We start from the raw sequence: 223,561 nt of genomic DNA, 5'->3' as shown, positions 1-223,561 counted from the left end.
CCCAGAAAAATCGATGCGCTGAACGTGGCGCTTTTCAAACCCGGAGCCTGACCCATGAGTGCCGTTCTGAAAGATATCCAGCAACCCCAGGCCATCGCGGGTGGCGTGCGCCTGGAGGCGCGCGGCCTGCACAAGCGCTATGGCGCGCGCGAAGTGTTGCGCAACACCAGGCTCACCATCGAGCCGGGCCAGTTCATCGCCATCGTCGGGCGCAGCGGTTGCGGCAAGAGCACGCTGCTGCGGCTCATCGCGGGCCTCGAAGAGGCATCGTCCGGTGGGCTCTATACCGACGGCAAGGCCGTGCACGGCCTGCACGACGACACGCGGATCATGTTCCAGGAAGCGCGCCTCCTGCCCTGGCGCCGCGTGCTCGACAACGTGACACTCGGCCTGCCGGGCGATGCCAAGGCGCGCGGCAAGGAAGTGCTGGCGCAGGTCGGCCTGGCCGACCGCGAGAACGAATGGCCGGCGCGCCTGTCGGGCGGTCAGCGCCAGCGCGTGGCGCTTGCACGGGCACTGGTGCATCACCCGCGCCTGTTGCTGCTCGACGAGCCGCTCGGTGCGCTCGATGCACTCACGCGCATCGAGATGCATCGCCTCATCGAGAACCTGTGGCAGCGCCATCGCTTCACCGCGCTGCTGGTGACACACGACGTGCAGGAAGCCGTGGCGCTGGCCGACCGCGTGATCCTGATCGAAGACGGCCGCATCGCGCTCGACGAAAACATTGCACTGGCCCGTCCGCGCTCGCAAGGTGACCCGGCCTTCGCGGCCATCGAGAAACGCATCCTCGACCGCGTGCTGCAGAAGCCCGACGAGCCCGAGGCGGGCAGCGCCGGCACGGGCTGGCTCGGCACGCCGGCACATGCGCTGCGCTGGGCCATCTGATTTTTTTCTCCTTCTTTCTCTTTCTTTTTCTCCAACCCTGAAAGGCAGTTGTATGTCGCAGAACTGGAAATTCGAAACCTTGTCGGTGCATGCCGGCTACTCGCCCGAGCCGACCACGCGCGCCGTCGCGCCGCCGATCTACCAGACGGTGGCCTACGCCTTCGACAGCGCGCAGCACGGCGCCGATCTGTTCGACCTGAAGGTGCCGGGCAACATCTACACCCGCATCAACAACCCGACGCAGGACGTGCTGGAGCAGCGCGTGGCTGCGCTCGAAGGCGGCATTGCGGCGTTGGCACTGGCCTCGGGCCAGGCGGCGGTGACCTACGCGATCCAGACCATCGCCGAGGCCGGCGACAACATCATCAGCAGCACCGCGCTGTATGGCGGCACCTACAACCTGTTCGCGCACACGCTGCCGCAGTTCGGCATTACCACGCGCTTTGCGGACCATCGCGATCCGAGCAGCTTCGAGAAGCTGTTCGACGAGAAGACCAAGGCCGTGTTCGTCGAGTCGCTGGGCAACCCGGCCGGCAACGTGACCGACATCGCGGCCATTGCCGAGATCGCGCACCGCCACGGCGTGCCGCTGATCGTCGACAACACCGTGCCTTCGCCTTACCTGAGCCGGCCCATCGAGCACGGTGCCGACATCGTCGTGCACTCGCTCACCAAGTACCTGGGCGGCCACGGCACCAGCATTGGCGGCGCCATCGTCGATTCAGGCAAGTTCCCGTGGGCCGAGCACAAGCAGCGCTTCAAGCGCCTGAACGAGCCCGACGTGAGCTACCACGGCGTGGTCTACACCGAAGCGCTGGGCCCGGCCGCCTACATCGGCCGCGCACGCGTGGTGCCGCTGCGCAATACCGGCGCGGCCATCTCGCCGTTCAACGCCTTCCTGATCCTGCAGGGCATCGAGACGCTGGCGCTGCGCATGGACCGCATCAGCAGCAATGCGCTCGCGGTGGCGCAGCACCTGAAGACGCACAAGGCCGTGAACTGGGTCAACTACGCGGCGCTCGAAGACCACCCCGACCACGCGTTGGCCAAAAAGTACTTCGGTGGCAAGTCCAGCGGCGTGCTGACCTTCGGCATCGGCAGCGGCCGCGAGGGTGGGGCGAAGTTCCTCGATGCGCTCAAGCTGTTCACGCGACTGGTGAACATCGGCGACGTGCGTTCGCTGGCCACGCACCCGGCCTCGACCACGCACCGCCAGCTCTCGCCCGAAGAGCTGGCCAAGGCCGGCGTGACCGAGGACACGGTTCGCCTGTCGGTCGGCATCGAACACATCGACGACCTGATCGCCGATCTCGACGTGGCGCTGGCCGCCGCGTCCTGAACGCCTTGCAGAAAGAACCATGAGCACACTCAACACCATTCCAGACGCGGCGCTCGACCAGCTGTTCCGCAAGGCGCGCACCGTGCACGCCTTCAAGCCGGTGCCGGTGACCGACGAACTGATCCACAAGCTCTACGACCTCGTGAAGTGGGGCCCGACCGCCTTCAACGCCCAGCCGGCGCGTTTCGTGTTCGTGCGCAGCGAAGAGGCCAAGGCAAAGCTCAAGCCGGCGGTGTCGGCGGGCAACACGGCGCAGACGCTGCAGGCCGGCGTGACGGTGATCGTGGCGCACGACACGCGTTTCTACGAACACCTGCCCGCGCAGTTCCCGGCCTACGACGCCAAGCCCATCTTCGAGAAGAGCGCCGAGGCCGCGCAGGCCACGGCCTTTCGCAACAGCAGCCTGCAGGGCGCCTACCTGATCCTGGCGGCGCGCTCGCTCGGACTCGACGCGGGGCCGCAATCGGGCTTCAACGCGGAGCTGGTCGACAAGGCCTTCTTTCCCGATGGCCGCTACCGCGCCAACTTTCTCGTCAACCTCGGCGTGGCCGACCACGCCAGCACCTTCGAGCGGGGGCCTCGGCTCGCGTTCGGCGAAGTGGCGCAGATCGTCTGAGCTGCCGCTGCTTCATCACTTCCACCCAGACCCATCCTTCCACCTGAAAGAGAAACCATCATGTCCATTCAAGCCATCAACGTGCGCAACCAGTTCAAGGGCAAGGTCCGCGAGATCATCCGCGGCGACGTCGTCTCCGAAGTCGATGTCGAAACCGCCTGGGGCATCGTGACCTCGGTCATCACCACGCGCTCGGTCGACGAGCTGCAGCTCAAGGTCGGCTCCGACGTGGTTGCCCTCGTGAAGTCGACGGAGGTTTCGATCGCGAAGCTCTGACGGACCCTCGGGCAATTGCGAACAACCCGGCGCCGCGTTTGGTGCCGGGTTTTTTTCGTCAGGCCGCGAGCGGTATCAGTCGCCAGAGGCCGTAGGGGTTGTGAAAGAGCGAGTCTTCCTCGTAGGTCTGGCTGCTCTCTTCTTCGATGCGGTAGACCGGTGCGGCTGCCGCCACCGAGAAGGTCTGGCCGTGCCGGATGGTGGGCTGCTCGGTGAACAGATAGTGCGTGAAGGCGCGCAGCAGTTCGGTGGCGGCCGTCGGGTCGTCGGAGCCGGTGGTCACGGCATCTTTCAGACCGAGGTTGTGCATGCCGCAGGAGCACACATCCTCGCCGGTGAGGTAGACCACCAGCGCCCGGTGGGCAAAGAACAGATAGAGGTGCGCGCAGTGGTCGAGCCACGCGGAAGGTGTGTGCGCCAGGCCCGTGCTCTCCACCTTCACGCCAAGGCCGCCCGCGCGCACGAGGGCAGCGCCGGCCCGCATGAGCGATTCGGCGTTCTGCTGGCTTCCACCGGAACCGACGAGGTAGACCACCGACCGGTGCGTGGCAATGGCCGCCATCTCGGCCGTGTCGCGCCAGTGGGGGCCGGCCGCGTGGAAGGCCCTGGCCATGCGTTCGTCCCGATCCTCGAAGACCAGTTCGCAACTGAAGCGCGTCTCGGTATGCATGAGGATGCGGCCCGCGAAGAGGTAGCCGTCGCCGTCCTCGATGAGCCGGCGGATCAGCTCTGTGGTGCTCTCCCAGGGGCCGGGAATGCACAGGACCATCTCGGGATCTTGGATCGGCTCGCTCACATCTTGTCCTTGCCGTTGTCGGGGCGGCCATTGTGCGCGAGGCACCAAGCGGCTTATAGATCGCCTGGTTGTTAGGAATCGACTTTTCAGTTGTTGGAGCTTCGGCCTCGCACTCCTAAAGTGGTGGTCATCGCCACCAAGGCGACATCCAACGCACAACAGGAGCCGCACAGCATGTCAGTGGAAGTCGAAGAACTCGTCCTGCCCGAAGCACTGGAACAGGCGCGCGCCCGGGCGGCCGAAGCCAACTGGCCCTACGCGGGCGGTGTGACGCCGCCGGTGGCGTGGGCGCTGGTACAGAAAGGGCAGGCCGTACTGGTCGATGTGCGCTCGGGCGAAGAGCGCAAGTTTGTCGGCCATGTGCCCGAAAGCCTGCACGTGGCCTGGGCCACGGGAACGGCCCTCACGCGCAACCCGCGCTTCGTGCGCGAGCTCGAAGCCAAGCTTGCCAAAGATGGTGGCAAGGAGGCCGTGGCGCTGCTGCTGTGCCGAAGTGGCAAACGCTCGGCGCTGGCTGCCGAGGCCGCTGCCAAGGCGGGCTTTACCCACGTCTTCAATGTGCTCGAAGGCTTCGAGGGCGAGATCGACGAACAGCAACACCGCGGCGGTGCCGACGGCTGGCGCTTCCACAAGCTGCCCTGGGTGCAGGACTGACCCATTACGACAAACCGGATTTTCCAGGGAGAAAAAACACATGGCCCATTTCGAGGTGAGCGACATCGTGCGCGCGCTGCATGGCGTGCGCGACGAGTGGCGCGATTCGCAGCGCCGTTCGCGCGAACCCGGTGCACGCGAGTTTCCGTCGCGCGATGCATTGGCGCAGATCGTGGAGTCGCTGAAAGGCGCGCTGTTTCCGATGCGGCTCGGGCCGCCCGACCTGCGCCACGAGAGCGAGGACTTCTATGTCGGCCACACGCTTGATGCGGCGTTGCAGGCACTGCTGGTGCAGGCGCGGCTCGAGTTGAACTTCAACGCGCGCCACCAGCCGCGTTCCGCGAGCGAGATCGACGAGACCGCGACCGAGGCGGTGCGCCAGTTCGCGAATGCATTGCCGGGCTTGCGCCGCCTGCTCGACAGCGACGTGCTCGCGGCCTACCAGGGCGACCCGGCCGCACGCAGCGTGGACGAAGTGCTGCTGTGCTATCCCGGGGTGCTCGCGATGATCCATCACCGCCTGGCGCATCGGCTGTACGCGCTCGACCTGCCGTTGCTGGCGCGCATCGTCGCCGAACTGGCGCACGCGCAGACCGGCATCGACATCCACCCGGGCGCGCAGATCGACGCGGGTTTCTTCATCGACCACGGCACGGGCGTAGTGATCGGCGAGACGGCCGTCATCGGCAAGCGCGTGCGGCTCTACCAGGCCGTCACGCTCGGTGCCAAGCGCTTTCCGACCGATACCGAAGGTAACCTGCAGAAGGGATTGCCGCGGCATCCGGTGGTGGAAGACGACGTGGTGATCTACGCCGGCGCGACCATCCTCGGGCGCGTCACGCTGGGCAAGGGCGCGGTCATTGGCGGCAATGTGTGGATCACCGACGACGTGCCCGCGGGCGCGAGCGTCACGCAGGCCAGCCTGCAGAACGCACCGAAAGCGAGTGCGCCATGAAAGCCTTTGTTGAAGACTTCGGCGTCACTGTGCGCCAGTTGCGCGAGGGCAAGGGTTGGTCGCAGGAAGAACTGGCGGAGCGTTCCGATCTGAACCGCTCCTACGTGGGCGAGATCGAGCGCGGGAGGGTGATCCCCTCGATCGTCACCGCGCAAAAGCTCGCCACTGCGTTGGGCATCAACATGGTCGGCTTGCTCATGCGTTGCGAGCAACTGGAGCAATCGCGCCTTGCGCGAAGGATCAACTTGGCGGCTATAGCCTGTTGAGGGGAAACCCGTGGTCGCCAGACACTCAGTACGTCGATCCGGAGATTTCGAAACACGAAAGCGCGTCTTCGCACCGATGGCGGCGTTGCAAATCCTCGCGATACCTCGGGTATCGCTCCGGTTTGCGCCTTGCCCTCGGCGCGAATCCATCGCTTTCGTCATGTTTCGAAATCTCCGGATCGACGTACCTGCCACTTTTTCCCAACAGGAGCCTTGATTCATGAGCGCAACAGTCGGTGGTACCACCGCCCTTGGCGACAACGCCGCACGCCAGCTAGCCAATGCCACCAAGACAGTTCCCCAGCTCGAGACGATCAGCCCGCGCTGGCTGACGCACCTGCTGCAATGGGTGCCGGTGGAAGCGGGTATCTACCGCGTCAACAAGGTCAAGAACCCCGAGTCGATCAAGGTCACCTGCACCTCGCGCGAAGAAGAAAACCAGCTGCCGCGCACCTTCGTCGACTACGAAGAAAACCCGCGCGAGCACTACCTCAATGCCGTGAGCACCGTGCTCGACGTGCACACCCGCATCTCCGACCTGTACAGCAGCCCGCACGACCAGATCAAGGAGCAGCTGCGCCTGACGATCGAGACGATCAAGGAGAACCAGGAGAGCGAGCTCATCAACAACCCCGACTACGGCCTGCTGGCCCAGGTGAGCGAAGAGCAGCGCATCTTTCCGCTGACCGGCGCGCCCACGCCCGACGACCTCGATGAGCTGCTGACCAAGGTCTGGAAAGAGCCAGCGTTCTTCCTCACGCACCCGCTGGCCATTGCCGCCTTCGGCCGTGAAGCCACCCGCCGTGGCACGCCGCCGCCAACCGTGAGCCTGTTCGGCTCGCAATTCATCACCTGGCGCGGCATTCCGCTGATTCCCTCGAACAAGGTGCCAGTGGCCGACGGCAAGAGCAAGATCCTGCTGCTGCGCGTGGGCGACAAGCGCCAGGGCGTGGTCGGCCTCTTTCAGCCAGGCCTGTCGGGCGAGCAGAGCCCGGGCCTGTCGGTGCGCTTCATGGGCATCAACAACCACGCGATCGCGTCGTACCTGATCTCGCTGTACTGCTCGCTCGCGGTGCTGACTACCGACGCACTGGCGGTGCTCGACGACGTCGAGATCGGCAAGTACCACGACTATCCCGACACCTACAAGTAAGCCGCGGTGAGTACCCCTTTGACTCCGGGCGGCCTGCCGTCGCAGGCGGGCGAGGCGCCGTTCGATCCGGCCATCCTCTCGCGCATGGCCAGCGCCATGTTCTCCGCGCTGCCAGGCACGCCGCCATCTTCGTTGCCCGGTATGGCGAGCGGGCTGGTGCCGGGCGCGCAGTTTCCCGCCAACATCGCACCGCCGGGCTCGCCGTTGGTGAGTCCGGCAGGCTTCGGGCCGAGCGTGCCGGGCACGCCGATTCCGCAAGGGCAGATCCCGGGCGCGAATGTGCTGCCCGCATCGCCGACGCAGTTGCCGTCGCTCGCGAACCGTGCGCCGGCCTTGCTGCCGCATGCGGTGGCGGGCAATGGCGTGCCGGACAACGTGCTGTCCGTGGCGCCGGCGTTCGAGCCGCGCCTGGGTGGCACGGTGCTGGGTGTGCCGCAGCAGGTCAATGCACCTGCTGCGCCGCAGGCGGCCGCGTCGCCGTTCTACTTCTTGAATAACAGCTACGGTCATCCGTTGGCGGGTGACGGCCATGGCGCCGCGATTCATGACCCGTTCGCCGGCCTTGCCGCACCTGTGGCTCAGCCGGCATTGCCGCCGAGCCCGCCTTCGGCGCCAGTTGGTCGCGATGCGCAGTTCTACTTTGTCGATGCGGTGCGCTTGCCCAATGGCTTCGTTACGCCGGCCAAGCCCGATCCGCGTGGCCCCGAGGCGGTGCCGCTGGCCGGGAGCAGCCTGCATCCGCCATTCGACGTACATGCTGTGCGGCGCGACTTTCCGATCCTGCAGGAACGCGTCAACGGCAAGCAGCTCGTGTGGTTCGACAACGCGGCCACCACGCACAAGCCGCAATCGGTGATCGACCGCATCGCGTACTTCTACGCGCACGAGAACTCGAACATCCATCGCGCGGCGCATGAACTGGCCGCACGCGCAACCGACGCCTATGAAGGCGCACGGGAGCGGGTGCGCAAGTTCATCAACGCGCCCGAGGTGGAAGAGGTGATCTTCGTGCGCGGGACCACCGAGGCCATCAACCTCGTAGCCAAGAGCTGGGGTGGCCAGCATGTGGGCGAGGGCGACGAGATCATCGTCTCCAACCTGGAGCACCACGCCAACATCGTGCCTTGGCAGCAGCTCGCCGCCGCCAAGGGCGCGAAGCTGCGCGTGATTCCGGTCGACGATTCGGGGCAGGTGCTGCTCGACGAATACCGCAAGCTGCTCAACGACCGCACGAAGATCGTGGCCGTCACGCAGGTCTCGAATGCGCTGGGCACCGTGGTGCCGGTCAAGGAGATTGTCGAGCTGGCCCATCGCGCGGGCGCGAAGGCGCTGGTCGATGGTGCGCAGTCGGTCTCGCACATGCGTGTGGACGTGCAGGACATCGGCGCGGACTTTTTCGTGTTCTCGGGCCACAAGGTGTTCGGCCCGACCGGCATCGGCGTGGTCTGGGGCAAGCGCGAAGTGCTCGAAGACATGCCCCCGTGGCAGGGCGGCGGCAACATGATTGCCGACGTGACCTTCGAGAAGACAGTGTTCCAGCCGATCCCGAACAAGTTCGAGGCCGGCACCGGCAACATCGCCGACGCGGTGGGGCTGGGTGCCGCCATCGACTACGTCAACAAGGTCGGCATCGAGAACATCGCGCGCTACGAGCATGACCTGCTGGTGTACGGTATGGCACAGCTCGGTGCGATCCCGGGTGTGCGGCTCATCGGCACGGCGGTCGACAAGGCCAGCGTGATGTCTTTCGTGCTCGACGGCTACAGCACCGAAGAGGTGGGGCAGGCGTTGAACGAAGAGGGCATCGCGGTGCGCACGGGCCACCACTGCGCGCAGCCGATCCTGCGGCGCTTCGGTGTCGAGACCACGGTGCGGCCGTCGCTGGCGTTCTACAACACCTTCGACGAGGTCGATCGGCTGGTGGCTGTGGTGCGCAGGCTGGCTGGCCAGCGCCGCGCGGGTTAGGGGCGGCTCGTCCGCCCTGGCGGCTGTCAAAAGCTATCAAGGGCCCGTCGCCGATCCGCGTCAGGCCGCGCCAACTCAAGGCACGCCGGCAGAACGAATGGGAATGAGCAGGTCCGTGCGCAGCTCGGCCTGCGACACCTGCCGCGGCGAGTTCAGGTAGTGCTCCAGCATGGGCCGGTCGTCCGGCTCGTAGCCGCTGCCCGGCAGCCAGCGGGCATACAGCGCGTTGATGGCTGCGTTGATGCGGGCATAGGGGCCGGCCAGGCAATGCAGCGCGTAGCGGCCGCCCGGCAAGTCCAGCGTTTCGAGCTTCACGTGAGCGGGCCAAGGCTCGGGCGATGCCGCCGCGGCGTAGTACCGGTAATCGTCAGGATTGGGCCCCTCGCCGCAGGAAACGCCCAGCCAGGTCGACATGACCCGGTCGCCGGCGTAGGCGCGCAGCCGGCGATGCGTGTGCGGAATGGTCGACAGCGGCCCCTGATGGCGCAAGGCCTGCACCTGCTGCGCGGGGCGCTCGACGATCCGCACCAGGGCCTGGGTGGCACCGGCATCGGGCGCCATGTGCTGCATCTGCTGCTGGAACTCGCGCGGCGACTGTCCGGTGAAGTGGCCGAAGGCCCGCGAGAAGGCCTGCGGGCTGTCGTAGCCGACCTCCATGGCCACCTGCGTGACGCTCTGGTGGCCTTCTTCGAGCAACTGCGTCGCGCGCGCCAGCCGCACGCGACGCACCGTGGCGGCCACCGTTTCGCCAGCGATGCTGCTGTAGACGCGGTGGAAGTGAAACGGCGAGAAATGCGCCAGCCGCGCCAGGTCTTCGAGGCGGTGCTCCGCCATCGGGTCCGCCACGATGGCCGCGACCACACGGGCCACGCGGGACCGGTAGTTCTCTTCGGCGCGCGGGGTTCTCATGGGGGCGAGTGTGCCGCTTTCAGGCGTGGCGTACTTAGCCGTTCTTGCGCAATGGCGCCAGGGCCGCACCTGCCTAACGGTGGCGAGGCTGCCGGCCGGCACAAAAGGCCGAGGTGCTCGGGCGTTAGGAGTTGGCCGCCTGCAGAAGATGCCGCTTGAGGAATTCAACCACCTTGGCGTTGAAAGTGGCATGAAAGGCCGCCCGGTCGAAGCCCGGTTCGTCGTTGCAGATCTCCAGTTTGGCCGCGAGCTGCGTGGCCGAGCAGGGCGGCAGAAAGCCGAAGTGCGCAGCCTTGTCCGCCACGTGCCATTCGGGTGGTGAGGGCAGGTTGCGGCGAACCGCGGCCACGCTTTCGGGCGTGACGCCGTCACCGCCATAGGCGGAGGCCCAGAGCTGGATCGGGAGGGTGACGTTCTTCAGGCCCTGGGCGTCGAAGATGGGGCTGAACGGATCGGCGATCACCGCCGCCTTGATGCGTGCGTCATGCGTCAGCGGCGTGGCCAGGAGCTCCCTGAAGCGCTCCTGCATCAGCGTGCACAGCGGACTCGTTGGGGCCGATGCGCAGTTGGACGAAGGCAGGGGAGGGAGCCGTTCGAAATCGGGCACGGCGCCGCCGAGCACGAGACCGGTGTAGCCGCCCCTGGAAAACCCGAAGAAGCCGATCTTGTCGGCCGCCAGCGCGCTGCGCGACGGCCACTGCTGCAGCATGTAGTCGATCAGCCGCTTGATGTCGGTGGTGCGCGTCGCAAGCGCGGAAATCCTGTCGTTCGGGCCGCCGCGGATCTGGTAGTTGTCGCTCGAATGGCTGATGGCCGCGACCACGAAGCCCGCATCGGCCAGGGCTTGCGCCGTGTCCTGGTGGCCGCGGAAGGAGCCGCCATAGCCGTGCGACACCACGACCAACGGCAATTGCGCACCGGCAACCGGGCAGTCCTTGGTGTCGGGCGTGACGCAGGGCGTCCACACGGCGCCGTGCAGCGCCGGGCCTTGTGCATCGGCGGGCACTTCGATGGTGGTGAAGCCGGCGGCCTGGGCGAAGGGCGCCGCGAGGCAGCAGAGCGTGAGCAAGAGCAGGCGAAGAAGGGGCATGGCGGGTCCTGGCAAGAGAGGATGCAAAGGCCGGGTCGCGTGGCGGGCGTGGCGCGTCCGCCGGCCGCGACGGCACGGGTTGTCATGGCGGCCAGTGTGCCGATCCGGGCCGCCGCGCACTTAGCCGACTTTGCGCAAATGCACCGGCCCGGCCGGTGTGCCGCGGCAGCGCCGGCGCGCTTTTTCGCCGCGTTATGCTGTGCGGCACCGTCAATCACGAGCCTCACACGAATGCCCCCGATCGAAGATTCCCCCGTTCCTGCCAGTGCCGATGCATCCTGCGATGTGCTCGTGATCGGTGGCGGCCCCGCCGGCTCCACGGTCGCGGCGCTGCTGGCGCAACAGGGCCGCAGCGTGGTCTTGCTCGAAAAGGCGCACCACCCGCGCTTTCACATCGGCGAATCGCTGCTGCCCGCGAACGTCGAGCTGTTCGAAAAGCTCGGCGTGCGCGACCAGGTCGAGAAGATCGGCATGCCCAAGTTCGGCATCGAGTTCGTCTCGCCGGAGCATGAGCACCGCAGCTATGTGGAATTTGCCGAGGGTTGGGACAAGTCGCTCGACTCCGCCTGGCAGGTGCGCCGCTCCGAACTCGACGAGCTGCTCTTCCGCAATGCCGCCACCCGCGGCGCGCAGACCCTGGAAGGCTGCAAGGTGCGCGACGTGGCCTTCGACGCCGACGGCGCCACAGTGCAGGCCGAGATGGACGATGGCGCCAAGCGCAACTGGCGCACCCGCTTCGTGGTCGATGCCACCGGGCGCGACACGCTGCTCGCCAACAAATTCCGCTGCAAGGAAAAGAACCCGGACCACAACAGCACCGCGCTGTTCGGCCATTTCACGAATGCCGAGCGGCTCGAAGGCAAGAAGGAAGGCAACATCAGCATCTGCTGGTTCCCGCACGGCTGGTTCTGGTTCATTCCGCTGGCCGATGGCACCACGAGCGTGGGCGCGGTCTGCTGGCCGTACTACCTGAAGACGCGCGACAAGCCGCTGAAAGAGTTCTTCTACGACACCATCGCGCTGTGCCCGGTGCTGGTGGACCGCCTGAAGAACGCCACGCTGGTCGACGACGCGGTGCACGCCACCGGCAACTTCTCGTACTCGAGCACGCACGCCACCGGCGATCGCTACCTGTTGCTGGGCGACGCCTTTACCTTCATCGACCCGATGTTCTCGTCGGGCGTGTACCTGGCGATGCACAGCGCCTTCGACGGTGCCGAGCTCGTAGCCACCGCGCTCGACCGGCCGGCGGAAATGCCCGCCACGCGCCAGGCCTTCGAGGCCATGATGCGCAAGGGCCCGAGCGAGTACTCGTGGTTCATCTACCGCGTGACGAACCCGACCATCCGCGACATGTTCATGCACCCGGGCAATCCGTTCCGGGTGAAAGAGGCGCTGATGTCGCTGCTGGCCGGCGACATCTACAAGGGCACGCCGATGTGGGGCGCGCTGCGCATGTTCAAGGTGCTGTACTACGGCATCTCGATCGCCAACTTCCGCCGCACCTGGGCCGGCTGGAAGCGGCACCGCTTCAACACCCGCGACATGGGGATGCTGAAGGGCGAGACGATCCTCAAGTCGGACTGAGGTTCCACGCGGTGCGCGAGGCGCGCAGCGTGGCCACGGCGTGCGCAACGCCCAGCCCGGGGCTGCTGAGCACCTCGATGCCGAGATCGCCGAGCAGGGCGGTCACGGGCGCCATCGAGGCCTGCGCCAGCACGATCACATCCGAGGCGCTGGCCACGGCGCGGATCGATTCGGCCAGCGTCTGCACATAGCGTGCGATGTCGCCGGCCTGGAAATGCACCCAGGCATCTTCGACCAGCAGCGTGTTCGCACGAATCCCGACGCCGGCCTGCGTGGCCGCCGAAAGAACCAGCGAGCGGGTCGGGTCCAGCGTGCTTTCGACCGCACCGACGATCAGCACGCGGGGCCCGCTGCGCACCGCGCGATCGGCCATGGGGCGGTCGATGCGCAGGGCGGTGAAGGCGCCGCCGGTGGCCGTTTTTTCGGCGATGCCGCCGATGGTCGAGCAGGTGCACACAACCACCAAGGCGCCGTCCGCCGCGGCTTCTCGCATGGCCTCGTGCACGCGCGTGACCAGGCCCGCGTTGTCGACGCCCAGCGTGCGGGCATCGCCCAGCAGGTCTTCCATCACCAGGTGCTGGACGTTCAGCTCGGGCGCAAGCTCGCGCGCGAGGCTCCCGAAGGTCTGCACATGCACCTGCGCCGTATGGAGGAACGCGAGCGTGTCACCCATGGTTTCTTTCGTGTCTTCCGTTTCAGCCGGCTTCGCGGGCACGCCTGGCTTCGTAGGCCTTCAGATGGACGTAGGCGGTGCGCAGCACCGAGGGCGCGGCCGGGTCGCCGGCCGGCGCACGGCGCAGCAGGTCGCCAACAATGTGGTCGGCCTCGACCTGCGCACCGCGCACGATGTCCTTGTACATCGATGCCGTCATCTGCGAGCCCGCCGTCGTGACCACCGCGCGGCCGCGTTCGAGCGCCGAGGGGCGGGGCGCGAAGCCGTTGTGCGCGGCGATGGCGCAGCATTCGTTGAAGATCGAGAGCGCCACGTCCTGGCCGCCGGCGGCCACGATGTCGCCGATGGACGCGCGCATCAGGCTCGTGAGGCCCGCCGCCGAGGCGATGAAGACCCACTTCTCCCACATGTCCTGCATGATGGTTTCGCTCGCGGTGGCATCGAACTTCGCACCCGCGAACTGTGCCGCGATGGCGTCGACGCGGGCCGATCGGCCGCCGGTGCGCTCGCCGTAGGTCAGGCCATGCATGTCGTTCAGGTGCAGCACGCGGCCTTCGTCGTCCAGCGTGGCGGAGATCATGCACAGGCCGCCGAGCACGCGTTCTTCACCGAAGCGCTCGACCAGCCGGTCGATGTGCTTCATGCCGTTGAGCAGCGGGAGGATGAGGGTGTTCGGGCCGACCGCGGGTGCGAACGCATCCATGGTCGCGTCGAGGTCGTAGGCCTTGCTGCCGACCACGACGACGTCGAAAGGCGTCTTGATGTCTTCGGCCAGCACATGGGGCGGGGCCGGTAGCTGCAGGTTGCCGAAAGGGCTCTGCACCACCAGCCCGGTCTTTGCGAGCTGCGCCACGCGGCGCGGGCGAAGCAGGAAGGTGACATCGCGCCCCGCCTCGATCAGTCGACCGCCGAAATAGCCACCGAGTGCACCCGCACCCACCACCAGAAATCTCATCGCGCGTCGCTCCTGAAACGGAAACAAATAAAGATCGGGAGCGATGATGCCCGGGATCGCGCGCGCTTGCTCTAGGTTGTTTCCTTCCCCAGAAGTCGCTGTCGGGCAAAAGGCCTCAGGTCCAGGCCGTGCGAGCTGGCGCGGCCCAGCACGTGCTCGGCGACGGCTTCGCCCAGGCCGGCCGAGTGCTTGAAACCATGGCCCGAGCAAGCCGAGGCGATGAGCACGTTCGGCAGCCCATCGAGTGCGTCGATCACGAAGCTGCGGTCGGGCGTCACGGTGTACATGCAGGCACGCGCCTTGATCGCGCGGCCGTCGATCTGCGGAAAGCGACCGGCCACGCGGTGGCGGTACATCGCGGCGGTTTCCTCGGGGCTCACGGTGCGGTCGAGCGCGTCGGGTGTGGTGGCGTCGACGTACTGCTCGGTCGCGACCTTGAGTGCGGGCTGCGACGGATCGGAGGCCGGAAAGCCGTACATGTAGTCTTCCTGCGCGTCGCCGAACATCCAGATGAAGATGGGAAAGCGGCCTGGTGCGAAGTCTCCAGCGGCACTGCCCGCGTCGAACCAGTGCATGACCTGGCGGTGAACCGAAAAGTTTGCCTGCCAGTCGGCGCGGGCCTGCCGGCCGAGAAACTCGGGCAGCCATGCACCGGCCGCGACCACGACGCGATCGGCCGTGAAGTTGGCCGTGTCGGTGCGAACCCGCACCGTGTCGCCATTGCCCACCGGTTCGACCGACTGCACGCGCTCGCCGGTGCGGGTCTGCGCGCCCGAGGCACGGGCCACCGCGAGCTGGGCGCCGATGGCGTCTTCGGGCCGCACGAAGCCGGCGTCGCGCTCGTGGTAGCCGATCTCGTCGCCCTGCAGATTGAATTGCGGAAAGCGCGCGCGGATGCCGGCCGCATCGAGCACGTCGTGCGCAATGCCGAAGCGCTCGGCGCAGGCGATGGTGCGGCGCACGAAGTCCGATTTGCCATGGTGCTCGGCCACGCGGTCGCGCGGCGCGAGGATCAGGCCGCTCGTGGTGGTCATCAGCGGCTTGCCGGTGCGGGCTTCGAGCTCGCGCCAGATCGCGTGCGAGCGCTGCACGAAGGGCACGTAGGCATCGCCTTCGCCGACAGCCAGCCGCGTGATGCGCGAATCGCCATGCGAGGAGCCCTGGTCGTGCGGGGGCGAGAACTGGTCGATGCCCAACACGCGCGCGCCGCGCTGCGAGAGCTGGTAGAGGGTGGCTGCGCCGAGGGCGCCAAGGCCGACGACGATGACGTCGTAGTGGGAAGACGTGGTCACGTGAGCAGGCGTTTCAGACGAGGTTCAGGTCCAGGAAGGCGTCCTTCACCTCGATGGGTTTGGGAATGAGCTTGAGTTGCGCGAACACGTCGGCCAGGCCTTGCTGTTCTTTCGCAATGGCGGGCGTGAGCGCGACCACGCCATATTGGCGCCGTTCGGTCGCCAGCGCCAGTACCTTCGGATCGACCTTGAGCTGCGGCGCCAGCGTGGCCACCACGTCGGCCGGATGCGCCTGTGCCCATTCGTTGGCCTTGCGCAGTTCGGTGAACACGGTGCGCAGGATGTCCTGGTTGGCCCGCGCATAGCCGGGTTGTGCGAAGTGATAGGTGCGGTTGCCGCTCAGGCCGGTGCCGTCGAACAGCACGCGCGAGTTGGTCGCGATCTGCGCACCGGCCAAAAACGGGTCCCACAGGCCGATGGCCGCGACGCTGCCCGACTGGTAGGCCGCCACCGTGTCGGAGGCCGTGACGATGTAGACGGGCTCGATGTCTTCGTAGCGCAGGCCCGCGGCTTCCAGCGCGCGGATCAGCACGTACTGCGTGTTGTAGCCACGGCCGGTGACGACGCGCTTGCCTTTCAGGTCGCGCACGCTGCGGATCGGCGAATCGCGCGGCACCAGGAAGCCGACGCCGCCGGGGTACGGGCTTTCCGCCGCGAGGTAGACAAGGCCCTTGCCGCTGGCCTGCTGGAACACGCCGATGCCGTCGGAGGCATGGCCGAAGTCGATGGCACCGGCGGCCAGCGCTTCCGACAACTGGCTGCCGCCGAGAAACTCGGCCCATTCCACTTTCACGCCGGCGGCTTCGAGCGCCTTCTCAAGCTGGCCGGTGCCCTTGAGGATGTTGAGCGTGTTGAACTTCTGGTAGCCGATGCGCAGCGTCTTGGCGCGCGATTGGGCAAAAAGCGGAGTGAGGGCTGTGGTGGTCGCGGCACCGATGCCGGCGCGAAGCAGAAGGCGCCGCGACAGGGCGAACGTGAAGGGGTGGTTGGGGTTCATGACGCTGCCGCGCAGGCGCGCGGTCTGGAGAAAGAAGAGAGAGGCCGGCGAATTTAGAAGCACGCCCTTCTTCGCGCCACGAAGCTTTTCTCATTAGTTCATGCGCAAGTCGGCGATGCATAAGCAAGCGGAAATTGCTTCGTTGGTGCGAGCGGGCGGGCTGCCTAGAGTCGCGGCTTTTCATTTCCGAGAAGAGCAGGCATGACCCGCAGCACATTCATCGTTTCAAGCCTGGCGCTGGCCGCCGGCTTTCTTTCCTTTGGCGGCACCGCATGGGCCGACAAGCTCGACGACATCAAGAAGGCCGGCGTGCTGCGCGTGGCCGCGTTCGATGGCAATCCGCCCTTCGGCTACATCGATGCGGCCAGCAAGAAGCAGGTGGGCCACGACATCGACCTGGCCACCGAATTCGCCAAGAGCCTGGGCGTGAAGATCGAGCTGGTGCCGACCAACCCCGCCAATCGCATTCCGCTGCTGACCTCGGGCAAGGTGGACGTGGTGTTCGCGAGCTTCACCATCACCGACGAGCGGGCCAAGGCGGTCGACTTCACCACGCCTTACTTCCTGGTCGGCCAGCAGTTCCTTGCAAAGAAGGGCGTGCTGAAGGATGCCGCGCAGATCAAGGACATCCGCATCGGCACCGAGAAGGGCACGACGATGGAAGCCAACCTGCGCAAGAACTACCCCGACGCCAAGGTCGTGCTGTACGACGACTCGCCCTTCGCGCTGGCTGCGCTGCGCAACGGCAACGTGCAGGCCATCACCAACGACGGCGTGAAGCTCACGGCCCAGTGGAATGCGATTCCCGACAAGGAGAAGTATGAGATCCCGGCGATCACCGTGTCGAAGGAATACCTTGGCGCCGCGGTGCCCAAGGGCGAGACGCGGCTGCTCGAGGCGCTGAACACCTGGCTGATCGAAAGCGAGAAGAACGGCCGCGCGCTGGCCATCTACGACACCTGGTTCGGCCCGAACAGCAAGGCGCCGCTGCCGCGCCTGCTAAAGATCGGCGACCAGCGCGTCGCTGCCGCCAACTGAGGTCGATGCGGCCTTGATCGATCTGTTGCGCGAGCAGTTGCTTGCGCCTCGCTACCTGGGCTGGCTGCTCGACGGCTGGCTGACCACGCTGTGGGCTTCGCTGCTGGTGTCGGCGGGCGCCACGGCGCTCGGCGTCGTCATTGCAGCGGGCCGCTCGTCGAGCCGGCCCGTCCTGCTGCGCGCGACGGGCGCGTATGTCTCGCTGTTTCGCAACACGCCGCTGCTGGTGCAGCTTTTCTTCTGGTACTTCGGCGCGCCGAGCGTGCTGCCCGAGGCCGTGCGCGAATGGCTCTATGCGGGGCATGTGCTGTCGTTCGAGTTGCTCTCGGCCCTTGTCGGGCTGACGCTGTACGCGGCCGCCTATGTGGGTGAAGACATCCGCTCCGGCATTCGCGGCGTGCCCGTAGGCCAGACGCTGGCGGCGTCCGCCCTCGGCTTCACCCGTGCGCAGGTGCTGGCGAATGTGGTGTTGCCGCAGGCGCTGCGCATCGCCTTGCCGCCGCTCTTGGGGCAGTACATGAACATCGTCAAGAACACCTCGCTCGCGATGGCGGTGGGGCTGGTCGAGCTGTCGTATGCGTCGCGGCAGGTGGAGGCCGAGACCTTCAAGACCTTCCAGGCCTTCGGCTTCGCGACGCTGCTGTACATCGTGACCATCGGCGCCATCGAGGTGCTGGCCGCGTGGGCGGCACGGCGGCAGGCGCTCGCGCCGGGGAGGGCGGCATGACCGTGATTGAGACCTTGTGGGACAGCCTGCCGTACCTGCTGTGGGGCGCGTTCCCCAACGGGCAGCTCGGTGGCGCGGCGCTCACGGTGCTGCTCAGTGCCGGGTCGGGCATCGCCTCGGCGGTGCTGGGGCTGGCGTGGGGCATCGGGCTGGCGATGGCGCAGGGTTGGCTGAAGAGCGTGCTCACGCTGGTGCTCGGGTTCTTCCGCGCGATCCCGGTGCTGATGCTGATCTTCTGGACCTACTTTCTCTTGCCGTTCGCGCTCGGCATCAGCGTGCCGGGCATGCTGTCGGTGATGTGCGCGCTGTCGCTGGTGGGCGGCGCCTACCTGGCGCATGCGGTGCACGCGGGCATTCGCGGCATCGGGGCCGGGCAGTGGGCGGCGGGGCTGTCGCTCGGCCTCACGCGATGGGGCACGCTGCGATTCATCGTGCTGCCACAGGCTCTGCGGATGATGCTGCCGTCGTTCATCAACCAGTGGGTGACGCTGGTGAAGGACAGTTCGCTGGCCTACATCGTGGGCGTGGGCGAGCTGTCGTTCGTGGCCTCGCAGGTGAACGCGCGCACGATGGTCTTTCCGGCGGAGATATTCATGCTGGTGGGCGCCATCTACTGGCTGCTGTGCACCGGGCTCGACCGGCTGGCGAACAGGCTCGCGCGGCGCGCGCAAGAAGGTGTGCGAGAGCGCAAGAACTTTTCTGGAAAAGGTCTTGAGCGGTTCGCATAATCGCGTTCGTCATTTCGACCCCCCTCACTTCAAGGAGTTACATCCATGGCCCAGACCCGGATCGCAGTCATCGTCGGCAGCCTTCGCAAGGAATCCCACAACCAGAAGCTGGCCCTGGCGCTCGCGCACCTGGCCCCGTCGGATTTCACTTTCGAGCACTTGCGCATCGACGACCTGCCGCTCTACAACCAGGACGACGACGGCAACCAGTCGCCGCAGGTCAAGCGGCTCAAGAGCGAAATTGCCGCGGCACAGGGCCTGCTGTTCGTCACGCCCGAGTACAACCGTTCGATTCCCGGCGTGCTGAAGAACGCGATCGACCATGCCTCGCGTCCTTATGGCCAGAACGCCTGGGGCGGCAAGCCGGCCGGGGTGGTGGGCATTTCGGTCGGTGCCATCGGCACCGCGCTGGCGCAGCAGCATCTGCGCAACATCCTGGCCTACCTCGACGTGCCCACGCTCGGCGCGCCCGAAGTGTTTCTGCAGACCAAGGACGACCTGTTCGACGACAAGGGCCACATCGGCAACGAAGGCTCGAAGAAATTCCTGCAGGGGTGGATGGACAAGTACGTGGCCTGGATCAAGAGCCACTCGGCCTCGTAAGGTGCTTGCGCATCTCGCGATGCGCCAGACGTGAAAAAGCCGCCCGGCAAGGGCGGCTTTTTTCATGGGCGCGAAGCAGGGCGGATCAGGCCGCTTGCGCCACGTCCTTCTGGTTTGCGGCTTCGGCTGTGGCCACCAGGATGTCGGCCCGTGCGGAGGCCAGCGCGGTGGCCTTGGCGCCGTCGCCCATCGCCACGCCTTCGGCACGCACGAAGCGCACGTCGGTGATGCCGAAGAAACCGAAGATCACCTTCAGGTAGCTCTCCTGGTGCTCCATGGCCTGACCGCCTTCGGTGGTCGAGTAGATGCCGCCGCGGGTGGAGGCCACGATCACGGTCTTGCCGCCGGCCAGGCCCACGGGGCCCTTGTCGGTGTACTTGAAGGTGCGGCCGATTTGCGCGAGGCGGTCGATCCAGGCCTTCAGTTGCGTCGGGATCGAGAAGTTGTAGAACGGCGTGCCGATCACGACGACGTCGGCGCCCAGGAACTGGCTCACCAGCTTTTCGGACAGGGCGTTTTCGCGCTGCTGGGCGTCGGTCGGCTGGGCTTGCACGCCCGTCTTGATGCCCAGGGCGTCCGCGCTGAAATGCGAGGGGGTGTCCACGGCCAGGTCGAGGTATTCGACGGTGGTGTCGGGGTGGGCGGCCTTCCAGGCGGCCACGGTTTCAGCGGAGAGCAGGCGCGAGGTCGAGTTCGTGCTGAGGATGCTGGAGTCGATGTGGAGCAGCTTCATGATGGATCAATCACTTTCGTGTGGCTGTCGGCGCTCAAGGTGGCCGGCGATGTGAGAATTCTATTTTTGGATCGAGTGACTGATAAGTAGCCAAAAATCGCCTAGCTCGTTCTATTTGCAGGACAATCGAGCCCATGCAAGACCTCAACGACATGGTTTTCTTTGCCGAAGTCGCCGAACGCGGCGGCTTTGCGGCGGCCAGCCGGGCCCTTGGCATTCCCAAGTCGCGCCTGTCGCGCCGCGTGGCGGAGCTGGAAGAGCGGCTCGGCGTGCAGCTGATGCAGCGCAGTACCCGGCGCCTGTCGCTCACGCCGGCGGGCGAGATCTACCTGCGGCACGCGTCCGCCATGCGCGATGCGGCCCAGGCGGCAGCCGAAGCCGTGGCCCAGGTGCAGACCGAGCCGAGCGGGCTGGTGCGCCTGACCTGCCCCGTCACCATCGCGCACAGCGGGCTGGCGCAGCTGATGCCGATCTTCATGGACCGGTATCCGGCGGTGCGCATCGACATGCGGGTGATCAACCGGCCGGTCGACCTGATCGAGGAGGGCGTCGACATCGCGCTGCGGGTGCGGCCCGCCATCGAAGACAGCACGGTGCTGGTGGCCAAGACCTTCGGCTACAGCCGCGGCGTGCTGGCCGCGAGCCCGGAGCTGCTGGAGCAATACGGCCCGGTGAACACGCCGGCCGACCTGGCGAAGCTGCCGACGGCGGCGATGTCGGTGAACGGCGAAGGGCGCTCGGAGTGGCGCCTCGACGGCCCGAACGGCGAGACCCACGTGCACATCCACACGCCGCGCTATGTGGCCGATGACCTGGCGACGCTGCAGTTCGGCGCGCTGGGCGGCGTGGGCGCCACGATGCTGCCCGACTACATGTGCCGGGCCGACATGGTGGCCGGACGCCTCGTCAGGCTGCTGCCCGGATGGGGGCCGCCGCCGGTGGTGGCGCACATGGTGTTTCCGGCGCGGCGGGCGCTGGTGCCGGCGGTTCGGCGGCTGATCGACTTTCTGACGGAGCGTTTGCAGAGCGCCGACATGCAGATGTTCTGAGGCTGAATGGGCGCTTACGGGCGCCACAACAACGGATGTTGCTATTCAAAAGATAGCGACCTGGCTTGACCGCCAGCATTCGTTATGCGGAAAACGTCATATCCAAACAAGCAGATATTCGTTTGGCATTGAAGCCGCCGTTCGCACAATCCAGGGCTCCCATCCATTCAGGAGCGACCATGGCAACTCTGCGACTCGGCGACACCGCCCCCAATTTCACCCAGGATTCCAGCGAAGGCCCCATCGACTTCTACCAATGGGCCGGTGACTCCTGGATCGTGTTCTTCTCGCACCCGGCCGACTTCACGCCCGTGTGCACCACCGAACTCGGCAAGACCGCGGCGCTGTCGGGCGAGTTCGCCAAGCGCGGCGTCAAGCCCATCGCGCTGAGCGTCGATCCGGCCACCAAGCACAAGGAGTGGATCAGCGACATCAACGAGACGCAGAACACCACGGTCAACTTCCCGATCATTGCGGACGCCGACCGCAAGGTGGCCGACCTGTACGACCTGATCCACCCGAACGCCTCGACCACGGCCACGGTGCGCAGCGTCTACATCATCGACCCCAAGAAGGTGATCCGCACCACCATCACCTACCCCGCGTCGACCGGCCGCAACTTCGACGAGATCATCCGCGTGATCGACTCGCTGCAGCTCACCGACAGCCACAAGGTGGCCACCCCCGTGAACTGGAAAGACGGCGACGACGTCGTCATCGTGCCCAGCATCCAGGACCCGGCCGAGCTGGCGGAGCGCTTCCCCAAGGGCTTCAAGGCCGTCAAGCCTTACCTGCGCATCACGCCGCAGCCCAACAAGTAAATAGCAAGGCGGCACCCGCAATGCAGACCAGCGTCGTCATCGTGCCCGGTTGGCGCGACTCCGGGCCCGGCCACTGGCAGAGCCTGTGGGAGGAGCGCATTCCGGGCGCCGCGCGCGTGGCGCAGGACGACTGGGCCTCGCCCAAGCGCGACGCCTGGGTGTCGACGCTGGCGAAGCTGGTGCTCGACTGCGAAGGCCCGGTGGTGATCGCCGCCCACAGCCTGGGTTGCATCGCCACGGCGCACCTGCCGGCCGCCGCGGCCGCACGAATCCGTGGTGCGCTGCTGGTGGCCCCGGCCGACCCGGAGCGCCGCGCGGTGCTGTCCGACTTCGCGCCCGTGCCGTATGCGGCGCTGCCGTACCGCAGCATCGTCGTGGCCAGCAGCAACGATCCTTACTGCCCGATCCGGTTGGCGGGGGCCTATTCCCGCGCCTGGGGCAGCGAGTTCGTCCGCATGCAGAATGCGGGCCACATCAACATCGATTCGGGGCACGGAGACTGGCCGCTCGGCCTGGCCCTGCTGCAATCGTTGACCGACGAACCCGCCGCCTGGCCGGCGGGTCGTGAATTTTCAGAAAACCTGGCAACCACATGACTTCCAGAATCAAGACCTTCGTCGCCGTGCTCGCGCTGGCGTCCTCCGCTCTCGCCGGCAGCAGCGCCTTTGCCCAAGGTACGTCGCTGCTGAACGCCTCGTACGACGTGGCCCGCGAGTTCTACAAGGACTACAACGCGGCCTTCGTGGCGCACTACAAGAAGGCCACCGGCAAGGACGTCAAGATCGACCAGTCGCATGGCGGCTCCAGCGCCCAGGCACGCGCCGTGGCCGACGGCCTCGACGCCGACGTGGTGACCATGAACACCTCGACCGACATCGACTTCCTGGCCAACACCGGCGTGGTCGCGAAGGACTGGACCAAGAAATTCCCCGACAACGCATCGCCGACCACGTCGACCATGCTGTTCCTGGTGCGCAACGGCAACCCCAAGGGCATCAAGGACTGGGACGACCTCGTCAAGCCGGGCGTGCAAGTCGTGATCGTCAACCCCAAGACCGGCGGCAACGGGCGCTACGCCTACCTTGCGGCCTGGGGCTACATCAAGAAGAAGGGCGGCACCGATGCGCAGGCCGCCGAGTTCGTCGGCAAGCTGTTCAAGAACGTGCCGGTGCTGGCACGCGGCGGCCGCGACGCCACCACCGCCTTCCTGCAACGCAACATCGGCGATGCGCTGATCACCTTCGAATCGGAAGTGGTCTCGATCGACCGCGAGTTCGGTACCGGCAAGGTCGACTCGGTCTATCCGTCGATCAGCATCGTGGCCGAGAACCCCGTGGCCGTGGTCGAGCGCACCGTCAACAAGAAGGGCACCGGCGAACTGGCCAAGGCCTACCTCGACTGGCTGTACTCCGAAGAAGCGCAGGAAATCGCCGCCAAGCATGCGCTGCGTCCGCGTTCGCAGGCCGTGCTCAAGAAGTACGCATCGACCTTCAAGCCGCTGCAGCTCTTCACAGTGCAGGAACTGTTCGGCAGCCTCGGCGAAGCACAAAAGGTGCACTTCAATGACGGCGGCCAGTTCGACAAGCTCTACACGCCCGGCGCGAAGTAAATGAGCGGCGCTGTTTCATCGGCGCTCCCGTCCGCGGGAGCGCCTTTTTCGCGTGCCAACCGGGCAGGGGGCGCCAAGCGCGTGCTGCCCGGTTTCCACATCACGCTCGGCTTCTCGATCCTCTATCTCAGCCTGATCGTGCTGATCCCGCTGTCGGCGCTGGTCTTCAGGACGTTCACGCTGACCTGGGACCAGTTCTGGGTGGCCGTGACCGCGCCCCGCGTGATGGCCTCGTACCGGCTGACCTTCGGTGCCTCGCTGATCGCGGCCGTGGTGAACGCGGTGTTCGGCCTGCTCGTGGCGTGGGTGCTGGTGCGCTACAAGTTCCCGGGCAAGCGCATCGTCGATGCGCTGGTCGACCTGCCGTTTGCGCTGCCGACGGCCGTGGCCGGCATTTCTCTGACCGCGTTGCTCGCGGGCAATGGCTGGATCGGGCAACTGCTGGAGCCGCACGGCATCAAGCTGGCCTTTACTCCGGCGGGCATCGTCATCGCGCTGATCTTCATCGGGCTGCCGTTCGTGGTGCGCACGGTGCAGCCGGTGCTGGAAGATGCCGAGAAAGAGCTCGAAGAAGCCGCCACCTCGCTCGGCGCGACGCGGCTGCAGACCTTCACCAAGGTGATCTTCCCGTCGATCGCCCCGGCGCTGCTCACCGGCTTTGCCATGGCCTTCGCGCGTGCCATCGGCGAGTACGGCTCGGTGATCTTCATTGCCGGCAACATGCCGATGATTTCGGAGATCACGCCGCTCATCATCATCGGCAAGCTGGAGCAGTACGACTATGCGGGCGCCACGGCGGTTGCATTGGTGATGCTGGTCATTTCCTTCGTGCTGCTGCTGGTCATCAACGGCCTGCAGGCATGGCAGCGCCGCAGGGCAGGGGCCTGACATGAGCGCACCTTCCAAAGTCATTCGCCGCGCACAGGCCGGCACCACTGAAGCCGCATGGGTGCGCTGGCTGCTGATCGGCATTGCGCTCGCGTTCATGTTCCTCTTCCTCGTGCTGCCGCTGGCGGCCGTGGCGACCGAGGCGTTGCGCAAGGGCGTTGGCGCCTACCTCGATGCGCTGAAGGAGCCCGATGCCTGGAGCGCCATCCGCCTCACGCTGATCACGGCTGCCATCGCGGTGCCGCTGAATCTCGTGTTCGGTGTCGCGGCGGCCTGGGCCGTTGCCAAGTTCGAGTTTCGCGGCAAGGCCCTGCTCACCACGCTGATCGACCTGCCGTTCGCGGTGTCGCCGGTGGTCGCGGGCCTGATCTACGTGCTGGTGTTCGGTGCGCAGGGCTGGCTCGGCCCGTGGTTGTCGGAGCACGACATCAAGATCATCTTCGCCGTGCCCGGCATCGTGCTGGCCACCGTGTTCGTGACCTTCCCGTTCATCGCGCGCGAGCTCATTCCGCTGATGCAGGCGCAGGGCACCGACGAAGAGCAGGCCGCCATCGTGCTGGGTGCGACCGGCTGGCAGACCTTCTGGCGCGTGACGCTGCCCAACATCAAGTGGGGCCTGCTGTACGGCGTGATCCTGTGCAACGCGCGCGCCATGGGCGAGTTCGGCGCGGTGTCGGTGGTGTCGGGCCACATCCGCGGCCAGACCAACACCATGCCGCTGCACGTGGAAGTGCTCTACAACGAATACCAGTCGGTGGCCGCGTTTGCCGTGGCCTCGCTGCTGGCGATCCTGGCGCTGGTCACGCTGGTGATCAAGTCGGTCATCGAGTGGCGCCACGAGCGCGAGATGAAGGCCATTGCCGAGTTGCCCCCCGAGCGCCCGCCTGAAACGACGGCAGCCTGAGAGAGAGAAGAAACCATGAGCATCGAAATCCGCAACATCAGCAAGCAGTTCGGCGACTTCCGCGCGCTGCGCGACGTGAACCTCGACGTGGAGTCGGGCGAGCTCGTCGCGCTGCTCGGCCCCTCGGGCTGCGGCAAGACCACGCTGCTGCGCATCATCGCGGGGCTGGAAACGGCCGACACCGGCAGCATTCTGTTCTCGGGCGAAGACACCACCGACGTGCACGTGCGCGAGCGGCAGGTCGGCTTCGTGTTCCAGCACTACGCGCTGTTCCGCCACATGACCGTGTTCGAGAACGTCGCGTTCGGCCTGCGCGTGAAGCCGCGCAAGGAGCGCCCGAGCGACGCGCAGATCAAGACCAAGGTGACCGACCTGCTCAAGCTGGTGCAGCTCGACTGGCTGGCCGACCGCTATCCGTCGCAACTGTCTGGCGGCCAGCGCCAGCGCATTGCGCTGGCCCGCGCGCTGGCGGTGGAACCCAAGGTGCTGCTGCTCGACGAGCCCTTCGGCGCGCTCGACGCCAAGGTGCGCAAGGAGCTGCGCCGCTGGTTGCGCCGGCTGCACGACGAGCTGCACGTCACCTCGATCTTCGTCACGCACGATCAGGAAGAGGCGCTCGAAGTGGCCGACCGCGTGGTGGTCATCAACAAGGGCCAGATCGAGCAGGTCGGCTCGCCGCAGGACGTGTGGGACAAGCCCGCGAGTCCTTTCGTGTACGGCTTTCTCGGCGACGTGAACCTGTTCCATGGCCGCGCGGACAACGGCGCGGTGCAGCTCGACGGCATGCGCCTGGATTCGCCCGAGCACAGCGGCGCGCGCGATGCCAAGGCGCTGGCCTACGTGCGGCCACATGACCTGGATGTGACACGCTACGTGACCGGCGCCACCGGTATCGTCGCCACGCTGTCGCGCGCGATTGTTGTCGGACCCATCGCAAGGCTGGAACTTGAGCCCACCGAATCGAATCCAGATAATCCGGGCTCCGGAACCATCATCGAAGCGCAACTCCCTGCGCAACAGTTCCGCGACCTGGGCTTGAAGGAAGGCGACACCGTCGTCGCCAATCCCCGCAAGGCCAGGGTGTTCGTCGAAGAAGAATGGGTATCTCCTTGATCGATTGGTACTTTGGCGCGCCGCGCCGCGCGTACGGGCTGATCTGCCTGGCCTGTGTCCTGATGCTGGCCTTTGGGCTCTACCTGCAGCACGTGGTCGGGCTCGAACCCTGCCCGATGTGCATCGTGCAGCGCTATGCGCTGGTGCTGGTGGCGCTCTTCACGGGGCTGGCCGGTGCGTTCCGCAACAGGGGTTTGCAGATCACCAGCGGCCTTTTGGCCCTGGTCTCGGCCATCGGCGGCGCCTACACGGCGGCGGCGCAGAGCTGGCTGCAGTGGTATCCGCCCGAAGTCGTGTCCTGCGGGCGCGACCTCTACGGAATGATCGAGACTTTTCCGCTCAAGCGCGCACTGCCAATGATCTTCCGCGGCGGCGGCGACTGCTCCAAGGTCGACTGGTCGCTGTTCGGGCTCACGCTGGCCAACTGGTCGTTCGTTGCGTTCACCGTTCTTTCGCTGTTGCTGATCACCTTGCTCGTGCGCTCGCGCCGCGCGCGTTGAGCCACTGATTGAACGCACGGCAGCCGGCATGGCTGCCATGGGGGCCACGTGGTGCCATCCAATCGCCTCGCAGGCCTGAAAGGGCCGGCGGGGCTTTTTGCTTTTTTCCTTCCTCAAGCCGGGCAAAAGTCCCTGCAAGGCGCAGCCCCCTTTAGCAGGCCTTAAGTAACGGGCGATAGGATCGATCCGCTTCTGCAGCGTGTTCCACTCCCATCTCATTGCATGCCCAACATCCCCCCGCGGCGATCGCGCAAGCTCCTTGTCGGTATCGTCGCGATCGCTGTCCTGGCCCTCGTTGGCTTTTTCTGGCTGAGTCCCGCAAAGAAGAACGAGTACCTGACCGCCACGGTGCAGCGCGCCGACCTCGAGAACGCGGTGCTCGCCACCGGTGTGCTGCAGGCCCTCAAGCAGGTGGAAGTGGGTGCGCAGGTCAGCGGCCAGCTCAAGTCGCTCAAGGTCGTGCTCGGCCAGACCGTGAAGAAGGGCGACTGGCTGGCCGAGATCGATCCGGTCATCTCGCAGAACACGCTCGCGCAGGAGCAGGCCAAGCTCGAAAACCTGCAGGCGCAGAAGCTGGCGAAAGAGGTGCGCGTCAAGCAGGCCGAACTCAGCTGGGCCCGCCAGCGCGAAATGCTCGCGCAGGACGCGGCGGCGCGGCAGGACATGGAAAGCGCCGACACCGAGCTTCGCGCGCTGCGTGCCGATGCGGTGTCGCTCGACGCGCAGATCCGCCAGCAGAAACTGGCGCTGGCCTCGGCGCAGACCAACCTGTCGTACACGCGCATCGTGGCGCCCATCGATGGCGATGTGGTGTCCATCAGCACGCTCGAAGGCCAGACGGTGGTGGCCTCGTTCCAGGTGCCCACGCTGATGAAGCTGGCCGACCTGTCGACCATGACCGTCAAGGCCCAGGTGTCCGAGGCCGACGTGGTGCGCGTGCGTCCGGGGCAGCCGGTGTACTTCACCATCCTCGGCGACCCCGACAAGCGCTACTACGGCACCTTGCGCGCCGTGCAGCCATCGCCCGAGAAGATCAACAACGCCGTGTTCTTCAACGCCCTGTTCGACGTGCCCAACCCCGACCGCACGCTGCGCGTGGACATGACGGCGCAGGTCGCCATCATGCTGGGCGAGGCCAAGCAGGCGCTGACCATTCCGCTGACCGCGCTCGGCGCGCGCGACAAGGAAGGGCGGCGCGAGGTCCGCGTCCTCATGCCCGACCAGTCGGTGCAGACGCGGCACGTGCGCGTCGGCATCACCAACAACTTCCAGGCACAGGCGCTGGAGGGCCTGAAAGAAGGTGACAACGTCATCACCGGCGACGCTTCGGCGCTGGAGAAGGCGGACGACGGCAACGGCCGGGGCAAGCACTGATGGCACAGGCACCGCTGTCGCCGCCGCCGCAGCAGCAACCGCAACCCCTGTTGGCGCTGCGCGGCATCGGCCGCAGCTTTCCTTCGGGCGAGCAAGAGGTGCAGGTGCTGAAGGACGTCAACCTCGACATCGGCAGCGGCGAAATGCTGGCCATCGTCGGCGCCTCGGGCTCGGGCAAGTCGACGCTGATGAACATCCTCGGCTGCCTCGACCGGCCCAGCACCGGCACCTACACGGTGTCGGGCCAGGACGTGGGCACGCTCGACAGCGACGCGCTGGCCGAGCTGCGGCGCGAGCACTTCGGCTTCATCTTCCAGCGCTATCACCTGATGCAGCACCTGACGGCCACGGGCAACGTCGAGGTGCCTGCCGTCTATGCCGGTACCGAGGGCAGTGCGCGCGAGTCGCGTGCCCGCCAACTGCTCGCGCGCCTGGGCCTGGGCGACCGCACCGAGCACCGGCCGAGCCAGCTCTCGGGTGGCCAGCAGCAGCGCGTGAGCATCGCGCGCGCACTCATGAATGGCGGGCAGGTGATCCTTGCCGACGAGCCCACCGGCGCGCTCGACAGCCGCAGCGGGCAGGAGGTGATCGCGATCCTGCGCGAGCTGCACGCGCTGGGCCACACCATCATCATCGTGACGCACGACATGCAGGTGGCCAGCTGCACCGAACGCATCATCGAGATCGCCGATGGCGTGATCGTGGGCGACCGGCCCAACGTGCCGACCGTCGCCGCGGCGGAGCAGGAGACGCAGACCGGGCCTGCCGACACCAACATCGAAGCCGGCGCCATGGGCCGGCCGCGCCTGGGCATCGCGCGCTTCAGCACGGGCTGGGCGCGTTTTGCCGAAGCCTTCCGCATGGCATGGCGCTCGATGATGGCGCACCGCATGCGCACCGCGCTGACCATGCTGGGCATCATCATCGGCATCACCTCGGTGGTGTCGATCGTGGCCATCGGCGAGGGCGCCAAGCGCTTCGTGCTGTCGGACATCAAGGCCATCGGCACCAACACGCTCGACATCTATCCGGGCCACGATTTCGGCGACGACAAGGCGGCCGGCATCCGGACGCTGCTGCCGTCCGACCTGCAGGCGCTGTCGGCGCAGTCGTATGTGCACAGCGTGACGCCCGTCACCATGCGCAGCCTGCGGCTGCGCTATCGCAACGCGGACATCAACGGCAACGTGAACGGCGTCAGCGACAGCTACTTCCAGGTGCGCGACATCCAGATCGGCAGTGGCTCGAGCTTCAACGCCGAAGACGTCCGGCGCCAGTCGCAGGTGGTGGTGATCGACCAGAACACGCGGCGCAAGCTGTTCACCGACGGCAGCGATCCGGTCGGCAAGGTGATCCTTGTCGGCAACCTGCCGTGCACGGTGATCGGCGTGGCGGCAGAAAAGAAGAACATGTTCGGCGAGAACAAGTCGCTCAGCATCTGGCTGCCCTACAGCACGGGCGCGAGCCGGCTGTTCGGGCAGCAGCACTTCGACGCGATCACGGTGCGCATCCGCGACGACCAGCCGACCCGCGCCGCCGAAGACAGCATCGTGCGGCTGCTCACCATGCGCCATGGCAGCAAGGATTTCTTTACCTACAACATGGACAGCATCGTGAAGACGGTCGAGCGCACGAGCCAGTCGCTCACGCTGCTGCTGTCGCTGATCGCGGTGATCTCGCTCGTGGTGGGCGGCATCGGCGTGATGAACATCATGCTGGTGTCGGTGACCGAGCGCACCCGCGAGATCGGCATCCGCATGGCCGTGGGCGCGCGCCAGAGCGACGTGCTGCAGCAGTTCCTGACCGAGGCGGTGCTGGTGTGCCTCGTGGGCGGGCTGATCGGCGTGACGCTGTCGTATGGCATCAGCTTTGTGTTTTCGCTTTTCGTCAAGCAATGGCAAATGATCTTTTCGATGGGCGCCGTGGTGTCGGCGTTCTTGTGCGCGTCGCTGATCGGCGTGCTGTTCGGCTACCTGCCGGCGCGCAACGCCGCGCGGCTGGACCCGATCGAGGCGCTGGCTCGTGAGTAGCGCGCGTTGTTGCTTGCGACTTGGGGCAGTCGCCATCGCGGCGGCGCTTGCCGGGTGCACCGCGTTCCAGCCGGAGCAGCGCGCGCAGCGGCCGATCGAAATGCCGCAGGCATGGCAGCAGCAGAAAGCGCCGCAGCCGGCCGCGATGAATGCCGCGGCGATGCCTGCGACCCGCTGGTGGACAGCCTTCAACGACCGCCAGCTCGACGCCGTGATCGACAGCGCGCTGAGCACCAACAACAACCTTGCCGCAGCGGGCATTCGCGTGCAGCGCGCGCAGTTGCAGGCTGGTCTTGCGAACACGAACCTCACGCCGGGCGTGGCGGGGCAGACCGGCACGAGCCGTGGCTACGACCTGAAGCGTGGCGGCGTGGCGGGCACCACATCCAGCACGCAGATCACGCTGAGCTACGAGATCGACCTGTGGGGACGGCTCGCCGCATTGCGCAGTGCCGCCGATTGGGAGCTGAAAGCGACCGAGTCCGACCGCCAAGCCACGGCACTTGCGCTCGTGGGCACCACGGCCGGACTGTATTGGCAGACCGGCTACCTGAACCAGCGCATCGCCTTGAGCGAAGCGGGCATCGAGGACGGTCGGCGCATTCTGGCGCTGGTGCGCGTGAAGTACGCCGCCGGAGCCGTGTCGGGGCTGGACGTGGCGCAGGCGGGCCAGAACCTGGCGAGCCAGGAAGCCGCGCACACGCAACTGCTGCAGCAGCGTGTCGAGGCACGCAACGCGCTGGCGATCCTGTTCGACCGGCCGCCCGAGGCGATGGCGGTGGAGCCCTTGCAGTTGCCGGTTGCCGAACTGCCGGGGATCGATGCAGGTTTGCCCGCGAGCCTGCTGGGCCGTCGCCCCGACCTGCGCGCGGCCGAGCTGCGCCTGCGCGGTGCACTGGCCAACGTCGATGCAACGCGCACCGGCTTCTATCCGACGCTGAGCCTCACCGGTTCACTGGGCACGTCGAGCACCGCGTTGGGCGATCTGCTGAAGAACCCGGTCGGCACGCTCGGTGCAGGGTTGGCGCTGCCGTTTCTGCAATGGAACACGGCGCGGATGACCGTGGCCGTTTCGCAGGCGCAATACGAAGAGGCCGTGCTGGGCTTTCGCCAGTCGCTGTACACGGCGCTGTCCGAAGTGGAGAACGCGCTGTCGTCACGCACGCAACTGCGCGACGAGAGCGGAAAACTGGTGCTGGCTTTGCAGCAGGCGCAGCGCGCGGAGACGCTGTCCGAGGTGCGCTACAAGGCGGGTGCGACGGCGCTGCAGCCGGTGCTGGACGCCAAGGACAGGCGCCGTGCGGCCGAGGTGTCGCTGGCCCAGAACCGGTTGAACCAGCTCAATGCGACGATGACGCTCTACAAGGCCTTGGGTGGGGGCGCTGTCGCCGAGTAGCGGCTTTCGGGTCTTGTCCGGGGTGCTGCGATCGGCAGGCACCCCTTCAGAACTACAGAACTACAGCGGCAAGGTATCGAACGCCGCGTAGACCGTCGCCAGCCACGACTTCACACGCTGCCGTTCGAGCAGCCCCAGCGCATGCGCCCCTTCGCGGTCGTTCACGGCCTTCCAGAAGCTGGTGTTCTGTGCATCGATCTTCCGCATGCTGGCTTCGTGCAAACGCGGAAGCGCAATCACGCGCGCGCCGTTGGCGGTGGCCTTGGAGAGCGACTGCGAGCCCAGCAGCATGCCGAAGTCGCTGCCGCGGCCATAGTTCTGCACCACGATGTAGTTGGGCCGGTTGCCGAAGGTGTCGATCAGCGTGCCGAGCAAGTCGGTCGAGTCCTTGCCATCGTCCAGCACGTGCCAGAAATTGACGGTCACGCCGATCTCGGCGAAGACGTCGAAGAGGTCGGATTCCTTGATCCAGCGCGACAGCGGTGCGAGCGTCTGCGCTGCGAGGTCGACGATCACGCTCTGCTGCGGGTTGGCCTCGAAGCCATTCACGACGGTGTCGAGTCCTTCGAAGCTGTCGACCACCACGGGCGAGGCGAAGCCTTCGTAGAAGCGGGTGAACGAACTGTGCGAGCGGTCGGTGTCGAAGCCGGTGAACGGACGGCTGTGGTCGATGAAGTACTGCGCCAGCACGCGCGCCGTGACCGACTTGCCGACACCGCCTTTTTCGCCGCCGATGAAATTGATGGAGCTCATGAGTTGCTGCTGCCTCGAATGGGTTGAGGGGTGAAGGGCGGATTCATTCTAGGGGCCTGCTTTTTCTGTGAGCCACGCTGGGCAATGGTCTGCAGCAAGGCGCGTGCCTAAGGAAACATCTTTTTTCCGGTCGATCCTGCCGGCCTACTTGGGCACCAGTGTGAAGAGCGGCATGACCACGCCCATGATCCAGTTCTGGCCAAAGTCGAGCGCCGCGCGGCGGTACTTCTCGTCGGCCTGGGCGGCCAGCAGGTCGAGCCGCGCGATCACCTTCGACAGTTCGCGGTCGGCCACGAGGTTGCGGCCGCGGTCGCTGATCTCGGTGGCCAGCAGCAGCGGCTGGCCGTCGGGGCCGGTCTTGGAAGAGATCAGCCAGAGCGAGATCTCGAAGTTGCGGGCCACCCGGTAGCTGTTCTCGGCGTCGATGCCGTCGATCATGGTCTGGTCCCAGGTGTTGCCGTTGGCCTGCTTGAGCATCGTGGTCCAGCCGTACACCAGCGCCGCGACGCGGTCGCCCTGGTAGGCCTGCGGACCGGTCTCGAAGGCCAGCCGGACGGCGTCGATGCCGGTGGCGCCATGCAGCTCGGGCAGGGTGCCGTCTTTCAGCACCGCGTCCCAGGTGCGCTGGGTGGCTTCGTCCATGCTGGGCGCCGATTTGCGCCATTCGCGCGGGTTGCGCCGGTAAAGGGTGTTCTGCACGCGCCGGACCGATTGCAGGTTGTCGCGCAACGAAAGGCTGGCAATGCGGTTGGCACCGGACTGCAGCCACTCGTGGCTGGCATAAGGCTCGGCGCGATCGGTGGAGCGGACCGACGAACAGCCGGCCAGGCCGAGCAGGGCAATGACGCCTGCCTGCAGGCAAATGCGTCGCGCCGCAAGGGGGGGTGAAACCAAGGAATCGCTCATGCCCTGACGTTATCATCCACAACTGGGGCGGCGGCCTGCTGCAAGCCTGCAGGCCCGTGCAATTTTCCTTACAAATCAATACCTTGGCGCTATGCCAAGGCAGGCCGACAAGTCGTGCGTCTTAATTCCATCAAGCTTTCGGGCTTCAAGTCGTTCGCCGAACCCACCAACTTCCTGCTGCCGGGCCAACTGGTCGGCGTGGTCGGACCCAATGGTTGCGGCAAGTCGAACATCATGGATGCGGTGCGTTGGGTGCTGGGCGAGTCGCGTGCCTCGGAGCTGCGCGGCGAGTCGATGCAGGACGTGATCTTCAACGGCACGACCACCCGCAAGCAGGCCAGCCGTTCGAGCGTGGAACTGGTGTTCGACAACGCCGACCACCGCGCCGGCGGCCAATGGAACCAGTTCGGCGAAATCGCGGTGCGGCGCGTGCTCACGCGCGACGGCACCAGCAGCTACTACATCAACAACCAGCCGGTGCGCCGGCGCGACGTGCAGGACGTGTTCCTGGGCACCGGCCTCGGCCCGCGCGCCTACGCGATCATCGGCCAGGGCACGATCAGCCGGATCATCGAATCCAAGCCCGAAGAACTGCGCCTGTTCCTCGAAGAGGCGGCTGGTGTCTCCAAGTACAAGGAGCGCCGTCGCGAGACCGAAAACCGCCTGGGCGACACGCGCGAAAACCTCGTGCGGGTCGAAGACATTCTTCGCGAGCTCAACGCCAACCTCGAAAAGCTCGAGAAGCAGGCCGAGGTGGCCGCGCGCTACAACACGCTGCAGGGCGAAGCCACCAAGAAGCAGCATCAGCTGTGGTTTCTGAAGCGCAGCGAAAGCGACAGCGACCAAGCCAAGATCAAGGCCGATTCCGAAAAGGCCATCAACGACCTCGAATCGCGCACCGCCGATCTGCGCCGCATCGAATCCGAGCTCGAGACCGTGCGCCAGGCCCACTACGCGGCCGGTGACCAGGTCAACCAGGCGCAGGGCAAGCTCTACGAAGCCAGTGCCGAGGTGGGCCGGCTCGAAGGCGAGATTCGCTTCGTGGTCGAAGGCCGCCAGCGCGTCGAACAGCGCCTGGTGCAGTTGCGCGAACAGATGGGCCAATGGGGCACGCGCCGCACCGACGCCGAAACCGAGATCGAAACGCTGGCCGGGCAGGGCGTGGACGCCGAAGAGCAGGCGATCCTGCTGGCCGCGCAGCTCGAAGAACACGACGCGCGCATGCCCGAGCTCGAAGAAGCCGTGCAGCGCGCGCAAGACGAGGCCAATGCCCAGCGCACGACCGTGTCGCAGGTGCAGCAGCAGATCCAGGTGCTGGCCGCCGACCAGCGCAACATCGAAGACCAGAGCCGCCAGCTCACGCAGCGCAGCGAACGCCTGCGCGCCGACCAGAGCGCGCTGGCTGCGCCCGACGAAGCGCGCCTGCTCGAAATGCAGGAGCAACTGGCTGCCGCACAGGAAGTCGCCAGTGAAGCCGACGCGCGCCTGCAGGAGCTGCAGGAAGCCGTGCCGCAACTCGACGACGATCGCCGTGCGAAGCAGCAGGCCGTCAACACCGAGGGCGCCCGCCACGCGGAGTTCTCGGCGCGCCTCGAAGCGCTGCGTGCGTTGCAGGAAAAGGTCAAGACCGACGGCAAGCTGGCCCCCTGGCTGGCCAAGCATGGCCTCGACGGGTTGCAGGGCGTGTGGAGCCGCATCCACATCGAGCAGGGCTGGGAAAGCGCACTCGAAGCCGCATTGCGCGAGCGCCTGGGTGCGCTCGAAGTCAGCCGGCTCGAGATGGTGCGCGCCTTCGGCAACGACGCGCCGCCCGCCAAGCTGGCCTTCTACAGCCCGCCGGCCGCCGGTGTGCCGCAAGACGCAGGCACGCTGCCGCGCCTGTCGAGCCTCCTGCGCCTGAACGACGCGGGCCAGCAGGCGCTGCTGACCGACTGGCTCCACGGCTGCTACACGGCTTCGAGCTTCGAGGACGCACTGGCGCAGCGCGCCACGCTGCAGCCCGGCGAAGTCATCTATGTGCAGAGCGGCCATGCCGTGTCTTCGCACAGCGTCAACTTCTACGCACCCGATTCCGAGCAGGCCGGCCTGCTGGCGCGCCAGCAGGAAATGGAAAACCTGGAGCGGCAGCTGCGCGCCCAGACGCTCATCAACGAAGAAGCGCGCACCGCGCTGATCCGTGCCGAAGCCGCCTATGGCGATGCCGCCTCGCGCCTTGTGACCGCACGGCGCGAAGCCGCCGACACGCAGTCGCGCGCGCACGAGCAGCAGGTCGAGACGCTGCGCATGACGCAGCTGGCCGAGCAGACCCGCGCGCGCAGCGAGCAACTGGCCTCCGACCTTGGCGAAGTCGACGCACAGCTCGAAGAACTGCAAGAAAAGCGCATCGCCGCCGAAGGCCGCTTCGAAGAGCTCGACATGCAGCTGGCCGACAGCCAGGAGCGCCACGCCCAGCTGGACGAGCGCGTCATCGATGCCGGCCGTGCGTTGAATGCCAGCCGCGAGCAGCACCGCAGCCTGGAGCGCCAGGCGCAGGAAGCGACTTTTTCGCAGCGCACGCTCGAAGCGCGCCGCGCCGAACTCAACCGCGCCATCGAAACCGCCTCGCAACAGGTCGTGGCGCTCACCGACGAAGACGAGCGCGCCCGCGCCGAACTGAGCCGCCTGTCCGATGCCGCCGCACAGGCTGGCCTGCAGGACGCGCTGTCGCTCAAGCTCGAACGCGAAGCCTCGCTGGGCGCCTCGCGCAGCCAGTACGACGACCTCACGCTCAAGCTGCGCGCGAGCGACGAGCGCCGCCTGCAACTCGAACGCGAACTCGATCCGCTGCGCCAGCGCATCACCGAGTTCCAGCTCAAGGAACAGGCCGCGCGCCTGGGCGTCGAGCAGTACCAGCAACTGCTGGACGATGCAGGCGCCGATCTCGAAGCCGTGGCGCTCTCGATCGAGACCGACAAGGTGCGCCTGACCGGCCTGCAAAGCGAAATCGACCGCCTCAACCGCGAAGTTGTTGCGCTGGGTGCGGTGAACCTTGCCGCGCTCGATGAGCTCGCCATTGCGAGCGAGCGCAAGACCTTCCTCGACGCGCAATCGGCCGACCTGAACGAAGCCATCGGCACGCTCGAAGACGCCATTCGCAAGATCGACGCCGAAACGCGCGACCTGCTGGGCGGCACCTTCAAGATCGTCAACGACCACTTCAGCCGCATGTTCCCCGAGCTGTTCGGCGGCGGCAATGCGCGGCTCGTGATGACGGGCGACGAAATCCTCGATGCCGGCGTGCAGGTGCTGGCGCAGCCACCCGGCAAGAAGAACCAGACCATCCACCTGCTGTCGGGCGGTGAGAAGGCGCTCACGGCCATTGCGCTGGTGTTTGCGATCTTCCAGCTCAACCCGGCGCCTTTCTGTCTGTTGGACGAAGTGGACGCGCCGCTGGACGACGCGAACACCGAGCGCTATGCCAAACTCGTGACCGCCATGAGCCGCGAAACCCAGTTCCTCTTCATCAGCCACAACAAGATCGCCATGGAAATGGCCGAGCAGCTGATCGGCGTGACGATGCAGGAGCAGGGCGTGTCGCGGATCGTCGCGGTCGACATGGAGTCGGCGGCCTCGATGGTCGAGGCTGCTTGAAGCGGGCGGCCTCATGAGCAACCTCACTCTTGCCCTGGCCATCCTCGGTGGCCTCGTTCTCGCAGCCGTCGTGGGCTACGAGGCCATGATGTCGCGCCGCAATGCGCCGCGCCAGCCCGATGCGGTCGATACCGCGCTGGCCGATGTCGAGCGCTCCCTGTCGTCTTCGGGCGATGGCGTGGAGCCGATGCTGCATGTCGACCCGCACCAGGTGTCGGGCAGCGCCGACCGGCATGAACCCCTGTTCGACCCCGACCTGCCGGCACCCAGCGGCGTGCCCGTGCCGACCGGCGAACGCCGCGGCGGGCTCGACCCGCTGATCGACGTGATCGCGCCGATCTCGCTGGACGGCCTGGCCTCGGGCGATGCCGCCATCGCCGCCATGCCGCCGACGCGGCGCGCGGGCAGCAAGCCAGTGGCCATCGAGGGCCTGAACGAGCGCAACGGCCAATGGGAGCCGCCCGCACCCGGCCAGCGCTACAGCGCGTTCCAGGTGGGCGTGCAGCTGGCCAACCGCACCGGCGCACTCAACGAGATCGAGTATTCCGAGTTCGTCGTGAAAGCGCAGGCCTTTGCCGACGCGGTCAATGGCGCGCCCGAATTTCCCGAGATGCTTGACGAAGTGGCGCGCGCCCGCGAGCTCGACCAGTTCGCCAGCGCGCACGATGCGCAACTCGGCTTCGTGCTGCGCGCGCTGCATGCGGCATGGAGCCCGGGCTACGTGCAGCAGAACGCCGCGCGGCTCGGTTTCGTGGCCGGCATCATCCCGGGGCGCATGGTGCTGCCAACGGGTGAGGTCGGCCTGCCGCCGATCCTCGGACTGGCGTTCGACACCCAGGCCGCGCTGGCCGACGACCCGGCGCAATCGGCGATTCGCGAACTCAGCCTGAGCCTGGACGTGCCGCAGGTCGACCGCGACGAAGAGCCTTTCCGCCGCATGCGCGAAGCCGCTGCCACGCTCGCACGCGAAATGGACGGCGTGGTGACCGACAGCGACGGCCAGTTGCTGCGCGACGAGACGATGGACGTGATCGGCACCGACCTCGAGCAGCTCTACGACACGCTCGATGCGCGCGACCTGGCAGCGGGTTCGCCGCTGGCGCGCCGCCTCTTCAGCTAATCCGATTCTTTCGGGAGACAACCCCATGACGACGCGCGACGAAGCGGCTCGCGAAGCCGCCGCACTGAGCGAACAGCTTCACCGCAACGCTCACCTCTACTACGTGCTCGACGCGCCCGAACTGCCCGACGCCGAGTACGACAAGCTGTTCCAGCGCCTGCAGGCCCTGGAAGCCGAATACCCCGAGCTGCGCACGCCCGACTCGCCGACGCAGCGCGTGGGCGGCAAGGTGCTCGACGGTTTCACCAAGGTGCGCCACAAGGTGCCGATGCTGTCGATCCGCACCGAGACCGACATCACGCCCGGCGGCGCCAGCGCCTTCGATGCGCGCGTGCGCAAGGAACTGGGCCTGGCCGAAGACGGCCCGCAGGTCGAGTACGTCTGCGAGCTGAAGTTCGACGGCCTGGCCATGAACCTGCGCTACGAGAATGGCGTGCTGGTGCAGGCCGCGACGCGCGGCGACGGCGAAGTGGGTGAAGAGGTCACGCAGAACATCCGCACGGTGCGCGAGATTCCGTTGAAGCTCAACGGCAAGGCGCCGCCGGTGGTCGAGGTGCGTGGCGAGGTCTACATGAAGCGCGCCGATTTCGACGGGCTCAACGAGCGCCAGCGCCAGAAGATCGCGGCCGGCCAGAAGAACGAGAAGGTGTTCGTCAATCCGCGCAATGCGGCGGCCGGTGCGGTGCGCCAGCTCGATCCGGCGATTGCCGCAGCACGGCCGCTCAGCTTCTTTGCCTACGGGCTCGGCGAAGTGACGCCAGCCAGCGAAGGTGGACCCGATTGCCCGACGCAGTTCGACTGGCTGCAGCAGTTTCATGCGTGGGGATTCCCCGTTGCAACGCAGACCGCGCGTGCGAAGGGTGCTATTGAACTCATAGCGTTCCACGAGAACATCGGCCGCCAGCGCGATGCCTTGCCCTATGACATCGACGGCGTGGTCTACAAGGTCGACAGCGTGGAACTGCAGCGGCAACTGGGCTTTGTCTCGCGCGAGCCGCGCTGGGCCGTGGCGCACAAGTACCCGGCGCAGGAGCAACTGACCGAGGTACTCGGCATCGAGATCCAGGTCGGCCGCACCGGCAAGCTCACGCCGGTGGCCAAGCTGGCGCCGGTGTTCGTCGGCGGCGTGACCGTGACCAACGCCACGCTCCACAACGAGGACGAGGCCCGCCGCAAGGACGTGCGCGTGGGCGACACCGTCATCGTGCGCCGCGCGGGCGACGTGATTCCCGAAGTGGTTGGCGTGGTGCCCGAGAGCCTCGCCAAGCCTGACGAGCAGCGCGGCCCGGTGTTCACCATGCCGCACCAGTGCCCGGTGTGCGGCTCGGAGGCCGTGCGCGAAGAGGGGGAAGTCGACTACCGCTGCACCGGCGGCCTGTTCTGCGCGGCACAGCGCAAAGAGGCCATCCTGCACTTCGCGGCGCGGCGCGCGGTCGATGTCGATGGCCTGGGCGACAAGCTGGTCGAACAGCTGGTCGACGCCAACCTCATCCGCACCTTGCCCGACCTCTACAGGCTCGGATTCACCACGCTGGCGGGGCTGGACCGCATGGCCGAGAAATCGGCCAAGAACCTTGTCGATGCGCTCGAAGCCTCGAAGAAGACCACGCTGCCGCGCTTCCTGTTCGGCCTGGGCATCCGCCACGTGGGCGAGAGCACCGCGAAAGACCTGGCCAAGCACTTCGGCAAGCTCGACGCGATCATGGACGCGAGCGAAGAGCAATTGCTCGAAGTCAACGACGTGGGGCCGGTGGTGGCGCAGAGCCTGCGCACCTTCTTCGACCAGCCGCACAACCGCGAAGTGGTCGAGCAGCTGCGCGCCTGCGGCCTGACATGGGAAGAGGGCGAGCCCGCGGCGCGTGCGCCCAAGCCTTTGGCGGGACTGACCTTCGTCATCACCGGTACCCTTCCTACGCTGGGCCGCGACGAAGCGAAGGATAAATTGGAGGCAGCCGGCGCCAAGGTCGCCGGTTCCGTCAGCAAGAAGACCCACTACCTCGTGGCCGGCGAAGAGGCCGGCAGCAAGCTCGACAAGGCCCGCGAGATCGGGGTCGAAGTGATCGACGAGGCGCGTATGCTGGAGATTCTGGCGAACGGTGTCCCGGAAAAATGAAGACGTAGCGGCGGGCTCTCTTTACCGGCCGTTACGCGACTTCATCCTGCCGCAGTCAACAGGGTCTACAACCTGGCGTTGAAAGCAAACTGAAGGCCAATAAGGAGAGACCCTCATGCAAAAAATTCGTGTTCTTGGTGCCACCATCGCCCTCGGCGGCCTCGTGCTGCTGACCGGTTGCGCCGTTCCAGGCGATCCCTATTACGGCGGGGGCTACGCTGGCGGAGGTTATTCCTCGGGCGGTTACTACACCGATCCCGCGCCAGTGGTCGTCCAACCGGCACCGGTCTATATCAACGGCGGGGGCTACTACGAGCGCCGCCCCTCGTACTACGACCGTCCCTACTACGACCGTCGCCCCTACTACAACAGGCCCGGATACCCGTATCCAGGGGGCGTGCGACCGGGCAACTACCCGCGTCCTCCTGTCGTCGGGATTCCAGCCCAACCCGTCCGTCCGGGCGGGCTTCCGGCGACCGGCCGGCCGGCGTTGCCCAACCTGCCGGGCACGCCGATCCACAGTACGACGAACCCAGTCCGCGATCAGTGACCTTCGCGTCCTGATGGTGCTGTGAGGTCGCGCAGCGTCGCGATAATCGCGCCATGGCCATCCGCGAAATCCTCAAGATGGGCGACCCCCGGCTGCTGCGCATCGCGCAGCCGGTCGCCGCCTTCGACACCGACGAGCTGCACCTGCTGGTGCGCGACATGTTCGAGACGATGCATGCCGTCAACGGCGCGGGCCTTGCGGCTCCGCAAATCGGCGTCGATCAGCAACTCGTGATCTTCGGCACCGACATCGTCAACCCCCGCTATCCCGATGCACCACCGGTGCCCCGCACGGTGCTGCTCAACCCCGTCATCACCCCGCTGAGCGATGAAGAGGAAGAGGGTTGGGAGGGATGTCTTTCGGTGCCGGGCCTGCGCGGCGTGGTGCCGCGCTTTGCCAATGTCCGCTATACCGGCTTCGACCTCTACGGCGACCCGATCGACCGGGTCGCGAGCGGTTTTCATGCGCGTGTGGTGCAGCATGAAGTCGACCACCTGCTGGGCAAGCTCTACCCGATGCGGGTGCGCGATTTCTCGCGTTTCGGCTACACCGAGGTCCTGTTCCCAGGCCTCGATGCAGCCGATGACGACTGACTGAGCTCGCTCAGTTGTACTTGCTGCTCAGGGCGAAGCGGCCGCCACCCATGAACGCGAGGGCCAGTGCCGCGAACAGGAACATGCCCTGCAGTTCCAGTGCCCAGCCGCCTTGCTTGCCGAGCGCCGTCAGGTCCTTCATGTGGACCAGCGCAAAGGCCACCAGCATGTTGATCGCGACGATCCATGCAGCGGGCCGCGTGTAGAGCCCGATGATCAGCAGCACGGGCGCCACCACCTCGCCGATGTAGACCAGGTAGGCCAGCGCGCCCGGCAGGCCATGCTGGGCCAGCATGCCGGAAATGAAGCCGACGCCACCCTGCAGCTTGGCGATGCCGTGCAGCAGGATCAGGACGCCAAGCGAAACGCGCAGGATGAACTTGCCGGTGTCGTCGGATTTGACCATTGTGTTGATTCCATTTGAGAGTGATTCGAGGGCCGTATGGTAGTGAACCGCCGGCGCTTTCGGGCGCTGGATGAGGGGCGAATCGCCGGCATATGCATCCAACCCGGTGTTCTTTGGCAGAGTGCGGTGTCGCCCCGTACACTGCCTTTTGCTTACTGTTGAGGAGAACACCAATGATGAAGAACCGATTTGCCGGATTCCGTCCGGCCCTGCTCGCCGCCGCGTCCGTTGTCGCCTTGGCCTCTGCCGCTCCCGCCTTCGCCGGCAAGACGCTCGATGCGGTCAAGCAGCGCGGCACCGTCAAGTGCGGCGTGACCAACGGCGTGGCCGGGTTCTCGGCACCGGACACCCAGGGCAACTGGTCGGGCCTCGATGTCGACACCTGCCGCGCCATCGCGGCCGCCGTGCTCGGCGACGGCAAGAAGGTCGACTTCGTGCCGCTCAATTCGCAGCAGCGCTTCTCGGCCCTGCAGGCCGGCGAAATCGACATCCTCGCGCGCAACACCACCTGGACGCTGACGCGCGACGCGTCGCTCGGCTTCAACTTCACCACCATCACCTATTACGACGGCCAGGGCTTCCTGGTGCCGAAGAAGCTCAAGGTGACCAGTGCCAAGCAACTGAAGAACGCCACCATCTGCACGCAGTCGGGCACCACCAACGAGAAGAACGTGTCGGACTACTTCCGCGCGCAGAACATCCCGGTCAAGACCGTCGTGTTCGAGAGCTTCGAGGCTTCGTTCAAGGCCTTCTTCTCGGGCCGCTGCCAGGCCTTCACCACCGATGCTTCGGCGCTGGCGGGCCTGCGCAACAAGGAAGCGCCGAACCCCGACGACTACATCATCCTGCCCGAGCTGATCTCCAAGGAGCCGCTCGCGCCGCTGGTGCGCCGTGGCGACGACGAATGGTTCGCCATTGCCAAGTGGGTGCCCAACGCGCTCATCGAGGCGGAAGAATTCGGCATCACGCAGGCCAATGCCGACCAGCTCAAGGCCAACAGCAAGGACCCGGCGCAGCAACGGCTGGTCGGCACCGGTGAAGACCTCGGCAAGCTGCTGGGCCTCGACAAGGACTGGTCGTTCCGCGCGATCAAGGCCGTGGGCAACTACGGCGAGATGTTCGAGCGCAATGTCGGGCCGAAGTCGGTGCTCAAGCTGCCGCGCGGCTCGAACAACCTCTGGAGCAAAGGCGGCCTGATCTACGCACCACCGGTTCGATGAACGGCAGGGCCTCGCGCCGCGGCGCCTGGCTGGCCTGGGTGGTCCAGGCGCTGCTGGTGCTGGCCGTCGTGGCTGGCGCGGCCTGGGTGGTGCACCACGCGCTCGAAGTGCTGCGCGCGCGGGGTGTCCGCTCCGGCTTCGACTTTCTCACCGAGCCTGCGGGTTTCTCGATCAGCGAAGGCTGGCTCGACTTCGATGCGAGCCAGCCCTTTTGGCGTGCATTTCTTGCGGGCCTGATCAACACGGTGCGCGCGGCGGTGCCGGCGGCCATCTTCGCGGTCGTGCTCGGCACGCTGATCGGCATTGGCCGGCTGGCGCCGCACGTGCTGCTGCGCGGCATCTGCACCGCGTATGTCGAGTTGCTGCGCAACGTGCCGCTGCTGGTGCAGTTGCTGATGCTGGCCTTCGCGATGGCCAACCTGCTGCCCGATCCGACCGAGCCCGTGCACCTGATGCCGGGCGTGTGGCTCAGCAAGGGCGGTCTCAGCGTGCCCTGGCCCGTGGCGGGCGAGGGCGGCTGGTGGCCCACGCATTTCGAGTGGCCCGAGCGCGGCGATTTCGGCGTGAGCGGTGGCGCCGCGCTGAGCCCCGAGTACGTGACCATCGTGGCGGGGCTGTCTTTCTACTCGGCGGCCTTCGTGGCCGAGATCGTGCGCGCCGGCATCCTGTCGGTCTCTCAGGGGCAGGTGCTCGCGGGGCAGGCGCTGGGGCTGTCGTCGGTGCAGCAGTTGCGCATCGTGATCCTGCCGCAGGCGCTGCGGGTGATCGTGCCCTCGCTCACCAACCAGTTGCTGAGCCTCGTCAAGAATTCGTCGCTGGCGGTGGCCGTGGGCTACCCGGAGCTGGTGTCGGTGGCGAACACCACCATCGGCTCGAATGGCCGGGCCTTCGAGTGCATCGCGATCATCATGGCGGTCTACCTGCTGCTGTCGCTGCTGATTTCCTTCGGCATGAACCGCTACAACGCGCGCGTCGCGCTGCGAGGCTGGCGATGAGGAACGTCGCACAGGGCCCGATTGCATGGCGCAGCGAGCTCTGGGGCTCACCGCTGCGCGCGCTGGCGACTGTTCTGTTAATTGCGCTGCTCGTGTGGGGCGGCTTCCATGTCATCGAGTGGGGTGTGGTGCACGCTGTGTTCCGCCCCGATGCCGAAGCCTGCCGCGCGGTGCAGCACGGCGCCTGCTGGGGCGTGGTGGCCGAGAAGTGGCGGCCGATGCTGTTCGGCCGCTTTCCCTATGAAGAGCAATGGCGCCCGGCCATCGCGGTGGTCGTGTTGTCGGCCATCACCGTGCTCAGTGCGTGGCCGCGCAGTTGGCGCTGGTGGCTGGTGCCGTTGTGGGTTGTCGCGCTGCTGTTGTTCGTGCTGCTGATGCGTGGCGGCGTCGCCGGGCTGAGCCATGTGCCGACGAGCCGCTGGGGTGGCCTGCCGCTCACCATCGGGCTGGCTGTGGTCGGGCTGGCGCTGGCTTTTCCGCTCGCATTGCTGCTGGCATTGGGGCGCCGCTCGGGTTGGCCTGTGGTGCGCACGCTGAGCGCGAGTTACATCGAACTGGTGCGCGGCGTGCCGCTGATCTCGGTGCTGTTCATGGCTTCGTTCCTGTTGCCGTTGCTGTGGCCGGCGGGCTGGCAGCCCGACGTGCTGGTGCGGGTGCTCGCGGGCCTCACGCTGTTCGTGGCGGCGTATCTGGCCGAGATCATCCGTGGCGGCCTGCAGGCGGTGCCGCGCGAACAGACCGAGGTCGCCATGGCGCTCGGCTTCGGCCGCTGGCCGGTGCAGCGCGACATCGTGCTGCCGCAGGCGCTGCGGCTCGTGGTGCCGGCGCTGACCAACAGCGTGGTCGGCACGCTGAAAGACACCTCGCTGGTCACGGTGGTCGGCCTGTTCGAGTTGACCGGTGCGCTGGGCCTGGCACTCGGCGGCGACCCGACCTGGCGGCCGTTCTACCTCGAGGGCTACCTGTTCATCGCGGCGATGTACTGGGTGCTGTGCTTCGGGCTCTCGCGCTACAGCGTGTGGCTCGAAAAGCGCCTGTCGGCTGCGCCCTGAGCCGGTTGGTTAACAAGCCTGTTGTACACTCCGGCCCTCATGTCGAGCCACAACTTCACCCCCGCATCCGCCGCAGCCTCCATGGCTCGCATGATGCCGCCTGCCTCCGCGCAGGCGATGGTTGTTGCTCGAATGATTACCACCATTACCACCGCGGCCACCTGAGCACGCGCAGGTGGCCGTTCCGGCAGCCACCTGGTGTATCGCTCTCTCCCCGAACGAATCAACCCAGCTCTGGCAGCTGGGTTTTGTTTTTTCGTCTGGAGATGTCCATGTACCGCGATCCCGTTGAATCCCTCGAGCCCTTGCACAGCCGCCCTGCGGCCATTCGTCCCCTGCGCGTGGGGATGATCGGTATCGGCACCGTGGGCTCGGGCACCTTTCGCGTGCTGGCCCGCAACCGGGCCGACATCGCGGCCCGCGCCGGCCGGGCGATCGAGCTGGTGATCGTTGCGGCCCGCAACCTCGAACGGGCGGCAACGGTCGTCGAGGGCAGCGTGCCGCTCACTGCCGACCCGCTGCATGTGGCCACGCACCCCGACGTCGATGTGGTGGTGGAAGTGGCGGGCGGCACCGGCCCCGCGCGCGACTGGGTGCTGGCCGCCATCGCGCACGGCAAGCACGTGGTCACGGCCAACAAGGCCTTGCTGGCGGTGCACGGCACTGAAATCTTTGCCGCCGCGCGAGAGAAGGGCGTGGTCGTCGCCTACGAAGGCGCCGTGGCCGTGAGCATCCCGATCATCAAGGCGCTGCGTGAGGGCCTTGCGGCCAATCGCATCGAATGGGTGACGGGCATCATCAACGGCACCACCAACTTCATCCTGAGCAAGATGCGCGACGAGGGGTTGGACTTCGCGAGCGCACTCGCGCAGGCCCAGTCGCTCGGCTACGCGGAAGCCGACCCCACCTTCGACATCGAGGGCATCGATGCCGCCCACAAACTGACGCTGCTTGCCGCCAATGCTTTCGGCATGCCGCTGCGCTTTGTCGATGCGCAGGTGGAGGGCATCACCGCCTTGCAAGGGCTGGACGTGGCCTGCGCCGAGCAACTGGGCTACCGCATCAAGCTGCTCGGCGTGGCGCGCCGCAAGGCGGACGGCGTGGAGCTTCGCGTGCAGCCCGCGCTGGTGCCGGCCGATCACCTGATGGCGCATGTGAACGGATCGATGAATGCGGTCATGGTCAAGAGCGACGCCGCCGGCCTGACGATGTACTACGGCGCGGGTGCCGGCTCGGAGCAGACCGCATCGGCCGTGATCGCCGACCTGGTCGATGTGGCGCGACTCGATGGTGTCCATGCCGCGAACCATGTGCCGCATCTGGGCGTGCATGCCCACGCGACGAATGCCTTGCCGGTGTTGCCGCGCGCGGCCGTGCACACGGCGCACTACCTGCGGGTGCCGGTGCATTCGGTCGGCCAGATCCAGGCGGTGACGGCCTGCCTCGCCGAGCAGCGCGTGCCGGTTCGGCAGGTGGCGCTGGCGGCCGAGCGGCCCGGTGTCGGTCCGCAGGTGCTGGTACTGACGGGGCCTGCTTCGCAAGGCGCGCTGGACCTGGCGGTGCATGCGCTGCAGGCGAGGGCGGAAGTAGCCGGCCCGGTGGTGACGCTGCGTGTGGAAGCGCTGGAGGCCTGAACACCCCCCCCAGCGCGTCAGGCCGTCCGCGCGCGCAGCTCCGGTGCGCTGGCATCGGGCAGCGGCTCATCATGCAGCCCCAGTGCGACCGCCTCGCGCCGCGGCGCTGCGGTAGCCAGACTGACGACAACCACCACCGCTGCGTTGATCGCCATCGCGATCAGCCCGGCCTCCCACTGCGGCACGGCTGTCGCCCAGAACTTCGCCGCGAAAGGCGCCAGCAGGGCGACGAAGCCCGCCACCAGCCCGGCCAGCACGCCGATCGCGCTCGTGCGTTTCCACAAGAAGCCGAGGAACACGCCGGGCGCGAGCATGCCGATGGCCGAATAGGCATCGAGCAGGATCTTCACCAGCGAGCCCTTCTGGCTGACCGACAGCCACACCGCGATGGCCGCGAACACCACCAGCGAGCCGCGCGACAGCGCCAGCGACCCACGCTCGCCCAGCCCGGGCCGGAACGGCCGCACCACGTTGCGCGTGAAGATCGAGCCGGCCGTCAGCAACAGCAGCGAGCCCGGTGCCAGCGCCAGCAGGAAGCCCGTGCCCGCGAGAAGGCCGACCATCCACGCCGGATAGCGGTCCGACACGAACTGCAGCAGCGCCGCGTTCAGGTTGCCGCCCGGCGGCTGCGTGTGGGCCAGCAGCGCCGCGAAGCCCAGCAGGATGATGAAGAAATAAGCCAGCGAGTACAGCGGCTGCCAGATCGCATTGCGGCGAATCGCCGTGGCGCTGTGCGCCGTGTACGACATCTGGAACAGATGCGGAAAGACCCAGTTGCCCAGCGCGATGTTGATGGCCGATGTCATGAGCCAGATCGCGGTGGTGGGCGAGGTGGCATCCAGGCCCGGAAACTTGCCGATACCGGGGTGCTGCGCCTCGGCCATCGAGAACAGGTCGAGCAGCGAGGCCGCGCCGACCTTGCTGGCCACGGTCACGCTCAGCAGCACCACGACGATGACCATCAGCACGTCTTTCACGCCGGCCGCGAAGGCGGCCGAACGCACGCCCGCCGTGAAGACGAAGGCCACCATCAGCAGGCCCGCGCCCACCGTCGCGGCCTCGCCCGAGATGCTGCTGCCCAGCGTGAGCTGCACGATCAGCCCGAGGCTCACCAACTGGATCTGCACGTACACGACCAGCGAGGCGATGCCCACGACGCCCGTGAGCACGCCGAGCCAGGGCGCGTCGTAGCGCGCGGCGAAGAAGTCCGACTGCGTGAGCAGCCGCCCGAGCCGGCCCGCGCGCCAGATCTTCGGCATGAGCCAGTAGCCCACCGCATAGCTCATCGACACCGAACAGAACGCGAGGTAGGCGGGCGCGCCCAGCGCCCATGCGTAGCCCGAGATGCCGAGCACCGCGAAGGTCGTGTAGACCTCGCCCGCATTCATGAACCAGAACACCAGCGTGCCCAGGCTGCGGCCACCGACGGCCCAGTCGGCAAAGCTCTTGCCGTGGCGGGTGCGGCGGCCGTAGGCAATGGCGCCCGCAACAGTGGCCAGCAAGATGGCCAGGACGATCGCGAGCTTCATGGTGCGCCGTCCTTGCCTGCATCGTCGGCCCGCTGGCTTTTCGCGAGGAACTCGGCCTCTTCGGCTTCGACGCCGGCGCGCGCATCGAGCCTGAAGACCAGCGCGATCACCACGCTCGTGAGCACGATGCCGGCCATCTGCCAGAACATCGGAAAGGGCAGTCCGAATGGCGTGGCGGCGATGTCGTTCACCGCCGGCGCCAGGCAGGCCTGCCAGACGAAGGGAAACACCAGCAGCCATCGGTGGCCAAGGCGGGGTGGCTTGCTTCTGCTGCGTTCGGCGGGGACGTCGGCCATCTAGGTTCCTGTAAAGTGGTACTGCACAAAACTGGACGGAGTGTGCAACCGGATTGCCGGAAAGCGCAAGATGGTATTCCGCTATTTTTGTTCTTAGTCGCCTTGTGGTTTGACAATATTCCAGTGCACCGGCTTCGAGTGAACGCACCGTTGACGTGCAGCCACACAGCACATACCATCGCCATCCAATGAAGCCACACTGCACAAAACCAGGATGCCCACATGATCGGTGAACGACTGAAAGAGCTGCGCACCGTGCGCGGCCTGTCGCTGCGCGATCTGGCCGCCCAGGCCGGTGTGTCGGCCACGCTGCTGAGCCAGATCGAGCGCTCGGTCACCGACCCGAGCCTGGACACCATGCGCCGGCTGGCTGGCGTTTTTGGCGAATCGGTGTCCTCGCTGTTCTCCGCGCCAGCGCCACCTTCGGTGTGGATCAGCCGCCCGGGCGAACGCTCGCTGCTCACCGCGCCCAAGGGGCAGGTCGGCTACGAACGCCTCACGGCCGGCAACGGGCAGCTCGAAGTGCTGCGCGCCGTGCTGCAGCCGGGGCAGGTGTCGGCCGACGAACCGCGCGGCCATGCCTCGACGGAATGCGTGTACGTCGTCGGCGGCGCACTGGTGGCGCAGATCGCGGGCGTCGATTACCCGGTGCTGGCTGGCGAGAGCATCTCGTTCGACTCGCGCCTGCCGCACCGCTACATGAACCAGTCGCAGGCGCCCACCGAAATCATCCTGTCGGTGACGCCACCCAACCCCTGAACCCGCAAGGCCCCCGATGACCACCGACACCCGTTTCACGCTCCATGACCTGCGCGTCGAGGTCGTTGCCCCCGAAGGCGCCAGGCTTTACTGCGGCGCGAAGGTCGGCGACTTCTTCGAGCTGCGCGGCGAGATGCTGCATCTGCCTGAAGGACAGGGCTTTTCGATCTATTCGCTCGGCGCCTTGCTGCCGCTGCTGGCCGCCAAGCAGCGGCCCACCGATGCGAACGACTGGATGAGCACCGACGCCGAAGTGGCGTGCCCCGACCCGCATTGCCCGTCGCGCTTTCGCATCACCCGCATCGGGCTGCGCACCTTTCGCCACGCCGACACCACGGCGGTGGTCCATCCCTCGAACGAGCCTTCATGACTTCTTCTCTCACCTCTTCTTCGCAGCACCGCATCGAACTCGCATCCGGCTACTCGATCTCCCGTTTGCTCAAGGGCGGCTGGCAACTGGCCGGCGGCCATGGCGATGTCGACCGCGCAAGCGCCATCGCCGACATGGCGGCCTACTACAACGCTGGCATCACCACCTTCGATTGCGCCGACATCTACACGGGCGTCGAAGAAATGATCGGCGAGTTCCGCGCCGACCACCTGCAGCGCCATGGCCGGGACAGCCTTTCGCAACTGCGGGTGCACACCAAGTTCGTGCCCGACCTCGCAATCCTGCCAACCATCGACAAGCGCCAGGTCGAGCAGATCATCGACCGCTCGCTCAAGCGACTGCGCATGGAGCGGCTCGACCTCGTGCAGTTCCACTGGTGGGACTACAGCGTGCCGCGCTATCTCGAAGTCGCGCACTGGCTCACCGAGCTGCAGCGCGCCGGCAAGATCGACCGCGTGGGCGGCACCAATTTCGACACGCCGCACGCGCGGGAGCTGGCGGAGGCGGGCGTGCCCTTGTTCAGCATGCAGGTGCAGTACTCGCTGCTCGACCAGCGGCCCTTGCCGCTTATGACGCCGTACTGCGCGCAGTCGGGCATGAAGCTGCTGTGCTACGGCAGCGTGGCCGGTGGTTTCCTGTCGGAGCGCTGGCTGGGCAAGAGCGATCCGGGCCACACCTTCGAGAACCGCTCGCTGGTCAAGTACAAGCTCGTCATCGACGACTTCGGCGGCTGGGACCTGTTCCAGCAACTGCTGGTGCAGCTGCAACGGGTTGCGCAGCGGCATGGCGTGTCGATCCCGACGGTGGCCATGCGCTGGGTGCTGCAGCAGCCGGCCGTCGCGGCCGTCATCGTGGGGGTGCGGCGCGGTGACCATCTTGCGGACCACCTGAAGGTGCTCGACCTGCAGCTCGACGCGGCCGACCTTGGCGCGCTGGATGCGGTGCTGTCGCAACGCAATGCGCCCAGCGGCGACGTGTACGCCGTCGAGCGCGACCTCGAAGGGCGCCATGGCCGGATCATGAAATACGACCTGAACGACACGCCGCACTGAAGGCGGCGCAACGCGGGGCTCAGGTCAGGCGGCGCGGTACCAGTTCGGCATAGCCGGTCGCGGCATCCGTTTCGCGCGAGAACTGCCAGTCGGGCAACTGCGCGATGAGGATCTCGGCCGTGGTGCGCACCACGCACCCCGGCGCCGCATGGCCGCCGAAGACGCGCCCCTCGGCATCGGACACGCTGATGTGCAGGTGCGAGCCGTCCGGCGACAGCGAGCCCGCGAGCGTGAGGATTTCCAATGCGCCTTCGATCCGTGCCGGCGCTTCGGCTCCCGCGAAACGGATGCTGGCGCCGGCCAGGCTGCCGATGCCCGACACCACGAACGCGGCCTTGCCGCCGCCTTGCTTCAGCACGAGATCGAGTGCGGCCCGCAGGTCGTCGCCCGGGTTCAGTCGCAGCACTGTCGTTTGCATGCCGTGCGCGTTCGCTCAGGCGCCAGAGAGCGCGCCATCCACCACGTGCTGCGCTTCTTCAAGGATGCGCGCCAGATGCTCCTTGCCCAGGAAGCTCTCGCCGTAGATCTTGTAGATGTTCTCCGTGCCCGAAGGCCGCGCAGCGAACCAGCCGTTCTCGGTCATGACCTTCACGCCACCGATGGCCGCACCGTTGCCCGGCGCATGGCTCAGCACGTTGACGATCTTCTCGCCCGCCAGGTCGGTCGAACGGATCTGCTCCGGCGACAGGCTCGACAGCCGCTTCTTCTGCTCGACCGTGGCCGCCGCATCCACGCGGTCGGACACGGGCTTGCCCAGCGCCTGCGTCAGTTCGGCATAGCGCTCGCCGGGGTCGCGCCCGGTGCGCGCGGCGATCTCGGCGGAGAGCAGGGCGGGCACGAGGCCGTCCTTGTCGGCGGTCCAGGTCGAGCCGTCCAGCCGCAGGAAGGTCGCGCCCGCGCTCTCTTCGCCGCCAAAGCCCAGCGAGCCATCGACCAGCCCGTCGACGAACCACTTGAACCCGACAGGCACTTCGTACAGCTTGCGGCCCAGCCGCGCGGTGACGCGGTCGATCATCTGGCTGCTCACCACCGTCTTGCCGACAGCTGCCTGCGCCGGCCACTGCGGGCGATGCGTGTAGAGGTAATCGACCATCACCGCGAGGTAGCTGTTGGGCTGCATCAGCCCGGCACTGCGCGCGACGATGCCGTGGCGGTCGTGGTCGGTGTCGCAGGCAAAGGCGATGCCGAAGCGGTCTTTCAGCGCGATCAGCTTGTGCATCGCGTCGGGCGAAGACGGGTCCATGCGGATGCGGCCGTCCCAGTCGAGCGACATGAAGCGGAAGGTCGGGTCGACCTCCTGGTTGAGCACGGCCAGGCGCTCGAGCTTGTAGCGCTCGGCAATGGCCGGCCAGTAGTGCACGCCCGCGCCGCCCAGCGGATCGACACCCAGGTCGATCGCCACGCCGCGAATCGCGTCCATGTCGAGCACCTGCGCCAGGTCTTCGACGTAGGTGTTCAGGTAGTCGTGCCGGTGCGTGGTGGCGGCGCGCAGCGCCTGCGCGAGCGGCATGCGCTTCACGCCGTCGAGCTTGGTCGCCAGCATCCTGTTGGCGGCGGCTTCCACGGCGGAGGTGATGTCGGTGCCGGCCGGGCCGCCGTTGGGCGGGTTGTACTTGAAGCCGCCGCTTTCGGGCGGGTTGTGCGAGGGCGTGATGACGATGCCGTCGGCCAACCCGCTCGTGCGCCCGCGGTTGTAGACCAGGATCGCGTGCGACACGGCCGGTGTCGGCGTGTATTCGTCGTCCTTCGACAGCATCAGCTCGACGCCGTTGGCCGCCAGCACCTCGACCGCGCTGTTGAAGGCGGGCGTCGAGAGCGCGTGCGTGTCGATGCCCAGGAACAGCGGGCCGTCGATGCCTTTCTGCTTGCGGTAGTCGCAGATGGCCTGGCTGATCGCCAGCACATGCCATTCGTTGAAGGCGTTGTCGAACGACGAGCCGCGATGGCCCGAAGTGCCGAAGGCCACGCGCTGGGCCGGCACGGTGGGGTCGGGCTGCCCCGTGTAGTAGGCCGAGATCAGCCGGGGCACATTGACCAGCAGGTCGAGCGGTGCGGGCTGGCCCGCGAGAGGGTTGGTGGCTTGGCTCATGTCGAAGAAAAGTCGATGTTGACCAGATCGCCGATGCGTTCGATGGTGATGTCGGCGGGCGCGTAGGCGGCAATGGCCTGTGTGTCGAGCGCGTAGTGGCCCTGCCGCACGAAAACCGTGGTGAGGCGCGGGCCCCAGATGGCTTTCATGGCCGAGAGGATGCGCAGCTTGTCGTCGACCATCACGTAGTGCGCGGCGGGGTGGCATTGCGCGATGGTGTCGAGCATCTGCTCCTTGTGCACGTAGATCAGCACGCGGCCCTCGGTGGCGTCCCACAGGCCCGAGCGCTGCACCTTGCGCGGCTGGAACACCACGTCGCCGTCGGACAGGATCACCGTGGGCCCGTGGCGGCGCAAATGCTGCAGCGCCGCCAGCGCGCCCGGGTACAGCCGGTCGGCAAAGGGGTAGTCGATGAGAAAGCCCGACATCAGCAGCAGGCGCGAGTCGCTCATGCCGCGCCGGCTTTCCTCGGCGCGGTAGCGCTGCAGGGCGCCCAGGTAGTCGACGTAGCCCAGTTCGCTGCGCAGCGCCTCCAGCGCCACCCAGTAGCGGCCGGCGCTTTCGGCGCCGAAGCTTTCTTCGAGGTGGGCGCGCAGGTCGTCCACGACGCGGTCGTTGTCGAGCAGGGTGTTGTCGACGTCGATCAGGAAAACGGTGTCTGCAGGCTGTGTCATGGAAGATGGGGCCGTGGGCCGGTGCTGCGCGTCGTGGGCAGCATACCCTTCGATCGTGGCGCGAGGCCATCGGGAGGCGAAACCTTGGATAAGCTCCCACCAGTTTCAAGGAGCAAAAAATGCGCGTGACGAATGGTCGAGGACGAATCTGCTTTCTGGCCCTGGCCTTTGTGCTGGCCGGCTGCCAGGCGCCGCCCAAGGACCGGCCGCTGACCTCCGAGGTGCCCGAGCCGCCCAGTTTTGCGTCGCCGCCCGAAACCTGCCAGGCCGCCGCCGTGCGCTTCGGGCTGGGGCTGCGCGTGACCGCGCCATTGCTGGAAGAAATGCGCCAGCGCGCCGGCGCCCGGCTGGGCCGCACCGTGCTGGCGACCGACCCCACGGACCCGGTGCAGGACACGACGCGGCTCAATGTCCAGGTCGAGCCCACGGGCCGCATCGTGGGGGCGTACTGCGGCTGATCGCCACCGTTCGTACTGCTTTCCGCGTTCAAGTGTTGTGCGTAAACCGCGCTGGTAACAAATCTGCGTTGCAAACCGTGGAAAGCCCCGAATTGGGAGAACAATAGTCCGCGCCTTTTCGGAGCCTCTCTTTCTTGTCGTCCAAGCAACCCGTCGTCTCACTCCCGTCGCATCACGACGGCTCGGCACGCCTCCCGCCGGATGAGGTGCTGCGCCCCTTGATGGCCGACTGGGCCCGCTCAGGCAAGCGCCTGGCCGCCGTGTGCTACCTCGACATCGACCGTTTCCGCGATCTCAACGATCGCCTGGGCATGGTGGCCGGCAATGCCGCGCTGGAAGAGGTGGCCCGGCGCATCCAGGCCCAGCTGCCGCGCGAAAGCGTGATGGCCCGCGTCGGCGGCGACGAATTTGCCGCCGTGTTCGCCGGCCTGGGCACCTCGCAATGCGCGCAGGTGCTCGAAAGCATCCAGGCCGCGCTGGCCGTGCCCTGGACCTGGCGCGACCAGACCATCAGCCTCGACGCCAGCATCGGCGCCATGCTGCTCGACAGCAACGGTCCGCCACCCGAAACCGCCTTGCGCCAGGCGCAGCACGCGGCCTTCTTTGCCAAGCGCGCTTCGGACGGCAAGGTCCATTACTTCGACGCCCCGCAGGCCCGCGCCGACGAGCAGGTGGTGCGCGAGCGCCAGCGCATTCAAGAAGGGCTGGTGCGCGACGAGTTCTTCCTCGTCTACCAGCCCAAGGTCGACATGCAGCGCGGCGTGGTGGTCGGCGTCGAGGCGCTGATCCGCTGGCAGCACCCCGAGCGCGGCCTGCTGCCGCCCGTGCAGTTCGTGCCGCTGATCGAAGACGACGTGCTGGTCGAGCAGATCGGCGACTGGGCCATCGGCACGGCGCTCTGGCAGGCGCACCAGTGGCGCCTGGCCGGCCTTCAGATTTCGGTCAGCGTGAACGTGGCGCCGCGCCACATGATGCGGTGGGACTTCGTCGACCGGCTGTCGCGCCACCTGTCGCAGTTTCCGAACCTCGGTGCCGGCATGCTGGAGCTGGAGATCCTCGAAACCACCGCCATCAGCCAGTTTGCGAACGTGGCGCTCTTCGTCGAGGCCTGCAAGGCGCTCGGCGTGGGCGTGACCATCGACGACTTCGGCACCGGCTATTCGTCGCTGACCTACCTGCGGCAACTGCCGGTGTCGGCGGTGAAGATCGACCAGTCCTTCGTGCGCGGCATGCTCGACAACGCCCAAGACCGCGCGATCGTGCAGGGCATCCTTGCGCTGCTGCAGGCGCTCGGGCTCACGGCCGTGGCCGAGGGCGTGGAAACGCTGGGGCAGGGCGAAGCACTGCTCGCCATGGGCTGCACGTTGGCGCAGGGCTACGGCATCGCGATGCCGATGGCCGCCAAGGACGTGCTGGCGTGGGTGGCCGAGTTCGAGCGGGCGCCGCTGTGGGGCACGGGCTCGACGGCGGGCGTGGCGCTGCCACCATCGCCGGCCGCCTGACCCTGATGCCCTGAAAGCCGGCGATTGCCGGCTGCGGCGCGGGGTATCGCGCCCCCGCCTTCAGGCCCGCTCACACATTGCTGGTTGCGCGGATCTCATCGAAGGTCGTCTTGCCGGCAAGCACCTTCTCGATGCCGTCCTGCCGCAGCGTACGCATGCCTTCGCCCAGCGCGGCTTCCTGAATTTCTTCCGCGCGCGCGCCGCCCTGCACGAGCCGGCGCAGGCCCTTCGACATCACCATCAGTTCATGGATGCCGACGCGGCCCTTGAAGCCGGTGTCGTTGCAGTGCTTGCATCCCATGCTCCTGTAGACCTGCAACTGCCCGTCGCGGCCGTAGCGGCGCAGCCAGTCGCCGCGCACGGTTTCGCGTTCCTTCGGGGTGTCGTGCGAGCCGAAGGGGTGCATGTAGTTGGCCAGCAGTTCCTCGGCCTGTTCCGGGCTGGCGGGGCTGCTGCTGACGCAGTGGCTGCACAGGCGGCGCACCAGCCGCTGGGCCAGCACCGCCAGCAGCGAGTCCGCGAAGTTGAAGGGGTCCATGCCCATGTCCAGCAGCCGGGTCACGGTTTCGGGGGCGCTGTTGGTGTGCAGGGTCGACAGCACGAGGTGGCCGGTCAGCGAGGCTTCGATGGCCGTTTTCGCGGTTTCCTCGTCGCGGATTTCGCCGACCATGATCACGTCGGGGTCGGCGCGCACGAAGGCGCGCAGCGCCTTGGCAAAGGTCCAGTCGATGCGCGGGTTGACCTGCACCTGCCGCAAGCCGGTCTGCGTGATTTCGATGGGGTCTTCCGCGGTCCAGATCTTTCGCTCGGGCGTGTTGATGTGCATCAGCGCCGAGTGCAGGGTGGTGGTTTTGCCCGAGCCCGTGGGGCCGACGCACAGCACCATTCCATAGGGGCGTTCCACGGCCTGCGCCAGCTGCGTGAGGTTGCGCTCCGACAGGCCCAGCTCGCTCATGGGAATGGGCTTGGCCGAGGCCAGGATGCGCATCACCACGTCTTCGAGGCCACCGCTGGTGGGAATGGTCGCCACCCGCAGCTCGATGCGATGCTGCGGCGAGAACTTGGCGAAGTTGATCTTTCCGTCCTGCGGCTTGCGCTTTTCGCTGATGTCCAGGTCGCACATGATCTTCACGCGCGCGACGATCTCGTTGCGGTAGCTGGGCGGCAGCTCCAGGTAGGTGTAGAGCCGGCCATCGCGGCGGAACCGGATGCGGGTCTTTTCCTGCCCCGGATAGCTCTCGATGTGGATGTCCGACGCGCCCTCGCGATGCGCCTCGAGGATCATGCTGTTGATCATCCGCACCAGCGAGTTGTCCGATTGCTCGACCGGTGCTGCCTCGGTGCTGGCGAGCGACAGCTCTTCCTTCTCGAGCGTCTGCAGCAGCTCGCCGGTGCCGGCCATGTCGAACTCGATGGGCTGCGCCGGATCGATGCCGAACGAAAAGCCGGTCGCCAGCTCGCCGGCTTTCTCGTACGTGCGCTGCAGCATGCTGTCCAGGTCGAGGCATTTGCCCAGCACCGGAACGACCTTCATCTGCGCGATGAACTCCACCTCGTCGATGACCGAATGCCGGTCGGACAGGTCTTCGAGCGCAAGGATGAGGCGCCCCTCGTGCACCATCAGCGGCATGACCTGCAGGCGCCGGGCAACGGCGTGGTTGATCTTGCGCAGGGCTTCCGTCGTCGCCGGAAACATGTGCAGGTTTACCAGGGGGTAGCCCATCTTTCGCACCAGCGCGGTCTGGAGCTGGCCCCGGCTCACGACGCCCATGCGCACCAGCGTTTCGCCCAGCGGCACGTGGGGCTCTTTCTTCTGCTGGGCCAGCCCGGCGTGCAGCTGGTCTTCGGTGATCATGCCCAGCGCTGCCAGTGCCTCGCCGATCCGCGCGATCGGCATGCGGCTCTGCGCGTCGAGCTCCTTCAGCAATTGCTCGGGCATGACGACTTCGGTCGATGACATGAGATCGATCTCCTGTTGGGGCTGGCTCGGGCTCTGCGCGGCAAAGCCCCGGTGCGGCGGATTGAAAACGTAAACAGATTGTGTCTTGCTTGACACGCATCGTAACGTGTCCCCCGCGTGGGGAAATGCCCTGTGGCTCGCCAGCGTCGGAAGCGGGTTGCTAGCGGCCCACGCGCACCACGCCACGGCCGGCGGCCTTCGCGGCGTAGCACGCGGCATCGGCGGCTTCGACCCAGGCATCGACGGAGTCGATTTCGGGCGTGAGGCTGGCCACGCCGATGCTGGCGCCGACCTGCAGGCTGCCCGACAGCCAGGGCAGCGCGATGGCCGAAATCGAGGCCACGATGTCTTCCGCCACGCCCACCGCCGCCTCGTGGCTGCACTGTTCGAGCAACAACGCGAACTCGTCGCCGCCGATGCGCGCGGCCAGGTCGCCGGAGCGCACGCGCGACATGATGGCCGCGGCCGCCGCGCGCAGCATCGCGTCGCCCGAGAGATGGCCGGCGGTGTCGTTGACCGCCTTGAAGTGGTCCAGGTCGATGAACACCAGCGCCGCGGGCAGCGAGCCGGGCCGGGCGCCGATCAGCCGTTGCGCCTGCTGGTCGAAGCGCTGGCGGTTGGCCAGCCCCGTCAGGCCGTCATGGGCGGCCGACCATTCGAGCGCGCGACGGGCGTTGCGTTGCTCTTCGATGTTGACCAGCGTCCAGATCGAGCCAAGATCGGTCTGTGCCGCATCGACCGGCCGGCTGCGCAGCCGGGCCCAGAAGCGGGAGGCGTCGCCGCGCCGCATGCGCCGTTCGCCCACGTACGAGTTGCCGCTGGCAAAGGCCTCTTTCTCGAGGGAGGCAAGGTCGGGCTGGTCGTTTTCGGGTGGTACGACGATCAGGTCGACCGGCTGGCCCAGCAGGTCGTCGGCCGTATAGGCGAGCATCCGGCACAGCTCGTCGCTCACCAGCTCGAAGCGGCGGTCGCGAACGAAGGCGATGCCGATGGGCGCCGCGCGCATCACCGAGCGCAGCTTGCTGATCATTTCGCTGTTGAGCTGTTCCAGCCCGGCGCGCTGGATGCCGACCTGGCGCAGCACCTTGCCCAGATTGCCGATCTCGCCGTCGGCGTTGGGCCAGCCGTCTTCGGCCTTCATGCCGCTGTCGAACATGTGCTGCGCGCGGCGCTCCAGCAGCGTCAGCGGTTGCAGCAGCCACCACAGGATCAGGAAGAGCCCGGCCGACAGCACGGCGACAAGGCTGCCGGCCCACACCATCGCCTGCTCGCGCGCGGCCTTGACGGGCGCCAGCACCTCGGCTTCGGAGCGCTCGCGCCACACGATCCAGTCGGGCCCGGGCACGCCGGCGGCGCTGACGATCTCGTGCGCCTGCGGCAGCAGAACCCCCTGGGGCTCGATCGGCGCGCCGCTGGCCTGCCAGGCCTTGAAGGCCTGCGCCAGCCGTGGCTCGTCGGAGATCGAATGCAGGAGCTTCTTGCGGTCGGGGTGGGCTAGCACGAGGCCCTGCGTGTCGGTGACGACGATGAGCGAGCTGGCGTCGCTTTCCTGCGCGTCGACCAGTCCGTCGAGCAGGTCGCGGCTGGACAGCCGCAGCGTGCCGCCGAGCACGCCATAGATGCCGTTGGCATTGCGCACCGGCTGCGTGAAGGCCACGATGGGCTCGCCGCTGATCGACCCGCGCAGCGCGGTGGACACCGTGGGCCGGCCCTCGGCCAGCGTGAGGCCGAAATACTGGCGGTCGCGGATGTTCAGCGTGGGCCATGACAGGCCCTTTTCGTCGGCCACGATGCGCACCTGCCCATCGGGCGTTGCCACGTAGACGGTGGCGAAGAAGTTCCGCATCACCGGCTTGTTCTGCATGAACGCCTTCAGCGCGGCCGGGTCGTGCAGCGTGGGTTCGTCGAGCATCGCCGTCACGGATTCGAGCACCCGCTGCAACTGGATCACGTTGTGGCCCAGCAGCGCGGCGGTGCGCACCGATTCGCTCAGCTCGCGCTGGCGCTGCGATTCAAGAAGGTCGTGCTCTGTCCGGCCCACCAGCACGGTGGTGATCAGCCCGATGCCGAGCACCAGCCCCAGGATCCCGCCCATCGTGATTCGTGCCTTGAGCGAACCCAGGGCGCTTTCGAGGCGAGCCAGCCAGTCGGTTTTCATTCAGACGGACGACGTTTCCCTGGCGGCCGCGCGGCGGCTGCGCTTGACCTCGTACATGGCGTCGTCCGCCTTTCGCAGGGCTTCCTCGGCGGAGGCGGCACGCGGGTCGACGGCCACCACGCCGACGCTGGCCCCTTCGTAGCGCACCGTCGCCCGGTGCAGCTTCAGCTCGCTGACCGTGCTGGCGGCCACGCGCGCTTCGAGCGCCCGTGCCGCGCCGGTGGGCGCTTCGCCCAGCGCCGGCCCGGGGCCGATCACCACGAACTCGTCGCCGCCGAAGCGCGCGAGCATGTCGTTCGCGCGCAGCGAGGTCGAAAGCCGCGCGGCCATCGCGGCCAGGAATTCGTCGCCGGCATCGTGGCCGTGCGCGTCGTTGATTTGCTTGAAACCGTCGAGGTCGATGAAGCCGACCAGCACCCAATGACCGTCTTGCGCACCCTGCGCGAGCATGCGGCGCAGCGCCTCGATGAGCGAGCGGCGGTTGGCCAGGCCGGTGAGGGCGTCGGTCGATGCATAGGCGGCCAGCTCGGTGTTGGCCTTCTTGAGCTTGACGAACAGCAGCTCGCGCTCGACCTGCTGGCCGATCAGCCGCGCGAAAAGCTGGAGCACCGATTCCGCGCGCGACGACAGCGGAAGGCGCACCGCGCTGGCCGCGCACAGCGTGCCGAAGAGGCCGCCGCTGTCGGTTTTCACGGGCGTGCTCACATAGGTCTGGATGCCGAGCTGCCGCGCCGCGTCGGAGTCGCCCCAGCAATTCGCGACGTCGTCGGTGTAGGTGCGGCCTTCTTCGAGCGCGCGCCGGCACAGCGTGTCGGACCAGGGCACCGACAGCCCTTCGGGAATGGTCAGCTGCCTGGCGTTGCGCGCAAAAAGAATGTGCTGCAGGCCCTTGTCGAGGTCGATGGTCGTGAGGTAGGTCGATTCGAGGCCGGTCACCACTTCGAGCATCTCGAGCATCGGACGCGTGAGGTCTTCCAGCGTCTTTGCCGAAGAGACCGAGTCGGAAAGCTGTTCGATCAAAGTGTCCATGTCGGCATTCTGAAGGCGATGGTCCGAAACGTCGGCCTGGCGTGGCGATGGGCTGCATGACCCGCGGCGCCACTCGGGAATCGGTTGCTCAGGAGGCCAGGGCTTCCATCAGGTCGGTTTCGATGGCCAGCTGCGTCTTCTGGCCCTGCAGTTCGGGGCCGCTGATGAGGAAGCTGTCTTCCACGCGCTCGCCCAGCGTCGTGACCTTGGCGAGCTGCAGGTTCAGGTGATGGCGCGCAAGCACGCGGGCTACCGAGTACAGCAGGCCCGCGCGGTCGCTGGCCGAGATGCTGAGCACCCAGCGCTGCGCCTTGTCGTCGGGCACGAGGCTGATGCGCGGCTTGATCGGAAAGCTGCGCACCCGGCGCGACACTCGGCCCATGCTGGGCGCGGGCAGGGCGCCGGCCTCGGTGAGCGTCTGCGCCAGGCCCGACTCGACCATGCTGATGAGGTCGCGGTAGTGGTCGGGCAGGAAGGTGGTCACGACCTGGAAGGTGTCGAGCGCGTAGCCGTTGCTCGTGGTGTGCACCTTGGCATCGAGGATGCTGAAGGACGACTGGTCGAAGTAGCCGCAGATGCGCGCGAACAGATCGGGCTGGTCGGGCGTGTAGACGACCACCTGCAGCCCTTCGCCCACCGGCGACAGGTGCGCGCGCACGATGGGCGGCGCCTTCGGGTCGATGGGCACGTTCTTGGGCGGCACGAAGCGCGAGAGCTGCTTGGCGTGCCAGGCGATCTCGGTGGCGTCGTGGCGCATGAAGTAGCCGACGTCGAGCGTGTCCCACAAGGCCTTGTGCGCCTCGAAGCGCTGGGCGTGCAGGGCGAGCAGCACCAGCGCCTCGCGCTTGCGCGACTCGACCTCGGCGTCCGGGTCGGGCATGCGCCCGCCGAGTGCACGCAGGGTGAAGCGGTACAGGTCTTCGAGCAGCTTGCCCTTCCAGGCATTCCACACGCGCGGCGAGGTGCCGCGGATGTCGGCAACCGTCAGCAGGTACAGCGCGGTGAGATAGCGCTCGTTGCCCACGCGCTTGGCGAAGGCGCCAATCACCTCGGGGTCGCTCAGGTCCTGCTTCTGCGCGACTTGGCTCATCACCAGGTGCTCGGCGACGAGGAACTCGATGAGCTTCGCGTCTTCGCGCGCAATGCCGTGCTGCTTGCAGAAGCGCTGCACGTCGCGTGCGCCGAGCGTCGAATGGTCGCCGCCGCGGCCCTTGGCGATGTCGTGGAACAGCGCCGCGACATAAAGGATCCACGGCTTGTCCCAGCCGGCCGCGAGCTGCGAGCAGAACGGGTATTCGTGCGCGTGCTCGGCAATGAAGAAGCGGCGCACGTTGCGCAGCACCATCAGGATGTGCTGGTCGACCGTGTACACGTGGAACAGGTCGTGCTGCATCTGCCCCACGATGCTGCGGAACACGCGCAGGTAGCGCCCCAGCACCGAGGTCTGGTTCATCAGCCGGAAGGCATGCGTGATGCCGTAGGGCTGCATCAGGATCCGCATGAAGGTTTCGTGGTTGACCGGGTCGTTGCGGAACTTGCTGTCCATCACGTGGCGCGCGTTGTACAGCGCGCGCAGCGTGCGCGCCGACAGGCCCTTCACGCCGATGGTCTTCTGGTAGAGCAGGAAAGTTTCGAGCACCGCATGCGGCTCGCGCTCGTACAGGTCGTCGCTGGCGATCTCGATCAGGCCGGCGCGCTCGTAGAAGCGCTTGTTGATCGGCGTGGGCTGCTCGCCCTGCGGCTGCAGCCGTTCGGCGATGTTGAGCAGCAGGATCTGGTTGAGCTGCGACACGGCCTTGGCGGCCCAGTAATAGCGCCGCATCAGCGCCTCGCTCGACTTGCGCTGCGATTCGCTTTCGTAGCCGAAGCTCGCGGCCACGGCGGTCTGCAGGTCGAACACCAGGCGGTCTTCGCGCCGGTTGGCGATCACGTGCAGCCGGGCGCGAATGAGCGAGAGCAGGGCCTCGTTGCGCTTGATCTGCTGGGCCTCGAACGAGGTGGCCAGGCCGTTCTTGGCAAGGTCGTCCCAGCGGCTGCCGAAACCGGCGGCCTTGGTCATCCACAAGATGGTCTGCAGGTCGCGCAGGCCGCCGGGCGATTCCTTGCAGTTGGGTTCGAGCGCGTAGGGCGTGTTGTCGAACTTCTGGTGGCGGTGCCGCATCTCTTGCGACTTGGCGACGAAGAAGGCCTGCGGATCGATGGCGCGCGTGAAGCGGCGGCGAAAGGCGGTAAAGAGCTTCTTGTTGCCGGCGATCAGCCGGGCTTCGAGCAGCGAGGTCTGGACGGTGACGTCTTTCTCGGCTTCGGCCAGGCACTCTTCGACCGTGCGCACGCTGGAGCCGATTTCCAGGCCCGCGTCCCAGCAGTGGCCGATGAAGGCCTCGATGCGGGCCGGGTCGATCTCGCTCTCGTGGCCTTCGGGCGGCAGCAGCAGGAGCACGTCGACATCGGAATATGGAAACAGCTCGCCGCGGCCGAAGCCGCCCACGGCCGCCAGCGTCAGCGAGTCGCCGAAATCGGCTTCTTCCCAGAGCGTGCAGAGCGTCTGGTCGGCCAGCGCCGAGAGCTGGCGCAGCACCGTGTGCACGCTGCGGGTGGGGGCGCGCGCAAAGCGCAGGGTGTCGAAGAGGGCGAGCTTCTTCGCGCGATAGGCTTCGCGCAGCGTCGCCACGTCGATCTTGGCTGCTTCGATCACGGCCGGAAGGCGCGCTCGGGGCGCGTCAGGTCTTGGTCGAGGTGACGAAGGAGGGCAGCGGCGGGCTGCCTTCCGACAGGGTCAGCACCTCGTAGCCGGTTTCGGTGACCAGCACCGTGTGCTCCCACTGGGCCGACAGCGAGTGGTCGCGGGTGACGATGGTCCAGCCGTCGTACTGGCCGCCCTTGAAGTCTTCCTTCACGTCGCGCTTGCCGGCGTTGATCATCGGCTCGATGGTGAAGATCATGCCGGGCTTGAGTTCTTCCATGGTGCCGGGGCGGCCGTAGTGCAGCACCTGCGGCTCTTCATGAAAGCGCTGGCCCACGCCGTGGCCGCAGAACTCGCGCACCACCGAGAAGCCCTGGCCTTCGGCGAACTTCTGGATCGCGTGGCCCACGTCGCCCAGGTGGCCGCCGGGGCGCACCTGCAGGATGCCGTGCCACATGGCTTCGAAGGTGATGGAGCACAGGCGCTTGGCCGCGATGGAGGCGTCGCCGATCACGAACATGCGGCTGTTGTCGCCGAACCAGCCGTCCTTGATGACGGTGACGTCGATGTTCATGATGTCGCCCTTCTTCAAGGGCTTGTCATTGGGGATGCCGTGGCACACCACGTGGTTGACCGAAGTGCACAGCGATTTCGGAAAGGGCACGCTGCTTGCGCCCAGGTAACCCACCGTGGCCGAGGTGGTGCCCTGCTTGACCATGTATTCCGCCGCCAGCCGGTCGATCTCGTTCGTCGTGATGCCGGGCTTGATGAAGGGCGTGAGGTAGTCCAGCACTTCGGACCCGAGGCGGCAGGCGACGCGCATGGCGACGATGCCTGCAGCGTCTTTGTAAGTAATGCTCATCCTGGAATTATCCCATCGCAGAATGAACCTGCCCCCAGCGCGGGGCACTTCGTGTTCCCGCTGCCCCCCGAGGGGGGCGGCCAACTTGGGGCGGCCCGGCGTTGGCCTAAAATCCCGGGTTAACGCGGATGACCCCAGTCAGCGGCCATCCGCCCAGATTTCTTGATTCCCAACGCGGCCACCAGGCCCCCATCGACCGTGACGCAGCCCGCACCTCAAGCCCTTCCCGTCGTAACCCTGTTCGAGGGCGGCAGCGCGCTCAGCGACTTCCGCGCGCGGCAACTGCTGCCGAAATTGCAGGCCATCGAGCCGCGCATCGAGGGCATTTCGGCCCGTTTCGTGCACCTCGTGGTGACCGACGCCTCGCTGGGCGATGCCGACCGGGACCGCTTCGCCGCGCTCCTGACCTACGGCGAGCCCTTCGAGGCGCCGGCCAAGGCGGGCACTTCGGTGGTCGTTACGCCCCGGCTGGGCACGGTGTCGCCCTGGGCCTCCAAGGCCACCGACATTGCCCACAACTGCGGCCTGGCGCTGCGCCGGGTCGAGCGCGTCACGCAGTACCACCTGAAGCTCAAGGCCCCGCTGATCGGCAAGGCGCCGGTTCTCGAAGGCGACGCACTGGCCGCCGTGGCAGGCCCGCTGCACGACCGCATGACCGAATCGGTGCTGGCCACCGTCGAGCAGGCGGCCAGCCTGTTCAGCGAACTGCCGGCCCAGCCGATGGCGCAGGTCGACGTGCAGACCGGCGGCCGCGCGGCGCTGGAAGCGGCCAACACCGGCTTCGGCCTGGCGCTGGCCGAGGACGAAATCGACTACCTGGTCGAAGCCTTCACCCGCCTGGGCCGCAACCCGAGCGACGTCGAGCTGATGATGTTCGCGCAGGCCAACAGCGAGCACTGCCGCCACAAGATCTTCAACGCCAACTTCACCATCGACGGCACGGCGCAGCCGCAAAGCCTGTTCTCGATGATCCGCCACACCGAGAAGCAGAACCCGCAGCACACGGTGATCGCCTATGCGGACAACGCCTCGGTGATGGAGGGCAACAACATCGAGCGCTTCGTGGCACGTGCGAGCGCATCGGGCGAGCAGGGCTATCAAAAAGAGAGCGCCCTGAGCCACGTGCTCATGAAGGTCGAGACGCACAACCACCCGACGGCCATTTCGCCTTTCCCGGGTGCCTCGACCGGCGCGGGCGGCGAGATTCGCGACGAAGGCGCCACCGGCCGGGGCTCCAGGCCCAAGGCCGGCCTGACCGGCTTCACCGTGTCCAAGCTGTGGCCTGAAGACGGTCACTACGGCAAGCCCGAGCACATCGCCAGCCCGCTGCAGATCATGACCGAGGGCCCGCTGGGCGGCGCCGCGTTCAACAACGAATTCGGCCGGCCCAACCTGCTGGGTTACTTCCGCGAGTACGAGCAGACCATCGCGAGCGACCTCGACACCGTGCAGCGCGGCTATCACAAGCCCATCATGATCGCGGGCGGCCTCGGCAGCATCGACGCCGCGCAGACCAAGAAGATCCAGTTCCCGGCCGGCTCGCTGCTGATCCAGCTCGGCGGCCCCGGCATGCGCATCGGCATGGGCGGCAGCGCCGCCAGCTCGATGGCCACCGGCGCCAACGCGGCCGAGCTCGACTTCGACTCAGTGCAGCGCGGCAACCCCGAAATCGAACGCCGTGCGCAGGAGGTCATCAACCACTGCTGGCAGCAGGGTGCGGCCAACCCGATCCTGGCGATCCACGACGTGGGCGCGGGCGGCCTGAGCAACGCCTTCCCCGAGCTGACCAACGACGCCGGCCGTGGCGCGCGCTTCGACCTGCGCGCCGTGCCGCTCGAAGAGTCGGGCATGGCGCCCAAGGAAATCTGGTGCAACGAAAGCCAGGAGCGCTACGTGCTGGCCATCGCGCCGGAATCGCTCGAACAGTTCAAGGCTTTCTGCGAGCGCGAGCGCTGCCCGTTCTCGGTGGTCGGCGTGGCGACCGAAGCGCGCCAGCTGCTGGTGGCCGACGAAGGCGCCGCGGTCCAGCCGGTCGACATGCCGATGGACGTGCTGCTCGGCAAGCCGCCCAAGATGCACCGCGATGTGAAGAGCGTCGCCCGCAGCTTCAAGCCGCTCGACCTCACGGGCGTCGACCTGCAGAAGGCCGCCATCGACGTGCTTGCGCACCCGACCGTGGCGTCCAAGCGCTTCCTGATCACTATCGGCGACCGCACCGTGGGCGGCCTGAGCCACCGCGACCAGATGGTCGGCCCGTGGCAGGTGCCTGTGGCCGACTGCGCCGTGACGCTGGCCGACTACAAGGGCTTCGCCGGTGAAGCCATGAGCATGGGCGAGCGCACGCCGCTGGCCGCGCTCGACGCGCCGGCCTCGGGCCGCATGGCCGTGGCCGAGGCCATCACCAACCTGCTGGCCGCGCCGATCGAACTCTCGCGCGTCAAGCTCTCGGCCAACTGGATGGCGGCTTGCGGCGAACCCGGCGAAGACGCCGCGCTGTACGAAACCGTCAAGGCCGTGGGCCTGGAACTGTGCCCGGCGCTGGGCGTGTCGATTCCGGTCGGCAAGGATTCGCTGTCGATGCGCACGCAGTGGAAGGACGAAGGGCAGGCCAAGAAGGTCACCTCGCCCGTGAGCCTGATCGTCACCGCCTTTGCCACCCTGGCCGATGTGCGCGGCACGCTCACGCCGCAGCTCGACGCCACCGAAGCCGACACCACGCTCGTGCTGATCGACCTGGGCCGTGGCCAGCACCGCATGGCCGGCAGCATCCTGTCGCAGACGCTCAACCAGAGCGGCGACGCCGTGCCCGACCTCGACGATCCGGCGCAACTGGTCGCGCTGGTGAACGCCGTGAACGCGCTGCGCGCCGACGGCAAGATCCTCGCGATGCACGACCGCAGCGACGGCGGCCTGTTCGCCACCGCCTGCGAAATGGCCTTTGCCGGCCATGTCGGCGTGGCGCTCAACGTCGACATGCTGGTCACCGAGGGTGACGGCATTTCCGACAGCCGCATGGAAACCGGCGACGCCAAGAACTGGGCGCAGCAGGTCAGCGGCCGGCGCGAAGAGCTCACGCTCAAGGCGCTGTTCAACGAAGAACTCGGCATGGTGCTGCAGGTGCGCACGGCCGAGCGCAACGACGTGATGCAGGTGCTGCGTACCCATGGCCTGAGCGCCCACAGCCATTTCGTCGGCAAGACGCGGCCGGCCAGCTCGACCATGGACGCCGGCAAGGGCAAGCTCGAAATCTGGCGCGATGCCAAGTCGGTCTTCAGCGCGACCTTGCAAGACCTGCAGCAGGTGTGGGATTCGGTCAGCTGGAAGATCGCCCGCGAGCGCGACAACCCGGCCTGCGCCGATGCCGAGCACGCCGCGGCCGGCGAGCCTTCGGACCCGGGCATGCACGTGTTCCTGCCGAACGCGCAGCCGGCGGCCCCGGCCATCCTCCAATCCCGGCCGAAGGTCGCGATCCTGCGCGAGCAGGGCGTCAACTCGCATGTCGAGATGGCCTATGCCTTCACCGAGGCGGGCTTCGAGGCCTACGACGTCCACATGACCGACCTGCAGACGGGCAGGGCAGACCTGGCCAACTTCAAGGGCGTGGTCGCCTGCGGCGGCTTCAGCTACGGCGACACGCTGGGCGCCGGCATCGGCTGGGCCCGCAGCATCACCTTCAACCCGAAGCTGGCCGAGCAGTTCAAGGCCTTCTTCGGCCGTACCGACACCTTCGGTCTGGGCGTGTGCAACGGCTGCCAGATGTTTGCCGAACTGGCCGACATCATTCCGGGCGCCGAAGCCTGGCCGCGCTTCACCACCAACCAGAGCGAGCGCTTCGAGGCTCGCCTGTCGATGGTCGAAGTGCTCGAATCGCCCAGCATCTTCTTCGCGGGCATGGCCGGCAGCCGCCTGCCGATCGCGGTTGCGCACGGCGAGGGCTACGCCAACTTCAAGCACCGCGGCGATGCGGCCAAGGCCATCGCGGCCATGCGCTTCGTCGACAACCACGGCAAGCCGACCGAGCAGTACCCGTTCAACCCGAACGGCAGCGCAGGCGGCCTGACCTCGGTCACCACGCCTGACGGCCGCTTCACCGCCGTGATGCCGCACCCGGAGCGCGTGTTCCGCAACATCCAGATGAGCTGGACGCCGGGCGACCGCAGCGAACTGAGCCCCTGGATGCAGATCTGGCGCAATGCGCGCCGCTGGGTGGGCTGAAGCCGATGCTCGACCTCGACCATCCGCAAAGCCGGCACGTGCTGGAAGCGGCGCGGATCGAGGACCTGATTCGCAAGCAACTGCTCGCGTGGCAGGGCGACCCGGCTGCCGAGCCGGTGGCCCGTGCGCAGGTGTTGCAGGTCCTGCTGCCGCAACTCGATGCGCTCAACGCCGCGCATTTCGGCGCCTCGAAGAAGATCGTGCGCACGCTCGACGCGCTGCGCCGTGCGATGCAGGGCGACAGCGCGGATGCCGCCTGGCGGGCCTTTCTTGTGCTCGACGGGCCGGGCGACAACTTCGGCACCTGGGCGATCTGATCTCGCCGGTTTCGAGGCAATAAAAAAGCGGCCCGTAGGCCGCTTTTTTGTGGGGGCAGAAGCCGGAGGCTTGCTTACTCCACCTTCGCCTTCGCGCGCAGTTCTTCCTGGTACTTCTGCAGGCGTTGTTGCTGCAGCTGCTGGATGATCTGCGGCTTCACTTCTTCCAGCTTCGGCAGTTGGGCCTGGCGGATGTCGTCGACACGGATGATGTGCCAGCCGAACTGCGTCTTGATGGGCGCGGGGGTGGTCTCGCCCTTCTTGAGCTTGATCATGGCTTCGGAGAACTCGGGCACGAAGCTCGCGGGGTTGGCCCAGTCGAGGTCGCCGCCGTTGGCGCCCGATCCCGGGTCCTTGCTCTGCTTCTTGGCGATGTCTTCGAACTTGGCACCCTTCTTCAGGTCGGCCATGATCTTCTTGGCCTGGTCTTCGGTTTCGACCAGGATGTGGCGGGCCTTGTATTCCTTGCCGCCATTGGCCGCGACGAACTTGTCGTACTCGGCCTTCACGTCGGCGTCCGAGATCGGGTTGGTCTTGCGGTAGTTGTCGAACAGGGCGCGGATCAGGATGGCCTGGCGTGCGAGTTCGAGCTGGTTCTTGTAGTCGTCGCTGGCGTCCAGGCCCTGCTTTTGCGCTTCCTGCATGAACACTTCGCGCGCCACGATTTCCTCGCGCAGCTGGCCTTGCATTTCAGGCGTCACCGGGCGGCCGGCAGCGGCGAGCTGTTGTGCCAGCACGTCCATGCGGGCCTTGGGCACCGGCTTGCCGTTGACGATGGCTGCGTTCTGCGCCAGAGCCGCCATGGGGATGGCACCGAGCAGCGCTGCGGCCGCAACGGCCTGCAAGATTTGTTTTTTCATGGAATGAATATCAAGCTGGGAAGGAAATGCGCGTGTAGGAAAAGGCGCGTGAAAGAAAGCAGGAATGGGGGAGAAATTGGGGAAGAAGGGGTTGGGTGGCCGGCTTGCCGCGACGAATGCGATTGGTGGCCGGCATATGACCCATGGACGACTCAGAGCACCTCGATGGCGATGGCGTGCAGACCCTGTGCGATAAAAACTTGGAGGGCATCATACACAAGCCGATGCCGCGCCACGCGGGGCTTTCCGGCGAAAAGCGGGGAGGCGATGCGCACCCGGAAATGGGTGCCGCGGCCCTCCGCGTTGGCGCCCGCATGGCCGGCGTGGGCGCCGCTCTCGTCGATCACTTCGAGCGCCGTGGGCGCCAGTGCTTCGCGCAGCGCGGCCTCGAGGTCGGCCGCGGTGGGCAGGAGTGCAGCGGTGCTCATGCGGTGGGCTTGTCGTCGCCCTTCAGGTGCGGCGCAATGTACAGGCCCTGCGCCACCAGGAAGACGATGGGGAACACGTAGCCCCAGAGCTTGAAGTTGACCCAGGCCTCGGTGGTGAAGTAGGCCGCCACGTAGCCGTTGATGAGCGCCATGAAGAGGCAATAGCCGATCCACGCCACGTTCAGGCGGCCCCAGATGCGCTCGGGCAGCTCGAGCTGCTGGCCCAGCAGCATCTTCAGGAAGTTCTTCTTCAGCGCCCAGAGCGCCACCGCCAGCGCGATCGCCATGGCGCCGTAGAGCACCGTCGGCTTCCACTTGATGAAGCGGTCGTCGTGCAGCGCCAGCGTGAGCGTGCCGAACAGCAGGATCAGCACCAGCGTGGCCTTCTGCATCGCCTGCAGCTTGCGTTCCATGGCGTAGATGACCGCCATCTGCACCACGGTGGCGGCCATCAGCACGCCGGTGGCGGTGTAGATGTCGCCCAGCTTGTAGGCGCCGAAGAACAGCAGGATCGGGAAGAAGTCGAGGAGCAGTTTCATTTTTTCTGGAAGTCGAGCGACGCCGAGTTCATGCAGTAGCGCAGGCCGGTTTCGGTCGGGCCGTCGGGGAACACGTGGCCCAGGTGGGCGCCGCAATTCGCGCAGACGTTCTCGGTGCGCACCAAGCCGTGCGAGCGGTCGACGATGTTGCGGATGGCGCCGGGAACGGCTTCTTCGGAGAAGCTGGGCCAGCCGCAGCCCGCGTCGAACTTGGTGCTCGACTCGAACAGCTTGGCGCCGCAGCACACGCAGTGGTAGGTGCCGTCGTCCCAGTGCGCTTCGTACTTGCCGGTGAAGGGGCGCTCGGTGGCGGCGTGACGCGTGACCTCGAAGGCTGCAGGCTCGGCGCCTTTTTCAGGGAGGAGGGCTTTCCATTCGGCGTCGGTCTTTTCAACGGGGTTGGTCATGATGAGCAGCTGATTTCAATCGTGGACGCCCAGTCGGGCGGGAAGCCGGCATACGCGTCGGCGCCGGGGTGTTCTTCAAATGGGGTCTCGAGCAGCGCCAGCAAGACTGCCACACCCGAGTTGTCTTTTTGCTGACTTGCTTCGATGGCTTGCTGGCCGAGGTGGTTCCGCAGCACGAACTTGGGGTTGGATTTGAGCATCAAATCGGCCGCTTGCGAGCGTTGGCCCTTCACATGCCGCTCTGAAAACAATAGCAGCCAGGCGTCGAAGCCCTCGCGGTCGAGGAACAGGTCGCGCACCGGTTCGACCTGGCCGTCGGCCATGAAGTGCGAGAGCCGGCGCCAGAAGATCGTGTAGTCGACCTTGCCCGCGGCCAGCAGCTTGAGCACGCCTTCGATCAGCGCGCGGTCGCCTTCGGCCGAATCGGTCAGGCCGAGCTTGGCGCGCATGCGGGCCTCGAACTCGGTGGGGAACACGGTCTTGTACGACTCCAGCGCGGCCACCGCGACTTCCTGGTCGCCGATCAGCGGCAGCAGCGCCTGCGCCAGGCAGAACAGGTTCCAGTACGCCACGTTGGGCTGCTGGTTGAAGGCGTAGCGCCCGCCGGTGTCGCTGTGGTTGCAGATGTGGCGCGGATCGAAACCGTCGAGAAACTGGAACGGCCCGTAGTCGATGGTGAGCCCGAGGATGCTCATGTTGTCGGTGTTCATCACCCCGTGGCAAAAGCCCACGGCCTGCCATTGCGCGAGCAGGGCGGCGGTGCGCTCGCTCACCGCTTCGAGAAAGGCCGCGTAGGCATTGCCGTCGAAGCGCTCGGTGGTGCGGCAGGCCGGGTAGTAGCGGTCGATGACGTAGTCGGCCAGCGCGCGCAGTTCGTCTTCGCGCTGGTTGGCTGCAAAGTGCTCGAAGTGGCCAAAGCGGATGAAGCTGGGCGCCACGCGGGTGACCACGGCGGCGCTTTCCAGCTCTTCGCGGCGCACGCGGGCGTCGGAGCCGGTCACGCAGAGCGCGCGGGTGGTCGGGATGCCCAGGCCGTGCATGGCCTCGCTGCAGAGAAATTCGCGGATGCTCGATCGCAGCACCGCACGGCCGTCGCCGCCGCGCGAATAGGGCGTGCGGCCCGCGCCCTTCAGTTGCACTTCGAGGCCGGCTTCGGTCTCGCCGATCATGATCGCGCGGCCATCGCCCAACTGGCCCGCCCACACGCCGAACTGGTGGCCGCTATAGACCGTGGCGAAGGGTTGCGTGCCGGCGATCTGCATGCTGCCCGTGAGTGCCGACAGCGTGCTGTCGGAAGGCCAATCGGCCGGCAGGCCGAGTTCGCGCGCGACGGCCTCGCTGCGGCACACCCAGTACGGGTCGGGCAGCGGTGTCGGTTGCAGTGCGGTGAAAAACGCGGGGCCGAGGGTCGAAAAGCCGGGTTTCCAGCGCAATCCCAGGTCCGCGACGTCGGTGTCTTCAGCAAGCAGGCTCATCGCCGGATTGTCCGGCAGAGCGCGAAACCCCTTGCCGGCGGGGCCTTCAGTTCAGCAGCGCGCCGGCTGGCAGCATCCTGCCCACCGGGCCACTGCCTTGCCAGATCCGCGCCCGGTACTGCGCGGGCGGCAGTCCAAACCAGCGCTTGCAGGCGCGAAAGAAATTGCTGGTGTCCACAAAGCCCAGCAGGTCGGCCACGTCGGTCAGCGTGTGGCGCTGCTCGGCCAGGTACTGCTGCGCCAGTTCGCGGCGGGTGCGGTCGAGCAGTGACTGGAACGACACCGACTCTTCCTGCAGCCGGCGCTGCAAGGTGCGCTCGGCAATGCCGAGGCCGGCCGCCACGTCCTGCCGTCGCGGCTCGCCTTGCTGCAGCCGGCGCGCGATCTCGGCGCACACGAGGCTGCTGGTGGTGGTCTGGCCGAGCTGGGTCAGCTGGTCTTCGAGCAGGTGCTGGTGCATCTCGGCCAGCGCTGGATGGTGCGTCGGCAGGTGCATCGTCATGTCGACGGTTGACAGCAGCAGGCGGTTGGCGCTGCAGTTGAAGCGGATGTCGCAGCCGAAAGCTTCGCGGTGCGGGCGGTCGTCGGCCGGGGCAGGGTAGACGAACTCCACCATCAGCGGCTGCAGGTCGCGCCGTGCGGCCCAGCGGGCGAAGGTGAACAGCGTCAGCAGCGCGTATTCGACGCGCTGGCGCGGAATCGGCAGGCTGCCGCCGCTGTGCTCCAGCGACATCCAGCTGCCGCGCGGGTCGTCGTTCATCGAGAAGGTGGTGGCGTCCGAGATCACGGCCATGTAGCGCGTGAGGCTGCCCAGGCTGGTCTTCAGGTCGGGCGCGCAGGCCATCGCATGGCCGACGGTGCCCAGCTTGCTGTAGGTCGAGGCCAGTTCGCGGTTCAGGCCCAGCGTGGGCTTGCCGACGCGCGACACCGCCAGCTGCCAGAGCATCGTGATCTCGTCGACCGGAAAGCGCGCGTTCTGCTGGTGCAACGACTCCGGATCGAACCCCGCGTCGCGCAGCAGCGCGGGCACGTCGAGCCCTTCGGCCTCGAACATTCCGAGCACCCCTTCCAGCCAGTCGGCGGAGCTGGTGCGCAGTTCGGGCTGCGGCACACAGGCCCCCCGGCGCTGCGGACGGCGCAAGTGGCGGGGGATTTGTGCTCCTGAAGTCATTGCTTTGGCTCGTTTGTGATAGCGGGAAATGCGGGGCCGGTTTCTAGAATTTTTGTGGGTTCGGCGGGCCGGAGTATGGGTGCCGGGCGCCGATGCACGCATTCCGATTAACCCGGTGTGGAGACAAAAAAATGAACAGCACAGAGACAACGGAAAACCAGGGTACGGCAAGGGCAGGAACGACAAAGGCCGGCGCGATCGCGCTGGCCGTGACCGCATGCGTGGCCCTGTCGGCCTGCGGCGGCGGATCGTCGGGGTCAGGCTTCATTCCCCTGCCGCCACCGGCAGCCGTCGTACCACCACCCGCGCCGCCCGCACCGCCCGCCGACGGCCCCATGGTTCGCCAGACCTCGGCCGGCAAGATCGAAGGCGTGGACGACAGCGCCAACTCGGGCAGCTACTTCTGGAAGGGCGTTCCCTTCGCGCAAGCGCCTGTGGGCGATCTGCGCTGGCGCGCGCCGGTCGAGCCCACGGCCTGGAGCGACACGCGCAAGGCCGACAAGTTCGGCAATGCCTGCCTGCAGATGGGCCGCATCTACGGCCCCGGCAGCCACAACACTTATGACGCGAGCATCGGCACCACCCTGAACACCCCGGTCGGCAGCGAAGACTGCCTGACGCTCAACATCTGGCGTCCGGCCAACACCGACAAGAACCTGCCGGTGCTGCTGTTCCTGTATGGCGGCAGCAATATCTCGGGCTACACCGCCGACCCGGTGTACGACGGTGCCAGGCTCGCGAAGGCCACGAACGCCGTCATCGTCACGGCCAACTACCGCGTCGGCATCCTGGGCTACCTGGCCATACCGCAACTGCGCACCGGCAGCACCGCGGGCGACGACTCGGGCAACTTCACCATGCTCGACAACATGGCGGCGCTGCGCTACATCCAGAAGAACATCGAGGTGTTCGGCGGAGACCCCGGCAACGTCACGCTGTCGGGCCAGTCGGCCGGCGGCACCAACGTGCTGGCGCTGCTGGCGTCGCCGATGGCCAAGGGCCTGTTCCACAAGGCGTTGCCGATCAGCGCGGGGCTGTCGCTGCAGAGCAATCTGACTGCCGGGTTGCCCACGCTGAGCCCCGAATCGACCGCGCTCACGCAGGGCCAGAACATCTTGAAGACGCTGGTGGTGGTCGACGGCAAGGCATCGAACGCCACCGCCGCGAGCTACATCGCCGCGCAGCCGCCGGCGCAGATCGCCGCCTACCTGCGCGGGCAGGATGCGAACAAGCTGCTGGCCAACGTGCTGGCCGCGGGCCTGAACAGCGCCGGGCCGATTCCCGATGGCAAGGTGTTGCCGGTCGATCCCATCCATGAGATCGGCGTCGGCAACTACAACAAGGTGCCCTTGCTGCTGGGCTTCACGCGGGACGAGGGCAAGCTTTTCGCGCCGCTGCTTGCCAGCCTGGCGCCGGGTGCCAAGCCGGGCCACCTCATCAGCGACGCCGCGCGGTTCTCGATGATGATGAACTTCAAGCCCGACGAGCCCACGCCGCTGACGGTGGCCGACATCATCGATCCGTCGTACCTGCCGATCACGGCACCCGGCACCGGCTTCAATGCGAAGACCGCGCTCATCACGCAACTGCTGGGCGACGCCAGCCGCGTGAACCTGCTCGACACGCTGAAGCTGCAGCAGCCGAACAGCGTCTGGCACTACCGCTTCGACTGGGCGCAGGAACCCGCGCCGTGGAACGACGTGTACGGCGCCGCGCACGGCTTTGACCTAGGCTTCATGTTCGGCAACTTCGGGCCGTCGCTCTTTTCCAGCGTGACCAACAGCACCGCCAACAAGCCGGGCCGCGTGGCGTTGTCGAACGCCATGATGGCCAGCATCGGCGCCTTCATGCGCAAGGGCGACCCGAACACGCCCGAACTCGGCGCCACCTGGGCGCCCTGGCCAGCCACGCTGCGCTACGACGCCACGCTCACCGAAACCCGGATCACGACGACGCCCTGAGTCGCCGGATCGCTTGAGTCGCCCCGAATCGCGCCTGGGCCGCGCATGACTTCAAAACAACAACGGAGACAACCAATGACGACTTTCAGACACCCCAACCGCTGGCGGCTTGCCGCTTCGCTCGTGGCCGTTGCGGCCGGCCTTGCCGCATGCGGCGGCGGCTCGCACAGCGGGTTCTCGTTCTTTCCGTCGGCCGGCTCGCCGCCGCCGGCCACCACGCCCGAAGCCCAGCCCGAGAAGGGCCCGGTGCGCAAGTGGGGCTACATCACGCTGCCCGATGGCAACAAGATGCGCTACTCGCTGCTGCTGCCCAGTGCCACCGGCAGCTTTCCGCTGCTGGTGGAGTACGACGGCTACAGCTCGGGCTCGGCCCCGAACGTCGGCCAGCCCTGGTTGGCCGAAGGCTATGCGGTCATGGGCCTGAACGTGCCTGGCACCGGCTGCTCGACCGGTGAAGACCAGGTGTTCGACGCCAGCACCGGCGCGGCCGGCGCCTTCGCGCTCGAATGGGCCGGCAAGCAGCCATGGTCGAACGGCAAGATCGGCATGATCGGCTACTCGTATTCGGGCTACAACCAGCTGTGGGTGGCGGCGCACCGGCCCAAGGGCCTGCTGGCCATCACGCCCAGCAAGAACGTGACCGACCCGTACCGCGACGTGGGCTACCCCGGCGGCATCAAGAACATCGGCTTTCCGGCGCAGTGGTGGGGCGGGTTCCCGGCCACCTGGAACAAGGCCGCCGATATCGCGGCCAAGCTCGACGGCGACACCGAGTGCGCCAAGACCGTGGCCGACAACATCGCGAAGATCAAGCGGCCCGATCTGGACCTGACGAAGTGGCTGGAGAACCCCTACGCCGACGGCCTGTACGTCAAGCGCAGTGCGTTCTACGAGACCGGCAAGATCGACATTCCCGCGCTGGGCACCCAGTCGTGGCAGGACGAGCAGATCGGCCCGCGCTCGGGCTACTACGAGGACACGATGGCGCCCGAGAAGATGTGGCTCATCAGCGCCAACGGCGACCACCACACCAACGTCACCTCCGACTACATCGACAGCACGCTCAAGCGCTTCCTGGCCCATTTCGTGAAGGGCGAAGACAACGGCTTCGAAAAAGAGCCGCATGTGCGCCTGCTGCAGGAGATGCAGAAGATCGACCAGAAGGCCATCACCGGTGCGCCGAAGCTCAAGCCCACGGGCGTGGCCGAGTTCGACCGCCTGCCGGTCAAGGTCACGCCGATGCGCCTGTGGATGCAGCCGGGCGGCGTGCTTGCCGATGCCAAGCCGACGCAGGCTTCCGATTCTTCGACCTACCGCTACCCGATGAAGAGTCCGGTGGTGAACAACCCCGCCGCCGAAGGCTGGCAGGCCGTGGCCGACAGCGAAAAGGACGGCCAGCTCACCTTCACCACGGCCGCTCTGCCGGAAGACCTGAGCTTCTACGGCGAAGGCTCGGCCGACCTGTGGATCAACGCCACCGCCGCCGACACCGACCTGCAGCTCACTGTGTCCGAGGTGCGGCCCGACGGGCAGGAGATGTTCGTGCAGCGCGGCTGGCTGCGTGCCTCCAAGCGTGCGCTGGACGGTGCCCGTTCGTCGGTGCTGCGGCCCTTCGGCGACTTCACCAAGGCCACCGAAGCGCCGTTGGATGCAGCCCAGCCCAACCCGGTGCGCGTCGAGATCCAGAAGTTCGCCCACGTGTTCCGCGCCGGCTCCAGCATCCGCGTGACCGTCGATACCCCTTCGCAGACTGGGTTCTGGATCTTCGGCAACAACACCACGGCCTCGACCAACAAGGTGTGGCACGACGCCACGCACCCTTCGAGCATCGTGCTGGGCCACATCCCGTATGCCCATGCGAAGGAGCTGCCGAGCTGCGACAAGACGATCCGCCAGCCGTGCCGCAAGGTCGTGGGCGCGGTGCCCGCGGGTGTCGGGCCGCGGGCGCCCACTTGAGCCGCTTCGTTCAATCATGCAGTGCGGGTTTGTGTCATTGTGCAAGTGGCCGAAGCTTGCGTGAATCTCTTGTTCGCAAGCTTTCAGAAGTCATTTCACAAAGGAGTCCGTAGATGCTGGGTTTGATGCAAGACCAACCGCTTTTGATCTCGTCGCTGATCGAGTTCGTCGAGCGCCACAACGGCGACGGCGAGATCGTCTCGCGCCGGGTCGAAGGCGATATTCACCGCACGACGTGGGGCGGTATCGCATCGCGTGCCCGGCAGGTGGCCAACGCGCTGGACGGCGAGCAATTGCTGTTCAGCGACCGCGTGGCCACGCTGGCCTGGAACGGCTATCGCCACCTGGAGCTGTATTACGGCGTGAGCGGCAGCGGCCGCGTGCTGCACACCATCAACCCGCGCCTGCACCCCGACCAGATCGCCTGGATCGCCAACCACGCCGAAGACCAGATCCTGTGCTTCGACCTGAGCTTCCTGCCGCTGGTGCAGGCGGTGCATGCGCGCTGCCCGACGATCCGCAAGTGGGTGGCACTGTGCGACGCCGACAGGCTGCCGGCCGACAGCGGCGTGCCCAACCTCGTGAGCTACGAAAGCTGGCTCGGCCAGCAGTCTTCGGACTACGACTGGCCGACCTTCGACGAGAACTCGGCGTCGAGCATGTGCTACACGAGCGGCACCACGGGCAACCCGAAGGCCGCGCTCTACAGCCACCGCTCGACGATGCTGCACGCCTACGCCGCGGCGCTGCCCGACGTCATGCGCATCTCGGCGCAAGACTCGGTGCTGCCGGTGGTGCCGATGTTCCACGTCAACGCCTGGGGCATTCCGTACTCGGCCGCGTTGGTGGGCTGCAAGCTGGTGTTTCCGGGCCCGTCGCTCGACGGCAAGTCGGTGTACGAGCTGATCGAGTCCGAGGGCGTCACCTTCGCGGCCGGCGTGCCCACCGTGTGGCAGATGATGCTGGGCCACATGCAGACCAATGGCCTGAAGTTCAGCAAGCTGAACCGCACCGTGATCGGTGGCTCGGCCTGTCCGCCGGCCATGATCACGGCGTTCCAGGAGAACTACAACGTCGAGGTGCTGCACGCCTGGGGCATGACCGAGATGAGCCCGCTGGGCACGCTCTGCACGCTCAAGAACAAGCACCTGTCGCTGCCGGCCGATGCGCAGCTGCAGATCCGCATGAAGCAGGGCCGGGCGATCTTCGGCGTCGACATGAAGATCGTCGATGGCGACGGCAACGAGCTGCCCTGGGACGGCAAGGTCTACGGCGACCTGCTGGTCAAGGGCCCGTGGGTCGTGAAGGAATACTTCAAGGGCGAGGGCGGCAACCCGCTCATCGCCGACGCGCAGGGCCGCGGCTGGTTCCCGACCGGCGACGTTGCCACCATCGACGCCGACGGCTACCTGCAGATCACCGACCGCAGCAAGGACGTGATCAAGTCCGGAGGCGAGTGGATCAGCTCCATCGACATCGAGAACATCGCGGTCGCGCACCCGGCGGTGGCCATGGCCGCCTGCATCGGCGTGTTCCACCCGAAGTGGGACGAGCGCCCGATCATCGCGGTCGTGAAGAAGCCCGGCGCCGAGGTCACGCGCGAGGAGCTGCTGAAGTTCTACGAAGGCAAGACCGCCAAGTGGCAGATCCCCGACGACGTGGTGTTCGTCGATGCCATTCCACTGGGCGCCACCGGCAAGATCCTGAAGACCCGTCTTCGCGAACTGCTCAAGGACTACAAGCTGCCGACGCTCTGAAGACACAAGCCAAGCCCACACGCACTGTCGCGCACGTGATAGCAAGGCCGCCTCGGCGGCCCTTCTTCCGGGCATTCCCTGTGCGGCGAAAAAAAGGGCGCTTGTACGCTGGCATCCCGCCTTTCACTCAGGAGACTCTTCATGCAATTTGCTATCAAGTCAGTAGCTGCCTGTGCAATGTTGGTGAGCGTGACGGCCGCATTCGCCCAAAAGGGCGAGACGGTCAAGATCGCCTGGCTCGACCCGCTGTCGGGCCTGATGGCCGCGGTGGGCACCAACCAGCTGAAGACCACGCAATACCTTGCTGAAGAGTTCAACAAGAAGAACCTGTCGGGCGTGAAGTTCGAGATCCTCGCGCTCGACAACAAGCTCAGCCCGCAGGAAACCACCGCTGCGCTGCGCTCCGCGCAAGACCAGGGTGCGCGCTACATCATGCAGGGCAACGGCTCCGGCCCCGCGCTCGCGATCATCGACGCTGTCGAGAAGAACAACGCGCGCAATCCGGGCAAGGAGCTGCTGTACATGAACTACGCGGCGGTCGACCCCGACCTGACCAACAGCAAGTGCAGCTACTGGCACTTCCGGGTCGACGCCGACACCTCCATGAAGATGGAGGCGCTGACCACCTGGATGAAGGACCAGCCTGACATCAAGAAGGTCTACATCCTCGGCCAGAACTACGCGCACGGCGTGCAGGTGTCGAAGTTCGCCAAGGAGGACCTGAAGGTCAAGCGCCCCGACATCCAGATCGTGGGCGACGACCTGCACCCGCTGGCGCAGGTGCGCGACTTCTCGCCCTACATCGCCAAGATCAAGGCCTCGGGCGCAGACACCGTCATCACCGGCAACTGGGGCTCCGACCTGTCGCTGCTCATCAAGGCGGCCAACGACTCGGGCCTGAACGTCAAGTTCCTGACGTACTACGCGCCGGGCGCCGGCACGCCCACGGCCATGGGCGCCACCTCCGACGGCAAGGTCTACACCGTGGCCTATGCCCACTACAACATGGGCGGCGACATCCAGAAGATCATGGCGGGCTACAAGAAGAAGATGAACGACGACCTGACGCAGGCCTCGATCTATCACGTGTTCGCGCTGCTCGACGCCGCCTTCGCGCAGACCAAGTCGACCGATCCGGTCAAGGTCGCCGCCGCGCTCGAGGGCATGAAGATCAAGAGCTTCAACGGCGAGGTCGAGGTGCGCAAGGCCGACCACCAATTGCAGCAGGGCCTGTACATCTCGCGCTGGGAAAAAGCCAGCGCCAAGTACCCCTACGACGCTGAAAACACCGGTTACACGAACGTCCCCGTGAAGTATTACGAGTCGTATGTGGCGAGCACGCCCACGACCTGCCAGATGAAGCGCCCCTAGGCGTCTTTGTGAACGCATTTCCTACCCGTTGGTAGAAGTCATCTACCCACGGGTAGCAATTTGGAGAAATGCGGTGTCGCCTGCGCGATAGAAACGGGCCTTCGAGGCGCCTCCCTTACGGGCATTCCCTGAGGGGAGGGGCTGCGAACGCTTGTACTCTCGTGAGGCCTTTTGAATCGGTTTGACCAGGAGATATAGATTGAAGCTCGCTCTGAAGATCGTTACCGCAGCCGTTCTCGCGGCAAGTGCCACCGGCGCGCTTGCCCAGAAGGGTGAAACCGTCAAGATCGCGTGGATCGACCCGCTGTCGGGCCTGATGGCTGCGGTGGGAACGAACCAACTCAAGACCTTCCAGTTCTTTGCCGAAGAATTCAACAAGAAGAACGCGGCCGGCGTGAAGTTCGAGATCATCGCGATCGACAACAAGCTCAGCCCGCAGGAAACCACCAGCGCACTGCGCTCGGCCATGGACCAGGGCGCACGCTACATCGTTCAGGGCAACGGCTCCGGCCCCGCGCTCGCGATCATCGATGCGCTCGAAAAGAACAACGCGCGCAATCCGGGCAAGGAAGCGCTGTACCTGAACTACGCGGCGGTCGACCCCGAGCTGACCAACGCCAAGTGCAGCTACTGGCAATACCGCTTCGACGCCGACACGTCGATGAAGATGGAAGCGCTGACCACCTACATGAAGGACCAGCCGGACATCAAGAAGGTCTACATCATTGGCCAGAACTACGCCCACGGCCAGCAGGTCTCCAAGTACGCCAAGGAAGACCTGAAGCACAAGCGCCCCGACGTCCAGATCGTCGGCGACGACCTGCACCCGCTCGCACAGGTGCGCGACTTCTCGCCCTACATCGCCAAGATCAAGGCTTCGGGCGCCGACACCGTCATCACCGGCAACTGGGGCTCCGACCTTGCGCTGCTCATCAAGGCGGCCAACGACTCGGGCCTGAACGTCAAGTTCTATACCTACTACGCCGTGACCAGCGGCACGCCGACCGCCATGGGCGCCGCGTCCGACGGCAAGGTGTTCCAGGTCGGCTATGCCCACTACAACATGGGCGGCGAGATGCAGAAGTACGCCGAGGACTTCAAGAAGAAGTTCAACGACGACATCTACACGACCGATGCCTACACCGTGTTCCAGGCCCTGACCGAAGCCTTCGTCAAGACCAAGTCGACCGACGTGGTCAAGGTGACGGCGGCGCTCGAAGGCATGAAGTTCAAGAGCTTCAACGGCGACGTCGAACTGCGCAAGACCGACCACCAGCTGCAGCAGGGCCTGTACATCGCCCGTTGGGAGAAGGCCAGCGCGAAGTACCCGTACAGCCCGGAGAACACCGGCTACACGCTGGCACCGGTGAAGTACTACGACGCCTACGTGGCCAGCACGCCCACCACGTGCCAGATGAAGCGGCCCTGAGTCAGGCAGCACGCTAACGCGGTCGAGGCCCGACTTCAACACTCGGGCCTTTTTCTTTTTCAACCGACACGAAAGACCGATGAACGTCGAATTCTTCGTCATCTCGCTGCTCAACGGCGTCAGCTACGGCTTGCTGTTGTTCATGCTGAGTTCTGGCCTCACGCTGATCTTCAGCATGATGGGCGTGCTCAACTTCGCGCACGCCAGCTTCTACATGCTGGGCGCCTATTTCGCCTACACGCTGTCGGGCATCCTGGGCTTCTGGCCCGCGCTGTTCATTGCGCCGCTGCTGGTGTTCGTGCTGGGGGCGGCCTTCGAGCGCTATTGCCTGCGCCGCGTCCACAAGTTCGGCCATGTGCCCGAGCTGCTGGTGACCTTCGGTCTTTCGTACCTGATCCTTGAAATCGTGCAGCTGGTCTGGGGCCGCTCCACGGTGCCGTACGGCCTGCCGACGGCACTGCAGGGCCCGCTCTTCTCGCTGTACGGCACGCAGTTCCCCAAGTCGCGCTCGTTCATCATGCTGGTGGCGGTGCTGATGCTGATCTCGGTGTGGCTGCTGCTCACGCGCACGCGCATCGGGCTGGTGATCCAGGCGGCGCTCAAGCACCCCGACATGGTCGAGGCGCTGGGCCACAACGTGCCGCGCGTGTTCATGCTGGTGTTCGGCGGCGGTGCCGCGCTGGCCGGCCTGGCGGGCGTGGTCGGCGGCAACACCTACGTCACCGAGCCGGCCATGGCGGGTTCGGTCGGCTCCATCATCTTCGTGGTGGTGGTGGTCGGCGGCATGGGCTCGCTGGCCGGTGCCTTCCTGTCGTCGCTGATCATCGGCGTGGTGCAGACCTTTGCCGTGGCCATGGACCAGTCGCTCGCGACCGGCCTGCAGGCCCTGGGCGTGGCCGTGACCGACCAGACCTTCGGCTACGAGCTGCTCAAGCTCACGATCTCGCAGGTGGCGCCCATTCTTCCGTACCTGTTCCTGGTGCTGATCCTCATCTTCAGGCCCAAGGGTCTTCTCGGAACCCGGGAGGACTGACGCCATGACCGCTGCAACCACAACGACACCGACGTCGGCACCCAATCCGACGCCCACGCGGTACTACCGCTTCAAGCCGCTGAACATCGGCCGCATCCTGATCTGGTCGCTGTTCGCCGTGCTGCTGATCGTCGCGCCGATGATCTTCACCAGCAGCCTGGCGCTGACCATGCTGTCGCAGATCGGCTACCTCATCATCATCTGCCTGAGCTACAACATCCTGCTGGGGCAGGGCGGCATGCTCAGCTTCGGGCATGCGGTGTACGTGGGGCTGGGCTCGTTCATCGCCATTCATGCGATGAACCTGGCCGGCGCCGGCAAGCTGCCGATTCCGCTGGTGCTCATTCCGCTCGTGGGCGGCCTGGGCGGCATGTTCTTCGCCATGGTGTTCGGCTACGTGTCGACCAAGAAGTCGGGCACCACCTTCGCGATGATCACGCTCGGCCTTGGCGAGCTGGTGGCCGCGATGGCACTGATGTTCCCCAGCTTCTTCGGCGGCGAAGGCGGCATCACCACCAACCGCGTGTATGGCGCGTCGTTCTTCGGCATCAACTTCGGGCCGCAGAACCAGGTGTATTACCTGATCGCCGTGTACTGCTTCATCTGCACCGGGCTGATGTTCGCCTTTACCGGCACGCCGCTCGGACGCATGCTGAACGCGGTGCGCGACAACCCCGAGCGCGTCGAGTTCATCGGCTACAACACGCAGCGCGTGCGCTACTTCGCCTTCATCATCGCGGGCTTCTTCGCGGGCATCGGCGGCGGGCTGGCGGCGATCAACTTCGAGATCGTGAACGCGGCCGACAGCCTGAACGGGCTGCGCTCGGGCAGCTACCTGCTGTTCACCTTCCTGGGGGGCGCCACCTTCTTCTTCGGGCCGATCATCGGGGCGGCACTGCTGGTGTTCGCGCTGGTGCTGCTGTCCGAACTCAGCAAGGCCTGGCTGCTGTACGTGGGCCTGGTGTTCCTGCTGATGGTGATGTTCGCGCCGGGCGGCGTGGCCAGCCTGATCATGATGAACGTGCGCGTGGCGCTGTTCGGCAAGATCAAGCGCTTCTACCTGCTCTACGTGGGCCTGTTCATCGGGGCGGCCATCATGCTGGCGGGCGCCGCGGCCATCGTCGAGATGATCTATCACATGCAGCTGAACGCGGCGCTCGGCTCGACCGTGCCGTTCGCGGGCCTCACGCTGGACACCGCGTCGGCCACGAGCTGGGTCGTTGCCGCCGCGTTGCTTGTGGTGGGCCTGGGCATCTTCGAGGTCGTACGCCGTCGCTTTGCGCGGGTGTGGGGTCAGGCACAAGAAGAAATTGAAGCCGAGATCAAGCGGCGGGAGACGGCATGAGCTATTCACTCGAACTCAAGGGCCTGAAAAAGAGCTTCGGCAAGACCGACATCATCCGTGGCGTCGATTTGGCGGTGACGGCGGGCGAGCGCGTGGCCATCATCGGGCCGAACGGCGCGGGCAAGTCCACGCTGTTCAACCTGATCAGCGGGCGCCTTGCGCCCACCAGCGGCGAGGTGCTGCTGAACGGCCAGCGCATCGACGGCATGAAGCCGTATGAGATCAACCGGCTGGGCCTGTCGCGCAGCTTCCAGATCACCAACATCTTTCCGAAGCTCACCGTCTTCGAGAACCTGCGCTGCGGCGTGCTGTGGAGCCTGGGCTACAAGTACACCTTCCTGCGTTTTCTTTCGAACCTGGACGACGCCAATGCGCGCACCGAAGAGCTGGTTCGCCAGATCGGGCTGGAGCGCAAGCGCGACGTGCACGCGGTCAACCTCACGTACGCCGAACAGCGCGCGCTCGAGATCGGCGTGACCATCGCGGGCGGCGCCAGCGTCATCTTGCTGGACGAGCCCACGGCCGGCATGAGCAAGACCGAGACCTCGCATTTCATCTCGCTCATCAAGCACGTCACGGTCGGCAAGACGCTGCTGACGGTCGAGCACGACATGGGCGTGGTCTTCGGCCTGGCCGACAAGATCGCGGTGGTGGTGTATGGCGAAGTGATTGCCTTCGACACGCCCGCGGCCGTGCGTGCCAATGCGCGCGTGCAGGAGGCCTACCTGGGCTCCTCGGTTGCTGACGCGCAGGGAGCGGGACACTGACATGCTGAAGCTTCAAGACATCCACGCCTACTACGGCAAGAGCCATGTGCTGCATGGCGTTTCCTTCGACGTGAACCCCGGCGAGATCGTCGCGCTGCTGGGCCGCAACGGCTCGGGCCGCTCGACCACTGCCAAGGCCATCATGGGCCTGGTGCATGCCGAGGGCGGACTGCACTGGAAGGGCCAGGACATCCTGCGCCGCAAGGCCTACGAGATCGCGCACTTCGGCATCGGCTACGTGCCCGAGAACCGCGACATCTTCCCCAAGCTCACGGTGCACCAGAACCTGCTGCTGGGGCAGAAGGGTTCGGGCAAGGGCAGCCGCTGGTCGTTCGACGACATGTACGGCATGTTCCCGCGCCTGAAGGAGCGCCAGCACACCGAGGCCGGCGTGCTTTCGGGCGGCGAGCAGCAGATGCTCACGCTGTGCCGCACGCTGATGGGCGATCCCGATCTCATCATCATCGACGAGCCGACCGAGGGCCTCGCGCCCAAGATCGTCGAGCTGGTGGGGCAGTACCTGCGCACGCTGAAGGACAAGGGCATCTCGGTGCTGCTGATCGAGCAGAAGCTCACCATCGCGATGCAGATCTCCGACCGCGCGCTCGTCATGGGCCACGGCAGCATCGTGTTCGACGGCACGCCCGACAGCCTGCGCGCCGACGCCACCACCCGCAAGGAGTGGCTGGAGGTTTAGGGCAAACCCCCTTGCAGAAGGCAACACCCGCGGCCCCGGCAACGCCGGTTCCGCGGTGTTTCCCAAAGGGCCCGCTCTCTTCATGGAAGGCCTTGTCTCGACAGCGACTGCGTGCCATTGTTGCGTCGCCACAAACGCCTAGAATCCCCCGAAAAAGAACACTCGTGCTTTTTCTTCTTTTTCTTCACACACCAAGGAACGCAGCATGACGGCTGAATACAAAGTGCTCGGCGATGTCGCCGTGATCACACTGACCAACCCTCCGGTCAACGGTCTCGGTTTCTCGACCCGCATCGGCATCACCGATGGGCTGGCCAAGGCCAATGCCGACGACGCCGTCAAGGCCATCGTCCTCACGGGCGCCGGCAAGGCGTTCTCGGGCGGCGCGGACATCAAGGAATTCGGCACGCCCAAGGCGCTGCAAGAGCCCAACCTGCTGAGCGTGATCCTGGCGCTCGAAGCTTCGCCCAAGCCCATCGTCGCCGCCATCCACTCGGTGTGCATGGGCGGCGGCCTCGAACTGGCCCTGGGCTGCCACTACCGCGTGGCCGCACCCGGCACCGCCGTGGCACTGCCCGAAGTCAAGCTGGGCCTGCTGCCCGGCGCCGGCGGCACGCAACGCCTGCCACGCGTGCTCGGCGTGGAAACCGCGCTGAACATGATCGTGAGCGGCGAAGCCGTGCGCTCCGAAGTGCTGGCCAGCCTGCCCGGCCAGAAGCTGTTCGACAAGCTGGCCGCATCGGCCGAATCGGTGTTCGAAGAAGCCGTGGCCTTCGCCAAGAGCGTGGCCGGCAAGACCGGCGAGGCGCTGCCGCTGGTGCGCAACCTGCCGTGCAAGCACCCGCAAGGCGACGCGTACTTCCAGTTCACCAAGAACATGGTCGGCGCCATGTCCAAGAACTACCCGGCACCGCTGAAGTGCATCGAGGCCGTGCAAGCCGCCACGAAGATGAAGTTCGAAGACGGCATGGCCGAAGAACGGCGCCTCTTCACTGCGCTGATGTTCACGCCCGAGTCGCTGTCGCTGCGCCACCTGTTCATGGCCGAGCGCGCCGCGAGCAAGATCCCCGACGTGCCCGAAGACACGCCCAAGCGCGAGATCAAGGCCGTGGGCGTGATCGGCGCCGGCACCATGGGCGGCGGCATCTCGATGAACTTCCTGAACGCGGGCATCCCCGTCAAGATCCTCGAGATGAAGCAGGAAGCGCTCGACCGCGGCGTGGCCACCATCAAGAAGAACTACGAAGCCCAGGTCAAGAAGGGCAAGCTCAAGCAGGACAAGTACGAGCAGCGCATGGCGCTGCTGAGCACCACGCTGAGCTACGACGACCTGAAAGACGCCGACCTCATCATCGAAGCCGTGTTCGAAGAAATCGGCGTCAAGGAAAAGGTCTTCAAGGAACTCGACCGCGTCGCCAAGAAGGGCGCGATCCTGGCCTCGAACACCTCGACGCTCGACGTCGACAAGATCGCCGCGTTCACCGAGCGTCCGCAGGACGTGGTCGGCATGCACTTCTTCAGCCCGGCCAACGTGATGAAGCTGCTCGAAGTGGTGCGCGGCAAGGCCACCGCCAAGGACGTGCTCGCCACGGTCATGGCCATCGGCAAGAAGATCAAGAAGACCTCGGTGGTCTCGGGCGTGTGCGACGGCTTCATCGGCAACCGCATGATCGAGCAGTACTCGCGCCAGGCCGGCTTCCTGCTGGACGAAGGTGCGCTGCCGCAGCAGGTCGACAAGGCCATCGAGAAGTTCGGCTTTGCCATGGGCCCGTTCCGCATGGGCGACCTGGCCGGCAACGACATCGGTTGGGCCATTCGCAAGCGCCGCGCCACCGAGCGCGCCGACATGAAGTACAGCCGCACGGCCGACAAGCTCTGCGAACTGGGCCGCTTCGGCCAGAAGACCGGGGCAGGGTGGTACGACTACCAGGCCGGCAAGCGCGATGCGATTCCGTCGGAGCTCGTCAACAAGATGATCGAAGACCACCGCAAAGAGCTGGGCATCACGCCGCGCAAGATTTCCGATGAAGAAATCGTGCAACGCCTGGTGTATGCCCTCGTCAACGAAGGCGCGCACATCCTCGAGGACGGCATTGCCTCGAAGTCGGGCGACATCGACATGGTGTACCTCACCGGCTATGGCTTCCCGATCTGGCGCGGCGGCCCGATGCACTACGCATCGCAAGTCGGCCTGTACAACGTGGCCGAGTCGATGAAGCGCTTTGCCAAGAACCCGCGCGACGACGCCGAGTTCTGGCAACCCGCACCGCTGATCCAGAAGCTGGTCGCCGAAGGCAAGCAGTTCGCCTGATACCGACGCAAAGACAGGACACCGACCGCCAATGTTGAAACGCATTTTTCTCGGGCTGCTGCTGGCAATCGTCTTGCTGGTGGCCGCCGTGGCGGTCAAGACCTGGACCACGCCATCGCAGCAACTGGCGGTGGCGCCCGCACCCAAGCTGGACTTCGACCTGCAGGCAGCCGCCAAGCGGCTGTCCACCGCGATCACGTTCCGCACGGTGTCGGGCATGGACGATCCGGCCGCCAACGCGGCCGAGTTCGACAAGCTGCACGCCTACCTCGAACAGCAGTTCCCCAAGGTCCACGCCACCCTGAAGCGGGAAGTGGTGGGCAACAAGGCGCTGCTCTACACATGGACCGGCACCGATCCGAACGCCAAGCCGATCGCGCTGATGGCGCACCAGGACATGGTGCCCATCGCTCCCGGCACCGAGAAGGCGTGGACGGTCGACCCCTTCAGTGGCGAGATCAAGGACGGCTTCATCTGGGGCCGCGGCACGCTCGACAACAAGAGCAATCTCTTCGCGCAGATGGAAGCCATCGAGCTTCTCATCGGCAGCGGCTTCAAGCCCAGGCAGACCGTCTACCTCGTGATGGGCGACGACGAAGAAGTGAGCGGCCTGCGCGGTGCGCTGCCGATTGCCGAACTGCTCAAGTCGCGCAACGTGCGCCTGGACTGGGTGCTCGACGAAGGCCTGCTGGTGCTCGACGGCGTGCTGCCCGGCCTCTCGAAGCCCGCGGCGCTCATCGGCCTGGCTGAAAAGGGCTACGGCACTTTCTTCCTGTCGCTCGACACCGCGCCCGGCCACTCGTCGATGCCGCCGCAGCACAGCGCCATCGGCAGCATGAGCGCGGCGCTGGCACGGCTCGAAGCCAACCCCATGCCCGGTGGCATCAGTGGCGTGGCCGGCCAGATGTTCGGCGCACTGGCGCCCGAGATGAGCGGCATCAACCGCGTGATGCTGTCGAACCTGTGGCTCACCGAGCCACTGGTGCGCGGCCAGCTCGAAAAGAGCCCGAGCAGCAACGCCATGCTGCGCACGACCACCGCGCTGACCATCGTGCGCGCCGGCAATAAAGACAACGTGCTGCCCGGTCGCGCCGAGGCCGCCGTCAACTTCCGCATCCTGCCGGGCGACACCATCGCAAGCGTCGAGGCACACCTGCGCAAGGCGCTGGCCAACGACGACATCAAGATCAAGCAGTACCCCGGCAACGCAGAGCCGTCGCCCGTGTCGTCGACCGACAGCACCGGCTACCGCGCGATCCAGCAGGCGGTGCGCCAGACTTTCCCCGATGCCATCGTGGCCCCCGGCCTCATGACCGCCGCCACCGACTCGCGCCATTTCAGCCTCGTGAGCGATGCCGTCTTCCGCTTCTCGCCGTTCCGCGCGAAGGGCGAAGACCTTGCGCGCTTCCATGGCAACAACGAACGCCTGGCCGTCTCCAACTACGGCGAGATGATCGGCTTCTATCACCAGCTCCTGAGCAACACCAACGCTGCTCCGGCGCCATGACGACAACCTTCTTTCCCTTCCATCTTCAAAGGACCTCACCATGACCAGCGCCGTCATTGTTTCCACCGCCCGCACGCCGCTCGCGAAGAGCTGGAAGGGTGCCTTCAACATGACGCACGGCGCCACGCTCGGCGGCCATGCCGTTCAGCACGCCATCTCGCGCGCCGGCATCGAAGCCGCCGAAGTCGATGACGTCATCATGGGTTGCGCCACGCCCGAAGGTGCCACCGGCTCCAACATCGCGCGCCAGATCGCGCTGCGCGCCGGCTGCCCCGTCACCACCTCGGGCATGACCATCAACCGCTTCTGCTCGTCGGGCCTGCAGACCATCGCCACCGCCGCCCAACGCATCATCGCGGGCGAAGGCGAGGTGTACGTGGCCGGCGGCGTCGAGAGCATCTCGTGCGTGCAGAACGAAGCCAACAAGCACATGCTGGCCGACCCCTGGCTCGTGAAGCACAAGCCCGAGATCTACTGGAACATGCTGCAGACGGCCGAGCAGGTCGCCAAGCGCTACAACATCGGCCGCGACGCCATGGACGAATACGGCGCAGCCAGCCAGCAGAAGGCCACCGCCGCGCTGGAAGCCGGCCGCTTCAAGGACGAGATCGCCCCTATCACCGTGCTGGCCGGCGTGGCCGACCCGGTGCTGGGCCTGCGCACCAAGGAAGTCACCATCGAGAACGATGAAGGCATCCGCGCCGGCACCACCAAGGAAGGCATCAGCGGCATTCGCTCGGCACTGCCCGGCGGCCTGATCTCGGCCGGCAATGCCAGCCAGTTCTCGGACGGCGGCGGCGCCTGCGTGCTGGTCGAAGAGAAGTACGCCGAGAAGAAGGGCCTGAAGCCGCTCGGCCGTTTCCTCGGTTTTGCCGTGGCCGGTTGCGAGCCTGACGAAATGGGCATCGGCCCGGTCTTCGCGATTCCCAAGGTGCTCAAGCGCCTGGGCCTCACGGTCAACGACATCGACCTGTGGGAGCTGAACGAAGCCTTCGCCGTGCAGGTGATCTACTGCCGCGACAAGCTCGGCATTCCGGCCGACCGCCTGAACGTGGACGGCGGCGCCATCGCCGTGGGCCACCCCTACGGTGTGAGCGGCCAGCGCCTGACGGGCCACGCGCTCATCGAAGGCAAGCGCCGTGGCGCCAAGAAGGTGCTGGTCACGATGTGCATCGGCGGCGGCATGGGCGCCGCGGGCGTCTTCGAGGTCTTGTAATCATGGCCGGCTTGGGCCACGACCAGGAGGTCTCGCCCGAAGCCGCCCTGGCCGTTCTCGCATACGGGCGCGGCGTTCTGGCCGCGCAGCCGTTCAGCGTGCTGATCGGCGCAGAGCTTCATGCGCTGTCGCCGGGCCATGCCGAGATCCAGTTGCCGCTTTCCGCGCAGCTGAAGCAGCAGAACGGTTTCGCCCATGGCGGAATCGTCAGCTACATGGCCGACAACGCACTGACCTTCGCCGGCGGCAGCGCATTGCGCGTGCCGGTGGTGACTTCCGAATTCAAGATCAACTACGTGCGGCCCGCCCTCGGCGAGCGGCTGGTCGCGCGCGCCCGGACGGTCCATTCGGGCAGCTCGCAGGCCGTCTGCACCTGCGAGGTGTTCGTGGTGAAGGACGGCATTGAAAAGCTCTGCGCGCTTGCGCAGGGCACCATCGCGAAGCTGCCGGAGCGATAGATTGGCCGCCAGGCGGCGGCAGACAGAACCCTCTCGAAGAAATCGACATCATCATGAGCCTGCGTTCCACCCTCGACTTTCTGCTCTACGACTGGCTCGATGCCGAGTCGCTCAACCAGCGCGAACGCTTTGCCGACCACTCGCGCGAGACTTTCGATGCGGTGCTCGACACCTGCGAGCGCATTGCGCGCGAGAAGTACGCGCCGTTCAATCGCACGGTCGACACCCAGGAGCCGCATTTCGACGGCGAGAAGGTCGTCTTGCCGAAGGCCACGCACGACGCGCACAAGGCCTTCGTCGAGTCGGGAATGATGAGCGCCGCGCAAGACTACGACATCGGTGGCATGCAGCTGCCGTACACGCTCTCGGCCGCCGCCAACAGCTTCTTCGCGATGGCCTCGGTGAGCATCGGCTCGAACATGCTCACGAGCGGCAACGCCAACCTGCTGATGGTGCATGGCACCGAGATGCAGAAAGAGGTGTTCGCCAAGAACGAGTTTTCGGGCCGCTGGGCCGGCACCATGTGCCTGTCGGAGCCGCAGGCCGGCTCGTCGCTGAGCGACGTGGCCACGCGCGCCGTGCCCGACGGCGCCGATTTCCAGAACGATCCGCTGGGCCCGCGCTATCGGCTCACGGGCAACAAGATGTGGATCTCGTCGGGCGACCACGAGCTGACCGAGAACATCGTGCACATCGTGCTGGCCAAGATCCCGGATGAAAACGGCAAGCTGGTGCCCGGCACGCGCGGCATCTCGCTCTTCATCGTGCCCAAGCGCATGGTGGACACGAAGGGCCAGCTCACCGGTGAGCGCAACGACGTGGCGCTCGCGGGCCTGAACCACAAGCTGGGCTGGCGCGGCACCACCAACACGCTGCTGAACTTCGGCGAGGGCAAGTACCCGGTCGATGGCAAGGCGGGGGCGGTGGGCTATCTGGTCGGCGCGCCCGGCAAGGGCCTGCACTGCATGTTCCACATGATGAACGAGGCGCGCATCGGCGTCGGCACCGCCGCCACCATGCTCGGCATGGCGGGCTACCACGCCTCGCTCGAATACGCCAAGAGCCGCCCGCAAGGCCGGCTGGTGAAGAAGCCGGAAGCCGCAGGCACAGCCGTCGTCAAGGACTCGGCCGCGCCGCAGGTCCGCATCATCGAGCACGCCGATGTGCGCCGCATGCTGCTCGCGCAGAAGGCGTATTGCGAAGGCGCATTGGCGCTGGAGCTGTACTGCGCCCGGCTGGTCGACGAACAGAAGACCGGCGACGCGCAGGCTGCCGACGACGCGCGCTTGCTGCTCGAAGTGCTCACGCCCATTGCCAAGAGCTGGCCGAGCGAGTGGTGCCTGGAAGCCAACTCGCTGGCCATCCAGGTGCACGGCGGCTACGGCTACACGCGCGACTTTCCGGTGGAGCAGTACTGGCGCGACAACCGCCTGAACATGATCCACGAGGGCACGCACGGCATCCAGGCGGCCGACCTGCTGGGCCGCAAGGTGCTGATGGAAAAGGGCCGGGGCCTGCAGTTGCTGGCCGGCCGCATCACCGACACCATCGCCCGCGCGGCCAAGGTGCCGGCGCTTGCGGCCAACGCCAAGGCGCTGGGCGCCGCGCTGCAGCGCATCGGCAGCGCCACCGAGGCCGCATGGTCCACCGGCGACCCGGCCGACGCCCTGGCCAACGCCGTGCCGTACATGCAGGCTTTCGGCCACACGGTGCTGGCCTGGATCTGGCTCGACGTGGCGCAGCGCGCCCTGGAGATCGACAGCGAAAAGGCGAGGGCGGTAACAGCTGGCAAGATCGGTGCCACGGACTATTTCTTCCACTACGAGCTGCCGAAAATCGGCGCATGGCTCAACGTGGTCGAAAGCCGCGACCCGACCTGTACAGCTTTGCCCGAGGACGCCTTCTGATGGCCACTACCAATCCGCCGAACCCCAGCAACAACAACAACACCCCCGTCAAGCCACCCAAGCCGCATGCCCGGCTGGAGAAGTGGATCTGGATCCTGATCTACGGCGGGCTGTTTCTCGTGATCCTGGGGATTTCCACCGGTCGCACCGATGCCGCACTGGGCTGGTCGATGGCGGTGCCCGGCGGGTTGGTGACGCTGGTGGGCTTCGTGCTCATCTACGTGCGCTCGCGGCTCAACGACAAGTAACCCACCCATCCAGCAAGCAACGCAAAGGACCGCCATGCTCAAGCACATCGTGATGTGGAAGTTCAAGGAGCACGCAGAGGGCGCCGACAAGGCGACCAACCTGCTGAAGGCCAAGGCGCTGCTCGACGCCTGCGCCAAGCTGTCGCCCGGCACGCGCCTGTTCGAGGTGGTGATCGCCCAGCCAGGGCTTGAAGCGACCTACGACCTGATCCTCAATTCGGAGTTCACCGACGCCGCCGCGCTCGCGGCCTATGCGGACCATCCGCAGCACGTGGCGCTGAAGCCCTTCATTGGCGCGGTGCGTGAAGCCCGCCAATGCATGGACTACGTGATCTGAGCCAGACAGACGACCTTCCACACCGGAGACATTCCATGACCCCCCGTACCGTTCAAAAACTCTTCGACCTCACGGGCAAGACCGCCCTCATCACCGGCGGCTCGCGCGGCCTGGGCCTGCAGATGGCCCATGCACTCGGCGAAGCCGGCGCGAAGATCATGCTGAGTTCGCGCAAGGCCGACGACCTGGAGCAGGCCGCCGCCGAGCTGCAAGCCGCCGGCATCGACGCGCGCTGGATCGCCGCCGACTGCTCGAGGGAAGAAGACACCCGCCGCCTGGCCGACGAAACGCTGGAGCGCATGGGCGCGGTCGACATCCTCATCAACAACGCCGGCGCCAGTTGGGGCGCACCCGCCGAGAACCACCCGGTCGAGGCCTGGGACAAGGTGATGAACCTCAACGTGCGAGGCTATTTCATCCTGTCGCAGCAGATCGCCAAGGGCTACATGATCCCGAAGAAGACGGGCCGCATCATCAACATCGCCTCGATCGCGGGCCTGAACGGCAACGGCCCGGGCATGCAGACGCTGGCCTACAACACCTCGAAGACGGCGGTGATCGGCTTCACGAAGACGCTGGCGGCTGAATGGGGCAAGTACGGCATCAACGTGAATGCGATCTGCCCGGGCTTCTTCATGACGAAGATGGCGGCGGGGCTGATCAAGTCGCTGGGCGAGGACAACATGGCCGCAGCCGCGCCGTTGGGCCGCCTGGGCGACGAGGAAGACCTGAAGGGCATCACGCTGCTGTACGCGAGCGATGCCGGCAAGCACATCACGGGGCAGTGGGTTGCCGTCGATGGCGGTGTCAGCGTGGTGCTCGGCGCCTAGATTTTTTCGATAGGCCGGGCATGCTGTTCAGGACGGCGCTCACGCCGACGGCGTACTCCCCTCCGCGAATGTCCCCCGGCCTTCGGGCTACCGCCCCTCCTCCTTTGTTTCGCTGCGGGGAGCACACCATCGGCGTGAGCGTTGCACGCAGCGGTCGTTGATCGGCGATATACCCGCAGCGTGCCCTGTGCGAATGGCATCGGGTGCTCCCCGCAGCGAAATAAAGGAGGAGGGGCGCAGCCCCGGGGGACATTCGCGGAGGGGAGTACCCGGTGTCATTCGCACTCGCCCTGAATGAACCCGAGCAGCGCCCGGAAAAAGCCAGCCGAACAAAACACAAACACCCAGCAACCCAACAAGTCAGAGTAAGAACCAAGATGTCTTCCCCCGATTCCAGCGACATCAACATCCGCTCGTACACGAGCCAGATTCCGTTCGCCCGCCACCTGGGCTTCGAGCTCACGAAGTTCGAGAACGGCGAGTCCGAGATCGTCTACACCGCCAAGCCCGAACACCTGAACACCTTCGACGTGACTCACGGCGGCGCCTGCATGACGCTGCTCGACATCACCATGGCCGCGGCCGCGCGCAGCGTCGCGCCCGAAACCGGCGTCGTCACCATCGAGATGAAGACCAGCTTCATGCAGCCTTCGGTCGGCCCGCTGCATGCGCGCGGCACGCTGATCCACCGCACCGCCACGCTGGCTTTTACCGAAGCCAAGATCTACGACGAACACGAGCGCGTGTGTGCCCATGCCACCGGCACCTTCAAGTACGTGAAGCGCCGGCTGCCTACCGGCCCCACCAGCGTCAACGAGATGCGTCCGCCTTCCACCGATTGACCAGATTTCTCCGGAGATATCCATGCCCACGAACCAACAGATCCATCTCGACAACCGCCCCGAGGGCGAAGCCGTTGCCAGCAACTTCAAGCTGGTGACCGCCGAAACGCCCGCACTGAAGGACAACCAGGTCCTGGTGCGCCACCACTACATGAGCCTTGATCCGTACATGCGCGGCCGCATGAACGACGCCAAGAGCTACGCGCAACCGCAGCCGCTCGGCGCCGTGATGCAGGGCGGCACCGTGGGCGAAGTGGTCGAGAGCAAGCACCCCAAGTACGCGGTCGGCGACAAGGTCGTCGGCTTCGGCGGCTGGCAGGAATACAGCGTGGTCGACGCCTCGCAGCCCGGCGCGCTGAAGAAGGTCGACACCACGCACGTGGCGCTGTCGCACTACCTCGGCGCGGTCGGCATGCCGGGCGTCACGGCCTGGTACGGCCTCGTGAAGATCATTGCGCCCAAGGCCGGTGAAACCGTGGTCATCACGGCCGCCAGCGGCGCGGTCGGCAGTGCCTTCGGTGCGCTGGCCAAGGCGCGCGGTTGCCGCGTGGTCGGCATTGCCGGCGGCGCGGACAAGTGCAAGTACGTGACCGACGAACTCGGCTTCGACGCCTGCATCGACTACCGCCTGCACCCCGACGTGAAGAGCATGAGCGCCGCGCTCAAGGAAGCCTGCCCGAAGGGCATCGACGGCTATTTCGAAAACGTCGGCGGCTACATCTTCGACGCCGTGCTGCTGCGCGCCAACGCCTTCGCACGCGTGGCGCTGTGCGGAATGATCGCGGGCTACGACGGCCAGCCGCTGCCGCTCGCCAACCCGGCGCTGATCCTCATCAACCGCATGAAGATCGAAGGCTTCATCGTCAGCGAGCACATGGAAGTGTGGCCCGAGGCGCTGACCGAGCTGGGCACGCTGGTGGCCACAGGCAAGCTCAAGCCGCGCGAGTCGGTGGCGCAGGGCATCGCGTCCGCCCCTGAAGCCTTCCTGGGTTTGCTCAAGGGCAAGAATTTCGGCAAGCAGTTGGTCAAGCTGATCTGAATGAAATGAGATGAACTGAACGCACGGCAAGGAGGCCGGATATGGAAATGACGCACGAGGTGTTCAACCAGCCCGCACCGCTGGTGGACTACAACCTCTTCGACACCAACCGGCCCCTGCGCGATGCGTTGAAGTTCAACGCGCCCGCGTTGCAGCTTGCGCAGCTGCAGGAGCTGGGCGCGACCCTTGGTTCGGCCGGCATGCAGATGCATGCGCGGCTTGCCAACATCCACACGCCCGAACTGCACACGCACGACCGCTTTGGGCGGCGCATCGACGAGGTGGAGTTTCATCCGAGTTATCACGCGCTGATGACGGCCGCCGTGGGCGCGGGCCTACACGGCACGCCGTGGACCGGTACTTCCGCCTCGCCGCATGTGCTGCGCGCGGCCGGCTTCATGCTCTTCACCGAGCTGGAGCCATCGATTCTTTGCCCGATCTCGATGAGCTATGCCGTCACGCCTGCGCTGCGCGACAATGCGGCCGTGTACGCCGACTGGGGCCCCAAGCTCGGCAGCCTCTGGTACGACCCCGCGCTCAAGTCTTTCAAGGACAAGCCCGGCGTGACCATGGGCATGGGCATGACCGAGAAGCAGGGCGGCTCCGACGTGCGGGCCAACACCACGCGCGCCGTGCGGGACGGCAGCGACGCCTGGGGCGAGCGCTATGCCATCACCGGCCACAAGTGGTTCTTCTCGGCACCGATGTGCGATGCATTCCTCGTGCTGGCGCAGACCCCCGCCGGGCTCAGTTGCTTCTTTCTTCCGCGCGTGCTGCCCGATGGCGCGCGCAACGCCATCCGCATCCAGCGCCTGAAGGACAAGCTCGGCAACAAGGCCAACGCGAGTTCCGAGGTCGAGTTCGACGGTGCCACCGCGTGGCTGGTGGGTGAGGAGGGCCGCGGCATTCCGCAGATCCTCGAGATGGGCACGATGACCCGGCTCGACTGCGCACTCGGCACCAGCGGCCTGATGCGCCAGGCCCTGAGCATCGCGCTCAACCACACCAGCCAACGCAGCGCCTTCGGCAAGCCGCTGATCGAACAGCCGCTCATGAAGAATGTGCTGGCCGACCTCGCGCTCGAAAGCGAAGCCTCGACCGCGCTCGCGATCCGCCTGGCCCGCGCCTTCGATCAACCCGGCGACGAACACGAACGCCTGATGGCGCGCCTGCTCACGCCGGTCGCCAAGTTCTGGATCTGCAAACGCGGCAGCCACTTCGCACAGGAGGCCATGGAATGCCTCGGCGGCAATGGCTACGTGGAGGAGGGCGGCGAAGGCATCATGGCGCGCATCTACCGCGAGATGCCGCTCAACTCGATCTGGGAAGGCGCCGGCAACATCATGGCGCTCGACCTGCTGCGTGGTTTGCGCAAGGGCGATGCGGTCGCCGGCCTTGCGAAAGAGTTGGCTCCGGCGCGCGGCCAGCATGCCGCGCTCGACCGCCTGGCCGACGCACTGCCCGCGCGCATCGAGGCGATGGCCTCCGAGGTCGAGGCGCGCCGTCTGGCACAGGACGTGGCGCTCGCGGTGCAGGCTGCATTGCTCGTTCAGACCGCACCGGCCGCAGTCTTCAGCGCCTTTTGCGACTCGCGCCTTGGCGGCGACTGGGGCCAGACCTTCGGCACGCTCGGCGCGGGCACCGATTTCGATTCGATCATCCAGCGCGCGCAACCTCGTTGAGCCGCGCTGAACATTCACCCGCAGAAGCAAGCAAACCCCTCACGGAAAACACCACATGGCCGACCTGATCCTTCACCACTACACCACCTCGCCGTTCTCCGAGAAGGTGCGGCTCATCCTCGGCGCCAAGAAGCTGCCGTGGAAGTCGGTTTTGATTCCACCGATCATGCCCAAGCCCGATGTGGAGGTGCTCACGGGCGGCTACCGCAAGACGCCGTTCCTGCAGATTGGCGCCGACATGTATTGCGACAGCGCGCTCATCGCCGACGTGCTGGAGCACCTGCAGCCCGAGCCCACGCTCTACCCCGAGCCGGAAAAGGGCATGTCGCGCATCCTGGCGCAGTGGGCCGACACCACGCTGTTCTGGGCCGCGATGGCCTGGAACATGCAGCCCAAAGGCGTGGCCGAAGTGTTCGCCAAGGCGCCGCCCGAAGCCGCCAAGGCCTTCGGCGAAGACCGCGGCAAGATGAGCGCCGGCAACATGACGCGCCTGCGTCCGGCCGACGCCACCAGCGCCTACAAGTCGTACCTGCGCCGCCTGTCGGACATGCTGGACGACAAGCCTTTCCTGCTGGGCGGATTCCCCTGCATCGCCGACTTCTCGGCCTACCACCCACTCTGGTACACGCGCCGCATCGAGTCGGTCCGCACCATCCTCGACCTGACGCCGGCGGTGATCGACTGGATGGACCGCATGGCCGCCATCGGCCATGGCGCACCCGAGAAGTTCAGCGCCGCCGAAGCCATCGCCGTCGCCAAGGCCGCGACGCCGCACACGCTGCTGACCGACAGCACCTTCCAGGACGACCACGGCATTCCGCTGGGCAGCGCCGTCACGGTGCGTGCCGAGAGCTTCGGCCTCGAAGAGACGCCGGGCACGCTGGTCGCCGCCACGCGCACGCACTACACGCTGGCGCGCAGCGGCGATCGCACGGGCACGGTGCATGTGCACTTTCCGCGCATCGGCTACGTGTTGAAGAAAGCTGAGGCCTGACCGAAAACGGGACGCATGGCGGGCACCTTCGTGACTGCGCCCGCGCGCGTTCCGTATTTCAATAGCGGCTCCAACGTCAGAGACATTCAACAGAAGGACACCGGCAAATGATTCAGGACTTCAAGGGCAAGACCGCCGTACTCACCGGCGCTGGTTCGGGTTTCGGGCTCGAGTGCGCACGCATCGGCGCTGCCCGTGGCATGAACCTCGTGCTGGTCGACGTGCAGCAGGACGCACTCGACAAGGCCAAGGCCGAGATGGAAGCCGCCGGCGTGCAGGTGATGGCCCGCAAGGTCGATGTGTCCGATGCCGCGCAGATGGAAGCGCTGGCCGCCGCCGTCAAGGAACGCTTCGGCGCGCCGCACTTCGTGTTCAACAACGCCGGCGTGGGCGCGGGTGGCCTCGTGTGGGAAAACACCGTCGCCGACTGGGAGTGGGTGCTGGGCGTTGACCTGTGGGGCGTGATCCACGGCGTGCGCCTGTTCACGCCGATGATGCTCGAAGCGGCCGCCAAGGACCCCGGCTATCGCGGCCACATCACCAACACCGCCAGCATGGCCGGCCTGCTCACGCCGCCCAACATGGGCATCTACAACGCGGCCAAGGCTGCGGTCGTGAGCCTCACCGAGACCATGTACCAGGACCTGAACCTCGTGACCGACCAGATCGGTGCGAGCCTGCTGTGCCCGTACTTCGTGCCCACCGGCATCACGAGCAGCGAGCGCAACCGCCCGAATGCGCCGAAGGATTCGGAACTCACGAAGAGCCAGCTCATCGGCCAGGCCATGAGCAACAAGGCGGTGAGCAGCGGCAAGATCACCGCCGCCGAAGTGGCGGCCAAGGTGTTCGAGGCGATCACGGCCAACCAGTTCTACGTGTTCAGCCACCCCAAGGCGCTGGGCAACGTGCGCAGCCGCATGGAGAACATCGTGTCGGGCACCAACCCGGCCGACCCATTCCTGGAGCGGCCCGAGATCGGGCAGAAGCTGCGCGAGCAGCTTCGTTCGGCCTGAAGCCGAGCCACGCCGCGCCTGGCACGGCGCGGCTTCAGTTGGTCAGTTGTAGCTGACCGTCACCATCGCGCCGGCCATGCGGCCGGCCGGTGGCAGGCCTTGCGGCTTGATCGACAGCGTGCCGCCGTCGAGGCCCACGTGCTGTTCGCCCGCCGGATCGAAGGTGTTTCGATGGCCCTTGGCGTCGGTGAATGCGGTGGCCAAGGGCAGGCCACCGAGTGCATCGACACGAACCCTGGCGCTGGGGCGGTCCACCCATTGCCGCAGGAACACCACCTCGGTGGTGCTTGCCGCAACCACGCGATGCGTGACTGCGGGCGCCTTGGCGACGACCCGCATTTCATACGGAGCGGCAACGATCTCTCCCGTGAAGTGAATCGTGCCGTCTGCAGCGTTGGCGCCCAACGATGCCGCACCCATAAACAAGAATCCCAATGTCGCGAACACGCGCGAACGAAGGTCATGCCTGGTCATTTCGAGCCCTTCTTTTCTCTCTCTTCTTGTGGCTCCCTTTTGTGTGCATTTGTAATGCACAGCCCATGACATCACAACGAAAGAGAGAGCACAAGGCGCATTTGCATACGCGTGGCGACATGCCCCGGCTGTGTTGTCAATTGCCCTCGCACTGTTGTCGCGAATTGCATTTCAGGCGTGCGCAGCCGACTGCAATTCATGCACGAGTGCATCGACACGCGCGAGTGCCGAAGCGATCGATTGATCGAGCAGGTCGCCGTGGTCTTCGGCATGTTCGATGGACACGCGGTGAAGCTCGTCGAGCCCGAGCAGCGCGAGCGGGGTCGCGACACCCGGCGTGAGCAGGTCCATGTGCGCCTGGAAGCCTCCGGGGCCGTAGCCGTTGCTGCCGCATGAAGTGAGCAGCACGGTGCGCCGCACGCGCTCGGCCAGCAGCGGCACATAGGGGTTCTCGCGGCTGCGATCGAAGTCGAAGGTGGCGCCGATGCGCACGACGTTGTCGATCCACGACTTCAGCGGCGCCGGCATGCTGAAGTTGTACATGGGGGTGCCGATCACCAGCACGTCGGCCCGGCGGATCTCCGCGATCAGTGCGTCGCTTTCGGCGAGCACGCCATGCATCCACGGCGCGCGCAGCGCCTCGGGCGTGTAGCCCGCCTCGATCCATTCGCCGGTGACTGTGCCGGGCGGCTTCGCGCCGATGTCGCGGTAGATCACCTCGTCTTGCGGACGGGTGGCCTTCCAGGCCGAGACAAAACGGTGGCTCAGGCGGCGCGAGTGCGAGCCGTGTTCGGTGGAGCCCGAAAGGCCGGGGCGGGCGCTGGCGTCGATGTGGAGCAGGGTGGTCATGGCGTGGTCCTCGGGTGGGTTGATGGGGTGAATGAAATTCATCTGACTGCTTGACACGGTTTGAAATTTATCCAAGCATCACAGCCGCCACAAACGACGTTTTCTTTGCTTTGCAGAAAAATTAATTCATCCATGGCCACCCTTCATTCATTGCCTCCGCTAGCGGGGCTGCGCGCCTTCGAAGCCGCCGCGCGGCACTGCAGCGCCAAGCTCGCGGCGAACGAGCTGTCGGTCACGCCCACGGCCATCAGCCATCAGGTGCGGCAGCTCGAAGAGTCGCTGGGGGTGCAGCTGTTCGTTCGCCAGCCGAGGCAACTGGTGCTCACGTCGCAGGGCCGGGAGCTGCAGGCGGTGTTGAGCGAATCGTTCAGTGCCATGGCCAACGCCGTCGCGCGGCTGCGCGCGCCGCCCGCGCGGCAGGCCATCACCTTGTCGACCACGCCGGCAGTTGCGGCGCGCTGGCTGCTGCCGCGCGTGAGCACCTTGCGCGCGCTGCATCCGCGGCTCGACCTGCGCATTCACGCATCGCACGAGGCGGTGGCGCTCGACGGCATCACGGCCGACATCGCCATCCGCTACGGCAAGGGCCAATGGCCGGGCCTCGTGGCCGAGAAGCTGTTCGACAACACCTTCGCGCCGGCCTGCAGCCCCGCGCTCAAGCTGCGTCGCCGCAGCGACCTGACGAAGCACACGCTGCTGCATTTCGCGCTGCCCGGCAGCAAGAGCCCGCCGGGTACGTGGGCCGAGTGGCAGCAGCAGGCGCAGGTGCCGGGCCTCGATGTGTCGGCCGGGCCGGTGTTCTCCGACGAAACGCACACCGTGTCGGCCGCGCTGCAAGGGCAGGGCGTGGCGTTGATGGGCCTGGCGCTGATCGCGGACGAGTTGCGCGCGGGCAATCTGGTGCAGCCTTTCGGGCCCGTGCTGCCCGGCCTGCCGTTCTACCTGGTGTGCCCGGAGGCGCGGCGCTCCGAGCCGGCCGTTGCGGCGGTGTTCGAGTGGGTGAGGGGGTTGTCGCCCCTGGGCGCGGCGGTTTGAAACTCGCGCGGCAGCATCACTGCCGCGGATGCGCCTTGCGCCCCTTCGCTTCGGCGGACTGCAGTTCCTTCGCCGTCAAAACGTAGGTCGTGTTGTTCACGAGGCGCTGCACTGCCAGGTCGATGAAGGCCCTGACGCGCGTGGGCTGCGCGACGCGGCTTCCGTAGTAAACGAAGGTGCTGGAGTGGTCGTCCACGTGAGGGGTCAGCAGCGGCACCAGCCGTCCGGCGCGGATGTGGGGCGCGGCGATCACGCCCGTCAGCAACCCGAGGACGTGTCCGGCCAGCACCGCTTCGGTTTCCAGCGCTTCGTCGTTGATGCACAGCGCTGGCACCACGTGATGCTCGAGTCGGGCATCTTCGACCTTCACGTACCACGGCAGCACCCTGCCGGTGCCCGGATGGCGAAAGGCGCTGCAGCGGTGGGCGGCGAGTGCGTTGAGGTTGTCGGGCGCACCGTGGCGGGCAAGGTACGCCGGTGCGCCGCAGATGATGAGCTGCGATGAAAACAGCTTGCGCGCGATCACGCCCTCGGCCGGCGATTGCCCCACGCGAAAGCCCACGTCCACGCGGTCTTCCACCCAGTTGCCGATGCGGTCGTCCAGGTGCACGTCGGGTTGCACGCCCGGGTACAGGCGGCAGAACTCGTCGAGCAGCGGCCACAGCACCGGAGCGAAGGTCGAGCGCGGACCGACGATGCGCAGCGGCCCGGCGACTTCGTCCTTGGCCTGCCGCGCCATGCTCAGGGCGCGCTGCAGGCCGACCAGCGACGGCTGCGCGGCTTCGAGAAACTGCCGGCCTTCGTCGGTGAGCGACATGCTGCGCGTCGTGCGGTGAAAGAGCCGCACGCCCAGGTGCTGCTCGAGCTGGGCCAGCGCCTGGCTCGCCGCCTGCGGCGTGATGCCCTGTGCGGCGGCCGCCTGGCGCAGGCTGCCGAGTTCGGCGGTCTTGGCAAAGGTCGCGATGGAGCGCAGTTCGTTGATGGGCATGGGCACCTCTTTCGCCGGCGATTATCAACAGCAACTTGCCAGTCCTTCAAGGTTGCGGGGTCTATTCGCGCCGGGGGCGCAGACCTACAGTCCGTTCTTGCCGGCCGTCCGGGCTGGCCAGCCACCTGCGCGTGGCGCTGTGCCCATGCAGCGCATGCGATCGACCAAGGAGCAGACGCGACATGACAACCCCCGATGAGTTCACGATTTCCCGGCGCTGCCTGCTGAAGGCGGGCGCGGCCACCGCATCGGTGCCGGCGCTGGTGACCGCCGCGCCGGCCATCGCTGCGCCGCCTCGCACTGCCGGCGACGCAGCGCTTTCGCCCGTGACGCTGAACGTCAATGGCAAGGTGCACCGCCTGTTGCTCGACACCCGCACGACCTTGCTCGACGCATTGCGCGAGCACCTGCACCTGACCGGCACCAAGAAGGGTTGCGACCACGGCCAGTGCGGCGCCTGCACGGTGATGCTCGACGGCCGGCGCATCAACTCGTGCCTGACGCTCGCGGTGATGCACGAGGGCGCGAAGGTGACGACCATCGAAGGCCTGGGCACGCCGGGCAAGCTGCACCCAATGCAGGCGGCCTTCGTCAAGCACGACGGCTACCAGTGCGGCTACTGCACGCCGGGCCAGATCTGCTCGGCCGTGGGCATGCTGAGCGAGATCGCGCAGGGCATTCCGAGCCACGTCACCGAAGACCTGGGCGCGAAGCCGCCGTTGTCGAGCGTCGAGTTTCGCGAGCGCATGAGCGGCAACATCTGTCGCTGCGGTGCCTACAGCAACATCGTCGAGGCGATCACCGAAGTGGCAGGGGTGAACGCATGAAGGCCTTCACCTACGAGCGCGCGGCATCGCCCGCGCAGGCCGTCGCGGCGGCCGCACGCGTGCCGGGCGCGCGCTTCATCGCGGGCGGCACGAACCTGCTGGACTTGATGAAGCTGGAGATCGAAACGCCCGCCCACCTGATCGACGTCAACGGCCTGGGCTTCGACAAGATCGAGGGCACGCCCGACAACGGCCTGCGCATCGGCGCGCTGGTGCGCAACACCGACCTTGCCGCGAACGAGCGCGTGCGGCGCGACTACGCCGTGCTGTCGCGCGCCTTGCTGGCGGGTGCCTCGGCGCAGTTGCGAAACAAGGCGACCACCGCGGGCAACCTGCTGCAGCGAACCCGCTGCCCGTACTTCTACGACACCTACCAGGCGTGCAACAAGCGCCAGCCGGGCAGCGGCTGCGCGGCCATCGGCGGTGTCAGCCGGCAGCATGCGGTGATCGGCGCGAGCGACGCCTGCATCGCGACGCACCCCAGCGACATGGCCGTCGCCATGCGCGCGCTCGACGCGAGCATCGAGACGATGCGCCCCGACGGCGCGCGGCGGACCATTCCCATCGCCGACTTCCACAAGCTGCCTGGCACCACGCCGAACGTCGAAACCGCGCTGCAGCCGGGCGAGCTGATCACGGCGGTCCAGTTGCCGAGCCCGGTGGGGGGCCGGCACGTCTATCGCAAGGTGCGCGACCGCGCGTCGTATGCCTTTGCACTGGTCTCGGTGGCCGCGATCGTGCAGCGCGACGGCTCGGGCCGCGTCGCATTGGGTGGCGTTGCGCACAAGCCGTGGCGCGTCGAGGCCGCCGAACGCGAGCTGCCGCGTGGCGCCAGGGCCACCACCGATGCGCTGCTCGCCGACGCCCGGCCGACCGCGCAGAACGCCTTCAAGGTGACGCTGGTCGAGCGCGCGCTCGATGCGGTGCTGACGGACGCGAGGAGCTGAGCGATGAAATTCGACACACCCGCGACCACCAACCCGATCGACCAGCTCAAGGTGATCGGCCAGCCGCTCGATCGCATCGACGGCAAGCTCAAGACCACGGGCACGGCGCCCTATGCCTACGAGCGTCACGATGTGGCGCCCGACGCGGCCTACGGCTATGTCGTCGGCTCGGCGATCGCCAAGGGCCGCATCGCGTCCATCGATGCGAGCCGCGCGAAGGCCGCGCCCGGCGTGATCGCCATCGTCACCGCCGAGAACGCCGGCAAGCTCGACAAAGGCCGCCTCAATACCGCGAGGCTGCTCGGCGGCCCGATGATCGAGCACTACCACCAGGCCATCGCGCTTGTCGTCGCGGAAAGCTTCGAGCAGGCGAGGGCGGCCGCGCAGTTGCTGCGCGTCGAGTACGTCCGGGCAGACGGCGCCTTCGATCTGGCCGATGCGAAAGACTCGACCGAGCGGCGCACCACCGACCGCAACAGCACCGTCGGCGATTTCGCAGGTGCGTTCGGCAAGGCCGAAGTGCGGCTCGACCAGACCTACACCACGCCCGACCACTCGCACGCGATGATGGAGCCGCACGCTTCGACTGCCGTGTGGCATGGCGACAAGCTCACGGTCTGGACATCGAACCAGATGATCGACTGGACCCGCTCCGACCTCGCGACGACGCTCGGCATTGCAAAAGACAACGTCCGTCTCGTGTCGCCGTTCGTCGGCGGGGGCTTCGGCGCGAAGCTGTTCCTGCGTGCCGACACCGTGCTGGCCGCCCTCGGCGCGCGTATCGCGCAGCGACCGGTGAAGGTGACGCTGCAGCGGCCGCTGGTGGCCAACAACACCGTGCACCGGCCGGCAACCATCCAGCGCGTGCGCATCGGCACCACGCGGCAGGGGCGCATCACGGCCATCGCGCACGAGAGCTGGTCGGGCAACCTCGTCGGCGGCAAGCCCGAGAACGCGGTGCAGCAGACGCAGTTGCTCTACGCTGGAGAAAACCGCCTGACCGGCACGCGGCTGGCGCTGCTCGACCTGCCCGAAGGCAATGCGATGCGCGCGCCGGGCGAGGCGCCGGGGTTGATGGCACTGGAAATTGCCATCGACGAAATGGCCGAAAAGCTCGGCATGGACCCGGTCGAATTCCGCGTGCTGAACGACACCCAGGTCGACCCTGCGAATCCGAACCGCCGCTTTTCGGAGCGCCGGCTCATCGAGTGCCTGCGCACCGGCGCACAGCGTTTCGGCTGGGCGCAGCGAAGCGCCCAACCCGCGCAGCGGCGCGAGGGCCGCTGGTGGATCGGCACGGGCCTGGCCGCGGCCTTTCGCAACAACCAGGTCATGAAGTCGGGTGCGCGCGTGCGGCTCGATGGGCGCGGCGTGGTGACGGTGGAAACCGACATGACCGACATCGGCACCGGCAGCTACACCGTCATCGCGCAGACTGCTGCGGAAATGATGGGCGTGCCGATCGACCGCGTGGTGGTGCGGCTTGGCGATTCGTCCTTTCCCGTGTCTTCAGGGTCGGGCGGGCAGTGGGGCGGCAACAGCGCGACGGCCGGCGTGTATGCCGCCTGCGTCAAGCTGCGCGACACCGTGTCGCAGCGCGCCGGGCTCGACGCGGCCACCGCGACCTTCTCTGATGGCATGGTGCGTGCCGGCGGGCGCAGCCTGTCGCTCGCATCGGTGGCCGGCGAGGGTGGCATCGTGGTCGAAGACACCATCGAATACGGCGACCTCACGACCAGGTACCAGCAATCGACCTTCGGCGCGCACTTCGTCGAAGTCGCGGTGGACGCCTTCACCGCCGAGGTGCGCGTGCGCCGGATGCTCGCCGTGTGCGCGGCGGGCCGCATCCTCAACCCCAAGTCGGCGCGCAGCCAGGTGATTGGCGCCATGACGATGGGCGTGGGCGCGGCCTTGATGGAAGAGCTGGCGGTCGATACGCGGCTGGGCTTTTTCGTCAACCACGACCTGGCCGGCTACGAAGTGCCGGTGCACGCGGACATCCCGCACCAGGACGTGATCTTCCTGGACGAAACGGACGTCATGTCGTCGCCCATGAAGGCCAAGGGCATCGGCGAGCTGGGCCTGTGCGGCGTCGGCGCGGCCGTGGCGAACGCGGTCTACAACGCGACCGGCATGCGGGTGCGCAACTACCCGGTCACGCTCGACAAGCTCATCGGCCACATGCCTTCGCTGGCTGCATGACATCGCCGTCCGCGCTTTTTCTTTTTCTTCTTCACACAACCACCCGATGAAATCCATCGCACTGACCGCCGTTTCCCTTTCCATGGCCGCGTCCGCGCTGGCGCAGCCCGACAACGACGGCCTGCAGATCGCGCGCAACGGTTCGCAGGCGTCGGCCAAGGGGCCGACCGACTATTTCACCGGCACCGTGCGGGTCGATCCGCTCTTTCTGCAGCCGAAGGCGCCCGCGCGCACGACCGGTGCCTATGTGACCTTCGAGCCCGGCGCGCGCACCGCATGGCACACGCACCCGATCGGACAAACGCTGATCGTCACCGCGGGCTTCGGCCTGGTCCAGCGCTGGGGCGACCCGGTGCAGGAGATCCGTCCGGGCGACGTGGTCTGGATTCCGGCGGGCCAGAAGCACTGGCATGGCGCATCGCCCACCACGGCCATGACGCACATCGCGATCACCGAACAGGAGAACGGCAAGGCGGTCGACTGGATGGAAAAAGTCAGCGACGCGCAGTACGGAAAACAGCCCTGAGCAAGCGGAGGAGCGCAAGCCAGGAACCCCTCGGCGTCCGGGGGCAACAGGGCGGGGCGTTGCGGGTGGGCCCTTAGAATCGCCGCTCCCTTGGGGAGTAGCCGGCTTCCGGACTTCGGAAGCGCTCACGTCAACATACTCGATTCGCACCTTGCGAACCGTGGCGTGAGCAACCGACAGGTTGGCGAGACCAGTGGTGCATGAACACGGCATTGGCCGGCGGGTTCGTGTGCCGCGGCGTCTTGAACCGGCCTTTCTTGCTACTTCCAACCATGAACATCGCTTCCACGATTCTTCTTGCATTCGCCATGTCGACGGATGCCTTCGCCGCTGCCGTCGGCAAAGGCGCGGCGCTTCGCAAACCTTCCTGGCGCGAGGCCTTGCGCACGGGCCTCATCTTCGGCGTCATCGAGGCCTTGACGCCTGTCATCGGCTGGGCGGCCGGCCTGGCCGCCGCCAGCTACGTCGCCCAGTGGGACCACTGGATCGCGGTCACGCTGCTCAGCGTGTTGGGCCTGCGAATGATCTGGGCAGGCTTCGGCGCGCCCGATGCGGTGGAAGACAAGCCCAGCCGCAATTCCTTCTGGACGCTGGCCATCACCGGCTTTGCCACCAGCATCGATGCCATGGCTGTGGGCGTGGGCCTGGCCTTCATCAACGTGAACATCGCCTGGACCGCGCTGGCCATCGGCCTGGCCACCATGGCCATGGTGACCATCGGCGTGATGATCGGGCGCGTGGTGGGCGCGGTAGTCGGCAAGCGCGCGGAGATCGTCGGTGGGGTGGTGCTGATCGGGATCGGCTTTCTCATCCTCTACGAGCACCTTGGCGCGGCGGCCTGAGCCGCTGCAAAAAGGTGGCAAGCCGGTCTCGTATTTGTTGTAATCCAAAGGTTATAGGTCCGGGCCTGAAAAATGCTCGGACCCTCTCGCGCACTTCCATACTGCCACCCGCGGAACAACAAGACAGACAAGGATCTCCATGGAGACGTACCCGACCCTGCGCCAGGCCACAGGCGTTGCCCGCATTCTCAGCAAGCGCTCGGCCTGCACCATCGTGGTCTACCGGCAGGGGGACGAAAAATTCGTGGCGGCGCATTCCGCCGATGCCGTGGACGGCACCATCGAAGCCGTGTACCGCGACGGGTATGTCGTGCCGACGCTCTTGAGCAAGACGACGCGCTGACGCACCGGGCGCTCCGGTCCAACGGACTTGCGGCCAAGCCTCCTTCGGGAGGCTTTTTCGCGTGCGCTTTTTTCGAGGGGCCGGTGCGGCCTGCCAGTGCACATCAGACGTTGCGTGCCTCGGGTGCCGCAGCCTGCGTGGCAATCCAATCCCACACGGCGCGAATCGCGGGCTCGTTCTCGCGTCCGTTCGCGGTGGCCAGGAAGTAGCTGCCCGTCTCAAGCGCGGGCCCGAAGGGTTGCACCAGCGCGCCGCTTCGCACTTCCTCGGCCGCGAGCGTGAGGCTCAGCAATGCCACGCCGTGTCCGCCGAGCGCGGCGAGCATCGCATGCGTCTCGTCTGAAAAAGACAGACCCGAGGCCTTCATCGCCCGTCCTCTTGGCGGTGCGATGCCGGCCTCGCGAAACCAGCGCGGCCAGACGGCCGGCGCCGTTGCCTGCGGCTGCCAGTCGCAATGGATCAACTGGTGCTTCGGCAGATCGGCTGTGCGCCGCAGGCCCAGCATCGGGCTGCACAGCGGCGCGTAGCGTTCGGACATCAGCTCGCGCGACACGAGGCCGGGCCAGTTGCCGCCGCCCATGCGCACCGCGATGTCGGCATCGCCGCGCGCAAGGTCGACCGACGTGTCGCTCGCATGCAGCCGCAGCTCGATGCCGGGGCAGGCTTCGCGAAAGGCCGCCATGCGCGGCAGCACCCATCGCGCGGCGAACGCGGTGTTGGTGGTCAGCGTGACGGCCTGCGATGCCGCAGGGCGGCGCAATTTGTCGACACCGGCTTCGAGCACGTCGAAGCCCGTGCGCAGGTCGTCGAACAGCCGCTGGCCCACGGGCGTCAGTGCGAGCTGCCGCGTGAGGCGGCGAAACAGCGGCTGGCCCAGCGTGTCTTCGAGCGCACGCACCTGGTGGCTGATGGCCGATGGCGTGACCGACAGCTCGAGTGCCGCGCGCTGAAAGCTCAGGTGCGCCGCCGCGGCCTCGAAGGCGCGCAGCGCCAGCAGTGGCGGCAATCGGCGGGGTTGCCGGGCAGATGAGTCAATCTCGTTCATGAGAGGAGAAATGATCGTTTGTGAATGCCTCGAAGCGTCTCTAGATTCAAGGCCTGCGCAGTCATTCTGACAGCGCGGCACAGAACAGATCAACTCACTCATCAAGACGCTCATGACTTTGAACCTTCTTCACATCGACGCCAGCGCCCGTCCGGGCCGTTCCGACACCGACGCACACGGCTCGCACACGCGCCGGCTTTCCGCGCGCTTCGTCGAGCGCTGGCACAAGGCGCGGCCGGACGACCGCATCGACTACCTCGACGTCGGGCAACAACCGCCCGCGCACGTCAACGGCCGCTGGATTCACGCGGCCTTCACGCCGCCGGCCGCGCGCGAGCCGTGGATGGCCGACGTGCTCGCCGAGAGCGACCGGCTGGTCGACCAGCTCATCGCCGCCGACGTGGTCGTGGTCGGCCTGCCGATGTACAACTTCAGCGCGCCCGCGCAGTTCAAGGCCTGGATCGACAACATCGTGCGCGTGGGCCGCACCTTCGGCTTCGACCGTTCGCGCGGCGCCGTGCCTTACTGGCCGTTGCTGGCGGAGGCGGGCAAGCGCGCGGTGCTGCTGGGCGCGCGCGGCGACCACGGCTACGACCCGGGCGGGCGCATCGCGCACCTCAACCACACCGAGAACAGCGTGCGCTCGGCGCTCGGCTACATCGGCATCACCGACGTCTTCGAGGCGGCGGTGGAGTCGGACGAATTCGGCGGCGAGCAACTGGCGCAGTCGATGCGCAAGGCCGAAGCCGCCGTCGATCGCCTCGTCGACGAGCTTGCCGGCACGGCGGCATGCAAGGCCGGTGCAGACACCGATCGCAAGCTCGTATATTCAGACGGACCTTGACGACGAAATCGGAGAAGATGGCGGCCCGGCCGCTTCAACGACATCGATGAATCCATCGGCTCCCTCGAAATTCCGCATCGGCTTGCACACGCGCCTGAGCCTGGGCGTCGCGGCGGTCGTGCTGACGGCCACCTTCGCCATTGCCACCGTCGCGCTGCATCTGGTCAAGAGCCGCATGCGCGCGTCGATCGCGGACGAGCAGGTGGCGCGCGTATCGGCCATCGCGGACGCCATCGACCAGAAGTTCAGCAGCCGCCGGATATTGCTGCAGACCTTTGGCGACAGCGTGGAAACGCAGGGCTTCGAAAACGCCGCACCGCTGCAGGAATTCCTGGAAAAGCACCCCGCGCTGAAGCAGGCCTTCGACAACGTGGCCTTCATCGACACCGACGGCAATCTGGTGGCCAACCAGAACGGCGCGCAGCAGATCGGCAGCGTCAACCTCAAAGACCGCGCGTACTTCCAGCAGACGGTGGCCTCGAAGGCTGGCGTCATCTCGCAGCCGTACCGCAACCGCCTGAACGGGTTGGCGCAAGTCGCCATCACCGAGCCGGTGCTCGACAGCGCGGGGCAGGTGCGGTTCGTGATCTCCGGTGCCATCAATCTGAAAGACCGCAGCATCCTGGGCAAGCTGGCCGATGTCCGGTTCGGCAAGACCGGCTACCTGTTCATCACGACCACCGACGGCATCGTGGTCGATCACCCGCATGCCTCGCGCATCCTGAACCACATCCGGGCGGAAGGTGGCGGTGCGCCGGAAGTCATCCGCGCGATGGCCGGTTTCGAGGGCGCGAGCGAGGGCATCGACGAGGGCGGCGTGCCCGGCCTCTATGCCTTCGACCGCACCGAGCAGACGAACTGGATCGTCGGGGCCATGTACCCGCGCGCCGAGGCCTTCGCGCGGCTGGATGCCATCGAGCGCGGTGCCTGGCTTGGGGCTTTGCTGCTCGCGCTATCGGCGGGCGCGCTGGCGCTGGGCGTGGTGCGGCGTCAGCTGCGGCCGCTGGACGATCTGCACCGTCACATGCAGTTCGCCCAGGACGCGCCTTCGGAAGTGGTGGCGCCGCGCACCTACGCGCAGGACGAGATCGGCGACCTCTCGCGAACCTTCGACGAACTGATGGCGCAGCGGCGCGCCAGCGAAGTCAGCCTGGCGCACAGCGAGGCACAGGTGCGGACCATCGCCGACAACATCCCCGCGATGGTGTCGCACGTGGACGCGTCGCTGCACTACACCTTCGTCAATGCGCACGTGAGGACGCTGCACAAGAACGCGCAGCTGGTCGGGCGGTCGATGCCCGAGGTTCGCGGCGCGAAAGACTTCGCCACCGTCGAGCCGCATTTCCGGCGCGCGCTGGCCGGCGAGACCGTCATCCTCGAGAAGACCGGCGACCCGTCGCTGGGCATCGGCAACCGCACCTTCAAGGCCCACTACATCCCCGACATCGACGCCGACGGCGTGGTGCAGGGCGTGTTCTCGATGACCTTCGACATCACCGAAGAAGTCAACATCCGCAAGGCCCTGACCGAGCAGGAGAAGCGGGTGCGCGACGTGACCGACAGCATCCCGGCGCTGGTCGGCTACTTCGACCGCGACCAGAACTGCCTGTACGGCAACAGCCGGGCGCGGCAGATGGCGGGCGTGGGCGACGGCTCGCTGCAGGGCCTGACGTTGCGCTCGGCGCTGGGCGACGCGATGTACGCGCAGCACGAGCCCTACCTTCCGATGATGTTCAGCGGCCAGAAGGTGCGCTTTCCGGTGCACGCGCCGATGCATGGCAAGGAAGGCTACTTCCAGGTCAACCTGATTCCCGACAAGAACCTGCAGGGCGAGGTGCTGGGGTTCTATCTCATGACCTTCAACATCACGGCGCTGAAAGAGGCCGAGCTGCACCAGGCCGAGAGCGAGCTGCGCCTGCGCACCATCACCAACAGCATGCCGGCGCTGATCACCTACATCGACCGCGAGGAAAAGATCACCTTCGCCAACGCCACCAGCCGCGAGTGGCTGGGGCTCGATCCGTCGCAGGTGCTGGGGCGCCACGTGCAGGACGTGGCGGGCGCCGACGTGTATATCTCGCGCAAGGCCATGATCGCGCGGGCCCTGGCGGGCGAGCGGGTGGAGTTCGAGGCGCGCACCCAGCGCAAGGGGTTCGAGCGCATCACGCAGGTGATCTACGTGCCCGACACCCGCGCCGATGGCGTGACGCATGGCATCTTTTCGCTCGCGCTGGACATCACCGCGCTGAAGGTGGTGGAGCACAAGCTCATCGAGTTGGCGCGGCTCGACACGCTCACCGGCCTGCCGAACCGGCTGGCCTTCAACGAATACCTGCCCGACGCGGTGCTGCGCGGGCGGCGCACGGGCCACGCGCTGGCGTTGATGTTCCTGGACATCGACCACTTCAAGCGCATCAACGACACGCGGGGCCATGCGGTGGGCGATGCCGTGCTGGTCGAATACGCGCGGCGGCTCCTGGGTTGCGTGCGCGGCACCGACATGGTGGCCCGGCTCGCGGGCGACGAGTTCGTGCTGGTGCTCGAGAACCCGAGCACGCCGGAGGCCGTGGCCGGCGTTGCCGAAAAGATCGTGGCGCGGATCAACGCACCGGCGTTCGAGGTCGATGGGCAGCGCATCGAGGTCACGACCAGCGTCGGCATTGCGTTTCTCCGGGCTGCCGATTCGTCCGTCACCGCTGCAGAGCTGCTGGCGCGGGCCGATGCGGCGCTCTACAACGCCAAGGCGCAGGGGCGCAACCGGTTCGAGTTCTTCATGCGGGTGGTGCAGGCCGATCCGGCCACCGAGAGGCATTGAGGCCGGCTGCGGCCGGCGCGGTTCAGTTCAGGGCACCGGCGGAAGCTCCGCGCGGCTGTCTCCAGGGATCAATGCGAGCACATGGTTCTCGTGGCGCCCCTCGCCAAGAATGAAATGGGTGCGGCCTTTCTCGACCAGGCCGTGCTTTTCGTAGAAGTCGCAAGCCCGCCGATTCCTGACGTTGACCGAGAGCCACAGCGCTTCGATGCCCGTGCGCTCCCGGACTGCGGCACGCACCTCGCGAAGCAGCGCCGAGCCGACGCCGCATCCGGTAAAGGGCTCCTGGACATAGAGCGTGCAAAGCTCCGTATCGGTTGAAGCCACTAGCGGCTGGGCGACACCGAAGCGCACCAGCGCATAGCCGACGAGGTGCCTGTCGATTTCCGCAACGAGCAGGCAGGCGCCGGCGTCTTCGATCGATGCGGCGAATTTCGCCGGCGTGAACTCGCCGAGCACATGGCTTGCGAGCAGGTCATTCATGCCGTCCGTGGCGTAGGTGTCGAGCCAGACCTGGATCGCCAGCGCCGCGAGCGTGCGCGCATCTGCCGCAACGGCCGGGCGCACGGCGATGTGCGCACGTGCCGCGTTCTCCGGCGCCTTGCGGTCTTGCCGCAGGCAGCCTTCGAGCTGTTCGATCAGGCGCCTGACGTCGCCTTCGCCCAGGTCGAGCGGATCACCGTGCGCGCCCACGGCAATGAGGCAGATGGCGGAGCCGTCGTGCCAGGCTTCCAGGCGGTCTTTCTTTTCTGGCACGGGCATTGTGGTCGGGGTGGTCATGGCGAAGTTCTATCACGCGATGGCGCCGGTGCCCGACTTGCACGGGCACCGGCGCACCAACGAATGAACAGGCTCGCGCCGGCGGCGGGCGCTTCAGGCCTGCGCCGAGGCGCAATCGCCCAGCGAGGCACGCGCCTCGTGCTTGTCGAGCGAGCGGCTCCACAGCGCGATGCCCAGGCCCACGAGTGTCAGCAATGCCGCCACCCAGCCCAGCGCATGCAGCCCCGGGCCGTGGTCGATCACCACGCCGCCGACCCAGGCGCCGAGCGCATTGCCCAGGTTGAAGGCCGCGATGTTGAGGCTCGACGCGAGGTTCTGGCCGGCGCCCGAGGCCTTTTCAAGTACCCGCAGCTGCATCGGTGCCACGGTGGCGAACGAAGCCACACCGAGCAGGCCGACGAAGACCACCGCCGTGAACGGCGTGCCGATGGTGAACTGCATCGCGCCGAGCACCACGGCCAATGCCACCAGCGTGCCGAGCACGGCAGGCATCACCGAACGGTCGGCCAGCTTGCCGCCGAGGATGTTGCCGATGGCCAGGCCACCACCGAACACCAACAGGATCGGCGACACGGCCGACTCCGACAGGCCGGTGATCTGCGTCAGCAAGGGTTGGATGTAGGTGTAGACCACGAACACGCCGGCAAACCCGAGCACCGTCATCGCGAGGCCCAGCAGCACCTGCGGGCGGGCCAGCACGGCCAGCTCTTCGCGCAGCGGTGCAGGCTTGACTTCCCCCTTCATGCGGGGCACGAAGGCCGCGAGCACCACGAAGGCCAGCACGCCGATCAGCGTCACCGCCCAGAAGGTCGAGCGCCAGCCCAGTTGCAGGCCCAGCCAGGCGCCGGCCGGCACGCCGAGCAGCGTGGCGGCGGTCAGGCCGGTGAACATGATCGCGATGGCCGAGGCGCGGCGCTCCGGCGCCACGAGGCCGGTGGCCACCACCGAGCCGACGCCGAAGAAGGTGCCGTGCGCCAGCGAGGTGATCACGCGCGCGGCCATCAGCATTTCGTAGTTGGGCGCCAGCGCACAGGCGAGGTTGCCGAGCGTGAAGATCGCCATCAGCGCGAGCAGCACGGTCTTGCGCGGCAGCTTGCGCGTGGCGATGGTGAGCACGGGAGCACCGACCGCGACCCCGAGCGCATAGCCCGAGATCAGCAGGCCGGCGGCCGTGATGGTGACGTGAAGATCCGTCGAGACCTGCATCAGCAGGCCCATGATGACGAACTCGGTGGTGCCTATTCCGAAGGCACCGGCGGTGAGGGCAAGAAGAGCGATGGGCATGATGCCATGTACTGTGCGGACATTCGTCTTCGATGACTAGAATGCCGCCAAGACAAGCACTTGTGAGTTGAACTCACAGAAAGAGCGTATGCCCCGCATCGACGTCAACCGCTCCGGCGAAATGGAAGCCTTCGTGCAGGTGGTCGAATCGGGCGGCTTCTCGGCGGCGGCGCGCCTGCTGGGCATGACGCCTTCGGCCGTGAGCAAGCTGGTCGCGCGGCTCGAACTGCGGCTGGGCATCCAGCTCGTGCACCGCTCCACGCGCAAGCTGCAGCTCACGCCCGAAGGCACGCAGTTCTACGAGCGCAGCACCCGCGTGCTGGCCGACATGGACGAGGCCGAGCGCTGCGCGGCCGCCGGTGCCGCGCCACGCGGGCGCGTGAGCATCAACGCCAGCGTGTCTTTCGGGCAGCACAAGCTGGTGCCGCTGGTGCCGCGCCTGCTCGAGATGCATCCGGAGATCACGCTCGACATTGCGCTCACGGACCGCATCGTCGACCTGATGGACGAGCGCGCCGACATCGCGATCCGCTGGGGCCAGTTGCCGTCGTCCGACCTGGTGGCACGGCGGCTCGGTGAAACCAGCCAGGCCATCGTGGCCGCACCGGCCTATCTGGCGAAGTACGGCACGCCGCGCACGCCGCAAGAGCTGGAAGCGCACAACCGCCTGGGCTGGACCTACCGGCGCAACGCGCCCGACTGGCCGCTGCGCATCGACGGCCGGATGATCGCGCTGCCGGTGGTCGGCCCGGTGCGCGCAGCCGACGGCGAAACGCTGCGGCACCTGGCCATTGCGGGCGCGGGCGTGGCGCGGCTGTCGCTGTACCACGTGCAGCACGACATCGACGCGGGGCGGCTGGTGCCCCTGCTCGAGGAGTTCAACCCCGGCGAGATCGAGCCGATCCACGCGGTGTACATCGGCAAGGCCGGCACGCTGCCGGCGCGGGTGCGCGCGGTGCTCGACTTCCTGGTGGCCTGTTCGGGCGTGGGTGGAGGGCGCTACACGCTCAAGCGCACCGCGCCGATGCCGGGGAATTCCGCCGTCACCTGATCGCCGCGGCGGCAGGGCAGCACGCCGACCCACGAGCCCGTGGTGACGACGGTACCGGCCGGCACGGTCTGGCCGTGGCGCGTGAGGTGGCGCAGCCAGATCGGCAGCAGCCACGCCGGGTCGGACAGCGGGTGCGTGCCGACACGCACCACGGTGTCTGCATGGCCGACCTTGGTCTCGCAGCGTTGCGAGGCCCAGTCGACGGCGGCGTAGGGGCGCCATTCGCCAAGCACCAGGGCGCCGTGCACTTGCGAGTCGGCCAGGCGGAGCAGGGCGGGCGTGGTGGGCAGGTCTTGCCAGCGCGCATCGACGATCTCGACCGAGACGGCCATGGCGTCGATGAGCGATGCGGCATCGGGGTGGTCGAGCTTGGCGGCCTGCGCGGGCGTGACATCGCTGCCGAGCCGCAGCGCGATCTCGGCTTCGATGCCGGGTGTGTGGAACACGAGGTCGCTGAAGTCGGCGGGGCTTTGCCGCACGCCGGCGGGTGGCAGCGGCGCATGCGTGAGCGTTGCGCTGCGCGAGCCGCCACCGGATTTCCAGGTGCGGGGCAGGGCGGTTGCGCCGAACCAGCCGAGTGCGGCGGCGACGGCGTCCTGCACTTCGTAGGCCTGGGTGTCGTTGCCGAGCGTGTCGGTCCAGGGCGTGGCGTCGAGGGTGCGGTTGCCGCGGCGCGCGGCGACCAGGGCGTCTGTGAGGGCTGTCTGTGAAGGGGTCATCTGTCGGATCTTCTCAGTTTGCGAGGATGGTTGTTCGAGGCTTTTCGGGGCATGTGCGAATGACACCGGGCACGCTGCCGGTGTATCGCCGATCAACGACCGCTCTGGGCGCTCGCGTCGATACGGCGCTCCTTTTCGCGAAATAAAGGAGGAGGCCGCAGGCCGGGGGACATTCGTGAAAAGGAGTGCCGTGTCGGCGTGAGCGCGCCCCGAACAGCAGCATTCAGGTCTCGACGTGCACCTTCCCATCCTTCACCACCTTCGCCCACTTGGCAATCTCGGTGTTGATGAACTGCTTGAACTTGTCCTGCGAACCGCCGCCGTCTTCGGCTCCATAGGTGTCGAGCCGCTCCTGCACATCGGGCATCGCCAGCACCGTGTTCACGTCGCGATTGACCTTCTGTGCAATCGCCGGCGGCAGCTTGCCGGGGCCGGCCAGCCCGTACCACGTGGTGGCCTCGAAACCCTGGAAGCCCTGTTCCTGCATCGTCGGCACGTTCGGGTGGCCTTTCGCGCGCTTGGTGCGCGTCTGCGCGACGGCCAGCACGCGGCCGTTCTTCACATGCGGCGTGGCGGCCGTCATGGTCTCGAAGCTGTACTGGATCTGCCCGCCCATCAGGTCGGCCAGCAACGGGCCGCTGCCCTTGTAGGGCACGTGCAAAGCGTCGATGCCGCCCTGCAGCTTGAACATTTCCAGCGCCAGATGCTGCGCGGAGCCGGCGCCGGCCGAGCCGAAGCTCACGGTGCCGGGCGCGTCCTTGCAGGCGGCCACGATGTCCTTCACTGTCAGCGCCTTCTGCGAAGGCCCCGCGATCAGCAGGTTCGGCGTGACGCCCACCAGCACGATCGGCACGAAGTCGCGCTCCACGTTGTAGCGCAGCTTGGGCTGCAGGCTGGGCGCGAGCGCATGGCTGTTGATGTGGGCCATCAGCAAGGTGCTGCCGTCGCTGGGCTGCTGCGACACGTAGTCGGCCGCGAGCACGCCCGCCACGCCGGCCTTGTTCTCGACGATGACCTGCTGGCCCCACATGAGCGTGAGCTTCTGCGCGACCACGCGCGCCAGCGCATCGGTGCCGCCGCCCGGTGGAAAGCCCACCACGATGCGCACCGGCCCGGAGGGCCACTCCTGCGCGAAAAGGCGCGGCACGCCCAGGGTGGCGGCGGCCGCGCCCGCGGCTTGAATGAGGGAACGTCTTTGCATCATCTTTGTCTCCGTGGTGTTGGGGTCCGATGCGTGCCGGGCCTGAAGGCCCGGCAGGTGGGCCGCCGCGTCGTTCGAGCGACGCGATGCGGCCGGTGTGCGTGCTTGCGCGTGCGCGCGTGTTTGCTTGTATGCGCCGGCGGTGCCTAGGCAGCCTTCTGCAAGGCCGCCACAGGCGCGGCATGGCTCGCGAAATGGTCCATGGCTGCGTGCACGCCGCTGCCGGCCAGCTTGATGCCCGCGAGCTTCATGCCCATCTCGACACCCGCGACCATCGCCACCAGCGTCAGGTCGTTGCTGTCGCCCAGGTGGCCCATGCGGAACATGCGGCCCTTGAGCTTGCCCAGGCCCGTGCCCAGCGACAGGTCGAAGCGCTGGTGAATCAGGCGGCGCAGCGCGTCGGCGTCGACGCCCACGGGCGTGATCACGCCGGTGAGCACGGGCGAGTACACGGCCGGGTCGGCGCACTGGATCGGCAGGCCCCATGCGTTGACGGCGGCGCGCACGCCGGCGCCCCAGCGCTGGTGCCGCGCGAACACGTTGTCCAGCCCTTCGCCGAGGATCATGTCGAGCGATTCCGACAGGCCATAGAGCAGGTTGGTGTTGGGCGTGTAGGGCCAGTAGCCGTCCTTGTTCATCTCGACGATCTCGTCCCAGGCCCAGAAGGCGCGCGGCAGCTTCGCGGTCTTCGAGACTTCGAGCGCGCGTGGCGAGAGCGCGTTGAAGCTGATGCCGGGCGGCAGCATCAGGCCCTTCTGCGAGCCGCTGATGGTCACGTCCACGCCCCATTCGTCGTGGCGGAAATCGGCGCTCGCCAGGCCCGAGATGCTGTCGACCATCAGCAGGGCGGGGTGGCCTGTTGCATCGATGGCCTTGCGCACCGAGGCGATGTCGGAGGTGACGCCGGTGGAGGTCTCGTTGTGCACCACGCACACGGCCTTGATCTTCTTTTCGGTGTCCTTGCGCAGGCGCGCCTCGATGAGTTCGGCCTGCACGCCACGGCGCCAGCTCGGCGCGTTGGGCAGGTGCTCGTCGGTGCCACCCGCGGCGAGGAATTCGGTCGACAGGCCCAGGCGCGTGGCCATCTTCTGCCACAGCGAGGCGAAGTGGCCGGTCTCGTACATCAGCACGTGGTCGCCGGGGCTCAGCGTGTTGGCGAGCGCGGCCTCCCATGCGCCCGTGCCCGAAGCAGGGTAGATCGCGACGGGATGCTTCGTCTTGAAGATCTCCTTGATGCCGCCGAGCACCTTCAGGCCGAGCGTGCCGAACTCGGGCCCGCGGTGGTCGATGGTGGGCAGGCTCATGGCCCGCAGGATGCGATCAGGCACCGGGCTGGGGCCGGGAATCTGGAGGAAATGGCGGCCGGTGGGATGGATGTCGAGTTGCAGCATGGACGTTCCTTTCGCATTCAGTTTTGCATTCAAAATGCATTTTTGTTTGATGGTTTACCCTTAAGTCAAAGGCTTGTGGTGCCATTTTTTTGCATTCAAAATGCATTCAAGGGACACAAACCATGACAGCAGACATCATCGAAATCTCGCGCCTCGCACTGCACGACCAGGTGGCTTCGCGCCTGCGCACCTTGCTGGTCGAAGGGCACATCGCACCCGGCGCCAAGCTCAACGAACGCGAGCTGTGCCTGCAGATGCACGTGTCGCGCACGCCGCTTCGCGAGGCCATCAAGCTGCTGGCGGCCGAAGGGCTGGTCGACCTGCTGCCCAACCGCGGCGCGGTGGCGGTCAAGCTCACCGAGGCCGACGTGCTCAACACCTTCGAGGTGCTGGCCATGCTCGAAGGCATGTCGGGCGAGCTGGCAGCCAAGCGCATCACCGACGAAGAACTGGCCGAGGTGCGCGCGCTGCACTACGAAATGATGGCCTGCTTCTCGCGGCGCGACCTGTCGGGCTACTACCGCATCAACGCGCGCATCCACACCGCCATCAACGAGGCCGCGGGCAACCCGGTGTTGTCGAACACCTACCGCTCGATCAATGCGCGCGTGCAGTCACTGCGTTTTCGCACCAACCAGAACGAGACCAAGTGGAAGCACGCGGTCGAAGAGCACGAACAGATGATCGAGGCGCTGGCCGCGCGCGATGCGGCGGCCATGCGCAAGGTGCTCACGGCGCACGTGCTGCGCAAGCGCGACACCGTGCTGGAGCTGCTGCGCGCCGGCGAGATCTACCCCCAGGCCCAGAACAAAGCGAGCTGACCTCACACACACCATGCGCATCGACCCCGCCAGCCACATGCAGCCAGCCGGAACCGTTCTTCCGCCCAACGACACCTGCGAACTGCTCGCGCGCCGGCTGCGTGCCGACACACAGGGCGAGGTGCTGTTCGACGACGGCTCGCGCGGGCGCTACGCCACCGATGCGTCGATCTACCAGATCACGCCCGTGGGCGCCTTCGTGCCGACGAACGAGCGCGACATTGCCACCGCCATCGACATCGCACGCGACCTGAAGGTGCCGGTGCTGGCACGCGGCGGCGGCACCAGCCAGTGCGGCCAGACCACGGGCGCGGCGCTGGTCATCGACAACAGCAAACACTTCCGGCGCGTGCTCGACGTGAACGTCGAAGAAGGCACCGCCACGGTCGAACCCGGTCTGGTGCTCGACCACCTGAACGCGCAGCTCAAGCCGCACGGGCTCTGGTATCCGGTCGATGTGTCGACCAGCGCGCAGGCCACGCTGGGCGGCATGGCGGGCAACAACTCCTGCGGCTCGCGCTCCATCGCCTACGGCAACATGGTGCACAACGTGCTGGGTGCGAGCGCGTGGCTGTCGAGTGGCGAGATGGTCGAGTTCGGTCCGCAGGCGATGCTGGGCACGCGCGCGGCCGGCATCGCGCAGTTCGTGCACGGGCTGGCCCAGCAGCATCGCGAGCAGATCGCCGCGCACTGGCCCAAGGTGATGCGCCGCGTGGCGGGCTACAACCTCGACATCTTCGACAACCAGAGCGAGCGGCCCTACACCGCCGATGGCAGCGTCAACCTCGCGCACCTTCTCATCGGCGCCGAAGGCACGCTGGCTTATACGAAGAGCCTGAAGCTCAAGCTCGCACCGCTGCCGCGCGCCAAGGTGCTGGGCATCGTGAACTTCCCGACCTTTCATGCGGCCATGGACGCGGCGCAGCACATCGTCAAGCTCGGGCCCACGGCGGTCGAGCTGGTCGACCGCACCATGATCGAGCTGAGCCTGGCAAACCCCGCGTTCAAGCCCACGGTCGAGACGGCGCTGATCGGCCGGCCGGCGGCCATCCTGCTGGTGGAGTTCTCGGGCGCCGACAAGGCTGCATTGCTGCCGCAGCTCCAGCAGCTTGTCGAGCTGATGGGTGACCTGGGCCTGCCTGGCAGCGTGGTCGAAATGCCCGACGACGCGCGCCAGAAGAACCTGTGGGAAGTGCGCAAGGCCGGCCTCAACATCATGATGAGCCTCAAGGGCGACGGCAAGCCGGTGAGCTTCATCGAAGACTGCGCCGTGCCGCTCGAGCACCTGGCCGAATACACCGACGCGCTGACCGAAGTGTTCGCCAAGTACGGCAGCCGGGGCACGTGGTACGCGCACGCCTCGGTCGGCACGCTGCATGTGCGGCCCATTCTCGACATGCGCGTGGACGGTGCTGCAAAGATGCGCGCCATTGCCGAAGAGGCCAGCGCGTTGGTGCGCAAGTACAAGGGCGCCTTCAGCGGCGAGCATGGCGATGGCCTGTGCCGCGGCGAGTGGATCGAATGGCAGTTCGGTCCGGCCATCAACGAGGCCTTTCGCGCCATCAAGCAGAAGCTCGACCCGGCCAACCTGTTCAACCCCGGCAAGATCATCGACCCGCCGCGCATGGACGACGGCGCGCTCTTTCGCTTTGCGCCGCTCACCGCGCCGAAGCCGTATCGGCGCATCGAGCTGAAGCCGGTGCTCGACTGGTCGGCCTGGAACGTCAATGCCGACCCCGTGACCGAAGAGACCACCGCGCCCGGCACCGGCGGCGACAGCACCGGCGGCCTCGCCAAGGCCGTGGAGATGTGCAACAACAACGGCCACTGCCGCAAGTTCGATGCCGGCACCATGTGCCCCAGCTACCGCGCGACGCGCGACGAACAGCACCTGACGCGCGGCCGTGCCAACACCTTGCGCCTTGCGCTGTCGGGGCAGCTCGGCCCCGACGCCTTCACCAGCGAGGCCATGCACGAGACCATGGACCTGTGCGTCGGCTGCAAGGGCTGCAAGCGCGACTGCCCGACCGGCGTCGACATGGCGAAGATGAAGGTCGAGTTTCTCGACCACTACAAGAAGCGCCATGGCCACACGCTGAAAGACAAGCTGGTCGCCTACATGCCCGACTACGCACACAAGGCCAGCCGCATGCCGTGGCTGCTGAACCTGCGCAACAACGTCCCCGGTGCTGCATGGCTCGGCGAAAAGCTGCTGGGCTTCTCGGCCAAGCGTTCGCTGCCCGAATGGCGCAGCGACACCTTCTGGCGTGCGAAGGGCGATGCGCCCGGGCTGTTCGCGGACAAGGCCACGGCGCTGTCGGTCGCGGCACGCGGCGGCAAGGCGGCCGTGCTGTTCGTCGACACCTTCAATGGCACCTTCGAGAGCGAGAATGCCTTCGCGGCAGCCCGCGTTCTCGAAGCCGCGGGGTACGTGTTGCACACGGTCGAGAAGCAGGGCGGCCACCACTGTTGCGGCCGCACCTTCCTGGCCAGCGGCATGGTCGCAGAGGCCAAGCTGCGCGCCGAGGCATTGATCGATGCGCTGCTGCCGCTGGCGCAGGCGGGCATTCCCATCGTCGGGCTCGAACCTTCGTGCCTGCTCACGCTGCGCGATGAAACACTGGCCATGGGCTTCGGCGACAAGGCCCATACCGTGGCCGGGCAGGCGCTGCTGTTCGAGGAATTCATCGCACGCGAGATCAAGGCCGGCCGCTTCGAACTGGCACTGAAGCCATCCACCGGCCCGATCCTGCTGCACGGCCATTGCCATCAGAAAGCGTTCGGCGCGGTCAGCCCGGTGATGGACGTGCTGAAGCTGATTCCCGGCGCGCAGCCCGAGCTGATCGAAAGCTCATGCTGCGGCATGGCCGGCAGCTTCGGCTACGAGGCGAGCCACTTCGACGTGTCGATGCAGATGGCCGAGGCCAGCCTGCTGCCCGCCATCCGCGCGAAGCCCGATGCGACCGTGGTGGCCGATGGCACCAGCTGCCGCCACCAGATCGGCGACGGCACGCAGCGCGAAGCCGTGCACGTGGCGGTGCTGCTGGCGCGGCATCTGCTGAACAGCAGCGACCGGGCGGCCGGCGCGGCTTGAGGGGCGGAGCCCTCGCCAGCACGATCGGGCAGGGTGCCGCAAAATAGGCGGCCCCCATCGCTCCGATGTCGACCTCGCTCACTTCCACAGCCCTTCCGGCGCAGCCCACGCTTCGACTCGCATTCGCGCTCTCGATGGGCGCGGCCGTGTCGCTTGGCATCACACGCTTCGCCTACGGGCTGCTGCTGCCGCCGATGCGCGCCGACCTGGGCTGGAGCTATGCGCTGGCCGGTGGCATGAACACGGCGAATGCGGTGGGCTACCTGATCGGTGCGCTCATCACGCCGATGCTGATGCGCCGCTTCGGCGTGGCGCGGCTGCTGCTGGTCGGTGCGGTGCTGGCGAGTGTCTTCATGGCCGGCAGCGGCTTCGTGACCGCCGCACCGGCCTTGCTGCTGCAGCGCCTGCTGGCCGGCATCGCCAGCGCCTGGGTCTTCGTGGCGGGCGGCTTGCTGGCCGCGCGGCTCGGCGAGGCTGGGTCTTCGCGGGGCGGCCTGCTGCTCGGCATCTACTACGGCGGCACCGGCTTCGGCATCACGTTGTCCGCGTTGCTCGTGCCGCAGGTGCTGCGCGCGGCGGCCGACGTGCCGCATGGCTGGGCCTGGGCGTGGTGGGCGTTGGCGATCGCGAGCGCGGCCGCCACCTGCCTGCTGGCCTGGGCGGCCCGCGCCATGCCGGACAAGCCGGCGGCGCACACCGCGCAGCCGGCCGCATCGACCACCAATGCACCGCCGGTCGCACTGCACCGCTTCGGCTGGGCGCTCGCCGGCTATGCGCTCTTCGGCATGGGCTACATCGGCTACATGACCTTCGTGATCGCGCTGCTGCGCGAGCAGGGCGCCAGCGCCGGTTTCGTCACGCTGTTCTATGCCTTGCTGGGTGTCGCCTGTGTGGCTTCTTCGCGCCTGTGGGCCGGACTGCTCGACCGCTACCACGGCGGCCAGCCGCAGGCCCTGCTGAACGGGTTGCTCGGCGTGGCCACGCTGCTGCCGGTGCTCAGCCCTTCGGCGCCGATGGCACTGGTGTCGGGCGTGCTGTTCGGCGGAGTGTTCCTGTCGGTGGTGGCATCGACCACCGCGCTGGTGCGCCACAACCTGCCGCCTGCGCGCTGGGTGCAGGGCATCAGCATGTTCACCATCGTCTTTGCGGCTGGACAGATCGTCGGGCCGACCGTCACGGGCTGGATTTCCGACGGCCCCGGCGGGTTGGCGCGGGGCCTCGTGGCTTCGTCGATCACGCTGTGGGCGGCGGCCGTGCTGGCGTCGCGCCAGCATTCGTTGCGGGAGGTGTGATGAGCGGCTTTGCCTTGTTCGAGACGTCCATCGGCATGTGCGCCCTGGCATGGGGTCCGCAGGGGCTGGTCGGCGTGCAACTGCCCGCCGACAACGGCGAGCCGGCCACGCGGGCGCGCATGAAGCGGCGCTTTCCGGATTTGCAGGAAGGGCCACCCGACGCGACGGCACAGCGCGCCATCGTGGCGATCCAGGGCCTGCTGCAGGGCGAGCGCGACGACCTGGGCCACATCGAACTCGACATGCGCGGCGTGTCGGAATTTCACCAGCGGATCTACGCGATCGCGCGACGCATTCCGCCCGGGCAGACGCGCACCTATGGCGAGATCGCCGAAGAGCTGGGCGACAAGAGCCTGTCGCGAGCCGTGGGGCAGGCCATGGGCCACAACCCGTTCGCACCCGTGGTGCCTTGTCATCGCGTGCTGGCAGCGGGCAACAAGCCCGGTGGTTTCTCGGCGGGCGGCGGCGCGCTGACCAAGCTGAAGATGCTCGCCATCGAGGATGCGCGGCCGAACGGAATGGCGTCGCTGTTCTAGGGCGTCCCGTATCGACGCAAGCGCCCAGAGCCGTCGTTGATCGGCGATACACCCGCAGCGTGCCCAGTGCGAATGGCACCGTGTGGTCCCCGCAGCGAAATAAAGGAGGAGGCCGCAGGCCGGGGGACATTCGCAGAGGGGACCACCCGGTGTCACCCGCACGCGCCCCGAAAAGAAGCTCCGAACAAAAGCCCGGAGCGCACGAACGAGAGAGGCCCCGTCAGCGATCCAACCCCGCAAGGCAAACGTACTTCACCTCGAGAAAGTCATCGAGCCCGTACTTCGACCCTTCGCGCCCCAGCCCCGATTGCTTGACACCACCGAACGGTGCCTCAGCAGTCGAAACCAGTCCCGTGTTCACGCCCACGATCCCCGACTCCAGCGCCTCGGCCACGCGCATGATCCGCCCGATGTCTCGGCTGTAGAAATACGCGGCCAACCCGAACTCGGTGTCGTTCGCCGCCGCGATGGCCTCGGCCTCGGTGTCGAACGCAAAGATCGGCGCCAACGGCCCGAAGGTTTCTTCGCGCGCAAACAGCATGTCTGCCGTCGCACCACCGATCACCGTCGGCTCATAGAACAGCCCACCCAGCGCATGCCGCTTGCCACCAGCCAGCACCTTGCCGCCCTTCGCCACCGCATCGGCCACATGCTCCTCGATCTTCTCGACCGCCTTGCCGTCGATCAGCGGCCCTTGCGTGACGCCGGCCTCAGTGCCGTCGCCGACCTTCAGCGCATTGACCTTCGCCACCAGCTTCTGCGTGAAGGCTTCGAGCACGCCGCGCTGCACATAGATGCGGTTCGCGCACACGCAGGTCTGGCCCGTGTTGCGGTACTTGGAGACCATCGCGCCCTCGACGGCCGCGTCCACGTCGGCGTCGTCGAACACGATGAAGGGCGCGTTGCCGCCCAGCTCCAGCGACAGCTTCTTGATGGTGTCGGCCGACTGCTTCATCAGCGTGCGGCCGACCTCGGTCGAACCGGTGAAGGTCAGTTTGCGCACGATGGGGCTGCGCGTCATCTCGCCGCCGATCTTGCTGGCCGAGCCGGTGAGCACCGACAGCAGGCCCTTCGGCACGCCGGCGCGGTCGGCCAGCTCGGCGAAGGCCAATGCCGAGAACGGTGTTTGCGTGGCGGGCTTGACCACCATCGCGCACCCGGCGGCGAGCGCGGGGCCGGCCTTGCGCGTGAGCATCGCAGTCGGGAAGTTCCACGGCGTGATCGCAGCCGTCACGCCCACGGGTTGCTTGAGCGCGAGGATGCGGCGGTCGGCCTGCGGCGCGGGAATGGTGTCGCCATACACGCGGCGCGCCTCTTCGGCGAACCACTCGATGAACGAGGCCGCATAAGCGATCTCGCCGCGGCTTTCGGCCATCGGCTTGCCCTGCTCGGTGGTCATGATGAGCGCGAGGTTGTCGACATTCGCAAGCATCAGGTCGTTGAGCCTGCGCAGGATGGTCGAACGCTCCTTGGCCGGCACCCTGGCCCAGGCTTTCTGCGCCTTCTCGGCGGCGGCGATGGCGCGCACGGTTTCTTCGGTGCCGCACATCGGCACGGTGCCGATCTGCTGGCCGTTGGCGGGGTTGGTAACGGCCACGGTGGTGCCGTCGTCGGCGTTCACCCAGGCGCCGGCAATGAAGGCCTGCTGGCGCAGCAGGGTCGGGTCTTTGAGCTGGATGGGCATGAGGTGATAAATGGATGGATCGGGTGAGGGTGGTCAGGCTTGCAGGGCCGCCGCGAGGATGCCGAGGCCTTCTTCGAGCACGGCATCTTCGATGGTCAGCGGGAACAGGAAGCGGACCACATTGGCATGCACGCCGCAAGTCAGGAGCAGCAAGCCCGCGTCGCGTGCGCGGGCTTGCACCTGCTTCGTGAACTCGGGGTCGGGCGCGCCGTGCGCATCGGCGAACTCCACGGCCACCATGGCGCCAAGGCCGCGCACGTCCGAGATCTGCGGCACCCTGGCGCGCAGGCCTTCGAGGCGCGCCTTGAGCCGGTCGCCCAGCACCTGCGCGCGCTCGCAGAGCTTTTCTTCCTCGATCACGTCGAGCACGGCATGGGCCGATGCAATTGCCAGCGCGTTGGCGGCGTAGGTGCCGCCGAGCCCACCGGGCGCCGGCGCGTCCATGATGCTGGCGCTGCCGCACACCGCCGACAGCGGCGTGCCGCCGGCCAGGCTCTTGGCCATGGTCATGAGGTCGGGCACCACGTCGTAGTGCTCCATCGCGAACCACTTGCCGGTGCGGCCGAAGCCGGTCTGGATCTCGTCGGCAATCAGCAGGATGCCGTAGCTGTCGCAGATCCGGCGCAGCGCGCGCATGAACTCGGGCGGTGCCGCATAAAAACCGCCTTCACCCTGCACCGGCTCCAGGATCATGGCCGCCACCTGCTCGGGCTCGATGTCGGCCTTGAACAGCCGGTCGATGGCGCGCAGCGAGTCTTCGACCGACACGCCGTGCAACGCAATCGGCGCAGGCACATGGAAGATGCTGCCGGGAAAGGGGCCGAAGCCGGTCTTGTACGGCACCACCTTGCCCGTGAGCGCCATGCCCATGAAGGTGCGGCCATGAAAGCCGCCACCCAGCGCGATCACGCCGGGGCGACGCGTGGCCGCGCGAGCGATCTTGATGGCGTTCTCGACGGCCTCGGCGCCGGTGGTGAAAAAAGCCGTCTTCTTGGCATGCGTGCCGGGCGTCAGCTTGTTCAGGCGCTCGGCCAGCGAGACCACGCTTTCGTACGGCACCACCTGGTAGGCCGTGTGGGTGAAGCGGTCGAGCTGCGCGCGGATCGCCTCGACCACGCGCGGGTGGCGGTGCCCGGTGTTGAGCACCGCGATGCCCGAGCCGAAGTCGATGTAGCGCCGGCCTTCCACGTCCCACAGCTCGGCGTTGAGCGCGCGCTCCGCGTAGATCGGAAAACCGATGCCGATGCCGCGCGGCGTGGCCGCGATGCGGCGTGCGTCGATGGCGGCGTTGTTGAGGGGAGTCATGCGAGTTTTCCTTCCTTGTGGCTTGTTGTCGATATTCGGTGGCCGGCTTCAATGGGCCAGTGGCCTAGTCAGTGACTGCCCGGCGCCACCATGCGGTGGCGGACCTGGTCGGCGACCACCGCCACGATCAGCAGCGCGCCCAGCACCACCATCTGCAGGTAGGAGCCCACACTGGCCAGGTTCATGCCGTTCTGCACCAGCCCGATGAAGATGGCGCCCATCACCACGTTCGGCACCCGGCCGATGCCGCCGCGCAGGCTCACGCCGGCGATCACGCAGGCGGCAATCGATTCGAGCGCCACGGTGCCGCCGAGGTTGGCCTCGCCGGTCTCCACGCGCGCCGTCAGCAGCAGGCCGCTCACGGCGGCCAGGCCGGCGCACAGCAGGTAGGCCATCAGCAGCACGCGGCGCGTGTCGATGCCCGAGAGCGCGGCCGCCTTGGCATTGCCGCCCACGGCCAGCAGGTGCGTGCCGGTCGGCATGCGCGCCATGAGCACGCCCATGCCCGCGACGCACACGGCCGTCACCAGAATCGGTATGGGCACCCCGAGCAGCGTGCCAAAGCCGAACAGCTCGCTGAACTCGCCAGGGATGCCCGACACCGGCACGCCGCCCGTGAGGTAGAGCGCAAAGCCGAAGCCGATGGACTGCACGCCCAGCGTCACGATGAAGGGCGAGACGCCGATGAACGCCACGCCGATGCCGTTGATGAGACCCACCGACAGTCCTGCGAGCAGGCCGCAGGCGCAGCCTGTGATCACCACCACCCATGTCGCGTCGGGCAGCGCCGCGCCGAAGCTTTGCATGGCCAGCGCCGAGACCACCGAGGTGATCGCCATGACGGTGCCGACCGAGAGGTCGAAGCCACCCGTCACCAGCGCCAGCATCTGGCCCATCGACACCAGGATCAGGTAGACCGACTGGCGCAGCAGGTTCACCAGGTTCTGCACTGTGAGGAACTGGTCCGACAGCGTGCTGAACACAATGAAGGCGACGACCAGCATGAAGGGCAGTACGCCGAGGCGCAGGAACAGGCTGCGCAGCAGGCCGAGCAGGCGGCCCGCAAGGCCGGGGGTGGGCGCGGCGGTGGCGGTGGTGGCAGTGGTCGTGGCCACAGTGGGAGACGGAGTCATGGCTTTCTTTCGCTGGAACCGAAAAACAGGTTGAGCACGCGGGTTTCGCTGATCGCATCGCCTTGCAGCTCGCCGGCGATCTCGCCGCGGCACATCACATAGACGCGGTGGCTCAGGTGCAGCACCTCGGGCAGGTCGGACGAGATGACGACCACGGCCGCGCCGCCTTCGCAGAGCTTCTGGATCACCTGGTAGAGCGCGCTGCGCGTGCCGATGTCCACGCCCACCGTGGGCTCGTCGAACACATAGAGCGCGGCGTCGCGCGTCATGCCCTTGCCGAACAGCACCTTCTGCTGGTTGCCGCCCGACAGCAGCGCCACCGGCCGTTCGAGGTTGCGGGGCGCCAGCTCCACGCGCTCGGCCGCCGTGGCGGACAGCCGGCGCCCGAGCCGCTTGCGCAGCCAGCCGCCGTGTCCGCGCAATGGCCCATGCACCAGTGGCAGCGTGATGTTGGCGCGCGAGCTGAAGTCCAGCACCAGCCCTTCGCCCTTGCGATCCGGCGGCAGGTAAAACAGGCCTTCGTCGAGCAGTTGCCGCACCTTCGCACCGGTGCGCGGCAGGCCCTTGAACAGCACGCGGCCCTCGCTTACCGCATCGAGCCCGTAGATCGCGCGGAACAGCTCCGACTTGCCGCAACCCACCAGCCCCGCCAGCCCGACCACTTCGCCGCGCCGCACCGTGAGGCTCGCGCCGCGCACGCCGTTGGGCGAGCTCAGGCCTTCGACCTGCAACACCACCTCGCCAGGGGCATGGGCGATGCGCGGATAGATCTGCTCGATCGCGCGACCGCTCATCAGCTCGATCAGGCGGTCGGCGCTGGTTGCATTGGCTTCCACCGTGGTGACCTTGCGGCCGTCGCGCAGCACCGTGATGCGGTCGGCGATCAGCGCGATCTCCTGCATGCGGTGCGAGATGTAGACGATGCCCACGCCGCGCGCCTTCAGCCGCGCCACCAGTTCGAACAGGCGCTGCGTCTCGGTGTCGGTCAGCGAGGCAGTGGGCTCGTCGAGGATCAGCACCGACACCTCGCCGCGCAGGCCCTTGGCAATTTCCACCATCTGCTGCTGGGCCCGCGTGAGGCCCGAGACGGGCGCATCGACATCGATCCCGAAGCCCAGGTCGGCCAGCATCGCGCGGGCCCGCTCGCGCACCGCGGCGCGGTCGAGCAGGCCGCCTTTGCAGGGCTCTTCGCCCAGGCTCAGGTTCTGCGCCACCGACAGCGTGGGAATCAGCGAGAACTCCTGGAACACCGCGCTGATGCCGTGTCGTCGGGCCTCGTGCACGTTCGAGAAGCGGACGCGCTCGCCATGCATGCGGATCTCGCCGGCCGAGGGCGTGTTGGCGCCGGCCAGCAGCGAGATCAGCGTGGACTTGCCGGCCCCGTTCTCACCGAACAGCACATGCACTTCGCCGGCGCGCAGCTCGAAATCCATCGCGTCGAGCGCCAGCACGCCGGGGTAGCGCTTGCCGAGGCCGACGGTTTGCAACAACGGGGCAGACATCGACGGCGGGCTTACTTGACCTCGAACACCGGCTTGAAGCCCGGCGGCGGCAGGATGTCGTCGAGCTTCACGCTCTTGATGTTGCTGCTGTCGACCACGAAGATCTTCGGGCCGACATGCTTCACCACCTCCTTGTTCTCGAGCAGGCGCACCGCCTGGTCGACCGCGATGCGGCCCTGGATCACCATCGAGTCGGCCGGGGAGGCGACGATGCGGCCCTTCTGGATGCCCTCGTAGACGCCCGGCGTCATGTAGAAGGACAGCACCTGCACCTTCTTGTCGAGATTGCGCGAACGCAGGATGCCGGTGGCGGCTTCGGCCGTGACGGCGGTGCCGGCCACGTAGGCCAGGTCGGGGTTGCCCTGCAGCACGTCTTCGACCAGCTTGGCCTGCGCCTCCTTGCCGGTGTCGCCGTATTTCGGGTCGAGCACCACCACCGCGCTGCCCTTGATCGCTTCCATGAAGCCCTTGTGCGCGGCCTCGACCCAGCCCGCGCCGGCCGGGCCGGGGAACCAGCCCACCTTGACGGGCGGCGAGCCGGCCGGGTGCTTCTTCGCGAGGTACTCGCCGGTCGAATGGCCCATCGTGTAGAACGACACCAGCGACTTGGCCGACAGGTCGGGCGAGTTGATGCCATTGACGAGGTCGATCACCGGCACCTTCTTGGCGGCCGTGGCCTTGATGACGTTGTTCAGTCCGTCGCCCGAGATCGCGCCGATGATCACCGCGTTGGCGCCGCGCGCCACGCAGTCCTCGATCTGCGAGACCTGCTTGGCCAGGTTGGTGTAGCCGCCCGCATCGGCCAACTGCAGCTTCACGCCCTGGCGGCGGGCTTCCTCGATCACGCCGTAGTCGACGCCGAGCCAGTACGCATCTTTCATGTGCGGGAACGACACGCAGATGTCCCACTTCTTTGATGCCTTGGCCAGCGGCGTGTAGTCGATGGGCTTCTTCGTGCCTTCGGCCGAGAAGGCGGGCTCAGTCGCTTCGGCCTTGTAGGGGAACCAGTCGGCGGCCGAGGCCGCGCCGTGCCACAGCAGGCCCGTGGCGGCGAGCGAAGCGGCGATCAATGAAACGCGCAGGGGCGAGCTGTTCATGAAGAACTCCTTGGGTGACAGCGGTGAAAAAAGAGGGGAAGGGGTGGCCGCGGCTCAGGCCGCGAGCGCCGCGCGCAGGCGGTCTATCCGTCGTCGCCGTTCGGCGCGGGCTTCGAGCGCCTGGGCCATGTCGACCTCGACGAAGCGGGCCTTGTGGTTGGGCTGCATCTGGGCGATGAGGTCCATGTCCGCGCTGATCACGGTGCCCACCATCGCGTAGCCGCCGCCCGAGACCGCATCGCGGTGCAGGATGATCGGCTCGCGTCCGCCCGGCACCTGGATGGATCCATACGGGTAGCCCGCATCGACGATGTTCGACGGGTCGTAGCCCGCGCCGAAGGGCGGCTTGCGATCGAGAAACTTCAGCGGCGTGCCGCTCTTGTAGCGGTAGCCGATGCGGTCGGCTTCGGAGCCCACCGTCCAGGTGTCGGCGAAGAAACTCTGCACCGACACCTCTTGCAGGCGGTGGAAGTAGATGCCCGGCAAAACGCGCAGCGCCACTTCTTTCGCCAGCACAGGCAGCAGCGCGGCATCGACCCTGCGGCCCGGCCTGGCCTTGGCCGATGGCGTGCCGACCGGCAGGCTGTCGCCGGCCAGCAGCTTGCGGCCGTTTAAGCCGCCGAAGGCGCCCAGCCCGTAGGTCGAGCGGCTGCCCAGCACCACCGGCACGTCGATGCCGCCGGCCACCGCGATGCACATGCGGGCGCCGAGCTTCATGAAATCGAAGCTCAGCTTGTCGCCGGCCTGCACCGCGAAGGATTCGTTGCGCGGCATCTCGTTGCCGTTGAGCTTGACCTTGGCGTCGGCACCGGTCACGGCCACCAGCGCGGGTGCGTCGAACTGCAGCTCGGGCCCGAGCAGCGTGCTTTCGATGACGGCCGCGCCTTCGTCGTTGCCCACCAGCAGGTTCGCGAGCACCAGGCTTTGCTGGTCGAGCGCGCCCGACAGCGGAATGCCCAGGTTGTAGTAACCGGGGCGGCCCGCGTCCTGCACGCTGGTCGCCAGGCCGGGCTTGATGACTTCAATCGCCATGGAGCACCTTCAGCAGCTGTTGGTTGTAGCCATCGGGGTTGGCCAGGAATTCCTTGAGCGAGAACGACACCGGCGCGATGCGCAGCGTGTAGCTCCCGTCTTCGACCTGCGCGATCTGGCGGTCGTACTCGGCGCGGTCGATGGGCTTCCACTTCACGATGTCGCCGGGCTGGAAGAACACCATCAGGTCCTTCAGGTACGACAGCCGCTGCGCCGGGTCGAAGATCGGCGCGGGTGTGACGCCGAACATCTGGTAGCCGCCCGCGCCGCGCACCGAGTAGATGCAGCTGAAGCAACCGCCGTGGCCCAGCGTGAGCTTGGGCGTGTCGGTACGAGGGCTCAGGTACTTGGGCACCTGGATCTGGCGCTCGCGCTCGACCATCTGGAACAGGAAGGGCAGGCCGGCCACGAAGCCCACCATCGACACGAACCACGGCGCGGAGGAATGCGCCTCGATGAAGGCATCGACCGAGGCATGGCCATTGATGCGCGCCGCGTATTCGATGTCGGTGCTGGTCGGGTCCTGGTGCCGCTCGCGAAAGCGCATCAGCGTTTCGTGCGTCCACGGGTCGTTGTAGAGCACCGGGATTTCGATGATGCGGGTCTGCAGCTGCAGGTCGGCTTCACCCAGGCCCGCCTCGATTTCCTTCAGCGTGGCGAGCAATGCATCGGGCGCGATCGCATCGGGGTCGAAGCGCACGAGGTAGGCGGCATTGGCCGGGCAGATCTCCGTGACGCCGGGCAGCGCGCGGCGGCGCAGCTCGTTGCAGATGGCCATGCCCTTGAAGAAGGCCGGCAGCGACATCTCTTCGCTGATCTCGACGAACAGGTGCTCGTCGCCGCCGAAGCTGTAGCGGGCCTGGGCGGGAAGGGTGGTCGTGGCGGTCATGCGGGCACCTTTACTGGAGAGGCAGCGGCATCGGCGAGTGGATTCGCCGCGAGCCATGTTTCGAGAAAGCCGGTATGGAAGGCGGCCTTTGCCACGTCCGCGTCATTGCACAGCGCGCGATGCAACGGGATCGTGGTGTGGATGCCCTCGACCTTGAGTTCGCCCAGCGCGCGGCGCATGCGGGCCAGCGCGCCTGCGCGGTCTGAGTCGTGCACGATGAGCTTGCCCAGCAGCGAGTCGTAGTAGGCCGGCACCGTGTAGCCGGGGAACAGCATGGTGTCGAAGCGCACGCCCGGCCCACCCGGCACCACGAGCTGCGACACCAGCCCCGGGCTCGGCATGAAGTTCTTCGCGGCGTTCTCGGCGTTGATGCGCACCTCGATGGCGGCGCCGGTCAGGCGGATGTCTTCTTGCTCGAGGTGCAGCGGCTGGCCGAGTGCGATGCGCAGCATTTCCTTGACCAGATCGACGCCGGTGATCATTTCGGTGATGGGGTGCTCGACCTGGATGCGGGTGTTCATCTCGATGAAGAAGAACTCGCGCGTGTCGTCGTCGTACAGGTATTCGAGCGTGCCGGCGCCGCGATAGGCCACGGCATTGGCCAGCCGCAGCGCCGATTCGCACAGCGCGGCGCGGGTGGCCTCGCTGATGGCGGCCGAAGGCGCTTCTTCCCAGACCTTCTGGCGGCGGCGCTGCAGAGAGCATTCGCGCTCGAAGCAATGCACCACGCGCTGCCCGTCGCCGAGGATCTGCACTTCGATGTGGCGCGCCTGCCGGATGAAGCGTTCGAGGTACACCTCGCCGTTGCCGAAAGCCGCCTGCGCTTCGGCTGTGGCCGTGGCGAACTGCTGGCGCAGTTCGGCTTCGTCTTGTGCCACGCGAATGCCGCGCCCGCCGCCGCCGGCCGAGGCCTTGATCATGATCGGGTAGCCGATGTCTTTCGCCACCTCGACGGCCGTGTCCGGGTCGGTGACCACGCCGGCGCTACCGGGCACCGTGGGCACGCCGGCCTTCATGGCGGCGGCGCGCGCGGCAGCTTTGTCGCCCATGGTGCGGATGGCGTGCGGCGTGGGGCCGACGAACACGAGGCCTGCGGCTTCGACGCGTTCGGCGAAGTCGGCGTTCTCCGAAAGAAAACCGTAGCCCGGATGCACCGCGCCGGCACCGCTGTCTGCGGCCGCCTGCAGGATGGCATCGACGCTCAGGTAGCTCTTGGTGGCATGCGCCGGGCCGATGCGCACGGCTTCGTCGGCCATCTGCACGGCGAGACTCTGCGCGTCTGCGTCGCTGTAGACGGCGACCGTCTTCAGCCCCAGTTCTTTCGCGGCGCGGATGATCCGCACCGCGATCTCGCCGCGGTTGGCGATCAGCAGCTTGTCGAATGCGGCGTTCTTCATGGGCCTTGCCTTCATGCCCTCACGCCGTCTCGATGACGGCCAGCACCTGGCCCGGATCGACCGGCTCGCCGTTCTCGACCGCGAAGCGCTGCAGGCGGCCGGCCGCATCGGCGGTGACCTCGCTGAACTGCTTCATCACCTCGACCAGGCCCAGCACGTCGCCCACGGCCACCGTGTCGCCTTCGGTCTTGAAGGGCGGCGCGTCGGGCGCCGAGCGGCGGTAGAAGGTGCCCGGCAGCGGGCTCAGGACTTCGTGGGTAGCGGACATTGGATGCACTCCTGGAACAAGAACGAAAAAACGCAATCAGCCCTGCGCCGGCGCGGCGAGGCCGGCAACGCGAATGTCGTGGTCGGCGAGGGCGCGCCGCGTGGCCTGCACCAGCGCGAGCGCACCGGGCGTGTCGCTGTGGATGCAGACCGAATCGAAGCCGACAGCAATATCCTTGCCTTCGACGGTGCGCACCAGTCCCTCAGTACAGGCGCGAAGCACCTTGGCAGCCACGGCAGCGGGCTCCAGCGCACCGACGCGGCGTGTGAAGACGATGGAGCCGCTCAGGTCGTAGTCGCGATCCGCATAGAACTCGCGCACCACCGGCTGGCCGAGTTCGCGGGCCACCTGGTACGTGACGGAGGCTTCCATGCAGAACAGGCGCAGCGTCGGTTCGATCTGCTGCAGCGCCGTCACCAGTGCACGCGACAGTGCCTCGTCGTGCGCCGCATGCATGTAGAGCGCGCCGTGCGGCTTGATGTGCTGCAGCGTCATGCCTTCCAGCCGTGCGAACTCGCGCAGCGCACCGAGCTGGTAGACCATGTCGTTCACCAGCTCGTCGGCCGGCGCGGTGATGTGGCGGCGGCCAAAGCCCACCAGATCGCGAAAGCCCGGATGCGCGCCGATGCCTACGCCGTGCTCGCGGGCCAGCAGCACCATCTTGCGCATGATGTTCGGGTCGCCCGCATGGAAGCCGGTGGCGATGTTGGCCGAGCTGATCAGCGGCATGAGCTGCTCGTCGACACCATCGCCGATGGTCCAGGGGCCGAAGCCTTCGCCCATGTCGGAGTTCAGATCGATCAGCGTCTTCTTCACGTCTCGCAGCCTTTGTTCTGTGGGCATCGCCGGACAGCGGCAATGCAGGACAGGGCGAAGATTAGTGAGCAGTCAAAAGACTGAAAAGCATTGTTTTCGAGCGGCTCGATATCTGAAAAACAGATGCTGCAATGCCGCGGATTGGGCGCTACTCTGGAGGGACGCGATTTCGCGATATCGGGTTTTCACCTAATGCGAGGTGCCCGTCGCGCATCCTGCAATACCCGACCGAAGACTCCGAGGAGGCCCGCGCCATGTCCCTGACCCTTCGCCAGCTCAAGTACTTTTCTGCCGTGGCCGAGGTGGGGCGCATCTCGCACGCGGCGCTGCAGCTCAACATCTCGCAGTCGGCCGTGACCACCGCCATCCGCGAGCTGGAAGAAATGATGGGGCAGCAGCTCTTCGAGCGGCATCCGCACGGCGTCGAATTGACGAAGGCAGGGCGGCGTTTTTTGAGCCACGCGTACGCGGTGCTGTCGGCGGCGGACGAAGCGCTCCGCATGCCGCACGAGGGCGCGAACGTCGAAGGCTCGCTGACCATCGCCGCGAGCTACACGGTGCTGGGCTACTTCCTGCCGCACCATCTGCAGCGCTTCGAGCAGCTGCATCCGCAAGTCACGGTGAAGGTGCACGAGGTGGCGCGCGAGGCCATCGAAGAAGGCCTGATCACGCAGAGCTACGACATGGGCGTGGTGCTCACGTCGAACGTGGTGCTGCGCGAGCTGTCGCTCGAAACTTTCTTCGGCTCGCAGCGCAGGCTGTGGGTGCCGGCCAAGCATCCGCTGCTGGAGAAAGCCGAGGTCACGCTGGCCGACGTGGCGGCCGAGCCCTACATCATGCTCACGGTGGACGAGGCCGCGGCCACGGCGCTGAAGTACTGGAGCAAGACACCGCACCAGCCGCATATCAGGCTGCGCACCAGCTCGGTGGAGGCGGTACGCAGCACGGTGGCCAACGGGCTGGGCGTGACGGTGCTGTCGGACATGGTCTACCGGCCGTGGTCGCTGGAAGGAAAGCGCATCGAGACCATCAACCTGCGCGACGCGGTGCCGACCATGAACATCGGCCTGGGGTGGAAGCAGGGTGTGGAGTTCTCGCCGGCGATGACGGCGTTTCGCGATTACTTCCGGCAGCTGTTCCTGGAGCCAGCTTCGGCGCGGCAGGTGCGGAACCGGGCCGCCTGAGCCAGCCTCAACCCACCGCCACGGGCAAGTGGCGCAGCCCCGCGACGCGCGAGGCAAAGATGATCGCGGCCTGCAGCACGAACCCTGCGAGTGCCAGCAGCAGGCAGGCCGGCTCTCCCCAAGCCGCGCCGACCGCGCCACCCAATGCAGCGCCAATGGGGCGTGAGCCCGCGTTGATCGTGAGGAACACGGCCGACACGCGGCCGAGCATGGCCGCGTCCGTCACGCTCTGGCGCAGCGTGGTGGTCGTGATGACCCAGACCATCGGCCCCGCGCCGAATAAAAAGAACGACAACGCAGCCAGCGATGCCGTCGGCACGACGAGCGTCGCGGCCATCGTGGCTGCGGCAACGACGGCCACGGCGGGGCCGACCTGGATCGCCCGGCCGAAAGGCATGCGCGCCACCACGCGCGACGTGAGCAAGGCCCCGGCCACCATGCCCGCGCCATACATCGCGAGCGTGAAGCCGACCGCCTGCGCGCCCAGGCCCAGCACGCGCACGGCATAGGGCACATACCCCGCCTGCAACACGAACCACGAGATGTTGAAGACTGCGCCCGTCATCAGCATGGGGCGCAACAACGCGTGCTGCCAGACGAAGCGCGCACCGTCGCGTACGTCGAGCAGCGGATGGCGCCGCGATGCCGTATTGCGTGGCGCTTCAGCCAGCTTCAGCAGCAGGCCCACGGCCGAGACCGAGAGCAGCGCGGCCAGCACGAACGCGGCCGGCGCACCGGCCCATGCAACCAGCGCGCCCGCCAACGCGGGGCCGGCGGTGAAGGCCGCGCTGCGCGCCAGCTCCAGCCGTCCATTGGCCGTGGCCAGCGCCTCGCGCGGCACGAGCGCCGGCACCAGCGCGGGCGCCGCGACGCTGAAACCCACCGTGCCCACTGCGCCCAGAAAACCGAGCACCGCCAGCCAGCCGATGCTCAAGCCCGATGCGAGCACCATCGCCAGAAGCACCAGCAGCGACACCGCCCGCAGAGCCTCGGACCAGACCATCAACCGCCGCCGCGATATACGGTCCGCGAGCAGGCCCATCGGCATCGACACCAGCAGAAAGGGCAGCGTCTGGATGGCGGCCAGGAAGCCGATCTCTCCAGGTCCGGCGCCGAGTGCGAGCACCGCCACCAGCGGTACGGCTGCAAGGCTAAGTTGTTCAGCGGACTGCGCGGCGAGGTTGGACCACGCGAGGTTCAGGAAGGGGCGGGGGAGGGCGGAGGACATGCGGGACGGTTTTGAAGAAGAGGAAGGTCTTGGGGAGAGACTTCATCTTGCGAGCCGGGGTCGTCGCGCGCTGGCCGTTTACGGACCTGACAGCAGTTCGCCGATCGGGCGTGATTTGGAGGCGGCGTTGGCCGCTGTCTGGCCGGCTGTCTGCCGGCCGGATGCGGAAGTTCCGTGAACGCTTGGCTTGGCTTGCTCAGGGCGTGGTGGAAGTTGCCGTGGTGGCTTGGGTCATGACGGTGGCCCAGGCACCGTCGATGCGCTTCCAGACTTCGACGACCCATAACCCGCCGCTGAAAAAACGGGTGACCACAAGGTCGCGTTGCTGCTCGTGCTGCTCGCGTTCGCGCGGGACATAGGGCCGCTGCTTCTGCGTGGCAAGGTTGCCGATCCGCTCGGCCCGAGACATGAATTGGCCGTTCTGCTGAACAGTCGTGAAGTCGCTCGCGGTGTACTTGGCCCACTGCGCCGAGTCGACGGCATAGAAGGCTTCGTCTCGTGCGCGCATGGCGGCTTGAAGGTCTGGGGGGAGCGTGTTTGTGTCGGTCATGGGAGCACTGTAGTGGTCATGGTCGAGGTCGGAAGTAGCTGCAGCTCAAGAGCGGACGCACCGCTGGACTTCTAGGTCGGCTCTATCGCGTGAGTTGCTGCTTAGGGACAATGGTTTCCCCTCGGCATGTCGAGCACTCTTTGAGCGCCGCAATCCAGCGCCCATTCACTTCTCGCTCCACGCAAAGGGTGCCTTGGCCGCTACAGTTTGGGCAGACTTGAAAGCCAAACCGCGGCGTCCGCTTGCCGTTGCGAACAGCGGCGAAAAAAAGCCGGCGACGAACGGCGTCTTTCGCTTCATGCAGGCTCAACGAATGCTCCTAGCGCGAACAATGCACTGGCTCGGTTGTGATCCGAGTGGCGTCTATGACTCTCGATGCCAATGAATGAATACGGCGTTGGCACGCGAACTCAGCAGCAACACATGTCCAAAACAACGCTCGCATCCATTGACGACGCGAAAGCACTCGTCTATCGGCGTCAAAAAATTGATCATCGCGACACTTCCTGCTCCAGCAAGATCACGCCGAATGGTTTCTAGAATTCCGTGCAGGCGGCTCGGTTCCGTCACTTCTATTTGAGCCCGCTGGGGTTCAATAGACTGGTCAGCGCTAAGGCACGATGCCCAGAAGGTGTCGAGTTCATGCCTGGATGAGACCGCGTTCTGCAAGACACGGACATAGCCGGACGCAGTTTCCACCTCCACCCTTGAAAGAACGCGGTCGCTTCCTGCGGAAGGAGGTTCAACTGCCTGGAGCAGGATCTGATCGATGCGATGAGTTGCGCTCATGAGTCGAAGTGGCGTGTGGGCTATTCGGCGATATTCGAGTTGCTTGCGTTGATCCTATGTCCGGCTTTGACTGACAGTAGCCGGACGCTGTGGTCTTCAATAGGCACCGCCCCTGGGTATACAGCCATCCACGTCATGCAGCTTGCCTTCAGTGACCACGTTTTGCATCTTGCAGACCTCGTTGAAGCTCCAGACCTCAAAGGCATCACCCGGGATCGCGTGTTGCTCCAGATAAGCCTCAAACTCCTCGAGGTCCTCGAAGCAAATGACACGTGGCGAACTTGCCCCTCGATAGAACCAGTGCTGAACAATGACAGGGCCTCTGGCCAAGGCATTCTTGATTCTCGCAAGGCTTGTCTCTGAAAGAATCTTGGCTCCTTCCACAGTCCAGTCGTCAGGCGCGTAGCGATCAAGAATTCGTTTCATAAGGTATTGCGAGAAGTGATTTTCTGAACTCAACCAGTCCGCGAGGAGACCGCCTTGAGCGACTGCATTTGGCCGACTACGGGCGCTCCATAAGTTCAGATACTGGCCAGTGCGACGGCGATGCCAAGCAGCGCCTCACTCCTCACCACCCGGTCCCCTCCAAAATCCTGAACAACGTCAAGCTGAAGAAGTCCTTCCCTCAATGAGGGCGAATCCGCCTCGTCAAAAACGAAGTCCACATGCTGCGCAGCGTTGTCGAAAGCAAATCGTCCATCCCCCATGAATTGGGAATAGACGGGATGACTAGCGTGCTCGCAAGTGCTTAACAGGTGATACCGAATGCCTACGACCCGTCCGTCAGTCGAGCGCCAGTAATCGTAGAACACCCCTCCGAGGTCGAGTGAGGATTCGATCTCCAACGTAGAGACCACCGCGCCCTTGGGTAACACGACAAAGTACCTCAAATTCACCATGCTCGTGCGTTCAGAAATTTCTTGAATTCGGACCAAGTGTTGGCTTTTTTGGGCGCATTTTTCTCCCGCGAGTGTCCGATATTGGCTGAATTCTGCCCGAGTGGCTTCACAAGTGGGCCGGTGTTAGCCCTCCGGATGAAACAGCCCCGGCAGCAGTCGATGCACGTATTCATGCATATACGAGTTGCCGCCGCAGAACTCCAAGGTTTTGTCGCCGGTAAGAAACGTCAGCAGCGGTGATACGTTTTCGCCATTCGCTGCGAAACCTGCCGTGTCGTCGATGAGGCTTGCCACCGCGAAGCCGATGCTGCCCGTGAGGTGCTCAATCAAATCTTCCGGCGCGTCGATCTTCTCCAACTCTGACTTGATTGTTCGCAGAAGCTCGACAGTTAGAGCTTGCTGAAGGCGGTCGAAGGCGCCGGTGGAGACCAGATTCATGTCGTTCCCGTGGTTTTCCGAGTCACTGCCGGGTGTCCGCTTGTGGCTGATTCCCCTCGTCATGGACTGGCCTGTATGCGAGGTTTTTGACCATCGACTTGGATAAGTATGGATTCGTCGGCCTCGACGATTTCGAATCGATTGCCCTCGCGTTCGTAGATTTCACCCGACAAGAACAGGATGACGGACGAGTCGACTCTTAGGAGAATTTCAATGACGTTGTTCGCCGCGTCTCGACGAAGTTCCTGCACTTGCATCAATCCCGTCGGCAGCTCGACGAGTTCCCGTAGCCTGAAGATTTCCGCACTTGGGGCAGCCAGCCGCAATGATTCGTGTGGCTCTGAAAGTAGGAAAAGTCCATGAATGCCGGTCCCATCGTCGAACTGCGAACGCAACGAGAAGCTGCGTCCGTCGTCGAGGCGCAAGAGGACTTCAATCATTTGAAGATACGGCTCGGCTGGATGGCTCCATTGGACATCACCTGGTCGGAAGGACTCCAGTCCTGCGTCGTCCGGCACCCATTCGCCGCTCTCGGAGAGGGCCATCTCACAGCCCATCCAGTTGACAACGACCAGCCCGTCAAGGTCGGAAGGGGAATGCAGCACTGTGTTTTTCATGGTTCAACTGGCTAGGCCCCAGCAACGTCAGCTCCTGGCTGACTGTCGCCGGTTGCGACCGACAGAGCTTCGGGCTTAGAAGAGTCATGCATCGCTGCCGAAGCGGTCACGAGGAGACGGCTTCATCCACCTGCGCCTGGATGACAGCCAACGTCTCGGACGGATTCGCTGAACGAGAGATGGAACGCCCGATGACGACGTGGCTCGCGCCCCAGCGTATTGCATCGAAGGGCGTAGCCACTCGCGCCTGGTCATTCTTCGCATCGGTTCGCAGCTGCGTGCCTGGGGTAACGATGAGCATCTCTGCTGGCAGGAGGCTGCGGAGCAGCCACGCCTCTTGGGCTGAAGCGACCACTCCGTGGCAGCCGGCTGCAGCGGCCAACTTGGCGAGTCGAATGACTTGCTCCGGGACGGTGGCGTCCAAGCCCAGTTCCGTGAGGTCCTCGTCTCGCAAGCTTGTGATGACCGTCAGCGCCAGGACTTTCAAATTGGGGTATGGCCGAGCGGCTTCCACTGCAGCCCGCAGCACAGCGGAGCCCCCAGACGCATGGACGGTGACCATCGATACCCCTAGAGCACCGGCCGCCGACACCGCGCCGGAAACTGAGGTGGGTATTTCGTGGAGCTTCAAGTCGAGAAAGACTTCCTTGCCGTCCACAATCAGCTTTCGGACCACGGTAGGGCCTGCCGCAGTCAGCAGTTGAAGGCCGACCTTGTAAGACCCTGCCAACGGTCCGAGCCGCTCCACCAGCTCCAGTGCTTCACTGGCCGAGTCGAAGTCGAGCGACACGATGATGTTGTTCCTCGGTGACATCGCGGGGTACAAAGTGAAGGGTTCGTTTGGATGACCGGCCCTGGCCGACTACAGCTCGTTGTCCCGGGGCGCTTCGATCAGGCCAAGCCTGGCAAGCGCCAACAAAAATTGTTCATATTCTTGATCTTGCATGCCTTCGACGGCGACGGCCACAGCGTGATACCACGGGTTGGGGTGTTCGCACTCAAGAGAGAAGCTGCAACTTAACTGCGGAGCACTGCAGGCGGTGCGTGCAGCAGCCAGAATCTCGTCACAGGCCGAATCAACTTCATCACGGCCGAATGCTTGCGCGATCAAACGCAAGGGGACACTTTGCGTCCGCTGCGGTGCGTTCGTGCGGGAAGAACGGATATTGGTCATGAATGCGGATTTGAACCTTTAGCCTGCGATTGCCAAATCGTCCATTTATGGACATTCCTCGCGTCGCTTCCATAGGCGAATTCTGGGACCCGCTCCAGAAATTATTTCGGCCCGACCGGCTGCTTTTGGGCGAACTGAGCACTGTTGATGAACGTCGGGTCATGGCCGAATTCGGGCGTCCGGCGCATAACGATGAATCGCTGAACTGCTAAGAGTGCCCGGGACTGAAGTCACCTCTTGTGGCAGATGTTGGCGCGTCTAGTTCGTCTTGCAGTGATTCAAGTACAGAGGCGATGGTGTCTGGCGCCGGTTGCCCATAGCTCTGTTGAAGCGCATTGGCGATGTGGCGGATTGTGTCTGCCAGCAATATGCCCCACGCGGGCGCCTCACTACGACCGTTCTCCTGCCACATGCCAATTTTGAGGGAGCAATGTAGTCCGTTCTCGGCTATCCATGCGCTGAGCATCTGAATCGATTTCTCGTCGCGCTGTGCCGCTGGAGGAACGACCAAAGGTTTCATGTGGTTTAAATGCGTTTGGAAGGGTCGGATTGCGGTTTGGTTCTAAGGCGGGGCCGAAGGTCTGCCTACGGCCGATTGCGGCAATGGGGCTGTGATTCATGTCATGTTAGTCACAGGGGCTCATAACCGGAAAATGTTGGTTCTACTACGGATAGAACGTCAACGCAGTAACTCCCGCTCAAGAACGCAAAATGCTTGATATTGAGGTCGTCATAGACACCGACCGATTGCCTGTGAAACTCCGCGATCAGCGCTGAATTCTCAACAGTCCAAAACGCGTGAGGGAACTTCATCTGCTCAGCGCTTTCGACCTTTGAAAGACGTTTGCCTTCGTCAGAGTTGGCGTAGAAAAGTGGTGAGTCAAATCGAACGATGATGATTTCCCCGGGGGATGGGGGGCGCAGCCAAATTCGGAACCCTTCGAGGTCATCATGGATGGCTTCCACATAGACTTGGACGCCTTCAAGTTCAACGAGGGGATTCCAGCGGATGTATCGACCTTGGAACATTTTTCGAATGCATCTATGTCAGAGAAAAACGCTGAGGCCGAATGTCTGCGGATGGCCGACTGCAGGCATACGCTCTTGCCATGCTTGACGAGCGCTACTTCTTCGCAAGAAACGAAGCAACCAAAGCGTTCGCGTGCCCATGACCAATCTTGTGTTGGGTCTTGAGCTGATTCACAAGCTCCATGTGCTTCAGCGGCCTCGCCTTCTCAAGAATCGCCATCCAATGCGCGATCGGCTGGGAGTAGGTCTTCTCGATGGAAGGAAAGTATGAGGCGGGTCCTTTTACCTTGGTTGTCTCGGCCATGAAGGGCTCCTTCTTACGTTGAGAGAGTGCGGTTCGTGTTGGTGACGTTCTGATTCTGGCCGACTGTATCCGGTCGCGCGAAAGAACCTCGAGCCGATTTCTGCTTCTCGATCCTCGTGAAAGCGGTCGCTGGCTGATGGCCTGAAAGGGTCAAGTGCGCGCAGGTCGCCAGGTTCCATGGAAGCCGAACGGTACGCGGTGCGGCAGGCGCGCGACTGCAACCGGTCCCGCTGCCAGGTCCATTGCATCGAACACCAGCAGGTCGCTGCGCCTTTCCTGTTCACGCCAGGCCACGGCAAGTAGCCATCCGTCACCCTCGGCTGCGTCGGCGGCGCGTGGCACGAACACCGGTTCGGACACGACATCTCCATACGGCAACGTGTGCATGCTGCGTTCGCCGGTGTCGAAATCGAAACGGGCGAGGCTGTCGTAGAGCACGCTTTCCGAGTCATCCCTTGCGCGCGCCGTCGCATGGCAGGTGTAGAAGCCGTAGCGGTTGCGCCGGCCCGTGTAGCGCTCGTCGATGCGTGGAAACTCCGCCACCAGGTCGTCGAGGTACTCGCGCCGGAATCCTGTGCCTGTGCTGCTCAAGTCGAAAGTCCAGCGGCACAGGCGCGCAGCCATGGCGTCGGGGTCACCGGCAAGTCCTTCGGCATCGGGCAGCCCGGGCGCTGTTTCCGACTGCATCACATAGGCCACGACAGTGGTGCCGTCGTCCCAGGCATTCATCACATGGAACACATGGCAGGGGTCGGCGTCGAACCAGCGCAGTGTGTCTGCTGCGCCGCCGCGCTGCATCACGCCAACGTGGGTCCGCAGGGCCGCGTCCCAGGCCAGCAGTGGCTTGCCGCGCATCGCGCGTTCCACACTGAGCGTCAGCGGCGTGATGGGAAAGAGCACATGCCCGCGCGTCACCATGAAGTCGTGCGCCATGCTGGCGTGCGGCGCCTTGAATGACTCGAGCCGCGTGACTTCGCAGTGCTTGTCCATCACGCCGTAGAGCATGGTCGGCGAACAAGGGCCGTCGGGCGAGTAAGCGAAGAAATGCAGTTCGCCGCTCTCGGAGTCCACCTTCGGGTGCGCGGTGCAGCGCGAGGTGATGCGGTCGCCAAAGCTCTGATGCCCTTTGGAAGCCAGCGTGCAGGCGTCGAGCTCAAAGGGTTGATGCGACTCTTCGAGGGCGAACAACCGGTCGCCATGCCACAGCATGCTGGTGTTGGCCGTGCCACCGTTTCGGCCCTGCGCCAGCGGGTCGCTGGTGGCGGGGTTGCCGAAGGTGCCGAAGAGCGCGCGTCCGGCTTCATGTTCGAGCTGCCATTTCGGCGTGCGCGCCCAACGGTTGCTGTACGACACGCAGCCCTTGTCGATGTGGAAAGCATGCACCATGCCGTCGCCGGAGAACCAGTGGTAGTTGTTGTCGCGCGGTGCGTACTGCGGGTTTGGGCCGACACGGTACAGGCTGCCCGACAACCCGGGCGGCATCGTGCCTTCGATGTGGAGCTGCGCAATGTCGTGCTCCTCGGCGAGCGGTGCGTAGTTGCCGGTGAAGAAGTGAGGGTTGGTCTGTGTTTCTGCGTTCACGTAAAGCCTTTGGAATTCATTCAGGAGGTCGATGTGCCGTTCAGGTGCGCGATGGCTTGCCCGACGTAGGCGGCCAATGTCTCGTCGATGCCTGAGCCAACCCGCAGCGCCGAATCGTGATGAAACGCGTGCTGCAGCTTCGCGTGCAGCGCGGCATCGCCGCCGGCCTTGGCGAGCGATAGCTCATGCCAACGCTGCGCCAGCGCACGCATGGCTTCGTCATCGATGGGCGTGCCCGCCAACATCTGTTGCCGCACCTCGGCGATGAGCGGCGGCCAAGCATCGGTCTGCGCAACGTAGTGCTGACGCAACTTGGCCATGTCGCGGGCGCTGCAGTAGGGCGCGTAGAGCTGGAGGCGCGCGAAGGCCATCGCGTGCGAGATGTAGCGGATGCCTGCGCGGTCCACACCGGTCAGCGCGTGGAGCGACGGTTCGTTCCAGTGCATGGCGTAGAGCTTCATCAGCAGACCTTCGTCGCCGCCGGCTTCTTCGAGCAACAGTTCAATCCAGCGTTGCGCCAGGGCTTGCGCTTGCGGGCTCTCGGGCGATACGCCCGCGGCGACCAGGCGGTGCAGCCACACCGACAACTCGGCGCGCTCGGGCGCCATGGCGTCAGTGAAGCCGTCGCGCTGCGTCTTGAGCGTGCGCTGTTCGTCGTCGTTGAAGTACTTCGAACCCGCGACCATGCTTTCGAGTGCGAGGAGCCAGTCGTCGATGCCGGGTTCTTCGCTGGCCTGCAACTGGCCCTGCACCGCGAGCAGATGGGTGCGCAGCGCCGAGGCTTGCAGGATTTCGCGGTCGAGTTGCGCCACCTGCTGCGCCACGACTTTCGCAATGCCGCCGGCCGCGTTGTCGAGCAGGCCTTGTATGTCAGCGAGCGAGAGGTCGAGTCGTCGCAATGCCTGAATGCGGTAAAGCCGCGCCACGTCTTTCCGCCCATACAGACGGTAGCCGCCACTGGACCTTTCGGACGGCACCAGCAGGGCGATGTCGTCATAGTGCCGCAATGCGCGCACTGTCAGCCCGGTGCGCCGGGCCAGTTCACCAATCCTCAGAAACATGCCTTCCCTCTCAAGTTGAAGGCATCCTAGACCGTGCCGTTACGAGAGGGTCAAGGCCTTTTGGTGGCTCGTGGTTGCTCTGTCATCAGCTTTGATGCGTCCGAGGCGAATCAGGCAAGAAGCTGGACCGCCATACTGCACTTCCAGTACTGGCCGCAACGTGCCACGCTCCTCACAGTCTCCATGCCATGTGAGAAATCACACCGCCTAGTGCCAACCATGGCCAGAGCGAGAGGGGCCAGTTGCCACTGACAACATGCCCTTCGTAGGGGGGGCGCCATCCACCTCGACCTTGATTGGAAAGGAACGGAGGCTGGCATGTCCCCAGGATAAGGTGACTTGGTGATGGATACCCTCATGCTCGAATTCGGCCGAATGCGAGCCGGTTAGCTTGAACACGCCACCGGTCCTGAGCAAGCACTTCCCGTCAAGAAACACATCGATGGACGCGGCTTGCCACAGCTTTCGTGGAAGGAGCGTCGAAGTCACGGCGAATTTGGAGCCATTCCATTCGAGTTCTAGATTTGGCATCGCTTTGAATTTTCTTGCTAGCGGCGTTCACATGCGACCGTCCGCTTCTGGCCGACCAGCGTTATCTGCTGTCATGTCCCATGGTCGAACGGTCCGTGCGAGAGGCCGCAACGCGGGCAGGCCTTAACGCGCAGCAGCCAAGCGAGCCACTGGGATACAGGTTGTCGTCGCATACCCTCCCAAACCAGAGCGAGACCGCAAGCTGGACACCGAATCGAGATACACGCCAGAACCAAGAGCAGGCAGGCTCCCGCAAGCGCCAATAGCCTGATGGTCGTCGCGTCGGCGCCGAGCCAGTCGGCCACGCACGCCGGTGCGAACTGACAAGCACCCACCAATACGGCTGCGAATGCACAGAGCCAGAGCTTCCATTGCTGCGAGGCAATGAGAGCGTTGTTCTCAATTAAAGGCATCAGGAAGGTCTGGTTGTGGCCGGTTGTTGTCCGGGTCAGCGGAGCCGCGCTTCAGAGCGTCGTTGCAGAATTGCACCAAAGATGAACGCTGGCACAGGCAGGAGGACAGACGCCACTCTGGACCAAAGCGGGATGGGCAGGGAATACGGCACAAGATTACTGAGCAGCACAAATGCCGCAACTAGAGCCCCAGCAACGACGGCGTTTCGAATGTGTGAGCTTTCGCTTAGCTTTGCCGCCCACAAGCCGCCAGGCAAGAGGCATAGAAATCCGACAACGTGGGCGAATAGAAGATACGAAGTGGACTCATACGCGCGTGCATAGGATTCGTTCCCGGGCACACCATGGGCAACAAGCACCCACAAAAAAACTAGCCCAAAGATGAAGAGAACGACGTAGCTCAAGGCGTTGCCGACCGCTGCACCAATCAGCACTGCTGCGACTGGGGGAATGGCCTTAATTTTCTCTCCATTGGAGGTTGCTTCGTTTGTCATATGTCCACTGCTCAACGGGCCGCTGGTTGAAAGTCTGCTGTTGGTCGCATTTTGCCCATCACTGGTGTCACGCGGTTTGAACAGCCTCCAGCTCATCGGCAAGGAAGTCTCCCAACCAGACCGTCGTTCCGTTAGCGTCGCTGCTCTCAACGATGTACCAGTCAGCAACGCCGGGCGCGGTTAGGACATCGAGCAAGGTTCCGATGTCTCCAACGGCGGGAGTCCGTTGATTCAGTCGCCAGCCGTCGTAGTCATCAGCTTGTCCAACCAATCTCCGACCACGCACGACGGCGTAAGGCTCAAGAATTCTTTCCATAACCTGCATTTCTGGAGGCGACCCGAATGGCTGGTTCTGGTGGACCTTGTCGCCGGAGTGCGTGTCAGCATAGACACTTGCTCGCTTCATCGTAGAGCACTGCACTTGGGATTTCTTCTTTGAGCCAGTCAGTAATCCAGATAATGTGATTCGTGAAGTCGCCCCCTTCATCTTGCGCAAAAACGATGCGTATGCGGTCGACAGGGAGGCGATCAGGGAAGACAACACCGGTCTCTTGCGAAACGAACTTTGCATCGGCCGCAACTTCCGCGCCGCTCTCGCAGGTCACTGAAAAACTCCATGTTGGCCAGCGATAGAGCAAGCGGGCCGTGTTCTTGAACGGCAAGGTGTTCGACGAAACGTCGGGTTGCGCGCTATGTTGACCCTGAAAGATTCTGGTGAGCTTTGGCTCTAAGGCCTCCAGCGGCTGGACGTCCGCGGCTGAAGCGATGAAAGCGTGAAGGGTAAACATCAGGGAAGTCCGAACGGCAAATGGCAGGGGTGTTTGGTCGCGGTGGCATTCATCAAGCCGGCATCTCGCGAATTCTGAGGCTCGGCCGACCGATCAGTCATAGCCGACTTCAGTCGCACGGCTGAAATCGCTCGCACTCGGGCACGACGCGAATCGATGTCAGCGTGTTCTCACCATCCAGATGCTTCGAGGTGAACCTTACCCAGGAGCCTTCCGGAATATCTGCCGTCAATGACCGGTCGAGCAGCCTGAAGGTCTGTGTGGTGAAGGGAACCTTGGACCTGGGCAACAGCTTCAATCGTACGTAGAGCCTGCCGCCAGGTTCTTCAAACGAGGACGCGAGTCGCGCTCGCGTGGATACCGCGGCTGGGTCAGTGGTTTGCGCTGTGGCTGCGCTCGCCATGATTGCGCACATCGTGACCGCGATGGTTCTGCGGAACGCACTCGACATCGTTGCCTCCTCGGGTGTTGGTCAGCCCTGATCGGCATTCTGCAATGCTCCTCGAGGTCCGGCCTTGGCCGATGGCGCCCGCGCGAGTCAGGCGCATCACGCGTGCTCCGAGAACATGTCCTCGAACCATTCAGCGACGTACTGCGCCTCGGGCGCCGCATCGGGCGCAAGACCGTAGTAATAGCGGTCGAGCGTCATGCGCGAGGTAGGCAGTGGCGATTGCAGGCGGCCCGACGCGAGGTCGTGTGCCACCAGCGAAGTCGGTGCCAGCGCAATGCCCAGGCCATCGACCGCAGCCTGCAGCACGAAGTGCAAGTGATCGAATTGCAGCCGCCCCGCGGGCCGCGTGCGCGGTGCACCGACCTGCTTCTTCCAGGCGTCCCAGTCTTCCTTGCGCGTCTTCGCGGACAGCAGCACATGCGATGCGAGCGCGCGCAAATCGGACAGCGGATGCGCCTTGAAAAGCGACGGCGCGCCGACCACCAGCACTTCGTCTTCAAGAAAGGGCCGGACCTTGATGGACGGTGGCCAGCCATCGAGGCCACGGCGCACCGCGATGTCGAAGCTGTCGAGCGCCTGCTCGGGCATGACGGTGCTGGTGATGACCTGCGGCTCGATGTCGGGGTAGCGCTCGACGAACGAAGGCAGGCGCGGAATGAGCCAGCGCACCGCGAAGGACGGCCGCACGTTGATGCGCACCGCGCGTGCCGGGCCCTGCGCCTGCAATGCCCGCGCGGCCGATGCGATCTGCGCGAGCGCGGGGCCCACGTCGGCAAAGAACTGCTGGCCCTCGGCGGTCAGCACAACCTGCCGGATGCGGCGCTCGAACAGCGCCACGCCCAGGAAGGCTTCGAGGCTCTTGATCTGCCGGCTCACCGCGCTGTGCGTGACATGAAGCTCCAGCGCCGCGCGCGTGAAGCTCAGGTGGCGGGCCGCAGCGGCAAAGGCGCGCACGGCATTGAGGGGAGGCTCTCGAAGCGGCATGCGTGCGATTTTCTCACGCATGCGGGGCGTTAATGTCGTTTGTCGGCGGGCGTTGCGGCGGCGCACCATCGGGGCTCGATGTCCCTCTCTTCACTTGCCCCGAACCCCACCTCCACCGACCTGAATTCGCGCCATGCGGCGATGGCGCTCGGCCTGTCGCTGCCGGCCGATGTCGTGCTTTATCTGCTGCTGCCGATGTATGCCAGCCAGTTCGGCGTGACGCTGGTCGAAGCCGGCATGCTGCTGGCGGCCAACCGGCTGGTGCGCATCGCCGGCTACGGCTGGGTCGCGCGCTTCTACGCCCGCAATGGCGACCGGCTGACCTGCACGATCGCCGTGCTCGCGGCCGCGGTCTGCGGTATCGGCTACGCCACGCTGTCAGGCTTCTGGGCGTTGTTGCCGCTGCGGCTGACGTGGGGTCTGTGCTTCGCGGCGCTCAATCTGTCGACGCAGGCACTGGCCACGGCCGACCCGGTCGGCGCGGCGCGGCGCAACGGGCGCTCGCGGGCGTTCATCGCGATGGGGCCGGTGCTGGCGCTGCCGTTGGGCGCGTTGCTGGCGCATGCGTACGGGCCGCGCGTGATCTTCGGCATCCTCGCGGTGTTCTCGCTGCTGGCGTGGTTCGTCACGCGGCGGTTGCCGTCGGCGCCGCATGCGGCCGGCAAGCGCACGCGGCGCTTCAGGTGGCCCAACAGTCTCGATGGCTGGTCGTTCATGGAAGGGCTGGCGCTCGACGGTCTTTTCATCGTCGGCCTGTCGTACCTGGGCAAGGACCTGATGCCGGGCGGCGCGGTGATCGTGGCGGGCGTGCTGATGGCGCTGCGCTACCTGGCGGAAATTTTGTTGAGCCCGGTCGGCGGCCACATGGCCGAGCGCTTCGGCGCCGAGCGGCTGCTGGTGAGCCTGTCGCTCGTGACGGCCATTGCGCTCGTGGGCTTCGGCCTCGGCTGGCTCTGGAGTTGCGCGGCCCTGATCGTGGTGCTGCGCGCGTTGCAGCTGCCTTTGCTGCCGCCCATCGTGGCAAGGCGCACACCGGGGCCGGAGCGCGTGCAGGCGCTGGCCGCGCGCTCGGTGTGGCGCGACATCGGCGCCGGCACCGGGCCCTTGCTGGCGGGGCTGCTGCTGCCGATCGCTTCGCCGCCGTGGATCTACAGCATTGCCGCGCTGCTGCTCGCGCTGATGGCGCTGGCCTGCGGCTGGAATTCGTCGCCCATGGCCGAGACGGCGCGGACGGCGGGTTGAAGAACAATCCTCCTTTCCGCCTACGCGCATTCACACATCCTCGCATTCACTTACCCAGGAACAATCGCCGATGACCTCGTCCCACACCATCGACACCGTGGCCCAGCTCGAAGCCCTGTTCGGCGTGCCCGGTGAGGCCTCGCTCAAGAAAGAGGTGCCGTACCTGCACCCGGCCTACCAGGCGCTGATTGCCGCGTCGCCCTTTGCGGTGCTCGCGACCCTTGGCCCGGGCGGGCTCGACGCCTCGCCGCGCGGCGATCCACCGGGCTTCGTGGCCGTGCAGGACGAGAAGACCCTGCTGATGCCCGAGCGCCGTGGCAACAACCGCATCGACAGCCTGCGCAACATCGTGGCCGATCCGCGCGTGGCACTGCTGTTTCTGATTCCAGGAGTGGGCGAAACGCTGCGCGTGAACGGCACCGCACGCATCACCGTCGAGCCGGCCTTGCTGGCGCGCTTCGCGATGGAGGGCAAGCCGCCCCAATGCGTGATCGAAGTCCGGGTCGAGACGGTGTTCTTCCAGTGCGCCCGCGCGATCCAGCGGTCGAGGCTGTGGGCGCCGCTGCCGGCGGATGCAAAGCGCGAGGTGCCCACGCCCGGCGCGATTCTTTCGGCGTTGACCGAATCGGCATTCGATGGCGCAACCTACGACCGCGAATTGCCGGCAAGGCAGCGCGCGACGCTGTACTGACCGGATGCTGACCCGCTGCTTCGAGCAGGCGTAAAAAAGCCCGCATGCGCGGGCTTTTTCATGAGGGGATCAACGCACCCAGTGGCACACGCGGTGGTGATGGCGAGCGTCCCACTTGCACACCTTGTGCTTTTGCGGGTGATGGGGTGCTGCCGAGGCGATGCCAGGGGCCAGCAAGGCCAGGCCGGCAAACGCGAGGATGCCGGAAAAAATGATTTGCTTGGTTTTCATGGTGGTCTTTCTAAGCAATGACATCAAGGATGGATGCGTCTTTCAGGCGCATCCACCCAACGAGCCGGGAATGCTTTCGGATGACATCCGGAAGGCCGTCATTTGGTAAAGAGCTGGAGCGATCGGGACTGTTCCGGGCTCAGGCCCGGCCCGGCTCCACGGCCTGCTCGGTGCGTGCGTCGTGCCCGATGATGAGCACCAGCGCAAAGGCCACCACCGACAGCAGCGCCAGGAAGATCACCGCGTACAGGTCGTTGCCCATGCGGTCCTTCAGCGCGCCGAAGATGGTCGGGCCGATGTAGCCGCCGAGATTGCCGATGGAGTTGATCCACGCAATGCCCGCCGCTGCGGCCGTGCCGCTCAGCAGGGCGGTCGGCAGGGTCCAGAAAGTGGGCAGCGCGCTGAAGATGCCGAAGGCGGCGAGCGTCACGGCGGCCATCTTGGGAACCGGCGCGCTGATCTGCGCGGCCAGCACGAGGCCGATGAAGATGCAGGCCAGCGGAATCAGCAGGAACCACTTGCGTTCCTTGCGCGCGTCGGAGGCACGCGTCCAGAACAGCATAGCGATGGCGCCGACGAGGTACGGAAAGGCGTTGATGAAGCCGATCTCCACATTGCTCAGCCCGCCGAAGCCCTTGATGATCTGCGGCAGGAAGAAGCTCAGGCCATACAGCGGCACGGTGATGCCCATGTAGACGAAGCCCAGCCCGATCACGCGCGGGTTCATCAGCGACTGCTTCCACGAAATCTTGTGGATCGACTCGCGGTTGCGGCGCTCGGCGTCCAGCGTCTGCTGCAGCCAGTTGCGCTCTTCATCGCTGAGCCACTTGGCATCCTTCGGGCCGTCGGGCAGGTACATCAGCACGACGAAGGTCAGGATCAGCGAGGGCAGCGCCTCCAGGATGAACAGCCACTGCCAGCCGTGCATGCCGCCGATGCCGTCCATGTTCAGGATGTAGCCCGAGATCGGCGAGCCGATGACGGTCGAAATCGGAATCGCGAACATGAACCAGCCCACGATGCGCGCGCGGTACGCCGCCGGAAACCACAGCGTGATGTAGAAGATCACGCCCGGAAAGAAGCCGGCCTCGGCAATGCCGAGCAGAAAGCGCACGACATTGAAGCTGGTCGAGCCGCCCACCCACGCCTGCGCGGCCGACAAGACGCCCCAGCTGAACATGATGCGGGCGATCCAGCGGCGCGCGCCGAAGCGTTCCAGCGCCATGTTGCTCGGCACCTCGAACAGAAAGTAGGCCAGAAAGAAGATGCCCGCCGCGCTGCCGAACACGGCGGCGCTGAAGCCCAGGTCCTTCGACATGGAGGCCCCGGCAAAGCCGAGATTCACGCGGTCGAGGTAGGCGATGAAGTAGCTGACCATCAGGAGCGGCAACAGCCGCCAGCTGATCTTCGAGATGGTTCTCTGTTCGATGGGATTCATGGTGTCTCCGGTGTTGTGTGGATTGGTTCTTGTGGAGCTGTATCGGATGCGGGGGAGGGCGGCCGTTGCCGCCGCGCGGTGCTACTGAAGTGCTGGTTGTTCCTGCTCCTGCTGCTGCTGGTGTTGTTGCTGTGCTCTCATGATCTGGTGCCGTTGCCAGTAGTGGCCGACCGCGGCCTTGAAGTGTTCTTTCTGCTTGCCCAGGCCGCCCAGCTTGACCTTGGTGGTGCGTGCCCCGCCGAGCTTGCGCTTGTCGGGGTGGGTGACGATCAGTGTGTCGCCGAAGCTGCTGTCCTTGTAGGTCAGGCCCTTGACCTCGTCCCACGGAATCGGCGATGCACCGTCGGCGCTCGGGTGGAGGCCGCTATAGCTGATGTCGATGCGGTTGCCGTTCTTCAGCGCGAAGCCGATCGGTGGAAAGTGGCGCAGCACCACGGCACGCTCTTCTTCGGTGGCGGGTTCATAGCGGTAGGCGAGGCTGAGTTCGTGGTTCTCGACGAAGCGCTGCTCGTACTCGCTCCACATGCGCTGCTCGATGGCGGCGGCGGTTTCGATGAAGTCGGCCCACGAGGCCTGCGGCGCGGTCGCGACGATGGCGCCATAGGCGCTCTCGGGCACATGGTGGCCGACGTTGCGCATGCGCTCGAGCAACGGCGGATGGGTGTCGTAGGGGTGCGGCACGTCGGCGGTCTTCATGGCTTCGATGAAGGCGTCGGAGCCCGCATACGGCGGCAGCCCGGCCGCCACGAAGCCGGCGATGCCCAGCGCGCCGTCGTGCTGGCGGTTCTGCTCGAACAGTTTCTGCTCGACATCGTTGCGGTAGCTGGCGTAGGCCGAAATCTTGATGAGCGATTGCACGATGGCGCTCGGTGCCGTGAGGCCCGCAGCCACGCGGTCGGCCTTGTACTCGCGCTCGCGGCTGTCGCGGGCCAGGGCAAACGCAAAGATCATGCGGTACAGGCGCAAGAGGTAATGCGCCACGATGGTCAGGCCGGCGCCGCGCATCTTCCAGGTGTACTGGTCGAACTGCAGCAGCTTGGGGCCGAGCGCCGCGCTGCTGCGCGTGTCGCCGCCACCCAGGTGGGCCAGCTCGTGCGCCAGCACCGCATCGGCCTCGGTCTGGTCGAGCACGCGCAGCAGCGGAATGCTGACGAACAGCGTGCGGCCGTTCAGCGTCCGCCCGCGCACTTCGCAGGGCGCCTCGGTCACGAAGAAGTTGGTGTCGATGCCGGCCACGATCTGGTCGGGCGGCGCGGTCTGCACGCGGCCGGCCAGTTGGCGGATGCGTTCCCACAGGCGCGGCGCATCGGCCTCGGCGATCAGCTCACCCTCGATCTCGTTACCCGAGGGCAGCGTCTTGAACAGCGTGTAGACCGCATAGAACACGGCCGCCGCGGCCGCGATGCCCGCGATGGCGATCAGCTTGATGTAGTAGCTGTGCCAGAAATAGGCGGTGAGCCAGAACGACAGCCACACCACCATCGCGCCCTGCAGCACGACCTCGACCGCGCTCGACACCGTCATCAGCCGCCAGCCGGCAACAAAGCTCGCATAGCGCAGGCCGCGGTTGGCAAAAGCCAGCGCGCCCAACACCAGCGCCGCCGCAAGCAGCGCCGCGCCGAGCACGATCGTCCAGATAGCGGCACGGTCGGCCCAATGGAACTGCCACTGCATCGAGTAGGGGCTGCAGACCTTGTCGTGGAAGTCCTTGTCCTCGGCGGCGGTGGCATCGCAGGCTTTTGAAAGCGGATGGCTCCGGTAGAAGGCCGTGGTCTCGGCCTTGTCGCTGGCGGACAGGCGGGTGTCGGCGGCGATGCGTCTTTCGACCGACTGCAGGAAGGTCGTGTCCTGCGAGCGCAACGCGTATTCGGTAAACAGCAGCGTCGCGGCCGGAATGGCGAAGAGCGACACGAGCGTCAGGAAGAACACGCGCAACAGGTCGGCGCGAATCGTTTGAGCGGGGGCCATGGGTTCACTTCTCCTGGAAGGCAACTGCTGTGCTTTGTTGTTCGAGCGGTCCGGGAAGGCGATAGGGTAGCGGGCGTTGGCGCGATTGCGAAGGGATTGCGAAGCGCATCGTGCATGGCGCGAAGCAAGGTGGGCGTCAAGCGGGGTTGCACACCGACCTATGGGCAAATAAGGTTATCGCCTTTCTGTCGTTCCACGCCCCCAAGCGCAGGTATAGCCTCCGTGCTCACTTATGACTGTCGCCTCCGTCACTCCCCCGGTTTCTTCTTCGCCTTCGCCTGTCGCATGGATCGCGGGTGTCGGGGCCAGTGCAGGGCTCGGCGCCGCACTGGCGCGGCGCTTCGCGGCCGAAGGTTTTGTCGTCGCGTTGACCGGCCGCACCCAGGCGCAACTGCAGGCGGTCGCCGCCGAGATCGAAGCGGCCGGCGGCCGTGCCCATGCCTTCGCGGGCGACGTGGCGAGCGAGGCCGAGATCCACGGCATCGCGCAGCGGGTACACGCGCTGGGCTCGCTCACGGTGGCGATCTTCAATGCCGCGAGCGCGGTGCGGGCGCCGACGCTCGACATCTCGGTCGACCAGTTCACGCAGGCCTGGCGCACCAGCGCTCTGGGCGGTTTCATCTTCGGCCGCGAAGCATTGCGCGGCCTGCTGGCCAACACCTTCGAGGCCGATGGCGCGAAAGGGCGGGGCAGCCTGCTCTTCACCGGTGCCACGGCCGCACTGCGCGGCAAGCCGCCATTCGCGGCCTTCGCCGCAGCCAAGGCCAGCCTGCGCTCGCTGAGCCAGAGCCTGGCGCGCGAGTTCGGCCCGCAGGGCATTCATGTGGCGCACGTGGTGATCGATGGCGGTATCGACGGCGAGCGCCTGCGCAACAACGCGCCACAACGCGTGGCACAAGCCGGCGACGACGGGCTGCTGCAGCTCGAAGCCATCGCCGAAAGCTACTGGCAGCTGCACGTGCAGCACCGCAGCGCGTGGACGCAGGAACTCGACCTGCGCCCGTTCAAGGAACCGTTTTGAGGAGACACGCCGCATGAGCGTCGGATCGAATGGCCAGATGCTGGCCGCAACGCTGCCTTCGGTGGAGGCAGAGGTCAATTACCTCAAGGCCGGCGAGGGCCGGCCCGTCAGCTACACCTTCGAGCCACCGCCCGGCGTGCCGTGGGTCACGGGCACGCTGGAGCCGCACCGCGTGAGCATTCGCGACGGCCGGCCGCTGGTGGCGCTGAACGAGCTGTCGCTCGACCGCAGCGGCTTCACGCAGATTTCGCACCGCAGCGTGGTGGCCGATTTTTCGCATGACGCGACCATCCGCGACATCTACTACCGCGAGTCCGAAGCCTTGCTGCGCGACATCACGGGCGCCGAAAAAATCGTGGTGTTCGACCACACCCTGCGCGACAGCGCGCAAGGTTCGCGCCGCACGGCCGAACTGCGCGAGCCGGTGCGGCGCGTGCACAACGACCAGACCTTCGTTTCCGCGCCACGCCGCGTGCGCGACCACCTGCCGCCTGAAGAGGCCGAGGCGCGCCTGAAGCAGCGCTTTGCCATCATCAACCTGTGGCGGCCGCTGGCCACAGTCGAGCGGCTGCCGCTCGCGTTGTGCGATGCGCGTTCCATCGCCTTCGAGGACATGGTGCCGAGCGACCTGGTCTACCCCGACAAGGTCGGCGAAACCTATTCGTTCACCTACAACCCGAACCACAGCTGGTATTGGTTTCCAAGGCTGCGCCCTGATGAAGCGCTGTTGCTGAAGATCTACGACTCGCGCGAGGACGGCACCGCACGCTTCACCGCGCACACCGCCTTCGAAGACCCGAACGGCGCGCCCGAGGCGCCGCCGCGCCGTAGCATCGAATTGCGCGCGCTGGTGTTCTGGCCCGCCGGCAAATGAGCGCCAGCAAGCAGTTGCGGCTGGGCGCGTTCATGCGGCCGGTCAGCATCCACACCGGCGCGTGGCGCTATCCGGGTGCCTGGCGCGACGCCAACTTCAACTTCGAGCGCCTGAAGCAGCTGGCGCAGACACTGGAGCGTGGCCGCTTCGACGCCTTCTTCATGGCCGACCACCTGGCCGTGCTCAACATGCCGATCGAGGCCCTGCAGCGCAGCCACACGGTCACGTCGTTCGAGCCTTTCACGTTGCTGTCGGCGCTGGCGCAGCACACGAAGCACCTTGGCCTGGTGGCGACGGCCTCGACCACCTTCGACGAGCCGTTCCACGTGGCGCGCCGCTTCGCATCGCTCGACCACCTGAGCGAAGGCCGCGCGGGCTGGAACATCGTGACCACCTCCAACCCCGACGCCGCGCTGAACTTCGGCCGCGACGACCACATGGAACACGACGAGCGCTATGTGCGCGCCCGCGAGTTCTACGACGTGGTCACCGGCCTGTGGGACAGCTGGGCCGACGATGCCTTCGAGCGCGATGCCGAAAGCGGCCGCTTCTTCGACCCGGCCAAGGTGCATGTGCTGAACCACAAGGGCAAGCACCTGTCGGTGCGCGGCCCGCTGCACATCGCGCGGCCGGTGCAGGGCTGGCCGCTGATCGTGCAGGCCGGCGCCTCGGAAGCAGGGCGGCAGCTCGCGGCCGAAACAGCCGAGGCCGTGTTCGCCGCGCCGGGCACGCTGGCCGCGGCGCGCAGCCTGTATGCCGACATCAAAGGCCGCATGCGCGCGATCGGCCGCGAGCCGGACCACCTGAAGATATTGCCGGCCGCCTTCGTCGTGGTCGGCGACACGCTGGAAGAAGCGCGCGGCATTCGCGCAAGGCTCGACAGCCTCGTGCACTACGACAGCGCCATCGCCTCGCTGTCCATCGCGCTCGGGCACGATGCCTCGAAGTTCGACCCCGACGGGCCCTTGCCCGAGGTGCCCGAAACCAACGCCAGCCAGAGCGGCCGTGCCCGCGTGGTCGAGCTGGCCCGCAGCGAGAACCTTACGGTGCGCCAACTGGCCCAGCGGCTCGGCGGCTATGGCGGGCTGGCCTTCGTCGGCACGCCGCAGACCATTGCCGACGAGATGCAGGAATGGCTGGACAGCGAAGGCTGCGACGGCTTCAACGTGATGTTCCCATGGCTGCCCGGCGGGCTCGACGCTTTCGTCGACAAGGTGGTGCCCGAGCTGCAACGGCGCGGCATCTTCCGGCGTGAATACGAAGGTCGTACCCTGCGCGAAAACCTCGGCCTGCCGCGTCCGGCCAACCGTTTCTTTGCCCAGAATTAGCACCGGCGCCTGACTGCCGGGTGCCCGACCCCACGCCTGCACCGATTGCCGCCCTTGGCGACAATCGGTCCAATGCGTTCTTCTCCTTTCTTCAAGATGGCCCTGCTGCTGGGCCTGCTTTCGGCCATCGGGCCATTCGCCATCGACATGTACCTGCCGGCGCTCCCCGCCATCGGGCAGAGCCTGCAAGCCGACATCGGCGCGGTGCAGATGAGCCTCACGGCCTTCTTTCTTTCGCTGGGCGCGGGCCAGTTGCTGTACGGGCCGATCTCCGACATGGTCGGCCGCAAGCCGCCGCTGTATGCGGGCCTCGTGCTGTTCGCGCTGGCCAGCGTGGGCTGCGCGCTGGCAACCGATATCCAGACATTGATCGTGCTGCGCTTCGTCCAGGGCCTGGGCGCGGCGGCCGGCATGGCGATTCCGCGCGCGGTGGTGCGCGACCTGCACACCGGCACCGACGCGGCGCGGCTGATGTCGCTGCTGATGCTGGTGTTCAGCGTGTCGCCGATCCTGGCGCCGCTCGCGGGCAGCCTCGTGATCGCATTCGCCGGCTGGCGCGGCGTGTTCTGGGCCGTGACCATCGCGGCGGTGGCGGGCCTGGCGATGATGGTCAAGCTGCTCGACGAAACGCGCCCCGCCTCGGAGCGTGTCGAAAGCAGCCTGGGCAGCGCGCTCGCCGCCTACTGGCTGCTGCTGCGCGACTGGCATTACCTCGGGCTGGTGTTCATCGGCAGTTTTGCGATGGCGGGCTTCTTCACCTACCTGGCCAATTCGTCGTTCGTGATGATCGACCACTACGGCCTGTCGCCCGCCATGTACAGCGTGGCCTTCGGCGTGAACGCGGCGGCCTTCATCGCGGCCTCGCAATTCACCGGGACGCTGGGCGAGCGCTTCGGGCTGGTCAACCTCGTCAAGTTCGGCGTGGTGTGCTGCGGCGTGGCCATGGTCGCGATGTTCATCTACTTCGCGACGGGCGGCGACAACATCTGGGTGCTGATCGTCCTGTACTTCATCGCGTCCGGCTTCATGGGCCTGGTGATTCCCACCACAGGCGTGCTCGCGCTCGAAATGCACGGTGCCATTGCCGGCACGGCCTCGGCGCTGCTGGGCACGCTGCAGATGCTGACCGGCGCGCTGGCCATGGCGGTGGTCGGCCTCTTCACCGACGGCCGTCCGCTGCCGATGGTGGCCGGCATGGCTGCCGGCGCGCTCATCGCGCTGGTGCTGACCTGGCTCACGCTGGGCGGCACGCGCGCCGAAGCAGCGCAGGAGGCGCAACGAGCCTGATGAACACCGCATCCGCAGGCGCCGCACGACCGGTGGCCGAAGACTCTTCTCACCGCCAGCCCATCGACGGGCTGGCATCGCCCGAGCGGGGCTGGGCGATGCTGGTCATCATCCTCGGGTTGATCGTGGCGGTGCTCGACGGCACCATCGTCAACCTCGCGCTGCCGGGCATCGCGCGCGAACTGCAGGCCAGCCCGTCGCAGGCGATCTGGGTGGTCAACGCCTACCAGATCGCCACGCTGGTGATGCTGCTGCCGCTGGCCTCGCTGGGCGACCTGGTGGGCTACCGGCGTGTGTATCTCGTGGGCATGGCGGTGTTCACGCTGTCTTCGCTGGCCGCGACCTTCGCCAATTCGCTGGGCACGCTGATCGCGGCGCGCGCCTTCCAGGGGCTGGGGGCGGCGGGCATCATGAGCGTGAACGCGGCACTGGTGCGGCTGACCTATCCCGCGTCGCAACTGGGCAAGGGCATGGCGATCAACTCGCTGGTGGTGGCCACGTCGTCGGTGGCCGGGCCGTCGGTGGCGGCGGCCATCCTGTCGGTGGCCTCGTGGCCCTGGCTCTTTGCCATCAACGTGCCGCTGGGCATCATCACCTTCGTGCTGGGCATGAAGGCGCTGCCGTTCAATCGCGTGGCGCCGGCGGCCGGGCTGCGGTTTTCGCCGGTCGACGTGGCGCTCAACGTGCTGATGTTCTCTCTGGTGTTTCTGGGCGTCGACCGCCTCGGCGTGCGCGAAGGCGCGGTGGAGGCGGGCGGCTCGCAGGCCTCGGCCTGGGGCATTCTGCTGGCCGGACTGGTGGTGGGCTTTGTCTACCTGCGGCGCCAGCGCAAGCAGGCGGTGCCGCTTTTCCCCATCGACCTGTTGCGCATTCCGGTGTTCGCGCTGTCGATGGGCACCTCGGTCGCCGCGTTCTGTGCCCAGATGCTGGCCTACATCGCGCTGCCTTTCCTGTTGCTCGACGTGTATGGCCGCAGCCACATCGAGGCCGGCCTGCTGATCACCGCGTGGCCGCTCGCCATCGTGGTGATGGCGCCCATCGCCGGGCGGCTGATCGGCCGCTACCCCGACGGGCTGCTCGGCGGCATCGGCCTGGCGCTGCTGGCCACCGGGCTCGCATTGCTGGCGGCGCTGCCGGCACATCCGGGCAATGCGGACATCGCCTGGCGCATGGCACTGTGCGGGCTGGGCTTCGGGCTGTTCCAGTCGCCCAACAACCACACCATCGTCACCTCGCCACCGGCGCACCGCAGTGGTGCGGCCAGCGGCATGCTGGGCACGGCCCGGCTGACCGGGCAGACGCTGGGCGCGGTGGTGCTTGCGGCGGTGTTCAGCCTCTGGAGCCCGCATGGCGGGCATGGGCCGGTGGTGGCCCTGGTGCTGGCGGCAAGTTGTGCCGCGGTGGCCGCAGTCTTCAGCACGCTGCGCCTCAAGACGACAAGCCACGCCGCCTGAATGAGTTAGGGTGCTGACCTATGAAGGAAGTACCTGACACAGTGGTTTGCCCGGGTTGCGATGCGGTCTATGCCCGCACGCCGCTGCGTCCGCGCGACGTGGCGCATTGCTCGCGCTGCGGCACCGAGCTCGACCGGCACACCGGTTCGCAGCAGCAGCGCATCCTGCCGCTGACGGTGGCGAGCCTGATCATGTTCGCCATCGCCAACCTTTTTCCCATCGTCGAGATCGAGTTGCAGGGCCTGCGCAGCCAGACCACGCTGGCCGGCGCGGTGGTGGCATTGAGCGCCGAGGGCATGTCGGTGGTGGCCTTGCTGGTGCTGGCCACGACCATTCTTTTTCCGCTGCTGCAGCTGTGCATCCTGGCCTACCTGCTGGTTCCGCTGAGTCGCGAGCACCGGCCGCTGGGCTTTGCCTTGCTGGTGCGGTCGATGCAGTCGCTGCGGCCCTGGGGAATGATCGAGGTGTTTCTGCTCGGCGTGCTGGTGGCCATCGTCAAGCTTTCGAGCATGGCGACGGTGGTGCCGGGGCCGGCGCTGTGGGCCTTCGTGGCGCTCACGGTCACGCTGACATCGGTGCTGTCTTTCAACCCCGGCGCATTCTGGGAAATGGCCTTCCGCCCGCGCGGCGAGCCGGAGACGCCGGCATGAGTTCGCTGTTCACCCGCATGTCGCGCGAGGCGCCCGGCCACGACGACGCAGGCGAGGGCGCCGCACCAGTGGCCACGGCCGCCTCGCTCGGCCTGCTGGCCTGCCCGCATTGCGGAACCGTCTGGCGCGACGCCGAAGAGGGCGACGCCTGCGGCCGCTGCGGCACGCACCTGCATGGCCGCAAGCAGCAAAGCCTGAACCGCACCTGGGCCTTCCTGATCGCGGCCTGCGTGATGTACATCCCCGCGAACCTGCTGCCGGTGATGATCACGCGCACGCTGTTCGGCGCGCAGTACGACACCATTTTGAGTGGCGTGATCTATTTCTGGGTCTCCGGGGCCTACGGGCTCGCGGCCATCGTCTTCATTGCCAGTTTTCTGGTGCCGCTGTTCAAATTGGCGGTCTTGTTCTTGCTGGTGGTGCTGGCGCAGCGCGGCAGCACCTGGCGCCGGCAAGAGCGGGCCAAGCTTTATCACATCATCGAGATCATCGGCCGCTGGTCGATGCTCGACGTGTTCGTGGTGTCGCTGCTGACCGGGCTGGTGCAGATCCAGGGGTTTGCCGTCATCACGGCGGGCGTGGGCATCGCGGCGTTCGGCTCGGTCGTGGTGCTGACCATGCTGGCTTCGTTGAGCTTCGATCCGAAGCTCACATGGGACAGCAAGGAAGAACAGGCGCTCAAAGCGCAGGCCGCAGCCATTGCACAGGGACAGGACAACAGGGATGAGAAACCAGCATGAGTGAAGACGAATCGCAACCCCAGGACAAACCGGCGCCTCCCGTGCCGCCTGCGCTGCCCCGGCCGCGCGTGGCGCGGCGGCGCGAGTGGCTGCCCTCGCTGATCTGGCTCATTCCCATCGTGGCGGCGCTGGTCGGCATCACGCTGGTGGCGCGCATTCTGATGGAGCGCGGCCCCGAGGTCGTGCTGACCTTCAAGACAGCCGAAGGCCTGGAGGCCGGCAAGACCGCCGTCAAGTACAAGGACGTGCAGATCGGCCTCGTCACGCACCTGCGGCTGGCACGCGACCGCTCGCACGTGCGCGTGCTGGTGCAGTTCAACAAGGACGCCGAGGGCTTCACCGCCGAAGACTCGCGCTTCTGGGTGGTGCGGCCGCGGCTCGACACTTCGGGCATCTCGGGCCTGGGCACCTTGCTGTCGGGCGCCTACATCGGCGCCGACGCGGGCGTGTCGAAAGAAACCTCGGGCGAATTCACCGGGCTCGAAACCCCACCCATCGTCACGAGCGACGACTCGGGCCAGCAGTTTCTCTTGCGCGCCAATGACATCGGCTCGCTCGACGTGGGCTCGCCGGTGTACTTCCGGCGCGTCAAGGTCGGGCAGGTGGCCGCCTACGAACTCGATGGCGACGGGCGCGGCGTGACGATCCGCGTCTTCATCAATGCGCCGTACGACAAGTTCGTCGGCATGAACACGCGCTTCTGGCAGGCCAGCGGCATCGACGCGCAACTCAGCGCCAGCGGCTTCACGCTGCGCACGCAGTCGCTGGCGACCATCCTGCTCGGCGGCATCGCCTTCCAGGCGCCCGACGACGCGATGGGGCCGCTGGCCAAGGCGAATGCCTCGTTCACGCTGGCGCAGGACGAGGCCGCCGCCATGAAGGAGCCCGACGGTCCTTCGCAGACGCTGCTGATGTACTTCAACCAGTCGCTACGCGGCCTCACGCCGGGTGCACCGGTGGACTTCCGCGGCGTGGTGATCGGCGAGGTGAAATCCATCGGCGTCGAGTTCGACCGCGCCGAGCGCGAGTTCCGCATGCCGGTGCTGGTGCAGGTCTACCCCGACCGCCTGCGGCGCCGCGAGGGCAATGCCACCGGCACCGAGTCGCGCTCGACGCAGCAGGAGCGGTTGCGCTTCCTGGCCGAGAAGGGCTTGCGCGCCCAGCTGCGCAACGGCAACCTGCTGACCGGGCAGGTCTACGTGGCGCTCGACTTCTTCCCGAAGGCGCCGCCGGTCAAGGTCGACGTGACGAAGAACCCGATCGAGCTGCCCACGGTGGCGAACAGCCTCGACGAAATCCAGTCGCAGGTGCAGGAAATCGCGACCAAGCTCAACAAGGTGCCGTACGAGCAGATCGCGGGCGACCTGCGCACGACGCTCGCCACGCTCAACAAGACGCTGACCGCCACCGAGCAGACCGTCAACCGCATCAACAGCGACGTGACGCCCGAGCTGGCCGCCGCCATGAAGGACGTGCGCAAGACCGTCAACACGGCCGAACGCACGCTGGCCGACGATTCGCCGCTGCAGCAGGACATGCGCCAGACGCTGCGCGAGCTGACGCGCGCCGCGGGCTCTGTGCGCATCCTGACCGACTACCTCGAACGCCATCCCGAGTCGCTGCTGCGCGGCAAACCGGACGACAAGAAATGAAGAAGACCTTCGCATTCGGAAACGCCTTCGGAAAACCCGCGCTCGCCGCCGCCGGCGTGGTCGCGTTGACCGCACTCGCAGGCTGCGCGAGCAAGCCCGACAGCTACTACACGCTCGCCAGCCCGGTGGCTGCCGCCGACGCTGCGCCATCGACGCTGGCCAGCGCCAAGCCGCTCTACATCGAGCTGGCACCGGTGGCCGTGCCCGAGCGGCTCGCACGGCCGCAGATGGTGGTGCGCCAGCCCAACGGCAGCGTGCAGGTCGAAGTACTGGAGCAGCACCGCTGGGCCTCTTCTTTCGAAAACGAGTTGCGCGATGCGCTCTCGTCCGGCATCGCTGGACGGCTCGGCGCGCTCGACGTGACCAAGGGCGGCCGCCAGACCTCGCAGCCGGTGTGGCGCATCGCCGTGCAACTGCGCCAGTTCGACGCCGTCGATGGCGGCCGCGTCGATGCCGATTTCAGCTGGACGCTGCGGCGCTCCGACGAGGCGCGCACGCTGGTCTGCCAACTGCGGCTCGGCGAGGCCGTGGGTGGTGGCATGGATGCGGTGGCGCAGGGCGCCCAGCGCGTGACCGCTGCGGCGGCTGCCGCGATGGCGCGCAGCGTGAGCACCGCGCAGGCCAACCCGGCTGCTACGGCATGCGCGCTCTGACTGCTTTGATATTTCTTTCTCCCTCCCCCTCTGGGGGAGGGCAGGGGTGGGGGCACGACGGCGCGCAACGATGCGCAGCGCCCATTTGGACGATGCCCCCATCCCAACCTTCCCCCCGAGGGGGAAGGGGCCAGACCGAAACCGACTAGACAGATCGGAGCCCGGCAACCATGGCACAGATCGGCAAGGCGCCCTGCGACGACACGCTGATCCTGCATGCTGCCGGGCCGCAAGAAAGCGCCTGCCCCGACGCCTCGAAGCCCTGGGTGCTGGCCGCGGCCATCGTCGGCTCGAGCATGGCCTTCATCGATGGCACGGTGGTCAACGTCGCATTGCCGGCCATCCAGTCCGATCTGCACGCCACGGCCTTCCAGGCGCAATGGGTGGTCGAGTCGTATGCCTTGCTGCTTGCCGCACTGCTGCTGGTGGGCGGCGCGCTGGGCGACCACTACGGGCGCCGGCGCATCTTCGCCATCGGCGTCGGCATCTTCGCCTTGTCGTCTGTGGCCTGCGCGCTCTCGGCCACGGTCCACCAGCTCATCGCCGCGCGTGCGGCGCAGGGCATCGGTGGCGCGCTGCTGGTGCCGGGGAGCCTGGCGCTCATCAGCGCCGCCTTTCCTGAGAAAGAGCGGGGCAAGGCCATCGGCACGTGGTCGGGCTTCAGCGGCATCACGGCGGCCGTGGGGCCGGTGCTGGGCGGCTTCCTGGTCGATCACTTCTCGTGGACCTGGGCCTTTCTCATCAACGTGCCGATGGCGCTGCTGGTGCTGTGGATCGTCTGGCGGCACGTGCCCGAGAGCCGGGGCGCCTCGGCACGCGGCGGCCTCGACCTCTCGGGCGCGCTGCTGGCCACGGCCGCGCTGGGTGGCATCGTCTATGCCTTCATCGAGGCGCCCACGCAGCATTGGAACTCGCCGGCCGTGCTCGCGGCGCTGGGCATCGGCATCGTCGGGAGCGCGGGCTTCATCGCGGTCGAGCGCAAGGCCCGCACGCCGATGCTGCCGCTGGGCCTGCTGCGCATCGGCAACTTCAGCGGTGCGAATCTGCTGACGCTGCTGCTCTACGCCGCGTTGGGCGGCGGGCTGTATTTCTTTCCGCTCAACATGATCCAGGTGCAGGGCTATTCGGCCACCGTGGCAGGCGCGGCGCTGCTGCCGTTCATCTTCATCATGTTCGCGCTGTCGGGCTGGGCCGGGCAGCTGGTCGACCGCTTCGGGCCGCGCATGCCGCTGGTCGTCGGGCCTTCCATCGCGGCCGTGGGCTTTGCGTTGTTCGCATTGCCGGGCGTCGGCGCAAGCTACTGGAGCGGCTTCCTGCCCGCCGTGGTGGTGCTGGGCTTCGGCATGACGGTGACGGTGGCGCCGCTCACCACCACCGTCATGAATGCGGTCGGCCCCGAGATGGCGGGCGTGGCCTCGGGCGTGAACAACGCCGTGTCGCGCGCGGCCGCCGTGCTGGCGATCGCGGTGTTCGGCGCGGTCATGGCCTGGGCCTTCGATGCAGCGCTGGCGCACAACCTGCGCGAGATGGGCGTGTCGGCGCAGGTAGCAGCATTTCTGGAAAGCGAGCGCAGCAAGCTGGCCGGTGCGGCGATGCCGCCGGGTGTCGATGCCGCGACGGCAGCCGCCATCAAGCGCGCCGTGGCTGAATCGTTCGTGGCGGGCTTTCGGTGGGTGATGCTGCTGAGTGCCGGGCTAGCGGTGCTCAGTGCGCTGAGTGCGTGGCGGATGATCCGGGGGCGGCCTGCCGATCCCCCCGCAAGAGAAAGTGCGAGAGACGACAACAACGACTGAGGAGACATATCGGTGCAGGAAGAACAGCAACAACATGTCGACGTTTTGATCGTAGGCGCCGGCCTCTCGGGCATCGGCGCCGCCTACCACCTCCAGGTGAATTGCCCCGGCCGCAGCTACGCGATCCTCGAAGGGCGCGAGCGCAGCGGGGGCACCTGGGACCTTTTCCGCTATCCGGGCATCCGTTCGGATTCGGACATGTACACGCTGGGCTATTCGTTCCGGCCGTGGACGCAGGCCAAGGCGATTGCCGATGGCCCGTCGATCCTGAAGTACGTGCGCGAGACCGCGAAGGACCATGGCATCGACGCGAAGATCCGCTTCAACCATCGCGTGGTGCGCGCCTCGTGGTCCACGGGCGAGGCGCGATGGTGGGTGGACGTGGAGCGCGGCCCCGAGCGCGAGCCGGTCCGCATGAGCTGCAACTTTCTCTTCATGTGCAGCGGCTACTACAACTACGCGGCCGGCTACACGCCCGACTTTGCGGGCACGGCCGACTTCGCCGGCCGCATCGTCCACCCGCAGCACTGGCCCGAAGACCTCGACTACGCAGGCAAGCGTGTGGTCGTGATCGGCAGCGGCGCCACCGCGATGACGCTGGTGCCCGAGATGGCGAAGACCGCCGGGCACGTCACGCTGCTGCAGCGCTCGCCCACCTACGTGGTGTCGCGGCCGGCCGAAGACCCGATTGCCAACCGGCTGCGGCGCCACCTGCCGGACCGGCTCGCGTACGGCATCACCCGCTGGAAGAACGTGCTGTTGAGCATGCTGTTCTTCCGCCTCTCGCGGCGCAAGCCGGAGCGCGCGAAGCAGATGATCCTGGGCGGCGTGCGGCAGGCCCTCGGGCCCGACTACGACATCGCCACGCACTTCACGCCGCGCTACAACCCGTGGGACCAGCGGCTGTGCCTCGTGCCCGATGGCGACCTGTTCGCGGCGCTCAACGCCGGCCGGGCGTCGATGGTGACGGACCACATCGACACCTTCACGCCGCGCGGCATCCGGTTGAAGTCGGGCCAGGAACTCGATGCCGACCTGATCGTCACCGCCACCGGGCTCGACCTGCAGGTGCTGGGCGGCATCGCGCTCGACATCGATGGCGTGCCCGTCAATCCGGCCGCGACCTTCAACTACAAGGGAATGATGTACAGCGACGTGCCGAACCTGGCGTCGTCGTTCGGCTACACAAATGCCTCGTGGACCTTGAAATGCGACCTGACCTGCGAGTACGTCTGCCGCGTGCTCAACCACATGGACAGGCACGGCTGGCGCCAATGCACGCCCCACAACACCGACCCGGCATTGGTGGCCGAGCCATGGCTCGATTTTTCTTCGGGCTATGTGCAGCGCTCGATCGGCAAGTTTCCCAAGCAGGGCTCGCGCGCGCCGTGGCGGCTGTACCAGAACTACGCGCGCGACCTGATGAGCCTGCGCTTCGGGGCGGTGGATGACGGGGTGATGGTGTTTTCGAGCCCGCGCGGCAAAGCCTAGGCTGCAGGCATGTGTGCGGGCGAGAGCAGGGTGTCCAGCTCCGCCCACAGCGGATCGCACAGCCCCGCGCGAAACGCCGCCGCCCTGAAGGTCGGGTGCTCGCCGTGATAGGTGTCCCACAGCGCGCGGTGCCCATCGGCGACACAGGCGCGCACATTGGCCAGCCGGTCAGCTGCCTTGACCACCAGGGCCAGTTCTTCGTCACCGGTCACCAGGGCCAACGCCGCATAGGTCTTGGCCTTGCGCTCCTTGCGGTTGGCGCCGGGCGCATCGGTCAGTAGCGAAACGCACCGCGCCACCAGATCGCCGAAGCGCTCCTGCACGTCCGACACCGTGGCGTCGGTGTCCTCGACCACGTCGTGCAAAAAGCCGATGACCTGCGCCTGCTTTCCATACGGCTGCAGCAGGGCGGCCACGGCGTCGAGGTGATGCACGTACGGATGCACGCCGTACTTCTGGTCTCCATGCATCTCGATGGCGTAGGCGCGGGCGGCTTCAGGTGTCGATGTGGTCATGAGCGTCCGTTGGCTTTTTTCCATTCTGCCTTCGCGCGGGGTGGTCTTTACCTTGTTTACGAAGGAAAACACCTACCGGAACGGCATTGTCGGGGTTCTTGTGTATCGATACAGTAAATCGTTCCACCAAACGAGCCACAAATGGGCAATCGACCCACAGGAGACAACACCATGCACCCGATTTCACGCCGCCAGTTCGTCCAGTCATCGTCGGCGCTGTCGCTCGCGATGGCGGCCACGGGCCTTTCGCAAAGCGCTGCCGCACAAGGCAAGACCGTGGTGCTGCGCCTGTCGTCGTCCCACGTGGCCGACCTCAATTCGTCGCACTTCGCGTGGTCGCAGCTCATGCAGGCGAACCTGAAGAAGGCGGTGGGCGACCAGATTCGCATCGACTACTTTCCGAACAACCAGCTCGGCAAGGAAAGCGACGTGGTGCAGCAGGTGAAGGTCGGCTCGGTCGACATGATGCTCACGGGCTCGTCGATCTGGGCCACGGTGACGCCGCAGCTCGGCATGCTCGACCTGGGCTATGTGTTCGACAGCTACGAGCACGCGGCCCGCGCGCTCGACGGCGGCGTGGGCGCCAAGCTCAACGACATGCTGCTCAAGAGCACGGGCTGCCAGGTCGTCACCTGGGGCGCGCACTATGGCGCGCGCAACGTGTACACCAAGCAGCCGGTGAAGTCGCTGGCCGACGTCAAGAACGTCAAGCTGCGCGTGCTGCCCACGCCGGCCTTCATCGAGACCTTCAAGATCATGGGCGCGATCCCCACGCCCATTTCTTTCGGCGAGTTGTACATGGCGGCGCAGACGGGTGTGGTCGATGGCTTCGAGCACGACGCGGCCACGGTGCTGGCGAGCAAGCTCAACGAGGTCGTCAAGTACTGCTGGATGACCGAGCACTTGTTCAGCCCGATGGTGTGCATTGCCGGCAAGCGCGCCATGGACAAGATCCCCGCCGCGCTGCGCCCGGCCTTCATGAAGGCCGCCAACGACTCGACGCTGCAGCAGCGCGAGATCGGCACGCAAAAAGGCCTGCAGGCCATCGAGGAACTGAAGAAGCTGGGCATCGTGTTCACGCCCATGCAAAAGAGCGAGCGCGACCAGGTCCGCAAGGAAATGGAAACGCGCCTGTGGGCGGCCTTTTCGAAGCAGTACCCGGAGACGGGGCCGCTGTTCGCCGCCATCACCGCCGCACGGGCCTGAGCCGCCATGTCGAGCCTTTCGATCTCGCCGGGTGCCCCGTCCATGCAGCCGCTCGCACTGTCGCCCGCATTGGGCTTCGACGTCAGCCATGCCTCGGGCCGCTGGCTGGCCTGGCTGATGCGCGTCACCGAATACATGGCCGGCGTGGTGCTGGCCATCGACGTGGTGGTGGTCTTCATCTCGGTGATCTTTCGCTACTTCCTGCACGACCCCTTCGACTGGGCGGAGGAGGTGGCGCGCGCGCTGATGGTCATCCAGGTGTTCTTCGGCGCGGCGACGGTGCTCGCGCGCAGCCAGCACGTGGGCGTGGACCTGTTCCGCGGCATGCTGCCGGCGAGCTGGCAGCCGGCGCTGATCCAGTTGGGCAGCTGGATCATCGTGGGCGTGTCGGCAAGCCTCTTTGCTTCGTCGTGCGAACTGCTGGTCGACTCGTACAGCATGACGACATCGATCGGCCTGCCGCAGTGGATCTACGTCTACCCGGTGACCATCGGCAGCCTCTTCATGACGCTCTTCGGGCTGGCCAATGCCATCAACGGGCCGTCGCGCCGGGTGTGGGGCACGCTGGGCGTGGGCATCGCGCTCACGGCGGCGGTGGTGGCGTGGAACACGCTGATGGCCGACCACGCGATCCCGCCATGGGCGCTGCTCACCGCCGGCTTTCTGGGCGGCATGGCGCTGGGCATACCCATCGCCTTCGTGCTGGCGCTGTCATCGCTGGTGTTCTTCATGGCCGACCCATCGCTGCCAATGCTGGTCTATTCGCAGCAGGTGATGGCGGGCACCGACCACTACGTGCTGCTGGCCATTCCGTTCTTCGTGCTGGCGGGCCTGCTGATGGAGGCCAATGGCATGTCGTCGCGGCTCATCGAGTTGCTGCTGCGCATGTTCGGCCGGCTGCGCGGCGGGCTGGGGCTCATCACCATCACGGCCACGGCGTTCTTTTCGGGCGTGTCGGGCTCCAAGCTGGCCGACATCGCGGCGGTGGGCGGCATCATCATGCCGGCCGTACGCAGGACCAAACAGGACCCGAACGAAACGGCCGGCCTGCTGGCCTGCACCGCGGTGATGGCCGAGACCATTCCGCCGTGCATCAACATGATCATCATGGGCTTCGTGGCCAACATCTCGATTGCAGGGCTGTTCATGGCCGGGCTGGTGCCGGCGGTGGTGATGGCCGTGTCGCTCGCGGCGGTGACCATCTACGTAGGCACCAAGATCAACCCCGACGAAGCTTTCGACGTGCGCACGCCGATGTTCCGCCTGCTCGGCGGCGCGCTGGTGGCACTGGTGATGGTGGCGATGATCGGCAAGGGCGTGACCTCGGGCATCGCGACATCGACCGAGGTGTCGTCCTTCGCGGTGATCTACGCGCTGGTGGTGGGCTGGCTGGCCTTTCGCGAGCTGACGGTGAAGTCGGTGGCGCGGCTGTTCGTGCGCTCGGCGTCGATGGCCGGTGGCATTCTCTTCATCGTGGCGGCGGCGTCGAGCCTGTCTTTTGCGCTCACGATCCAGCAGATTCCGCAGTACCTGTCGGAGTTCATGATCGGCTTTGCGCATTCGTACGGCAGCACGATGTTCGTGATGCTGTCGGTGCTCATCATGATCGTGTTCGGCGCCATTCTCGAAGGCGCGCCCGCGCTCATCATCTTCGGCCCGCTGCTCACGCCTATCGCTTCGCAGCTCGGCGTGAACCCGCTGCACTTCGGCACGGTGATGGTCATTGCCATGGGCTTCGGCCTGTTCGCGCCGCCCGTGGGCCTGGGGCTTTTCGCCACCTGCGCCATCACCGGCACGCAGGTGAAGGACGTGGCCCGGCCGATGCTGAAATACCTTGCCGTGTTGTTCGTTACCCTCGTGGTGCTGGTGCTCGTGCCGGCGTTCTCCACGTGGCTGCCGATGCGCGTGGGGTTGTGATCGAGCCCAGAGACAGACATCGATAGAACAGGAAAGATTCCGTGAGCAGAATCAGTGACGTCGCCCAGCGGGCAGGTGTTTCGACCAGCACTGTGTCGAACGTGTTGAACGGGCGCGGCGACCGCATGGCCAAGGAGACGCTGGCCCGCGTGGAAGCCGCGATCCGCGAACTCAAGTACCGGCCCAATACCTCGGCGCGGCAGCTCAAGACCGGGCACACGCCACTCATCGGCCTGCTGGTGCCGTCGATGGCCAACCCGATGTACGGCTTCATTGCCCGCGAGGTCGAAAGCCTGGCGCAAGAGCGCTACGGCTTTCGCATCATGATCGGCAACACGTACCGCGATGCGGGCAAGGAAGCGCATTTCTTCGAGGACCTGATGGCGCACGGCGTGCGCGGCGTGATCATCATCTCGTCGCTGATCGATGAACAGCATGTGGAGGCCGCCGCCGAGCGCGGGCTGGTGGTGGTGAGCTACGACCGGCGGGCCACGCCGGGCGTGCCCTCGGTCATCGACCATGTGACGGTCGACAGCTTCGAGTCGTCGCGCATCGCCACCGCGCATTTGATCGAACAGGGGCACCGCAGGCTGGCCTTCGTCACGCCCTCGGGCCGCACCATGAGCCGGAACGAGAAGATCAACGGCTTTCTGGCCGCAGCAAAAAGCGCGGGCCTCGAAGGCAGCGCACAGGTCATCGAGGGCCTGCCCGTGGATGAATACGGCGATTCGATGATGAGCGAGCTGGGCCGCATGCAGGCCAGCCAGCTCGCCGGTTCGGCCGAGCGGCCCACGGGCGTGATCGGCGTCAACGACCTGCTGGCTTTCGGCCTGATGGCGGGCTTTCGCGATGCGGGCCTGTCGGTGCCGCAGGACGTGTCGGTCGTCGGTATCGACAACGTCTTTCTCTCGATGCTGATGCACCCGGCCATGACCTCGGTGCGCGTGCCCGTGCCCGAGATGGCGCAGGTGATGGTCGAGCGCGTGATGAGCCGGCTGTCCGATCCGTCGATACCGACGTCTGAGTTCGTGTTTCCGCCCACGCTGGTGGCACGCGACTCGGTGGCACCGCCGCGCGCCTGAACACCTTCATTTTTCTTCTCCTTTCTTCTTGTGAGCAAAGTCGTTTTTTCATGACCACGGTTTTCGTCAGCCATCCGCAGAGCAAGCTCGCTTCCTATTTCGGCGAGAGGGCCACCGCGGCCTTGCAGGCCATCGCGCAGGTGCGCTTCAACCCGACCGACACCGACCTGTCGTCGCACGAACTGGCCGAGCTGGCGCGCGAATGCGATGCGATCATTTCCTACCGTCAGACGGTGGGCGACGAGGCGTTGTTCGCGGCGCTGCCGCAGCTCAAGGCCTTCGTGCGCTGCGCCATCGACATCCGCAACATCGACGTGGCCTCGGCCAGCCGGCATGGCGTGCTGATCACGCAGGCAAGCGCGGGTTTCATCGCGTCGGTGTCCGAATGGATCGTGGGCGCGATGATCGACCTGGGGCGGCACATCAGCGCATCGACTGCGCGGTATCACGCGGGCCAGCCCGTGGTGCCGGTGATGGGGCGCGAGTTGCGCGGCAGCACGCTGGGCGTGATCGGCTTCGGCCAGATCAGCCGCTACCTGTGCGACATCGCGCTGGCCCTTGGCATGCGCATCGTGGTGCACGACCCGTACACGGCAACCGGCCGTGCGGAGTTCGCGCAAGTTGGGCTTGATGAGCTGCTGGCCCAGTCCGATTTCGTGGTGTGCCTCGCGCCCGCCACCGAAGCGACCGAGAGCATGATGGACGCGAAGGCCTTCGCCGCGATGCAGCCGCATGCCTTCTTCATCAATGCCGCGCGCGGCAACCTCGTGGACGAAGACGCGCTGCTCGCCGCGCTCGACGCCGGCACCATCGCCGGCTGCGCACTGGACGTGGGCCGCGCGCCCGACCAGATGCCGTCGCCGCGCGTGGCGGCGCACCCGCGCGTGATCGCATCGCCGCACGTCGGCGGGCTCACGCCGCCAGCGGTGGAGCACCAGGCGATGGAAACCGTGTCGCAACTGGCCGAGATTTTTCAGGGCAGGGCCCCCAAGGGCGCGGTCAATGCCGCCGAGGCCAGGCGCTGGCGGCAGGCCTACGGCGCACGCGACTGACCGATCCGACCGACATCACAACAACTCGAAGAGACGCTCCATGGAATCGACCCCGAATACGCGCTACGCCGGCGCTTGCGACTGCCACGTCCACATCTACGAAGACCGCTTTCCGCTGATTCCCAATGTGGCGTGGGTGCCGCCGCATTCGCCGGTGTCGGCCTACCGCGCACAGGTGCAGGAGCCGCTGGGCATCGACCGCGCGGTGGTCGTGCAGCCGACCGGCTACGGCTTCGACAACAGCTGCACGCTCGATGCGCTGGCGCAGTTCGGCGATTCGGCGCGCGGCATTGCATTGGTCGCGCCCGAAGTGAGCGATGAAGAGATTGCGCGTCTGCATGCCGGCGGCATGCGCGGCGTGCGCTACATGATGATCGGCGGCGTGCTGAGCTGGGCGTCGCTCGAACCGATGGCCGCGCGCCTGGCCAATGCCGAATGGATGGTCAACCTGCAGCTCGATGGCCGCACGATGCCCGACCACGAAGAGGTGCTCAAGCGCCTGCCGTGCCGGCTGGTGCTGGACCACAACGGCAAGTTCCTGGAGCCGGTGGCGCCATCGCATCCGTCGTTCCAGTCGCTGCTGCGCGTGCTCGATTCGGGCCGCGTGTGGATCAAGCTGTCGGCACCGTACGAAACCTCGAAGACCGGTGCGCCCGGTTATGACGACGTCAGCCTGCTGGCGCGCACACTGGCCGAGAAGTTTCCGGAGCGCTGCCTGTGGGCCAGCAACTGGCCGCATCCGGGGCGCAACCCGGTGCCGGCGAACGTGCCGCTGTACGACCTGCTGTTCTCGTGGGCCACGAGCGACGACACGCGCCGCCGCATCCTCGTGGACAACCCGGCTGCGCTGTACGGCTTCTAGGCGCTGCGCCTGATCGGCCCGGCTGGCGCGTCCGTCGCAGGCAGGGTAGCCAGGGCCGTCCCGATCGCGGCAAGCGAAACGCCTACCCTTTGCAGGACACGCACGAAGGCCACGCCGCAGCATCGTGCGTGCATGGCGGCACTGGTTGCCCGGCGTGCGGGAACTGCCGGTCAGTCCTTGTGTTTCATGGAAATGGCATCGGCTTTCAGCGCGCCACGCGACGGCCTTGCCCCAGTAGATGCCGCCCGAGCGCCTCGAAAGCCGGCAGCGTGACCGGGTCGTTGGCCGAGTTGCTGGCCACGGGGTGCGAGGCGTAGCGCACGATCACCATCTCGGCCTTCGGGTCGATGTAGATGCGCTGGCCGTGCACGCCGCGCGCCATGTAGGCGCCGTGGTCGTTGTGCGTGACCCACCACATATCGCGGTAGCTCCAGCCCTTCAGCAGCGGATAGCCGCCCTTGGCGAAGGCCGCCTTGTCGCCCCCGCGCCGGATGTCGTCGACCGCAGCCTTCGGCACGATCTGCTGGCCGTTGAAGCGGCCGTCGTTGCGCAGCATTTCTCCGAAGCGCGCCAGGTCGCGCAGGCCGGTGTTCAGGCCGCCGCCGACGAAGGGCGTGCCGATCGAATCGACGGTGAAGTAGGCGTCCTGCTCGGCACCGATGCGGCGCCAGATGCGCTCGGACAGCAACTGCGCCACGTTGCGGCCGGTGGCGCGCGCGATCACCCAGCCCAGCACGTCGGAGTTGACGGTCTTGTAGCCGAAGCCGTCGCCATGCCGTCCTTCGGGTTGCACGGTCTGCAGGAACTCGTAGTAGCTGCGCGGGCCGGTGTAGTCCTTGGGCTTCGGCAAGGGGTTGCCGGCCTGCGCATGCGCCCAGACTTCGGCGTTCGGGTCGGCATAGTCTTCGCTGAACTTGAGCCCGGTGGTCATGTCGAGCACCTGGCGCACCGTGGCGTTGCCGAAGGCGGACTTCGCAAGTTCGGGCACGTACTCGGCCACCTGCTTGTCGGCATCGAGCCTGCCTTCGGCCACCAGCATCGCGCCGAGCGTGCCGACCACCGACTTGGTGACCGACATGGCGCCATGCTGGCCGTCGTCTTTCAGCGCGCCGAAGTAGCGCTCGTACACGATGCGGCCGCGATGCAGCACCACGATGCCGTCGGTGTAGGTGGCGGCGAGCGATTGCGCCCAGCTCATCGGCGCGGTTCCGCCGAGCGGCATGAAGCTGAGCGTGTCGATGTCCTTGCGCAGGGCCGAGGACAGGGCGACGGGCGCGCCCAGGCCGCGCGAGACATTCATGGTCGGCATCAGCTGGCGGAAGTTCGACACGCTCCAGCGCATCGCCGGAAACTGGAAGTAGCTGCCGTCGTCGAAGCGCAACGTGCGCTCTGCGGGCGGGGGCGAGCCGGTCATCCAGCCGAGCGTAGCCGGGTCGCTGGCGGCGGCATCGGGAAAGGGCGCGGTGTCCGCCGCGTGGGCTGTATGAGCCGCAAAAGCGATGAGGCACGCGAGCATCGCGGCGTTGCGCTTGAAGCTGCTTTGGAGTGTGGCGAGCATGGCGATGGCGCAGAAGTGAACGGGCATTGTGGACCGCCATGGCCCATGGGAACTTCTCTCTGACAGCCGCCGCGCGGCTTGACAACGCCAGCTTCGCGCTTTGATACTGAACCCTCAGGTTCATCATTCAAGCGAAGGAGACCCCATGCAGAAAATCGTGCCCTGCCTCTGGTTCGACGGCAACGGCGAAGAAGCGGTGAAGTTCTACACCGGCATCTTTCCGAACTCGCGCGTGACCGACAAGCTGCTCTGGGGCGACACCAACCCCGCCCTGAAGGGCTCGCTGCTCACCGCGGTCTTCGAGCTCCAGGGGCAGGAGTTCATGGTGATCAACGGCGGCCCGCAGTTCAAGTTCACCCCGGCCATCTCGATGTACCTGAGGTGCGGGACGCAGGCCGAGGTCGACAACTACTGGAGCCGGCTGCTCGAAGGCGGAAAGCCGATGGAGTGCGGCTGGCTCACCGACCGCTATGGCGTGGCCTGGCAGATCGTGCCCGACGGCCTGATCGAGATGTTCCAGGACAAGGACCCGGCCAAGGCCGCCCGCGCGATGCAGTCGATGATGACGATGGTCAAGCTCGACATCGCCGCCGTGCGCAAGGCCTTCGACGGGGCCTGATCCATCGACCCGCCGCCGGAGGCGGCTGCTACACCAGCCGGTGGATCGCCTTCTTGCGCCACACCAGCTGGTAGTACGCGGTCTGCAGCAGCAGCATCACACCGAAGGTCGCCGGATAGGCGATCCAGATGCCGTCCAGCCCGATGCGGTGGCTCATGACATACGCCACCGGCACTTCCACGCCGAGGATGCAGAAGATCGAGATCAGCGTCGGCACCAGCACCGAGCCGCTGGCCCGCATGATCCCCGACAGCGCCGAGGCCATGCCGAAGAGCACCAGGCTCCACAGCATGATGTGCAGCAGCGTCTGCGCGATCTCGATCACCGGCGCGCTGGTGATGAAGAAGCCCATCAGGTGGCGCGAGAACAGGTAGCCCAGCAGCACGAGGCTGCCGGTCAGCACCAGGTTCATCATCAGCGCCGTCTTGGCGATGGCGCCGAGGCGGTTGGCACGGCCCGCGCCGATGGCCTGCGCGCCGAGGATCGATGCGGCAATGGCAATCGAGATCGCCGGGAACTGCACGTACGCGACCACCTGGTTCACCGCGCCGTAGGCGGCAGTGGCGTTCGAGCCGTAGCTGTTGACCATCGACAGCAGCACCACTTCGGCCAGCGCCACCACGATCATCTGCACGCCCGTGGGCACACCGATGCGGAGCACGGCCTTGAGCAATTGCGGCTGGATGCGCATGTTGCGCATGAACTCGGCGTCGGGCGCCAGCGGGCTCTTGCGATGGCGCAGCCGGAAGCCCAGCCACAGCGTGGCGACCACGAAGGCCACCACCGTGGCCCAGGCACCGCTGGCCACGCCAAGTTGCGGCAGGCCACCCCAGCCGCGAATGAGCGCGGGCGTGACCATCAGCCCGACCAGCGTGGAGATGACCAGCGTGAACAGCGGCGTGATGGTGTCGCCCACGCCGCGCAGCATGGCGGTGGACAGCAGGAACACGAAGAGGCCGGGCATCGCGATGAGCATGATGCGGGCGTAGCGCGTGGAGTCGGCCAGCACGTCGGGCGGCGTGCCCAGCATCGCCAGCATCGGCGTGGTGAAGACACCGCCGAACACCGCGATCACCAGGCCCATCAGGATGCCCACCGTGAGCGTGGTGCCGGCCACGGCCTTGACCTTGGCGACATCGCGCGCCCCCCAGGCCTGGCCGATCAGCACCGACGCACCGGCGCCCAGGCCGATGATGAAGGCGATGAAGAAGAACATCACCGGGAAGAAGCTCGACACCGCCGCCAGCGCGCCCACGCCGAGCATCTGCCCGACATAGATGTTGTTGAGCGTGCCCGACAGCGATTGCAGGATGTTGCTGAGCAACATCGGCGCCAGGAAGAAGAGAAAGACTTTCCACAGAGGACGCGGTGCGCCCACGGGCGCGACGGGCACGCCCTTGAGTCCGCTCGGGTCGCTCGTCGAGCCACTGGCTCCGCTTGGGCTGCCTTGGCTGGCGCTGGGGGTCTCGGGGGTTGCTCTCATGCGGGGGTGCTCCAGCCGGCGGCGGACAGTTTTTGCAGGTGCGCGCGCAGGTCTGGCGGCCAGGCGTCGATCAGTGCTTCGAAGCGATTGCGCTCGCCCGCGAACAGCGCGCGGGTGGCTTCCTCGAAGCCGGGCAGGGCGCCGGCGATGGCGGTCATGAAACGGTAGGCGGCTTCGCGCGATGCGCGCACGGCATCGCGGTCGGCGTTGACGCGGCTGGCGTCCTGCACCAGCCGCCGCAGTGCTACCGAGGCGCCGCCGGGTTGGCGATTGAGCCAGTCCCAGTGGCGCGGCAGCAGCGTGACTTCGCGTGCGACCACGCCGAGCTTGGGGCGGCCCACGCCGCGCGGCGCGTCGTCATGCGTCTCGGCACTGCCGGCGGGCGTGACCGCGCCGGCACGGTTGTGCACGTCGAAGTCGAGCAGCTCGCCGGTCTGCTCGTCGAACACGAGGTAGGGCGTGTCGTCGGTGCGCTCGCGCAGTTGCGCGAGCACGTCGGCGGTGGTTCCCAGGGCGATGCGTTTGAAGCCAGCGAAAACAATCAGGTGGGTCGGGGGCGCAGGGGTATCGGATGGCATGTCGGATTCTTTGTTCTTCCGGGTCCGGGCGAAACGAGGTGCGTAATCTACCCGTTGAATGGCTCAGGCGTGCGGCGCGTCGTCCTGGTACAGCACCCGCAACGCGGCGTGGATGTCCGGCAGGCGTTGCGGGGCCAGCGACTTCACGGCGTCGGCGCAGATCGCCTCGACGGTGGTGACGGCGGCCTGCATCAACAGTCGGCCGCCGCGGCGGATGGCCGCATGGCGCCGGCTGTCGCCGTTCGGTCCCGCCACGCGCTCGGCCAAGCCGGTTTTTTCGAGCAGCAGCATCTTGCGGATCAACGCCGACATTGGCAACCCCAGGGCTCGCGCGAGATCGGGCATGGGCATGCAGCCGTCGTCGCCTTGCAGGAGCAAATAGAGGAGGGCGAAGTCTTCGTAGTTCAGTCCGTGGAAGGCGCCGAGGTCTTCGTCGAGCTTCAGGGTCAGGGTGGCGTGGGCGCGGCCGATGCCAAGGCAAAAGCCCAATGCATCGACGCTCATGGCGTGTTGTAGCCGTTCTCGCCGGTGCACTGGAGTTCTTCGCACCAGAGCAGGAGCAGCTTCTCGAGCTCGGCCTTGCGGTCGAAGGCCGGGTCGTCGCGCTCCTTGACCCGGTCGATCACTTCGAAGCTGAAATTCGCCGCGCCGTGCGCGAGCCAGTCGCGTCCCAGTGCCTTGTTGCGGTGCGAGCGCAGGTCGAGTTCGAAGCGGGCGCGGTTCATCGCGCCTTCGACGTCGAGGCTGCCGGCCACATAGACGCGGCCGGTGAGCGTGTTGCGGATGACGTAGACGCCTGCAGGGCGTACGGATTCCTTGTAGGCCTTGACGAGGGCGCGCCGTGTTTCTTGAGGCAGGTTCATGCCTCAAATATTACCCGGGTCAAATTGAATTGACAATATACCCGGGTAAAAATAAATTCAGTCTTCCCTCAGCCCTCCTTCAGCCGCCGCCACCCACGGGAAAGCCGCCGGTTGATCGCCCGCACCACGCGCCACGGCCGGCTCTGGCGAACGCGCGTCAGCACCTGGTCTTTCCAGGCTTTCCAGCGCGGATACCAGCGGGCGAACCAGGGAATGCGCATGAGCGGGCCTTCGACCAGCTGGAAGATCCGCGCCACCACGGCCGTGCCGACGAGCTTGGCCAGCACCAGCACCGTTACGCCGCTGGCCGCGTGGCCGCGCCCGAAAAGAAAGAGCGCCAGCACCTTGACCGGCAGCAAAAGGAGCATCGGCACGAAGAACGCCAGCAGCGCGGCCCAGGGCGGCAGCTTGCGCAGGCGGTCTTCGAGACGCGCCCACAAGGGCAGGCGGGACAGTCGCGCCATCAGGGCGGCCAGTGGCTCCCATCCCCATTCCTCGAAGAGCAGGAAGGGCACGATGAGCACGGTGCCGATGGCGCGGATGATGACGCGCAGGGCGCGCGTGAAGGAGTTCATCCGGCAAGGGTACGGCAACAACAACGCGGCCGGGCGGCCGCGTTCGTCGTCGCTGCTGCCCGGCGCGTGGACTGTCGCGCTACTTCTCGGCGGGCCGGAAGAACAGGTACTCGCCCCGTCCGAGTTCCGGCGTCAGCTCGTAGCCGTTGCAGAGGTCGCCGACGCACTGCAGGATCACGACGCGCGGCCAGATGGTCGCTGCCGTCGGAAAGCCCGGCATGTACTGCGGCACGTGCCACACACCGTAGTCGCCGACCGGCTGGGCGTTCTCGGTGCCGTTGGCGTTCTGCAGGCCGCTGCCCATGCTCACCCGTTCGACGCGCAGGTTGGAGGGGTAGGTTGCCGCGACGGAGGCCGTTGCCACGCAACAAGCCGCCATCCAGAGGAGTACGGTCCTGGTCATCATGGCCTCCATGCGGTCATTGCGCAGTCGCCGTTGCCTGCGGTGCCGTCACGGCGTCGCCGGCTGCCGGTTCCGGCTCCGCGAGGCGGCGCGTCACGCGGTCGGCGCTGGCTTCGCCGGCATCGTTCGGCATCACCGTGGCGCTGGCGACGGGCATCGTCGTGGCAGCCGGCGGTTCTTCGGCTGGCGCGGCGGCCACGGGTTGCGCCACCGGTTGCGGCGCGGGCGCCATCTGGACGACGGGCGCGGGCGGCGTTGGCAACGGCGCTGGCACAGGTGCCGGGGCGGGCGCGACCGCGGCCGGCTGCACCATCGCGACCGGTTGGGCGGCGGGCCGTGCGGCGACCGGCGGTGCGGCGCCGGTGCTCGATGCCTGCGGCCCGTACGCGCTCACGCGCTCGTCCGCCGTCATCGATTGCGGGCATTTCGTGCCTGTCATCTCCAGGGCCGCCTGGGCCGACGGGTCCATGCAGTCCATGGCGAGCGATGCCGCCTTCATGCCCTTGTTCCAGAGCTCGCGGCTCATCTTCAGGCGCTTGCAGTGCTCGTCCGTCCAGGTGGTGCCGAAACTGAGACCGACACCCGGGCCGTTGGCGCTGGCGCTCGTGCTGCCCATGCAGGTGTCGTTGCTGGTGGTCAGGTTGGGCCCGTTGACCGACGGCACGTTCTTGATCGTGTAGCTGCCCTGGTAGTCGACAGTGCTCTGGGTCGCGCCACTGTTGACGATGTTCTGGTTGCTGTTCAGGCTCGTCTGGTTGGTGGTACTCGCGGGACTGGAGAACGTCACAGCCTGGTTGTTGCCCTGGGCCGAGGTGGTGGCCGAGCTGGACGATCCGTTGTTCGCGCCGCCAGCTGTCGTTTGAGCCATCGTCGCCGCGGACACGGTCAGCAGCGCGAAGAAAAGCAGTTTTTTCATTTTCTCAACTCCTTTGATGCCGGGGAGGGGCGGTGGCCCCTCCCCATTTCCAAACGCAACCTTGCCTGCAGCGCACTGCTCAGTTGGTTGCTGCGCTGGCGCCAGCGCCTGCCACACCGCCGGTGCCGCCACCGTTGCTGAAGCCCGCGGCATTGCCGAAGTGGAAGTTCGCCACGCCCGAAGAGCCGCCTGCCGAGCCGGCGGTTGCCGAGCTGCCAGTAGCGGTGATCGGACCCGAGATCGCGCCGGAGGAGGCGTTGTAGCCCGACGTGGTGCCCGAAGTCCGGGTCACGACGGCGAGACCGCCGCCAGGGCCGGCAGCCGTGGCAGCCGTGTTGTTGGTGCTGGAGCCCGCGAAGCCTGCGGCCGAGCCGTTCACCGGGTGAGAGTTGTCCACGTCGAAGCTGGCATTGGAGGCCGAGCCTGCGTTCGCCGATGCATTGGCACCGCCGATGGCCGCGCCGTTGCCGGTCGTGGCTGCCACGCTGGTCACCTTGCCTGTGGTCGATGCCGAACCCTGCACGCCTGCCGCGCCGACGCTGCCGCCCGGGAAGCCGGTGCCGAATGCGCCGCCGCTGCCCGTTGCCGAGGCATTGGACGTTGCCGAGTTGTAGCTCAACGCACTCCCGGTGCCGGAGCTCGCTGCCAGAGAGCCAGCCGAACTGGAGGCGCCCGTCGTCGTCGTCGTGGCGGCTACTGCGGTGCTGCTGACGGTTGCCGAAGCAACGCCAGCGACCAGAACCACTGCGATCGCAATAAGAGTCTTCTTCATGATGCTTCCTCGAAAGTGTGTGAAACAAACCCGATTGCCGGACCCTCCGGCCATCAGCTGACGGTCAGTGAACGCGGAATGAAATGTTTCCGTGGCGACCGGGATGAAGTTTCAGCGTCGAGTTGCAAACAAAAAATGCCTCAGGCTGGGTAGTGCAAGGCTATGGCGAAAGGAATGGATAAGGCGGGTTGCAAGCCCCTCTTAAAACCGCTTTTCCATGCGGCGACCGTGACAAAAACTACAACTTTTGATGGACATAGAAAATGAGTAGCAACAAAATGCAACCAAAGTAATCAAAAAAGCAGAATCACGGAATTTGAGTAGAAATGAACTAACTTTTGCTCACGAACAGCGTGATTCTTTTGTCACAAAGGGGCTGAAATGGAAAGCGAACTCGACATTTCATTGACAGACATCGGAAGCGGGGCTAGGAAATTTTCCAACCCTGGGCAGTTCGGCGGGCTCCTCGCACCCTCCGCCGATACCCTCCCGTGGCCTGATTTCCTGACGGGTCAACAGACCAAGCCGGTGCGTGTTCTGCTGGTGGACGACGACCCCTTCGTGCGCCGCGTGATTGCCCAGGAATTGCTGAGCGATCTGCGCATCCAGCTCGAAGGGCAGGCCGGTACCTTGCGAGAGGGGCGACGCCTCTTGATGCAGCACGAGTTCGACGTGCTCATGGTCGACATCCGCCTGGGCGACGGCAGCGGATTCGAGCTGATCGAAGAGGCCAAGAAGCACCGCAGCGCGGCCGAGATCATCGTCATCTCCGCGCTCGAAGACGAGCCGCAGGTGCTGCATGCCTTCGAGCTGGGCGCCTCCGGCTACCTCGTGAAGAACGCGTGGTTCCAGAGCTATGCGCAGGCCGTGTTGCAGGTGGTGAACGGCGGCGCTGCCATCACCCCGCGCCTGGCGCGCCGGCTGCTGGTTCACCTCGATCACAAGCGCTCCAACGTGAACCCGGTGCGCCCGCCAGACAGCAAGGCGACGTTATCGGCACGGGAGCGCGAAGTGTTGCGACTTGTAGCGACGGGGTACGTCACCGAAGAGATCGCGCTGCAGCTCACCATCAGCGCCCAGACGGTTAACGCACACGTGAAGAACATCTACCGCAAGCTGCACGCCCACACCCGGGCGCAGGCGGTGAGTTTTGCGTCGCACCGGGGTCTTCTGTAGGCCATGCTGCCATGCTCTCCCAGGAGGTCCTTCATCTCCCACATTTGCTGGAAGACCAGTACGTGTGGCTGTCGATTGCCTCCTGGTGTGTGCTGCTGACCTGGCTGTGGCCGCGCATTTCCCGCCGCCGGATGCTCACCTGGGTCGCGCTCGCCGCAGCCCTGCACCTGACGCCGGTGGCCGCGCAGGTGATCCGGGCCACCTCGGCGATCACGCTGCTGGCGCACGACATGCCGGTGACCTTCTGGGCGCTGCAGGCCGTCAACGTGCTGGTGCTCGGCATGATCGTGAGCATCTGGTACGTCTCGCAACGCCGCGTTGCGCGCTACCGGCAGGTGCAGGCTGTCATGAACGAGCGCCGCCGCATCGCCAACGACCTGCATGACGGCGTGGGCTCGCGGCTGGTGGCGTTGCTCGCCAGCCAGGACCCGAAGAAATCGGCCGAGCCCGACGGGCTGTCGATGGCGCTGCAGGCCTGCCTGCTCGAGCTGCAGATGACGGTGGACGACCTGGACGACCAGACCTCCGCCAGCGTCGTCGAAAGGCTGGGCCACCTGCGTTACCGGCTGCAACCCGCGTTCGACCGGCTCGGCATCGCGCTGGAATGGCACATCGCCAGCGCCGCCCACACCTGCCCGCTGCAGCCCGAAACCGCCGTGCAGATCTGCCGGGTGGCGCAGGAGGCTTTGTCCAACGCGCTGCGCCATTCGCACGCCACCCGCGTCGAGCTGCATTTCGGCCCGCAGGGCCACAAGCGCGGGATGATGCTGGAGGTGCGCGACAACGGCCGCGGCCTGCAGACCTCGGCCACCGTGCCGTCCGACCACGCGGGCAAGGGGCTGCGCAGCATGCGCGCCCGCGCCGAGGCGATACACGGCGAGCTGGCCGTCATGGATTTCGCGCCGCACGGGCTCTGTATCCGCCTGCTGATCCCGTGCCATGAAGTGGCTGCGGCCAGCGTGAATCCCGAGCCCGAAAGCATGCTGTAACACGCCCGCCGGGTGGCCCGGCAGGGGGCCGGTCGCGCCTATGGCAAACTCCCGCGCTTTGCCAGGGACGCGCTCAAGACATGCAGAAAATCATTCGCCAGCTCGCCGCCGAAATCAAGGTTGGCGAGCATCAGGTGAAGGCCGCCGTCGAACTGCTCGACGGGGGCGCCACGGTTCCTTTCATCGCCCGCTACCGCAAGGAAGCCACCGACGGCCTGGACGACGTCCAGCTGCGTGAGCTGGAAGCCCGCCTTTCCTACCTGCGCGAACTGGAAGACCGCCGCGTCGCGGTGCTCAAGAGCATCGACGAACAAGGCAAGCTCACCCCCGAGCTGCGCGCCGCGATCGAATTCGCACCGACCAAGCAGGAGCTGGAAGACCTCTACCTGCCGTTCAAGCAAAAGCGCCGCACCAAGGGCCAGATCGCCCGCGAATTCGGCATCGAGCCGCTGGCCGACAAGCTGCTGGCCGACCCCACGCTCGACCCGGCGGTCGAGGCCAAGGCCTTCCTGCAACCCGCCACCACGCTGGACGACGGCAAGCCCGGCCCCGATTTCTCGACCGTGCCGCTGGTGCTCGACGGCGTGCGCGACATCCTGTCCGAACGCTGGGCCGAAGACGCCGCGCTGGTGCAGGGCCTGCGCGAATGGCTCTGGAACGAAGGCCTGCTCAAGTCCAGCCTGATGGCCGGCAAGGACGAGAACAACGTCGACGTTTCCAAGTTCCGCGACTACTTCGAATACGACGAGCCCATCGGCCGCGTGCCGTCGCACCGCGCGCTGGCCGTGTTCCGCGGCCGTGCGCTTGACATCCTCGACGCCAAGCTGGTGCTGCCGGTCGAGCCCGAGCCGGGCAAGCCCAGCGTGGCCGAAGGCCGCATCGCGCTGCACATGGGCTGGAGCCATGCGGCTCGCCCGGCCGATGACCTCATCCGCAAGTGCGTGGCCTGGACCTGGCGCGTGAAGCTCGCGCTGTCGACCGAGCGCGACCTGTTCACCCGCCTGCGCGAAGACGCCGAGAAGGTGGCGATCAAGGTGTTTGCCGACAACCTGCGCGACCTGCTGCTGGCCGCACCCGCCGGCCCGCGCGTCGTGATGGGGCTCGACCCCGGCATCCGCACCGGCGTGAAGGTGGCCGTGGTCGATTCGACCGGCAAGCTGGTCGAGACCGCCACCGTGTTCCCGCACGAACCGCGCAAGGACTGGGAAGGCTCGCTGCACACGCTCGGCAAGCTCTGCGCCAAGCATGGCGTGAACCTGATCGCCATCGGCAACGGCACCGCCAGCCGCGAAACCGACAAGCTGGCTGCCGACCTCATCAAGCTGCTGGCCAAGATGGCCGCGCAGGCCGGCGCGCCCGAGATCAAGGTCGACAAGGTCGTCGTCAGCGAGGCGGGCGCCTCGGTCTATTCGGCCAGCGAATTCGCCTCGCAGGAAATGCCCGATGTCGACGTGAGCCTGCGCGGCGCAGCGTCCATTGCGCGCCGCCTGCAAGACCCGCTGGCCGAACTCGTGAAGATCGACCCCAAGAGCATCGGCGTGGGCCAGTACCAGCACGACGTGAACCAGAGCGAACTGGCGCGCACCCTGCAGGCCGTGGTCGAAGACTGCGTGAACTCGGTGGGCGTGGACCTCAACACCGCGAGCGTGCCGCTGCTGTCGCGTGTCTCGGGCCTGTCGGCCAGCGTGGCCAAGGCGGTGGTGCGCTGGCGCGAATCGAACGGCGCCTTTGCCACCCGCAAGCAACTGCTCGACGTGACCGGCTTCGGCCCCAAGGCCTTCGAGCAGAGCGCGGGTTTCCTGCGCATCCGCGGCGGCACCGACCCGCTCGATGTGACCGGCGTGCACCCCGAAACCTACCCGCTGGTCGAGCAGATCATCGTCAAGACCGGCAAGCCGATCGCCGAGCTGATGGGCCGCGCGGAAATGCTCAAGACGCTCAAGCCCGAGCTGTTCGCCAACGAGAAGTTCGGCGTCATCACGGTCAAGGACATCCTGGGCGAACTCGAAAAGCCCGGCCGCGACCCGCGTCCCGACTTCAAGGTGGCGCGCTTCAATGACGGCGTGGACGACATCACCGACCTGGCCGAGGGCATGATCCTCGAAGGCACGGTCAGCAACGTCGCGCAGTTCGGCGCCTTCATCGACCTGGGCGTGCACCAGGACGGCCTGGTGCACGTGAGCCAACTCAGCCACAAGTTCGTGAACGACGCGCGCGAAGTCGTCAAGACCGGCGACATCGTCAAGGTCAAGGTGATGGAAGTGGACGTGGCGCGCAAGCGCATCGGCCTGTCGATGAAGCTCGATGCGGCGCCCGCGCGCCGCGACGGCCCGCGCGACAACCGCTTCGAAGGCGCAGGGCGCGGCCAGCAACAGCAAGGCCGCCGCGACAACTCGCCGCAGCCCGCCGGCCAGATGGCCAGCGCCTTCGCCAAGCTGCAGGGGCTGCGCAAGTAGGCCGCGATGCACGGTTCTTGCTGAGGCCTCGGGCATGGTGAAAGCACTGCGTATCTATGCCGGCCCCACGGCCCGCAAGCACATCGAGCAGCACGGCCTGCGCCCGCAGGACGTCCGCACCATCCCCGGTGCGGCGGGCGGACCCAAGGGTCTGATCCTCGGGCCGCTCGACCGCTTCATCTTCGGCCGCTGGCTCACGCAGTCGAGCCAGCAGGTGCACCTGGTGGGCGCGTCGATCGGCGCGTGGCGGCTGTCTACGGCCTGCCTGTCTGACCCGGAGGCGGCCTTCCAGCGCTTCGAGCATGACTACGTGCGCCAGCAGTTCGAGGTGCCGCCGGGGCAGAAGCGGCTGAGCCCGCACCAGCTCAGCGAGCGCTTTGCGCAGAGCCTCGAAGACTTCTACGGCGGGCGCATCGCCGAGGTGCTGAACCATCCGCGCTATCGCCTGCACGTGGTGACATCGCGCGGGCGCCACATCCTCGGGCGCGAGGGCAGGGCGCGCACGCCGGTCGGCTACCTGGGCGCTTTTGCCACCAACAGCCTGCACCGCAAGAGCCTGGGCGCGTGGCTGGAGCGCTGCGTGTTCTCCACGTCCGGCGCGGCCTTGCCCTTCGGCACCAAAGATTTCCGCACGCGCCAGCACGCGCTGAGCGAGGCCAACTTCAACATGGTGCTGCAGGCCTCGTGCTCCATTCCGTTCCTGCTGGCGGCGGTGCACGACATTCCCGGCGCGCCGCGCGGTGCTTATTGGGACGGCGGCATCACCGACTACCACCTGCACCTGGACTACCAGCCAGCCGACGACGGCATCGTGCTGTACCCGCATTTCCAGCAGGCGGTGGTGCCGGGCTGGCTCGACAAGGGGCTGCGCTGGCGCCACAGGTCCACCGGCTTTCTCGACCGCATGGTGGTGCTCGCGCCCGACTCGGAATGGGTGAAGTCGCTGCCCAACGGCAAGCTGCCCGACCGCAAGGACTTCGTTCGTTTCGCCAACGATGCGCAGGCGCGCATCACAGCGTGGGGCCGGGCCACGCGCGAGGCGCAGCGGCTGTCGGACGAGTTCGAGGCGTGGCTCGAAACCGGACGCACGCCCGAAGTCCTGCCGCTCTGAACAGGCGCGTGCGCGCGACAATGCCGCCGGGCAAACCCTGACCAGCGGCGCGGGTGGCGCTTCGAGAATGGATCGATCCATTCAGAAGCAAGGAAGAGACAAGCCACCATGCCGCACGCCACGTTGTCACGCCGCCGATTCACGCTCGCCACCGCCGCGGCAAGCCTTGCCGGTCCGTCCTTCGCGCAAAGCGCGTGGCCCAGCAAGCCGATCCGCATCGTCGTGCCCTACACGCCGGGCGGCTTCACAGACCAGATGGCGCGGCTGGTGCAGGTCGGCCTGCAGACGCGGCTCGGCCAGCCGGTGCTTGTCGACAACAAGCCCGGCGCCAACAGCCTGATCGGTGTCGATGCCATCGCCAAGGCGCCGCCCGACGGCACCACCTTCGGCGTCGTCATCGCGGCCTATGCGGCCAACACCACGCTGTACCCCAAGCTGCCCTATGACTCGGGCAAGGACCTCAAGGGCGTTTCGCTCATGGGCGTCTCGCCCTTGCTGGCTGCGGTGAGCATGAACGCACCCTTCAAGACCGCACGCGAACTCATCGACTACGCGCGCGCCAATCCCGGCAAGGTGAGCTTCGGCTCTTCGGGCAACGGCTCGGCCGCGCACCTGACCACCGAGCTGTGGAAGTCGCTCACGCAGACCTACATGATCCACATCCCGTACCGCGGCGCCATGCCGGCGCTGACGGACCTGATGGGCGGGCAGATCCAGTTGTTCTTCGACGCGCCCACGGGCCTCATCAACCAGGCCAAGGCGGGCAAGGTGCGGCTGATCGGCGTTGCGGGCGACAAGCGCCTGCCGGCCGTGCCCGACGTGCCGACCTTCATCGAGCAAGGGTTCGCGGGCTTCACCGGCAGCACCTGGGCGGGCATGCTGGCGCCGGCCGGCACGCCGCGCGATGTCGTCAAGCGCATGTCGGAAGAGGTAGCACGCATCATCCGCAGCGACGAGACGCGCGCGAAGCTCGACGCCATGGGCACGATTCCGGCGGGCAGCACGCCCGAAGAGTTCGATGCCTTCGTCACCGCGGAGACTGCCAAGTGGGGCAAGGTCATCCGCACGGCGGGGGTGACGGCGGAGTAGGGACGCGGGGCAGGCCTTGCGGCCGGTTTCAGCGCAGCGCCAGCGGCGCGGTGCAATCAAGGATGTTCACGTGCACCGCATCGCCCACCTTCGGCTCGCTCCCCGCAGGCCAGCGCCCCGTGCCCAGCGAGCGCGTGTGCACGCCGCCGTTGCGATAGCGCACGACGGCGTAGCGCGCCGTGGCGCCACCGTCCGCGCCGCAATCGCGATCTGCCGTGCCGGCCAGATCGCCCGCTTGCCCCACGCTCACGACCTGCGCTGCGCGCCAGCCCTCCGCGTGATCGAAGGAATGCGCGTCGAGGGCCGTGCAGCCACCGAGCGCCAGCGCCCAGAGCATGGCAACGCGCCCCTTGGAGATCATGGTGCCGGCCCGATCGCGGCCGTGGCCTGGATCTCGATGCGGTACTCGGAGTCGATCAGCTTGGCGCCGACCGTGGCGCGCGCCGGCGTGTGGCCCACGGGCACCCATTCGTCCCACACCGAGTTCATCGCGGCGTAGTCGCCCACGGTGCGCAGGTAGATGGTCACGCTCACCAGGTCTTTCTTGGTGGCGCCCTGGGTGGCGAGCATGCTGTCGATGTGGTGCAGGATCTCGCGCATCTGGCCCGTGATGTCGAGCGAGGGGTTCTCGGCCACCTGGCCCGACAGGTAGAGCAGGCGTGCCGTGCCGAGGTCGACGACCACCATCTCGCTGAAGCGTGGTCCCATCTCGTGGCGAATGATGTTCATGGCGATGTGGACTTCGATGCAGTTGCGATGGATGAGTGTGAAGCAGAAACAGCGGCCACGCCGTCCGGCGGCGCATTCCACCAGCCGCCGCCGAGGGCCTGGAAGAGGGCGGCCGCGTCGGTCAGCCGGAGCGCGCGCGCCTGCACGAGGTTCAACAGCGCCTGCTGCTGGGCCTGCTGCGCCAGCCGCAACGACAGCGCGCTGGCATCGCCCAGTTGCACCTGCTTTCGGGTGCGGGCAAGGCTCTGCGACGCGGTGCGCTCGGCCTTGATGGCGGCCTGCAGCGCGCGGGTGTCGGCGTCGATGGCTTCGAGCGTGTTGGCCACGTCCTGGAACGCGGCCAGCACGGTGGCGCGGTACTGCGCCGCAGCCTGGTCGAACGAGGCGCGGGCGGCCGCTTCGCGGTGCTTGAGCGCGCCGCCGTCGAACAGCGGTTGTGTCACGCTGCCGGCAATCGTCCAGAACAGCGACGACGACTTGAACAGATCCGACAGCGTGTAGGCCGATGAACCGTAGGCGTTCACGCCCAGCGTCACGTTGGGCAGGCGCGCCGCGACGGCCACGCCGATGCCGGCGCTGGCGGCCTGTAGCTGCGCCTCGGCCGCGCGCACATCGGGGCGATGCTCGACCAAAGTGGACGGCAGCGTCAGCGGCAGTTCGTTCGGCAACTGGAGCGCATCCAACTCGAAATGCGCCGTCACGCCCTCGCTGGGGTAGCGGCCGGCCAGCGTGGCGAGCAGGTTGCGCTGCTGCGCGAGTTGCTTGTCGATTGGCGGCAGCGTGGCCTCGGTGGCGGCCAGAGAGGCTTCTTGCGTATCGACGTCGGCCAGCGCCACCTGGCCCAGGGCCTGCTGCTTGCGGAAGGCCTGCAACATCTCTTTCTGGCCATCGATGATCGCCAGCGTGGCGCGCTGCTGCGCGCGCAGCGAGGCTTCGGTGATGGCGGCCGCCACCACGTTGCTGCTCAGCGATAGCCGCGCGGCCAATGCCTGAAAGCGCTGCTGCTCGGTCTGTGCCTGCGCGCCCTCGACCTGCCGGCGCGTGGCGCCGAACACGTCGGGCGTGTACGACACCGTCACCTGCGCCGTGTGCAGCGTGTACAGGTTGGCGTTGGACGACACCGGGCTCGCCACGGTGCTTGCCACGCGCTGCCGCGTGGGCGAGTAGTTCAGCGCCACGGTCGGCCAGAACGCGGCCTGGTTGGCGGCCTCGTTCTCGCGCGCCACGCGCAGCGCGGCATCGGCCGCCTCGATGGTCGGATTGCCGGCCAGGCTCTGCGTGACCAGTGCATTCAGCGGCTCGGAGCGGAAGGCCTGCCACCACTGTGCGGGCACGTCGAGGTCGGGCGACAGGCGCGCCAGCGGCACGCCTTCGGCCTGCTGGGTGGTCGGGGGCGCGGCGGTGTACTGCGCGGGCAGGGCCAGCGGCGGGCGCACGTAGTCGGGGCCGACGGCGCAGCCGCCCAGCAGCAATGCAATGCCGGCTGCGGCCGTCGCTGCGGCGCCGGGCACGAAGCTTCTCGTTGTCATGGGATGGATGGGCCTTGTCATTAGCGGTCGCGGCGCGGGCGGTTGCCCCAGCCCTTGCGCTCGAAGAAGCGCTCCAGCGCGAAGTACAGCGTCGGCAGGATGAACAGCGTCAGCAGCGTGGACACCACCAGCCCGCCGACCACCACCGTCGCCAGCCCGCGTTGCACGTCGGTGCCGACACCGGTGGCCAGCGCCGCCGGCAGCATGCCGATGGACGCGACGGTCGCCGTCATCAGCACCGGCCGCAGCCGCTCGGCCGCGCCTTCGAGCACCGAAGCCTGCAGCTCCAGCCCTTCGCCGCGCACGCGCCGGAAGTTGGCGACCATGATGATCCCGTTCTGTATCGACACCCCGAAGAGCGCGATGAAGCCCACCGCCGTGGCCACGTTGAGCGTTTCGCCCGCCACGTGCACGGCAATCAGCCCGCCCAGCATGGCCATCGGCACCACGCCCAGGATCAGCACCACCTGCCGGATCTTGCCGAACTGGAAGAACAGCAGCACCGCCATGATCGACACCACGACCGCGAGCGACACCGCCAGGCGCGCCTGCGCCCGCTGCTGGTTCTCGAACTGGCCGGCCCACTGCAGGCGGAACTTCGTGGTGTCGAACTTGACCTCCTTGCCGATGCGCTCCTGCGCCTCGACCAGGTACGAGGCCAGGTCGCGGTCGCGGTTGTCCACGCGCACGGTGATCTGGCGCTCGTTCATCTCGTGCGAGATGGTGCTTTCGCCGGTCTGCAGCCGCACGTCGGCCACCTGCGACAGCGGCACCTTGGCGCCGCTCGAGCTGTTCAGCAGCAGCGCGCCGATGGCCTCGGTGTTGCCCTTGGCGCTCTTGGGCAGCTTCACCGACACGTTGTAGGTGCGGTTGCCGGCGTACACGGTGATCACCGGCGCGCCGCCGATGCCGGTCTGGATCAGGTTGGCCACGTCATTTGCGTTGACGCCGAAGCGTGCCGCCGCCTCGCGGTTCAGCTGGATCACCACCTGCGGAATCGGCGGCTCCTGGAACAGCGAGGCCGAGGCCGTGCCGCGCACCGTGCCCAGCAGCTCGACGATCTGGTTGCCGATGCGGCGGCTTTCCTTCAGGTCGTCGCCGTAGATGCGCAGCACCAGCGGGCTGTGCGCGCCGCCCACCGCGTCGTTCACGCCGTCGATGATCGGCTGGCTGATGCCCACGTCGAAGCCCGGCATCTTTGCGAAGCGCTCGGTCAGCGTGCGCACGAAGGCCGCCTTGTTCACACCGGCCGGCCACTCGTCGTAGGGCTTCAGGCCCACGGGCACTTCCATGTGCGAGGGCGTCCACGGGTCGGTGCCGTCGTCGTTGCGCCCGAGCTGGGTCACCACGTAAGACACCTCGGGATATTCGAGCAGCACGTGGCGCATTTCGGTCGCCATCTCGCTGGCCTTGTCCAGCGACAGGCCCGAAGGCAACTGCACCTGCAGCCAGAGCGCGCCTTCGTCGATGTCGGGCAGGAACTCGCGCCCCGCGGTGGCGCCCAGCACCAGTACGGCCGCCAGCGCCAGCGCGCTCAGGCCATAGGCAATGGCGGGCACGTTCAGCAGGTGGCTCAGCACGCGCCGGTAGGCACCGGTAAGCCACACCAGCGGCTTGTTGACGAACGGCTTGCTGGGCTTGCGCAGCGCCACGTAGGCCAGGCTGGGAATGAGCGTCAGCGCGCACAGCAGCGCACCGACCAGCGCATAGCCCACGGTGAAGGCCATCGGCTTGAAGAGCTTGCCCTCCGCGCGCTCGAAAGCAAAGAGCGGAAAGTACGCCGTGATGATGATCAGCGTGGCGAAGAAGATCGGCCCCGACACATGGCTCACGGTCTCGAGGATGTTGCCCTCGGTCAGCGTGGCGTTGGGTTCTTCCTCGCGCCGCCGCAGGATGGCTTCCATCACCACGATGGCGCCGTCCACGATGATGCCGAAGTCGATCGCGCCCAGCGAGAACAGGTTGGCCGGCATGCGGGTGAAGTGCATCACGATGAACACCGTGACCAGCGACATCGGAATCGCCACCGCCGCCACCACCGCGCTGCGCGGGCTGCCCAGGAAAAGAATGAGCACGAAGCACACCAGCGCCATGCCTTCCAGCACCGTGTGCGTGACCTTGTCGACCGTGAGCTTCACCAGGTCGTCGCGGTCGATGTAGGGCACGATCTTCACGCCCATGGGCGCCAGCTGCGCCTGCAGCTCGTCGATCTTCTTGTGCACGCCTTCGAGCACGCGCGAGGGGTTCTCGTACTTGAGCATCAGCACGATGCCCTCGATGGTGTCGGGGTTCGTGTCCTTGCCCAGGATGCCGCCGCGCTCCTGGTGGCCGAACTGCAGCCGGCCCAGGTCGCGCACCAGCACCGGCGAGCCGCTGCTTTGCGTGACCACCACCGTGCCCAGGTCGTCCAGTGTGTGGATCTGGCCGATGCCGCGCACCACGTAGCTCTGGTCGCCGCGCGCGATGCGCCCGCCGCCCGCGTTGGCGCTGTTGTTGTTGATGGCCGTGACCACGTCGTTCAGCACCAGTCCGTATTTCTGCATGCGGGCCGGGTCGAGTTCGAGCTGAAACTCCTTGGTGAAGCCGCCGAAGTTGTTGATGTCCACCACGCCCGCGACCTGCTTGAGCGCGGGAATCACCTTCCAGCGCTGGATCTCCGACAGCTCCATCAGGTTCTTGGTGTCCGACTCCAGCGTGTAGCGGTAGATCTCGCCGGCCGGCCCTGCGACCGGCCCCAGGCCCGGCTGCGCGCCCGAAGGCAGGCTGACCTGCCCGATGCGCTCGGTCACGCGCTGGCGCGCGAAGTAGTCGTCGGTGCCGTCCTTGAAGTTCAGGTTGATGAGCGACAGCCCGAAGGTGCTGCTCGAACGGATCGAGGCCAGCCCGGGCGTGTTGCTCAGCGCACGCTCCAGCGGTGTGGTGATCTGCTGCTCGATCTCTTCGGCGGCCAGGCCGTTGACTTGCGTCGTGACCTGCACCGTGACGTCGCCCAGGTCCGGATAGGCCTCGACCGTCATCTGCGTCCACGACCAGGCGCCGAACAGCACCAGCGCGATCGACATCGCCCAGGCCAGGTGCCTGCGGCGAAAGAACTGGGTGATGATGAGATTAATCATTCAGCAGCACACCGCCACGCACCACCACGCGCTCGCCCGCGGCCAGGCCGCTGCGGATGCGGACCCGGTCGCCGTCTTCGCGGCCCAGTTCGACCATGCGCCGCACGAATGTCCAGGGCTCGGCCTCGACGAACACGCTCACGCTGTCGTTGTTCATCAGCAGCGCCGATGCCGGCACCTGCGGCTGCTGCGCCTGTGGCACGCCGAGCACGGCCGTCGCGTACATGTTGGGCTTGAACAGGCCTTCGGGGTTGGCAAAGACGATGCGCGCGCGGGCGCGGCGCGTGTCCGCGTCGAGCACCGCGCTCACGAAGCCGACCTTGCCGGTGAAGCTGCGGCCCGGGTAGGCGGCCAGCGTGACCACCGCGTTCTGCCCCGGCGCAACGGCGCCCACCACGCTCTCGGGCACGTTGACCGTGACCCAGACCGAGTCGAGGTTCGACACCGTCATCAGCACCGCATTCGGGTCGTTCAGGTTGGCGCCTACGGCCCCGTTCAGGGCGGTGATCGTGCCCGAGGTGGGGGCGACGATCTTCAGCGACTGCCCGGCCTGCGTGCCGGAGCCATCGGCGCCGAGGCTGCGCAGCCGCGTTTCGCTGCGGCGAAGCTCAGCCGCCTGCTGCGCGACGCTGCTCTGGGCTGCTTCCACGTCCTTGGTCGCGTTGGAGCCCGTTTCGTTGACGCCGCGTGCCCGCACCAGCGCGCGCTGCGCCAGGTCGAGGGCGTCGCGGGCCTTCTGGGCATCGGCCACGGCCTGTGCCAGGTCGGGCGAGGTGATCGTGGCCAGCACCTGGCCGCGCTTGACCGTGTCGCCCAGGCGCACCTTCAACTCGATCAGCTTGCCCGTCAGCGGCGGCAGGATGTTGACGGTGTTGGCCGGATTGGCTTCCACCGTGGCGGGCAGGCTGACTTCATGCGGCGAGGCTTCGGCGCCGACGGTGGCGACCAGCAGGCGGTCGCGCAGCGGCGAGCCGGCGGGAATGGTCAGGCGGTTGCCCTGGCGCACCACCATCGGTGCGGGCGCCGCGGCCACGGCGGTGGCGGCATGGGCACCGTCGCCGAAAGAGTCGACGCACAGGGCCGCGCAGGTCAGCACGCCGAAGACCAAGCGGGCCGGCGTTATTTGGTAGAGGGATTTTTTCATCGCGATGCGGCGTCCGTTGGAGCCGGACGCGCCGCGCACGGGACGCCTTCCCATGCCCTTGACCCGCCCCGTCGCCCCGGATCGAGAATACGAAGACGCGACTGAAGAACATCCCAAGAAATCCTGAAGTTTTCTTCAGGATCGGGGCTTGCCGTCAGGAAGGAGCGGCATGATCCACCCCCATGAGAATCCTGCTGATCGAAGACGACCGCAAGGCCGCGCGCCTGCTGGCCCGGGGCCTGCAGGAAGAAGGCTTTGTCGTCGACGTCGTGCACACGGCAGAGGAGGGCGACGAGGAAGCCTTCGTCATTGCCTATGACCTGATCGTGCTCGATTGGATGCTGCCCGGCAAAGACGGCCTCACGCTGTGCCGCGACCTGCGCCAGCGCGGTTGCAAGACGCCGGTGCTGATGCTCACCGCCCGCGACGCCCTGGCCGACCGCGTGACCGGCCTGAACAGCGGCGCCGACGACTACCTGACCAAGCCCTTTGCCTTCGACGAACTGCTGGCGCGCGTGCGCGCCTTGCTGCGCCGCTCCGAAATCATGCGGCCGGTGGTGCTGGCCGTGGCCGACCTGAGCCTCGACCCGTTGAGCCAGCGCGTGGTGCGCGGCGGCACGGTGCTGGAGCTGACCCACAAGGAATTCGCGATTTTGCAGATCCTGCTGCGCCATGCCGGCGAGGTGGTGAGCCGCTCGCGGCTGGCCGAGCAGGTCTGGAAAGACGACCTCATCGCCATCGACAACCTGATCGACGTGCACATCGGCAACCTGCGCCGCAAGGTCGATGCGCCGCCGGCCGCGCCGCTGATCCAGACCGTGCGTGGGCGCGGCTTCCGGCTGGCGCAGGCCGACGATGCCCATGCTTAGTTTTCGCAGGCGGCTGGCGCTGGCGCATGTCAGCGTGATCGTGGTCGTGATGGCGATTGCCGCCTTCGGCTCGTACCTCGTGTTCTCGCGCAACGTGCACCGCGAACTCGACGCGGCCCTGCTGGCGCTGGCCGAAACCGAGATGGGCATGCTGCTGTCCGCCGGGTCCGGCGACACGGTGATCGTGCACGAGGCGCCGCCCGGCCCCGGCGCGCCTTCGTTCGTGCGGCTCGACCGTCTGGTGCAGATCGTCGATACCGATGGCCGGGTGCTGGCGCGCAGCTCCAACCTCGGCGAGGCGCAACTGCCCATTCCCGAAGTGCTGCGCAACCGGCTCGCGGCCGGCGAGACCGTGTTCGAAACGCTCAACGGCTTCGGCGAGGAGCCGACCCGCATGGTCTCGGTGCCCGTGCCGGGTCGGCCTTCGTTGCTGGCGGTGCAGGTGGCCGGCTCGCTGGACGACGTGAACCGCACCGTCGCCATGGCCAGCGTGCTCTTCCTGATCCTGGGTGGCGCGCTGCTGCTGGCGCTGGGCGCGGCGGGCGCGTTGATCACGCGGCGGGCCTTCGGCGCCATCAACGACGTGGTGCAGCAGGCCCACCGCATCGGCGACGCGAACCTGGGCGAGCGCCTGCCGCATCCGGGCACGAACGATGAGATCGGGCGATTGGTCGACACGCTCAACGACATGCTGGGACGGATCGAGAACGGCATGGAGGCGCAGCGCCGCTTCACCTCCGATGCCTCGCACGAGCTGCGCTCGCCGCTGTCGCGGCTGCGCACCGAACTCGAACTGGCCCTGCGGCGCCCGCGCGACCCGGCCGCCTATGTAGAGACGCTGCATTCCTCGCTCGAAGAGGTCGAGTCGCTCACGCTGCTGGTCGAAGAGCTGCTGGTGCTGGCCCGGCTCGATGCCGGCCAGGAACGCGATGCGGCCGAGACGGTGTCGCTCAATGTGCTGGCCGAGGAAGCGGTGCGCCGGCTGGAGCCGATGGCGCGCGAGCGGCGCTTGACGCTCCTGCTCGAACCCGCACCGCCCGTGGCCGCGCGGGTGGCGCGCGGCGCGGCCAGCCTGGCGCTGGCGAACCTGCTCGACAACGCGCTCAAGTTCTCGCCACCCGACACCACCGTGCGCGTGAGCCTGCGGGCCGATGCAGAAGCCAACGAGGCCGTGCTCAGCGTGTCGGACCGCGGCCCCGGCATCCGCAGTGACGACCTGCCGCATCTGTTCGAGCGCTTCTATCGCGGGGCCGTGGCGCGATCGGATGAGAAGACGCCCGGACTCGGGCTTGGGCTCGCGCTGTCGCAGGCCGTGGTGCATGGGCACGGGGGGCGCATCGAGGCGGCGAATGAAAGCGGTGGCGGAGCGCGCTTCGACATGCGGTTGCCGTTGGCGCATTGATGCCCCAGCGCATTCAGGAAGATAAAAACCGTTCGCGGCGAGTGCCGCGAGGTGCTCGTCGTGCCGTTCCACGCGGCGTGCCTGTCACCGAGGAACCCGCGCATTTCGCCTGCGCGAGCTCCTCGCTCTGCCCTTACTTGCCGTCGGTCTGACTACTCGCCTTGGCCGCGGCCTTCATGCGCATGACCCGCTGCGGCGTGCGTTGCGACTGGAAGCGCAGCACATCGTCGAGCCGGACATAGCCGCTGCCGGACTGGTCGATTTCGCTGAAATGGTCGCTCACGAAACCCCAGCCTGCCGCCTTGGCCTGCTGCTGGGACAGGATGCCGTTGACGTCGCCCCCCGCGGCAGCGGCGAAGCGCTCGCGGGTCTGGGTCTCGACATGCTGCGACACGGAGTCTTCGGTCGGCTTCGGCGGATGGACCCAGCCCTTGGGCGGCGGCGGCGGCCTGGGCATGTCGTCGTAGGCGTGTGCGGTGCTCATGCCCATCAACGGGACGATGGTGGCGATGGCGCTGGCGGTCAACCAGAAAGATGTGTTTTTCATGGTGAGCCTTTTGTTTACTGGAGTTGAGCGGCCGAAGCACTGGCGTTGTCCAGTGCGTCCTGGGCCGGCAGGGCGTAGTAGTCGTTGAGCGTCTGCTTGAGCGGCGCCCGCGATGCCTCGGTGTTGTAGATCATGTGGCCGCCTTCGAACCATTTGACCGGGATCCGGCTTCCCAGGTTCACGCTTTCCAGGTCGAGTTCGGTCTGGAAGCCCGGCGTCGCCACGTCTTCATAGCCGTGCAGGATCAGCATCTTGCTGTCGGGGTTGGCGGTCAGCACCGCCTGGATGTCGGTGATGCTCTGCGGGTAGAAGTCGTTGCTGCCGGCGCGCTGCCATTTCCAGTACTGGATCGTCTGGTTGTTCAGCGGCTGGTAGGCCGTCTTGTTCTTGTAATTCACGAAATCGGGGAAATAGGTCTTGAGCTGGTTCAGGAATGCGACGTTGATGTAATCGTCGGCCGCAAAGCTGTTGCCATTGGGAACCTTCATCCGCGCGTCGTAGCGGCCGAGCGTATTGCCCGCAACCAGTGCCGTCCGGAAGCTGCCGGGGCCGTAGTTGAAACTGCCTTTCCAGGTCGCCGCGGAAATCCCGGTGTAGGCCGCCATCTGGTTGAGCACCGTCTGGCCGGCCGTGCTGGCGGTGAAGGCGTTCCATTGGCTCTGACTCTTGGGGACGCTGTAGTCGCTCGGGCCGAAATACGTGGTCAGCGTATTTCCGTACGTCGTTTTCGCGAGCGTGCGCAATTCGGCAAGGTATTGATCCTGGGTTTTGGTTCCGCGCTTGGTGGATTTCCCGAAATAGTCCGCCGTCATTGCATACGAGGGGATGTAGCCCTCGCAGGAAGACTGCTCGTCCATCATGTCGCAGTTGGAGTTGTAGTTGACCAGCGGCGAATTGAGGATGAACCCGGCCAGTACCTTCGCCGGCTTGCCCGATGGGTCGGGCACATAGCCGCTGGTGCCGGCCTGCTCCAGCAGGTTGGCGACGATGGGGGTGCGAATGCCGCCGTACGACTCGCCATACAGGTACTTGGGCGAGCTCTGCCGGTTGAACTTGTTGGTGTAGGCGACGATGAAGTCGGCGACCACCTGGGCATCGATGTCGGTTCCCCAGAGGTCCGCGTTCTTCAAGGGCGAGATGGCCGTCGAAAGCCCAGTGCCGGGCGGATCGACGAAGACGATGTCCGACTTGTCGAGCAGCGAGATCGCGTTGTCCTCGAACGGGAAGCTCGCGGGCTGCTTCGTGGGGTCTGGCATGTTGGGCGCGTCCGACTTCAGCCGCTTCGGGCCCCATGAGCCCATGTGCAGCCAGATCGAGGCGGAGCCGGGGCCGCCGTTCCACAGGAAGGTCACGGGGCGGTCTTGCTTGGGCAGGTCGTCCCGCGTGTACGAGGTGTAGAAGATGGCCGCCTCGGCCTTCTTTGTGGCGCCGACACCTTTGTAGGCCACCAGATGCCCCGCGCGCGCCACGTAGTTCAGGGCCTGGCCGTCGATGGTGATCGTGTGCTGCTTGAGGGAGGTGTCCTCGTTGATCGACGACAGCGCGATCGAACCGGTCCGCGTCGTGTTGTAGGTGTTGGGATCGTCCAGAACCTTGTCCACCACGGCCACGTTGGCCGGCGGATTGCTGGCGTTCGGCGCGGGTGCGTCTGCGGCTTCCTTGGACGCGGGTGCGCTTGAAACCGGCGCGAATGACGAGGCGCTGTCGCCCCCGCCGCCGCACGCCGCCAGGGCGGCCGCTGCAAAAGCCGTGAAGACGGCTCGACTCAAAGTTCTGCGATGCATGGATGCGATCTCCGAGAGGTCAAAAAAAGAACGGCAAGCTGGTGGGCGCCGTTCGCCTTCGAGCCAGGTCGCGCAATGCCATCCGACTGCGAACGGACGCGCGCCCCGGTTCGTTTCGGTGCTCGTTGTGCAAGCACCGAAATTCGATGATCTTTCAGTCTTCCCTCTGCGCTGAGAATTCAAAAAACGCTCGCCGAATCTGAATTGAACGGCAGAGCCGTTGGTTTTCAAAAATCAGAAAATGAATGTTTTTGAATCAGCTTCTCGAAAAATACTATGCAAGCATTAAAGGAAAATTCCAGGAAATGGAACGTTGTTTTTAATTTCGTCCGAGATGACGTTTAATTAATATCTCTTACACCATGGGGAAATGCATTCTTTTTATTTCAGGACTTTAATCGGTGAATTAATTATTTGGCAGGCGAATTTATTTTTTGCCACCTGACTGTCAGCTGACTTGAATTGATTCAAAAGAAATGCAAATGCCGCGCGTGACTGTGCAGCGTCGACCGAGAGGGGAAAGGAAAAGCGTTGGGATTTGTGTCGGGCGATCCGCGTTGCGGGGCCCGATCGAGACCGGGAGGTCGGTCTGCGGACGCCGTTGCAGCGCCCGCCTGGCTTTGTTCAGTGCCTACATCGACGCTTCGAGCATCGCCCTGTAGTCGTCGCGCGAGGCCAGCCGCGGATTGGTCTTGTGGCAGTGGTCGGCCATGGCGCCGTCGATGATCTGCTCGAACAGCGCGGGCGTCACGCCCACTTCGGCCAGGCCCTTGGGCAGGCCCAGGCGCGCGTTCATGTCGCGGATGGCATCGCCGAGGTCGCCGGCCGAATCGAGGTGCATGGCCTGCGCCATGCGCTGCAGGCGCTGTTCTTTCTGCACCGATTCCGCGCCCGCGTTGAAGTGGATCACGGCGGGCAGGAAGAGGGCGTTGAGCGTGCCGTGGTGCAGGCGCGGATCGACGCCGCCCAGGCTGTGGCTCAGCGAATGCACGCAGCCCAGGCCCTTCTGGAAGGCCATGGCGCCTTGCATCGACGCGCTCATGAGGTTCAAGCGCGCCTCGCGGTCGCTGCCGTCCTTGGTGGCGCGTTCGATGTGGCCCCAGGCGCGCTCCAGCCCATCCAGTCCGATGCCGTCAGCGGGCGGATTGAAGGCAGCCGACATGAAGGTTTCCATGCAATGCGCGATGGCGTCCATGCCGGTCGCGGCCGTGAGCCGGGGCGGCAGGCCGAGGGTGAGTTCGGGGTCGCAGATGGCGGCCTTGGGCATCAGGAACCAGCTATGGAAGCCAAGCTTGCGGTGGTCGTCGACGATGACGATGGCACCGCGTGCCACTTCGCTGCCGGTGCCGCTGGTGGTGGGCACGGCGATCAGCGGCACCGCGCGTTCGGTGATCCTGGGCGAGCCGCCTTCGATGGTGGCGTAGGTCTTGAGCGGCCCTTCGTGCGTGGCCGCGATGGCCACGCCCTTGGCGCAGTCGATGGCGGAGCCGCCGCCCACGGCGATGAGCCCGTCGCAGCGGCCGCTGCGGTACAGCTCGACGGCGGCGCGCACGGCCGCCTCGGTCGGGTTGGAGGGGGTCTGGTCGAACACCGAGACCTCGAGGTCGGCGATGGCATCGAGCGCCTTTTGCAGCACGCCGGCCGCACGCACACCCGCGTCGGTCACGATCAGCGGGCGATTGATGCCGATGCGGGCGCATTCGCTCGACAGGAGCTTGATGGCGCCGAATTCGAACTGGATCTGGGTGAGGTATTGGATGAGGGCCATGAGGGTGGAGTGTGTGGGGCAGTACGATTGCCGACCACCCAAATCTAACAAGCAGGGGCCGTCCTGCACATGAACAAAACCCTTGCCGCTGTCGCGCCCGGCACACGGCGGGCCGCTGCGGCGGTGCGGATGCCTTTTCAGTTTCCATGACGATGAACCCTCCTACGACACCGGCGCAACCACCGCTCACCGCGAAGATGGCGAGCGTGGTCGAGCGCATGGCGCGCGCCGGCCATCCCACGCTCGAGCAGCTCACGCCCGACGAGGCCAAGGCCTCTTATGAAAAGGGCGCGGGCGTGCTCGAAGTGCCCAAGCCCGAGCTGGCGCGCGTCGAAGACTTCAGCATCGCCGCGCGCGACGGCTTCGCGATGCCTGCACGGCTCTATGCGCCGTCGTCGGCGGTGCTGCCGGTGCTGATCTACTTTCATGGCGGCGGCTTCACGGTTGGCAACATCCGCACGCACGACACGCTGTGCCGCGTGCTGAGCCAGAAGAGCGGCTGTGCGGTGGTGTCGGTCGACTACCGGCTCGCACCCGCGTTCAAGTTTCCGACCGCATCGAACGATGCGTGGGACGCCTTCCAGTTCATCGCGAAGGAAGGCGCAAGCCTTGGGCTCGATCCGCGCCGGCTGGCGGTGGGCGGCGACAGCGCCGGCGGCACCCTGGCGGCCGTATGCGCGATCCTTGCGCGCGACGCCGGCCTGCCGCTGGCGCTGCAGATGCTGATCTACCCCGGCACCGCCGCGCACCAGGACACTGCCTCGCACCTGCGTCACGCCAATGGTCCGCTGCTGACGAAGGCGATGATCGATTTCTTCTTCGCCCAGTACGTGCGCACGTCGGCCGACCGCGACGACTGGCGCTTCGCGCCACTGCAGGCCGATGACGTCGACGGCGTGGCACCGGCCTGGATCGGCCTGGCCGAATGCGATCCGGTGGTGGACGAAGGCATCGCCTACGCCGACAAGCTGCGCGCCGCGGGCGTACAGGTCGACCTCGAAATCTACCGCGGCGTGATCCACGAATTCATCAAGATGGGCCGCGCGATCCCCGAAGCGCTGCAGGCGCAGAACGACGCGGCCCAGGCACTCAAGGAAGCACTGAACCCATGACCGACACCACACCTCAACGCAAGGATTTCCGTTTCTTTCATCGCCTGCGCGTGCGCTGGGCCGAAGTCGACATGCAGAAGATCGTCTTCAACGCCCACTACCTGATGTACTTCGACACGGCCATCTCGGACTACTGGCGTGCGATGGCGCTGCCCTACGAAGAGGCAATGCAGTCGCTGGACGGCGACCTGTACGTGCGCAAGGCGACCATCGATTTCCGTGGGTCGGCGCGCATGGACGACGTGATCGACGTGGGCATGCGCTGTGCGCGCATCGGCAATTCGTCGATGACCTTCGAGGGCGGGCTGTTCCGGCAAGACCAGTTCCTGGTCGGTTGCGAGCTGGTCTATGTGTTCGCCGATCCGGCCACCCAGACCTCCAAGCCGGTGCCGGCCGCCTTGCGCGATGCGCTCACGGGCTTCGAGGCCGGCGAGCCGATGCGCACCGTCGAGACGGGCGGCTGGGACGCGCTGGGCGAAGGCGCGAGCGCCCTGCGTCGCGCGGTGTTCATCGAAGAGCAGAACATTCCCAAGGAACTGGAGTGGGACGAACACGATGCGGTCGTGCTGCATGCGGTGGCGCGCAACCGGCTCGGGCAGGTCATTGCCACCGGCCGCCTGCTGCCCGCCGAAGACGGTGTCTCGCACATCGGCCGCATGGCGGTGCACCGCAACCTGCGCAGTGGCGGGCACGGCGCGGCCGTGATGAAGGTGCTCGAAGACGCGGCCCGGGCCCGCGGCGACCGCGAAGTGGCGCTGAATGCACAGCGCAGCGCCGAGCGCTTCTACGCTCGGCTGGGCTATCTGCCGCACGGCGACGGCTTCGACGAAGCCGGCATTCCGCACATCGAGATGCGCCGCACGCTGCGCTGAAGCGGCGGCTTGTTTCTTTCTTCTTTCTTCGTTCAGTAGCGGCGCGGCGGGTCCGGCACGTAGCCGGAGTCCGAGCCGGGGAAGGGCGACGGGCCACTCGGACGCGTCCAGCGCGGCGGAGGCTCGGGCGGAATCACGCCGGCGGCGATGAGGTTCTCGCGGCTGTCGTACCGGATGCGGACCACGTCGTCGGGTGACGACCGGGCGCGCTCGAAGGTGGTCTTGCCGACGTACGAGTTTTCTCGGCGGCCATGGGCGGTACCGAGGCTTGGGCTCGGCGCAGCCTGCGGGCGCGCGAGGTTGCCAGCGGGCGCTTCGGCGGCGACCGCGCTGTCGGCGCTGGACTTGGCGCGTGCATCGCCCATCGACGACGACGGCTCGCGCTGCTCCCGGTCCGCGCCATATTCGCCGCGGCGCGAGTAGGGCACGACCGGCGGCGGTGGCGGCTCGGGCATGCGCTCGCGGAACATCGCGACACCGATCACGCCCACGTCGTCCGGGCGGCCCGTGCGGCTCGCGTAGGAGTTGCCGGCCGATGCGAACTGGAAGGCTGCGACCTGCGAGTCGCTCTTGCGCCAGCCCGTGATGTCGCCGCGCTCGCGGCTGCTGAAGACATAGCCGTTCTGCCCGGTGCTCGCGGTCTCGCCGGTGACGACGTTCACGCCGTCCACCGACATCACGGCCATGATGCGTTCGTTCATCACATTGCGCGCCCGGATCGCATAGCGCGCGCCGGGGCGGCCGGCCACCCAGTATTCGCCGCGATAGAAGTAGATCGGCAGTTCGATGCCGTTGTTGCGGTCGACCACGCTGATCTGCATCAGCGTGCCGATGGCGTTGGTGGGCGTCGGCGGAATGTAGGGCCGGGCCGGGCTGTCCGCGCAGGCCGCCAGTGCGGTGAGTGCCAGGACGGTCGAGAAGAGTCTGCGCTTCATGGTGTTCTTCCTTGCCAGGAGTGGATCGATGCAGGCTTCTACGGCGCAGCAACGCAGGCGGGGTTAAACGAGGCGCAAAAAAATGGCGCTATCTGTTCGATAGCGCCAAACGCCCATTTGCAGGGACGTTGGGGGAATTACTGCTTCAGATGTCTTCGAGCAATGCGTAGGGCAGCGGCTCGACCGTGAGCGATGCGCCATCGGCCGGCGCCCCGGCGCGCAGGGGGCCGGCTTCGAGTGCCGCGATCTGGATCGAGACCAGCGCGGCCCAGCCACCATCGGGCGCCAGTGCGGCCTGTGCCACGGTGCCCACGGGTTGCTCGGCGTCGTTGCCGGCAAAGACTTCCTGGCCGGCCGAAAGGGGCGCATCGGCCTGCACGAGATAGGTCCGGCGCTTCAGCGTGCCACGGAACTGGCTGCGCGCCACGATCTCCTGGCCGGGGTAGCAGCCCTTCTTGAAGTTGACGCCGCCCACCGACTCGTAGTTGATCATCTGCGGCACGAAAGCCTCGATGACCGGGGTGGTCAGCGTGACGATGCCGCTGCGCACCTCGCTCCATTGCCACAGGGCCAGGTCGATGGCCGGGCCGACCGGCGCGGCATGGCCGGCGGGCGCGATCCAGAGCGCGCGCGGCACGCCATCGGCCGGGTACAGCGACACCGCGCTGATGTCGTCGCCGATGGCCGTGCGCTTGCCGGGCGGCGTCTCGGCATCGAGGCCGTTGGCGGTCAATGCGGTGCCTGCCAGGCCATGCAGCGCGAACTGCTCGGTGGCGTCGGTGAGCTTGACCTTGGCCCGCAGCACATACATCGATAGGCGCTTGAGCGTGGCGGCCAGGATGTCGCGGCTGCACACCAGCAGGATCAGTTCGGGCTGCGGCCGGATGCCGATGAAGCTCGCGATGACGCGGCCCTTGGCGGTGCACAGCGCGGCCAGGCGCGCCTCGGTGGCGCCGAGCAGGGAGAAGTCCTGTGTGAGCTGGCCGTGCAGGAAGCTGGCGGCATCGGGGCCTTCGGCGCGGATCACGCCGAGGTGGGAGAGGGTGGTCACCCCATTGAGAACGACTGTGGTCATCGCTGAATTATCATGGCCGGGCCTGTTCCTTCGGGGCGGCAGGGGCTCCCGCCTTGCTGCACGCAGGGCCACCGTTTTTTCAGTTCCCGGGCGCTCTTTCTTTTCTCCCGTTTTCCCACCTTCCCATCGGATCCGTGCGCAGCTTTTTCCTCACGCTTTTCCTGCTCGCCGCCCTTGTCGCGCTCGCGCTTGGCGGTGGTGGCCTCTGGTGGGTGCACCAGCCTCTCAAGCTGTCGGCGCCCAGCGTCGATCTGTCGGTCGAACCCGGCACCACGCCGCGCGGCATCGCGCAGGCCGTGGCGGATGCCGGCGTCGACGTGCAGCCCCAACTGCTCTACCTGTGGTTCCGCGTGTCGGGGCAAGACCGCCAGATGCGCGCGGGCAGCTACGAGCTGGAGCGCGGCGTCACACCCAAGCTGCTGCTCAACATCCTGGTGCGCGGTGAAGAAGCCACGCGCAGCGTGGTGCTGGTGGAAGGCTGGAACATCCGCCAGGTGCGCGCCGCGCTGGCCAAGGCCGACCAACTCAAGCCCGAGAGCGTGGGCATGACCGACGAAGCCCTGATGGCCAAGCTCGGCAAGCCGGGCCTGCACCCCGAGGGCCGCTTCTTCCCGGACACCTACACCTACTCGAAGGGCTCGACCGACATCGCCTTGCTGCAACGCGCGATGCGGGCCATGGACAAGAAGCTCGAAGCCGCCTGGGCCGCACGGGCGGCCGACTTGCCGCTCAAATCGGCCGATGAGGCGCTGATTTTGGCCAGCATTGTCGAAAAGGAGACAGGCAAGGCCAACGACCGCGCGGAAATCGCTGCCGTGTTCGCCAACCGCCTGCGCATCGGCATGCCGCTGCAGACCGACCCGACCGTCATCTACGGCATGGGCACGGCCTTCGACGGCAACCTGCGCAAGAAAGACCTGCAGACCGATACCCCCTGGAACACCTACACGCGCGGTGGGCTGCCGCCCACGCCGATCTCCATGCCCGGCAAGGCCGCGCTGCTGGCGGCGGTGCAGCCGGCGCAGAGCAAGTCGCTGTACTTCGTGTCGCGCGGCGACGGCACCAGTCAGTTCAGCAGCTCGCTCGACGACCACAATCGCGCGGTCAATCGCTACCAGCGCGGTGGCGGCGACTCCAAACCCAAGGCAAACCCATGAGTGACAACGGCCTGTTTCTGACGCTGGAAGGCATCGACGGCGCGGGCAAGTCGAGCCACCTCGACGCGCTCGAAGCCCTGTTCAGGGCGCAGGGCCGCAATGTCGTGCGCACGCGCGAGCCGGGCGGCACGCCGCTGGCCGAAACGCTACGCCGGCTGATCCTCGAACAGCCGATGGACCCGCTCACCGAATCGCTGCTGGTGTTCGCGGCGCGGCGCGACCACATCGCGCAGGTCATCGAGCCGGCGCTTGCGCGTGGCGACGTGGTGTTGTGCGATCGCTTCACCGACGCCACCTTTGCCTACCAGGGCGCGGGGCGCGGCTTCGACGAGGCCGTGCTGGCGACGCTGGAGCAATGGGCGCAGGCGGGCAGGGCGTCGCTGCCCGCATCGCAGCTGCTGCAGCCGCAAGTCACGCTGTGGTTCGACCTCGCTCCCGAGATCGCGGCGCAACGGCTGGCCGGTGCGCGCGTGCCGGACAAGTTCGAGGCGCAGCCGGTCGAGTTTTTCCGCCGCGTGGCCCAGGGCTATGCGGCCCGCGCGGCCGCCGACGCAAAGCGCTTCGTGCGCATCGACGCCAGCCAGTCGCGCGACCAGGTCTGGCAGCAGGTCGAAACCGCACTGGTGGCGCGCGGCGTGCTGTCGCCGGCGGGTGGAGTCGCCCGATGAGCATTCAGGCACTTTCGCCTTGGCTCCACCAGCCGCTCGCGGAGCTTCTGCGCCAGCGCGGCCATGCCTGGCTGCTGCAGGGGCCGTCGGGCATTGGCCAATACGAACTTGCGTTGGCGCTGGCCGCCGCCTGGCTGTGCGAGCAACCGGCGGAGGAGGGCGGTACCGCCTGCGGCCACTGCCCGAGTTGCCACGCCATCGAGGTTCGCACCCATGCCGACCTGTGCGTGCTGATGCCCGAGGTCGCGATGGGCGAGCTGGGCTGGCCGCTCGATGAAAAGGCGCAAGCCGACATCGACGACAAGAAGCGCAAGCCCAGCCGCGAGATCCGCGTCGAGGCAATGCGCGATGCCGTCGGCTTTGCCCAGCGCACCAGCGCGCGCGGCCGCGGCAAGGTGGTGCTGGTGTATCCGGCCGAGCGCATGAACACCATCACCGCCAATGCGCTGCTCAAGACGCTGGAGGAGCCGGTCGGCGACGTTCGCTTCGTGCTCGCCAGCGAAGCCGCATGGCAATTGCTGCCCACCATTCGTAGCCGCTGCCTGGGCTTTACGCTGCCCTGGCCCGAGACCGCCGAAGCCGAGGCCTGGCTGGTGGCGCAAGACGTGCCCGCTGCCGATGCGACCGCGCTGCTGCGCGCCGCCGGTGGCCGCCCCAGCGATGCCTTGCGGCTGGCCCGCTCGGGCCAATCGCCCAAGGCCTGGTCCTTGCTGCCCAAAGCCATGACTCGTGGCGACGTCGGTGCGCTGGCCGATCACGCGCCGGCCCAGGCCGTCGGCGCGCTGCAAAAGCTCTGCCATGACCTGATGGCTGTCGGCAATGGCGCCGAACCCCGGTTCTTCGATGCCGCCGACCTGCCAGCCGCTCCGCCGCGCCTGGCGCTGGCGCGGTGGTCCAAGTCGCTGGCAAACGCCGCCAGAACCGCAGAACACCCGTTCAATGCGGGCCTCATGCTCGAAGCGCTTGTGAGCGAGGCGCGAAGCACCCTAAACTCAGCTGCTCGTCGCACATGAACCAACCTGTCGCCCCCGCTGCATCCGCCCCCACGCCCGCCCGGCCGAGCGTCATCCAGCTCGCCATCAAGGAGAAGGGCGCGCTGTACGCGGCTTACATCCCGTTGTTTGCCGAGGGCGGCATCTTCATTCCGACCTCGCGCGAATACCGCCTGGGCGACGACGTCTATGTGCTGCTGACGCTGCCGGAAGACCCGCAGCGCTATCCGGTCGCCGGCAAGGTCGCCTGGATCACGCCGGCACGCGCCGCAGGCAACCGGGCACCCGGCGTGGGCATCCGTTTTCCGTCCGACGAGAAATCGCGCCAGCTCAAGGCGCGCATCGAGACTGCGCTCGGCGGCTCGATGGCCTCCGATCGTCCGACCCAGACCATTTGAGTTCTCTGCCGTCTTCGTGACGCGGAACTCCGTACACGGCGCGGCCTCCCATAGGCGTGCGCGCCGCGCACCACACCATTTCCGATGTTCACCGACTCCCACTGCCACCTGACCTTTCCCGAGTTCGCGGACCAGATGCCGCAGATCCGCGCCGCCATGGCTGCCGCGCAGGTCGATCGGGCCCTTTGCATATGCACCAAGCTCGAAGAATTCGATGACGTGCAGGCCCTGGCCGCCAGCTACGACAACTTCTGGGCCAGCGTGGGCGTGCACCCCGACAACGAAGACATCGCCGAACCCAGCGTCGAAGACCTGGTGCGGCTGTCGGCCCGGCCCCGCGTGGTCGCCATCGGCGAAACCGGCCTCGACTACTACCAGATGGAAGAGCGCAAGGGCGGCCGCAGCATCGCCGACATGGAGTGGCAGCGCGACCGCTTCCGCGTCCACATCCGCGCCGCGCAGCAGACGCGCAAGCCGCTTGTCATTCACACCCGCGAGGCATCGGCCGACACGTTGGCGATCCTCAAGGAGGAGGGCGAAGACGGCGCCGGCAACGCGGCGGGCGGCGTGTTCCATTGCTTCACCGAAACCGCCGAGGTCGCGCGCGCGGCGCTCGACCTGGGTTTCTACATCTCGTTCTCGGGCATCCTGACTTTCAAGAAGGCCCAGGACCTGCGCGACGTGGCGGCCTTCGTGCCGCTCGACCGCATGCTGATCGAGACGGACAGCCCCTACCTGGCGCCTGTGCCGTACCGTGGCAAGACCAACAACCCGTCGTACGTGCCCTTCGTGGCGCGACAGATCGCAGAGCTGCGAAAAGTGCCCGTAGAGGACATCGCCAAAGCGACAAGCGACAACTTCGAAACTTTGTTCAGGGACGTCAAATCATGAAGAACTACTTTAAAAAATCAATTTATCTTGTTGTCATTGCTGCATCTTTTGCAGCACATGCGGGTTCGTTCGAAGACTTCTTCCGGGCCGTGCGTGGCGACAACGGCAGTGGTGTCCGCAGCCTGCTGAAGCGCGGGTTCGATCCGAATACGCGTGACGAACATGGCCAGACCGGCTTGCTGATTGCCATGCGCGAGCCGTCGCCCAAGGTCATCCAGGCGCTGCTCGAATCTCCGCAGACCGATGTCGACCTGGCCAGCCCCAAGGACGAAACCCCGCTGATGCTGGCCGCCATCAAGGGCCAGCAAGACCTGGTCGCCCAACTGCTGAAGCGCGATGCCGCCGTCAACAAGACCGGATGGACCCCGCTGCATTACGCCGCTACCAGCGGCCAGCTGGCGATCATGAAGGTGCTGCTCGAGAACTACGCCTTCATCGATGCGCAATCGCCCAACGGCACCACGCCGCTGATGATGGCCGCGATGTACGGATCGAGCGATGCCGTGAAGCTGCTGCTCGACGAAGGTGCAGATACGACGATGAAGAACCAGCTCGGCATGACTGCCGTCGATTTCGCGAACAAGGCGAATCGCTCGGATGCAGCCGCGATGATCACGGCCGCGGCGACGGCAAGAGCCAACGCGCCGAAGGCCGTGCCCAAAGACGGAAAGTGGTGAGTCGCGCGGACTCGATCACTGGAGATTTGCCAGCGCATTGAGCGTTGAATTCATCGCCTCAACGTGTTCGGCGAGACACGAAAAAAGGGCGTCTTCGCACTCGTGCGAGACTCTGCAAAGAAGGAGAAGCAGAGATGAATACGTTCCTATTCATGGTCTTTTTGCTGGTCGTTGGTGTGCTTGCGTTCGCACTGATCACCAGGAACAGATCGGCTCGAAACAGCAGCAGCGGCTTTGTCGACAAGCCCAAGGCGCGAGCACCACTCACAGCACGCGAACAGGCGATGTACAACCGCCTCGTGCAGACCCTGCCTGATCTGGTGGTGCTCCCGCAGGTCAGCTTCGGCGCGTTGCTCACGGCGCGCACGCGTGCGGCACGAAGCACGTTCAGCCGCAAGATCGCTGACTTCGTCGTGTGCGACCAGGCATTCAAGGTCGTGGCTGTGATCGAGCTTGGTGACAAGAGCAAGAGCCGCACGGGCAAGTCGCAACGCGACCCTGAGCGCGATGCGTTGCTGATCGAGGCTGGGTACCGGGTGCTGCGGTATCCGAGGGTTCCGGACGTTGGTCGGGTCGAGGCCGATTTCGATCCTTCGTTGGCGTCGGTCAGTCCTTTGGGGTGATCTCGGATATCTACACAATGTGCATTATGTAAAATCAAATGCACGAGGAAATTTCCTCATGTCGAGCTTCCGGCGTTCCCCGGTTGCTCGAACCGCCGGGCCAGGACACTCTTCTGTTCACCACGCATACCCCGCCTGCACCCGCGCCGCCACCCGGCTCCCGTTCCCGCTGCTCGTCGCCGTCGAGAGCCCTGCGCCCAGGTTCAGGTTGTCGTTGACCTGGTAGCCGAAGGCGATGCCCACGCCCGACGCTCCTGCGTAGCTGCCGACGGCCGCGCCCATCCACTTCCTGCCTGCTGGCAGCGTCGGCATCGACGGCATGGCCAGCGCTGCCACGACGCCCTGTGCGGCGAAGGCGTTGGCCTGGCTGGTCGCGTTGGCCACGGCCTGCTGCAGTTGGTTGACGTTGACAGCGTCGGTGCCCAGCACGCCGGGCGCGACATTCGTGATGCCGCGCAACTGGTTGGTGGCTGCGTTGCCCACCGACACGGTGTTGTCGCGATCGGCCACCGAACCCTGGCCCAGCGCCACTGCGTTGTTGCCGCTGGCCAGCGTGTTGGCACCCAGCGCGACGGCGTTGTTGCCGCTGGCGATGGCGTTGTTGCCTACGGCGGTGGTGGGATCGGCCAGCGCCTTCGCGCCCGCGCCGATGGCGACCGAGCCCGCGTGATCGGCCCGCGCGCCGTTCCCGACGGCCACGGTGTTGTCGCCGTTGGCCTGCGCATTGGTGCCCATCGAGGTGCTGCCCGCGCCGCTCGCGCCGGCGCCCGGGCCGCAAGCCACGGAGCCGCCCGCATTCACCGCGCACACGCCGCTGGACAGGGCCTGGTTCATCAGCGTCTGCAGCGCGTTGACCTGCTGCACGGTGAAGTTGTTCGCGGTGGTGATGGCTGTCTGCTGCGCCTGCTGCACCTGGCCGACGTTGGCCGCATCGGTGCTCGCCTGTCCGGCGGCCACGTTGCTGATGGTGGTGCCCGCGCCGCCGTTGGCGTTGAGCTGCAGCGAGGTGCCGCCCGCGCCGTACTGCGCCGAGTTCTGCGCAAGGCCCAGGGCCGTGTTGGAGGTCTGCTGCACCGTGTAGAGCTGGCTGCCGTTGACGGCATCGGTGCTGGTGGCGTTAACCGCGCCTGCACTCACGTTGACGAGCGCGCGCGTATGGCCCGCGGAGCCGAAGGAAACGGTGTTCGCCGCCGTGGCGACCGCGTTGGCGCCGATGGCCACGCTGTTGGTCGCGCCGCTCGCGACCTGGCTACCAGAGCCGATGGCCACGCCGCCGGTGGACAGCGCCGATGCGCCGGCCGATCCGTTGTACGCGCCACCGATCGCCGTGCTGCCGTTGCCCGATGCCGACGCGCCCTGCGTGGTGCCCGAGGCGCTGCCGATGGCGATGGCCGAGGTGCCCGACGCCTGGGCGCCGCTGCCGCCGGCCGGGCCGCCGAAGCCGCAACAGCCGTCGCTGCCGGTGCCTCCCGCGCCAAGCGCGATGGCGCCGCCGGCCGAGGCCTTGGCGCCGCTGCCCCCCGTGCCGCCTGTGCCGCCAGCCGCGCCGTCGCCACCGGATCCTCCACCACCGACGGCGGTTGCACCGGCTGCGGTGGCGCTCGCGCCGGCGCCGCCCGTGCCGCCAGTCCCGCCGGAGTTGGCGGTGCCGCCGTTGCCACCAGCGCCCACTGCCGTTCCGCCATCCGCCGTGACGGTGGCCGCGACACCACCGGCGCCGCCTGCTCCACCGAAGTCAGTCGCCCCATTGCTTCCGGCTGTTCCGCCGACGAAGCCGTCGGCGAAGGCGCTGCCAGCCGCGAGCAAGGCGATGACGGGCCAGTACCTCGTCGCGCCCCGCGACCGTCGCAGGCCTTTCGTGGCTTTCGTCGCGGCGCCGCTGGCATCGGCCTCAATGAGCATGGTGTTTCCTGTGATGAAGAGCGAGAAGGGACGACGAGCGATCCGGACGCGAGCGAGTGTGTCCTTTCGTTTCCAGCGGGGCCATACCCGAAAACAAGTAAATCGGAGGCTTGCTGCAAGGGCTTCGCGCTCTGCCGCCAGCGAGCAACTTGCGCCCGGCGTCGCGTCGTACCCAGCAGCCGTCCTTGATCGCGCGAAAGCGCCCTAGCCTTCGCGGCTAGTGCGCCGGCTCCTCCGTCCCACGACGATCACCGAAGGAACGGATTTCGCCGTGACGCCTCCGGCGGATCGCTCCGTTCCGTCATTCAAGGAGTTGGCGACATGCAAGTCGAACGCAGCGTCTATCGCGAGGACCACGAGACTTTCCGCACCACGGTGCGCCGCTTTCTCGAGCGCGAGTGCGTGCCGCACCAGGCCGAATGGGACCGCGACGGCCAGGTCAGCCGCGAGGTCTGGCTCAAAGCCGGCCGCGAAGGCCTGCTGTGCACCACGCTGCCCACCGAGTACGGCGGTGGTGGCGGCGACTTCGGCCACGCGGCCATCGTTGCCGAGGAGATCGCGCATGCCGGTGTCGGCGGCCTGTCGATCGGGCTGCATTCGGACATCGTGGCGCCCTACATCAACCGCCTGGGCACCGAGGCGCAAAAGCAGAAGTGGCTGCCAGGCATCTGCCGAGGCGAGCAGATCCTGGCGGTGGCCATCACCGAACCGGGCGGCGGCTCGGACGTGAAGTCGCTGCGCACCACCGCAATCCGCGACGGCGACGACTACATCATCAACGGCAGCAAGACCTTCATCAGCAACGGCTTCCTCAGCAATCTGGTGGTCGTGGTGTGCAAGACCGACCCCGCCGCTGGCGCCAAGGGCGTGAGCCTGGTCGTGGTCGAGACAGACCGCGCGGGCTTTCGCCGTGGTCGCAAGCTCGACAAGGTCGGCATGCGCGCCCAGGACACGGCCGAGCTCTTCTTCGACAACATCCGCGTGCCGGTGGCCAACCGGCTCGGCGAAGAAGGCAAGGGCTTCGCCTACCTGATGCAGGAGCTGCCGCAAGAGCGCTTCATGATCGCCGTCAGCGCCGCCACCAAGCTCGAGCGGCTGTTGCAGCAGACCCTCGAGTACGTGAAAGACCGCCGCGCCTTCGACCAGACCGTGTGGGACTTCCAGAACACGAAGTTCAAGTTGGCCGACATCAAGGCCCAGTCGGTGGCGTTGCGCACGATGGTCGATTACTACCTCGCAGCGCACATGAGCCGACGCCTCACGGTGGAAGAAGCCGCCATCGCCAAGCTGTTCGCCACCGAGACGCTGTGGAAGTGCATCGACGACATGGTGCAACTGCACGGCGGCTACGGCTACATGCTGGAGTACCCCATCGCACGCGCCTTCGTCGACATGCGTGTCAGCCGTATCTACGGCGGCACCAGCGAAGTGATGCGCGACCTGATCTCGCGCAAGCTGTAGACCGGGCAAGCCGGCACCTCACAACAAGGAGCATCTTCATGATCGACAAGAACATCATCGGCATGGCGTTCCCGCCCTTGCCATCACCGCCGAAGCCGGGCAGCTGCGCTTCTTCGCCAAGGCCATCGGCGAGACCGATCCGGTCTACTTCGACGAGTCCGCCGCGCGCGACGCCGGCCACCCTGCCCTGCCACTGCCGCCCACCTTCCTGTTCTCGCTGGAGCTTGCGCGTCCGCCGAGCAACTGGCGCGAAGAAGCCGGCATCGAGCTGGCGCGCGTGCTGCATGGCGAGCAGTCCTTCACCTATCGGCGCATGGCCTACGCGGGCGACACGCTGCACTTCGACAGCCGCGTCACCGACGTCTACGACAAGAAAGGCGGCGCGCTCGAATTCGTCGTCATGGAAACCCGCGTCACCAACCAGCGCTCCGAACACGTGGCCGACATCCGCAAGGTGCTGGTGCACCGCAATGGCTGAACACAAGGAACATCCGATGATGAAGACCCTGAACTTCGACGCCCTCGAACCCGGCGACACCCTGCCGCCGCTGGCACTCGCCCCGATCACCCGCACGACCCTGGCGCTTTTCGCCGGTGCATCGAACGACCACAACCCGATGCACATCGACCTGGACTTCGCCCAGCGCGGCGGCATGCCCGACGTGTTCGCGCACGGCATGCTGTCGATGGCCTACCTGGGCCGCCTGCTGACGCAGTGGGTCGACCAGCGCAAGGTGCGCCAGTTCAACGCGCGCTTTGCCGGCATCACGCATCTGGGCAATGCCATCACCTGCACGGGCGAGGTCATCGACATGTTCGAGGCCGACGGCGAAGAGCGTGTGAAGGTGGAGATCCGCACCACCAACCAGGACGGCGAGGTGAAGATCCTGGGCGACGCGGTCATCGCACGCTGAACTCCCGGCCGCAGCGTGGTCCCCGGTGCCGCGGCGCCAGGGACCATGCGATCACCGCATGAAATCCGGCCCCGCGAGCTTGACCAGTTCGCGCGTGCGCGCCGATTCGCCGGCGATCATCGTGCTGAACGCCTCCCGGCCCGTGCCGGCAAACTCCCCGCCGCTGATGCGAACCACCTGCTCGCGGAACGCCGGATCGGCGGCCGCGCGCACCATCAGCGCCTCGAACTTGCCGGCAATCGGCGCCGGCGTCCGGGCGCGGATCGCAAAGCCGATGAAGGTGAAGAGCGTGTAGTCGGTCACGCCGCCTTCCTGCACGGTGGGCACCGCCGGCATCAACGCATGGCGCTTGCCCGACGACACGGCCAGCCCCCGCACCTTGCCCGAGGCGATCAGCGGCGCCGCACCGCCGACGTCGATCAGCGCCGCATCGGCCACGCCGCCGATCACGTCGGCAATGGCCTGCGAAGCGCCCTTGTAGGGAATGGCGTTGAACTTCACGCCCGCGCGGCGCGCCAGGTCCAGCGCGCCCAGCCGGTACGAGTTGCCATAAACGCCGATGCTGACCGACCCCGGCACCTTGCGCGCCGCATCGAGCAGATCGCCCAGCGTCTTGAACCGCGAGTCGGGCGATGTCACCAGCACGGCCGGAATGCGCACCAGGTCGAGCATCGGCGAGAGGTCTTCCACCTTGTACGGCAGGTCCTTGATGACCAGCGGATTGATCACCATGGTGCTGTTGCTGATGAGCACCACCGAATGGCCATCCGGCGGTGAGCCCAACAGGTTCTGCGTGCCGACGACAAGGTCGGCGCCGGGCCGGTTCTCGACGAAGGTCGCCTGCCCCGAGACCGCCCTGAACTGCTCCGCCATCAACCGCGTGAGCGTGTCGCCGCTGCTGCCGGGCCCGATGGGCACGATGAAGCGCACCGCGCGGGACGGATAGCCCTCATCAGCCTGGGCCTGCGAGAGTGCGGGCACGGCCATCGCCAGGGCCAGCAACGCGAATACACCGGTCTTCTTCATGTCTTGTCTCCTTGCAGAAGCCACTGGATGCGGCGCACCCGTGGCCGGATTTTTTTCAAGCCAGTGCGGATGCGGCGGCGCGCGCGGCGCGGTCGCGTTCGTCCTGCTGCGCCTGCAGTTCCCGCCACAGGATCTTTCCCGTTGCCGTCTTGGGCAACGCGTCGACGAACTCCACCACGCGCGGCACCTTGTAGGCCGACAGGCGGGTGCGCGCCCATTCCGTCACCGCCTCCGGCATCAACGTGCCGCGCGCCGCCGGGCGCAGCACCACGAAGGCCTTGACGGTCTCGCCGCGGCGCGCGTCGAAGGCCGAGATCACGCAGGCTTCCTGCACGGCCGGATGGCCGTAGAGCGAGGTCTCGATCTCGGCGGGCCAGATCTTCAGGCCCGCCGCGTTGATCATTCGCTTGAGCCGGTCGGTGACGTAGAAATAGCCGTCCTCGTCGTGATGGCCGATGTCGCCGCTGCGCAGGAAGCGCTTGCCGTCGATCTCGATGGTCGCCGCCGCCGTGGCCTCCGGCTGGTTCCAGTAGCCGCCGAACAAGGTGGGGCCGTGGATCACGATTTCCCCGGCGTGCGCGGGCCCCAGTTCCGCACCCGAGTCGGGGTCGATCACCCGCGCATCGCAGTTGATGTGCGGCACGCCCGCGCACTGGCGCCGCGCGGCCTGCGGCGGGTTGATGTGCGAGGCGCCGCAGGCTTCCGTCAGCCCGTAGCTCTCGATGAAGGACAGCCCCAGCCGTTCCTCGATCTTGCGGATCAGCGCCTCGGGCATGGCCGTGGCGCCGCCATAGAGGCGCCGCAGCGAAGAAAGATCACGCTGCGCGATGTCGGGCCGCGAGAACACCTCGGCCAGCATCGGCGTGACGGCGCACCAGGCGTACAGGCGCAGGCGCTCGATCAGCTCGACCACCGCGTCGCCATCCCAGCGCGACAGCAGCACGACGGTGCGCCCGACGTAGATCGCCAGGTTCATCACGTTCATGCCGGCCAGGTGGCTGGCCGGCAGCACCAGCAGCTCGGTCTGGTCGGCCTGCTCCGACAGCCACTCCACGCGCTGCAGCGATGCGTGGGCGAAGTTGCGGTGCGTCAGCATCGCGCCCTTGGGCTTGCCGGTGGTGCCCGAGGTGTAGGCCACCACGGCGAGGTCACCGCCCCCGCCCTGCATCGGGGTCGGCGCGATGCCGGCCGCAAGCGCGCCCGAGAACGCGTGCAGCCCGGCGCCAGCCAACGGTCGCCGTGCTTCGCACACGAACTCGGGGATTTCAAGAAAGGGAACTTCCTCTGGCCGTCCGGCGAACTCCGAGACCGCGCCGACTACGCACCCGTCCAGGCGGTTTTGATCGAGCAAGGACTGCGCCCTGTCCATCATGTCCTGCGTGGCGATCAGCACCCGCGCGCCGGAATCGCTGGCGTAGTAGGCCACCTCTTCGGCGGTGCTCATGGCGTTCATGGCCACCACCACGGCATCGCATCGCAGCACCGCGTAGTAGGCGATGACGAACTGCGGGCAGTTCTGCATCAGCAGCAGCACGCGGTCGCCGCGCCGCACGCCCAGCCGCTGTTGCAGATAGCCGGCCAGCGCCAGTGCATCCGCATGCAGGCTGCGGTAGCTGGTCGAGCGGCCGTAGTAAGAGATCGCGACCTTGTCCGGCGCGGCCTCGGCGCTTTTGGCGAGGTGGCTGAACAGGTTGCGATCGGCCACCTCCAGCGTCTGCGGAACGCCGGCGGGCCAGTGTGCGTAGTGGCGGGTCAACCGTGCCATGAAAAGCGCCTTGCCTTGAGAGGTGCCTTGCTAGAAGCCGCCGCGCCCGCCGCCGCAGATCAGCGTCTGGCCGGTGACGTAGTTCGATTCCGGAATGCAGAACATGTAGACCGAGCCCGCCGCTTCCTCGGGCGTGCCGGGGCGGCCCAGCGGGATCTCGCTGCTGGCGCGTTCGATGGTCTCTGGCCGCACGCCGATGCGGATTTCCTTGCCCTCGATCTGGATCGTCTTGGCTTCCTTCACCGGCTGCGTGAGCCGCGTGGCGATGAAGCCGAAGGCCACGCAGTTCACGTTGACCTTCATGCGGCCCCATTCCTTGGCCAGCGTCTTGGTCATGCCCACCAGGCCCGCCTTGGCCGCCGAGTAGTTGACCTGCCCCGTGCTGCCCTGCGTGCCCGAGATCGAGGAGATGTTCACCACCTTGCGAAACACCTCCTTGCCGCTTTCGGCCTCGGCCTTGCTCACTTCGCGGAAGTACGGCTGCGCGGCGCGCAGCACCTGGAACGGTGCCTTCAGGTGGCAGTCGAGAATCGCGTCCCACTGCTCGTCGCTCATCTTCTGGATCACGTTGTCCCAGGTGTAGCCGGCGTTGTTGACGATGATGTCGATGGCACCGTAGGCGTCGAGCGTCGCCTTGACGAAGTTCGTGCCGAAGTCCGGCGCGGTCACGCTGCTGGCGAACGCGACGGCCTGGCCGCCGGCCGCACGGATCTCCGCCACCACCTCATCGGCCGGTGCCGCATCGAGGTCGTTGACCACCACCTTGGCGCCTTCATTGGCGAGCTTCAGCGCGATGCACCGGCCGATGCCGCGTCCTGCGCCGGTGACCATGGCCACCTTGCCTTCGAGATTTCTGTTCATGCTTGCTTTCTCCTGTGGATGAATGTCAAAGGGCGGCCACCACGGCTTCGCCAAGAATCTTCACGTCGCCGTTCTGGTTGGCGCACTGCACTTCGATGCGCAGCCGCGGCTCGCCTTCGTGTTCGAAGCGTTGGGTCACGCGGCCGGTGCACAGCGGCACGTCATGCACCTGCGTGATGCCGGTGAAGCGCACGTGCAGGCGCCGCAGCCGCTCCTGCCCCGCCCAGTTCGTGACCAGCCGCCCCACGTAGGCGGCCGACAACATGCCGTGCGCGAACACGTCGTCCAGGCCGGCATTGCGGGCGAAGTCGATGTCGATGTGAATCGGGTTGTGATCGCCCGACGCGCCGGCATACAGCGCCAGCGTGGTGCGGGAGATCGCGGGCAGCTGCAGCGCGGGAATGCTGTCGCCCACCTGCATGTTTTTCAGTGCCGGGGTCGTCATGTGTTCATGCCTCCGCGAGCTGGCGTTGCACGAGGGCCGTGCGCAGGTCGGCGATGTGCACGCCGTCCTGGTTGGTCACGCGGGTCTGCTTCACCAGAAACTCGAGCGCCCCGCCCTTCTTGTCGTAAACGTCGACGATCTTCGGCTCGTAGCTGAGAACGTCGCCGGCATAGGCCTGCGCGTGGTACTCGTAGCTTTGCTCCGCATGCAGCAGTCGCTTCAGGTCGATGCGGGCCAGCTCCAGCAGCGCGCGCGTCTGGAACAGCCGGCCCTCCAGGCACGACAGGAAGGTGGGCGGCACGCGCAGCGCGCGGTGGCCGGCATCGCGTGCGGCCGAGGCATCGAGGTAGGTGGCATCGGTCTCGCCGATGGCCTGTGCGTAGGAACGCACGGCACCCTCTTCGACGGTGAGGCTGCGCTTGCCCAGCGTGTGGCCGATCAGTTGGCGGTCGAGCATGTGGCCTCCGCGCTCAGTTGCGGCCGTACAGCGTCACCACGCAGGCGCCGCCAAGGCCGAGGTTGTGCTGCAGCGCCAGCGTCACGCCGTCCACCTGCCGCTGGTCGGCCGTGCCGCGCAACTGGTGCGTCAGCTCGTAGCACTGCGCAAGGCCCGTGGCGCCCAACGGATGGCCCTTGGACAACAGGCCGCCCGACGGATTGGTCACCACCCGTCCGCCATAGGTGTTGTCGCCGTCCTCGACGAACTTCTCGCCCTCGCCCACCGGGCACAGGCCCAGCGCTTCGTAGGTCAGCAGTTCGTTCTGGGCAAAGCAGTCGTGCAGCTCGCAGACGCGGATGTCCATGGGGTCGACGCCGGCCTTCTCGTAGACCTTGTGCGCCGCCGCCTGCGCCATGTGGAAGCCGGCGTAGCTGATCATCGACGGCGGATCGAAGGACGCGACCGGGTCGGTGGTCATCGCCTGCGCTAGGATCTGCACGTCGCTGCGCAGGCCGTGCTTCTTCGCGAACTTCTCGGACACGATCAGCGCGGCGGCCGCGCCGCAGGTCGGCGGGCAGGCCATCAGGCGCGTCATCACGCCGGGCCACATCACCTTGTCGTTCATCACGTCCTCGGTGCTGAGCACGTTCCTGAAGATGGCCAGTGGATTGCTCGCGGCATGCCGGCTGGCCTTGGCGCGGATGGCGGCGAAGGTCTGCATCTTCGTGCCGTAC

General features: G+C 66.6%; 210 protein-coding genes, 1 pseudogene and 1 riboswitch (2 of these 212 cut by a window edge). Of the genes and pseudogenes, 117 read left to right on the top strand and 94 right to left on the bottom strand.

What is annotated here, in order from left to right; all coding sequences use genetic code 11:
- The 5 genes in view from BLQ28_RS14660 to BLQ28_RS14640 are tightly spaced (at most 60 nt apart) and all read left to right on the top strand, a layout consistent with a single transcriptional unit that may run on beyond the window.
- Positions 1-51, top strand: the final stretch of a protein-coding gene (locus BLQ28_RS14660) for an aliphatic sulfonate ABC transporter substrate-binding protein (RefSeq protein WP_093241699.1). It extends 933 nt beyond the left edge of the window; 51 of the gene's 984 nt are visible here — the last part of the coding sequence; the start codon falls outside the window, past its left edge; the stop codon is at positions 49-51.
- A gap of 3 nt (positions 52-54) precedes the next feature.
- On the top strand, positions 55-888 hold the full coding sequence (locus BLQ28_RS14655) for an ATP-binding cassette domain-containing protein (protein ID WP_093240469.1): 834 nt from the start codon (positions 55-57) through the stop codon (positions 886-888).
- 52 nt (positions 889-940) lie between these two features.
- On the top strand, positions 941-2,227 hold the full coding sequence (locus BLQ28_RS14650; protein ID WP_093240467.1) for an O-acetylhomoserine aminocarboxypropyltransferase/cysteine synthase family protein: 1,287 nt from the start codon (positions 941-943) through the stop codon (positions 2,225-2,227).
- Between the two features lie 19 nt (positions 2,228-2,246).
- Positions 2,247-2,843, top strand: a complete 597-nt coding sequence (locus tag BLQ28_RS14645; protein ID WP_093240465.1) for a malonic semialdehyde reductase — start codon at positions 2,247-2,249, stop codon at positions 2,841-2,843.
- 60 nt (positions 2,844-2,903) lie between these two features.
- Entirely contained in the window at positions 2,904-3,119 is a 216-nt protein-coding gene (locus BLQ28_RS14640) for a TOBE domain-containing protein (protein WP_007829250.1), read from the top strand.
- Between the two features lie 58 nt (positions 3,120-3,177).
- Here the strand turns inward: BLQ28_RS14640 and BLQ28_RS14635 are convergent, their stop codons facing one another.
- On the bottom strand, positions 3,178-3,915 hold the full coding sequence (locus tag BLQ28_RS14635; RefSeq protein WP_218121933.1) for a DUF4261 domain-containing protein: 738 nt from the start codon (positions 3,913-3,915) through the stop codon (positions 3,178-3,180).
- Positions 3,916-4,089: 174 nt separating this feature from the next.
- On the opposite strand from BLQ28_RS14635, the gene BLQ28_RS14630 reads away from it, so the two are divergent.
- From BLQ28_RS14630 to BLQ28_RS14610, 5 genes are all read left to right on the top strand, one after another.
- The gene (locus BLQ28_RS14630; RefSeq protein WP_093241693.1) at positions 4,090-4,569 is read left to right on the top strand and encodes a rhodanese-like domain-containing protein; all 480 of its coding nucleotides are present in this window, start codon (positions 4,090-4,092) and stop codon (positions 4,567-4,569) included.
- 40 nt (positions 4,570-4,609) lie between these two features.
- Entirely contained in the window at positions 4,610-5,524 is a 915-nt protein-coding gene (gene epsC / locus BLQ28_RS14625; RefSeq protein WP_093240463.1) for a serine O-acetyltransferase EpsC, read from the top strand.
- Positions 5,521-5,790, top strand: coding sequence for a helix-turn-helix domain-containing protein (locus tag BLQ28_RS14620; protein WP_093240461.1), 270 nt, complete (start codon positions 5,521-5,523; stop codon positions 5,788-5,790). Before epsC ends, BLQ28_RS14620 begins: the two co-directional genes overlap by 4 nt.
- Before the next feature lie 220 nt (positions 5,791-6,010).
- On the top strand, positions 6,011-6,943 hold the full coding sequence (locus tag BLQ28_RS14615; RefSeq protein ID WP_042579703.1) for a family 2A encapsulin nanocompartment shell protein: 933 nt from the start codon (positions 6,011-6,013) through the stop codon (positions 6,941-6,943).
- Positions 6,944-7,027: 84 nt separating this feature from the next.
- Positions 7,028-8,908 (top strand): family 2A encapsulin nanocompartment cargo protein cysteine desulfurase, encoded by a 1,881-nt coding sequence (locus BLQ28_RS14610; protein WP_256327335.1) that lies wholly within the window; start codon positions 7,028-7,030, stop codon positions 8,906-8,908.
- Positions 8,909-8,983: 75 nt separating this feature from the next.
- Here BLQ28_RS14610 and BLQ28_RS14605 read toward each other — a convergent pair whose 3' ends face one another.
- Together BLQ28_RS14605 and BLQ28_RS14600 are read right to left on the bottom strand one after the other, a co-directional pair.
- Entirely contained in the window at positions 8,984-9,817 is an 834-nt protein-coding gene (locus BLQ28_RS14605; RefSeq protein WP_093240459.1) for an AraC family transcriptional regulator, read from the bottom strand.
- 124 nt (positions 9,818-9,941) lie between these two features.
- Positions 9,942-10,907: an alpha/beta hydrolase family protein gene (locus BLQ28_RS14600; RefSeq protein ID WP_093240457.1), complete on the bottom strand. Its 966-nt coding sequence runs from the start codon at positions 10,905-10,907 to the stop codon at positions 9,942-9,944.
- A 231-nt stretch (positions 10,908-11,138) separates the two neighbouring features.
- On the opposite strand from BLQ28_RS14600, the gene BLQ28_RS14595 reads away from it, so the two are divergent.
- Entirely contained in the window at positions 11,139-12,494 is a 1,356-nt protein-coding gene (locus BLQ28_RS14595) for an NAD(P)/FAD-dependent oxidoreductase (RefSeq protein ID WP_093240456.1), read from the top strand.
- Here BLQ28_RS14595 and BLQ28_RS14590 read toward each other — a convergent pair.
- From BLQ28_RS14590 to BLQ28_RS14575, 4 genes are all read right to left on the bottom strand, one after another.
- Entirely contained in the window at positions 12,481-13,167 is a 687-nt protein-coding gene (locus tag BLQ28_RS14590) for an Asp/Glu/hydantoin racemase (protein WP_093241688.1), read from the bottom strand. The two genes, BLQ28_RS14595 and BLQ28_RS14590, sit on opposite strands and share 14 nt — an antisense overlap.
- A 22-nt stretch (positions 13,168-13,189) precedes the next feature.
- Positions 13,190-14,122 (bottom strand): 2-dehydropantoate 2-reductase, encoded by a 933-nt coding sequence (gene panE / locus BLQ28_RS14585; protein ID WP_093240454.1) that lies wholly within the window; start codon positions 14,120-14,122, stop codon positions 13,190-13,192.
- A gap of 71 nt (positions 14,123-14,193) precedes the next feature.
- Positions 14,194-15,414, bottom strand: a complete 1,221-nt coding sequence (gene solA / locus BLQ28_RS14580; RefSeq protein ID WP_093240452.1) for an N-methyl-L-tryptophan oxidase — start codon at positions 15,412-15,414, stop codon at positions 14,194-14,196.
- Between the two features lie 13 nt (positions 15,415-15,427).
- Positions 15,428-16,474, bottom strand: coding sequence for an aliphatic sulfonate ABC transporter substrate-binding protein (locus BLQ28_RS14575; RefSeq protein ID WP_256327296.1), 1,047 nt, complete (start codon positions 16,472-16,474; stop codon positions 15,428-15,430).
- 138 nt (positions 16,475-16,612) lie between these two features.
- On the opposite strand from BLQ28_RS14575, the gene BLQ28_RS14570 reads away from it, so the two are divergent.
- Genes BLQ28_RS14570 through BLQ28_RS14555 form a run of 4 tightly spaced genes read left to right on the top strand, consistent with a single transcriptional unit; the run spans position 16,613 to position 19,507 of the window.
- Complete coding sequence (locus BLQ28_RS14570; RefSeq protein ID WP_093240450.1) at positions 16,613-17,449, top strand: ABC transporter substrate-binding protein; 837 nt, start codon at positions 16,613-16,615, stop codon at positions 17,447-17,449.
- 22 nt (positions 17,450-17,471) lie between these two features.
- Complete coding sequence (locus BLQ28_RS14565) at positions 17,472-18,176, top strand: amino acid ABC transporter permease (protein ID WP_093241683.1); 705 nt, start codon at positions 17,472-17,474, stop codon at positions 18,174-18,176.
- Positions 18,173-18,904: an amino acid ABC transporter permease gene (locus tag BLQ28_RS14560; RefSeq protein WP_093241681.1), complete on the top strand. Its 732-nt coding sequence runs from the start codon at positions 18,173-18,175 to the stop codon at positions 18,902-18,904. Before BLQ28_RS14565 ends, BLQ28_RS14560 begins: the two co-directional genes overlap by 4 nt.
- A 45-nt stretch (positions 18,905-18,949) precedes the next feature.
- Positions 18,950-19,507, top strand: coding sequence for an NADPH-dependent FMN reductase (locus BLQ28_RS14555; protein WP_093240448.1), 558 nt, complete (start codon positions 18,950-18,952; stop codon positions 19,505-19,507).
- 85 nt (positions 19,508-19,592) lie between these two features.
- On the opposite strand, the gene BLQ28_RS14550 is transcribed toward BLQ28_RS14555, so the two are convergent.
- A complete protein-coding gene (locus tag BLQ28_RS14550) occupies positions 19,593-20,240 on the bottom strand; it encodes an FMN-dependent NADH-azoreductase (protein WP_093240445.1) in 648 nt (215 codons plus the stop codon).
- A 134-nt stretch (positions 20,241-20,374) separates the two neighbouring features.
- Here BLQ28_RS14550 and BLQ28_RS14545 point away from each other — a divergent pair, with 134 nt between their 5' ends.
- The 11 genes from BLQ28_RS14545 (at position 20,375) to BLQ28_RS14495 (ending at position 31,924) form a co-directional block, all read left to right on the top strand.
- On the top strand, positions 20,375-21,289 hold the full coding sequence (locus tag BLQ28_RS14545) for a LysR family transcriptional regulator (RefSeq protein WP_093240442.1): 915 nt from the start codon (positions 20,375-20,377) through the stop codon (positions 21,287-21,289).
- A gap of 179 nt (positions 21,290-21,468) precedes the next feature.
- The gene (locus tag BLQ28_RS14540) at positions 21,469-22,110 is read left to right on the top strand and encodes a peroxiredoxin (protein WP_093240439.1); all 642 of its coding nucleotides are present in this window, start codon (positions 21,469-21,471) and stop codon (positions 22,108-22,110) included.
- Positions 22,111-22,130: 20 nt separating this feature from the next.
- Positions 22,131-22,706: an RBBP9/YdeN family alpha/beta hydrolase gene (locus tag BLQ28_RS14535; RefSeq protein ID WP_093240436.1), complete on the top strand. Its 576-nt coding sequence runs from the start codon at positions 22,131-22,133 to the stop codon at positions 22,704-22,706.
- Positions 22,703-23,719, top strand: a complete 1,017-nt coding sequence (locus tag BLQ28_RS14530; protein ID WP_093240433.1) for a sulfate ABC transporter substrate-binding protein — start codon at positions 22,703-22,705, stop codon at positions 23,717-23,719. Before BLQ28_RS14535 ends, BLQ28_RS14530 begins: the two co-directional genes overlap by 4 nt.
- Positions 23,720-24,607, top strand: coding sequence for a sulfate ABC transporter permease subunit CysT (cysT, locus tag BLQ28_RS14525; protein WP_093240430.1), 888 nt, complete (start codon positions 23,720-23,722; stop codon positions 24,605-24,607).
- Position 24,608: 1 nt separating this feature from the next.
- Positions 24,609-25,511, top strand: coding sequence for a sulfate ABC transporter permease subunit CysW (gene cysW, locus BLQ28_RS14520; protein ID WP_093240427.1), 903 nt, complete (start codon positions 24,609-24,611; stop codon positions 25,509-25,511).
- Between the two features lie 15 nt (positions 25,512-25,526).
- The gene (locus BLQ28_RS14515) at positions 25,527-26,624 is read left to right on the top strand and encodes a sulfate/molybdate ABC transporter ATP-binding protein (RefSeq protein WP_093240424.1); all 1,098 of its coding nucleotides are present in this window, start codon (positions 25,527-25,529) and stop codon (positions 26,622-26,624) included.
- Complete coding sequence (locus BLQ28_RS14510; protein WP_176801122.1) at positions 26,609-27,124, top strand: disulfide bond formation protein B; 516 nt, start codon at positions 26,609-26,611, stop codon at positions 27,122-27,124. Before BLQ28_RS14515 ends, BLQ28_RS14510 begins: the two co-directional genes overlap by 16 nt.
- A gap of 222 nt (positions 27,125-27,346) precedes the next feature.
- Entirely contained in the window at positions 27,347-28,498 is a 1,152-nt protein-coding gene (gene macA, locus BLQ28_RS14505) for a macrolide transporter subunit MacA (RefSeq protein ID WP_093240419.1), read from the top strand.
- Positions 28,498-30,528 (top strand): macrolide ABC transporter ATP-binding protein/permease MacB, encoded by a 2,031-nt coding sequence (macB, locus tag BLQ28_RS14500; protein WP_093240416.1) that lies wholly within the window; start codon positions 28,498-28,500, stop codon positions 30,526-30,528. The genes macA and macB overlap by 1 nt, the downstream gene beginning before the upstream one ends.
- The gene (locus tag BLQ28_RS14495) at positions 30,521-31,924 is read left to right on the top strand and encodes an efflux transporter outer membrane subunit (protein ID WP_093240413.1); all 1,404 of its coding nucleotides are present in this window, start codon (positions 30,521-30,523) and stop codon (positions 31,922-31,924) included. The genes macB and BLQ28_RS14495 overlap by 8 nt, the downstream gene beginning before the upstream one ends.
- Positions 31,925-31,984: 60 nt before the next feature.
- On the opposite strand, the gene BLQ28_RS14490 is transcribed toward BLQ28_RS14495, so the two are convergent.
- Positions 31,985-32,677 (bottom strand): P-loop NTPase family protein, encoded by a 693-nt coding sequence (locus BLQ28_RS14490; RefSeq protein ID WP_093240411.1) that lies wholly within the window; start codon positions 32,675-32,677, stop codon positions 31,985-31,987.
- Between the two features lie 144 nt (positions 32,678-32,821).
- Positions 32,822-33,571 (bottom strand): hypothetical protein, encoded by a 750-nt coding sequence (locus tag BLQ28_RS14485; protein ID WP_256327294.1) that lies wholly within the window; start codon positions 33,569-33,571, stop codon positions 32,822-32,824.
- A gap of 126 nt (positions 33,572-33,697) precedes the next feature.
- Here BLQ28_RS14485 and smc point away from each other — a divergent pair, with 126 nt between their 5' ends.
- The 5 genes from smc to def all read left to right on the top strand — a co-directional run bounded on the left by smc (position 33,698) and on the right by def (position 41,589).
- On the top strand, positions 33,698-37,213 hold the full coding sequence (gene smc / locus BLQ28_RS14480) for a chromosome segregation protein SMC (protein WP_093240405.1): 3,516 nt from the start codon (positions 33,698-33,700) through the stop codon (positions 37,211-37,213).
- Positions 37,214-37,226: 13 nt separating this feature from the next.
- A complete protein-coding gene (locus BLQ28_RS14475; RefSeq protein ID WP_093240402.1) occupies positions 37,227-38,333 on the top strand; it encodes a cell division protein ZipA C-terminal FtsZ-binding domain-containing protein in 1,107 nt (368 codons plus the stop codon).
- 25 nt (positions 38,334-38,358) lie between these two features.
- The gene (gene ligA, locus BLQ28_RS14470) at positions 38,359-40,446 is read left to right on the top strand and encodes an NAD-dependent DNA ligase LigA (RefSeq protein ID WP_093240399.1); all 2,088 of its coding nucleotides are present in this window, start codon (positions 38,359-38,361) and stop codon (positions 40,444-40,446) included.
- A gap of 115 nt (positions 40,447-40,561) precedes the next feature.
- Positions 40,562-40,996, top strand: coding sequence for a hypothetical protein (locus BLQ28_RS14465; protein WP_256327293.1), 435 nt, complete (start codon positions 40,562-40,564; stop codon positions 40,994-40,996).
- A gap of 53 nt (positions 40,997-41,049) precedes the next feature.
- The gene (gene def, locus BLQ28_RS14460) at positions 41,050-41,589 is read left to right on the top strand and encodes a peptide deformylase (protein WP_093240397.1); all 540 of its coding nucleotides are present in this window, start codon (positions 41,050-41,052) and stop codon (positions 41,587-41,589) included.
- A 10-nt stretch (positions 41,590-41,599) separates the two neighbouring features.
- On the opposite strand, the gene BLQ28_RS14455 is transcribed toward def, so the two are convergent.
- The gene (locus BLQ28_RS14455; protein WP_093240394.1) at positions 41,600-41,995 is read right to left on the bottom strand and encodes a DoxX family protein; all 396 of its coding nucleotides are present in this window, start codon (positions 41,993-41,995) and stop codon (positions 41,600-41,602) included.
- Between the two features lie 176 nt (positions 41,996-42,171).
- Here BLQ28_RS14455 and BLQ28_RS14450 point away from each other — a divergent pair, with 176 nt between their 5' ends.
- The 4 genes from BLQ28_RS14450 (at position 42,172) to BLQ28_RS14435 (ending at position 46,896) form a co-directional block, all read left to right on the top strand.
- Positions 42,172-43,215 carry an amino acid ABC transporter substrate-binding protein gene (locus tag BLQ28_RS14450; RefSeq protein ID WP_093241678.1) on the top strand — a complete coding sequence of 348 codons (1,044 nt, stop codon included), beginning with the start codon at positions 42,172-42,174 and terminating at the stop codon, positions 43,213-43,215.
- Positions 43,212-44,210 (top strand): amino acid ABC transporter permease, encoded by a 999-nt coding sequence (locus tag BLQ28_RS14445; protein WP_093240390.1) that lies wholly within the window; start codon positions 43,212-43,214, stop codon positions 44,208-44,210. Before BLQ28_RS14450 ends, BLQ28_RS14445 begins: the two co-directional genes overlap by 4 nt.
- Positions 44,207-45,262, top strand: coding sequence for an amino acid ABC transporter permease (locus BLQ28_RS14440; protein ID WP_093240386.1), 1,056 nt, complete (start codon positions 44,207-44,209; stop codon positions 45,260-45,262). Before BLQ28_RS14445 ends, BLQ28_RS14440 begins: the two co-directional genes overlap by 4 nt.
- Positions 45,263-45,534: 272 nt before the next feature.
- Positions 45,535-46,896: a homoserine dehydrogenase gene (locus BLQ28_RS14435; protein WP_093240383.1), complete on the top strand. Its 1,362-nt coding sequence runs from the start codon at positions 45,535-45,537 to the stop codon at positions 46,894-46,896.
- A 17-nt stretch (positions 46,897-46,913) separates the two neighbouring features.
- Here the strand turns inward: BLQ28_RS14435 and BLQ28_RS14430 are convergent, their stop codons facing one another.
- A complete protein-coding gene (locus BLQ28_RS14430; protein WP_093240380.1) occupies positions 46,914-48,425 on the bottom strand; it encodes a sodium:solute symporter family protein in 1,512 nt (503 codons plus the stop codon).
- Positions 48,422-48,721, bottom strand: coding sequence for a DUF3311 domain-containing protein (locus tag BLQ28_RS14425; RefSeq protein ID WP_093240378.1), 300 nt, complete (start codon positions 48,719-48,721; stop codon positions 48,422-48,424). Before BLQ28_RS14425 ends, BLQ28_RS14430 begins: the two co-directional genes overlap by 4 nt.
- Positions 48,722-48,943: 222 nt before the next feature.
- Between BLQ28_RS14425 and BLQ28_RS14420 the strand changes: the two genes are divergently transcribed.
- The 3 genes from BLQ28_RS14420 to BLQ28_RS14410 are packed head-to-tail and all read left to right on the top strand — an operon-like array spanning position 48,944 to position 50,923.
- Positions 48,944-49,480 carry a cupin domain-containing protein gene (locus tag BLQ28_RS14420; RefSeq protein WP_093240375.1) on the top strand — a complete coding sequence of 179 codons (537 nt, stop codon included), beginning with the start codon at positions 48,944-48,946 and terminating at the stop codon, positions 49,478-49,480.
- A gap of 16 nt (positions 49,481-49,496) precedes the next feature.
- A complete protein-coding gene (locus tag BLQ28_RS14415) occupies positions 49,497-49,850 on the top strand; it encodes a TIGR04076 family protein (protein WP_093240372.1) in 354 nt (117 codons plus the stop codon).
- Complete coding sequence (locus BLQ28_RS14410; RefSeq protein ID WP_093240370.1) at positions 49,847-50,923, top strand: aldo/keto reductase; 1,077 nt, start codon at positions 49,847-49,849, stop codon at positions 50,921-50,923. The genes BLQ28_RS14415 and BLQ28_RS14410 overlap by 4 nt, the downstream gene beginning before the upstream one ends.
- 19 nt (positions 50,924-50,942) lie before the next feature.
- On the opposite strand, the gene BLQ28_RS14405 is transcribed toward BLQ28_RS14410, so the two are convergent.
- The 3 genes from BLQ28_RS14405 to BLQ28_RS14395 are packed head-to-tail and all read right to left on the bottom strand — an operon-like array spanning position 50,943 to position 53,686.
- The gene (locus tag BLQ28_RS14405; protein WP_093240368.1) at positions 50,943-51,341 is read right to left on the bottom strand and encodes a PPC domain-containing DNA-binding protein; all 399 of its coding nucleotides are present in this window, start codon (positions 51,339-51,341) and stop codon (positions 50,943-50,945) included.
- Between the two features lie 15 nt (positions 51,342-51,356).
- Positions 51,357-53,012: a phosphoglucomutase (alpha-D-glucose-1,6-bisphosphate-dependent) gene (pgm, locus tag BLQ28_RS14400; protein WP_093240365.1), complete on the bottom strand. Its 1,656-nt coding sequence runs from the start codon at positions 53,010-53,012 to the stop codon at positions 51,357-51,359.
- Positions 53,009-53,686, bottom strand: coding sequence for an HAD family hydrolase (locus BLQ28_RS14395; protein WP_093240363.1), 678 nt, complete (start codon positions 53,684-53,686; stop codon positions 53,009-53,011). The genes pgm and BLQ28_RS14395 overlap by 4 nt, the downstream gene beginning before the upstream one ends.
- Positions 53,687-53,805: 119 nt before the next feature.
- On the opposite strand from BLQ28_RS14395, the gene BLQ28_RS14390 reads away from it, so the two are divergent.
- Positions 53,806-54,144, top strand: coding sequence for a Slp family lipoprotein (locus BLQ28_RS14390; RefSeq protein ID WP_093240360.1), 339 nt, complete (start codon positions 53,806-53,808; stop codon positions 54,142-54,144).
- A 134-nt stretch (positions 54,145-54,278) separates the two neighbouring features.
- On the top strand, positions 54,279-55,646 hold the full coding sequence (locus BLQ28_RS14385) for a putative bifunctional diguanylate cyclase/phosphodiesterase (RefSeq protein ID WP_093240358.1): 1,368 nt from the start codon (positions 54,279-54,281) through the stop codon (positions 55,644-55,646).
- Positions 55,647-55,716: 70 nt separating this feature from the next.
- Here BLQ28_RS14385 and BLQ28_RS14380 read toward each other — a convergent pair whose 3' ends face one another.
- From BLQ28_RS14380 to map, 5 genes are all read right to left on the bottom strand, one after another.
- On the bottom strand, positions 55,717-57,606 hold the full coding sequence (locus BLQ28_RS14380; RefSeq protein ID WP_093240355.1) for a GspE/PulE family protein: 1,890 nt from the start codon (positions 57,604-57,606) through the stop codon (positions 55,717-55,719).
- A 160-nt stretch (positions 57,607-57,766) separates the two neighbouring features.
- The gene (locus BLQ28_RS14375) at positions 57,767-59,764 is read right to left on the bottom strand and encodes a sensor domain-containing diguanylate cyclase (protein WP_093240353.1); all 1,998 of its coding nucleotides are present in this window, start codon (positions 59,762-59,764) and stop codon (positions 57,767-57,769) included.
- The gene (locus BLQ28_RS14370; protein WP_093240350.1) at positions 59,765-60,793 is read right to left on the bottom strand and encodes a sensor domain-containing diguanylate cyclase; all 1,029 of its coding nucleotides are present in this window, start codon (positions 60,791-60,793) and stop codon (positions 59,765-59,767) included.
- Between the two features lie 88 nt (positions 60,794-60,881).
- Positions 60,882-63,488 carry a [protein-PII] uridylyltransferase gene (locus BLQ28_RS14365; RefSeq protein WP_093240348.1) on the bottom strand — a complete coding sequence of 869 codons (2,607 nt, stop codon included), beginning with the start codon at positions 63,486-63,488 and terminating at the stop codon, positions 60,882-60,884.
- A gap of 25 nt (positions 63,489-63,513) precedes the next feature.
- Positions 63,514-64,338, bottom strand: a complete 825-nt coding sequence (gene map / locus BLQ28_RS14360; RefSeq protein WP_093240345.1) for a type I methionyl aminopeptidase — start codon at positions 64,336-64,338, stop codon at positions 63,514-63,516.
- A gap of 198 nt (positions 64,339-64,536) precedes the next feature.
- Here map and purL point away from each other — a divergent pair, with 198 nt between their 5' ends.
- Together purL and BLQ28_RS14350 are read left to right on the top strand one after the other, a co-directional pair.
- The gene (gene purL / locus BLQ28_RS14355) at positions 64,537-68,553 is read left to right on the top strand and encodes a phosphoribosylformylglycinamidine synthase (RefSeq protein WP_093240342.1); all 4,017 of its coding nucleotides are present in this window, start codon (positions 64,537-64,539) and stop codon (positions 68,551-68,553) included.
- 5 nt (positions 68,554-68,558) lie between these two features.
- A complete protein-coding gene (locus BLQ28_RS14350) occupies positions 68,559-68,870 on the top strand; it encodes a hypothetical protein (RefSeq protein ID WP_093240340.1) in 312 nt (103 codons plus the stop codon).
- Positions 68,871-68,944: 74 nt separating this feature from the next.
- Here the strand turns inward: BLQ28_RS14350 and BLQ28_RS14345 are convergent, their stop codons facing one another.
- The 6 genes from BLQ28_RS14345 to BLQ28_RS14320 form a co-directional block, all read right to left on the bottom strand.
- A complete protein-coding gene (locus tag BLQ28_RS14345; protein ID WP_093240339.1) occupies positions 68,945-69,730 on the bottom strand; it encodes a peptidylprolyl isomerase in 786 nt (261 codons plus the stop codon).
- 152 nt (positions 69,731-69,882) lie between these two features.
- Positions 69,883-70,158 (bottom strand): BolA family protein, encoded by a 276-nt coding sequence (locus tag BLQ28_RS14340; protein ID WP_093240337.1) that lies wholly within the window; start codon positions 70,156-70,158, stop codon positions 69,883-69,885.
- The gene (locus BLQ28_RS14335; protein ID WP_093240336.1) at positions 70,155-70,697 is read right to left on the bottom strand and encodes a septation protein A; all 543 of its coding nucleotides are present in this window, start codon (positions 70,695-70,697) and stop codon (positions 70,155-70,157) included. Before BLQ28_RS14335 ends, BLQ28_RS14340 begins: the two co-directional genes overlap by 4 nt.
- Positions 70,694-71,104, bottom strand: a complete 411-nt coding sequence (msrB, locus tag BLQ28_RS14330; RefSeq protein ID WP_093240334.1) for a peptide-methionine (R)-S-oxide reductase MsrB — start codon at positions 71,102-71,104, stop codon at positions 70,694-70,696. The genes BLQ28_RS14335 and msrB overlap by 4 nt, the downstream gene beginning before the upstream one ends.
- Positions 71,101-72,579 (bottom strand): protein adenylyltransferase SelO, encoded by a 1,479-nt coding sequence (locus BLQ28_RS14325; protein WP_093240333.1) that lies wholly within the window; start codon positions 72,577-72,579, stop codon positions 71,101-71,103. Before BLQ28_RS14325 ends, msrB begins: the two co-directional genes overlap by 4 nt.
- 46 nt (positions 72,580-72,625) lie before the next feature.
- Positions 72,626-73,732: an AraC family transcriptional regulator gene (locus tag BLQ28_RS14320; RefSeq protein WP_093241676.1), complete on the bottom strand. Its 1,107-nt coding sequence runs from the start codon at positions 73,730-73,732 to the stop codon at positions 72,626-72,628.
- Positions 73,733-73,881: 149 nt separating this feature from the next.
- On the opposite strand from BLQ28_RS14320, the gene BLQ28_RS14315 reads away from it, so the two are divergent.
- The 22 genes from BLQ28_RS14315 (at position 73,882) to BLQ28_RS14210 (ending at position 100,450) form a co-directional block, all read left to right on the top strand.
- Complete coding sequence (locus tag BLQ28_RS14315; RefSeq protein ID WP_093240331.1) at positions 73,882-75,711, top strand: carboxylesterase/lipase family protein; 1,830 nt, start codon at positions 73,882-73,884, stop codon at positions 75,709-75,711.
- A gap of 75 nt (positions 75,712-75,786) precedes the next feature.
- On the top strand, positions 75,787-77,667 hold the full coding sequence (locus BLQ28_RS14310; RefSeq protein WP_093240329.1) for a CocE/NonD family hydrolase: 1,881 nt from the start codon (positions 75,787-75,789) through the stop codon (positions 77,665-77,667).
- Positions 77,668-77,780: 113 nt separating this feature from the next.
- Positions 77,781-79,424, top strand: coding sequence for a 3-(methylthio)propionyl-CoA ligase (locus BLQ28_RS14305; protein ID WP_093240327.1), 1,644 nt, complete (start codon positions 77,781-77,783; stop codon positions 79,422-79,424).
- A 141-nt stretch (positions 79,425-79,565) separates the two neighbouring features.
- On the top strand, positions 79,566-80,795 hold the full coding sequence (locus BLQ28_RS14300) for a branched-chain amino acid ABC transporter substrate-binding protein (RefSeq protein ID WP_093240326.1): 1,230 nt from the start codon (positions 79,566-79,568) through the stop codon (positions 80,793-80,795).
- Positions 80,796-80,994: 199 nt separating this feature from the next.
- Entirely contained in the window at positions 80,995-82,224 is a 1,230-nt protein-coding gene (locus tag BLQ28_RS14295) for a branched-chain amino acid ABC transporter substrate-binding protein (protein ID WP_093240324.1), read from the top strand.
- Between the two features lie 79 nt (positions 82,225-82,303).
- A complete protein-coding gene (locus BLQ28_RS14290) occupies positions 82,304-83,257 on the top strand; it encodes a branched-chain amino acid ABC transporter permease (RefSeq protein ID WP_093240322.1) in 954 nt (317 codons plus the stop codon).
- Positions 83,258-83,261: 4 nt separating this feature from the next.
- Positions 83,262-84,602 carry a branched-chain amino acid ABC transporter permease gene (locus BLQ28_RS14285; protein ID WP_093240321.1) on the top strand — a complete coding sequence of 447 codons (1,341 nt, stop codon included), beginning with the start codon at positions 83,262-83,264 and terminating at the stop codon, positions 84,600-84,602.
- On the top strand, positions 84,599-85,369 hold the full coding sequence (locus BLQ28_RS14280) for an ABC transporter ATP-binding protein (RefSeq protein WP_093240318.1): 771 nt from the start codon (positions 84,599-84,601) through the stop codon (positions 85,367-85,369). The genes BLQ28_RS14285 and BLQ28_RS14280 overlap by 4 nt, the downstream gene beginning before the upstream one ends.
- A gap of 1 nt (position 85,370) precedes the next feature.
- Complete coding sequence (locus BLQ28_RS14275) at positions 85,371-86,066, top strand: ABC transporter ATP-binding protein (protein ID WP_093240316.1); 696 nt, start codon at positions 85,371-85,373, stop codon at positions 86,064-86,066.
- A gap of 205 nt (positions 86,067-86,271) precedes the next feature.
- Positions 86,272-88,377: a 3-hydroxyacyl-CoA dehydrogenase NAD-binding domain-containing protein gene (locus tag BLQ28_RS14270; protein WP_093240313.1), complete on the top strand. Its 2,106-nt coding sequence runs from the start codon at positions 86,272-86,274 to the stop codon at positions 88,375-88,377.
- Positions 88,378-88,408: 31 nt separating this feature from the next.
- Positions 88,409-89,884 (top strand): M20 family peptidase, encoded by a 1,476-nt coding sequence (locus tag BLQ28_RS14265; protein WP_093240311.1) that lies wholly within the window; start codon positions 88,409-88,411, stop codon positions 89,882-89,884.
- Positions 89,885-89,924: 40 nt separating this feature from the next.
- Complete coding sequence (locus BLQ28_RS14260; protein WP_093240308.1) at positions 89,925-91,100, top strand: acetyl-CoA C-acyltransferase; 1,176 nt, start codon at positions 89,925-89,927, stop codon at positions 91,098-91,100.
- A 2-nt stretch (positions 91,101-91,102) separates the two neighbouring features.
- Positions 91,103-91,558, top strand: coding sequence for a PaaI family thioesterase (locus tag BLQ28_RS14255; protein ID WP_093240306.1), 456 nt, complete (start codon positions 91,103-91,105; stop codon positions 91,556-91,558).
- Between the two features lie 53 nt (positions 91,559-91,611).
- Positions 91,612-93,465: an acyl-CoA dehydrogenase gene (locus BLQ28_RS14250; RefSeq protein WP_093240303.1), complete on the top strand. Its 1,854-nt coding sequence runs from the start codon at positions 91,612-91,614 to the stop codon at positions 93,463-93,465.
- The gene (locus BLQ28_RS14245; RefSeq protein ID WP_093240301.1) at positions 93,465-93,713 is read left to right on the top strand and encodes a hypothetical protein; all 249 of its coding nucleotides are present in this window, start codon (positions 93,465-93,467) and stop codon (positions 93,711-93,713) included. Before BLQ28_RS14250 ends, BLQ28_RS14245 begins: the two co-directional genes overlap by 1 nt.
- Before the next feature lie 34 nt (positions 93,714-93,747).
- The gene (locus BLQ28_RS14240) at positions 93,748-94,050 is read left to right on the top strand and encodes a Dabb family protein (RefSeq protein ID WP_093240298.1); all 303 of its coding nucleotides are present in this window, start codon (positions 93,748-93,750) and stop codon (positions 94,048-94,050) included.
- Between the two features lie 35 nt (positions 94,051-94,085).
- Positions 94,086-94,880 (top strand): SDR family oxidoreductase, encoded by a 795-nt coding sequence (locus BLQ28_RS14235; RefSeq protein ID WP_093240294.1) that lies wholly within the window; start codon positions 94,086-94,088, stop codon positions 94,878-94,880.
- 377 nt (positions 94,881-95,257) lie between these two features.
- Positions 95,258-95,722, top strand: a complete 465-nt coding sequence (locus BLQ28_RS14230) for a PaaI family thioesterase (RefSeq protein ID WP_093240291.1) — start codon at positions 95,258-95,260, stop codon at positions 95,720-95,722.
- A 22-nt stretch (positions 95,723-95,744) separates the two neighbouring features.
- Positions 95,745-96,761 (top strand): NADP-dependent oxidoreductase, encoded by a 1,017-nt coding sequence (locus BLQ28_RS14225; protein WP_093240288.1) that lies wholly within the window; start codon positions 95,745-95,747, stop codon positions 96,759-96,761.
- 41 nt (positions 96,762-96,802) lie between these two features.
- Positions 96,803-98,443: an isovaleryl-CoA dehydrogenase gene (locus tag BLQ28_RS14220; RefSeq protein ID WP_093240286.1), complete on the top strand. Its 1,641-nt coding sequence runs from the start codon at positions 96,803-96,805 to the stop codon at positions 98,441-98,443.
- Positions 98,444-98,498: 55 nt separating this feature from the next.
- Positions 98,499-99,437, top strand: coding sequence for a glutathione S-transferase family protein (locus BLQ28_RS14215; RefSeq protein WP_093240282.1), 939 nt, complete (start codon positions 98,499-98,501; stop codon positions 99,435-99,437).
- A 107-nt stretch (positions 99,438-99,544) separates the two neighbouring features.
- Positions 99,545-100,450, top strand: coding sequence for an SDR family oxidoreductase (locus tag BLQ28_RS14210; RefSeq protein ID WP_093240280.1), 906 nt, complete (start codon positions 99,545-99,547; stop codon positions 100,448-100,450).
- 42 nt (positions 100,451-100,492) lie between these two features.
- On the opposite strand, the gene BLQ28_RS14205 is transcribed toward BLQ28_RS14210, so the two are convergent.
- On the bottom strand, positions 100,493-100,924 hold the full coding sequence (locus tag BLQ28_RS14205) for a type 1 fimbrial protein (RefSeq protein WP_093240278.1): 432 nt from the start codon (positions 100,922-100,924) through the stop codon (positions 100,493-100,495).
- A gap of 171 nt (positions 100,925-101,095) precedes the next feature.
- Positions 101,096-101,773 carry an FMN-dependent NADH-azoreductase gene (locus BLQ28_RS14200; RefSeq protein WP_093241673.1) on the bottom strand — a complete coding sequence of 226 codons (678 nt, stop codon included), beginning with the start codon at positions 101,771-101,773 and terminating at the stop codon, positions 101,096-101,098.
- Positions 101,774-101,905: 132 nt separating this feature from the next.
- Between BLQ28_RS14200 and BLQ28_RS14195 the strand changes: the two genes are divergently transcribed.
- Positions 101,906-102,808: a LysR substrate-binding domain-containing protein gene (locus tag BLQ28_RS14195; protein ID WP_176801120.1), complete on the top strand. Its 903-nt coding sequence runs from the start codon at positions 101,906-101,908 to the stop codon at positions 102,806-102,808.
- Positions 102,809-102,824: 16 nt separating this feature from the next.
- On the opposite strand, the gene BLQ28_RS14190 is transcribed toward BLQ28_RS14195, so the two are convergent.
- On the bottom strand, positions 102,825-103,796 hold the full coding sequence (locus BLQ28_RS14190; RefSeq protein ID WP_093240275.1) for a LysR family transcriptional regulator: 972 nt from the start codon (positions 103,794-103,796) through the stop codon (positions 102,825-102,827).
- A 182-nt stretch (positions 103,797-103,978) separates the two neighbouring features.
- Here BLQ28_RS14190 and paoA point away from each other — a divergent pair, with 182 nt between their 5' ends.
- The 6 genes from paoA to BLQ28_RS14160 all read left to right on the top strand — a co-directional run bounded on the left by paoA (position 103,979) and on the right by BLQ28_RS14160 (position 109,483).
- Complete coding sequence (paoA, locus tag BLQ28_RS14185; protein ID WP_093240273.1) at positions 103,979-104,623, top strand: aldehyde dehydrogenase iron-sulfur subunit PaoA; 645 nt, start codon at positions 103,979-103,981, stop codon at positions 104,621-104,623.
- Positions 104,620-105,570 (top strand): FAD binding domain-containing protein, encoded by a 951-nt coding sequence (locus tag BLQ28_RS14180; RefSeq protein ID WP_093240270.1) that lies wholly within the window; start codon positions 104,620-104,622, stop codon positions 105,568-105,570. Before paoA ends, BLQ28_RS14180 begins: the two co-directional genes overlap by 4 nt.
- 3 nt (positions 105,571-105,573) lie before the next feature.
- Positions 105,574-107,772, top strand: a complete 2,199-nt coding sequence (gene paoC / locus BLQ28_RS14175; RefSeq protein WP_093240268.1) for an aldehyde oxidoreductase molybdenum-binding subunit PaoC — start codon at positions 105,574-105,576, stop codon at positions 107,770-107,772.
- A gap of 46 nt (positions 107,773-107,818) precedes the next feature.
- Positions 107,819-108,298: a (R)-mandelonitrile lyase gene (locus tag BLQ28_RS14170; RefSeq protein WP_093240265.1), complete on the top strand. Its 480-nt coding sequence runs from the start codon at positions 107,819-107,821 to the stop codon at positions 108,296-108,298.
- Between the two features lie 87 nt (positions 108,299-108,385).
- Positions 108,386-108,564, top strand: a riboswitch (yybP-ykoY riboswitch).
- A 6-nt stretch (positions 108,565-108,570) separates the two neighbouring features.
- Positions 108,571-109,140 carry a manganese efflux pump MntP gene (gene mntP / locus BLQ28_RS14165; protein WP_093240262.1) on the top strand — a complete coding sequence of 190 codons (570 nt, stop codon included), beginning with the start codon at positions 108,571-108,573 and terminating at the stop codon, positions 109,138-109,140.
- 139 nt (positions 109,141-109,279) lie between these two features.
- Positions 109,280-109,483, top strand: a complete 204-nt coding sequence (locus BLQ28_RS14160; RefSeq protein ID WP_093240259.1) for a hypothetical protein — start codon at positions 109,280-109,282, stop codon at positions 109,481-109,483.
- 103 nt (positions 109,484-109,586) lie between these two features.
- Here the strand turns inward: BLQ28_RS14160 and BLQ28_RS14155 are convergent, their stop codons facing one another.
- Positions 109,587-110,528 (bottom strand): LysR substrate-binding domain-containing protein, encoded by a 942-nt coding sequence (locus BLQ28_RS14155; protein ID WP_093240256.1) that lies wholly within the window; start codon positions 110,526-110,528, stop codon positions 109,587-109,589.
- A 112-nt stretch (positions 110,529-110,640) separates the two neighbouring features.
- Between BLQ28_RS14155 and BLQ28_RS14150 the strand changes: the two genes are divergently transcribed.
- Entirely contained in the window at positions 110,641-111,372 is a 732-nt protein-coding gene (locus BLQ28_RS14150; RefSeq protein ID WP_093240252.1) for an FMN-dependent NADH-azoreductase, read from the top strand.
- Positions 111,373-111,418: 46 nt separating this feature from the next.
- On the top strand, positions 111,419-114,187 hold the full coding sequence (locus BLQ28_RS14145) for a sensor domain-containing diguanylate cyclase (RefSeq protein ID WP_093240250.1): 2,769 nt from the start codon (positions 111,419-111,421) through the stop codon (positions 114,185-114,187).
- A gap of 27 nt (positions 114,188-114,214) precedes the next feature.
- Here the strand turns inward: BLQ28_RS14145 and BLQ28_RS33275 are convergent, their stop codons facing one another.
- Positions 114,215-114,964 carry a GNAT family N-acetyltransferase gene (locus BLQ28_RS33275; RefSeq protein ID WP_256327292.1) on the bottom strand — a complete coding sequence of 250 codons (750 nt, stop codon included), beginning with the start codon at positions 114,962-114,964 and terminating at the stop codon, positions 114,215-114,217.
- A 93-nt stretch (positions 114,965-115,057) separates the two neighbouring features.
- Positions 115,058-116,248, bottom strand: coding sequence for an MFS transporter (locus BLQ28_RS14135; RefSeq protein ID WP_093240247.1), 1,191 nt, complete (start codon positions 116,246-116,248; stop codon positions 115,058-115,060).
- Positions 116,249-116,336: 88 nt separating this feature from the next.
- Between BLQ28_RS14135 and BLQ28_RS14130 the strand changes: the two genes are divergently transcribed.
- Positions 116,337-117,299, top strand: a complete 963-nt coding sequence (locus BLQ28_RS14130) for a LysR family transcriptional regulator (protein WP_093240244.1) — start codon at positions 116,337-116,339, stop codon at positions 117,297-117,299.
- On the opposite strand, the gene BLQ28_RS14125 is transcribed toward BLQ28_RS14130, so the two are convergent.
- The 3 genes from BLQ28_RS14125 to BLQ28_RS14115 form a co-directional block, all read right to left on the bottom strand.
- Positions 117,248-118,018 (bottom strand): fumarylacetoacetate hydrolase family protein, encoded by a 771-nt coding sequence (locus tag BLQ28_RS14125; protein WP_093240242.1) that lies wholly within the window; start codon positions 118,016-118,018, stop codon positions 117,248-117,250. The two genes, BLQ28_RS14130 and BLQ28_RS14125, sit on opposite strands and share 52 nt — an antisense overlap.
- 223 nt (positions 118,019-118,241) lie before the next feature.
- A complete protein-coding gene (locus BLQ28_RS14120) occupies positions 118,242-119,219 on the bottom strand; it encodes a Bug family tripartite tricarboxylate transporter substrate binding protein (RefSeq protein WP_176801119.1) in 978 nt (325 codons plus the stop codon).
- A 146-nt stretch (positions 119,220-119,365) separates the two neighbouring features.
- The gene (locus BLQ28_RS14115) at positions 119,366-120,610 is read right to left on the bottom strand and encodes a pyridoxal-phosphate-dependent aminotransferase family protein (protein ID WP_093240237.1); all 1,245 of its coding nucleotides are present in this window, start codon (positions 120,608-120,610) and stop codon (positions 119,366-119,368) included.
- 122 nt (positions 120,611-120,732) lie between these two features.
- On the opposite strand from BLQ28_RS14115, the gene BLQ28_RS14110 reads away from it, so the two are divergent.
- The 4 genes from BLQ28_RS14110 to BLQ28_RS14095 all read left to right on the top strand — a co-directional run bounded on the left by BLQ28_RS14110 (position 120,733) and on the right by BLQ28_RS14095 (position 126,353).
- The gene (locus BLQ28_RS14110) at positions 120,733-121,431 is read left to right on the top strand and encodes a GntR family transcriptional regulator (protein ID WP_093240234.1); all 699 of its coding nucleotides are present in this window, start codon (positions 120,733-120,735) and stop codon (positions 121,429-121,431) included.
- 13 nt (positions 121,432-121,444) lie between these two features.
- Positions 121,445-124,525, top strand: coding sequence for an FAD-binding and (Fe-S)-binding domain-containing protein (locus BLQ28_RS14105; protein ID WP_093240232.1), 3,081 nt, complete (start codon positions 121,445-121,447; stop codon positions 124,523-124,525).
- A 65-nt stretch (positions 124,526-124,590) separates the two neighbouring features.
- Positions 124,591-125,817, top strand: coding sequence for a YbfB/YjiJ family MFS transporter (locus tag BLQ28_RS14100; protein WP_093240229.1), 1,227 nt, complete (start codon positions 124,591-124,593; stop codon positions 125,815-125,817).
- Positions 125,817-126,353: a methylated-DNA--[protein]-cysteine S-methyltransferase gene (locus BLQ28_RS14095; RefSeq protein ID WP_093240226.1), complete on the top strand. Its 537-nt coding sequence runs from the start codon at positions 125,817-125,819 to the stop codon at positions 126,351-126,353. The genes BLQ28_RS14100 and BLQ28_RS14095 overlap by 1 nt, the downstream gene beginning before the upstream one ends.
- A gap of 220 nt (positions 126,354-126,573) precedes the next feature.
- On the opposite strand, the gene BLQ28_RS14090 is transcribed toward BLQ28_RS14095, so the two are convergent.
- The 10 genes from BLQ28_RS14090 to BLQ28_RS14045 all read right to left on the bottom strand — a co-directional run bounded on the left by BLQ28_RS14090 (position 126,574) and on the right by BLQ28_RS14045 (position 137,476).
- The gene (locus BLQ28_RS14090; protein ID WP_093240224.1) at positions 126,574-128,037 is read right to left on the bottom strand and encodes an NAD-dependent succinate-semialdehyde dehydrogenase; all 1,464 of its coding nucleotides are present in this window, start codon (positions 128,035-128,037) and stop codon (positions 126,574-126,576) included.
- Between the two features lie 33 nt (positions 128,038-128,070).
- On the bottom strand, positions 128,071-129,342 hold the full coding sequence (gabT, locus tag BLQ28_RS14085; protein WP_093240221.1) for a 4-aminobutyrate--2-oxoglutarate transaminase: 1,272 nt from the start codon (positions 129,340-129,342) through the stop codon (positions 128,071-128,073).
- A gap of 68 nt (positions 129,343-129,410) precedes the next feature.
- A complete protein-coding gene (locus BLQ28_RS14080; RefSeq protein WP_093240219.1) occupies positions 129,411-130,475 on the bottom strand; it encodes an ABC transporter permease in 1,065 nt (354 codons plus the stop codon).
- Complete coding sequence (locus BLQ28_RS14075; RefSeq protein WP_093240216.1) at positions 130,472-131,977, bottom strand: sugar ABC transporter ATP-binding protein; 1,506 nt, start codon at positions 131,975-131,977, stop codon at positions 130,472-130,474. The genes BLQ28_RS14080 and BLQ28_RS14075 overlap by 4 nt, the downstream gene beginning before the upstream one ends.
- Positions 131,978-131,988: 11 nt before the next feature.
- Positions 131,989-133,074 (bottom strand): TMAO reductase system periplasmic protein TorT, encoded by a 1,086-nt coding sequence (torT, locus tag BLQ28_RS14070; RefSeq protein ID WP_093240214.1) that lies wholly within the window; start codon positions 133,072-133,074, stop codon positions 131,989-131,991.
- Positions 133,075-133,128: 54 nt separating this feature from the next.
- On the bottom strand, positions 133,129-134,106 hold the full coding sequence (locus BLQ28_RS14065; protein WP_093240211.1) for a 5-oxoprolinase subunit C family protein: 978 nt from the start codon (positions 134,104-134,106) through the stop codon (positions 133,129-133,131).
- Positions 134,096-134,995 (bottom strand): 5-oxoprolinase subunit B family protein, encoded by a 900-nt coding sequence (locus BLQ28_RS14060; protein ID WP_093240210.1) that lies wholly within the window; start codon positions 134,993-134,995, stop codon positions 134,096-134,098. Before BLQ28_RS14060 ends, BLQ28_RS14065 begins: the two co-directional genes overlap by 11 nt.
- Positions 134,992-136,392: an acetyl-CoA carboxylase biotin carboxylase subunit gene (locus BLQ28_RS14055; RefSeq protein WP_093240207.1), complete on the bottom strand. Its 1,401-nt coding sequence runs from the start codon at positions 136,390-136,392 to the stop codon at positions 134,992-134,994. Before BLQ28_RS14055 ends, BLQ28_RS14060 begins: the two co-directional genes overlap by 4 nt.
- Positions 136,393-136,411: 19 nt before the next feature.
- Positions 136,412-136,660 carry an acetyl-CoA carboxylase gene (locus tag BLQ28_RS14050; RefSeq protein WP_093240205.1) on the bottom strand — a complete coding sequence of 83 codons (249 nt, stop codon included), beginning with the start codon at positions 136,658-136,660 and terminating at the stop codon, positions 136,412-136,414.
- 36 nt (positions 136,661-136,696) lie between these two features.
- Positions 136,697-137,476 (bottom strand): 5-oxoprolinase subunit PxpA, encoded by a 780-nt coding sequence (locus BLQ28_RS14045; protein ID WP_256327291.1) that lies wholly within the window; start codon positions 137,474-137,476, stop codon positions 136,697-136,699.
- A 254-nt stretch (positions 137,477-137,730) separates the two neighbouring features.
- On the opposite strand from BLQ28_RS14045, the gene BLQ28_RS14040 reads away from it, so the two are divergent.
- Positions 137,731-138,660, top strand: a complete 930-nt coding sequence (locus tag BLQ28_RS14040) for a LysR family transcriptional regulator (RefSeq protein ID WP_093240198.1) — start codon at positions 137,731-137,733, stop codon at positions 138,658-138,660.
- 7 nt (positions 138,661-138,667) lie between these two features.
- Here the strand turns inward: BLQ28_RS14040 and BLQ28_RS14035 are convergent, their stop codons facing one another.
- From BLQ28_RS14035 to gcvA, 18 genes are all read right to left on the bottom strand, one after another.
- Positions 138,668-139,888 carry an MFS transporter gene (locus BLQ28_RS14035; protein WP_093240196.1) on the bottom strand — a complete coding sequence of 407 codons (1,221 nt, stop codon included), beginning with the start codon at positions 139,886-139,888 and terminating at the stop codon, positions 138,668-138,670.
- A gap of 196 nt (positions 139,889-140,084) precedes the next feature.
- Complete coding sequence (locus BLQ28_RS14030; RefSeq protein WP_093240193.1) at positions 140,085-140,438, bottom strand: hypothetical protein; 354 nt, start codon at positions 140,436-140,438, stop codon at positions 140,085-140,087.
- Between the two features lie 363 nt (positions 140,439-140,801).
- Positions 140,802-141,227 (bottom strand): hypothetical protein, encoded by a 426-nt coding sequence (locus tag BLQ28_RS32645; protein ID WP_143012495.1) that lies wholly within the window; start codon positions 141,225-141,227, stop codon positions 140,802-140,804.
- 96 nt (positions 141,228-141,323) lie between these two features.
- Positions 141,324-141,653, bottom strand: coding sequence for a hypothetical protein (locus BLQ28_RS14025; RefSeq protein WP_093240191.1), 330 nt, complete (start codon positions 141,651-141,653; stop codon positions 141,324-141,326).
- Positions 141,654-141,748: 95 nt separating this feature from the next.
- On the bottom strand, positions 141,749-142,162 hold the full coding sequence (locus tag BLQ28_RS14020; protein WP_143012494.1) for a hypothetical protein: 414 nt from the start codon (positions 142,160-142,162) through the stop codon (positions 141,749-141,751).
- A gap of 87 nt (positions 142,163-142,249) precedes the next feature.
- Positions 142,250-142,564: a hypothetical protein gene (locus tag BLQ28_RS14015; RefSeq protein ID WP_143012493.1), complete on the bottom strand. Its 315-nt coding sequence runs from the start codon at positions 142,562-142,564 to the stop codon at positions 142,250-142,252.
- Between the two features lie 59 nt (positions 142,565-142,623).
- Positions 142,624-143,181 (bottom strand): hypothetical protein, encoded by a 558-nt coding sequence (locus tag BLQ28_RS14010; RefSeq protein WP_143012492.1) that lies wholly within the window; start codon positions 143,179-143,181, stop codon positions 142,624-142,626.
- A gap of 106 nt (positions 143,182-143,287) precedes the next feature.
- The gene (gene pyrF / locus BLQ28_RS14005) at positions 143,288-143,995 is read right to left on the bottom strand and encodes an orotidine-5'-phosphate decarboxylase (RefSeq protein WP_093240180.1); all 708 of its coding nucleotides are present in this window, start codon (positions 143,993-143,995) and stop codon (positions 143,288-143,290) included.
- 48 nt (positions 143,996-144,043) lie between these two features.
- The gene (locus tag BLQ28_RS32640) at positions 144,044-144,355 is read right to left on the bottom strand and encodes a hypothetical protein (protein ID WP_143012491.1); all 312 of its coding nucleotides are present in this window, start codon (positions 144,353-144,355) and stop codon (positions 144,044-144,046) included.
- Positions 144,356-144,563: 208 nt separating this feature from the next.
- Positions 144,564-144,875 (bottom strand): DUF5076 domain-containing protein, encoded by a 312-nt coding sequence (locus tag BLQ28_RS33510; RefSeq protein WP_093240178.1) that lies wholly within the window; start codon positions 144,873-144,875, stop codon positions 144,564-144,566.
- 110 nt (positions 144,876-144,985) lie between these two features.
- Complete coding sequence (locus BLQ28_RS13995) at positions 144,986-145,384, bottom strand: hypothetical protein (RefSeq protein WP_093240175.1); 399 nt, start codon at positions 145,382-145,384, stop codon at positions 144,986-144,988.
- 94 nt (positions 145,385-145,478) lie between these two features.
- Positions 145,479-145,688, bottom strand: a complete 210-nt coding sequence (locus tag BLQ28_RS13990) for a DUF4287 domain-containing protein (RefSeq protein ID WP_093240173.1) — start codon at positions 145,686-145,688, stop codon at positions 145,479-145,481.
- A 150-nt stretch (positions 145,689-145,838) separates the two neighbouring features.
- The gene (locus tag BLQ28_RS13985; protein WP_093240170.1) at positions 145,839-147,269 is read right to left on the bottom strand and encodes a carotenoid oxygenase family protein; all 1,431 of its coding nucleotides are present in this window, start codon (positions 147,267-147,269) and stop codon (positions 145,839-145,841) included.
- Positions 147,270-147,289: 20 nt separating this feature from the next.
- On the bottom strand, positions 147,290-148,330 hold the full coding sequence (locus BLQ28_RS13980; protein ID WP_093240167.1) for a MerR family transcriptional regulator: 1,041 nt from the start codon (positions 148,328-148,330) through the stop codon (positions 147,290-147,292).
- 979 nt (positions 148,331-149,309) lie between these two features.
- Positions 149,310-149,768: a hypothetical protein gene (locus tag BLQ28_RS32635; RefSeq protein WP_143012490.1), complete on the bottom strand. Its 459-nt coding sequence runs from the start codon at positions 149,766-149,768 to the stop codon at positions 149,310-149,312.
- A 67-nt stretch (positions 149,769-149,835) separates the two neighbouring features.
- Entirely contained in the window at positions 149,836-150,084 is a 249-nt protein-coding gene (locus BLQ28_RS13975) for a hypothetical protein (RefSeq protein WP_093240165.1), read from the bottom strand.
- 64 nt (positions 150,085-150,148) lie between these two features.
- Positions 150,149-150,556: a hypothetical protein gene (locus BLQ28_RS13970; protein ID WP_093240162.1), complete on the bottom strand. Its 408-nt coding sequence runs from the start codon at positions 150,554-150,556 to the stop codon at positions 150,149-150,151.
- A 547-nt stretch (positions 150,557-151,103) separates the two neighbouring features.
- Complete coding sequence (gene gcvA / locus BLQ28_RS13960; protein ID WP_093240157.1) at positions 151,104-151,991, bottom strand: transcriptional regulator GcvA; 888 nt, start codon at positions 151,989-151,991, stop codon at positions 151,104-151,106.
- Positions 151,992-152,069: 78 nt separating this feature from the next.
- Here gcvA and BLQ28_RS13955 point away from each other — a divergent pair, with 78 nt between their 5' ends.
- Both BLQ28_RS13955 and BLQ28_RS13950 read left to right on the top strand, forming a co-directional pair.
- Positions 152,070-153,233 carry an MFS transporter gene (locus BLQ28_RS13955; RefSeq protein WP_093241666.1) on the top strand — a complete coding sequence of 388 codons (1,164 nt, stop codon included), beginning with the start codon at positions 152,070-152,072 and terminating at the stop codon, positions 153,231-153,233.
- Positions 153,234-153,303: 70 nt separating this feature from the next.
- A complete protein-coding gene (locus BLQ28_RS13950) occupies positions 153,304-153,924 on the top strand; it encodes a pyridoxamine 5'-phosphate oxidase family protein (protein ID WP_093240154.1) in 621 nt (206 codons plus the stop codon).
- A gap of 69 nt (positions 153,925-153,993) precedes the next feature.
- Here BLQ28_RS13950 and BLQ28_RS32980 read toward each other — a convergent pair whose 3' ends face one another.
- The 3 genes from BLQ28_RS32980 to BLQ28_RS13940 form a co-directional block, all read right to left on the bottom strand.
- The gene (locus BLQ28_RS32980) at positions 153,994-154,155 is read right to left on the bottom strand and encodes an HHHH-motif protein (RefSeq protein ID WP_176801118.1); all 162 of its coding nucleotides are present in this window, start codon (positions 154,153-154,155) and stop codon (positions 153,994-153,996) included.
- 139 nt (positions 154,156-154,294) lie between these two features.
- Entirely contained in the window at positions 154,295-155,593 is a 1,299-nt protein-coding gene (locus BLQ28_RS13945; RefSeq protein ID WP_093240151.1) for an MFS transporter, read from the bottom strand.
- Between the two features lie 81 nt (positions 155,594-155,674).
- Entirely contained in the window at positions 155,675-157,561 is a 1,887-nt protein-coding gene (locus BLQ28_RS13940; protein ID WP_093240149.1) for a M48 family metallopeptidase, read from the bottom strand.
- Positions 157,562-157,793: 232 nt separating this feature from the next.
- Here BLQ28_RS13940 and BLQ28_RS13935 point away from each other — a divergent pair, with 232 nt between their 5' ends.
- The 11 genes from BLQ28_RS13935 to BLQ28_RS13885 all read left to right on the top strand — a co-directional run bounded on the left by BLQ28_RS13935 (position 157,794) and on the right by BLQ28_RS13885 (position 170,504).
- A complete protein-coding gene (locus BLQ28_RS13935; protein ID WP_093240146.1) occupies positions 157,794-158,582 on the top strand; it encodes an SDR family NAD(P)-dependent oxidoreductase in 789 nt (262 codons plus the stop codon).
- Between the two features lie 13 nt (positions 158,583-158,595).
- Positions 158,596-159,456, top strand: a complete 861-nt coding sequence (locus BLQ28_RS13930) for a CmcJ/NvfI family oxidoreductase (protein WP_093240144.1) — start codon at positions 158,596-158,598, stop codon at positions 159,454-159,456.
- Entirely contained in the window at positions 159,453-160,784 is a 1,332-nt protein-coding gene (locus BLQ28_RS13925; protein ID WP_093240141.1) for an LLM class flavin-dependent oxidoreductase, read from the top strand. Before BLQ28_RS13930 ends, BLQ28_RS13925 begins: the two co-directional genes overlap by 4 nt.
- Positions 160,785-160,856: 72 nt before the next feature.
- Positions 160,857-162,071 (top strand): multidrug effflux MFS transporter, encoded by a 1,215-nt coding sequence (locus BLQ28_RS13920; RefSeq protein WP_176801117.1) that lies wholly within the window; start codon positions 160,857-160,859, stop codon positions 162,069-162,071.
- A complete protein-coding gene (locus tag BLQ28_RS13915) occupies positions 162,071-163,525 on the top strand; it encodes an MFS transporter (protein WP_093240139.1) in 1,455 nt (484 codons plus the stop codon). Before BLQ28_RS13920 ends, BLQ28_RS13915 begins: the two co-directional genes overlap by 1 nt.
- A gap of 20 nt (positions 163,526-163,545) precedes the next feature.
- Positions 163,546-164,175 (top strand): paraquat-inducible protein A, encoded by a 630-nt coding sequence (locus BLQ28_RS13910; RefSeq protein ID WP_093240136.1) that lies wholly within the window; start codon positions 163,546-163,548, stop codon positions 164,173-164,175.
- Positions 164,176-164,192: 17 nt separating this feature from the next.
- Positions 164,193-164,915 carry a paraquat-inducible protein A gene (locus BLQ28_RS13905; RefSeq protein ID WP_093241661.1) on the top strand — a complete coding sequence of 241 codons (723 nt, stop codon included), beginning with the start codon at positions 164,193-164,195 and terminating at the stop codon, positions 164,913-164,915.
- The gene (locus BLQ28_RS13900; RefSeq protein WP_093240134.1) at positions 164,912-166,567 is read left to right on the top strand and encodes a PqiB family protein; all 1,656 of its coding nucleotides are present in this window, start codon (positions 164,912-164,914) and stop codon (positions 166,565-166,567) included. Before BLQ28_RS13905 ends, BLQ28_RS13900 begins: the two co-directional genes overlap by 4 nt.
- The gene (locus BLQ28_RS13895; RefSeq protein ID WP_256327290.1) at positions 166,564-167,220 is read left to right on the top strand and encodes a PqiC family protein; all 657 of its coding nucleotides are present in this window, start codon (positions 166,564-166,566) and stop codon (positions 167,218-167,220) included. Before BLQ28_RS13900 ends, BLQ28_RS13895 begins: the two co-directional genes overlap by 4 nt.
- A gap of 170 nt (positions 167,221-167,390) precedes the next feature.
- Positions 167,391-169,013 (top strand): MFS transporter, encoded by a 1,623-nt coding sequence (locus BLQ28_RS13890; protein ID WP_093240131.1) that lies wholly within the window; start codon positions 167,391-167,393, stop codon positions 169,011-169,013.
- Positions 169,014-169,019: 6 nt separating this feature from the next.
- Positions 169,020-170,504 (top strand): flavin-containing monooxygenase, encoded by a 1,485-nt coding sequence (locus tag BLQ28_RS13885; protein ID WP_093240128.1) that lies wholly within the window; start codon positions 169,020-169,022, stop codon positions 170,502-170,504.
- On the opposite strand, the gene BLQ28_RS13880 is transcribed toward BLQ28_RS13885, so the two are convergent.
- A complete protein-coding gene (locus BLQ28_RS13880) occupies positions 170,501-171,019 on the bottom strand; it encodes an HD domain-containing protein (RefSeq protein ID WP_093240126.1) in 519 nt (172 codons plus the stop codon). The genes BLQ28_RS13885 and BLQ28_RS13880 overlap by 4 nt on opposite strands.
- 171 nt (positions 171,020-171,190) lie before the next feature.
- Between BLQ28_RS13880 and BLQ28_RS13875 the strand changes: the two genes are divergently transcribed.
- The 5 genes from BLQ28_RS13875 to BLQ28_RS13855 are packed head-to-tail and all read left to right on the top strand — an operon-like array spanning position 171,191 to position 177,138.
- Positions 171,191-172,225 (top strand): TRAP transporter substrate-binding protein, encoded by a 1,035-nt coding sequence (locus BLQ28_RS13875; RefSeq protein ID WP_093240123.1) that lies wholly within the window; start codon positions 171,191-171,193, stop codon positions 172,223-172,225.
- Between the two features lie 6 nt (positions 172,226-172,231).
- A complete protein-coding gene (locus BLQ28_RS13870) occupies positions 172,232-174,142 on the top strand; it encodes a TRAP transporter large permease (protein ID WP_093240120.1) in 1,911 nt (636 codons plus the stop codon).
- 41 nt (positions 174,143-174,183) lie between these two features.
- A complete protein-coding gene (locus BLQ28_RS13865) occupies positions 174,184-175,224 on the top strand; it encodes a LacI family DNA-binding transcriptional regulator (protein ID WP_093240118.1) in 1,041 nt (346 codons plus the stop codon).
- A 50-nt stretch (positions 175,225-175,274) separates the two neighbouring features.
- Positions 175,275-176,276 carry a hydroxyacid dehydrogenase gene (locus BLQ28_RS13860; protein ID WP_093240115.1) on the top strand — a complete coding sequence of 334 codons (1,002 nt, stop codon included), beginning with the start codon at positions 175,275-175,277 and terminating at the stop codon, positions 176,274-176,276.
- A gap of 40 nt (positions 176,277-176,316) precedes the next feature.
- The gene (locus tag BLQ28_RS13855) at positions 176,317-177,138 is read left to right on the top strand and encodes an amidohydrolase family protein (protein WP_093240112.1); all 822 of its coding nucleotides are present in this window, start codon (positions 176,317-176,319) and stop codon (positions 177,136-177,138) included.
- A 205-nt stretch (positions 177,139-177,343) separates the two neighbouring features.
- Here BLQ28_RS13855 and BLQ28_RS13845 read toward each other — a convergent pair whose 3' ends face one another.
- Complete coding sequence (locus BLQ28_RS13845; RefSeq protein ID WP_176801115.1) at positions 177,344-178,696, bottom strand: serine hydrolase domain-containing protein; 1,353 nt, start codon at positions 178,694-178,696, stop codon at positions 177,344-177,346.
- A gap of 145 nt (positions 178,697-178,841) precedes the next feature.
- On the opposite strand from BLQ28_RS13845, the gene BLQ28_RS13840 reads away from it, so the two are divergent.
- Positions 178,842-179,315, top strand: a complete 474-nt coding sequence (locus tag BLQ28_RS13840; protein WP_093240110.1) for a VOC family protein — start codon at positions 178,842-178,844, stop codon at positions 179,313-179,315.
- Positions 179,316-179,343: 28 nt separating this feature from the next.
- Here the strand turns inward: BLQ28_RS13840 and BLQ28_RS13835 are convergent, their stop codons facing one another.
- The 8 genes from BLQ28_RS13835 to BLQ28_RS13800 form a co-directional block, all read right to left on the bottom strand.
- On the bottom strand, positions 179,344-180,798 hold the full coding sequence (locus BLQ28_RS13835) for an MATE family efflux transporter (protein ID WP_093240107.1): 1,455 nt from the start codon (positions 180,796-180,798) through the stop codon (positions 179,344-179,346).
- Positions 180,795-181,376, bottom strand: coding sequence for a DUF2239 family protein (locus tag BLQ28_RS13830; protein WP_093240105.1), 582 nt, complete (start codon positions 181,374-181,376; stop codon positions 180,795-180,797). Before BLQ28_RS13830 ends, BLQ28_RS13835 begins: the two co-directional genes overlap by 4 nt.
- A 63-nt stretch (positions 181,377-181,439) precedes the next feature.
- A complete protein-coding gene (locus BLQ28_RS13825; protein ID WP_093240102.1) occupies positions 181,440-181,880 on the bottom strand; it encodes a helix-turn-helix domain-containing protein in 441 nt (146 codons plus the stop codon).
- The gene (locus BLQ28_RS13820; protein ID WP_093240100.1) at positions 181,877-182,239 is read right to left on the bottom strand and encodes a GIY-YIG nuclease family protein; all 363 of its coding nucleotides are present in this window, start codon (positions 182,237-182,239) and stop codon (positions 181,877-181,879) included. The genes BLQ28_RS13825 and BLQ28_RS13820 overlap by 4 nt, the downstream gene beginning before the upstream one ends.
- A gap of 68 nt (positions 182,240-182,307) precedes the next feature.
- Entirely contained in the window at positions 182,308-182,814 is a 507-nt protein-coding gene (locus BLQ28_RS13815; protein ID WP_093240097.1) for a hypothetical protein, read from the bottom strand.
- A 79-nt stretch (positions 182,815-182,893) separates the two neighbouring features.
- Positions 182,894-183,217 carry a hypothetical protein gene (locus tag BLQ28_RS13810; protein ID WP_093241653.1) on the bottom strand — a complete coding sequence of 108 codons (324 nt, stop codon included), beginning with the start codon at positions 183,215-183,217 and terminating at the stop codon, positions 182,894-182,896.
- Between the two features lie 16 nt (positions 183,218-183,233).
- Entirely contained in the window at positions 183,234-184,133 is a 900-nt protein-coding gene (locus tag BLQ28_RS33270; protein ID WP_256327289.1) for a hypothetical protein, read from the bottom strand.
- A 79-nt stretch (positions 184,134-184,212) separates the two neighbouring features.
- Positions 184,213-184,905: a hypothetical protein gene (locus BLQ28_RS13800; RefSeq protein WP_093240094.1), complete on the bottom strand. Its 693-nt coding sequence runs from the start codon at positions 184,903-184,905 to the stop codon at positions 184,213-184,215.
- 381 nt (positions 184,906-185,286) lie between these two features.
- On the opposite strand from BLQ28_RS13800, the gene BLQ28_RS13795 reads away from it, so the two are divergent.
- The 5 genes from BLQ28_RS13795 to BLQ28_RS13775 all read left to right on the top strand — a co-directional run bounded on the left by BLQ28_RS13795 (position 185,287) and on the right by BLQ28_RS13775 (position 191,726).
- Complete coding sequence (locus BLQ28_RS13795) at positions 185,287-186,081, top strand: LuxR C-terminal-related transcriptional regulator (RefSeq protein ID WP_093240092.1); 795 nt, start codon at positions 185,287-185,289, stop codon at positions 186,079-186,081.
- 44 nt (positions 186,082-186,125) lie between these two features.
- Positions 186,126-187,070, top strand: coding sequence for a sensor histidine kinase (locus tag BLQ28_RS13790; RefSeq protein WP_256327288.1), 945 nt, complete (start codon positions 186,126-186,128; stop codon positions 187,068-187,070).
- 80 nt (positions 187,071-187,150) lie between these two features.
- Positions 187,151-189,526: a Tex family protein gene (locus BLQ28_RS13785; protein WP_093240087.1), complete on the top strand. Its 2,376-nt coding sequence runs from the start codon at positions 187,151-187,153 to the stop codon at positions 189,524-189,526.
- 37 nt (positions 189,527-189,563) lie between these two features.
- Positions 189,564-190,637, top strand: coding sequence for a patatin-like phospholipase domain-containing protein (locus BLQ28_RS13780; RefSeq protein ID WP_093241651.1), 1,074 nt, complete (start codon positions 189,564-189,566; stop codon positions 190,635-190,637).
- A gap of 108 nt (positions 190,638-190,745) precedes the next feature.
- Positions 190,746-191,726, top strand: a complete 981-nt coding sequence (locus BLQ28_RS13775) for a tripartite tricarboxylate transporter substrate binding protein (protein ID WP_093240084.1) — start codon at positions 190,746-190,748, stop codon at positions 191,724-191,726.
- A gap of 28 nt (positions 191,727-191,754) precedes the next feature.
- On the opposite strand, the gene BLQ28_RS13770 is transcribed toward BLQ28_RS13775, so the two are convergent.
- From BLQ28_RS13770 to BLQ28_RS13750, 5 genes are read right to left on the bottom strand one after another with little or no spacing between them, the layout of a single operon-like run.
- Positions 191,755-192,087: a hypothetical protein gene (locus BLQ28_RS13770; protein WP_093240081.1), complete on the bottom strand. Its 333-nt coding sequence runs from the start codon at positions 192,085-192,087 to the stop codon at positions 191,755-191,757.
- Positions 192,084-192,455, bottom strand: a complete 372-nt coding sequence (locus tag BLQ28_RS13765; protein ID WP_093240079.1) for a RidA family protein — start codon at positions 192,453-192,455, stop codon at positions 192,084-192,086. Before BLQ28_RS13765 ends, BLQ28_RS13770 begins: the two co-directional genes overlap by 4 nt.
- Positions 192,452-193,984, bottom strand: a complete 1,533-nt coding sequence (locus tag BLQ28_RS13760; RefSeq protein WP_093240076.1) for an efflux transporter outer membrane subunit — start codon at positions 193,982-193,984, stop codon at positions 192,452-192,454. Before BLQ28_RS13760 ends, BLQ28_RS13765 begins: the two co-directional genes overlap by 4 nt.
- Before the next feature lie 20 nt (positions 193,985-194,004).
- A complete protein-coding gene (locus BLQ28_RS13755; RefSeq protein ID WP_093240073.1) occupies positions 194,005-197,100 on the bottom strand; it encodes an efflux RND transporter permease subunit in 3,096 nt (1,031 codons plus the stop codon).
- Positions 197,093-198,244, bottom strand: a complete 1,152-nt coding sequence (locus BLQ28_RS13750) for an efflux RND transporter periplasmic adaptor subunit (protein WP_093241648.1) — start codon at positions 198,242-198,244, stop codon at positions 197,093-197,095. The genes BLQ28_RS13755 and BLQ28_RS13750 overlap by 8 nt, the downstream gene beginning before the upstream one ends.
- A gap of 182 nt (positions 198,245-198,426) precedes the next feature.
- Here BLQ28_RS13750 and BLQ28_RS13745 point away from each other — a divergent pair, with 182 nt between their 5' ends.
- Both BLQ28_RS13745 and BLQ28_RS13740 read left to right on the top strand, forming a co-directional pair.
- Complete coding sequence (locus tag BLQ28_RS13745; RefSeq protein WP_093240071.1) at positions 198,427-199,113, top strand: response regulator transcription factor; 687 nt, start codon at positions 198,427-198,429, stop codon at positions 199,111-199,113.
- Complete coding sequence (locus BLQ28_RS13740; RefSeq protein WP_093241646.1) at positions 199,106-200,515, top strand: sensor histidine kinase; 1,410 nt, start codon at positions 199,106-199,108, stop codon at positions 200,513-200,515. The genes BLQ28_RS13745 and BLQ28_RS13740 overlap by 8 nt, the downstream gene beginning before the upstream one ends.
- Positions 200,516-200,648: 133 nt before the next feature.
- Here the strand turns inward: BLQ28_RS13740 and BLQ28_RS13735 are convergent, their stop codons facing one another.
- The 3 genes from BLQ28_RS13735 to BLQ28_RS13725 all read right to left on the bottom strand — a co-directional run bounded on the left by BLQ28_RS13735 (position 200,649) and on the right by BLQ28_RS13725 (position 204,614).
- A complete protein-coding gene (locus BLQ28_RS13735) occupies positions 200,649-201,062 on the bottom strand; it encodes a hypothetical protein (protein WP_176801114.1) in 414 nt (137 codons plus the stop codon).
- 14 nt (positions 201,063-201,076) lie between these two features.
- A complete protein-coding gene (locus BLQ28_RS13730; protein WP_093240068.1) occupies positions 201,077-202,846 on the bottom strand; it encodes a S10 family serine carboxypeptidase-like protein in 1,770 nt (589 codons plus the stop codon).
- A 631-nt stretch (positions 202,847-203,477) separates the two neighbouring features.
- Positions 203,478-204,614, bottom strand: a complete 1,137-nt coding sequence (locus BLQ28_RS13725) for an iron-containing alcohol dehydrogenase (RefSeq protein ID WP_093240065.1) — start codon at positions 204,612-204,614, stop codon at positions 203,478-203,480.
- Between the two features lie 146 nt (positions 204,615-204,760).
- Here BLQ28_RS13725 and BLQ28_RS13720 point away from each other — a divergent pair, with 146 nt between their 5' ends.
- Together BLQ28_RS13720 and BLQ28_RS13715 are read left to right on the top strand one after the other, a co-directional pair.
- Positions 204,761-205,726 (top strand): alpha/beta hydrolase, encoded by a 966-nt coding sequence (locus BLQ28_RS13720; RefSeq protein WP_093240063.1) that lies wholly within the window; start codon positions 204,761-204,763, stop codon positions 205,724-205,726.
- Entirely contained in the window at positions 205,723-206,598 is an 876-nt protein-coding gene (locus BLQ28_RS13715; RefSeq protein ID WP_093240060.1) for a YbgC/FadM family acyl-CoA thioesterase, read from the top strand. Before BLQ28_RS13720 ends, BLQ28_RS13715 begins: the two co-directional genes overlap by 4 nt.
- A gap of 32 nt (positions 206,599-206,630) precedes the next feature.
- Here BLQ28_RS13715 and BLQ28_RS13710 read toward each other — a convergent pair whose 3' ends face one another.
- On the bottom strand, positions 206,631-207,533 hold the full coding sequence (locus BLQ28_RS13710) for a hypothetical protein (RefSeq protein WP_093240058.1): 903 nt from the start codon (positions 207,531-207,533) through the stop codon (positions 206,631-206,633).
- A gap of 145 nt (positions 207,534-207,678) precedes the next feature.
- Positions 207,679-208,608: a CAF17-like 4Fe-4S cluster assembly/insertion protein YgfZ gene (locus BLQ28_RS13705; protein WP_093240056.1), complete on the bottom strand. Its 930-nt coding sequence runs from the start codon at positions 208,606-208,608 to the stop codon at positions 207,679-207,681.
- 134 nt (positions 208,609-208,742) lie between these two features.
- Here BLQ28_RS13705 and mltG point away from each other — a divergent pair, with 134 nt between their 5' ends.
- The 7 genes from mltG to BLQ28_RS13670 all read left to right on the top strand — a co-directional run bounded on the left by mltG (position 208,743) and on the right by BLQ28_RS13670 (position 214,014).
- Positions 208,743-209,765, top strand: coding sequence for an endolytic transglycosylase MltG (gene mltG / locus BLQ28_RS13700; protein ID WP_093240054.1), 1,023 nt, complete (start codon positions 208,743-208,745; stop codon positions 209,763-209,765).
- Positions 209,762-210,433, top strand: a complete 672-nt coding sequence (tmk, locus tag BLQ28_RS13695; RefSeq protein WP_093240052.1) for a dTMP kinase — start codon at positions 209,762-209,764, stop codon at positions 210,431-210,433. Before mltG ends, tmk begins: the two co-directional genes overlap by 4 nt.
- Complete coding sequence (locus BLQ28_RS13690) at positions 210,430-211,446, top strand: hypothetical protein (protein ID WP_093240050.1); 1,017 nt, start codon at positions 210,430-210,432, stop codon at positions 211,444-211,446. Before tmk ends, BLQ28_RS13690 begins: the two co-directional genes overlap by 4 nt.
- Positions 211,443-211,823 (top strand): PilZ domain-containing protein, encoded by a 381-nt coding sequence (locus BLQ28_RS13685; RefSeq protein ID WP_093240048.1) that lies wholly within the window; start codon positions 211,443-211,445, stop codon positions 211,821-211,823. Before BLQ28_RS13690 ends, BLQ28_RS13685 begins: the two co-directional genes overlap by 4 nt.
- An 84-nt stretch (positions 211,824-211,907) precedes the next feature.
- Positions 211,908-212,714, top strand: a complete 807-nt coding sequence (locus BLQ28_RS13680) for a TatD family hydrolase (protein WP_093240045.1) — start codon at positions 211,908-211,910, stop codon at positions 212,712-212,714.
- Entirely contained in the window at positions 212,711-213,391 is a 681-nt protein-coding gene (locus tag BLQ28_RS13675; RefSeq protein ID WP_093240043.1) for an ankyrin repeat domain-containing protein, read from the top strand. The genes BLQ28_RS13680 and BLQ28_RS13675 overlap by 4 nt, the downstream gene beginning before the upstream one ends.
- Positions 213,392-213,525: 134 nt before the next feature.
- The gene (locus tag BLQ28_RS13670; RefSeq protein WP_093240040.1) at positions 213,526-214,014 is read left to right on the top strand and encodes a DUF2726 domain-containing protein; all 489 of its coding nucleotides are present in this window, start codon (positions 213,526-213,528) and stop codon (positions 214,012-214,014) included.
- 117 nt (positions 214,015-214,131) lie between these two features.
- Here BLQ28_RS13670 and BLQ28_RS13665 read toward each other — a convergent pair whose 3' ends face one another.
- Positions 214,132-215,916 (bottom strand): YadA family autotransporter adhesin, encoded by a 1,785-nt coding sequence (locus BLQ28_RS13665; protein WP_176801113.1) that lies wholly within the window; start codon positions 215,914-215,916, stop codon positions 214,132-214,134.
- A 321-nt stretch (positions 215,917-216,237) separates the two neighbouring features.
- On the opposite strand from BLQ28_RS13665, the gene BLQ28_RS13660 reads away from it, so the two are divergent.
- From BLQ28_RS13660 to BLQ28_RS13650, 3 genes and pseudogenes are all read left to right on the top strand, one after another.
- Positions 216,238-217,377, top strand: a complete 1,140-nt coding sequence (locus tag BLQ28_RS13660; protein ID WP_093240038.1) for an acyl-CoA dehydrogenase family protein — start codon at positions 216,238-216,240, stop codon at positions 217,375-217,377.
- Between the two features lie 38 nt (positions 217,378-217,415).
- Positions 217,416-217,855: pseudogene (locus tag BLQ28_RS13655) on the top strand (MaoC family dehydratase N-terminal domain-containing protein).
- A gap of 19 nt (positions 217,856-217,874) precedes the next feature.
- Positions 217,875-218,291, top strand: a complete 417-nt coding sequence (locus BLQ28_RS13650; RefSeq protein WP_093241638.1) for a MaoC family dehydratase — start codon at positions 217,875-217,877, stop codon at positions 218,289-218,291.
- 51 nt (positions 218,292-218,342) lie between these two features.
- Here BLQ28_RS13650 and BLQ28_RS13645 read toward each other — a convergent pair whose 3' ends face one another.
- The 6 genes in view from BLQ28_RS13645 to BLQ28_RS13620 are tightly spaced (at most 55 nt apart) and all read right to left on the bottom strand, a layout consistent with a single transcriptional unit that may run on beyond the window.
- A complete protein-coding gene (locus BLQ28_RS13645) occupies positions 218,343-219,317 on the bottom strand; it encodes a Bug family tripartite tricarboxylate transporter substrate binding protein (protein ID WP_093240033.1) in 975 nt (324 codons plus the stop codon).
- A gap of 55 nt (positions 219,318-219,372) precedes the next feature.
- Entirely contained in the window at positions 219,373-221,082 is a 1,710-nt protein-coding gene (locus BLQ28_RS13640) for an AMP-binding protein (RefSeq protein WP_093240030.1), read from the bottom strand.
- Positions 221,083-221,112: 30 nt separating this feature from the next.
- Positions 221,113-221,943 carry an SDR family NAD(P)-dependent oxidoreductase gene (locus BLQ28_RS13635; RefSeq protein WP_093240028.1) on the bottom strand — a complete coding sequence of 277 codons (831 nt, stop codon included), beginning with the start codon at positions 221,941-221,943 and terminating at the stop codon, positions 221,113-221,115.
- A gap of 25 nt (positions 221,944-221,968) precedes the next feature.
- Positions 221,969-222,388 carry a MaoC family dehydratase gene (locus BLQ28_RS13630; RefSeq protein ID WP_093240025.1) on the bottom strand — a complete coding sequence of 140 codons (420 nt, stop codon included), beginning with the start codon at positions 222,386-222,388 and terminating at the stop codon, positions 221,969-221,971.
- A 4-nt stretch (positions 222,389-222,392) separates the two neighbouring features.
- Entirely contained in the window at positions 222,393-222,845 is a 453-nt protein-coding gene (locus BLQ28_RS13625) for a MaoC family dehydratase N-terminal domain-containing protein (protein ID WP_093240022.1), read from the bottom strand.
- Between the two features lie 13 nt (positions 222,846-222,858).
- Positions 222,859-223,561: the 3' portion of a lipid-transfer protein gene (locus BLQ28_RS13620; RefSeq protein WP_093240020.1), read on the bottom strand. The gene runs 485 nt beyond the window's last position; 703 of the gene's 1,188 nt are visible here — the last part of the coding sequence; its start codon lies beyond the right edge, outside the window; it ends in the stop codon at positions 222,859-222,861.

It is taken from the genome of Variovorax sp. EL159 (assembly GCF_900100965.1).
GTDB lineage: Bacteria > Pseudomonadota > Gammaproteobacteria > Burkholderiales > Burkholderiaceae_C > Variovorax.
The sequence above is the reverse complement of the archived record's forward strand: the minus strand, read 5'-3'. Positions and strand labels throughout refer to the sequence as shown.

Bases quoted from the DNA above. Each gene is read 5' to 3' on its own strand.
- BLQ28_RS14655 (WP_093240469.1), top strand. From the start codon at position 55: ATGAGTGCCGTTCTGAAAGATATCCAGCAACCCCAGGCCATCGCGGGT.
- BLQ28_RS14650 (WP_093240467.1), top strand. From the start codon at position 941: ATGTCGCAGAACTGGAAATTCGAAACCTTGTCGGTGCATGCCGGCTAC.
- BLQ28_RS14645 (WP_093240465.1), top strand. From the start codon at position 2,247: ATGAGCACACTCAACACCATTCCAGACGCGGCGCTCGACCAGCTGTTC.
- BLQ28_RS14640 (WP_007829250.1), top strand. From the start codon at position 2,904: ATGTCCATTCAAGCCATCAACGTGCGCAACCAGTTCAAGGGCAAGGTC.
- BLQ28_RS14630 (WP_093241693.1), top strand. From the start codon at position 4,090: ATGTCAGTGGAAGTCGAAGAACTCGTCCTGCCCGAAGCACTGGAACAG.
- epsC (WP_093240463.1), top strand. From the start codon at position 4,610: ATGGCCCATTTCGAGGTGAGCGACATCGTGCGCGCGCTGCATGGCGTG.
- BLQ28_RS14620 (WP_093240461.1), top strand. From the start codon at position 5,521: ATGAAAGCCTTTGTTGAAGACTTCGGCGTCACTGTGCGCCAGTTGCGC.
- BLQ28_RS14615 (WP_042579703.1), top strand. From the start codon at position 6,011: ATGAGCGCAACAGTCGGTGGTACCACCGCCCTTGGCGACAACGCCGCA.
- BLQ28_RS14610 (WP_256327335.1), top strand. From the start codon at position 7,028: ATGGCCAGCGCCATGTTCTCCGCGCTGCCAGGCACGCCGCCATCTTCG.
- BLQ28_RS14605 (WP_093240459.1), bottom strand. From the start codon at position 9,817: ATGAGAACCCCGCGCGCCGAAGAGAACTACCGGTCCCGCGTGGCCCGT.
- BLQ28_RS14600 (WP_093240457.1), bottom strand. From the start codon at position 10,907: ATGCCCCTTCTTCGCCTGCTCTTGCTCACGCTCTGCTGCCTCGCGGCG.
- BLQ28_RS14595 (WP_093240456.1), top strand. From the start codon at position 11,139: ATGCCCCCGATCGAAGATTCCCCCGTTCCTGCCAGTGCCGATGCATCC.
- BLQ28_RS14590 (WP_093241688.1), bottom strand. From the start codon at position 13,167: ATGGGTGACACGCTCGCGTTCCTCCATACGGCGCAGGTGCATGTGCAG.
- panE (WP_093240454.1), bottom strand. From the start codon at position 14,122: ATGAGATTTCTGGTGGTGGGTGCGGGTGCACTCGGTGGCTATTTCGGC.
- BLQ28_RS14570 (WP_093240450.1), top strand. From the start codon at position 16,613: ATGACCCGCAGCACATTCATCGTTTCAAGCCTGGCGCTGGCCGCCGGC.
- BLQ28_RS14560 (WP_093241681.1), top strand. From the start codon at position 18,173: ATGACCGTGATTGAGACCTTGTGGGACAGCCTGCCGTACCTGCTGTGG.
- BLQ28_RS14555 (WP_093240448.1), top strand. From the start codon at position 18,950: ATGGCCCAGACCCGGATCGCAGTCATCGTCGGCAGCCTTCGCAAGGAA.
- BLQ28_RS14550 (WP_093240445.1), bottom strand. From the start codon at position 20,240: ATGAAGCTGCTCCACATCGACTCCAGCATCCTCAGCACGAACTCGACC.
- BLQ28_RS14545 (WP_093240442.1), top strand. From the start codon at position 20,375: ATGCAAGACCTCAACGACATGGTTTTCTTTGCCGAAGTCGCCGAACGC.
- BLQ28_RS14540 (WP_093240439.1), top strand. From the start codon at position 21,469: ATGGCAACTCTGCGACTCGGCGACACCGCCCCCAATTTCACCCAGGAT.
- BLQ28_RS14535 (WP_093240436.1), top strand. From the start codon at position 22,131: ATGCAGACCAGCGTCGTCATCGTGCCCGGTTGGCGCGACTCCGGGCCC.
- BLQ28_RS14530 (WP_093240433.1), top strand. From the start codon at position 22,703: ATGACTTCCAGAATCAAGACCTTCGTCGCCGTGCTCGCGCTGGCGTCC.
- cysT (WP_093240430.1), top strand. From the start codon at position 23,720: ATGAGCGGCGCTGTTTCATCGGCGCTCCCGTCCGCGGGAGCGCCTTTT.
- cysW (WP_093240427.1), top strand. From the start codon at position 24,609: ATGAGCGCACCTTCCAAAGTCATTCGCCGCGCACAGGCCGGCACCACT.
- BLQ28_RS14515 (WP_093240424.1), top strand. From the start codon at position 25,527: ATGAGCATCGAAATCCGCAACATCAGCAAGCAGTTCGGCGACTTCCGC.
- BLQ28_RS14510 (WP_176801122.1), top strand. From the start codon at position 26,609: ATGGGTATCTCCTTGATCGATTGGTACTTTGGCGCGCCGCGCCGCGCG.
- macA (WP_093240419.1), top strand. From the start codon at position 27,347: ATGCCCAACATCCCCCCGCGGCGATCGCGCAAGCTCCTTGTCGGTATC.
- macB (WP_093240416.1), top strand. From the start codon at position 28,498: ATGGCACAGGCACCGCTGTCGCCGCCGCCGCAGCAGCAACCGCAACCC.
- BLQ28_RS14490 (WP_093240411.1), bottom strand. From the start codon at position 32,677: ATGAGCTCCATCAATTTCATCGGCGGCGAAAAAGGCGGTGTCGGCAAG.
- BLQ28_RS14475 (WP_093240402.1), top strand. From the start codon at position 37,227: ATGAGCAACCTCACTCTTGCCCTGGCCATCCTCGGTGGCCTCGTTCTC.
- ligA (WP_093240399.1), top strand. From the start codon at position 38,359: ATGACGACGCGCGACGAAGCGGCTCGCGAAGCCGCCGCACTGAGCGAA.
- BLQ28_RS14465 (WP_256327293.1), top strand. From the start codon at position 40,562: ATGCAAAAAATTCGTGTTCTTGGTGCCACCATCGCCCTCGGCGGCCTC.
- def (WP_093240397.1), top strand. From the start codon at position 41,050: ATGGCCATCCGCGAAATCCTCAAGATGGGCGACCCCCGGCTGCTGCGC.
- BLQ28_RS14455 (WP_093240394.1), bottom strand. From the start codon at position 41,995: ATGGTCAAATCCGACGACACCGGCAAGTTCATCCTGCGCGTTTCGCTT.
- BLQ28_RS14450 (WP_093241678.1), top strand. From the start codon at position 42,172: ATGAAGAACCGATTTGCCGGATTCCGTCCGGCCCTGCTCGCCGCCGCG.
- BLQ28_RS14445 (WP_093240390.1), top strand. From the start codon at position 43,212: ATGAACGGCAGGGCCTCGCGCCGCGGCGCCTGGCTGGCCTGGGTGGTC.
- BLQ28_RS14440 (WP_093240386.1), top strand. From the start codon at position 44,207: ATGAGGAACGTCGCACAGGGCCCGATTGCATGGCGCAGCGAGCTCTGG.
- BLQ28_RS14435 (WP_093240383.1), top strand. From the start codon at position 45,535: ATGTACCGCGATCCCGTTGAATCCCTCGAGCCCTTGCACAGCCGCCCT.
- BLQ28_RS14430 (WP_093240380.1), bottom strand. From the start codon at position 48,425: ATGAAGCTCGCGATCGTCCTGGCCATCTTGCTGGCCACTGTTGCGGGC.
- BLQ28_RS14425 (WP_093240378.1), bottom strand. From the start codon at position 48,721: ATGGCCGACGTCCCCGCCGAACGCAGCAGAAGCAAGCCACCCCGCCTT.
- BLQ28_RS14420 (WP_093240375.1), top strand. From the start codon at position 48,944: ATGATCGGTGAACGACTGAAAGAGCTGCGCACCGTGCGCGGCCTGTCG.
- BLQ28_RS14415 (WP_093240372.1), top strand. From the start codon at position 49,497: ATGACCACCGACACCCGTTTCACGCTCCATGACCTGCGCGTCGAGGTC.
- BLQ28_RS14410 (WP_093240370.1), top strand. From the start codon at position 49,847: ATGACTTCTTCTCTCACCTCTTCTTCGCAGCACCGCATCGAACTCGCA.
- BLQ28_RS14405 (WP_093240368.1), bottom strand. From the start codon at position 51,341: ATGCAAACGACAGTGCTGCGACTGAACCCGGGCGACGACCTGCGGGCC.
- pgm (WP_093240365.1), bottom strand. From the start codon at position 53,012: ATGAGCCAAGCCACCAACCCTCTCGCGGGCCAGCCCGCACCGCTCGAC.
- BLQ28_RS14395 (WP_093240363.1), bottom strand. From the start codon at position 53,686: ATGACACAGCCTGCAGACACCGTTTTCCTGATCGACGTCGACAACACC.
- BLQ28_RS14390 (WP_093240360.1), top strand. From the start codon at position 53,806: ATGCGCGTGACGAATGGTCGAGGACGAATCTGCTTTCTGGCCCTGGCC.
- BLQ28_RS14380 (WP_093240355.1), bottom strand. From the start codon at position 57,606: ATGTCATCGACCGAAGTCGTCATGCCCGAGCAATTGCTGAAGGAGCTC.
- BLQ28_RS14375 (WP_093240353.1), bottom strand. From the start codon at position 59,764: ATGAAAACCGACTGGCTGGCTCGCCTCGAAAGCGCCCTGGGTTCGCTC.
- BLQ28_RS14370 (WP_093240350.1), bottom strand. From the start codon at position 60,793: ATGGACACTTTGATCGAACAGCTTTCCGACTCGGTCTCTTCGGCAAAG.
- map (WP_093240345.1), bottom strand. From the start codon at position 64,338: ATGAGCATTACTTACAAAGACGCTGCAGGCATCGTCGCCATGCGCGTC.
- BLQ28_RS14350 (WP_093240340.1), top strand. From the start codon at position 68,559: ATGCTCGACCTCGACCATCCGCAAAGCCGGCACGTGCTGGAAGCGGCG.
- BLQ28_RS14345 (WP_093240339.1), bottom strand. From the start codon at position 69,730: ATGAAAAAACAAATCTTGCAGGCCGTTGCGGCCGCAGCGCTGCTCGGT.
- BLQ28_RS14340 (WP_093240337.1), bottom strand. From the start codon at position 70,158: ATGAGCACCGCTGCACTCCTGCCCACCGCGGCCGACCTCGAGGCCGCG.
- BLQ28_RS14335 (WP_093240336.1), bottom strand. From the start codon at position 70,697: ATGAAACTGCTCCTCGACTTCTTCCCGATCCTGCTGTTCTTCGGCGCC.
- msrB (WP_093240334.1), bottom strand. From the start codon at position 71,104: ATGACCAACCCCGTTGAAAAGACCGACGCCGAATGGAAAGCCCTCCTC.
- BLQ28_RS14325 (WP_093240333.1), bottom strand. From the start codon at position 72,579: ATGAGCCTGCTTGCTGAAGACACCGACGTCGCGGACCTGGGATTGCGC.
- BLQ28_RS14315 (WP_093240331.1), top strand. From the start codon at position 73,882: ATGAACAGCACAGAGACAACGGAAAACCAGGGTACGGCAAGGGCAGGA.
- BLQ28_RS14310 (WP_093240329.1), top strand. From the start codon at position 75,787: ATGACGACTTTCAGACACCCCAACCGCTGGCGGCTTGCCGCTTCGCTC.
- BLQ28_RS14305 (WP_093240327.1), top strand. From the start codon at position 77,781: ATGCTGGGTTTGATGCAAGACCAACCGCTTTTGATCTCGTCGCTGATC.
- BLQ28_RS14300 (WP_093240326.1), top strand. From the start codon at position 79,566: ATGCAATTTGCTATCAAGTCAGTAGCTGCCTGTGCAATGTTGGTGAGC.
- BLQ28_RS14290 (WP_093240322.1), top strand. From the start codon at position 82,304: ATGAACGTCGAATTCTTCGTCATCTCGCTGCTCAACGGCGTCAGCTAC.
- BLQ28_RS14285 (WP_093240321.1), top strand. From the start codon at position 83,262: ATGACCGCTGCAACCACAACGACACCGACGTCGGCACCCAATCCGACG.
- BLQ28_RS14280 (WP_093240318.1), top strand. From the start codon at position 84,599: ATGAGCTATTCACTCGAACTCAAGGGCCTGAAAAAGAGCTTCGGCAAG.
- BLQ28_RS14275 (WP_093240316.1), top strand. From the start codon at position 85,371: ATGCTGAAGCTTCAAGACATCCACGCCTACTACGGCAAGAGCCATGTG.
- BLQ28_RS14270 (WP_093240313.1), top strand. From the start codon at position 86,272: ATGACGGCTGAATACAAAGTGCTCGGCGATGTCGCCGTGATCACACTG.
- BLQ28_RS14265 (WP_093240311.1), top strand. From the start codon at position 88,409: ATGTTGAAACGCATTTTTCTCGGGCTGCTGCTGGCAATCGTCTTGCTG.
- BLQ28_RS14260 (WP_093240308.1), top strand. From the start codon at position 89,925: ATGACCAGCGCCGTCATTGTTTCCACCGCCCGCACGCCGCTCGCGAAG.
- BLQ28_RS14255 (WP_093240306.1), top strand. From the start codon at position 91,103: ATGGCCGGCTTGGGCCACGACCAGGAGGTCTCGCCCGAAGCCGCCCTG.
- BLQ28_RS14250 (WP_093240303.1), top strand. From the start codon at position 91,612: ATGAGCCTGCGTTCCACCCTCGACTTTCTGCTCTACGACTGGCTCGAT.
- BLQ28_RS14245 (WP_093240301.1), top strand. From the start codon at position 93,465: ATGGCCACTACCAATCCGCCGAACCCCAGCAACAACAACAACACCCCC.
- BLQ28_RS14240 (WP_093240298.1), top strand. From the start codon at position 93,748: ATGCTCAAGCACATCGTGATGTGGAAGTTCAAGGAGCACGCAGAGGGC.
- BLQ28_RS14235 (WP_093240294.1), top strand. From the start codon at position 94,086: ATGACCCCCCGTACCGTTCAAAAACTCTTCGACCTCACGGGCAAGACC.
- BLQ28_RS14230 (WP_093240291.1), top strand. From the start codon at position 95,258: ATGTCTTCCCCCGATTCCAGCGACATCAACATCCGCTCGTACACGAGC.
- BLQ28_RS14225 (WP_093240288.1), top strand. From the start codon at position 95,745: ATGCCCACGAACCAACAGATCCATCTCGACAACCGCCCCGAGGGCGAA.
- BLQ28_RS14220 (WP_093240286.1), top strand. From the start codon at position 96,803: ATGGAAATGACGCACGAGGTGTTCAACCAGCCCGCACCGCTGGTGGAC.
- BLQ28_RS14215 (WP_093240282.1), top strand. From the start codon at position 98,499: ATGGCCGACCTGATCCTTCACCACTACACCACCTCGCCGTTCTCCGAG.
- BLQ28_RS14210 (WP_093240280.1), top strand. From the start codon at position 99,545: ATGATTCAGGACTTCAAGGGCAAGACCGCCGTACTCACCGGCGCTGGT.
- BLQ28_RS14205 (WP_093240278.1), bottom strand. From the start codon at position 100,924: ATGACCAGGCATGACCTTCGTTCGCGCGTGTTCGCGACATTGGGATTC.
- BLQ28_RS14200 (WP_093241673.1), bottom strand. From the start codon at position 101,773: ATGACCACCCTGCTCCACATCGACGCCAGCGCCCGCCCCGGCCTTTCG.
- BLQ28_RS14195 (WP_176801120.1), top strand. From the start codon at position 101,906: ATGGCCACCCTTCATTCATTGCCTCCGCTAGCGGGGCTGCGCGCCTTC.
- BLQ28_RS14190 (WP_093240275.1), bottom strand. From the start codon at position 103,796: ATGCCCATCAACGAACTGCGCTCCATCGCGACCTTTGCCAAGACCGCC.
- paoA (WP_093240273.1), top strand. From the start codon at position 103,979: ATGACAACCCCCGATGAGTTCACGATTTCCCGGCGCTGCCTGCTGAAG.
- BLQ28_RS14180 (WP_093240270.1), top strand. From the start codon at position 104,620: ATGAAGGCCTTCACCTACGAGCGCGCGGCATCGCCCGCGCAGGCCGTC.
- paoC (WP_093240268.1), top strand. From the start codon at position 105,574: ATGAAATTCGACACACCCGCGACCACCAACCCGATCGACCAGCTCAAG.
- BLQ28_RS14170 (WP_093240265.1), top strand. From the start codon at position 107,819: ATGAAATCCATCGCACTGACCGCCGTTTCCCTTTCCATGGCCGCGTCC.
- mntP (WP_093240262.1), top strand. From the start codon at position 108,571: ATGAACATCGCTTCCACGATTCTTCTTGCATTCGCCATGTCGACGGAT.
- BLQ28_RS14160 (WP_093240259.1), top strand. From the start codon at position 109,280: ATGGAGACGTACCCGACCCTGCGCCAGGCCACAGGCGTTGCCCGCATT.
- BLQ28_RS14155 (WP_093240256.1), bottom strand. From the start codon at position 110,528: ATGAACGAGATTGACTCATCTGCCCGGCAACCCCGCCGATTGCCGCCA.
- BLQ28_RS14150 (WP_093240252.1), top strand. From the start codon at position 110,641: ATGACTTTGAACCTTCTTCACATCGACGCCAGCGCCCGTCCGGGCCGT.
- BLQ28_RS14145 (WP_093240250.1), top strand. From the start codon at position 111,419: ATGAATCCATCGGCTCCCTCGAAATTCCGCATCGGCTTGCACACGCGC.
- BLQ28_RS33275 (WP_256327292.1), bottom strand. From the start codon at position 114,964: ATGACCACCCCGACCACAATGCCCGTGCCAGAAAAGAAAGACCGCCTG.
- BLQ28_RS14135 (WP_093240247.1), bottom strand. From the start codon at position 116,248: ATGCCCATCGCTCTTCTTGCCCTCACCGCCGGTGCCTTCGGAATAGGC.
- BLQ28_RS14130 (WP_093240244.1), top strand. From the start codon at position 116,337: ATGCCCCGCATCGACGTCAACCGCTCCGGCGAAATGGAAGCCTTCGTG.
- BLQ28_RS14125 (WP_093240242.1), bottom strand. From the start codon at position 118,018: ATGACCCCTTCACAGACAGCCCTCACAGACGCCCTGGTCGCCGCGCGC.
- BLQ28_RS14120 (WP_176801119.1), bottom strand. From the start codon at position 119,219: ATGCAAAGACGTTCCCTCATTCAAGCCGCGGGCGCGGCCGCCGCCACC.
- BLQ28_RS14115 (WP_093240237.1), bottom strand. From the start codon at position 120,610: ATGCTGCAACTCGACATCCATCCCACCGGCCGCCATTTCCTCCAGATT.
- BLQ28_RS14110 (WP_093240234.1), top strand. From the start codon at position 120,733: ATGACAGCAGACATCATCGAAATCTCGCGCCTCGCACTGCACGACCAG.
- BLQ28_RS14105 (WP_093240232.1), top strand. From the start codon at position 121,445: ATGCGCATCGACCCCGCCAGCCACATGCAGCCAGCCGGAACCGTTCTT.
- BLQ28_RS14100 (WP_093240229.1), top strand. From the start codon at position 124,591: ATGTCGACCTCGCTCACTTCCACAGCCCTTCCGGCGCAGCCCACGCTT.
- BLQ28_RS14095 (WP_093240226.1), top strand. From the start codon at position 125,817: ATGAGCGGCTTTGCCTTGTTCGAGACGTCCATCGGCATGTGCGCCCTG.
- BLQ28_RS14090 (WP_093240224.1), bottom strand. From the start codon at position 128,037: ATGCCCATCCAGCTCAAAGACCCGACCCTGCTGCGCCAGCAGGCCTTC.
- gabT (WP_093240221.1), bottom strand. From the start codon at position 129,342: ATGACTCCCCTCAACAACGCCGCCATCGACGCACGCCGCATCGCGGCC.
- BLQ28_RS14080 (WP_093240219.1), bottom strand. From the start codon at position 130,475: ATGACTCCGTCTCCCACTGTGGCCACGACCACTGCCACCACCGCCACC.
- BLQ28_RS14075 (WP_093240216.1), bottom strand. From the start codon at position 131,977: ATGTCTGCCCCGTTGTTGCAAACCGTCGGCCTCGGCAAGCGCTACCCC.
- torT (WP_093240214.1), bottom strand. From the start codon at position 133,074: ATGAACAGCTCGCCCCTGCGCGTTTCATTGATCGCCGCTTCGCTCGCC.
- BLQ28_RS14065 (WP_093240211.1), bottom strand. From the start codon at position 134,106: ATGGCGATTGAAGTCATCAAGCCCGGCCTGGCGACCAGCGTGCAGGAC.
- BLQ28_RS14060 (WP_093240210.1), bottom strand. From the start codon at position 134,995: ATGACCGCCACGACCACCCTTCCCGCCCAGGCCCGCTACAGCTTCGGC.
- BLQ28_RS14055 (WP_093240207.1), bottom strand. From the start codon at position 136,392: ATGAAGAACGCCGCATTCGACAAGCTGCTGATCGCCAACCGCGGCGAG.
- BLQ28_RS14050 (WP_093240205.1), bottom strand. From the start codon at position 136,660: ATGTCCGCTACCCACGAAGTCCTGAGCCCGCTGCCGGGCACCTTCTAC.
- BLQ28_RS14040 (WP_093240198.1), top strand. From the start codon at position 137,731: ATGTCCCTGACCCTTCGCCAGCTCAAGTACTTTTCTGCCGTGGCCGAG.
- BLQ28_RS14035 (WP_093240196.1), bottom strand. From the start codon at position 139,888: ATGTCCTCCGCCCTCCCCCGCCCCTTCCTGAACCTCGCGTGGTCCAAC.
- BLQ28_RS14030 (WP_093240193.1), bottom strand. From the start codon at position 140,438: ATGACCGACACAAACACGCTCCCCCCAGACCTTCAAGCCGCCATGCGC.
- BLQ28_RS32645 (WP_143012495.1), bottom strand. From the start codon at position 141,227: ATGAGCGCAACTCATCGCATCGATCAGATCCTGCTCCAGGCAGTTGAA.
- BLQ28_RS14025 (WP_093240191.1), bottom strand. From the start codon at position 141,653: ATGAAACGAATTCTTGATCGCTACGCGCCTGACGACTGGACTGTGGAA.
- BLQ28_RS14015 (WP_143012493.1), bottom strand. From the start codon at position 142,564: ATGAATCTGGTCTCCACCGGCGCCTTCGACCGCCTTCAGCAAGCTCTA.
- BLQ28_RS14010 (WP_143012492.1), bottom strand. From the start codon at position 143,181: ATGAAAAACACAGTGCTGCATTCCCCTTCCGACCTTGACGGGCTGGTC.
- pyrF (WP_093240180.1), bottom strand. From the start codon at position 143,995: ATGTCACCGAGGAACAACATCATCGTGTCGCTCGACTTCGACTCGGCC.
- BLQ28_RS32640 (WP_143012491.1), bottom strand. From the start codon at position 144,355: ATGACCAATATCCGTTCTTCCCGCACGAACGCACCGCAGCGGACGCAA.
- BLQ28_RS33510 (WP_093240178.1), bottom strand. From the start codon at position 144,875: ATGAAACCTTTGGTCGTTCCTCCAGCGGCACAGCGCGACGAGAAATCG.
- BLQ28_RS13995 (WP_093240175.1), bottom strand. From the start codon at position 145,384: ATGTTCCAAGGTCGATACATCCGCTGGAATCCCCTCGTTGAACTTGAA.
- BLQ28_RS13990 (WP_093240173.1), bottom strand. From the start codon at position 145,688: ATGGCCGAGACAACCAAGGTAAAAGGACCCGCCTCATACTTTCCTTCC.
- BLQ28_RS13980 (WP_093240167.1), bottom strand. From the start codon at position 148,330: ATGTTTCTGAGGATTGGTGAACTGGCCCGGCGCACCGGGCTGACAGTG.
- BLQ28_RS32635 (WP_143012490.1), bottom strand. From the start codon at position 149,768: ATGACAAACGAAGCAACCTCCAATGGAGAGAAAATTAAGGCCATTCCC.
- BLQ28_RS13975 (WP_093240165.1), bottom strand. From the start codon at position 150,084: ATGGAAAGAATTCTTGAGCCTTACGCCGTCGTGCGTGGTCGGAGATTG.
- BLQ28_RS13970 (WP_093240162.1), bottom strand. From the start codon at position 150,556: ATGTTTACCCTTCACGCTTTCATCGCTTCAGCCGCGGACGTCCAGCCG.
- gcvA (WP_093240157.1), bottom strand. From the start codon at position 151,991: ATGCCGCTTCGAGAGCCTCCCCTCAATGCCGTGCGCGCCTTTGCCGCT.
- BLQ28_RS13955 (WP_093241666.1), top strand. From the start codon at position 152,070: ATGTCCCTCTCTTCACTTGCCCCGAACCCCACCTCCACCGACCTGAAT.
- BLQ28_RS13950 (WP_093240154.1), top strand. From the start codon at position 153,304: ATGACCTCGTCCCACACCATCGACACCGTGGCCCAGCTCGAAGCCCTG.
- BLQ28_RS32980 (WP_176801118.1), bottom strand. From the start codon at position 154,155: ATGAAAACCAAGCAAATCATTTTTTCCGGCATCCTCGCGTTTGCCGGC.
- BLQ28_RS13945 (WP_093240151.1), bottom strand. From the start codon at position 155,593: ATGAATCCCATCGAACAGAGAACCATCTCGAAGATCAGCTGGCGGCTG.
- BLQ28_RS13940 (WP_093240149.1), bottom strand. From the start codon at position 157,561: ATGGCCCCCGCTCAAACGATTCGCGCCGACCTGTTGCGCGTGTTCTTC.
- BLQ28_RS13935 (WP_093240146.1), top strand. From the start codon at position 157,794: ATGACTGTCGCCTCCGTCACTCCCCCGGTTTCTTCTTCGCCTTCGCCT.
- BLQ28_RS13930 (WP_093240144.1), top strand. From the start codon at position 158,596: ATGAGCGTCGGATCGAATGGCCAGATGCTGGCCGCAACGCTGCCTTCG.
- BLQ28_RS13925 (WP_093240141.1), top strand. From the start codon at position 159,453: ATGAGCGCCAGCAAGCAGTTGCGGCTGGGCGCGTTCATGCGGCCGGTC.
- BLQ28_RS13920 (WP_176801117.1), top strand. From the start codon at position 160,857: ATGCGTTCTTCTCCTTTCTTCAAGATGGCCCTGCTGCTGGGCCTGCTT.
- BLQ28_RS13915 (WP_093240139.1), top strand. From the start codon at position 162,071: ATGAACACCGCATCCGCAGGCGCCGCACGACCGGTGGCCGAAGACTCT.
- BLQ28_RS13910 (WP_093240136.1), top strand. From the start codon at position 163,546: ATGAAGGAAGTACCTGACACAGTGGTTTGCCCGGGTTGCGATGCGGTC.
- BLQ28_RS13905 (WP_093241661.1), top strand. From the start codon at position 164,193: ATGTCGCGCGAGGCGCCCGGCCACGACGACGCAGGCGAGGGCGCCGCA.
- BLQ28_RS13900 (WP_093240134.1), top strand. From the start codon at position 164,912: ATGAGTGAAGACGAATCGCAACCCCAGGACAAACCGGCGCCTCCCGTG.
- BLQ28_RS13895 (WP_256327290.1), top strand. From the start codon at position 166,564: ATGAAGAAGACCTTCGCATTCGGAAACGCCTTCGGAAAACCCGCGCTC.
- BLQ28_RS13890 (WP_093240131.1), top strand. From the start codon at position 167,391: ATGGCACAGATCGGCAAGGCGCCCTGCGACGACACGCTGATCCTGCAT.
- BLQ28_RS13880 (WP_093240126.1), bottom strand. From the start codon at position 171,019: ATGACCACATCGACACCTGAAGCCGCCCGCGCCTACGCCATCGAGATG.
- BLQ28_RS13875 (WP_093240123.1), top strand. From the start codon at position 171,191: ATGCACCCGATTTCACGCCGCCAGTTCGTCCAGTCATCGTCGGCGCTG.
- BLQ28_RS13870 (WP_093240120.1), top strand. From the start codon at position 172,232: ATGTCGAGCCTTTCGATCTCGCCGGGTGCCCCGTCCATGCAGCCGCTC.
- BLQ28_RS13860 (WP_093240115.1), top strand. From the start codon at position 175,275: ATGACCACGGTTTTCGTCAGCCATCCGCAGAGCAAGCTCGCTTCCTAT.
- BLQ28_RS13855 (WP_093240112.1), top strand. From the start codon at position 176,317: ATGGAATCGACCCCGAATACGCGCTACGCCGGCGCTTGCGACTGCCAC.
- BLQ28_RS13845 (WP_176801115.1), bottom strand. From the start codon at position 178,696: ATGCTCGCCACACTCCAAAGCAGCTTCAAGCGCAACGCCGCGATGCTC.
- BLQ28_RS13840 (WP_093240110.1), top strand. From the start codon at position 178,842: ATGCAGAAAATCGTGCCCTGCCTCTGGTTCGACGGCAACGGCGAAGAA.
- BLQ28_RS13835 (WP_093240107.1), bottom strand. From the start codon at position 180,798: ATGAGAGCAACCCCCGAGACCCCCAGCGCCAGCCAAGGCAGCCCAAGC.
- BLQ28_RS13830 (WP_093240105.1), bottom strand. From the start codon at position 181,376: ATGCCATCCGATACCCCTGCGCCCCCGACCCACCTGATTGTTTTCGCT.
- BLQ28_RS13825 (WP_093240102.1), bottom strand. From the start codon at position 181,880: ATGAGCGTCGATGCATTGGGCTTTTGCCTTGGCATCGGCCGCGCCCAC.
- BLQ28_RS13820 (WP_093240100.1), bottom strand. From the start codon at position 182,239: ATGAACCTGCCTCAAGAAACACGGCGCGCCCTCGTCAAGGCCTACAAG.
- BLQ28_RS13815 (WP_093240097.1), bottom strand. From the start codon at position 182,814: ATGAACTCCTTCACGCGCGCCCTGCGCGTCATCATCCGCGCCATCGGC.
- BLQ28_RS13810 (WP_093241653.1), bottom strand. From the start codon at position 183,217: ATGACCAGGACCGTACTCCTCTGGATGGCGGCTTGTTGCGTGGCAACG.
- BLQ28_RS33270 (WP_256327289.1), bottom strand. From the start codon at position 184,133: ATGAAAAAACTGCTTTTCTTCGCGCTGCTGACCGTGTCCGCGGCGACG.
- BLQ28_RS13800 (WP_093240094.1), bottom strand. From the start codon at position 184,905: ATGAAGAAGACTCTTATTGCGATCGCAGTGGTTCTGGTCGCTGGCGTT.
- BLQ28_RS13795 (WP_093240092.1), top strand. From the start codon at position 185,287: ATGGAAAGCGAACTCGACATTTCATTGACAGACATCGGAAGCGGGGCT.
- BLQ28_RS13785 (WP_093240087.1), top strand. From the start codon at position 187,151: ATGCAGAAAATCATTCGCCAGCTCGCCGCCGAAATCAAGGTTGGCGAG.
- BLQ28_RS13775 (WP_093240084.1), top strand. From the start codon at position 190,746: ATGCCGCACGCCACGTTGTCACGCCGCCGATTCACGCTCGCCACCGCC.
- BLQ28_RS13770 (WP_093240081.1), bottom strand. From the start codon at position 192,087: ATGATCTCCAAGGGGCGCGTTGCCATGCTCTGGGCGCTGGCGCTCGGT.
- BLQ28_RS13765 (WP_093240079.1), bottom strand. From the start codon at position 192,455: ATGAACATCATTCGCCACGAGATGGGACCACGCTTCAGCGAGATGGTG.
- BLQ28_RS13760 (WP_093240076.1), bottom strand. From the start codon at position 193,984: ATGACAACGAGAAGCTTCGTGCCCGGCGCCGCAGCGACGGCCGCAGCC.
- BLQ28_RS13755 (WP_093240073.1), bottom strand. From the start codon at position 197,100: ATGATTAATCTCATCATCACCCAGTTCTTTCGCCGCAGGCACCTGGCC.
- BLQ28_RS13750 (WP_093241648.1), bottom strand. From the start codon at position 198,244: ATGAAAAAATCCCTCTACCAAATAACGCCGGCCCGCTTGGTCTTCGGC.
- BLQ28_RS13745 (WP_093240071.1), top strand. From the start codon at position 198,427: ATGAGAATCCTGCTGATCGAAGACGACCGCAAGGCCGCGCGCCTGCTG.
- BLQ28_RS13740 (WP_093241646.1), top strand. From the start codon at position 199,106: ATGCTTAGTTTTCGCAGGCGGCTGGCGCTGGCGCATGTCAGCGTGATC.
- BLQ28_RS13735 (WP_176801114.1), bottom strand. From the start codon at position 201,062: ATGAAAAACACATCTTTCTGGTTGACCGCCAGCGCCATCGCCACCATC.
- BLQ28_RS13730 (WP_093240068.1), bottom strand. From the start codon at position 202,846: ATGCATCGCAGAACTTTGAGTCGAGCCGTCTTCACGGCTTTTGCAGCG.
- BLQ28_RS13725 (WP_093240065.1), bottom strand. From the start codon at position 204,614: ATGGCCCTCATCCAATACCTCACCCAGATCCAGTTCGAATTCGGCGCC.
- BLQ28_RS13720 (WP_093240063.1), top strand. From the start codon at position 204,761: ATGACGATGAACCCTCCTACGACACCGGCGCAACCACCGCTCACCGCG.
- BLQ28_RS13715 (WP_093240060.1), top strand. From the start codon at position 205,723: ATGACCGACACCACACCTCAACGCAAGGATTTCCGTTTCTTTCATCGC.
- BLQ28_RS13710 (WP_093240058.1), bottom strand. From the start codon at position 207,533: ATGAAGCGCAGACTCTTCTCGACCGTCCTGGCACTCACCGCACTGGCG.
- BLQ28_RS13705 (WP_093240056.1), bottom strand. From the start codon at position 208,608: ATGACCACAGTCGTTCTCAATGGGGTGACCACCCTCTCCCACCTCGGC.
- tmk (WP_093240052.1), top strand. From the start codon at position 209,762: ATGAGTGACAACGGCCTGTTTCTGACGCTGGAAGGCATCGACGGCGCG.
- BLQ28_RS13690 (WP_093240050.1), top strand. From the start codon at position 210,430: ATGAGCATTCAGGCACTTTCGCCTTGGCTCCACCAGCCGCTCGCGGAG.
- BLQ28_RS13685 (WP_093240048.1), top strand. From the start codon at position 211,443: ATGAACCAACCTGTCGCCCCCGCTGCATCCGCCCCCACGCCCGCCCGG.
- BLQ28_RS13680 (WP_093240045.1), top strand. From the start codon at position 211,908: ATGTTCACCGACTCCCACTGCCACCTGACCTTTCCCGAGTTCGCGGAC.
- BLQ28_RS13675 (WP_093240043.1), top strand. From the start codon at position 212,711: ATGAAGAACTACTTTAAAAAATCAATTTATCTTGTTGTCATTGCTGCA.
- BLQ28_RS13670 (WP_093240040.1), top strand. From the start codon at position 213,526: ATGAATACGTTCCTATTCATGGTCTTTTTGCTGGTCGTTGGTGTGCTT.
- BLQ28_RS13665 (WP_176801113.1), bottom strand. From the start codon at position 215,916: ATGCTCATTGAGGCCGATGCCAGCGGCGCCGCGACGAAAGCCACGAAA.
- BLQ28_RS13660 (WP_093240038.1), top strand. From the start codon at position 216,238: ATGCAAGTCGAACGCAGCGTCTATCGCGAGGACCACGAGACTTTCCGC.
- BLQ28_RS13650 (WP_093241638.1), top strand. From the start codon at position 217,875: ATGAAGACCCTGAACTTCGACGCCCTCGAACCCGGCGACACCCTGCCG.
- BLQ28_RS13645 (WP_093240033.1), bottom strand. From the start codon at position 219,317: ATGAAGAAGACCGGTGTATTCGCGTTGCTGGCCCTGGCGATGGCCGTG.
- BLQ28_RS13640 (WP_093240030.1), bottom strand. From the start codon at position 221,082: ATGGCACGGTTGACCCGCCACTACGCACACTGGCCCGCCGGCGTTCCG.
- BLQ28_RS13635 (WP_093240028.1), bottom strand. From the start codon at position 221,943: ATGAACAGAAATCTCGAAGGCAAGGTGGCCATGGTCACCGGCGCAGGA.
- BLQ28_RS13630 (WP_093240025.1), bottom strand. From the start codon at position 222,388: ATGACGACCCCGGCACTGAAAAACATGCAGGTGGGCGACAGCATTCCC.
- BLQ28_RS13625 (WP_093240022.1), bottom strand. From the start codon at position 222,845: ATGCTCGACCGCCAACTGATCGGCCACACGCTGGGCAAGCGCAGCCTC.